The sequence below is a fragment of the Haliea sp. E17 genome (genome assembly GCF_048323675.1).
GTDB lineage: Bacteria > Pseudomonadota > Gammaproteobacteria > Pseudomonadales > Halieaceae > Mangrovimicrobium.
The window spans coordinates 514,016-711,510 of record NZ_JBLWFK010000001.1; the positions used below are offsets into that span (position 1 = coordinate 514,016).

176 protein-coding genes, 4 tRNA genes and 1 pseudogene (1 of these 181 cut by a window edge) are annotated in these 197,495 nt (G+C 62.7%); 93 read left to right on the plus strand and 88 right to left on the minus strand.

Features of this window, described 5'->3' with window-relative positions; translation table 11 throughout:
• From ACNKU3_RS02235 to ACNKU3_RS02250, 4 genes are all read left to right on the plus strand, one after another.
• Window positions 1–484 carry the 3' portion of an alkaline phosphatase D family protein gene (locus tag ACNKU3_RS02235; RefSeq protein WP_418257778.1) on the plus strand. The gene continues 1,223 nt to the left of window position 1, outside the view, so the window shows 484 of its 1,707 coding nt (coding positions 1,224–1,707); its start codon lies off the left edge, out of view; the stop codon is at window positions 482–484.
• Window positions 485–605: 121 nt separating this feature from the next.
• Window positions 606–1,559, plus strand: coding sequence for an alpha/beta hydrolase (locus tag ACNKU3_RS02240; RefSeq protein ID WP_418257779.1), 954 nt, complete (start codon window positions 606–608; stop codon window positions 1,557–1,559).
• Between the two features lie 251 nt (window positions 1,560–1,810).
• On the plus strand, window positions 1,811–2,275 hold the full coding sequence (locus ACNKU3_RS02245; RefSeq protein ID WP_418257956.1) for an FKBP-type peptidyl-prolyl cis-trans isomerase: 465 nt from the start codon (window positions 1,811–1,813) through the stop codon (window positions 2,273–2,275).
• Window positions 2,276–2,379: 104 nt separating this feature from the next.
• Window positions 2,380–2,646, plus strand: coding sequence for a twin-arginine translocation signal domain-containing protein (locus ACNKU3_RS02250; protein WP_418257780.1), 267 nt, complete (start codon window positions 2,380–2,382; stop codon window positions 2,644–2,646).
• 30 nt (window positions 2,647–2,676) lie between these two features.
• Here ACNKU3_RS02250 and ACNKU3_RS02255 read toward each other — a convergent pair whose 3' ends face one another.
• Window positions 2,677–3,939 (minus strand): TIGR03790 family protein, encoded by a 1,263-nt coding sequence (locus tag ACNKU3_RS02255; protein ID WP_418257781.1) that lies wholly within the window; start codon window positions 3,937–3,939, stop codon window positions 2,677–2,679.
• A gap of 69 nt (window positions 3,940–4,008) precedes the next feature.
• On the opposite strand from ACNKU3_RS02255, the gene ACNKU3_RS02260 reads away from it, so the two are divergent.
• The 3 genes from ACNKU3_RS02260 (at window position 4,009) to ACNKU3_RS02270 (ending at window position 10,707) form a co-directional block, all read left to right on the plus strand.
• Entirely contained in the window at window positions 4,009–6,300 is a 2,292-nt protein-coding gene (locus ACNKU3_RS02260) for a fatty acid cis/trans isomerase (protein WP_418257782.1), read from the plus strand.
• Between the two features lie 155 nt (window positions 6,301–6,455).
• A complete protein-coding gene (locus ACNKU3_RS02265) occupies window positions 6,456–8,582 on the plus strand; it encodes a BCCT family transporter (protein WP_418257783.1) in 2,127 nt (708 codons plus the stop codon).
• A gap of 337 nt (window positions 8,583–8,919) precedes the next feature.
• The gene (locus ACNKU3_RS02270; RefSeq protein ID WP_418257784.1) at window positions 8,920–10,707 is read left to right on the plus strand and encodes a S8 family serine peptidase; all 1,788 of its coding nucleotides are present in this window, start codon (window positions 8,920–8,922) and stop codon (window positions 10,705–10,707) included.
• 40 nt (window positions 10,708–10,747) lie between these two features.
• Here the strand turns inward: ACNKU3_RS02270 and ACNKU3_RS02275 are convergent, their stop codons facing one another.
• From ACNKU3_RS02275 to ACNKU3_RS02340, 14 genes are all read right to left on the minus strand, one after another.
• Window positions 10,748–11,458 carry a hypothetical protein gene (locus tag ACNKU3_RS02275; RefSeq protein WP_418257785.1) on the minus strand — a complete coding sequence of 237 codons (711 nt, stop codon included), beginning with the start codon at window positions 11,456–11,458 and terminating at the stop codon, window positions 10,748–10,750.
• The gene (locus ACNKU3_RS02280; protein ID WP_418257786.1) at window positions 11,455–12,237 is read right to left on the minus strand and encodes an FTR1 family protein; all 783 of its coding nucleotides are present in this window, start codon (window positions 12,235–12,237) and stop codon (window positions 11,455–11,457) included. Before ACNKU3_RS02280 ends, ACNKU3_RS02275 begins: the two co-directional genes overlap by 4 nt.
• A gap of 7 nt (window positions 12,238–12,244) precedes the next feature.
• Window positions 12,245–12,568, minus strand: a complete 324-nt coding sequence (locus ACNKU3_RS02285) for a cupredoxin domain-containing protein (RefSeq protein WP_418257787.1) — start codon at window positions 12,566–12,568, stop codon at window positions 12,245–12,247.
• Window positions 12,565–13,872 carry an ATP-binding protein gene (locus ACNKU3_RS02290; protein ID WP_418257788.1) on the minus strand — a complete coding sequence of 436 codons (1,308 nt, stop codon included), beginning with the start codon at window positions 13,870–13,872 and terminating at the stop codon, window positions 12,565–12,567. Before ACNKU3_RS02290 ends, ACNKU3_RS02285 begins: the two co-directional genes overlap by 4 nt.
• Complete coding sequence (locus ACNKU3_RS02295; RefSeq protein ID WP_418257789.1) at window positions 13,869–14,528, minus strand: response regulator; 660 nt, start codon at window positions 14,526–14,528, stop codon at window positions 13,869–13,871. The genes ACNKU3_RS02290 and ACNKU3_RS02295 overlap by 4 nt, the downstream gene beginning before the upstream one ends.
• 12 nt (window positions 14,529–14,540) lie before the next feature.
• The gene (locus ACNKU3_RS02300; protein ID WP_418257790.1) at window positions 14,541–15,338 is read right to left on the minus strand and encodes an SDR family oxidoreductase; all 798 of its coding nucleotides are present in this window, start codon (window positions 15,336–15,338) and stop codon (window positions 14,541–14,543) included.
• Complete coding sequence (locus ACNKU3_RS02305) at window positions 15,325–16,032, minus strand: TenA family transcriptional regulator (protein ID WP_418257791.1); 708 nt, start codon at window positions 16,030–16,032, stop codon at window positions 15,325–15,327. Before ACNKU3_RS02305 ends, ACNKU3_RS02300 begins: the two co-directional genes overlap by 14 nt.
• On the minus strand, window positions 16,029–17,522 hold the full coding sequence (locus tag ACNKU3_RS02310; protein WP_418257792.1) for an AMP-binding protein: 1,494 nt from the start codon (window positions 17,520–17,522) through the stop codon (window positions 16,029–16,031). The genes ACNKU3_RS02305 and ACNKU3_RS02310 overlap by 4 nt, the downstream gene beginning before the upstream one ends.
• Entirely contained in the window at window positions 17,519–18,238 is a 720-nt protein-coding gene (locus ACNKU3_RS02315) for a thermostable hemolysin (protein WP_418257793.1), read from the minus strand. The genes ACNKU3_RS02310 and ACNKU3_RS02315 overlap by 4 nt, the downstream gene beginning before the upstream one ends.
• The gene (locus tag ACNKU3_RS02320) at window positions 18,235–18,906 is read right to left on the minus strand and encodes a tetratricopeptide repeat protein (protein WP_418257794.1); all 672 of its coding nucleotides are present in this window, start codon (window positions 18,904–18,906) and stop codon (window positions 18,235–18,237) included. Before ACNKU3_RS02320 ends, ACNKU3_RS02315 begins: the two co-directional genes overlap by 4 nt.
• 156 nt (window positions 18,907–19,062) lie before the next feature.
• Entirely contained in the window at window positions 19,063–19,410 is a 348-nt protein-coding gene (locus tag ACNKU3_RS02325) for a YkgJ family cysteine cluster protein (RefSeq protein ID WP_418257795.1), read from the minus strand.
• Between the two features lie 267 nt (window positions 19,411–19,677).
• Window positions 19,678–20,148, minus strand: a complete 471-nt coding sequence (locus ACNKU3_RS02330) for a VOC family protein (RefSeq protein WP_418257796.1) — start codon at window positions 20,146–20,148, stop codon at window positions 19,678–19,680.
• 50 nt (window positions 20,149–20,198) lie between these two features.
• A complete protein-coding gene (locus ACNKU3_RS02335; RefSeq protein WP_418257797.1) occupies window positions 20,199–21,059 on the minus strand; it encodes a TIGR03619 family F420-dependent LLM class oxidoreductase in 861 nt (286 codons plus the stop codon).
• Between the two features lie 205 nt (window positions 21,060–21,264).
• Window positions 21,265–21,906 (minus strand): TetR/AcrR family transcriptional regulator, encoded by a 642-nt coding sequence (locus ACNKU3_RS02340; protein ID WP_418257798.1) that lies wholly within the window; start codon window positions 21,904–21,906, stop codon window positions 21,265–21,267.
• Window positions 21,907–22,042: 136 nt separating this feature from the next.
• On the opposite strand from ACNKU3_RS02340, the gene ACNKU3_RS02345 reads away from it, so the two are divergent.
• The 6 genes from ACNKU3_RS02345 (at window position 22,043) to ACNKU3_RS02370 (ending at window position 27,229) form a co-directional block, all read left to right on the plus strand.
• Window positions 22,043–22,801 (plus strand): SDR family NAD(P)-dependent oxidoreductase, encoded by a 759-nt coding sequence (locus ACNKU3_RS02345; protein WP_418257799.1) that lies wholly within the window; start codon window positions 22,043–22,045, stop codon window positions 22,799–22,801.
• 39 nt (window positions 22,802–22,840) lie between these two features.
• Window positions 22,841–23,629 (plus strand): SDR family NAD(P)-dependent oxidoreductase, encoded by a 789-nt coding sequence (locus tag ACNKU3_RS02350; RefSeq protein WP_418257800.1) that lies wholly within the window; start codon window positions 22,841–22,843, stop codon window positions 23,627–23,629.
• A gap of 27 nt (window positions 23,630–23,656) precedes the next feature.
• Entirely contained in the window at window positions 23,657–24,940 is a 1,284-nt protein-coding gene (locus tag ACNKU3_RS02355; RefSeq protein ID WP_418257801.1) for a DUF1214 domain-containing protein, read from the plus strand.
• Window positions 24,941–24,953: 13 nt separating this feature from the next.
• A complete protein-coding gene (locus ACNKU3_RS02360) occupies window positions 24,954–26,129 on the plus strand; it encodes a sulfotransferase family protein (protein ID WP_418257802.1) in 1,176 nt (391 codons plus the stop codon).
• A gap of 64 nt (window positions 26,130–26,193) precedes the next feature.
• Complete coding sequence (locus ACNKU3_RS02365; RefSeq protein ID WP_418257803.1) at window positions 26,194–26,700, plus strand: VOC family protein; 507 nt, start codon at window positions 26,194–26,196, stop codon at window positions 26,698–26,700.
• Between the two features lie 94 nt (window positions 26,701–26,794).
• Window positions 26,795–27,229 (plus strand): limonene-1,2-epoxide hydrolase family protein, encoded by a 435-nt coding sequence (locus ACNKU3_RS02370; protein WP_418257804.1) that lies wholly within the window; start codon window positions 26,795–26,797, stop codon window positions 27,227–27,229.
• 1 nt (window position 27,230) lies between these two features.
• On the opposite strand, the gene ACNKU3_RS02375 is transcribed toward ACNKU3_RS02370, so the two are convergent.
• The 3 genes from ACNKU3_RS02375 to ACNKU3_RS02385 form a co-directional block, all read right to left on the minus strand.
• Entirely contained in the window at window positions 27,231–28,079 is an 849-nt protein-coding gene (locus ACNKU3_RS02375; RefSeq protein WP_418257805.1) for an SDR family NAD(P)-dependent oxidoreductase, read from the minus strand.
• Window positions 28,080–28,140: 61 nt separating this feature from the next.
• Entirely contained in the window at window positions 28,141–28,401 is a 261-nt protein-coding gene (locus ACNKU3_RS02380) for a hypothetical protein (RefSeq protein ID WP_418257806.1), read from the minus strand.
• Window positions 28,402–28,421: 20 nt separating this feature from the next.
• A complete protein-coding gene (locus ACNKU3_RS02385) occupies window positions 28,422–29,480 on the minus strand; it encodes a mechanosensitive ion channel family protein (RefSeq protein WP_418257807.1) in 1,059 nt (352 codons plus the stop codon).
• Window positions 29,481–29,674: 194 nt separating this feature from the next.
• Here ACNKU3_RS02385 and ACNKU3_RS02390 point away from each other — a divergent pair, with 194 nt between their 5' ends.
• Window positions 29,675–30,601, plus strand: a complete 927-nt coding sequence (locus ACNKU3_RS02390; protein WP_418257808.1) for an SDR family NAD(P)-dependent oxidoreductase — start codon at window positions 29,675–29,677, stop codon at window positions 30,599–30,601.
• A gap of 46 nt (window positions 30,602–30,647) precedes the next feature.
• Here the strand turns inward: ACNKU3_RS02390 and ACNKU3_RS02395 are convergent, their stop codons facing one another.
• The 6 genes from ACNKU3_RS02395 to ACNKU3_RS02420 all read right to left on the minus strand — a co-directional run bounded on the left by ACNKU3_RS02395 (window position 30,648) and on the right by ACNKU3_RS02420 (window position 37,431).
• The gene (locus ACNKU3_RS02395; protein WP_418257809.1) at window positions 30,648–31,043 is read right to left on the minus strand and encodes a hypothetical protein; all 396 of its coding nucleotides are present in this window, start codon (window positions 31,041–31,043) and stop codon (window positions 30,648–30,650) included.
• Between the two features lie 77 nt (window positions 31,044–31,120).
• Window positions 31,121–33,256, minus strand: coding sequence for a TIR domain-containing protein (locus ACNKU3_RS02400; protein ID WP_418257810.1), 2,136 nt, complete (start codon window positions 33,254–33,256; stop codon window positions 31,121–31,123).
• 182 nt (window positions 33,257–33,438) lie between these two features.
• Window positions 33,439–34,269, minus strand: a complete 831-nt coding sequence (locus ACNKU3_RS02405; RefSeq protein ID WP_418257811.1) for a mechanosensitive ion channel family protein — start codon at window positions 34,267–34,269, stop codon at window positions 33,439–33,441.
• Window positions 34,270–34,400: 131 nt separating this feature from the next.
• Window positions 34,401–35,498: an ATP-binding cassette domain-containing protein gene (locus ACNKU3_RS02410; RefSeq protein ID WP_418257812.1), complete on the minus strand. Its 1,098-nt coding sequence runs from the start codon at window positions 35,496–35,498 to the stop codon at window positions 34,401–34,403.
• Window positions 35,498–36,655 (minus strand): ABC transporter permease DevC, encoded by a 1,158-nt coding sequence (gene devC, locus ACNKU3_RS02415; protein WP_418257813.1) that lies wholly within the window; start codon window positions 36,653–36,655, stop codon window positions 35,498–35,500. Before devC ends, ACNKU3_RS02410 begins: the two co-directional genes overlap by 1 nt.
• Window positions 36,655–37,431 carry an efflux RND transporter periplasmic adaptor subunit gene (locus ACNKU3_RS02420; RefSeq protein ID WP_418257814.1) on the minus strand — a complete coding sequence of 259 codons (777 nt, stop codon included), beginning with the start codon at window positions 37,429–37,431 and terminating at the stop codon, window positions 36,655–36,657. The genes devC and ACNKU3_RS02420 overlap by 1 nt, the downstream gene beginning before the upstream one ends.
• Before the next feature lie 278 nt (window positions 37,432–37,709).
• Between ACNKU3_RS02420 and ACNKU3_RS02425 the strand changes: the two genes are divergently transcribed.
• Complete coding sequence (locus ACNKU3_RS02425; RefSeq protein ID WP_418257815.1) at window positions 37,710–39,542, plus strand: tetratricopeptide repeat protein; 1,833 nt, start codon at window positions 37,710–37,712, stop codon at window positions 39,540–39,542.
• 20 nt (window positions 39,543–39,562) lie between these two features.
• On the opposite strand, the gene ACNKU3_RS02430 is transcribed toward ACNKU3_RS02425, so the two are convergent.
• Window positions 39,563–40,270, minus strand: coding sequence for a mobilization protein (locus ACNKU3_RS02430; RefSeq protein ID WP_418257816.1), 708 nt, complete (start codon window positions 40,268–40,270; stop codon window positions 39,563–39,565).
• A gap of 192 nt (window positions 40,271–40,462) precedes the next feature.
• Between ACNKU3_RS02430 and ACNKU3_RS02435 the strand changes: the two genes are divergently transcribed.
• The 5 genes from ACNKU3_RS02435 (at window position 40,463) to ACNKU3_RS02455 (ending at window position 45,009) form a co-directional block, all read left to right on the plus strand.
• Window positions 40,463–41,110 carry a TIGR02466 family protein gene (locus ACNKU3_RS02435; RefSeq protein WP_418257817.1) on the plus strand — a complete coding sequence of 216 codons (648 nt, stop codon included), beginning with the start codon at window positions 40,463–40,465 and terminating at the stop codon, window positions 41,108–41,110.
• Window positions 41,107–42,816 carry an ATP-binding cassette domain-containing protein gene (locus tag ACNKU3_RS02440; RefSeq protein WP_418257818.1) on the plus strand — a complete coding sequence of 570 codons (1,710 nt, stop codon included), beginning with the start codon at window positions 41,107–41,109 and terminating at the stop codon, window positions 42,814–42,816. The genes ACNKU3_RS02435 and ACNKU3_RS02440 overlap by 4 nt, the downstream gene beginning before the upstream one ends.
• A 369-nt stretch (window positions 42,817–43,185) precedes the next feature.
• Complete coding sequence (locus ACNKU3_RS02445) at window positions 43,186–43,920, plus strand: hypothetical protein (RefSeq protein WP_418257819.1); 735 nt, start codon at window positions 43,186–43,188, stop codon at window positions 43,918–43,920.
• Window positions 43,921–43,998: 78 nt separating this feature from the next.
• On the plus strand, window positions 43,999–44,679 hold the full coding sequence (locus ACNKU3_RS02450; protein ID WP_418257820.1) for a hypothetical protein: 681 nt from the start codon (window positions 43,999–44,001) through the stop codon (window positions 44,677–44,679).
• Window positions 44,680–44,751: 72 nt separating this feature from the next.
• Window positions 44,752–45,009, plus strand: coding sequence for a TIGR02647 family protein (locus tag ACNKU3_RS02455; protein WP_418257821.1), 258 nt, complete (start codon window positions 44,752–44,754; stop codon window positions 45,007–45,009).
• Window positions 45,010–45,033: 24 nt separating this feature from the next.
• Here ACNKU3_RS02455 and trhA read toward each other — a convergent pair whose 3' ends face one another.
• Entirely contained in the window at window positions 45,034–45,663 is a 630-nt protein-coding gene (gene trhA / locus ACNKU3_RS02460; RefSeq protein WP_418257822.1) for a PAQR family membrane homeostasis protein TrhA, read from the minus strand.
• 184 nt (window positions 45,664–45,847) lie between these two features.
• Between trhA and ACNKU3_RS02465 the strand changes: the two genes are divergently transcribed.
• On the plus strand, window positions 45,848–47,953 hold the full coding sequence (locus ACNKU3_RS02465) for a TonB-dependent receptor (protein ID WP_418257823.1): 2,106 nt from the start codon (window positions 45,848–45,850) through the stop codon (window positions 47,951–47,953).
• Window positions 47,954–47,975: 22 nt separating this feature from the next.
• Entirely contained in the window at window positions 47,976–49,082 is a 1,107-nt protein-coding gene (locus tag ACNKU3_RS02470; protein ID WP_418257824.1) for a PepSY-associated TM helix domain-containing protein, read from the plus strand.
• A gap of 35 nt (window positions 49,083–49,117) precedes the next feature.
• On the opposite strand, the gene ACNKU3_RS02475 is transcribed toward ACNKU3_RS02470, so the two are convergent.
• The 4 genes from ACNKU3_RS02475 to ACNKU3_RS02490 are packed head-to-tail and all read right to left on the minus strand — an operon-like array spanning window position 49,118 to window position 53,535.
• Entirely contained in the window at window positions 49,118–49,831 is a 714-nt protein-coding gene (locus ACNKU3_RS02475; protein WP_418257825.1) for a DUF2894 domain-containing protein, read from the minus strand.
• Window positions 49,824–50,492: an OmpA family protein gene (locus tag ACNKU3_RS02480; protein ID WP_418257826.1), complete on the minus strand. Its 669-nt coding sequence runs from the start codon at window positions 50,490–50,492 to the stop codon at window positions 49,824–49,826. Before ACNKU3_RS02480 ends, ACNKU3_RS02475 begins: the two co-directional genes overlap by 8 nt.
• Complete coding sequence (locus ACNKU3_RS02485; RefSeq protein WP_418257827.1) at window positions 50,492–52,720, minus strand: DUF802 domain-containing protein; 2,229 nt, start codon at window positions 52,718–52,720, stop codon at window positions 50,492–50,494. The genes ACNKU3_RS02480 and ACNKU3_RS02485 overlap by 1 nt, the downstream gene beginning before the upstream one ends.
• The gene (locus tag ACNKU3_RS02490; RefSeq protein WP_418257828.1) at window positions 52,717–53,535 is read right to left on the minus strand and encodes a DUF3348 family protein; all 819 of its coding nucleotides are present in this window, start codon (window positions 53,533–53,535) and stop codon (window positions 52,717–52,719) included. The genes ACNKU3_RS02485 and ACNKU3_RS02490 overlap by 4 nt, the downstream gene beginning before the upstream one ends.
• A gap of 399 nt (window positions 53,536–53,934) precedes the next feature.
• Between ACNKU3_RS02490 and ACNKU3_RS02495 the strand changes: the two genes are divergently transcribed.
• A complete protein-coding gene (locus tag ACNKU3_RS02495) occupies window positions 53,935–54,837 on the plus strand; it encodes a midcut-by-XrtH protein (RefSeq protein WP_418257829.1) in 903 nt (300 codons plus the stop codon).
• A gap of 70 nt (window positions 54,838–54,907) precedes the next feature.
• Here the strand turns inward: ACNKU3_RS02495 and ACNKU3_RS02500 are convergent, their stop codons facing one another.
• Entirely contained in the window at window positions 54,908–55,324 is a 417-nt protein-coding gene (locus ACNKU3_RS02500) for a hypothetical protein (protein ID WP_418257830.1), read from the minus strand.
• Between the two features lie 252 nt (window positions 55,325–55,576).
• Here ACNKU3_RS02500 and ACNKU3_RS02505 point away from each other — a divergent pair, with 252 nt between their 5' ends.
• Both ACNKU3_RS02505 and ACNKU3_RS02510 read left to right on the plus strand, forming a co-directional pair.
• Window positions 55,577–56,113, plus strand: coding sequence for a DUF3833 domain-containing protein (locus tag ACNKU3_RS02505; protein WP_418257831.1), 537 nt, complete (start codon window positions 55,577–55,579; stop codon window positions 56,111–56,113).
• A 150-nt stretch (window positions 56,114–56,263) separates the two neighbouring features.
• Complete coding sequence (locus ACNKU3_RS02510; RefSeq protein ID WP_418257832.1) at window positions 56,264–57,568, plus strand: ammonium transporter; 1,305 nt, start codon at window positions 56,264–56,266, stop codon at window positions 57,566–57,568.
• Window positions 57,569–57,631: 63 nt separating this feature from the next.
• Here the strand turns inward: ACNKU3_RS02510 and ACNKU3_RS02515 are convergent, their stop codons facing one another.
• Window positions 57,632–59,890: an esterase-like activity of phytase family protein gene (locus ACNKU3_RS02515; RefSeq protein ID WP_418257833.1), complete on the minus strand. Its 2,259-nt coding sequence runs from the start codon at window positions 59,888–59,890 to the stop codon at window positions 57,632–57,634.
• A gap of 246 nt (window positions 59,891–60,136) precedes the next feature.
• Window positions 60,137–61,282, minus strand: coding sequence for a trypsin-like serine peptidase (locus tag ACNKU3_RS02520; protein ID WP_418257834.1), 1,146 nt, complete (start codon window positions 61,280–61,282; stop codon window positions 60,137–60,139).
• A gap of 266 nt (window positions 61,283–61,548) precedes the next feature.
• On the opposite strand from ACNKU3_RS02520, the gene ACNKU3_RS02525 reads away from it, so the two are divergent.
• Window positions 61,549–62,265 (plus strand): YebC/PmpR family DNA-binding transcriptional regulator, encoded by a 717-nt coding sequence (locus ACNKU3_RS02525; protein ID WP_418257835.1) that lies wholly within the window; start codon window positions 61,549–61,551, stop codon window positions 62,263–62,265.
• Window positions 62,255–62,656 carry a YchJ family protein gene (locus tag ACNKU3_RS02530; protein ID WP_418257836.1) on the plus strand — a complete coding sequence of 134 codons (402 nt, stop codon included), beginning with the start codon at window positions 62,255–62,257 and terminating at the stop codon, window positions 62,654–62,656. The genes ACNKU3_RS02525 and ACNKU3_RS02530 overlap by 11 nt, the downstream gene beginning before the upstream one ends.
• Window positions 62,657–62,668: 12 nt before the next feature.
• Here the strand turns inward: ACNKU3_RS02530 and ACNKU3_RS02535 are convergent, their stop codons facing one another.
• Complete coding sequence (locus ACNKU3_RS02535; protein ID WP_418257837.1) at window positions 62,669–62,989, minus strand: hypothetical protein; 321 nt, start codon at window positions 62,987–62,989, stop codon at window positions 62,669–62,671.
• 353 nt (window positions 62,990–63,342) lie between these two features.
• Between ACNKU3_RS02535 and ACNKU3_RS02540 the strand changes: the two genes are divergently transcribed.
• On the plus strand, window positions 63,343–64,641 hold the full coding sequence (locus ACNKU3_RS02540; RefSeq protein ID WP_418257838.1) for an esterase/lipase family protein: 1,299 nt from the start codon (window positions 63,343–63,345) through the stop codon (window positions 64,639–64,641).
• A gap of 34 nt (window positions 64,642–64,675) precedes the next feature.
• Here the strand turns inward: ACNKU3_RS02540 and ACNKU3_RS02545 are convergent, their stop codons facing one another.
• From ACNKU3_RS02545 to ACNKU3_RS02560, 4 genes are all read right to left on the minus strand, one after another.
• Window positions 64,676–65,149: a group II truncated hemoglobin gene (locus ACNKU3_RS02545; protein WP_418257839.1), complete on the minus strand. Its 474-nt coding sequence runs from the start codon at window positions 65,147–65,149 to the stop codon at window positions 64,676–64,678.
• A gap of 59 nt (window positions 65,150–65,208) precedes the next feature.
• Window positions 65,209–66,906 (minus strand): AAA family ATPase, encoded by a 1,698-nt coding sequence (locus tag ACNKU3_RS02550; protein ID WP_418257840.1) that lies wholly within the window; start codon window positions 66,904–66,906, stop codon window positions 65,209–65,211.
• A 92-nt stretch (window positions 66,907–66,998) separates the two neighbouring features.
• Window positions 66,999–67,217 carry a Nif11-like leader peptide family natural product precursor gene (locus ACNKU3_RS02555; protein ID WP_418257841.1) on the minus strand — a complete coding sequence of 73 codons (219 nt, stop codon included), beginning with the start codon at window positions 67,215–67,217 and terminating at the stop codon, window positions 66,999–67,001.
• Window positions 67,218–67,470: 253 nt separating this feature from the next.
• Entirely contained in the window at window positions 67,471–67,800 is a 330-nt protein-coding gene (locus tag ACNKU3_RS02560) for a DUF1508 domain-containing protein (protein WP_418257842.1), read from the minus strand.
• Window positions 67,801–68,050: 250 nt separating this feature from the next.
• Here ACNKU3_RS02560 and ACNKU3_RS02565 point away from each other — a divergent pair, with 250 nt between their 5' ends.
• From ACNKU3_RS02565 to ACNKU3_RS02575, 3 genes are all read left to right on the plus strand, one after another.
• Complete coding sequence (locus ACNKU3_RS02565) at window positions 68,051–68,371, plus strand: DUF6156 family protein (protein WP_418257843.1); 321 nt, start codon at window positions 68,051–68,053, stop codon at window positions 68,369–68,371.
• 122 nt (window positions 68,372–68,493) lie between these two features.
• Window positions 68,494–69,126: a hypothetical protein gene (locus ACNKU3_RS02570; RefSeq protein WP_418257844.1), complete on the plus strand. Its 633-nt coding sequence runs from the start codon at window positions 68,494–68,496 to the stop codon at window positions 69,124–69,126.
• A gap of 12 nt (window positions 69,127–69,138) precedes the next feature.
• Window positions 69,139–69,597 (plus strand): hypothetical protein, encoded by a 459-nt coding sequence (locus ACNKU3_RS02575; RefSeq protein WP_418257845.1) that lies wholly within the window; start codon window positions 69,139–69,141, stop codon window positions 69,595–69,597.
• A 1-nt stretch (window position 69,598) separates the two neighbouring features.
• Here ACNKU3_RS02575 and ACNKU3_RS02580 read toward each other — a convergent pair whose 3' ends face one another.
• The 3 genes and pseudogenes from ACNKU3_RS02580 to ACNKU3_RS02590 form a co-directional block, all read right to left on the minus strand.
• Window positions 69,599–69,886 carry a hypothetical protein gene (locus ACNKU3_RS02580; RefSeq protein ID WP_418257846.1) on the minus strand — a complete coding sequence of 96 codons (288 nt, stop codon included), beginning with the start codon at window positions 69,884–69,886 and terminating at the stop codon, window positions 69,599–69,601.
• Between the two features lie 552 nt (window positions 69,887–70,438).
• Window positions 70,439–72,004: a phospholipase D-like domain-containing protein gene (locus tag ACNKU3_RS02585; RefSeq protein ID WP_418257847.1), complete on the minus strand. Its 1,566-nt coding sequence runs from the start codon at window positions 72,002–72,004 to the stop codon at window positions 70,439–70,441.
• Window positions 72,005–72,100: 96 nt separating this feature from the next.
• A pseudogene (locus tag ACNKU3_RS02590) lies at window positions 72,101–72,443 on the minus strand (IS3 family transposase); the annotation flags it as partial.
• 332 nt (window positions 72,444–72,775) lie between these two features.
• Between ACNKU3_RS02590 and ACNKU3_RS02595 the strand changes: the two are divergent.
• The gene (locus ACNKU3_RS02595; protein WP_418257848.1) at window positions 72,776–73,624 is read left to right on the plus strand and encodes a hypothetical protein; all 849 of its coding nucleotides are present in this window, start codon (window positions 72,776–72,778) and stop codon (window positions 73,622–73,624) included.
• Between the two features lie 299 nt (window positions 73,625–73,923).
• On the opposite strand, the gene ACNKU3_RS02600 is transcribed toward ACNKU3_RS02595, so the two are convergent.
• Window positions 73,924–74,000, minus strand: a tRNA-Arg gene (locus ACNKU3_RS02600).
• A gap of 356 nt (window positions 74,001–74,356) precedes the next feature.
• Here ACNKU3_RS02600 and ACNKU3_RS02605 point away from each other — a divergent pair.
• The gene (locus ACNKU3_RS02605; RefSeq protein WP_418257849.1) at window positions 74,357–74,779 is read left to right on the plus strand and encodes an Hsp20/alpha crystallin family protein; all 423 of its coding nucleotides are present in this window, start codon (window positions 74,357–74,359) and stop codon (window positions 74,777–74,779) included.
• A gap of 118 nt (window positions 74,780–74,897) precedes the next feature.
• On the opposite strand, the gene ACNKU3_RS02610 is transcribed toward ACNKU3_RS02605, so the two are convergent.
• From ACNKU3_RS02610 to ACNKU3_RS02625, 4 genes are all read right to left on the minus strand, one after another.
• Window positions 74,898–77,099: a tetratricopeptide repeat protein gene (locus ACNKU3_RS02610; RefSeq protein WP_418257850.1), complete on the minus strand. Its 2,202-nt coding sequence runs from the start codon at window positions 77,097–77,099 to the stop codon at window positions 74,898–74,900.
• The gene (locus tag ACNKU3_RS02615; RefSeq protein WP_418257851.1) at window positions 77,092–79,008 is read right to left on the minus strand and encodes a RyR domain-containing protein; all 1,917 of its coding nucleotides are present in this window, start codon (window positions 79,006–79,008) and stop codon (window positions 77,092–77,094) included. Before ACNKU3_RS02615 ends, ACNKU3_RS02610 begins: the two co-directional genes overlap by 8 nt.
• Window positions 79,009–79,149: 141 nt before the next feature.
• Window positions 79,150–80,862 carry a hypothetical protein gene (locus ACNKU3_RS02620; protein ID WP_418257852.1) on the minus strand — a complete coding sequence of 571 codons (1,713 nt, stop codon included), beginning with the start codon at window positions 80,860–80,862 and terminating at the stop codon, window positions 79,150–79,152.
• A gap of 490 nt (window positions 80,863–81,352) precedes the next feature.
• Window positions 81,353–81,994, minus strand: coding sequence for a TetR/AcrR family transcriptional regulator (locus ACNKU3_RS02625; RefSeq protein WP_418257853.1), 642 nt, complete (start codon window positions 81,992–81,994; stop codon window positions 81,353–81,355).
• Between the two features lie 253 nt (window positions 81,995–82,247).
• Here ACNKU3_RS02625 and ACNKU3_RS02630 point away from each other — a divergent pair, with 253 nt between their 5' ends.
• On the plus strand, window positions 82,248–84,194 hold the full coding sequence (locus tag ACNKU3_RS02630; RefSeq protein ID WP_418257854.1) for a transglycosylase SLT domain-containing protein: 1,947 nt from the start codon (window positions 82,248–82,250) through the stop codon (window positions 84,192–84,194).
• Between the two features lie 82 nt (window positions 84,195–84,276).
• Here ACNKU3_RS02630 and ACNKU3_RS02635 read toward each other — a convergent pair whose 3' ends face one another.
• On the minus strand, window positions 84,277–84,675 hold the full coding sequence (locus ACNKU3_RS02635; RefSeq protein WP_418257855.1) for a hypothetical protein: 399 nt from the start codon (window positions 84,673–84,675) through the stop codon (window positions 84,277–84,279).
• A 312-nt stretch (window positions 84,676–84,987) separates the two neighbouring features.
• Window positions 84,988–85,353, minus strand: a complete 366-nt coding sequence (locus tag ACNKU3_RS02640; protein ID WP_418257856.1) for a translation initiation factor Sui1 — start codon at window positions 85,351–85,353, stop codon at window positions 84,988–84,990.
• A gap of 74 nt (window positions 85,354–85,427) precedes the next feature.
• Here ACNKU3_RS02640 and ACNKU3_RS02645 point away from each other — a divergent pair, with 74 nt between their 5' ends.
• Both ACNKU3_RS02645 and ACNKU3_RS02650 read left to right on the plus strand, forming a co-directional pair.
• Complete coding sequence (locus ACNKU3_RS02645; RefSeq protein ID WP_418257857.1) at window positions 85,428–85,661, plus strand: SlyX family protein; 234 nt, start codon at window positions 85,428–85,430, stop codon at window positions 85,659–85,661.
• Between the two features lie 165 nt (window positions 85,662–85,826).
• Window positions 85,827–87,038, plus strand: a complete 1,212-nt coding sequence (locus ACNKU3_RS02650; RefSeq protein ID WP_418257858.1) for a hypothetical protein — start codon at window positions 85,827–85,829, stop codon at window positions 87,036–87,038.
• A 14-nt stretch (window positions 87,039–87,052) separates the two neighbouring features.
• On the opposite strand, the gene ACNKU3_RS02655 is transcribed toward ACNKU3_RS02650, so the two are convergent.
• Complete coding sequence (locus ACNKU3_RS02655) at window positions 87,053–87,376, minus strand: hypothetical protein (protein ID WP_418257859.1); 324 nt, start codon at window positions 87,374–87,376, stop codon at window positions 87,053–87,055.
• A 217-nt stretch (window positions 87,377–87,593) separates the two neighbouring features.
• Between ACNKU3_RS02655 and ACNKU3_RS02660 the strand changes: the two genes are divergently transcribed.
• Window positions 87,594–88,340 carry a lysophospholipid acyltransferase family protein gene (locus ACNKU3_RS02660; protein ID WP_418257860.1) on the plus strand — a complete coding sequence of 249 codons (747 nt, stop codon included), beginning with the start codon at window positions 87,594–87,596 and terminating at the stop codon, window positions 88,338–88,340.
• 28 nt (window positions 88,341–88,368) lie between these two features.
• On the opposite strand, the gene pap is transcribed toward ACNKU3_RS02660, so the two are convergent.
• A complete protein-coding gene (gene pap, locus ACNKU3_RS02665) occupies window positions 88,369–89,832 on the minus strand; it encodes a polyphosphate:AMP phosphotransferase (RefSeq protein ID WP_418257861.1) in 1,464 nt (487 codons plus the stop codon).
• A 183-nt stretch (window positions 89,833–90,015) separates the two neighbouring features.
• On the opposite strand from pap, the gene ACNKU3_RS02670 reads away from it, so the two are divergent.
• Window positions 90,016–91,776: an autotransporter assembly complex protein TamA gene (locus ACNKU3_RS02670; protein ID WP_418257862.1), complete on the plus strand. Its 1,761-nt coding sequence runs from the start codon at window positions 90,016–90,018 to the stop codon at window positions 91,774–91,776.
• Window positions 91,773–95,474, plus strand: coding sequence for a translocation/assembly module TamB domain-containing protein (locus ACNKU3_RS02675; RefSeq protein WP_418257863.1), 3,702 nt, complete (start codon window positions 91,773–91,775; stop codon window positions 95,472–95,474). The genes ACNKU3_RS02670 and ACNKU3_RS02675 overlap by 4 nt, the downstream gene beginning before the upstream one ends.
• Window positions 95,475–95,535: 61 nt before the next feature.
• On the opposite strand, the gene ACNKU3_RS02680 is transcribed toward ACNKU3_RS02675, so the two are convergent.
• From ACNKU3_RS02680 to ppdK, 3 genes are all read right to left on the minus strand, one after another.
• Entirely contained in the window at window positions 95,536–96,180 is a 645-nt protein-coding gene (locus ACNKU3_RS02680; RefSeq protein ID WP_418257864.1) for an OmpA family protein, read from the minus strand.
• A 93-nt stretch (window positions 96,181–96,273) separates the two neighbouring features.
• Window positions 96,274–97,452, minus strand: coding sequence for a pyridoxal-phosphate-dependent aminotransferase family protein (locus ACNKU3_RS02685; protein ID WP_418257865.1), 1,179 nt, complete (start codon window positions 97,450–97,452; stop codon window positions 96,274–96,276).
• Window positions 97,453–97,591: 139 nt separating this feature from the next.
• Complete coding sequence (gene ppdK / locus ACNKU3_RS02690; protein ID WP_418257866.1) at window positions 97,592–100,198, minus strand: pyruvate, phosphate dikinase; 2,607 nt, start codon at window positions 100,196–100,198, stop codon at window positions 97,592–97,594.
• 187 nt (window positions 100,199–100,385) lie between these two features.
• On the opposite strand from ppdK, the gene ACNKU3_RS02695 reads away from it, so the two are divergent.
• The 6 genes from ACNKU3_RS02695 (at window position 100,386) to ACNKU3_RS02720 (ending at window position 106,789) form a co-directional block, all read left to right on the plus strand.
• A complete protein-coding gene (locus ACNKU3_RS02695; protein ID WP_418257867.1) occupies window positions 100,386–101,078 on the plus strand; it encodes a hypothetical protein in 693 nt (230 codons plus the stop codon).
• The gene (locus ACNKU3_RS02700; protein ID WP_418257868.1) at window positions 101,075–102,142 is read left to right on the plus strand and encodes a hypothetical protein; all 1,068 of its coding nucleotides are present in this window, start codon (window positions 101,075–101,077) and stop codon (window positions 102,140–102,142) included. Before ACNKU3_RS02695 ends, ACNKU3_RS02700 begins: the two co-directional genes overlap by 4 nt.
• 272 nt (window positions 102,143–102,414) lie before the next feature.
• Window positions 102,415–103,188 (plus strand): hypothetical protein, encoded by a 774-nt coding sequence (locus ACNKU3_RS02705; RefSeq protein WP_418257869.1) that lies wholly within the window; start codon window positions 102,415–102,417, stop codon window positions 103,186–103,188.
• Entirely contained in the window at window positions 103,188–105,407 is a 2,220-nt protein-coding gene (gene rlmKL, locus ACNKU3_RS02710; protein ID WP_418257870.1) for a bifunctional 23S rRNA (guanine(2069)-N(7))-methyltransferase RlmK/23S rRNA (guanine(2445)-N(2))-methyltransferase RlmL, read from the plus strand. Before ACNKU3_RS02705 ends, rlmKL begins: the two co-directional genes overlap by 1 nt.
• 399 nt (window positions 105,408–105,806) lie before the next feature.
• On the plus strand, window positions 105,807–106,274 hold the full coding sequence (locus ACNKU3_RS02715; protein ID WP_418257871.1) for a flavodoxin domain-containing protein: 468 nt from the start codon (window positions 105,807–105,809) through the stop codon (window positions 106,272–106,274).
• Between the two features lie 14 nt (window positions 106,275–106,288).
• Window positions 106,289–106,789: a PaaI family thioesterase gene (locus ACNKU3_RS02720; protein ID WP_418257872.1), complete on the plus strand. Its 501-nt coding sequence runs from the start codon at window positions 106,289–106,291 to the stop codon at window positions 106,787–106,789.
• A 165-nt stretch (window positions 106,790–106,954) separates the two neighbouring features.
• On the opposite strand, the gene ACNKU3_RS02725 is transcribed toward ACNKU3_RS02720, so the two are convergent.
• The 3 genes from ACNKU3_RS02725 to ACNKU3_RS02735 form a co-directional block, all read right to left on the minus strand.
• On the minus strand, window positions 106,955–107,785 hold the full coding sequence (locus ACNKU3_RS02725) for a sterol desaturase family protein (protein WP_418257873.1): 831 nt from the start codon (window positions 107,783–107,785) through the stop codon (window positions 106,955–106,957).
• A gap of 2 nt (window positions 107,786–107,787) precedes the next feature.
• Window positions 107,788–108,843, minus strand: coding sequence for a MarR family winged helix-turn-helix transcriptional regulator (locus ACNKU3_RS02730; protein ID WP_418257874.1), 1,056 nt, complete (start codon window positions 108,841–108,843; stop codon window positions 107,788–107,790).
• 116 nt (window positions 108,844–108,959) lie between these two features.
• Window positions 108,960–109,850 carry a LysR family transcriptional regulator gene (locus ACNKU3_RS02735; protein ID WP_418257957.1) on the minus strand — a complete coding sequence of 297 codons (891 nt, stop codon included), beginning with the start codon at window positions 109,848–109,850 and terminating at the stop codon, window positions 108,960–108,962.
• 125 nt (window positions 109,851–109,975) lie between these two features.
• Here ACNKU3_RS02735 and leuC point away from each other — a divergent pair, with 125 nt between their 5' ends.
• The 19 genes from leuC (at window position 109,976) to ACNKU3_RS02830 (ending at window position 131,810) form a co-directional block, all read left to right on the plus strand.
• A complete protein-coding gene (gene leuC, locus ACNKU3_RS02740; protein ID WP_418257875.1) occupies window positions 109,976–111,394 on the plus strand; it encodes a 3-isopropylmalate dehydratase large subunit in 1,419 nt (472 codons plus the stop codon).
• Between the two features lie 9 nt (window positions 111,395–111,403).
• Window positions 111,404–112,051, plus strand: a complete 648-nt coding sequence (leuD, locus tag ACNKU3_RS02745) for a 3-isopropylmalate dehydratase small subunit (RefSeq protein ID WP_418257876.1) — start codon at window positions 111,404–111,406, stop codon at window positions 112,049–112,051.
• 204 nt (window positions 112,052–112,255) lie between these two features.
• On the plus strand, window positions 112,256–113,329 hold the full coding sequence (leuB, locus tag ACNKU3_RS02750; protein WP_418257877.1) for a 3-isopropylmalate dehydrogenase: 1,074 nt from the start codon (window positions 112,256–112,258) through the stop codon (window positions 113,327–113,329).
• Window positions 113,330–113,621: 292 nt separating this feature from the next.
• Window positions 113,622–114,644, plus strand: a complete 1,023-nt coding sequence (locus ACNKU3_RS02755; protein WP_418257878.1) for an aspartate-semialdehyde dehydrogenase — start codon at window positions 113,622–113,624, stop codon at window positions 114,642–114,644.
• A gap of 233 nt (window positions 114,645–114,877) precedes the next feature.
• Window positions 114,878–117,118, plus strand: a complete 2,241-nt coding sequence (locus tag ACNKU3_RS02760) for a FimV family protein (protein WP_418257879.1) — start codon at window positions 114,878–114,880, stop codon at window positions 117,116–117,118.
• Window positions 117,111–117,944 carry a tRNA pseudouridine(38-40) synthase TruA gene (gene truA / locus ACNKU3_RS02765; protein ID WP_418257880.1) on the plus strand — a complete coding sequence of 278 codons (834 nt, stop codon included), beginning with the start codon at window positions 117,111–117,113 and terminating at the stop codon, window positions 117,942–117,944. Before ACNKU3_RS02760 ends, truA begins: the two co-directional genes overlap by 8 nt.
• Before the next feature lie 276 nt (window positions 117,945–118,220).
• Window positions 118,221–118,859 (plus strand): phosphoribosylanthranilate isomerase, encoded by a 639-nt coding sequence (locus ACNKU3_RS02770; protein WP_418257881.1) that lies wholly within the window; start codon window positions 118,221–118,223, stop codon window positions 118,857–118,859.
• 13 nt (window positions 118,860–118,872) lie between these two features.
• Window positions 118,873–120,093 carry a tryptophan synthase subunit beta gene (gene trpB, locus ACNKU3_RS02775; protein ID WP_418257882.1) on the plus strand — a complete coding sequence of 407 codons (1,221 nt, stop codon included), beginning with the start codon at window positions 118,873–118,875 and terminating at the stop codon, window positions 120,091–120,093.
• A 12-nt stretch (window positions 120,094–120,105) separates the two neighbouring features.
• Complete coding sequence (gene trpA / locus ACNKU3_RS02780) at window positions 120,106–120,930, plus strand: tryptophan synthase subunit alpha (protein WP_418257883.1); 825 nt, start codon at window positions 120,106–120,108, stop codon at window positions 120,928–120,930.
• Window positions 120,931–120,979: 49 nt separating this feature from the next.
• Entirely contained in the window at window positions 120,980–121,909 is a 930-nt protein-coding gene (gene accD, locus ACNKU3_RS02785; protein WP_418257884.1) for an acetyl-CoA carboxylase, carboxyltransferase subunit beta, read from the plus strand.
• Window positions 121,902–123,197, plus strand: a complete 1,296-nt coding sequence (locus ACNKU3_RS02790; RefSeq protein ID WP_418257885.1) for a bifunctional folylpolyglutamate synthase/dihydrofolate synthase — start codon at window positions 121,902–121,904, stop codon at window positions 123,195–123,197. Before accD ends, ACNKU3_RS02790 begins: the two co-directional genes overlap by 8 nt.
• Before the next feature lie 4 nt (window positions 123,198–123,201).
• Entirely contained in the window at window positions 123,202–123,852 is a 651-nt protein-coding gene (locus ACNKU3_RS02795) for an SPOR domain-containing protein (protein WP_418257886.1), read from the plus strand.
• A gap of 81 nt (window positions 123,853–123,933) precedes the next feature.
• Window positions 123,934–124,446, plus strand: a complete 513-nt coding sequence (locus ACNKU3_RS02800; protein ID WP_418257887.1) for a CvpA family protein — start codon at window positions 123,934–123,936, stop codon at window positions 124,444–124,446.
• A gap of 19 nt (window positions 124,447–124,465) precedes the next feature.
• On the plus strand, window positions 124,466–125,989 hold the full coding sequence (gene purF / locus ACNKU3_RS02805; protein WP_418257888.1) for an amidophosphoribosyltransferase: 1,524 nt from the start codon (window positions 124,466–124,468) through the stop codon (window positions 125,987–125,989).
• Between the two features lie 6 nt (window positions 125,990–125,995).
• Complete coding sequence (locus tag ACNKU3_RS02810; protein ID WP_418257889.1) at window positions 125,996–127,189, plus strand: O-succinylhomoserine sulfhydrylase; 1,194 nt, start codon at window positions 125,996–125,998, stop codon at window positions 127,187–127,189.
• Window positions 127,190–127,329: 140 nt separating this feature from the next.
• Window positions 127,330–128,259 (plus strand): AAA family ATPase, encoded by a 930-nt coding sequence (locus ACNKU3_RS02815; protein ID WP_418257890.1) that lies wholly within the window; start codon window positions 127,330–127,332, stop codon window positions 128,257–128,259.
• A gap of 20 nt (window positions 128,260–128,279) precedes the next feature.
• Window positions 128,280–129,290, plus strand: coding sequence for a DUF58 domain-containing protein (locus ACNKU3_RS02820; protein ID WP_418257891.1), 1,011 nt, complete (start codon window positions 128,280–128,282; stop codon window positions 129,288–129,290).
• A complete protein-coding gene (locus ACNKU3_RS02825) occupies window positions 129,287–131,263 on the plus strand; it encodes a transglutaminase TgpA family protein (RefSeq protein ID WP_418257892.1) in 1,977 nt (658 codons plus the stop codon). The genes ACNKU3_RS02820 and ACNKU3_RS02825 overlap by 4 nt, the downstream gene beginning before the upstream one ends.
• A 61-nt stretch (window positions 131,264–131,324) precedes the next feature.
• A complete protein-coding gene (locus ACNKU3_RS02830) occupies window positions 131,325–131,810 on the plus strand; it encodes an arsinothricin resistance N-acetyltransferase ArsN1 family B (RefSeq protein ID WP_418257893.1) in 486 nt (161 codons plus the stop codon).
• On the opposite strand, the gene ACNKU3_RS02835 is transcribed toward ACNKU3_RS02830, so the two are convergent.
• The 4 genes from ACNKU3_RS02835 to ACNKU3_RS02850 all read right to left on the minus strand — a co-directional run bounded on the left by ACNKU3_RS02835 (window position 131,807) and on the right by ACNKU3_RS02850 (window position 135,656).
• Window positions 131,807–132,391, minus strand: a complete 585-nt coding sequence (locus ACNKU3_RS02835) for a TetR/AcrR family transcriptional regulator (protein WP_418257894.1) — start codon at window positions 132,389–132,391, stop codon at window positions 131,807–131,809. The genes ACNKU3_RS02830 and ACNKU3_RS02835 overlap by 4 nt on opposite strands.
• 81 nt (window positions 132,392–132,472) lie before the next feature.
• Window positions 132,473–134,839 (minus strand): TonB-dependent receptor, encoded by a 2,367-nt coding sequence (locus ACNKU3_RS02840; protein ID WP_418257895.1) that lies wholly within the window; start codon window positions 134,837–134,839, stop codon window positions 132,473–132,475.
• A 69-nt stretch (window positions 134,840–134,908) separates the two neighbouring features.
• A complete protein-coding gene (locus ACNKU3_RS02845; RefSeq protein ID WP_418257896.1) occupies window positions 134,909–135,433 on the minus strand; it encodes a YybH family protein in 525 nt (174 codons plus the stop codon).
• Complete coding sequence (locus ACNKU3_RS02850) at window positions 135,405–135,656, minus strand: hypothetical protein (RefSeq protein WP_418257897.1); 252 nt, start codon at window positions 135,654–135,656, stop codon at window positions 135,405–135,407. The genes ACNKU3_RS02845 and ACNKU3_RS02850 overlap by 29 nt, the downstream gene beginning before the upstream one ends.
• A 332-nt stretch (window positions 135,657–135,988) precedes the next feature.
• Between ACNKU3_RS02850 and ACNKU3_RS02855 the strand changes: the two genes are divergently transcribed.
• Together ACNKU3_RS02855 and ACNKU3_RS02860 are read left to right on the plus strand one after the other, a co-directional pair.
• On the plus strand, window positions 135,989–137,740 hold the full coding sequence (locus ACNKU3_RS02855) for an N-acyl-D-amino-acid deacylase family protein (protein WP_418257899.1): 1,752 nt from the start codon (window positions 135,989–135,991) through the stop codon (window positions 137,738–137,740).
• 26 nt (window positions 137,741–137,766) lie between these two features.
• Window positions 137,767–139,020, plus strand: coding sequence for a cytochrome P450 (locus tag ACNKU3_RS02860; RefSeq protein WP_418257900.1), 1,254 nt, complete (start codon window positions 137,767–137,769; stop codon window positions 139,018–139,020).
• A 17-nt stretch (window positions 139,021–139,037) separates the two neighbouring features.
• Here ACNKU3_RS02860 and ACNKU3_RS02865 read toward each other — a convergent pair whose 3' ends face one another.
• Window positions 139,038–139,529 carry a hypothetical protein gene (locus ACNKU3_RS02865; protein ID WP_418257901.1) on the minus strand — a complete coding sequence of 164 codons (492 nt, stop codon included), beginning with the start codon at window positions 139,527–139,529 and terminating at the stop codon, window positions 139,038–139,040.
• Between the two features lie 145 nt (window positions 139,530–139,674).
• The gene (gene dacB, locus ACNKU3_RS02870) at window positions 139,675–141,123 is read right to left on the minus strand and encodes a D-alanyl-D-alanine carboxypeptidase/D-alanyl-D-alanine-endopeptidase (RefSeq protein WP_418257902.1); all 1,449 of its coding nucleotides are present in this window, start codon (window positions 141,121–141,123) and stop codon (window positions 139,675–139,677) included.
• A gap of 301 nt (window positions 141,124–141,424) precedes the next feature.
• On the opposite strand from dacB, the gene ACNKU3_RS02875 reads away from it, so the two are divergent.
• The 3 genes from ACNKU3_RS02875 (at window position 141,425) to ACNKU3_RS02885 (ending at window position 144,931) form a co-directional block, all read left to right on the plus strand.
• The gene (locus tag ACNKU3_RS02875) at window positions 141,425–142,243 is read left to right on the plus strand and encodes a hypothetical protein (protein WP_418257903.1); all 819 of its coding nucleotides are present in this window, start codon (window positions 141,425–141,427) and stop codon (window positions 142,241–142,243) included.
• Window positions 142,244–142,359: 116 nt separating this feature from the next.
• Entirely contained in the window at window positions 142,360–143,925 is a 1,566-nt protein-coding gene (locus ACNKU3_RS02880) for an alkaline phosphatase D family protein (protein ID WP_418257904.1), read from the plus strand.
• A gap of 538 nt (window positions 143,926–144,463) precedes the next feature.
• Window positions 144,464–144,931 (plus strand): integrase core domain-containing protein, encoded by a 468-nt coding sequence (locus ACNKU3_RS02885; RefSeq protein WP_418257958.1) that lies wholly within the window; start codon window positions 144,464–144,466, stop codon window positions 144,929–144,931.
• Window positions 144,932–144,986: 55 nt separating this feature from the next.
• Here the strand turns inward: ACNKU3_RS02885 and ACNKU3_RS02890 are convergent.
• A tRNA-Leu gene (locus tag ACNKU3_RS02890) sits at window positions 144,987–145,053 on the minus strand.
• A 141-nt stretch (window positions 145,054–145,194) separates the two neighbouring features.
• Between ACNKU3_RS02890 and ACNKU3_RS02895 the strand changes: the two genes are divergently transcribed.
• The 5 genes from ACNKU3_RS02895 to ACNKU3_RS02915 all read left to right on the plus strand — a co-directional run bounded on the left by ACNKU3_RS02895 (window position 145,195) and on the right by ACNKU3_RS02915 (window position 148,617).
• Window positions 145,195–146,493, plus strand: coding sequence for a tyrosine-type recombinase/integrase (locus tag ACNKU3_RS02895; RefSeq protein WP_418257905.1), 1,299 nt, complete (start codon window positions 145,195–145,197; stop codon window positions 146,491–146,493).
• A complete protein-coding gene (locus ACNKU3_RS02900) occupies window positions 146,490–147,095 on the plus strand; it encodes a hypothetical protein (RefSeq protein ID WP_418257906.1) in 606 nt (201 codons plus the stop codon). Before ACNKU3_RS02895 ends, ACNKU3_RS02900 begins: the two co-directional genes overlap by 4 nt.
• Before the next feature lie 115 nt (window positions 147,096–147,210).
• The gene (locus tag ACNKU3_RS02905; RefSeq protein ID WP_418257907.1) at window positions 147,211–147,447 is read left to right on the plus strand and encodes a DNA-binding protein; all 237 of its coding nucleotides are present in this window, start codon (window positions 147,211–147,213) and stop codon (window positions 147,445–147,447) included.
• 205 nt (window positions 147,448–147,652) lie between these two features.
• Window positions 147,653–147,856, plus strand: a complete 204-nt coding sequence (locus ACNKU3_RS02910; protein WP_418257908.1) for a hypothetical protein — start codon at window positions 147,653–147,655, stop codon at window positions 147,854–147,856.
• A 329-nt stretch (window positions 147,857–148,185) separates the two neighbouring features.
• A complete protein-coding gene (locus ACNKU3_RS02915) occupies window positions 148,186–148,617 on the plus strand; it encodes a hypothetical protein (protein ID WP_418257909.1) in 432 nt (143 codons plus the stop codon).
• Window positions 148,618–148,909: 292 nt separating this feature from the next.
• Here the strand turns inward: ACNKU3_RS02915 and ACNKU3_RS02920 are convergent, their stop codons facing one another.
• Window positions 148,910–149,170, minus strand: coding sequence for an HNH endonuclease (locus ACNKU3_RS02920; protein WP_418257959.1), 261 nt, complete (start codon window positions 149,168–149,170; stop codon window positions 148,910–148,912).
• 391 nt (window positions 149,171–149,561) lie between these two features.
• On the opposite strand from ACNKU3_RS02920, the gene ACNKU3_RS02925 reads away from it, so the two are divergent.
• The 5 genes from ACNKU3_RS02925 to ACNKU3_RS02945 all read left to right on the plus strand — a co-directional run bounded on the left by ACNKU3_RS02925 (window position 149,562) and on the right by ACNKU3_RS02945 (window position 152,481).
• Window positions 149,562–149,867 carry a hypothetical protein gene (locus ACNKU3_RS02925; RefSeq protein ID WP_418257910.1) on the plus strand — a complete coding sequence of 102 codons (306 nt, stop codon included), beginning with the start codon at window positions 149,562–149,564 and terminating at the stop codon, window positions 149,865–149,867.
• Between the two features lie 142 nt (window positions 149,868–150,009).
• Window positions 150,010–150,681, plus strand: a complete 672-nt coding sequence (locus ACNKU3_RS02930; protein ID WP_418257911.1) for an HK97 family phage prohead protease — start codon at window positions 150,010–150,012, stop codon at window positions 150,679–150,681.
• Entirely contained in the window at window positions 150,665–151,711 is a 1,047-nt protein-coding gene (locus ACNKU3_RS02935; protein ID WP_418257912.1) for a phage major capsid protein, read from the plus strand. The genes ACNKU3_RS02930 and ACNKU3_RS02935 overlap by 17 nt, the downstream gene beginning before the upstream one ends.
• The gene (locus ACNKU3_RS02940) at window positions 151,711–151,986 is read left to right on the plus strand and encodes a hypothetical protein (protein ID WP_418257913.1); all 276 of its coding nucleotides are present in this window, start codon (window positions 151,711–151,713) and stop codon (window positions 151,984–151,986) included. The genes ACNKU3_RS02935 and ACNKU3_RS02940 overlap by 1 nt, the downstream gene beginning before the upstream one ends.
• Before the next feature lie 105 nt (window positions 151,987–152,091).
• Window positions 152,092–152,481: a hypothetical protein gene (locus ACNKU3_RS02945; protein WP_418257914.1), complete on the plus strand. Its 390-nt coding sequence runs from the start codon at window positions 152,092–152,094 to the stop codon at window positions 152,479–152,481.
• A 447-nt stretch (window positions 152,482–152,928) separates the two neighbouring features.
• Here the strand turns inward: ACNKU3_RS02945 and ACNKU3_RS02950 are convergent, their stop codons facing one another.
• On the minus strand, window positions 152,929–153,102 hold the full coding sequence (locus ACNKU3_RS02950) for a hypothetical protein (RefSeq protein WP_418257915.1): 174 nt from the start codon (window positions 153,100–153,102) through the stop codon (window positions 152,929–152,931).
• Between the two features lie 119 nt (window positions 153,103–153,221).
• On the opposite strand from ACNKU3_RS02950, the gene ACNKU3_RS02955 reads away from it, so the two are divergent.
• Window positions 153,222–153,545 carry a hypothetical protein gene (locus ACNKU3_RS02955; RefSeq protein WP_418257916.1) on the plus strand — a complete coding sequence of 108 codons (324 nt, stop codon included), beginning with the start codon at window positions 153,222–153,224 and terminating at the stop codon, window positions 153,543–153,545.
• Window positions 153,546–153,975: 430 nt separating this feature from the next.
• On the opposite strand, the gene ACNKU3_RS02960 is transcribed toward ACNKU3_RS02955, so the two are convergent.
• Entirely contained in the window at window positions 153,976–154,896 is a 921-nt protein-coding gene (locus ACNKU3_RS02960; RefSeq protein WP_418257917.1) for a hypothetical protein, read from the minus strand.
• Window positions 154,897–155,198: 302 nt separating this feature from the next.
• On the opposite strand from ACNKU3_RS02960, the gene ACNKU3_RS02965 reads away from it, so the two are divergent.
• Window positions 155,199–155,420, plus strand: a complete 222-nt coding sequence (locus tag ACNKU3_RS02965; protein ID WP_418257918.1) for a hypothetical protein — start codon at window positions 155,199–155,201, stop codon at window positions 155,418–155,420.
• Between the two features lie 110 nt (window positions 155,421–155,530).
• Here the strand turns inward: ACNKU3_RS02965 and ACNKU3_RS02970 are convergent.
• A tRNA-Met gene (locus tag ACNKU3_RS02970) sits at window positions 155,531–155,607 on the minus strand.
• 152 nt (window positions 155,608–155,759) lie between these two features.
• Here ACNKU3_RS02970 and ACNKU3_RS02975 point away from each other — a divergent pair.
• Complete coding sequence (locus tag ACNKU3_RS02975; protein ID WP_418257919.1) at window positions 155,760–156,677, plus strand: transporter; 918 nt, start codon at window positions 155,760–155,762, stop codon at window positions 156,675–156,677.
• Between the two features lie 17 nt (window positions 156,678–156,694).
• Here ACNKU3_RS02975 and ACNKU3_RS02980 read toward each other — a convergent pair whose 3' ends face one another.
• The 7 genes from ACNKU3_RS02980 to ACNKU3_RS03010 form a co-directional block, all read right to left on the minus strand.
• Window positions 156,695–157,093 (minus strand): hypothetical protein, encoded by a 399-nt coding sequence (locus tag ACNKU3_RS02980; RefSeq protein ID WP_418257920.1) that lies wholly within the window; start codon window positions 157,091–157,093, stop codon window positions 156,695–156,697.
• A 21-nt stretch (window positions 157,094–157,114) separates the two neighbouring features.
• Window positions 157,115–158,185, minus strand: coding sequence for a YIP1 family protein (locus tag ACNKU3_RS02985; protein ID WP_418257921.1), 1,071 nt, complete (start codon window positions 158,183–158,185; stop codon window positions 157,115–157,117).
• Window positions 158,186–158,212: 27 nt separating this feature from the next.
• Window positions 158,213–163,588, minus strand: coding sequence for a hypothetical protein (locus ACNKU3_RS02990; RefSeq protein WP_418257922.1), 5,376 nt, complete (start codon window positions 163,586–163,588; stop codon window positions 158,213–158,215).
• Window positions 163,589–163,662: 74 nt separating this feature from the next.
• Window positions 163,663–166,083, minus strand: a complete 2,421-nt coding sequence (locus ACNKU3_RS02995; protein ID WP_418257923.1) for a hypothetical protein — start codon at window positions 166,081–166,083, stop codon at window positions 163,663–163,665.
• Between the two features lie 259 nt (window positions 166,084–166,342).
• Window positions 166,343–167,239, minus strand: coding sequence for a hypothetical protein (locus ACNKU3_RS03000; RefSeq protein WP_418257924.1), 897 nt, complete (start codon window positions 167,237–167,239; stop codon window positions 166,343–166,345).
• Between the two features lie 76 nt (window positions 167,240–167,315).
• Window positions 167,316–168,236 carry a thrombospondin type 3 repeat-containing protein gene (locus tag ACNKU3_RS03005; RefSeq protein WP_418257925.1) on the minus strand — a complete coding sequence of 307 codons (921 nt, stop codon included), beginning with the start codon at window positions 168,234–168,236 and terminating at the stop codon, window positions 167,316–167,318.
• A gap of 2 nt (window positions 168,237–168,238) precedes the next feature.
• On the minus strand, window positions 168,239–170,137 hold the full coding sequence (locus ACNKU3_RS03010) for a hypothetical protein (RefSeq protein ID WP_418257926.1): 1,899 nt from the start codon (window positions 170,135–170,137) through the stop codon (window positions 168,239–168,241).
• A 288-nt stretch (window positions 170,138–170,425) separates the two neighbouring features.
• On the opposite strand from ACNKU3_RS03010, the gene ACNKU3_RS03015 reads away from it, so the two are divergent.
• Window positions 170,426–173,074, plus strand: a complete 2,649-nt coding sequence (locus ACNKU3_RS03015; protein ID WP_418257927.1) for an ATP-binding protein — start codon at window positions 170,426–170,428, stop codon at window positions 173,072–173,074.
• Between the two features lie 61 nt (window positions 173,075–173,135).
• On the opposite strand, the gene ychF is transcribed toward ACNKU3_RS03015, so the two are convergent.
• The 8 genes from ychF to ACNKU3_RS03055 form a co-directional block, all read right to left on the minus strand.
• A complete protein-coding gene (gene ychF, locus ACNKU3_RS03020; protein WP_418257928.1) occupies window positions 173,136–174,230 on the minus strand; it encodes a redox-regulated ATPase YchF in 1,095 nt (364 codons plus the stop codon).
• 28 nt (window positions 174,231–174,258) lie between these two features.
• Complete coding sequence (pth, locus tag ACNKU3_RS03025) at window positions 174,259–174,846, minus strand: aminoacyl-tRNA hydrolase (RefSeq protein WP_418257929.1); 588 nt, start codon at window positions 174,844–174,846, stop codon at window positions 174,259–174,261.
• A gap of 24 nt (window positions 174,847–174,870) precedes the next feature.
• The gene (locus ACNKU3_RS03030; protein ID WP_418257930.1) at window positions 174,871–175,509 is read right to left on the minus strand and encodes a 50S ribosomal protein L25/general stress protein Ctc; all 639 of its coding nucleotides are present in this window, start codon (window positions 175,507–175,509) and stop codon (window positions 174,871–174,873) included.
• Between the two features lie 150 nt (window positions 175,510–175,659).
• Window positions 175,660–176,592 carry a ribose-phosphate pyrophosphokinase gene (locus ACNKU3_RS03035; RefSeq protein WP_418257960.1) on the minus strand — a complete coding sequence of 311 codons (933 nt, stop codon included), beginning with the start codon at window positions 176,590–176,592 and terminating at the stop codon, window positions 175,660–175,662.
• A gap of 102 nt (window positions 176,593–176,694) precedes the next feature.
• A tRNA-Gln gene (locus tag ACNKU3_RS03040) sits at window positions 176,695–176,769 on the minus strand.
• A 1-nt stretch (window position 176,770) separates the two neighbouring features.
• On the minus strand, window positions 176,771–177,610 hold the full coding sequence (gene ispE / locus ACNKU3_RS03045) for a 4-(cytidine 5'-diphospho)-2-C-methyl-D-erythritol kinase (protein WP_418257931.1): 840 nt from the start codon (window positions 177,608–177,610) through the stop codon (window positions 176,771–176,773).
• Window positions 177,607–178,215 carry a lipoprotein insertase outer membrane protein LolB gene (lolB, locus tag ACNKU3_RS03050; protein ID WP_418257932.1) on the minus strand — a complete coding sequence of 203 codons (609 nt, stop codon included), beginning with the start codon at window positions 178,213–178,215 and terminating at the stop codon, window positions 177,607–177,609. Before lolB ends, ispE begins: the two co-directional genes overlap by 4 nt.
• Window positions 178,212–179,972 (minus strand): tetratricopeptide repeat protein, encoded by a 1,761-nt coding sequence (locus tag ACNKU3_RS03055; RefSeq protein ID WP_418257933.1) that lies wholly within the window; start codon window positions 179,970–179,972, stop codon window positions 178,212–178,214. Before ACNKU3_RS03055 ends, lolB begins: the two co-directional genes overlap by 4 nt.
• A gap of 195 nt (window positions 179,973–180,167) precedes the next feature.
• On the opposite strand from ACNKU3_RS03055, the gene hemA reads away from it, so the two are divergent.
• The 4 genes from hemA to ACNKU3_RS03075 are packed head-to-tail and all read left to right on the plus strand — an operon-like array spanning window position 180,168 to window position 184,210.
• Window positions 180,168–181,541, plus strand: coding sequence for a glutamyl-tRNA reductase (gene hemA / locus ACNKU3_RS03060; protein ID WP_418257934.1), 1,374 nt, complete (start codon window positions 180,168–180,170; stop codon window positions 181,539–181,541).
• A complete protein-coding gene (gene prfA, locus ACNKU3_RS03065) occupies window positions 181,538–182,635 on the plus strand; it encodes a peptide chain release factor 1 (RefSeq protein ID WP_418257935.1) in 1,098 nt (365 codons plus the stop codon). The genes hemA and prfA overlap by 4 nt, the downstream gene beginning before the upstream one ends.
• Window positions 182,635–183,465: a peptide chain release factor N(5)-glutamine methyltransferase gene (prmC, locus tag ACNKU3_RS03070; RefSeq protein ID WP_418257936.1), complete on the plus strand. Its 831-nt coding sequence runs from the start codon at window positions 182,635–182,637 to the stop codon at window positions 183,463–183,465. The genes prfA and prmC overlap by 1 nt, the downstream gene beginning before the upstream one ends.
• Window positions 183,455–184,210: a HesA/MoeB/ThiF family protein gene (locus tag ACNKU3_RS03075; RefSeq protein WP_418257937.1), complete on the plus strand. Its 756-nt coding sequence runs from the start codon at window positions 183,455–183,457 to the stop codon at window positions 184,208–184,210. The genes prmC and ACNKU3_RS03075 overlap by 11 nt, the downstream gene beginning before the upstream one ends.
• Here the strand turns inward: ACNKU3_RS03075 and ACNKU3_RS03080 are convergent.
• Complete coding sequence (locus ACNKU3_RS03080) at window positions 184,164–185,579, minus strand: MATE family efflux transporter (protein WP_418257938.1); 1,416 nt, start codon at window positions 185,577–185,579, stop codon at window positions 184,164–184,166. The genes ACNKU3_RS03075 and ACNKU3_RS03080 overlap by 47 nt on opposite strands.
• A gap of 101 nt (window positions 185,580–185,680) precedes the next feature.
• On the opposite strand from ACNKU3_RS03080, the gene ACNKU3_RS03085 reads away from it, so the two are divergent.
• Together ACNKU3_RS03085 and rhlB are read left to right on the plus strand one after the other, a co-directional pair.
• The gene (locus tag ACNKU3_RS03085) at window positions 185,681–186,271 is read left to right on the plus strand and encodes a DoxX family protein (protein WP_418257939.1); all 591 of its coding nucleotides are present in this window, start codon (window positions 185,681–185,683) and stop codon (window positions 186,269–186,271) included.
• Window positions 186,272–186,555: 284 nt separating this feature from the next.
• Window positions 186,556–187,956: an ATP-dependent RNA helicase RhlB gene (gene rhlB, locus ACNKU3_RS03090; protein ID WP_418257940.1), complete on the plus strand. Its 1,401-nt coding sequence runs from the start codon at window positions 186,556–186,558 to the stop codon at window positions 187,954–187,956.
• Here rhlB and cysZ read toward each other — a convergent pair.
• Both cysZ and ACNKU3_RS03100 read right to left on the minus strand, forming a co-directional pair.
• A complete protein-coding gene (gene cysZ / locus ACNKU3_RS03095) occupies window positions 187,942–188,691 on the minus strand; it encodes a sulfate transporter CysZ (protein ID WP_418257941.1) in 750 nt (249 codons plus the stop codon). The two genes, rhlB and cysZ, sit on opposite strands and share 15 nt — an antisense overlap.
• 1 nt (window position 188,692) lies before the next feature.
• The gene (locus ACNKU3_RS03100; protein WP_418257942.1) at window positions 188,693–188,911 is read right to left on the minus strand and encodes a cysteine-rich CWC family protein; all 219 of its coding nucleotides are present in this window, start codon (window positions 188,909–188,911) and stop codon (window positions 188,693–188,695) included.
• Between the two features lie 40 nt (window positions 188,912–188,951).
• Here ACNKU3_RS03100 and smrA point away from each other — a divergent pair, with 40 nt between their 5' ends.
• Window positions 188,952–189,566, plus strand: a complete 615-nt coding sequence (gene smrA / locus ACNKU3_RS03105) for a DNA endonuclease SmrA (protein WP_418257943.1) — start codon at window positions 188,952–188,954, stop codon at window positions 189,564–189,566.
• A gap of 310 nt (window positions 189,567–189,876) precedes the next feature.
• Here smrA and ACNKU3_RS03110 read toward each other — a convergent pair whose 3' ends face one another.
• Both ACNKU3_RS03110 and ACNKU3_RS03115 read right to left on the minus strand, forming a co-directional pair.
• Window positions 189,877–191,352, minus strand: a complete 1,476-nt coding sequence (locus ACNKU3_RS03110; RefSeq protein ID WP_418257944.1) for an acyl-CoA reductase — start codon at window positions 191,350–191,352, stop codon at window positions 189,877–189,879.
• Window positions 191,353–191,371: 19 nt separating this feature from the next.
• Window positions 191,372–192,820, minus strand: a complete 1,449-nt coding sequence (locus tag ACNKU3_RS03115) for a hypothetical protein (protein WP_418257945.1) — start codon at window positions 192,818–192,820, stop codon at window positions 191,372–191,374.
• Between the two features lie 181 nt (window positions 192,821–193,001).
• Here ACNKU3_RS03115 and ACNKU3_RS03120 point away from each other — a divergent pair, with 181 nt between their 5' ends.
• Both ACNKU3_RS03120 and ACNKU3_RS03125 read left to right on the plus strand, forming a co-directional pair.
• On the plus strand, window positions 193,002–193,670 hold the full coding sequence (locus tag ACNKU3_RS03120; protein WP_418257946.1) for a TetR/AcrR family transcriptional regulator: 669 nt from the start codon (window positions 193,002–193,004) through the stop codon (window positions 193,668–193,670).
• 21 nt (window positions 193,671–193,691) lie between these two features.
• Window positions 193,692–194,204: a nuclear transport factor 2 family protein gene (locus ACNKU3_RS03125; protein ID WP_418257947.1), complete on the plus strand. Its 513-nt coding sequence runs from the start codon at window positions 193,692–193,694 to the stop codon at window positions 194,202–194,204.
• Here the strand turns inward: ACNKU3_RS03125 and ACNKU3_RS03130 are convergent.
• The gene (locus ACNKU3_RS03130; protein ID WP_418257948.1) at window positions 194,197–194,676 is read right to left on the minus strand and encodes a hypothetical protein; all 480 of its coding nucleotides are present in this window, start codon (window positions 194,674–194,676) and stop codon (window positions 194,197–194,199) included. The two genes, ACNKU3_RS03125 and ACNKU3_RS03130, sit on opposite strands and share 8 nt — an antisense overlap.
• Before the next feature lie 229 nt (window positions 194,677–194,905).
• Here ACNKU3_RS03130 and ACNKU3_RS03135 point away from each other — a divergent pair, with 229 nt between their 5' ends.
• On the plus strand, window positions 194,906–196,582 hold the full coding sequence (locus tag ACNKU3_RS03135; protein ID WP_418257949.1) for an FAD-dependent oxidoreductase: 1,677 nt from the start codon (window positions 194,906–194,908) through the stop codon (window positions 196,580–196,582).
• The last annotated feature ends 913 nt before the right edge of the window (window positions 196,583–197,495 follow it).

Genomic DNA, 197,495 nt, shown 5'->3' on the forward strand with positions numbered 1-197,495 from the left:
GCCGGAAGAACAGCGCAGCGCGGAACAGCAGGCCCTGCTCGATTCAGCGATTCCCCTGAACCTCGATGCCTGGGACGGCTACGCCTTCGAGCGGGAAGCCCTGTTGCAGCACGCTGCCCAGCTGGCCTCGCGACTGGTGGTGCTGGCGGGCGACACGCACAACGCCTGGGGTTCGCAACTGACTACCGCAGCCGGCGATATCGTCGGGGTAGAGATTGCGGCGCCCAGTGTCACCTCCCCGGGGGCGGAGGCAGCCATTGGCGCAACCAACGCCGCGCTGTTCGGCTCGGTCGTAACGACCCTGGTGGATGACCTTGGGTATGCGAACCTCATCAATCGAGGCTACCTCGAAGTCGGCTTCGCGCCGGAGGCGCTGGAGGCACGCTGGCGCTTCGTCGATACCATAGACAGTGTCGACTACAGCATCGATGCGGCTGCAGAAAAAGTTGTTTCCGTGCAGCGCAGTGATTTAGTGTTGAACTGAAGGCCGGCCCTGCTGCACCCGCCGGGCTGGCCCCGGCGGTGCCGCGTGGCGGCCCATGCCCTGGCGTGGGCGCCGTGGTTCACCCGCGTGCACAGCTATAACAATGACGAGGGAATCCCGCATGACTACCCGCCACCTGGTCGATCCGGAGTTGCTGCCCGGCCTGGAATTGCTGCCGCCCTGCGATATCAATGAAGAGACGCTCCCGATCATGCGCCAGGGCATTGCCGAGATGTACCGGCAACTGCCGGCGGGAGAGACCACGTCCGCCGCCGTCGCGCTCAGGGAGATTTACGCCGATGGGCCGGAGGGGACGCCGGATGTCCGCGTGCTGCTGTTCACTCCCTGCGCTGGTCGCAAAGTACGCCCGCTGTATTTCCACATCCACGGCGGCGGCTTCGTGCTGGGCAGCGCGGACATGTCGGTTGCGCAGTGCACCGCCATCGCCGAGGACCTCGACTGCGTGGTGGCCTCGGTCGATTACCGCCTCGCCCCGGAAACCGTTTTCCCGGGGAATATCGAGGACTGCTACGCCGGCCTGTCCTGGGTTTATCGCCACGCAGGGTCTCTGGGGATTGACCCACAGCGCATTGCCGTCGGCGGTGAAAGTGCCGGCGGCGGCCTGGCGGCCGCCCTGGCCCTGCTGGCTCGCGATCGCGGAGAAATCCCGATTGTGCACCAGCAATTGGTGTACCCGATGCTTGAGGATCGCGAACCCGCCCAGCGCCATCCCTGCACCGGAGAGTTTGGCTGGACCCGCGCCAGTAATGCCTACGGCTGGCGCAGCCTGCTGGGCTGCGAACCCGGCGGAGCCGGGGTGTCTCCCTACGCGGCGGCGGCGCGGGCCGCAAGCCTGCGCGGCCTGCCCTCGACATTTATCGGGGTGGGCTCGCTCGACCTGTTCCTGGAGTCGAACCTCGAGTATGCCCGGCGCCTCTCCCGGGAAGGGGTGCCGGTGGAGCTGCACGTTTACCCCGGCGCCTTCCACGGTTCCGATGTGGTCGCGCAGGCCCGGCTGACGCAGCAGCACCTGCGCGACCAGCGCGCGGCACTGGCGGCGGCATTCGACGCCTGATCCGTTCCTCGCCGGGCAGGTATTGCGTTGACTCGTGTAGTCGGCCTTTTATACTGTCAGCTGCTTGATAGCCCAATTATTTGTGGCCTTCGCCTGCGTTCAGGTCGGCTGATCCTCTGTCTGTCGCCCATGAATACTTGATCTCCCTCAAGCCCGACCACGGAAAAATCCCACCAGGATATTTGCGTGTCCCGACCGCGACTACAATTCGCGGAAAATGTACCCACACAACAGGGAGCATCACTATGAGCTTGCTGATCGGCGACAACGTTGTCGCCTCCATCCATTACACACTGACCAACAACGCAGGCGAAGTCCTCGACAGTTCCGAGGGCGCTGCGCCGCTGAACTACCTGCACGGCGCGGGCAATATCATCCCGGGCCTGGAAAACGCGCTGACCGGCAAAGCGGTGGGTTCCAGCCTGCAGGTCACGATTGCACCGGCGGAAGGCTATGGCGAAGTCATGGAACAGCTGATCGACACAGTGCCGATGGCCGCGTTCCAGGGCGTCGAAAGCGTTGAACCGGGCATGGCATTTGAAGCGCGCCAGGCGGACGGCAGCGCCCGCCGTATCGTGGTCACCCGGGTTGAAGGCGACCAGGTTACCGTAGACGCCAACCACCCGCTCGCCGGCGTGGAGCTGAACTTCGATGTCGAAGTGGTCGCTGTGCGCGCGGCGACTGACGAGGAAATCCAGCACGGGCACGCCCACTAAGCCTGCCCGATAGCGCCGCGGACCGTCGGCCTGCCCGGCGGTCTGGCGGAGTTATTCCCCTGTGCCGGCTATGCGCCGGGAATTTTTCTGCCCAAGGACCTTGTATGCCACTGGAACAATGCCGTGAAACTGTGGAAACACCAGTCGCCTGTTCCGCCAGTGCCGGGGACAGCCGCCCGGGGGCCGCGCTGGGGCGTCGTCGTTTCCTGCAATTGGCCGCTGTGGCCGGGTGTGGCGTGGCCTTGCCTGCCATGGCGCTGCCAGCGGCGGGCGCCTGCGTCGCGCTTGTCCCGGGTGACGAACATGCCTGCTGTTTCCAGGTGAGTCCCAGCGGCTGGTATCGCGTGGCCGCGCAAACCTTGACTGCCTGATCGCCTGCGGTCAGCGTTTGCCGCTACCCTTTAGAGTGCGAGCGGCGTCAGCCGGTAAAAGTCAAAATGAGGTTCGGGCAGTGCTATCACCTGCGGTGAGCCGCTGACCCTCACCACATCGCCAACCGTCCGGTAGGGGCCCTCTGCCTGGTTTGCTCCCTGCAGCCGGTAGTTGCCGCGCAGCAGCTGGGAACTGTGCAGTTCGAGTCCCTTGTCGCCGACCCCGATCCGGTAGCCCTGGAACGGCGCGGCCAGCGGGTCGCCGATAAACACCCCCTGGCCGGGGGAAAGTACACTCTTCCAGTAGGCTTCCAGCAGGGTCCTTCCTCCCAGGTATTGCTCCATCAGGCGCGCCGGGTGGGGAAATTTTGCGGGGAAATTACACGGTTCGACCACCGTGCCATAGCTGCCGGTTGCGCCGGCTTCCAGCCAGTCCATGGCGCTCATCTGGCGCCCGCCGGTGAGTTTGCCGCCGGTGGATGTCAGGTGGTCGGCCACCGCGCCGGGAAGGTAGTCATTGCTGGCGATTCCCGGCACCGTGCGCGCACCGGTGAAATAGAACATGATGTTGCGCTGGTGTTCCACCGTGTCAGTTTTCTCGACGTGGACCTCCAGTTGCCGGCCAAAGCGCTGTGCCGCCTCCCGGTAAAAGGCCTTGCGCACACTGCGCGCCTGGTCGGAGGTTTCCACCAGCCAGGCTGCGGCGGAGGGCTGTGCCTGGCGGTAATACCACCCGCGGGATGCGGCGCCGCGATCGATCAGGGCCCTGGCGTCGGCGAAAGTGGCTGCCGCCAGCATCATGCTGGGCCGTATGCCGAAACCGGCAAGGGGGTCGAGCCGGTTGCTGCGGGCGTAGTTGTTGAGCGCGGTGGGTTGGCAGCCGCTGGCGCAGTATTGCTCGTCATAGCCGACGCTGAAGGCTGAAGTGATAGACATACAGCCCACCTGGTAGGGCTGGGTCCAGGCCAGCGCCAGTCCCCTCACCTTAGCGGAGAGGGCGGCGCGGTAGGCGGCGGTCCCCTGTGCAAACTCTGCGGCGCTGATCCGGGTGGCGGCGGGATTGAAATCCACGTGGAGCAGGTTCGCGGGCGGGATTCCGTGTTTTTCCAGGTAGTACTGCGCAATCCTTTCACTCAGGGGGTCGCGGTCGTTGACCACCACGCCGATCGCGGCCGGTTGCAGCCCCGCGTCGGGTAATGCGACCCGCGGCAGGGCGGCATCTGCCTGGACACGGGGACCAAGGCTGATTGAGAGGATGGCAATCCAGGCCAGCAGGCGATTGCGTTGCTGCATGCAGCGGGACTCGTGTCACAATGCTCGGGGCATTACTATAGAGACATTCCCTTGCCAGCGTCATCCTGTATGCCCATGAAAGACCTGTTGCGTGTTTTCGCCTGCTACCTGTTTGCCTGTACCGCCCTGGCCGCCGACCCGTTGCCGCTGGCGCAGCGCGCCGCAACCCTGCTGGAACAGCGCTGCATGGTCTGTCACGGCTGTTACGACGCCCCCTGCCAGCTCAAGCTGGAGGCGCGCGCCGGACTCGAACGGGGTGCCAGCAAGACCCGGGTCTACGATGCCAGCCGCCTGATCGAGGCGCCGATGAGTCGCCTGTTTATCGACGCACAATCAGTCGAAAAGTGGCGGGAGAAGGGATTTTACCCGGTGCTGGATGAGGACGACCCGGAGCAGGGGCTGGTCTATCGCATGCTGGCCCTGAAGCAGGCCCATCCCCTGCCGGTATCCGGGGCCATGCCCGAGGGCTTTGATTTCTCCCTGGACCGCGAGCAGCAGTGCGCGAAACCGGAAGAGTTCGATGAATTCAGCGAACAGTACCCGCTGTGGGGCATGCCTTTCGGCCTGCCCGGTCTCGGCCCCGAAGAACACGCCGTCCTGACTGACTGGTTGCAGGCGGGCGCGCCTGCCGTAACCGCGCCGCCCCTGAAGGAGGGCGAGCGGGCGGCGTTGCAGGAATGGGAACAGTTTCTCAACGGCGGTGACAACAAGCAGCGCCTGATGGCCCGCTATATCTTCGAGCACCTGTTCCTGGCGGATATCTATTTTGGTGCCGAAGACCATCCGGCCTGGTTCCGCATGGTGCGCTCCACCACGCCGCCCGGTGAGCCGGTAAAGGTGATTGCCAGCCGCCGTCCCTTTGACGATCCGGGCAAAGGGCATTTCTACTATCGCCTGATGCGGCTGGAGAAGCAGCCGCTGCAGAAGAACCATATGCCCTATCGCCTGGACGAGGCGCGTATGGCGCGCTACCGGGAGCTGTTCCTCGCACCCGACTACACGGTCGAATCCCTGCCCGGTTACAGCCTCGATGTGGCTTCCAACCCCTTCCGCAGTTTCGAGGCGATACCCCTGAACTCGCGCTATAACTTCCTGCTCGACGAAGCGCAGTTCACCATCATGAACTTCATCAAGGGACCGGTCTGTCGCGGCAGCGTCGCGCTGAATGTGATCGACGACCGCTTCTGGGTGATGTTCGTCGATCCGGAGCTTATCGACAATGAGCCCGACGCCGCATTTTTATCCCGCGAGGCGGGCAAGATGCGTTTGCCCACGGCGAAAACCGGCACTGCCATTGATATCCTCACCTGGCATCGCTACGCCCGCGACGCGGAAAAATACCGGATAAAACGGGCGAAATACCTGGAGCGCAAGCTGAACTCGGAAAACCGGTCGCTCAAGGCAACGGATATCTGGGACGGCGATGGCCACAACCCCAATGCCGCGCTGACAGTCATGCGCCACTTCGACTCCGCGTCCGTGGTTCAGGGGTTCGTCGGCTCGGTGCCGAAAACCGCCTGGGTTGTCGCGTATCCACTGCTGGAACGCATTCACTACCTGCTGGTGGCGAATTACGACGTCTACGGCTCGGTATCACACCAGCTGGAATCCCGCCTGTACATGGATTTCCTGCGCCTGGAAGGGGAGAGCAACTTCCTCGCCTTCATGCCCAGGGATAAACGCAGCGAAATCTGGCGCTACTGGTATCGCGATGCGCCGGATACGGTGGTTGAGTACTTCAGGGAACTGGAGAAAACGTTTTCTGCCGACAGTGGTTTCTCTTATACCACCGAGACACCCATGGCGGAGTTCCTGCACTTCCAGCAGGAGCGGATTTTCGCTGCGTCTGCACAGCGCTGGGACTACCACGGCAAGGTCTCCACCGAACTGGCGGAAATGCTCGATGCCCTGCAATCACATATCGGCGCGCACAACAGCTTTTTCCCGCAGGCTACCTTCCTCAATGTGATCGGCCCGCAATCGGACCGTGTTTTTACCCTGATCCGGGATTCCGGCTACAGTAACATTGCGCAACTGTTCGAGGAGCATGAACGGCGCCTGCCGGGCGAGGATGTAATGACCGTAGTGGACGGCTTTCTCGGCGCCTATCCCAATTACTTCCTGGTGGTGCACGAGAAGGAGATGCCGGCGTTCGTGCGCAGCGTTGCCGGGCTGAAATCAGCGGCGGACTATGAAACCCTGGTGAAGCGCTGGGGTGTGCAGCGAACCGATCCCTGGTTCTGGTATGTCAGCGACAAATTCCATGCCATGCTCGCGGAGCAGCGCCCGCTGGATGGCGGCCTGCTCGACTACAACCGCTACCGGGTCATGGGAATTCCCGCCGATCGCGCGCCGCAATAGCGGCGCTATTGCAGCGCAATGCGTAAAGCCTCGAATTCTCCGTGATTTACGCCGGTTTTCTGCCGTTCGCGTGAGTTCGCGCCCCATTCGGGTGCATTCGCGGTCGCGGACTGTTAGGCTAGGGGACATTTCTCTGCAACCGCCAGGAAGGAGACATGTCCGAACGCGAAGGCTCCAGCTCTTCCACATCCACGGTACTCATTCCCGTATTCATCCCCGCTGTTGTCGTCATTGTCCTGCTGGTGATCGGGACGATCAGCGACCCCGATCTCGCCGGCAAGCTGTTTTCCCGGACCCTGGCCTATGTCACGCAAACCTTCGGCTGGTTCTACATGCTCTCGGTGGCCTTTTTCCTGGTGTTTATTGTCGGGGTCGCCATGACCCGCTGGGGCAATATCAAACTGGGCCCGGATCATGCTGACCCGCAGTACAGTTTCCCGGCCTGGTTCGCCATGCTGTTTTCCGCGGGCTACGGTATCGCCCTGCTGTTTTTCGGGGTGGCCGAGCCGGTGCTGCATTATTCATCACCACCGATCGGAGCTGCGGAAACCGTCGATGCCGCCAGGCAGGCGATGCAGATCGCATTCTTCCACTGGGGGTTCCATATCTGGGCCATCTACGGGCTGGTCGGCCTGGTGCTGGCCTATTTCGCCTTTCGCCACGGCCTGCCGCTGTCGGTTCGCTCCGCGCTGTATCCCCTGATCGGTGAACGGATCTACGGGCCGATCGGACATGCCGTGGACGTATTTGCCATCCTCGGCACCATGTTCGGTATCGCTACCACGCTCGGGCTTTCCGTCACCCAGATCAATACCGGGCTCAATTACCTTTGGCCGGAGATACCGGTTGCCGATGCCGTGCAGGTCTCCTGTATCGCGATAATCACGGGACTGGCGATTTTCTCGGTGGTAGCCGGTATGGACAGGGGGGTGAAGCGGCTGTCGATCCTGAACATGGTGCTGGCCATTTCCCTGATGCTGTTCGTGTTTGTCGCCGGTCCATCGATTCACATCCTGGAAAGCTTCCTGCAAAACACCGGCGCCTACCTCAATGGCATCATCGCGCGCACCTTCAACCTGCAGGCCTACATTCACAGCGACTGGATCGGCAACTGGACCCTGTTTATTTTCGGCTGGACCATCGCCTGGGCGCCTTTCGTCGGGCTGTTTATCGCCAAGATCAGCCGCGGTCGCACGATTCGCGAATTCGTTATCGGCGTCATGGTGGCGCCCTCGCTGTTCACTTTCATGTGGTTCTCGGTATTCGGTGATACCGCGCTGAGCGAGATCATGGACATGGGTTACACCACGCTGATTAGTGACGTACAGGCCAACCAGGCCATTGCGTTGTTCAAGTTGTACGAGGTGCTGCCGATGACCTCGATTCTCTCTTTCATTACCGTACTGCTGATAATCACGTTTTTCGTGACCTCATCGGATTCCGGATCACTGGTGATCGATTCACTGGCCTCTGGCGGCTCACTGCATACCCCAGTCTGGCAGCGGGTTTTCTGGGCAACCACCGAGGGGGTCGTTGCCGCAACGCTGTTGCTGGCGGGTGGGTTGAGCGCGTTGCAAACGATGACCATCGTCAGCGCGCTGCCTTTCAGCGTTATCATGATTGTCGCAGCCATCGGCATGTGGCGCGCGCTGGTAATCGAGGGCCATCACCAGAGCAGCCTGAAGACGGAGGTGCAGCAGCGCTATTCCGGCACCGGGGGGCACGGCCTGTGGCGCCGCCGGCTGCATTCCCTGGTTTCATTTCCGGACCTGGCCGATGTCCAGACGTTCATGGACACGACGGTGCGCAATGCGATGGCCCAGGTCGAGGGCGAACTGGGCAGGGAGGACTGGGATGCCGAACTGCATATCGACAACGAACACCACCGTATCTACCTCGAGGTGATCAAGGATGCCCGGGTGGATTTCGTCTACGAGGTCCGCCGGGTAGAACATGCACTGCCGGACTTCGCCTACCCGGAGATTCCCCGCAACGACGCGGACCACAAGCACTACTACCGGGCAGAAGTCTTCCTGCGCCGCGGCGGCCAGTCCTACGATGTCTACGGCCTCGACCAGCAGGACATCATCACCGACATCCTCGACCAGTTCGAGAAGCATCTCCACTTCCTGCATGTATCCCCGGCTATCCTGCCCTGGCGGATGGAGGAACACGACGACATGCTGGCTACCCCGCCGGAACCGCCGGAAGAGGCGCCCGGTATCGACGCCGGCAAGCGGGACAGCGCGCGCGAGAAGGCTGAGGGGCGCGCCACCGTATGAGCGGTGCGCGGCTGCTCGCGGCAGCGAAGCAGTTGCCTCGCCGCCATCGATGACAGCGCGCTGCGCTCGCGCCTTCATAATCCCCCGCGGTTTCCGGGCAACCCGCCCCGCCGGCTGCTGTAATCATCTGTAAATGCATTGCTGCCGGCCGGTTTATTAGCCTTCCCAACGTTGAGCAAACGGTCGTCTTGTCATTTAATCAGCAGGTTATAACTGCGCAGCCAGGTCTGACTCCATGAATACAGCGATGCGATTCCTCCGGATTGTGGGTGTTTTTGTCCTGTTGTTCCCGCTTGCGGCCGCGGCCGACGGTGGTGCGAGGACGGTAATAACCCGATTGTCGGATCTGCCGACCCACGTCTACCCGATGCCGGTCAGGCCCAGCGAACTGGTGCTCGACCAGGCGGCGGTCGAAGCGCTGGCCCGGGCCATCGGGGCGGACATCCGCGCTGACCTGGCCGCATACGATATCCAGGACGTTACCGCGGTTCGCCGCATGCATGGCAGCCTGCTGACCATAGCGCTGTTGACCGGCGACATGGCCGAGGCCAGCAAGCAAGTGGCGATAGTGCGCGAGATGCAGGAGAAGGCCTCCGCCCGCCACACCAGCGGGCGCATTCCGGAGGCCTATATCGCGGCGAGTGAGGGCCCGGCGGCAGAATTCGACGCCACCCTGGGTGGACAGCTGGAAGTCGCCCTGGCGTCACTGCCCTGGGACGTGGTGGAGGACAGCCTGCAGGGCACCAAGGGTTACCTGGAGTACGTGTCGGAGGGCATGGTTGTCGGGGACGTGGAAACCTCGCTCGATCCGCCCGCCGCGGAGGGCGGGGAACTGAGCCAGCTGCTGGCGGAAGACCTGCTCGGCGCCGCCTATACCCTCAGCGTAATCCTGCCCAACCGGGACGTCCTGCACCGGGCCTATGCCAGCGTGGTGAACGCGAATAAAGGGTCGCGCAAACCGGATATCTGGGCTGAGCGTGAAGTGGTGCTGGACCCCGCGGACAAACTGGCACCGGTTACCGTGGCGGTCTGGGATTCCGGGGTGGATTTCGCTATTCCGGCGCTGGGCAGGCAGGCCTGGGTAAATACCGGTGAGGTGCCGGGCAACGGGATTGACGATGACGGCGACGGATTTGTCGACGACGTGAACGGCGTGGGCTGGACCCTGCACATGGACTATACCCCGGAGGTGCTCTTCCCGATCACCACCCTGGTCGAGGACCCCGGCCAGTTCCAGCAGTACAGCAAGGGCCTGGGCGATGTGCAGGCCAATATCGACAGCGAGGAGGCCAGCGAGCTCAAGCGCAAGCTGTCCTCCCTGCCGAAGGAAGGCTACCAGCCCTTTATCGAGGGGCTCGGGGCCTATTCCAACTATGCCCACGGCACCCATGTCGCCGGCATCTCGGTGGCGGGGAACCCGGCGGCGCGCCTGATGGCGGCCCGTATCACCTTCGATCACCGGGTGATCGGTGACCGCCCGACCATCGCCATGGCCTACAAGGAGGCGGCCGCGAATGTCAGTACCATCGATTATTTCATCGCCAGGGGGGTGAAAGTGGTCAACATGAGCTGGGGCGGCAACCTGGCCGGGATCGAGGCCGGCCTCGAGCAGACCGGCGCGCCCGGCACGCCGGAGGAGCGCCGGGAACTGGCCCGGAGAATTTACGATATCACCTACCAGGCGCTCGCGGAGGCCATGCGCGACGCGCCGGATATCCTCTTCGTCATCGCCGCGGGCAATTCCGATAACGACGTCAAGTTCGACGAGGTCTATCCGAGTTCCATCGTCCTGCCGAACATCCTGGTGGCCGGCGCGGTGGACCAGGCCGGCGACGAGACTTCCTTCACCAGCTTCGGCAATTCACAGGTCTACGCCAACGGCTTCGAGGTAGAGAGCTACGTGCCGGGCGGAGACCGCCTACCCTTCAGTGGAACCAGCATGGCCGCACCCCAAGTCACCAACCTGGCGGCCAAGCTCTGGGCACTTTATCCGGATTTGACGGTCGCAGATGTAACCCGACTGATTATCGAGGGCGCCGACGAGCGCAGCGAAGGCGAGCGCTCCTACCGCCTGATGAACGCCAGGAAGACGCTGGCACTGGCGGCACAGGAGTACAGCTCCTAGCCCGGGTATTGCACGGGGCGCTGGCAGTCTGGTCGGCGCCTCACAGGAATTCATATTCCAGCAAGGCGCGGATCGTATAGTCGGGATTGTCGTTGTCCAGGCCAAAAATCGCCCCCACTTCCCAGTAGAGCGAGCGCATGGCGCCGAATGACTCCGTCCCGGTCATGACCGGGCCGAGGCCGCTGGTATTTTCGCCCTGGTACCACTCCAGGGCCGGTTCGAAACGCGGCGAGAAGCGATAGCGGCCCTGCATGGACAGGCTGGTCTCGAATTCGTCGCGAATCTCGCCCCCCCACTCGTAGGTCAGGCCGATATTGGCGGTGGCGCTGAAGCGGCCCAGTTCCTTCTCCAGCAGGGCCCGGGTGGAAAACTCGCGGGCGTCCTGCGCATGCTCCTTCTCGAATTCGAACAGCAGGCCGTAGTCGAACAGGTACTCACCCTGCTCGGAGAGTTGCCAGAGCACTTCCGCTTCGTAGGCGTCGATATCAAAATTGCTGTCGGCGCTTTTCTCGCCGACCAGGTAGGCCTCGGCGAAAACCGAATCCGACAGGGCGTGGCCGAGGCTCAACTTGTGCAGCTGCCGGTCCTCCAGTCCGGTGGCCGGTTCCGCACCGGCGTAGGTCATGCGCCATTCCAGTTCCCAGGCGAGTTGCTCCACGTAGGGATGATAGATCCTGTCCACGCTGTTGCCGTCGGCCAGGGCGACGCTGCCCAGTAGCGCGCCAGAAAGTGCCGTGAATCGCCGCTTCACATTTCGCTCCCGGTCCTGCGCAGGGTATCCCCGGCGGTTACCAGCACCAGGGTGAGTGCGCCCAGGTAGAGCAGGAGCTCAATCCCGTTGGGGGTGGCCTCGTAACCGAACACGGCGTACAGGATGACGCCGGGTATCGACTCCTCGCTGACCAGCCGCGAGGAATCCCACAGCGGCGCCAGTGTCGGCAGGTAGTCCACCTGCTCCAGCAGCAGGCTGGCCTGCAGGACCATGCCCGCACTGGTAAGCGCGAGCAGCAGCAGGGCGCTTGCGGCACCGCGCCGGAAGGATTGTGACATGATGAAAGCGTACAACAGGATGCACACGCTGCAGCCGATAATCGCGCCGATGGCGGCGCCGTAAAAAACGGCTGACCGATACTGCGCAATGCCGGCGAAACCGGACACGTAAATCCAGATCTCGGAACCCTCCCTGACCATGGCGGTCGCGACTGCCAGGGTCATCATCGCCGCAGCGGGAGAGAAACCGGTTCGCGTGGCCCGCGGGCGGCCGAAAAAGTAGATGGCGAGGGTAACAAGAACGAATGCGGCAATCTGCAGCGCGGCGTTGATGACTTCCTGGCCGGCGCCGTCGAAACTGTCGGTGATCAGGTCCAGGTTGCCGGCATAGATGACGATACCGCCCAGGGCCAGCGGCAGCGCGCACAGCAGCCATGCCAGGCCCTGCCGCTGGTAGCGACCCAGTGCGATCATCGCACTGATCATTACCGCGGCTTCGAGCACTTCGCGCAGGACGAGAATGACCGCATCGATCAACATGGCGGCGCTACTCGACGATCACTCTGCCCTGGGCAGTCCTGGGGTTGAATTCGCCGAAGAAAGGGTAGACCCCCGGCTCCAGCGGGCCGATGAATATTTTTGCACTGCGCCCTCCGACAATGACTTTCTCGCGGTTGAGTTCATAGCTCTCGAATTCCTCGGGTGTGGCGTCCCTGTTGTAGACGATCAGTTGCACCTTGGTGTGCGCCGGGATGGTGATTTCAGCCGGGTGAAACAGCTTGTCGCGGATTTCCAGTTCGACCACCGGCGCCCCCGCGGCAGCGCTGTCGGCCAGCAGCGCGAGTAGCAGCAGGGCGCGGCCCCGGGTCACTGGCGGTTCTCCGGGGAGAACCGGATAAGCACCCGCAGGCCGCCCAGCGGGCTGTCGTCCAGGCTGATTTTGCCGCCGTGAAGCTGGGCGATGTGGCTGACGATGGTCAGGCCGAGGCCGGAGCCGGTGCTGTTGTCGCTGTCCGTCGAACCGGTGCGATAGAAACGCTGGAATACTATTTCGCGTTCCTCCGGGGGTATGCCGGGACCGGAATCCTCAACAACGAGTTCCGCGGTGTTGGCGCCGGTGGCCGCGACCGATACCTGTATCTCCCCGCCGGGCTGGGTATAGCGATTGGCATTCTGCAGCAGGTTGTTGAGCAGTATTTCCAGCATGCCCGGGTCGCCGGCCAGGCTGGTCGCGCTGCCGTTGAGGGACAGCGCCTGGGATTTGGCCTCGAACGCCGGCCAGTGTTGCGCGGTCACCCGTTGCGCGATGGCGTGGAGGTCCACCCGCTCGAAACTCCCGCGTATCGCCTCCGGATTGGTGCGGTTCAGGTCGAGAATCTGCTCGACCAGCCGGTGCATTCGCTCCACGCCGGCCCTGGCGTGGGCGAGACCGTCGTGTCCAGCGGGTACCTCGGCGGCGAGGTTGTGGAGGTGGACTTTCAATATACTCAGGGGGGTGCGCAGTTCATGGGCGGCGTGCGAGGCGAAGTGCCGCTCCCGCTCCAGCGCTCCGGACAAACGGGAGAGCAGGGAGTTGGTGGAATCGATAAGCGGCGCCAGTTCGCTGGGCGGGTCGCGGAAACTGATGGGTTCGAGATTGTCGCTGCGCCGGTGGTTGATCTGGGTGGTCAGTTCGCGCAGCGGGCGCAGTCCCCAGCCTACCAGTACCCAGATCAGCAGCGCCGATACCGGCAGCCAGATCAGCCAGGGCAGGACGGATTCGAGGACCACCCGTTCAGCGACCTGGTGCCGCAGGTCGGCGCGCTCGGCAACGATGTAGACGGTGTCGCCGTCCGGGCTGCGGGTAAAAGTACGCCAGCGATAACCGCCGGCGTTGGTGAACTGGTAGCCGGGTTCGAAGGCGGCAAGCGGTTCCCCTGGCGCGTCTTCTGAGGACAGGGCCAGCGCTCCGTTGCGCCATACCTGGAAGAGGAAGCCGCGCTCCCCGTGGTGGCGCGGTGTACCCTCGGCGGCAGCGGTGTAATCCAGGATTTCACTGACGTAGGCCAGTTGCTGGTCCAGCATGGTCTCCGCTTCCTTCATGCTGGCCAGGTAACCGTTGAGCGCCGCCAAAAAAGACACCAGCGCGAACGCCGCGACCAGCAGGAGCATCAGGTAGCCGCGCAGGGATTTCATTGGCCGGGTACGGTGTAGCCTATACCACGTACAGTCTTGATGAATCCCTCGGGCATCTTCTTGCGCAGGTGGTGGACATGCACTTCCAGTGCATTGCTGGCGATTTCCTCGCCCCAGCTGTACATGCGGGTCTCGATGGCGTCGCGGGTCAGGACCTTGCCGGCGCTTTCCATCAGCAACTTGAGCAGCATGTATTCGCGGCGCGGCAGGTCGACCGTGTTGCCGCCGACGGCGACGCGGTGCGCCGCGGTGTCGAGTTCCACTGCACCGTTGGTGATGAGGGAGGAGGCGCTGATCGACAGGCGGCGCTCGAAGACCCGCAGGCGGGCCGCGAGCTCTTGCATCTCGAAGGGCTTGGGCAGGTAGTCATCGGCGCCGCCGTCCAGTCCGGTGATCTTGTCCTCGAGGGTATCGCGCGCCGTCAGTACCAGGACCGGGATTCGCCTGCCGCTGCCACGCAGGCGGGCCAGGACTTCCAGGCCGTCCATGTCGGGCAGCCCGAGATCGAGGATGACCACATCCGCCGGCTCGGTTAGCAGGGCGGCCAGTGCGAGCTTGCCGCTGGCCACGTGATTGACGACAAAGCCTTCCAGCGTGAGCGCCTTTCTCAGCCCCAGTGCCAGAGATGCATCATCTTCAACCAGTAGTACCTGCATACGCCGGCTATGTTAGCGATTGGCGCCGGTCGTCGCCAGCGCCTGCTTCCTTACCAGCGGTAATTGTTTTTTCAGCGCGCGATCCACCAGTCCGGGGAATACCCCGTTGATTTTCACGAACAGGCGTTCCGGCCAGCCGAGGAAGCGGCGCTTGCGATTGTGTCGCAGGGCATCCATGACCGCGCTGGCAACATTGGCGGGCTGGTCCATGGCGTTGCCGAGCTGCCGGTTGAGCGCGACCACCTCCGGGGGGTTCATGGCCGTCGCCACCGCCCGCGGCGCGATATACAGGACCCGGATATCCTGGTCGGACAGTTCCCGTTGCAGGGCTTCGGTAAAGCCGCGCAGTCCGAATTTGGAGGCGCAGTAGCCGCTGTAGCCGGGAAAACCGATGCTGCCGTAGCCCGAACCGATATTGACGATGGCGCCGCCGGCTTCGACCAGTCCGGGAAGGAGCGCCCTGATCAAAAGGATGGGGGCGAGCAGGTTGATCCCGACCATGTCCTGTACCTGTTGTTCGCTGAGGTCCGGCAACAGGCCGAAGTAATTGACGCCCGCATTGTTGATGAGAATATCCACGCCCTGCTGCGCGGCGCTCAATACGCTGGCCCGACCGACTCCGGTGGCAACGTCCGCAACGACAGCGCTATGGCCGGAACCCGGCAGCAGTGCGAGGGTCTCTTCCAGCGCCCGGGCGTCGCGCGCGATCAGTACCAGCTTTGCGCCGAAGCCCGCTAGGCGCCGGGCCAGTTCGCGGCCGATACCACCGGTCGCACCGGTGAGGAAGATACGCTTGTCAGCAAAATTCATGGGCTTTCACCTGTAGGGTTGATTCACTGGGCAGTTCCGTGTGCTCCGCGGCAACCGCGCTGAAGACGTCGCTGTACAGCCGGTAGAAGCGGCGTGCGCAGTGCACGATCAGGTCCTGCTCCTGCGGGTTTTCAATGCCGTTCATGAGGTCCTCGAAGAACCTGACATGCTCGGCGTCCAGCGAACCGTGGGAGGTCAGGTAGGTGAAGGCAGTCATGGGCAGGTCCGTGGCAGCTGCAATGCAGCGCGCCGCGCGATCCGCAATGCTGACACTGGTACCCTCGAGCACGTGCACCATGCCAAAAAACCCCAGTGGATTGACCCTGTCGATGATGTAGTAGGCGTAGGCAACCATCTGTTCGGTGGCGGCGTTGGGCAGGCTCGCGCGTGCCTCTTCCGGACTGTAACCACAGTTGGCGATATCCTCGAGTATCCATTCCTCGTGACCGAGTTCCTCCGCAACGTACTCGGCGAGGGCGTTTCTCAGTGCGGATCTCTCCACCGGCAGCCGGGCACCGGCGGCCATCAGCAGTGGCACGGTATGGCGCACGTGGTGATAGGCCTGGCGCAGGAAGGCCACGTAGGCCTCCCGGCCCAGGCGCCCCTCCAGGGCGTGGTTAACCAGTGGATTAGCCAGCAGTGCAGTGCGTTCCCGCTGGGTGTCTGACTGCAAGCGTTGGAAAAATGTACTCATGAAGCCTTGTCCTGCTGTTTGCGGTAAATCCAGTCGATCTCTTGCGCGTAGTGGCGGGCGATGGCGTCCCGGCGGGGGCGGCCGTTGGCAGTGAGCAGGCCATTGCCGATGCTCAGTGGTTCATCGAGGAGATGCCACTGCCTCACCCGGGCGTAATCGGGCAGGCCCGCGTTGACCCTGTCGATAGTGGCATTGATGGCTGCGGTTACATTCAGGCCGCCGGCAGGCCAGAGGAGGGCGCTGCACCAGGGACGCTGGTCGCCGATCAGCACGGCTTGCAGGATACTGCCGCTCGCCAGCAGTTCGGCCTCCACCCACTCGGGGCTGATGTTGCGGCCAAAGCTGCTGATCATGACGTTGCGGCTGCGTCCGGTGATGGTGAGAAATCCCTCTGCGTCGATGCTGCCGAGGTCACCCGTGTCCACTTCGTCGCGGTGCCAGGAACCGGGTTGGTCGAGGTAGCCGAGAAATGCGTTGCCGCTGACCAGCACACGGTTCTCGCGAACGCGCACCCGGACGTGGGGGAGTACCCTGCCGGTGCTGCCCACCCGGTCGGCCCCGGGGACGTTCAGGCTCACTACCGAGGCGCTTTCCGAGAGTCCGTAACCCTCGTAGACCGGGAGGCCCTGGTCGCGGGCGCGCTGGATAACGGCGGGGTCGACGCGGCCGCCTCCAACAGCGACAAAACGGAGGCTGGCGGGCGGATTCCAGCCCGCGGCCGCGGCTGCCTCCAGGCAGAGCAGCAGTTGCGGTGTCAGGATGAGTGTTTGCGGGGATACGCTGTCGATGGCTTCCAGCAGGCGCGCTTCATGCAGTCCGGAACTGCCGCTCATGCCCAGTTCAGCGCGCGTGCGCAGAACCACGCTGCCGTTCGCCAGCAGCGGCATGTACACGCCGCCGAGGTTTTCCAGCAGGGTACTCAGGGGCAGCAGGCACAGGTGTCGCGGCCGGCGGATTTCCACCGTATCCGCCAGTGCGCGGGCGACGGCAAGGCACTGGGTCGTCGACAGGCAGACGCCTTTTGGCGTCCCGGTAGTGCCGGAGGTGAAGGTAATCCTGGCGGTGTCCCGCGGCATGCTCGCCTGGCGTTGACAGGGATAGCGGAAGGCGGCCAGTGAGCCCAGGTCGGCGACGCGTTCCCCCGTCCCGGCGTTGCCCGGTACGCACGGTATCAGTTCCGGCTCGACCAGGAGCAGGTCCACTGCCGCAGCGCGCAGGCTGTGGGCCAATTGACCGGAGCTGAAGAAGGGCGGCAGGGGCACCAGGCGAACGCCGGCAAACTGCGCCGCGAGGTCGGCGATAACCCAGTCGATACTGTTGTCGGCGAGCAGGGCGACCGTGGTGGGAGAGTGCGCCTTGAGCCACCTGCAGGCGCTCTCCAGTCGCTGCAGCAGGGAGGCCGCGTCGAGCTGGCCCTCAGCGGATTCCAGCAGGCTGTCCCCCGGGGCGTCGAGGGCCCTGGATGCCAGGGCGCTGTACAGGATATTCACCGGTCGAATCGGGACAGCTGCACAGCGAGTCGGGCGATCTGTGCTTCCTCTCCCGCCCATAGATCCCGAACCCAGTCTTCTGTCTGCCCGTGATCCAGCGCTTCGGGGATGCTGGCGACCAGGACCTGCGGGTCGCTGTCGTAATAGCTGCCCCAGTCGCTGGCCGCGCTGCCGAGGCGCAGGGGGTCGGCATTGCAGACAGTCCGGGTGGTAAAACCACGGCGCCGGATCGACTGGCGGACCGCCGCGTTGGCTGCAAACACCAGGTAGTCGACGCCGAGACGGTGCAGGGCAGCGGTCACCAGGAGGTAGAGCATCACGGCCACGCGGCCATCGCTCGCGGCGAGATTGCCCATCTCCCACACGGATGAGCGGGAAACCGGGCCGGGGTAGTGTTGCCCGATGACCACTTCTGCCGGCTGCTGCAGGTACTGTTCCACGAACAGGGAAGTACACCGCGCGGCCCGCAGGCCCAGGGCGGCCTTGATGGCGTCCTCCTGTTGCAGCGAGCAGATGATGGGCATGAAGTGCGTGAGCCTGGCGCCGTAACTGGCCTGGAAATTATCGCCGATGAAGCGTTCTGCGCGGGCGCGCCCGGCCGATCCTGCGGTCAGTGCGGCCAGGTGCGGCTGTCGTCGGGCCCGCGGCCTGCGGGTCGCCTGGGTGAAGGGGGGGATATGGTCAACGCATGCAAAACCGCTCTCGGTGAGGCTCATTCACGGTCACCCTTGCCAGCACTGTGTTGGTCGATAAGGGCCAGCCGCTCCCCGATTTCCCGACGTCTCCCCGCGTCGGCGACCTCCCGTCCGGGCCTGTCCGCTGCGCTGGCGGCCAGGTTAAGGTATCGGCGTGCCGCCTCGTAGTCTCTCTGTTGCAGGAGAAAATCGCCCATGAAGAAATTCGCGTCGATATCCTTCGGGTTTCCGGCCAGGCCGGCCTCCAGCTCTGCGCGGGCGCGGTCCTTGTCACCGAAGCCGACAGGCCAGCCGGGCACCTTGTAATACAGGGTGCCGAGACTGGTGTGCGCGGCGGCTGTGAAAGACCCAGGGGCGAGTTGCAGCGCCTGTTCGAGATCGCTGCGCGCGGCCCTGGCGTAGCCCATCGCGGAAAAGGGCCCGGCATGCCCGGCATAGGAGGCGTTGATGATGCCGCACCAGGTGAGGATTTCGCCGTCGTCGCCAGAGGCCGGCAGCACCTCGTCGCACTGCTTCACCAGATCGAGAATCGCCTTGTCCTGTGCCTTGCCCGCCGCGGCAAAATTGGCCTGCTCCCAGCCGGTGCGCAGGGCCCTGGCATCGGGTTGGGGGGCGGCGCCCAGGGCGCCAAAGCTGGCCGTGGCGGCAAGGGCCAGCAGCGCATGGCGGGTATGGAGTCTCAGTTGCATGTTCTCTTCCTGGTATCAAAGCCGGGGAGCGTCAGGAGGAGATGATAGGGGGCGATGCTTAAGAGAACCTTAGGTCGGCCGATGGCAAGCCTGGCAAGCCGGGCGGGGCGCTTCGGTCATTCCGCGCCCGGCCCGGGCCGCTGTGCTGGAACGGTTTCAGGCGATTTCAGTTTCCGGCGAAACCAGCGGGTAGAATTCAACCGGCGCGAGTCCATAGGCTGCGCGCGCCCTGTCGCAATCGGGATTGGGCAGGCCCTGCTCGCCGTTGATCCTGAAATCGTGGCAGGGGGCGGGGCGGTTTTCGTAGATGGTGCAGCGCACCCCGCTGCCGACGTCACCCAGCAGCGCGACGCAGCGCGGCGACCGGTCATTGGTGCCCCGCATACAGGAGCGCGTCGGGGAGACCTGTTCGGTCAGGTTGTCGGGGACTCTGCCGCCGGCGCTTTGTGCCTCTCCCCAGTAAAACGACACACGGAAGAACGCGCAGCATGCCCCGCAGCTCATACACGCAGATTCACTACTCATTTTTTTTGCACACTCGAAAACTGGAATTACAGCGATGTATCCGCGTGCCGCCGAGTAAAGAAGCGCCAGGACAGGCGCGAAAGTGGCCGGGTGGCCGGTTCGTGGAGACGCCCTCTGGTTTCGCTACGGGGCCGGGCCCCGATCCAGAGTGGCGGAAAAATAGCAGCAAACCCGGTTGTCGGCAATAGCCTCGCCGGTCGCCGTTACAGCAGTACCCGGTCCCGCCCTCGGACCGGGAACCCGGGATTATTTACCCCCGGTGAAAGCCCACATTTCGGGCGTGGCCCAGATGTATTCGACGTAGTGGCCGAGGGTCGCGCGGCAGTCCACGTACATGAAATTGAGCCCCTCCGGCATGTGGTGTTCGACGGCAATCGACCAGCCTTCCGCGCGCACCTGGCGGTGTGTCTGTTCCCAGTCGAAGGTGCGCACCGCGATGTGGTGAAAGCGGGGGCTGTCATCGTCCGGCAGGTACTCCGAATAGATATCCACCGTGGCGCCGGGCAGGGGCTGGATGATCTCGAACATGTGCTTGTCGTCGGCCCAGCCCATGGCGGCACGGCAGCGGGAGTGGCGCATGCCCTCCGGCGTCAGCACATCGATTTCGGGGTCGATAAGGAGGAAGTCCTCGATCCCGTAGCGTGTCTTCATCAGTTCGACGGTCCGGTCGAGGTCCCGGGTGACATAGGCGGTCTGGAAACAATCGGTCAAAAGCATGGTGTGTTCCTTTGTGATGTGTGGGCCAGGGTTACCTTCCACTGTGCTGGCTAGAGCCGGCCGATAACCTCATCGGCGAGCCAGCTGATACCGTCGATGGCGGAGCCGGGAAGGCTTTGCAGCGGCACGGTGACGCGGCTGACACCGAGGTCGCGCAAGCGCCGCAGTTCATCCAGGCCGCCGGTGTTGGCCCAGACACTGGTGATTTCCAGTTCGTTGAAATCCCTGCCCACTTCGGCGCAGGCAGCGCGGAGTCGGTCGATATTGGGGGCCAGTTCCGCCGCGCTGTAAATTGCGGGGTACCAGCCCTGGCCGTAGCGGGCCGCGCGCAGGAAGGCCTTGCCGGCATGCCCGCCGATAAACACCGGCAGGTCGGATTTTGCCACCGGGATCGGGAAGCTCCGGAAATTGCGCCAGTCGAGGAACTCGCTCTGGTGGTTCACTTCCTCCCCGGACCAGGCCTTGCGCAGGGCCTGCAGGTAGTCGTCAAACCGCGCCCCGCGTTTCTCGAACGGCGTGCCCATGGCGCGGAATTCCTCGCGCATCCAGCCCAGGCCGAGGCCCAGCATCAGGCGGCCGCCGGAGATGACGTCGAGTGAGGCAGCCTGCTTGGCGAACAGCAGGGGATTGGTCTGCGGCAGGATGTTGATGCCGGTACCCAGTTTCAGGGTGCTGGTTGCCGCGGCGACCGCGCTGAGTGTGACCAGGGGGTCGAAAAAATTCATGTCGCCGCCCAGCGGCATCTCGCCGCTTTGCGAATAGGGATAGTCCGTTTCCAGCCGGGTGGGGATGATGACGTGCTCCGCGGTCCACACGGATTCGCAGCCGGCTGCTTCGGCGTGCCGGGCAATGCCGACGATGTCCTCGATGCCGGCGACATCGATATTGATGGGGATGACACCAATTTTCATGGCTGCGCCCTTTCCTGTTGTTATTGTGAGCTTCGTGAGCTGCTGATCACCCTAAGCTAAATAGCTTAGTGACTTTGCATTCTACTCCCCGTCGACGGCCATGCAATACACGGCGCCGGCTGTTTCTTGGTGGCCGCGGAACGCAGAGTTGACTGCGGCTGAGATTTCCGGGGCCTGCCAGCGGCTGGTGCCCGGGCCCGAATACTTAGGGGCTCCAGGGAGCCTGCATGCCGGCGGTGGCGAAATCCAGGCTGTGCTGCAGGTAGGCCTCCCGCGAGGAAATCAGGTTGCGCGAAAAGCTTCGCGACTGGTCCCAGTCGACAACCGACATCAGGAATAGGGAGAACGCGGTCAGGAAACGCAACTCGACAATTTCCGCCGGGACCGGTTGCAGGCTGTCCTGCAGCATCTCGTAGAGGTTGCGGGTGATCTCCGGTGAATCGGCGATGGTGCGCCAGTAGGAGATGTCGTTGAACACCCGCAATGCCAGCAGGAATGCCGCGTAGGAGCATTCTCCCTCTTTGTTGGTCTCATCGGCAATCGGCCGCAGCAGTACTTCCATGATGGCCCGGGTGTCCTTTTCGAAGCCCTTTTTCAACAACTTGCCGAGGACGTCCCGGCGCCGTTGGTCCACCGAGGATGAGCGGCGCCTGATGGTTTCGCGGATCAGGCCGTCCTTGTTCTTGAAGTAGTAATGCACGGCGGAATTGTTGGCGGAGCCCGCGGCCAGGGAAATCTGGCGCAGGGAGACGCCGTCGCTGCCGTGCCGGCCAATCAGGGTTTCCGTGGCGTCGAGGATGGCATCCTGCAGGTTGCCTGGTGCGGAGGAGGGGGAGTCCCTGTTCAAGTGCCTGTTCCTTGACCGTGCCGGCAATGCCTGTGTGCGCAGGCTGAAGTGCCGGAAAAATTTTGCAAAAAGTGTTTAAGCTGTATCGCTTAAAGTAATATGATGCGCAGATAAAGTCAAAATAATGGTCGCAGCAATGGCAAAACTGGCAGGTAAGGTCGCCCTGGTCACAGGGGCGGGCACGGGCATCGGTCGCGGCATCGCCGAACGCTTTGCCGCGGAGGGCGCACAGGTGGTGATCGCCGCGCGCAGGGAGGGTCCGCTGCAGGAGGTGGCCGCGCTGGCACCGGAAGCGATCAGCTACGTGCAGATGGACCTCACCAGCACCGCCGACCAGGAACGCGCCCTGGACACCGTGGTGGAACGGTACGGTCGCCTCGACGTGCTGGTGAACAACGCCGCCTGCCAGTTGTGGAAACCCTTCGCGGAAACCAGCGACGAGGAAATCGAGGCGATCTATTCCACCAATCTCACCTCCACGGTCAGGCTGATCAAGCGCGCACTGCCGCTGCTGCGGGAAAGTGGCGGCAATATCGTCAATATCTCCTCCACCGCCTCGCGCTACACCACAACACCTTCCGACAATCTCGCCGTTTACGGTGCGTCCAAGGCGGGTCTCAACCAGTTGACCCGGGCGCTGGCGCCGGAATTCGGCCCACTGGGGGTGCGCATCAACGCGGTGGCTCCCGGGGTTACCTTCGGTGAGTATGCGGCGGAGGGGCTGGCCAGTTCACCGGGACACATGCAGGCCCTGATCGACCGCACGCCGATGGCGCGTATCGGTACTCCCGATGACATCGCGCTACTGGTGCTGTTTCTCGCCAGCGAGCAGGCCGGCTGGATTACCGGCCAGGTCATCGATTCCAGCGGTGGCTGGCAGATTGCCGCGGGCTAGAACAATAAACACTGGGCAGTTCACATGCCGGAGTTATCTATGCAGGAAGAAAGACTATTGTCTGTCGTCGTGACGGGTGCCGCGGGCGGCATCGGCAGGGCTGTGTGCGAGCGCCTGGCGCGCAGTGGCTGGCAGGTGCTGGCGGTTGATCGCGACGCCGGGCGCCTCGTGTGGACAGAACAGGTGGCCAACGTCGCGGCGTTCGCCGCGGACATCACCTGCGCGCAAGCCAACCAGGATTTCATCGCCGCCGCGGAAGAGCAGTTTGGCGGCGTGGATGCCGTGGTCCTCAACGCGGCGGTTCCGATGGGCGGCACCCTCGAGCAGATCGCATGGGCCGACTTCGAAAAGGTGATTGCCGTCAACCTGATGGGGACGGCGCTCGGCATCCGCAGTGCCCTGCCTGCCCTGCGCCGCCGCGGCGGTGGCGCCATCCTGGTCACCGCATCCACTCACGGACTGGCCGGAGAGATCGAGAACGCTGCCTACGTGGCCAGCAAGCACGCGGTTGTCGGCCTGGTGAAGAGCGTGGCCCGCGATGTCGGTTGGGAAGGTATCCGCATCAACGCCATCTGCCCGGGGCTGACCCGGCAAACCGGCATGACCAGCTTCCTCGAGGATCCGGCCATCGACCCGGCAATCATGGGCGAACTGGTGAAGGGAATTCCCCTGCAGCGCTGCGCCGAACCGGACGAGATGGCCGCAGTGATGGAATTCCTGGTGTCCCCGGCATCCGCCTACGTCACCGGCATCGCCATGCCCGTGGACGGCGGCGCGATTACCGGCTCCGGCCTGCGCGGGCCGGCCAGCGGACCAGGCAACTACTGACACACAGCTGACACCGGGGAAGTACCCATGACCGACTCCAAAACACCGATGGCCCAGGAGCGCTTTGCCGCCAGGAGCGGCGCCGACAGCGCACCAGCAGATTTTTCCACCGACGCCGGCGCGCTGGCATACGCCAGTGCGCAGCTGGACAAGCTGGTGGACGCCATGCGCTACAAGCTGGAAAAACATATCAGCGGTTGGCCCGGTGATGACCGCGAACTCGATACCCACGAGGCCCTGCGCCACCTGCTGCGCGATATCAGCTTCGGCCACGCGGCCTATATGGAAGCCGACTATGCCAATCCCAACCTCACCAAGATGAGCGGGACCAGCCGGGTGCAGTTCCAGCTGCCGTCCCCGGACTGTGTCTACCACTCCGCGATACTACACGGTGACTACAGTTACCGGATACGCGGCAACCGCGGTTCGGCGACCGTGTTCCAGCTGACGGTCTACCAGGGGCATGCCTGCGACCTGGTCGGCTGGAAAACCCACGCGATGCTCAACAACTTCGATTACCCGGCGCAACTGGCGGCCGATTGCGAGGTAGAGATCGTTCTGTCGCGAACCCGCCCGGCGCAGCTCGGCGATGCGCTCTGGCTGGAACTGCCCGAGGGCCCCTGCGAACTGCACAGCCGCCAGTATTACGGCGACTGGGAGAATGAGAATCCCGCCGACCTGGTACTGACCGTCGATGAGCAGTCCTTTCCGGCGAAGTTGCTGGACCGCGCAAGCGCTGAAACCCGGCTGAATCGCCTGGTCGACCTGCTGCGGGTGCACACGGATTTCTACCGGGCCGGGGTGCAGGCGCACCTCGACGCCGATGCGGAGGAAATCGCCGAACTGGTGATTCCGGGGGCATTCGAAGGCACCAATTATTTTCCGGGGCACTTCCGCTGCGCGGAGGATGAAGCGGTGATCATCGAGTTCGAGGACCCGGGCTCCCTGTACTGGAACACCGCGCTGTTCCAGATGCAGTACGAACCCGGCGACTGGTGGGCGCGTATGTCCTCCCTGAATACGCAGCAGGTGCACACGGACCCCGACGGCAAACTGCGCATCGTCTGCAGCTGGAAGGACCCCGGCGTCGCCAACTGGCTGGATGCCTCCGGGCGGCATCTGCACCTGATCGCTTTTCGATTCTTCCGCGCCGCGCGCACGCCGGCCAGGCCGAAACTCCGGACGGTCCCGCTGGCGAACGTCCACGACTACCTGCCGCCGGGCACCGCGCAGGTCACGGCGCAGGAACGCCAGCGCCTGCTGGAGCGGCGCCTGTTTTCCGTGTACCGCAGGCGCTGCGGCGATTTCTGAGGGGCTGCCGACCATGACTGATATCGACGCACTGAAACACGCGCTCACCCTGGAGCCGCTGCTGGAGACCGCGCTGCGCGAGGCGCCGGCGCGGGAATTCAGCGACCTTTCCTTTATTCCCAACCTGCGCAAGGTGCTGGAAATTCCCGAACGCCTGGACATGTCGGCCCGCGGTTTGATGGGCATGCACGCGAATAACGTGCGTTTCCTGGTCAACCGCCTGCGCTACGAGAACGACCTGCAGCAACACCCGGAAATCCTCGAGGAGGACGTGTCCGACCCGATTGTGGTACTGGGTTTGCCGCGCAGTGGCACGACCAAGTTGCAGCGTTTTCTCTCCGCCGATCCCAACCTGCAGGTGACCCACACCTACCGGATGTTCAACCCGGCCCCGTTTCCCGGGGAAGCGGCCGGAGATCCCACGCCGCGCATCGAGTGGACCAGGCAGATGATGGCCGCGGTCACCAACACTGGCGAAAGCTACCAGATCATGCACGAGTTCAATGCGCTGGAAGCCGATGAATCCAGTTTCGTGCCGCTGGCCAATTTCGATTACGTCATGCAGTACATCACCGCGCCGGACCCGGTATTTCTCGACTGGGTGCGCGGGGTCGACCGGGTATCGCCGCTGACCTGGCTGAAGAAAATGCTGCAGTACCTGCAGTGGCAGGACGGCGGCAAGCGCGGCAGGCCCTGGTTGCTGAAGAACCCGGGGCATACCGGCGAGGTCGCGGAAATGCTCTCAGTGTTCCCCAACGCGACCTTCGTGATTTCCCAGCGCGATCTCGCATCCACCATGGGTTCGAGCATGCGCATGATGGGGGAGATTATGCAGAACTCCTTCGACACCTATGACACGCGGCAGATGGCGGATGAACTGGTCGCCTACTGGGTCTATGAGCTGGAGCGCTACCAGCGTCAGGTGTGCGAGCTGGGCGACCGCCTGCGCCTGGTACGCGCACCCTACAACCGCTGCGTCTCAGATGCGCTGAGTGTGGCCCGCGAAGTCTATGCGCTTCACGACATGCCGCTGTCAGCAGAGGGCGAGGCGGCCATGCGCCAGTGGGACCGGGACAATCCCCGCCATAAACTCGGTTCCTACAGCTACCGGCTGGAAGATTACGGCTGGAGCCGCGACGCAGTGGAAGCGGCCTTCGGCCAGATTGCACAGGAATGGCGCGGCATGTAGTCCGCGCCCGGTTTGACGTCCGGACTTTCTTAAAGTCCTGAATACAGGTAAGAAGGAGAATCCGATGTTGCTGCACGGCCATATGCAAAATGCCTATGTTACCCACGACCTCGACCGCGCGATGGAGATTGTCGGCAACCGGTTCGGCGTGGAACACTTTGATCGCTTCGATCCGGAAATGGTGATCGATACACCGACCGGGTTGCAGCCCCTGGTGACCCGGGTTGCGTCATTCTGGGCCGGCGGGCTCAACGTGGAACTGATCGAACCGGTGAGCGGGTATGTGGACCATTACCTGACGATGCTGCCGGAGGATCGCAGCGACGCGGTGCCGCGCTTCCACCACATCTCGCTGCGGCGGGATGACGAAGCGGTGATGCGTGCGGAGATCGAACAGCTGGGTTTGCCGCTGGCCTTTGAGGGCCCCAGGTCCACGAAGAATCCGCTCCCCAGCCTGGTATTTATCTACCTGGATGGCCGCGCCACGCTCGGACACTATGTCGAGTTTACCTGGAAGAGTCCGGAGGCCTGGCAACTGGTAGGCTGGCCCGAGGGCCGGCCTGTGTGGTGAGACCCTGGCGCAGGCGATACTGCCGACCCGCAGTAACGACAATAATACGAAACATGCGGCAGGCCGACCTGCCCCGGAAAGAGGACCCACACCCATGCCGATGAGCCCCGAAGAAATTGTCCGCGCGTTCTGTGCCAATGTCAGTGACCGGGACACCAGCACCCTCGAGCCGCTGTTGGCGGAGAGCATCGAGTTCATGAATGTCGGGCTGGAAGTCTACCACGGCAAGCAGGCGGTACTGGATCACTTCGCCAGCCCGCAAGGGGTCTGGGCCATGTTCCCGGACACCTGTGATTTCCTCATTCGCAACCTCGGCGTGGCGGAAAACCGGGTCTATACCGAGCGCGTCGACATTGTCGGCGTCAACGGCCACGATGCCCGCCTGCCGCTGCTCGGCATCTTTGAAATCGAGGATGGAAAAATTCGCCACTGGCGCGATTACTCCGACATGGGCATGGTCAGGCGCCTGCTGGCGGGAGAAACCGTCACCGAGGAGGAGGGGCTGCCCTCCTGGACCAACGAGGTCTGATTCAGCGCCCGCCGGGCTGCCAGTTCGCGAGCCCGAATTTCCTCGCCATCACCGCGTCGAACACGCGCAACGGCAGCAGGCGCCGCAGCCACACCAGCGCAATGCTGCCGCGGCCGCCGCGGATGACCGCCGGTGGCCGCTTGCCCAGCAATTGCGTCACCACCGGTGCGACAAAGGCCTCGGTCGGCGTCGCGTTCTGCTGTCCCGCCTGGGAGCGGGCGTGAATGCTCGCCGCGATCGGCTGGTACAGCGAATCCTGTGGCAGGCGGATGCCGGCCTCGGCGTTGTCGCCAAATGAAGAAAGCACGCCACCCGGCTGCAGGGTGATCACCCGGATACCGAGGGGCGCCAGTTCCATGCGCAGTGCGTCGGAGAGCGCGTGCAGGGCCGCCTTGCTCGCGCAGTAGGCGCCGGTAAAGGGTGTGGTGAAAAGCCCCACGATGCTGCCGACATTGACGATCCGGGGACCTGTACCGCCAGCGCGGGCGGCGAGTAACAGGGGCAGGGCGGCGCGGGCCAGTGCGATCGGGGCGATGACATTGGTTTCGAATTGCTGCCGCAGGTCCTCCCTGCCGAGGTCGATAGCGGCACCCACCCGCGACAGGCCAGCGTTGTTGACCAGCATGTCCAGGTGTCCTGCGCACTCGCCGATATACGCCATCGCTGCCGCTACCGAGTCCGCATCGTTCACGTCCAGCGGCAGGGTTTCGATGCCCGCATCCGCCAGCGGCGCCAGGCCGTCCGGCCGTCGTGCCGAGGCGAAGACGCGATGCCCGCGCCGCTGGAATTCCCTCGCCATGGCGGCGCCGATGCCACTGGAGCAGCCGGTTATCAGGATTGTTTTCTGCATATCCCTGCCAACAGGTATTTGGGGCGTTGTCGGTTAACCCCGGTGTCGTAGTGATTCCCGGTCAGCGGGGAATCCATTGACCGTCGCGCATCTGCAGCGCGAGTTTGTCGGCGCAGAGGGTTTGCAGGTCACCGGTCTCGCTGGCCATTCCGGCCAGTCCCGCACCGGCTGCCATGCGGCCTTCCTCACGCATACAGCGCTCCATAAGGCGGGCGTTGTCCTGTGCCTGCTGTTCCGGCGTCTGCATTCTTGCCTGCCAGGCGCCGCTGTAATACCAGTAGCCGGCGGCTACCAGGGCGACGATGATTGCCAGTTTTATCATTATGTTCTCTCCCGGTTCTATCAGGATTCCTGGGTCGTGTTCACGGCACGTATCGGGAAAGGTATCACAATACCCTCCTCGTTGTAGCGCCGGTGGAGAGCCTTGATGAACGCCGACTTGACCCAGAAGCGCTTGTAGTATTCCTGGGCGCGCAGCATGACAGTGAAATTGATACTGGAGCTGTCGAAGGTGTGGTACACCACGAAAGTCTCGTAGTCGTCGACACCCCATTCGTGTTCCCGCAGGACCTGCCGGGCGACTTCCAGGGTGACCCGCTCGACGTGCTCCAGGTCGGAACTGTAGTGGACGCCTACGTCTACCGGTACCGACAACTCCGGGGCGGGGTAGAAGTAGTTGATGATCTTGGATTCGGACAGCACGCTGTTGGGCATGATGATCGTGTTGTTGGGCAGCATGCGAATCCAGGTGGAGCGCCAGCCGATCCTGTCGACGAATCCCTGCTCCCCCGACTCCAGTTCGATAAAGTCACCTACCCGGATCGGCTTGTCGACCACCAGTTGCACGCCGGAAAAGAAGTTTTCCAGGGTCGGTTGCAGGGCGAGGGCGACCGCGAGCGAAGTGATGCCAAGGGAGGCGACGATCGGGGTGATGGAAATGCCCAGGGTGCCAAGTACCATCAAGGCGCCAATACCCAGTACCAGGCCGCGGGCAATCCCCACCAGGATGGTACGGCTGCTGCGCAGGGCGTCCGAGTCGTCCGCATGCATCCGCAGCAGCCCTACGCACAGGCGCTCGATAAATACCAGTACGGCGACAATCAGCAGAATCCTGGCGACCAGTACGGCGTTGCCGTTGAGGCTGCTTTCGCGTACCCCGAAATGGCGCAGGAGAAAATCCAGTGCCCACAGGTTCAGTACCAGGATTGCTATGGTCAGGGGCAGGCTCAGTGCATTCAACAGGAGTGAGTCGTAGCGCCAGGCGGAGCGATCCGCCACCCTGACCAGGCGCACCAGAACGATGCGCTTGCAGACCAGCATGACGCATATTGAGGCAAGTGCTCCGGCTGTCAGGACCAGCCAGGTGGGAAGCAGCAATGTGCCCAGGGATACGTGTGCCATCGGAGCCCCGCGGTTTCACAGTTCGCACCGGATCGATGCAAATATCATTCCGGGTAACACCACGCCAGGCTTTTGCAATGCGCCACGCTTTACCGGTGAATACATCCAGGCCGCCATCGACGGGCATTCGCTTGACAGCTGGCGCCAGGGGTTGCAGCCTGACATTATCGAGGCCTTATGCAGGGTGGCAGGCAATGAATGTAGCTATTCCATGGCTCTGGCAGTACCTGGTACTGGCGTTAATCCTTCTGGTGACCAATATGTTCTCTACCAACAATGCCTACGCCGAAAGCGCCGTCCCGGCCCAGGGCCAGCGTATTGTGCTCATTACCGGCTCCACCGGGGGGTTGGGCCGGGAAACCGCGAAGGCCCTGGCGGGGCAGGGCGACCATGTCATCGTGCACGGACGCAATGTCGCCCGCGGCGAGGAACTGGTGGAAGAGATCCGGGCCCGGGGCAGGGGCAGCGCGCGCTTCTATCCGGCGGACTTCGCCAGTCTCGAAGAGGTCCGTAACTTTGCCAGCGCCATCCTCAGGGACTATGAGCGTCTCGACGTGCTGGTCAATAACGCGGGTATCTTCCTGCCCAACGAAGAGCAGCGGCTGCTGAGCAGGGATGGCTACGAGCTGCATTTCCAGGTGAACTACCTGGCCGGGTACCTGCTCACCAGGCAGTTACTGCCGCTGCTCGAAGCCAGCGCGCCCAGCCGGATCATCAACGTCGCCTCCGGGCAGCGCCCCATCGACTTCGACAACCTGATGCTGGAAACCGGCTATTCGGGGACCCAGGCCTATTTCCAGAGCAAGAATGCCCAGGTCATGATGACGTTTTACCTCGCCGCTGACCTCGCGACCCGCGGTGTTGTCATCAATGCCATGCATCCCTCCGACCTGATGGATACGGACATGGTGATCGAGGCGGGGATGGAGCCGATCTCGTCGGTGGATACCGGCAGGGATGCACTGGTGCGGCTGATTGACGAGGACGTCGGAACCGGCAAGTTCTTCAACGTCTTTGTCGAGGCCGAGGCAAAACCCCAGGCATACGACAGCGCAGCGCGCGCCCGTCTCATCGCGGTGAGTGATGAGTTGCTGGCAGGTGCTTTCGCGAATATTGAATGAAGATGCGGGTGACGCTCATACCTTGAGGGCGGCTCCCGCGAACGCCTCAGGCGTTATTGCGAATCTTGGCAGAGCCCCCTTCCAGGGAGATCCCGCCGGAACCGCTGCTGTAGGTCTTGCCATTCGCCGTGACCGTCACCACGTAGGCGTAGGTGACATCCTCCGTGGTTACCGTGTCTTTCAACGACATTTTGTCGTCTGCTACGTCGACATCGCTCAGGCAACTGCCCGGCGTGGCGGAGCCCTTGTCCGTGGGATTGGTATAGGTGTTCGAATCAATCTCCAGGCTCTGGAAGGTAAAGCTGTCACTCCCCTTGGCCGCTTTCCAGACGACCTTGTGGGTCTTCTTGTTTTTGAGCGTCAGCTCTTCGGGATTCATGCTGACGGGCGGAGTGGCACTGGTATCAAGGGTTACATCGATCGTATGTTTGTCATCGCTCATGGGACGTCCTCGTTGTCGTTGATACGAATGGGAAACCGGGTAAATCCATGCTCCCGGGTTTTCGCAGTATAGCAGCCTCAGTCCGTCTGCAAGGCGGCCGCATCTGCCGCGACACCCAGCGTGTTGGCAAGGTCGACAAAGTCCGGCTGGCGGTAGCCGGTTGCCAGCAGGCGGGCCGCGGCATTGCGCGCCAGCACGCTGCGGCCGAGGCCGGTAAGCGCCTCGATCCGCAGGTGCAGGACCTGGGGGTCGCTTTTGGGGCTGTTGCTATCGATGCGCGCCAGTGCCGACGTAAAGAGGGTTTGGGCGCGGTCAGTGTCGCCTGTGGCATCGAGCAGTCGCGCGAGCGCGATTTCGCCCGCGGCAAGATCGATCCCGGCCTGTACGTTGCTCTGGTCCCGCTGGGCCAGTGCGTGTAGTTCAGTAATCGCGGTGCGGACCGCGGTGATCGCTCCTTCCCCTAGTCCCTGTGCCGCGAGGGTGTCCGCCAGTGCCAGCCGCGCGCCGGCCATTGCGTGGATATTGCCGTAGTCGCTGCTGTCGCTGGCGGCCAGCGTTGCCAGGTCCCGGAGCGCGCCTTCCTGCAAGCTCGCTGCCGCCTGCAGGTCGCCCTGCAGTCGCGCCAGCCGGCCGCGGCGCACCTGCAGGCTGGCGAGCGAACGGCGGCGGCCCACGTGCTCCGGTTCCTGTTCGACCAGTTCACTGTCCAGGTCCAGGGCGTGCTCGTTATAGTCGATAGCGCCGTCGACGTCGCCCATGAACTCCGCCAGTTCCGCCATATGGGCTTCGCTCATGGCGAGATAGCGCTGCCACAGCCGGTGTTGCGGATTCGAGGCGAGGACCTCGCGCTTGAGCGCGAGGTCCTGTCGATAGTGCTCGCGCGCCACCTGCAGGTGGCCGAGTTGCAGTTCCACCTTGCCCAGCGTGTTGAAGGCAAAGCCGAGTTCGATCTTCCACTCGGGGTTGTCCGGATCGAGCGCCAGCACGCGCTGTTGCAGCGACAGCACCGTCTGGTATTCGTTGCGCGCGCCCTTGAGGTCTCCGCGCCGCTCCAGCACCTGGGCGATGTTGTTGTGCGCCCCGGACTGGACATTGAGAACCTGCAGGTTGTCCGGGCTCAGGTCGGCCGCAGAATTCGCCACTGCCAGCGACTGCCGGAAATGTGCCAGCCCCTTTTCCAGGTCTCCCTGTTGCCAGTGGGCAAGGCCGAGCCACAGTTCACTGGATGCCAGCTGTAACAACCAGCGCGGTTCTGCGGGCTCGCGCTGCGACAGGGCACGGGCCTGCTCGACAGACTCGCTGAAGGCGCGTACCGCTTCCTCCAGGTGCGAACGGTCGATGGCTATCTCCCCGATCAACGCCAGGGCCTCGGCGCGCTGTGCCAGCGTGCGGCTGGTGAGGTCCTGCTCGGTCAGCGATTCGAAGTACTGTAGCGCTTCGTCACCGATCGCATCGAAGACATCCAGCCTGCCGACGGCGCGCAGGTTGCGCGTGAGGTCGCCGAGCATGAAACCGATAAGTTCTTCCGCTTTCTCGCGGTTTCTCTCGGCATCCTGCCGCGCCAGCACCGCGTTGACCGCGAGCCAGCCTGTCAGCAGCATACCCAGCAGGAGTCCCGCGCTGATCGCCAGCAGTCGCCGGTAGCGGCGCTTGAGTTCCCGCTGTCGCAGTTCGTCGTAACCGACCTCGAGCAGGCCGGCGATGAGCTTGAGCCTGGCGCTGGACCTGCCGTCGCCGCCCGGTCGCAGGTCGGCCGCAATCGGTTCGATCGAGCGCTCGCCGAGTTCGCCATCCGCTTCGAGGGCGAAGCGCAGGGCAGGGACAAAGCATTCCTCGTCTTCCCGTCCCGCGATCTCGCTGGCGCCCGGTTCGCCCGCAACCAGCAGGCAGAAAATACGCTCTTCGCGGCCCAGTCGCTTGAATTCGAGGACTTCCTGGTTGACCCAGCGCGAGCGTGCGGCATCCGGCGAGCAGATTACGATGAGGGCGTCCGAGTCCGCCAGGGCCTGTTCGACCCGGGCGCCGAGGTCCGCGGCGCTGGCCAGTTCCTCGCGATCCCGGAATATGGGAGTGAGCCGGGCGGGCAGGGCGCGTCCAGAATGCGCCCGCATGCGGCGCGGCAGGCGGAAAGTTTCCAGGCCGCGGTGCAGCCAGTCAGCCCAGCGCCTGTCCCGGTGACTGTAGCTGATGAACGCGTAATACTTTCTGTGCAATGACCAGCCTCGCTGCGGCAGTTGCCCCTCCGGTTACAACCTTTCCACCGTCCGGCGCGCATTGACTGAAACACCGGCTATACGCCGGTCTGGGGGACATGCCATCCAGCCAATCCGGTCAAGGCAAAGTATAGGCCAAAAGGTGGGCGTGTCCCGCGGTGCGGAGCGTGGGAACCAGCAGGTCACTGCACCATGCGCACTTCCCGCTGCGGGAAGGGAATTGAAACGTTCTCCTCCTGCAGGGTCCTGTAGACCACAGCGTTCACCGCGTACTTGTGGCTGAAATAGTTTTTCGCGGGGACCCAGTAGCGCAGGCCGATGATGATCCCGTTCTCGCCAAAGTCCTCGATTCCGATTTTGAGTTTCGGCGTTGCGGCGACGCAATCCATTTCCTGCAGGCGTTGGGTCAGTGTCTCGATGACCATGTCGGTATCGCTGCCGTAGGCGATACCGACAGTGCCCTCCACAATCTTGTTTTCAAAGGAGTTGTACAGCACCTCGCCGATGAGGTGCCGGTTGGGTACGACAATCAATTCGTCGTCCTCGGTGCGCATAAGCGTCATGCCCAGTTTTACTTCCTCGACGACGCCGGAAATACCGGCGACGCTGATCGTGTTGCCGACGACGAAGGGGCGGGTGAGGATGATGATGAATCCGGCGCCGTAGTTGGATACCGGCCCCTGCAGGGCCAGGCCGGCGCCGAGGGTGAGGGCGCCGACAGCGGCGACAAAGGGCGCCACGGAGATGCCGAACTTGCCCAGTGCGATAATGACAAAGCAGGCCAGGATCAGCAGGTAGGTGCAGGAGCCGATAAATTTGGCCAGGGTGACATCGACCTTTTTTCCATCGCAGAAGCGGACGATGAGCTTGCTGAGCCAGCGGGCGAATATCCAGCCCAGGATCAGGATGATGATGGCCCCCAGAACCTGGAAGCTGTAGTTCACCAGAAATTCGGCGACGGTGTTGTAGATCTTTTCTATGGTGTCGACGTTGACGCCCAGTGCTTCTTCCATTGTGACCTCGCGGGGTGCCGGGTTGGTTGCGCCTGCCTATTCGAGCATTTATGCCCGGCGATTTGAAGGTTTTTGCGAAAATGGGGGCATTACCATGGTGTGCTGGTGTTTTGCAGCGCCGCGAAACCGGCTCAGGCGGGGCGGGTAAATTCCTGCAGGCCGAACTCGCGGGCAATGGCTTCAATCTCCCCGATTTCTGCCTCGCTCACCTCGCCATCGGCACTGGCGATCGCGTAGAGGGATTCGACGAACTGGCGACTGTGTTCGGCGTTGAAGGGACTGTCCCCGTGTTGGCCTCCCTGGAGAGGCCGGTGACCCATATAGTTGATCAGGGACAACTCCATCACGAAATCCACCTCCGCGGTGGACAGATTGCCGGCTGCGACAAGGATTTCACGGATTTTTGCCCGCTCCTCCGCGGTGACGACCCTGTCCGCGTAGGCGACCCGCGCCAGGGCCAGCGCCAGCGCCGCGAGGTGGCTGGTGGCGTTCGGGTCGTGCCGTTCGAGCAGGTTGAGCATGCGGCTGGTGTCCTCGGAGACCGCCTCGGTCAGGGTTTTCATGCGGCCGTCTTCGAGGTGGAGAATGCGATCGGCGACATCCAGGATCCGGTTGTCGTGGGTAACCAGGACAACGGCAGTGCCTTCCTCCCGCGCCAGCGACTGGATCAGTTCTACCACGTCGCGCCCGGACTTGCTGTCGAGGGAGGCGGTAGGCTCGTCGGCGAGCACGATCCTGGGCTTGTTGACCAGGGCGCGGGCAATCCCGCCACGTTGCTTCTGGCCGCCGGAGAGGGCGGAGGGCTTCTTGTGACCGTGTTCCGCGAGGCCCACCCGCTCGAGAACCTCATCGATACGGGATTGCGCCAGGCTGCCGCGGCAGCCATCGAGTTGCAGCGACATCTGCACATTCTGGCGGATCGACAGGCATTCGAGCAGGTTGTGCTGCTGGAAAATGTAGCCGATCTGCTTCCTGACCATGATCCTCCTGCGTTCCGCGCTGTTGTTGAGTTCGGTGCCGAGCACCCTGAGGCTGCCCTGCTGGGCCGAGCGCAGGGCGCCGACCAGTGTCAGCAGGGTGGTTTTTCCCGATCCCGACGGGCCGGTGAGGATAACGATCTCGCCCGCTGCAATATCCACCGAGATGTTGTGCAGGATCTGTTTGCGCAGCGCGCCATTGCCGTAGAAATAGGAGACGTCGGCAACCGAGATCAGGGCTTCGGCGGACATCAGAACACCTCCGCCGGATCGACGCTGCGCAACCGGCGCAGGGTGAGCAAGCCGGAGAAAACACACATGCCCAGGGTCAGTGCAAATACGGTCAGCGCGTTATTCAATGACATCTCCAGGGGCAGGTGCGCCGACTCCGCGGTCAGGCGAAAGAGTTCCACGGACAGGACCAGCCCCGGCAGGAAGCCGAGAATCGCCAGCACCAGCGCCTCCTGCAGGACAATAACCTTGAGGTAGCGGTGGGGATAGCCCATGGCCAGCAGCGTGGCATATTCCTGCAGGTGGTCCTGAACATCGGAATAGAGAATCTGGTAGACGATGATCGCGCCGACGAACAGGCCCATCACCACGCCGAAGCCGAACACCACACCGGTGGGTGTCGCCTTGCTCCAGTGGTCGATTTCCAGCTGGGCAAACTCCTTGCGGGTCAGCACCCGGATATCCTTCGGCAATGCATCGAGAATTTCCCGGCGAACTCCCTCTACCGCGGCGCCGGGATCGAGATGGATAAGGCCGAACTCGATGACCGAGGCGCTGCGCTCGGGAAACATGCGCTGGAAGTTCAGGTCCGAGGTAAAAATGCTGCCTTCGATGGCGAAACCACTGCCAATCGCGTGCAGCCCGGCGACCGTGAACTCGCTGTCGTTGACCTGGTTCCTGACTGTCATGCCCTCGTCGATCATCTGCCCGATCGGGCCGAATTCCGGGCGCGCCAGCCGGTCGTAGCTCACCTGGTAGGGCAGCCGCAGGCGCTGGAGAACCGTGGGCGAGAGCAGCTTTTCGAAGCCCCTGTCGTCCGGGTCGAAGCCGAGGACAAAGATACTGCGGCGATTGAGCGGCTCGCTCGGATGGCGCCAGATTGCCTGCCCGAGGTAGATCGGCGATACCGAACTGACGCCCTTTATTCCCTGGGCCTGGTACAGCCGGTTGCGGGGGAAACCCCGGGCCGCGACGATATGCGGCGTCTTGGGACTGAGCATGATCAGGTCGTAGCCGAGGGCCTCGTGATAGCGTACAGCGCTGGCGTAGAGGGCCTCCTTGAGCTCCATCTGCATGAACACCAGGATGACGGCGAAGGCGATTCCCAGGGTGGCGGTGAGCAGGCGGAATTTCCGGTGCCACAGCTGCAGGATGCCGAGCGGAAGCGAGCCGAACATCAGGGGTTGATCTCGACTTCAACCTGCATGTTGGTGAACCGGGCAACCCTGGAACTGTCATCCAGCAGGATCCGGACCTCGACCACCCGCGCATCGGTGCGTGCTATCGGGTCGGTGCCGATCACGTCGGTGCGGCTGACACTGAGTTCGGTATCCTCCACGACGCCAGTCAGGGGTTCGCTGAGCGCGGGCAGGGATATGGTCGCCTTTTGCCCGGGGTGGACATTGGCGATGTCGGTTTCGTACACCTCGGCGATGACGTACATCTGGTCGGTGCGCCCGAGTTCCACCACGCCGTCCGTGCCGATCTGTTCACCCGGGCGCGCATGGATGTCGAGCACCTGGGCGCGAACCGGCGCGCTTATCGTGGTGAGGTCCAGGTAGGCGCGGGCAGCGGCCAGTTCGGCCTGGGATACTTCCAGGTGCATGATCGCATCGTCCAGGTTGACCCGGCTGGTGGCCGAGGTTCTGGACAGGTTTTCCTGGCGCTTGAGTTCGCTTTGCGCATTCTTGACCAGAGCCTCGAGGCGCTTCACTTCCGCCAGCCGGAGCGCGTGGGTGTCGAGCAACGCAATCCGGTCGCCGGCCTCCACCCAGTCGCCCTTTTCGACGTCGAGGGATTGAATAACGCCACTGCCATTGGAGGGGCCGGCGAGGTTGATGATGCCGTCCCTGGGCTCGAGACGGCCCAGGCAGGTTATCGAGCGCGCCTGGGAAAGAACCTGGGACGCACAAAGTAGTAGTGCCAGTCCGGCGAATATATGTCGTGTAAACATCATGCCTCCGTGCACTGCCTCGCCGGACATACGAAGAAAAAAGATTAGGTGATATAAACAAAACCGCAAGTCATGGGGGACGTTGGGCCGGGCGATTTGCCAGATTCGAGCCTGACTGAACATCCCGGCCTGCTTCCACCTTGCCGGAAAGAGTGACAGTAGTAGTTGCCAGGTTCGGGAAAGATCTTGGGCGCGTGTTGAGCGATTCCCGCGGGTACTTTCCTTTGGCCCGGGATTCGGCGACTATCTGTGAAAGGCACTGCGTTGGTGGTGGAATTGTGTCGCTGGTTTCTGAACTCATTCGTCGCAATGTGATTCGTACAGCCGGGTTGTACCTCGCCTGCGCGTGGCTGCTTGTGCAGGTCGCGGAGACCGTTTTCCCACTGTTTGGCTTTGGCGACACACCTGCCCGTATCGTGGTGATTATCCTTGCAATCGGCTTTTTCCCGGCGCTTATCCTGTCCTGGACTTTTGGCCTGACCCCGGAGGGATTGCGCCGGGAAGACGCGATCCCGGAGTCCGCAACACTCGCGCATTACCAGGGAAAGTTTTTCGACCGCCTGATCCTCGTCCTGCTGGTCATTGCCGTGTGTTATTTCGCGCTGGACAAATTCGTATTCACGCCGGCGCTTGAGGCTGCGCAAAGTGAAGAGCATGTCCGGGCAATTGCGACGGCGCGCGACGCCGGTCGCAGCGAGGCCCTGCGCGAGGCTTACGGGGACAAGTCAGTCGTCGTTCTACCTTTTGTCAACCTGAGCAGCGATCCCGCCCAGGAATATTTTTCCGACGGTATCACCGAGGAAGTCCTCAACCTGCTGGCGCAGATCCCGGGCATTCGGGTCATTTCCCGGACAACTGCATTTACCTACAAAAACAGGGAACTGCCGGTGTCCCGGATCGCCGATGAACTGGACGTGACCTATGTGCTCGAGGGCTCCGTTCGCCAGTCGGCGCAGCGGGTGAGGATCACCACCCAGCTGATCGACGCGAGGTCGGACAGTCACCTCTGGTCCAGGACTTACGAGACCGATGCCGTCGATATTTTTTCAATCCAGGATGATATCGCCAGCCAGACGGTCAGGCTGTTGAAGCTGCGCCTGTCGGAGGCAATGCCCCGGGTGTCGGTGACTGACCCGGGCGCCTACGCGCTCGCGCTGCAGGCCCGCCACGTGGGCAGGAGCATCTCCGAGGCAAACCTCGCCCGCTCCAACGCACTGTACCTCGAGACGCTCGCCATTGACCCGGCTTACGCACCCGCCTGGGTGGGACTGGCGGTGAATTACAGCAACCAGGCAACCAACGGATTTGTGCCATTTGCAACGGGCTTTGCCGAGGCAAGGGAAGCGGCGCAGCGCGCACTGGCTGTGGATCCGGCGAGTGCCGGTGCCTATGCCTACCTGGGCTGGGTAGCCATGTGGTTTGATAACGATCTCCCGGCCGCCGCCCATTACTACGAAAGTGCGCTGACACTGGCGCCCACGGATACCGGCGTGGTGGGCAATGCCGCGCTCCTCCTGAAAGGACTGGGGCGCCTCGATGAGGCCCTGCGGCTGGTCGAATACCAGGTGGCCCGCGATCCCCTGGACCCCACAGCGGTCTACAACCTGGGCCTTACCTACCTGTCCGCCGGCCGCTGGGAGGAGGCCATCGTGCAGTTGCAGAAAGTGCTGCAGCTGGCCCCCGACTACCTCGGCGTGCATACCTTTATCGCCACGGCCGAAATGTTGCAGGGGAACACAGAGGCCGCGCTGGCGGCGGCCATGCTGGAGCCGGGGGAAGCCTATCGCCTGCTCGGCCTGGTGATGGTCCAGCACGCGCGTGGGGACGATGCAGCCTCGGCAGCGGCCCGGGCAACGCTTACGGAAAAATACGAACAGCAGTGGGCGTACAACATTGCCTACGCCCTGGCCTACTGTGGTGATAACGACGCCGCCTTCGCCTGGCTCGACAAGGCCGTCGAGTATAACGATCCCGGCCTTGCCGACATTGTCGCTGAGATATTGTTCAGGAACCTTCACCTGGACCCGCGCTGGCAGAAATTCCTCGGCAGTATCGACAAGCAGCCCGCGCAACTGAACGCCATCAAGTTCGAGGTTGAACTGCCCTGGTAGGGGCCGGGGCAGTGCAGGGATCAGGTGTTTGCGTTTTGCGGTAACGACGCAAATACCGCGCCGATTTCCTGGTAGGCCTTCTTGAGCCAGATGCGGGCGCGCTGCCGCTCCATCAGGCTGAGGTGGCCGCCGCTGTCGTCTTTCAGGTTCTGCGCCGCCCAGAAGCTGAAGCTCAGGTTGTCGATCTTGCGCATGGTTTCCGCGTGCAGGCCCGGCAGGCTGGCCTGGGCGGCGGCGCTGCCGCTGTCCCGGACAACATCCTCGACGGCGCTGAAGTTGCCGCCGCAGCCGAAATTCTTGACCAGGATGCAGTTCAGCTGGCCGCTGTACCTGCCCATGAAACGCTGGAACAGGCTCGCTGAGTCCCTGCCGTCGTCCACGACATACCAGTAGTAAAAGCTGGTCCCGGTCTCCCCGCACAGTTCCAGCACGCCGCTTTCCTCGAGCCAGCGTTCCAGGAAGCGCTCGCTCTGGGCGGGCAGGTCGACGACGATCTGCAGGTCATCCTCCAGGGCAGACTCCATGATCTGGTCGGTGCTTTCGAAGGAATCGATCACGATACTGCGGGTGAACTCCGGGTAGAAACGGGTCAGGGTGCTGTGCGACTGGTCGGCGTCCAGCCCGAGGTAGGTCTGGCCGTTGTCGATAAAGTACTGGGATAGCAGGCGCGAGACGACCGACTTGCCGACGCCGCCTTTTTCGCCGCCGATAAAATGAATGCTGCTCACTGGATACTCCGTAGGTCTGGGTGGTTTCCGCAAAGCGGGAAGGCTTGATGATCAGGCACAATTATTACCGTCTGAGTGCCGACTTGCCACAGGTATCTTGCGTCGGGCCGGCCTGGAGTTCCGCACACCGCAGAAGTTTTGTAAACTCGAGGCACTGCTACTATTTGCAAAGCGATTGGCCCCGGGGGAACAGTGTTGGTTGAAAATGATAATTTCAAGAAATCATCCTATTTTCCCACCCTGATATTCCAGTCCGACCTCGCCGACTGCGAGGGCCTGAACGGTGACCTGCTTTCGGCGATTCGGGCCGAAAGGTCGCAGGACGACACGGGGATCACACGTTCCAACGTGAGTGGACTTGGCGGGTGGCACAGCAAGAATTACCTGCACAGGTCCGAGGCGTTTGCTGGCATGGTGGCGCGGGTCAACTCGGTGAGTGCGCGCATTTCACTCGAACTGGGTTATTCCGACAGGCACGAACTGCGCATCGGCACCATGTGGGCTATCGTCAATCCGCCCGGCAGCCTGAATATCGCCCACGTGCATCCCGGATGCCTGTGGAGTGGCGTCTATTATGTGCAGGCGCCGGAAAACTCCGGCAACATCGAGTTTATCGAGCCGCGTACGGTAAACCTGATGAACCAGGCCAGGTTTCTTGCCGATACGAAAAGGCCCAGGGAGTGTTGGACCAAGGTGAACTACATGCCCAGGGCCGGCCGCATGATCATCTTTCCCAGCTGGCTCTATCACAGCGTACGTCTCAACAACAGTGACGCTTCGGGCAGTGACGCGGAGCGCGTCATCATCAGTTTCAACCTTTCCCAGCACAAGAAGAAATGACGCTCCCATCGGCGGCCTGGCGTGAAACCGGGACCGGTGCGGAAGTCCTTGTATACCGGCGTCGCTGGTTACTGATCCTCGGCGTTGCGATGGTCTTTAGTTTCGTCTGCAACCTGCTTCGACTGACGGGGCCGGTTTTTATCCTGTTGATCCACGACAAGGTCTTGCCCTCCGGATCGACCGACGCTCTGCTCAGGCTGTTCCTGCTGGTGGCGTCCTTTTTCCTGCTGATGGGTATTGTCGATTACGCCAGGAGGCGCATCATTGCCCGGTTGGGTGCCCAGTTTCAGGAAGAAGTTGAAACCTACCTGTTCGCGGCGAGTCCATTGCAGAGTTTTTATTCACGGCAGGCACGCAAGCCGGTTGCCGGCCTGAATGACATCGACAATCTTCGCGGATTCCTGCATTCCAGCGCGATGATCACCGTCCTGGACTCCCTCTGGGTGCCGGTGTTCCTGGCAGTCGTTTTCTATTTTCATACCCTGCTCGGCCTGGCGGTGGTCTGCGGTATCCTGGGGCTGCTGGTACTGGCGTGGGTGCGGTCTTGCGCACTGGACCGGGTGAGTGAAAAGTCCGGCGCCGCGCGGACCAATATCAACGACCTGAAAGACTCGATCATGACCTCCGCCAGCGTGATCCGCGCATTGGGTTTCTCGCGGACCTTCAATACCCGCTGGCTTGAATCGAGGCGAGTATCCCGGGACCTGTCAGTTGCCCGCGCTGACTGGAATACCCTGTTTTCAGTTTTTTCCCGCCAGATTCGCTCCCTGATCCAGTACTCCGTTCTGGCGGCGGGCGCGTACCTGGCGCTGCGGGGCGAGCTGTCCCTGGGCGCTACTATCGCGAGTATGTTTCTCGCTGTCCGGGTTCTGGTGCCTGTGGAGAATTGTATCCAGGAGTTCCCCTCGATTCGCCGGGCAATGGTCAGCTGGAAAAATCTCCAGCGGATAATTGGCCGGCAAAATCCGGCGGGGGGCGCCAGCCCCGGGGAAGGCGGTGTGGGGGGGCTGTACCTGTCGGGCGTGGTCGTGAAATCAGGCTCACCCGGTCAACGAGTCCTCAATGCCATTGATCTCGAAGTCGGGCCCGGGTTCGTGGTGGAGATCAATGGACATTCCGGCAGTGGTAAGACTGTGCTGCTGGAAACCATTATGGGCAGGTATGCGCCGGTGTCCGGCACTGTCAGGTACCGGCCCCCTGAAGGCCCAGGGCGTAATCGCGGATATCCGGTGCGGGATATTGGCTACCTGCCCGAAACGGTCGAATTCATCAGCGGCACACTGGAGGAAAATATTGCCGGTTTCGATCCGGACCTGGTCGTGGCGGATGTTGTCGCAGCCGCCAGGCAGGCGGGGATACACGACGCTATTGCGAGCCTGCCGCAGGGTTACCAGACACGCATAGGTCCACGTGCCGAGCCGTTTTCCCGTGGGCAGCGCTACCGCCTGGGGCTGGCCAGGGCGCTCTACCAAAGTCCGCAACTGCTGTTGATCGACGAGCCCGATGCACTAGTTACCAGTGGTGGCGCGGACAGCCTGCTGAACGAAGTTGCGGCTCGCCAGGTGGATAATGGCGGTTCCCTCCTGCTGGCCTCCCGCGTGCCGATAGCGGGTTTTCAGCCGGACAGGCGCTATTTCCTGAAGCGTGGTGTGCTCGCCGAAGATGTCAGTCTGGAAAAGAAACGGGAGCGCGCGATGCATGATTGAGCGGGATAGCCACGCACCCCCTGAAGTGCTGCAGTCACGCCCTGGGCGCGCTACATGGTCCCTGGTGTGGCCAATGGCCCTGGGAATTATCGCGGTAGTTTCGTTTTGCCTGGTCCTGGCCTTTACCGGAATTGGTGCCGATGCAATTGATGCCCTGGTCTCGCGGGCAGGTACAGGACCCGTTCCTGAGTGAGGTGAATTCCGGGTATTCACTTGGCAGAATCCAAGTGGCGATGTTATAAAAACAAGTTGAATAATATTCAGGAAGAATAACGCAGCCCGGACAAGAAAAGTTCCGGTTTTTCATCGCAAGATTTGCTGTAACCACGCCTGTCCCTCTTCAGGTGCGACAACAAAAGGAGACCTAACATGCCCATACCCGATCCCGCCCAGGCCGATCCCGTAGTACCCGAGACGACTTTCGAGGAAGTCACCGGTATCGATGACCCCAGCGAAACCGACGCCTATGACGAGCTCGATGAAGGCGATGAAGGCGATGAAGGTGACGAGGGCAACGAGGGTGATGAAGGCGATGAGCTGAACGAAGGCGACGAGGGCAACGAGGACGACAACGTCGACGAGGGCGACGAGGGCAACGAGCGCGACGAAGGCGACGAGCGCGATGAGGGCGACGAAGACAACGAGGGCGACGAGGGCGACGAAGGCGACGAGGGCGACGAGGGCGACGAAGGGAGCGACGGCAACGAGGGCGACGAGGCCAACGAAGGCAATGAAGATGATGAGGGCGATGAAGCGGATGAGGGAAACGAAGGCAACGAGGGTGACGAGGGCGACGAGGGTGACGAGGCTGACGAAGGCAACGAAGATGACGAGGGGAATGAGGATGACGAGGGCGACGAGGGCGACGAGATAATGCCTGACGATGGCAACGAAGGCGACGAAGGCGACGAAGGCGACGAAGGCGACGAAGGCAACGAAAGCGATGAAGGCGACGAGTTGGACGAAGGCGACGAGGGCGACGAGGGTGACGAGGCTGACGAAGGCAACGAAGATGACGAGGGGAATGAGGATGACGAGGGCGACGAAGGAAACGAAGGTAATGATGACGGTGACGAGGGCGATGAAGGAGATGAGGGCATCTGAGCCCTGTTAAAACCCTGACACCTTTAAATCACTATTGCCGGCATACTGGCAACGCGCCGACGAACAGGAGAAAAAACCATGACAAGCAGGAAGCCACTCATCGCGCATTGCCGCGCCCTGTTCTTGCCACTGGCGCTGGTGCCACTGCATGCCTACGCCGCACCCTTTGATGTTGCCGGACCCTCCGCCAACAATGTCGACGTCCCCGATACCTCGCCGGTGGTGCTCAATTTCGATATCGCCGATACAGGCTATATCACTTCACTTGGCGTACGGGTTTCCCTCGATACAACGGGCGATGGGGGGGCTGGCTACTGGGACAACGTGTTTGTGCAGATCTCCCACGGCGGCGTCGACGTGGTCCTGATGGACCTGCAGGCCGATGGGGTCGGCAATATAGCGACCCTGGCAGCAACGTTCTCTGATGGCGGCGCCGACCTTGCAGCCTCGGCCCTCGTCGACGGCGCCACAGCCGGTACCTTTGCGCCGCAGAATCCGCTTTCTGCCTTCAACGGCATTCCCCTGCAGGGGCAGTGGACGATTACCATCTGGGACGACACGCATCCCAATGACGGAACTGACCTTTCCGCGTTCTCGATCTTTGGCGATGCAGATGCAACGCCTCCGCCTCCCGGTGCCGCCCCTGCCGCGCCGGCGGCAACAGTCGAGCAGGTGCCGGCCCTGCCAGTGTTTGGCCTGGGTGCAATGGCGCTCGGGATACTGGTGCTGGCCAGGCGTTATTTTTCCCGCCGGAAGTAGCGACAGGATAGCTGTAGCGGGTTCATGCACCGGGTAGGTACAATACCGGAATAATAATCATGAGGACCGCTTATGTTATTTGCCCCCGATGCAATCGAAGAACTGAATTTTCTGCTGCAGTTTGACAACAGCAGTATGAGAAATGGCCTCAAGGTGCATTCCACCGCCCGCGAAGAGGTGGTCACTGCCTGTCGCAGCCTGTACGCCAAGGGCCTGGTGTCGCAGCCCGATGGCGGGTACCTGACTGATGAGGGGATCGAAGCCCTGACCCATGCGCAGGTCCTTGCGGGTATGATGCAGGTCCGCCAGCCAGAAAACTCCAGCGCGTAGAATCACCGGCCTGGGTGGCGGGTTCTACCTGACATAACCGCACACCGCGACAAAGTGACAGGCTGAACCCACCAGCACAAAGAAGTGCCAGATGCCGTGGGCGTGATCCAGCCGGCTGGCCTTGTCCAGGATATAGAACACCACCCCGATGGTGTAGGCGAGGCCGCCAGCCGCCAGCCAGTTGAATCCCGTTGCCGGCAGCGCGGCCTTCAGGCTGGTGAAATCCAGGGAACAGGCCCAGCCCATGCCGAGGTAGATCACTACCTGGATGACCTTGACCGCGCGGCCCTTGAAAAACAGCTCCGAGACGATGCCGATGATCGCCAGGGTCCAGACCAGGGCGAGTATCGCGGTGCCGTTGCTCCCGCGCATACTGACCAGCATGAAGGGCGTATAGGTCCCCGCGATCAGCAGGTAGATCGAGACATGGTCGAGAACCTGGAAGATCCGCTTCAGGCGCGGCCCGCGGAAGCTGTGGTAGAGGGTGGACATGGTGTACAGCAGCACCATGGTCAGGCCGAAGGTGGTGTAGCCCACGATAATTGTGGGGTCGTGGCTCTGGATGCCGAGGGCGAGCAGGGCGCCCAGACCGATCAGCGCGCCGACCGCGCCGACCAGGTGGCTGATGCTGTTCAGCCGTTCCCCGTAATACATCGTCTACCCCGATTGCCTTGCGTACCTGATCGTCGATTGTAAGGGCGAGTGGGGCGCGCGAGAACCGGTAATCCATTCGCTGCCTCGCTACTGCCTTGCTCCCGTAAAGTTATTGATAAAGATTATCATTACGTTTAGCATATTGGTCATCCCACATTACCAGTTGTTTCTGCAAGGATCACCAATGCATTGCCAAAAACTCCCGCTCAGCCTGCTGGTGTCCAGCTGCCTGGCGCTGCTGACCGCTTCCGCTACCGCGGGCGAACTGACGGAAGAAGTGATAGTCACTGCCAACCGGGTGGAAACACCCCTCAGCACGGTGCCCAACACGGTCACGGTGATCAACCAGGTGGAACTGCAGCAACAACTGGCCATCCACAATGATATTTCCACGGTGCTGGGTAACCTGGTGCCCAGCTACTCGCCCTCGCGGCAGAAGATGACCAGTGCCGGCGAGACCCTGCGCGGCCGTGAGCCACTGTACCTGATCGATGGTGTCCCCCAGTCGAACCCACTGCGCAATGGCGGCCGCGACGGCCACACCATTGCGCCCTCGATGCTGGAACGCATCGAGGTCCTGCACGGCGCCAACGCCATCCACGGCCTGGGTGCCGCGGGCGGTGTCATCAACCTGATCACCAAACGCCCCACCGAGGAACTGCAGCAGCATGTCCGGGTGGACAGCAGCTTCCAGACCGAGAGCCTGAGCGAGAGCGGGGATTACGGCGTCGCCTACAGCCTGTCCAACAGTTTTGGCGCAGCGGACGTGCTGGCCGGCGTCGATTACCGCAGTACCGGCATGGCCTACGATGCCGACGGCGAACTGATTGGCGTCGACAATACCCAGGGCGACACCATGGACTCCGAGGCCCTCGACCTGTTCCTGAAAACCGGCTACAACTGGGACGACCAGCGCGTGGAACTGATGGCCAACCGCTACGATATCGAGAGCAACCACGAGTGGGGTTCGGTGCCGGGTGACGTGGACGCGGGCATCCCCAGCGGCGCGGTGAAAACCGACCTGCCCGCGGAGGGCGCGCGCAACAAGGTCACCACGCTGAGTCTCGGTTATGAAAACGAGTCGTTCCTCGGGCAGGGCCTGCGCCTGCAGTTTTACCGGCAGGACTTCGAGGCCACCTACGGCGCGCAGATTACCCCCATTGCGACCTTCCAGGACCCGGCCTACGGCGCTAACCTGATTGACCAGTCGCAGAACAACTCGGAAAAACTCGGCATGAAGCTGACCCTGTCGAAGTCACAGGTCGCGGGACTGCCGCTGTCGCTGGTCTATGGCCTCGATGCCCTGCAGGACGAAACCTGGCAGGCGCTGATCCAGACCGGCCGCTCCTGGGTGCCGGAAACCCGCTATGAAAACTACGCGCCGTTTCTCCAGGTGGAGATTTCCGCGATCGAGGACCTGACGGTTACCGCGGGTATCCGCCACGAGAAATCGACTCTCAAGGTGGACGACTTCACCACCCTGTACACCTACGGCAGCCAGTTTGTGCAGGGCGGTGAACCGGACTTCTCCGAGACCCTGTATAACATTGGCGGCACCTACCAGTTCACCGATGCCTGGCGGGTATTCGCCAATTACTCCGAGGCCTATTCCATGCCCGACGTGGGCCGGGTGTTGCGCGGTATCGACGAGCCGGGCCAGAGCGTGGAGACCTTCCTCGACCTCACCCCGATCCTCACCGAGAACAGCGAGTTCGGCATTGAATTCGACAACGGCACCGTCGAGGTCGAAGTCAGCTACTACATTTCGGATTCGGATTACGGTCAGCGCCTGCAGCGCGGCGCCGATGGCATTTATACCGTGCAGCGGGAGAAAACCGAGATCGACGGCCTGGAGGCCAGTGTGCGCTGGGCGGCCACCGATAACGACCTGCTGGGCCTGCGCTACGCCGAGATCGACGGCCGCTACGACTCCGACGACGACGGCAAGGTGGATTCGGACCTCGACGGCACCAACGTCGCGCCCGACCGCCTCAACCTGAGCTGGGACCACAGCTGGAACGATCGGGTGAACTCGCGCCTGCAGCTCAACTACCTGCTCGATCGCTCGGTGAAGGACAGCAGCGGCACCACGGTCAACGAATTCGACGGCTATACCACGGTGGATTTCAGCACCGATGTAAAAGCCTTCGGCGGCGTGCTGAACCTGTCGGTGCAGAACCTGACCAACACCGATTACTACAGTTACTACTCGCAGAGCAGTCCCAACGACCTGCGCTACTTCAAGGGCATCGGGCGCAGCTATTCCCTCGCCTACCAGTACAGCTTCTAGGGGCGGTCGAAAGGCTAGCCCCGTGGGAAAAGCAGCCGCTCGCCCGCTCAGGAAGCGGCCACCCGGGCTCTGGCGCTGGCACCTCTGGGCCGGCCTGGGTGGCCTGCTGGTCCTGCTGGTGGCCGCGGCGAGCGGCACCTTGCTGGTTTACCAGAAGGAACTGGTCGCGCTGGTGGTGACACCGGACGCGCAACTCCCGGCGGGCTATGGGCACGACAGTATCGCCCGCGAACTGGCGCAGATCGCCTCCAGCGGCGAGCCCGGCCAGGCGCTCGCGCTCAAGGCGCCCAGTGCGCTGGAACCGTACTGGACATTGCGCCACCCCGAGGGCCTGGAACTGCTCGCCCTGGGCAGCCTGGAACCCTACCGGGAGCGCCTGTGGTTCCTGCGTGCTGTCGAACTCGTTCGCGAATTGCATGTCGACCTGTTTGCCGCCCGGTGGGGCGAGATGCTGCTATTGGCCGCTGCCGTGCTGGCGCTGTTTCTCTGTGTCAGCGGCCTGCTGCTGTGGTGGCCGGGGCGGCGCAAGTTCAGCTGGCGTTGGGTCCTGCCGCGCCGCGTTCGCCTCTCCCAGCTGTTGCAGTACCACCGCCATGCCGGGGCGCTGGCCAGTCCCTTGCTGGCGCTGGTCTTGCTGACCGGGGCGCTGATGTTGTGGCAGAAACTGGTGCGGCCGATCCTGCCGCCGCCCGCCACGCATACCGAGCAGCAAGCCGCCGGCAGTGGGGCACCGGGTGGCGTGGCGGCCGCCTACCAGCTTGCCCGGTCGCGGATGGCCGATGGCTGGCCCACCTATATCCGCATCGGGACGGAGCAGGGGGAAGCGCAGTTGAAAGTGCGTTTCCGCCTGCCGGGTGAATGGCACCTCAACGGGCGCAGTTCGGTACAGGTCGGTTTGCGCTCGGGCGACATCGTGGTCACCGAGCGCTCTGACCAGGTGGGCGCGGTCCGCAAACTGGTCAACCAGCTGTATCCCCTGCATTCCGGTTTTGGCATGCACACTGTCTATCGCTTGCTTTCCCTGCTGGTGGGCGTGGCGCTGTTCTGGCTCTGCGCAACCGGCGGAATCCACTACCTCAAGCGCCTGCAGCATCGCCGTTCCCGGCAGCGACTGCTGGACGCGGCATAAGCGCGCCAGCTTGCGCACTCATGCCCAGGCCCCGCTCAGCCGGAGCGCCTGTTAGCCAGTTTTTCCAGTTCCATCAGGGTCTCGACATGGTTGATGAAATGGTCGAGGTAGGCGGGCGAAAGGTCCTGCAGGGTGCGGATGGCACGGGTCACCAGGCGGTGGGAATTCAAGGGCCCGGCATCGCTGGGGGTCCGGGTCAGGGCGTTTGCGATGCGCTCGCGGCGGTGGCGTTCCCGGCGGGCGGCCCGGGCGCGCCCGAGGGCCCTGATTTCACGCGGTGCCTGTGCCGTGGGGCTGGTGGTGCTGTGGGTGTCCAGCAGGGCACTTTCCTGGGCCTTTAAGGTTAGCTGGAGAGGGTTGCCTGACCTGGCCGGGCTATCTTCCAGCGGTACCCTGCGCTGGCCCAGTTGCCGCAGCGGGGTAGAAACCGGCGGGCGGCGCAGTCGCCGCAACAGCGCGCGGAAGTCCTGGGCATCGAACAATGCGTGCAGCCCGGTATCGGTGATGGCGTCGAGGGCCTGTCCGGCCTGGTCGCGAGCCGCCTGCAGGCGTTGGCGGTAGTCCGCCAGGGCCTCCGCCAGGCGTTGCAGGCTGCGCTGGCTGCAGTAGCGCTGCTGCTGCAGGCGTTCGGCCTGGCGTTGCAGGAAACAGAATCGCGCCGGGTCGAAGCGGCTGGCGCCGCTTTGCGCCAGTTGGGCGATCTCCGCGACCAGTTCGGCCAGTTGCAACTGCGCCTGCGCTTCAGCCATTGCCAGCCTCTGCGGCGCCTGGTGCATTCTCCGGGACTGAGCCGTCGCGCCGCGGTACCGTGGTCAGCTCCACCCGGCGGTTCTTGGCCCGCTGCTCGTCGCTGTCGTTGGGCGCCACCGGCTGGTGCGGGCCGAAGGCCGCGGCAAACACCTGGTCCGCGGGCATGCCCTGTTCGATCAGGCTGCGGGTTACGGTGAGCGCGCGCTGGGCGGAAAGCCCCCAGTTGTCCTCGTAGCGACGGTTGCCGCGCTGTATCGGCAGGTCGTCGGTGAAGCCGCTGACCATCAGCATCTCGTCGTGCTGCTCGAGATAGACCTCCAGGGGTTTGGCCAGGTCCCGCAGGAGCAGTTCGCCCTCCGGCTCCAGCTGGTCCGAATTGAGCTGGAACAGGACGCTGCCGCTGATCCCGATGCGGCCGTCGCGGAAGGTGATCCGGCCGCTGGCCAGCGGGTCGGCGAGCGCCTGTTCCAGCGCCAGGCGGCGCTGTTCCTCGGCGATCCGTTTTTCCTTTTCCTGCTCCAGCGACAGGTTCAGCTCCAGCTGGATGCCGATCACCCAGACCAGTATGAGCACCAGGATGCCGACCAGGGCGGCCATCAGGTCAGAGAAGACAGCCCAGACCGGGGAGGCCTGGGACTCGTGATCGTGCAGCTCGTCCATCAGCCGGCCCCGGCCTGGGTGCCATCCCGGCCGGGCAGGGCGCCGAGGGCGTTGATCACCTCTGCCTGGGAGGTCATGCTCAGTTCGATGACTTCGCGGGCCTGTTCGACATAGTAGGCCAGTTGCTCGTCGGCCCGGGCGGCGGATTTTTCCAGTGCCGCCTCTACCTGCTGCAGGTTGTCGAGGAGTTTGTCGTTACTCTCGCTGAAGACCTGAACGGCTGCGCCGAAGGCGTCGCTGAGGCTGGCCACCTCGGCGGCACTGCCGCTGAGGTCGCCCGCCATCTCGTTGAGCCGCCCGCCCTGTGCGCTGACCTGCTGGTTGAAGGTTGCACCCACCTGGCTGAGGGTTTCCCCGGTGCGGGTGACCAGTGTCTCGATGGCGTCGCGCTGGGCGGCGGCGGTAGCGCGCTGCTCGCTGAGCAATGCGTCCAGCTCCAGCATGATGCGCTGGCGCTCTTCGAGCAGCTGGTTGTCCCGCTGGCTGTTGCGGGCCATTTCTTCGTTCAGTCGACTGATGACCTCGGCGGCGGCTTTCGGGGTTTCCGAGGCGGTTTCGATCAGCCGGGTCATGGGCGCCTCCAGTGCGCTGCCGAGTCGGCCGAGGTGCTCCGCGACAGTGCCCTCGAGCCCGGCCAGTCGATCGCTGGCGGCGGCGCCGCGTTCGGCTTCGGCGTCGCGCAGGGCGCTGAGTTCGCCGCGCAGGGCGGCCAGCAGTTCGCCCAGCCCCTGGCGCTGGCTATCCAGCAGGGCGGCCGCGCCGGTCTCGAACTGCAGGCTGTGTTCGGCGATGGCCGAGCGCAACAGTTGCGCCAGTTCACCGCTGGCGGCGTGTTGCTGCCGGCCCTGGTCCAGCCACTGGCTGGCGGCCTGTTCGACGGCCGCGCTGTAGTGGGCGGTCGCCGCTTCTAGCTGGTGGCGTTGTTGTTCGGCCTGCTGTTGCTGTAGCGCGTTCGCCTGCTGCAGGGCTGCCTGGCTGGCGTCCTGCTGGCTGGCCAGCTGTTCCATCCAGTGCTGCAGGCTGTCCTCGCTGGATTGGCGGAACTGCTCACTGACGGCCTGCAGTTGCCGGGAACTGTCCTCTGCCAGGGCTTGCTGGGCGTCGCGCAGGCTGCTGACAAGCTGCTCGCCATCGGCCCGGAAACTCGCCTGGTGCTCGCGGAGCGAGGTGCTGAAGTCCTCCACCAGCCGGGCGCTGGTCTGCTGGTGGGTATCGAGGCCACTGCGCCAGTGGTCGGCGGCGGACTCGGTGGTCTCGCGGAACTGACGGGTCAATTGGCCCAGCTGCTGCTCACTCAGGTCGACCAGGCGCTGGTGAGTGCCCTCGACCTGCTGGCTGAGGCTGGCGATGGATTGCGCCATCAGGGGCTGGATGTTCTCCACCGCCAGGCGGCTGCTGGCGGCCAGGGTGCTGTCGAGGGACTGGGCCACGGATTGCGCCAGTTGTTGATACTGGTCCTGCACGCTGGCGTGAAAACTGCGCTGGTTGTCGGTCAGGGTGTCGCGCAGTTCGCTGCCCAGCTGCTCCATGCGCCCGGTGAGGCCCTGCAGGGCCTCGACCAGTGCCGGGAACGCCGCGGTTTGCTGGTGCAGCGCTGCGTAGGCGGCGGCGCGCTGGTGATCCATCGAGAACGGATGCAGGGCGCTGTCACAGAGGTTGTCGAGCCGGCGCGATACCAGCAGGCGATCGCGGCGGCAGAGGGTTGCGGACAGGCCGAGCATCGCCGACGCGGCGACCCCGGCGATGGAGGTGCCGAAGGCGAGGCTGAGGCCGGCAATCGGCGCCGAAAGCGCGCTGCGAATGGCGGCCAGTTCACTGCTGCCATTCAGGGCCGTGGCGGCGCCCTGCAGGGTCACGATCATGCCGACGAAGGTGCCCAGCAGGCCCAGCATGACCAGCAGGCCGGTCAGGTAGGGGGTGAGGACCGGGCCGGGCAGTGGCGCCGGGTGGCCGTCGATGCGGCGCTGGACACTGTGGCGCAGCGAAACGGGCAGGGCCTGCAGCCAGTCGCCCAGTGCGTCGCGGCTGTCGGGCGGGGTGTCCAGCTCAGCCTCCAGCCGGGCAGTGTTGCGGCGAAACGCCAGCAGTTCCAAAAGGCCCAGGCTGTAACCGGCGGCGATCACCAGGGTGACGGCCAGGGCTATCGGGTTGTCGAGAAAACGGGTGGCAATCCACACGATGGCGAGGGCGCCCGCGGCAAAGGGGACGGCAAACAGGAAGCGTTTCATGGGGTGCTGCGTACTCCGTGGTTCTCTTGCGCGGCAGGCGCGCGGTCGGCGCCACCACTGTTATCTGCGGCGGTACTGCCTGCGAGCTGCTCCCGGGCCGCCTCCAGCAGGCCCAGCACCGGTTCCTGGCGGGCCTCCAGCTCGGCCAGCAGGAGCATTTTCAGTTCCGCGCGAAACTGCTGTAGCCAGCTGTGAGGCTCCAGCCAGGCGGCGGGAGGTTGCTCCGGGTCGCGCTGCTGCCACAGTGTGCGGTAGCGGGTCTCCAGAATCCCGGGTAGCGCGGCAAAGCCCTGGCGTACATAGCTCGCGAGGCCGCTTTCGAACACGGCATCCAGTTCGGCCAGGTGAGCCAGCCGGGCATTCTGTGCAGCCAGTTGCCGCCGGCAGCGCAGGCGCAGGTTGGCGACCCCGGCAATCATTTGCCGCTGGTGTGCCTGGTAAAAGTTGCTGTAAGTGCTGAACGGCGGGCGCTTGCCGGGAGCGGCCCCGGCACCGGGCGCGGGCAGCGCGATGACCGAGGGCGCCGTTTCACCCCTGAAGCTGCGCGCCAGCTGCTCCAGCAGCGCACGTCGGGAATCCAGCAGGTCCTCCTGCAGTTCCTGCAGCAGGTTTTCCGCCGGGCTGAACGGGCCCGCTGGCTTATGCCGGGTGGCGCCGTCCAGGGCGATGGCGTCGGACAGGTCGAACAGGCGGCCCAGGCGCTCGGCGAAGTCGCCGTGCCGGGCGCCTGCCAGCCGCTTGTCCAGCTCGCCCAACAGCTGCGCGAGGCGGCTGCCGGCGGGGCCGGATGGGGACGGCGTGTGGGTCCTGGGCATGGGCATATCCGTTGGTGGTGCCGTGGGCCCTGAGGCAGACCCCGGCAAACCGGCCATTCTAATCGGGAAAGGGGCCGGATGATAATGGGTCTTGCGGCGCTCGGGTAGTAGCGGGGTTCCCGCAGCGCCTGCAGAACGGGTGACAGACCAGGGCAGGGCAGGGTAGTGGACTGTGTACAGGAGACATTGCGCAAGGGGGGCCAGGAGCGGCTTCCCGACAGGGCAGGGACGGCTATCCCGGTTCGGGGGTGTTGCTGCAGGTTCTGAAAAAATTCATAAATTTCATTGAGTTATGTGTTTGCGTGGCGGGCTGGCGGCTACTATCCTTTGACGCGAAGTTGTGTTCTACTTCAAGCAATATAAATTTTTATTTTCTGTCAGGGGAAGGGGAATCGGGGGATGAGACGTAGTTTTATACTGGTCGTATTATGTGCGCTCGCCGGCACTGTGCTGGCGCAATCCACCGGCACATTGACCTACGGGCCGGCCGTGGCCGCCGCGCCGGTTCCGGGAGCCCCCGCGGCGACCGCGGTACCGATCCCCCTGTTGCTTCTGCTGCCCCTCGGGATAGCCCTGGCCTGGCTGGGTTTCCGGGCGCTGCGCAAGCACTCCGCTCGCCTGCTGGGGGCCGTGCTGATTCTCTCCGGGCTCGGCATGGGTATCGCCGGCAGCCTGCAGATTCCGGGCGCCATCGCGCTTGCAGTGGACATGATCGAACTGAATGACCCGAATGGCGGCACAGTCGATATACCCCAGGGCAATGCCGTCTACACCAATACCTCCACCGTATCGCTGAAAATTGGCTCAGTGGTGGCGCCCCCCACCTGTGCCACGGCTTCCCCGACGGACGAGTGTGTCCCGGGCCTGGTGCTCGCCGACACCGAAAGTTGCTCCACGGTATACAGTTGTGGGCCGGTCTGCGGCAACGCGCTGGTGGAAACCGGCGAGGCCTGTGACGACGGCAACCTCAACAACAACGACGCCTGCCTCAACAGCTGCCAGGCCGCGGCCTGTGGTGATGGCATCGTCTGGGCCGCGGTCGAGCAGTGCGATGACGGGAATCTCCAGGATGGCGACGGTTGCGCCAATGACTGCACCATCGAGCCCGCGCCGGTCTGTGGCAACGGCATCGAGGAAGTGGGCGAGTGCGGCACCTTTGGAACCTGCCAGGCGGATTGCAGCAGCTGTACACCGAGTTGCAACGGCCTGTCCTGCGGTGATGACGGTTGCGGCGGCAGCTGTGGCACCTGTGGTGGGGGGACGGAGTGTTCAGGTGGTCTGTGCCTGGCCCCGCCTCCGTAACGTAGCACCGCCATGCGTGCGGGCGACAAGCTGAATCTGCCTGTCGCCCCTCGCGGGGGCGGGCCGCCCCCTAGTCCCGGTACCAGCCCGAAATACTGCGCATGCCGGCTTCGCCAGTACCCGTCTGGCAGCTGATTTTCCCGGAGACCAGGATCTGCTCCCCGTCGCGCCCAACCACCAGCTCGCCAGTGCCCGGCGAACCGTGGCCCCGGTCGCAGCGGGTACCGGAATCGAGGTAGTAGACCTGGGCGCCGTAAACTTGCAGGTCTGCATCGCCGACCAGCGAAAAGTTCACGATGGCATTGGCGCCCATCAGGTTGCTTTTGCGGATATTGCCCATGTTCAGCGGCATGACATTCCTGCCTGACAGCAGCGGCAGTCCCTCGACCTCGATCTGCCAGGTGGGCGGGCCCTCGGCGCCGACGCTGCCTGTTGCGAGAATGCCTCCGAGGAGTGCCAGGTAGGTGATTGATTTCGGTAAAGCCATTGCTAGCATTGCCCCTTCAGGATATCGTCTTTTGCGGTCTCGCCATTGCCGAGACCATCGAGTAACACGCCCACGTTCTCGCCGGACAACGCTGGGTCCGCGCAACCCCCATCGGTCTGTTCAAACTAGACGCCCCGCCCGGGTAGTACAAGTCGCAGGACCCGGGACCTGGTCCCGCGCAGCGCCCCGGTTGATCTGAACCGGGCTTCCCGGCGTACCAAGGTTCTATCCCCGCTGCCGGTGTTTCCTGCCATGCGTTACTTCACGGTTGTTTTCCTCCTGCTCCTGCCGATACTTGCGGCGTGCTCCTCCGTGGAAGTGGAGGATTACGCCAGTAACCAGCCGCTAATGGATCCGCGGACGTTCTTCTCCGGGCCACTGGTCGCACACGGCGTGATCAAGGACCGCAGTGGCAAGGTGTTTCGCCGCTTCACCGCTGACATCCTGGGCCATTGGCAGGGCGAGACGGGGACCCTGGAAGAGGATTTTCGCTTTGCTGACGGGGAAACCGAGCGCCGGGTGTGGACACTGCGCAAACACGCCGACGGCCACTATACGGCCACCGCCGGGGATGTGATCGGGGAGGGCCGTGCCAGTGTGGCGGGCAACGCCATGTTCCTCGACTACGTGCTCCGCGTACCCTGGCGGGATGGCTCGATAGACCTCCACGTGGATGACCGGATGTACCTGGTGAACGAAGACGTGCTCATCAACGAGTCGGTCATGAGCAAGTTCGGTTTCCGGGTCGGGTCGATCCTGCTGACGATAGTCCGGGTTGGGAACAGCTGAGCTGTTTCCGGCTCCGGGCGCCTGACTGCCTTACGCTCGCGACCAGTTTGTGGCAGGATTGCCTCCGCGCGTCGGAAACTTCCCGCGGCGACAGAACAGGGTGACGGCAAGCCGTGGCCCACAATAATAATTTGAAATGTAAAGAAGACTATGAAACCCATCGCATGGCTGGCCCTGCCGGCGTTAACCCTGCTGGCGTCTTCGGGCGCCAGCGCCAGTGAACTCAATGCGGCTGATACCGCCTGGATGCTCACGGCGACCGCTCTCGTACTGTTCATGACCATCCCCGGCCTGTCGCTGTTCTATGCCGGCCTGGTGCGGGTCAAGAACGTACTCTCGGTCCTGATGCAATGTTTTGCGCTGACCTGCCTGATGTCCCTGCTCTGGTTTGCTGTCGGTTACACCATCGCCTTTGGTTCCGACGGGGTGGAGCAGGGCGCCCTGCTGGGCGATTTCGGCAACCTGTTCCTGGCCGGGATCACCATGGACAGCCTCAACGGGGGCATCCCGGCGACGCTATTCGCCATCTTCCAGATGACCTTCGCCATTATCACGCCGGCCCTGATTGTCGGCGGCTTTGCCGAGCGCATGCGCTTCTCCGCGATGCTGCTGTTTTCCGCGATCTGGATGCTCCTCGTGTACGCGCCGGTCTGCCACTGGGTCTGGGGCGGCGGCTGGCTGGGTGACATGGGCCTGCAGGACTTCGCCGGCGGTACCGTGGTGCACGTGACCGCAGCGGTAGCGGCGCTGGTGGCCGCGCTGGTGATGGGCCCGCGGCGCGGTTTCGGCACCGTGGCCATGCCGCCGCACAACCTCACCCTCACGGTCGCGGGTGCGGGCATGCTCTGGGTGGGCTGGTTCGGCTTCAATGCCGGCTCCGCGGTGGCCGCCGACAACAGCGCGGCGATGGCCATGCTGGTGACACACCTGTCCGCCGCCTCCGGTTCCCTGGCCTGGATGGCGATGGAATGGATTCGCCACGGCAAGCCCTCCGTGCTCGGTATCGTTACCGGCATGGTGGCGGGCCTGGGCACGATCACCCCTGCCTCTGGTTCGGTCGGCCCCGCCGCCGCGGTAGTGATCGGGTTGTCAGCCGGTGTCATCTGCTACCTGGCGACCAACTGGATCAAGCTGAAACTGAAAATCGACGACAGCCTCGACGTGTTCCCGGTGCACGGGGTGGGCGGTATCCTGGGTACCCTGCTGGCGGGGGTTTTCTGTTCCACCCAACTGGGCATCTTCAGCGGCAACGGCTTTTCCGCGGGCATCGACAGCATCGGCGGGCAACTGGCGGTACAGGCCACCGGCGTGGCGTCGACCTTTATCTACACCGCGGTGGTGAGCTACATCATCCTGAAGTTTGTCGACGTGGTGGTGGGCCTGCGGGTAGACGCTGACCAGGAAACCCAGGGCCTCGACCTGGTGCTGCACGACGAACGCGGTTACGACCTCTGATCGGGATTTTGGGTATCGTGCCCCTCTGCTGAGGGGCACGATAGTCAGGCAGTTGCTTCCGGCTTACTCGCCCAGCGCCTGTTCCCAGTTGCCCAGGTCCAGGAACAGGGTTTCACCGGTGGCGTCGTCGACGCCGTCGTTGTCGGTGGAGATGAAGAACCGGCCGTCGCTGGTGACCGCCATGCCTTCGAGTTTCTCCGCAGTCCAGATGCTGGCCGCTTCGAGGTCGGGAAGCACATCGCGCAGCAGGGTTTTCCCGATGGTGGCCGGTAAGGGCGCGCCATCTACGTAGGGCGCGAAGGGCGCCGTTGCCAGGTCGATGCCGTAGATGGCTTTCAGTTCGGCATTGGGAGGGGTACTGCTGCCCCAGCCCTTGTCCCGCTCGACCACCGCGAAGCTGCCGTCGGGCAGCAGGGTCAGCTCGGAAAGGCCGATCCAGCCGCCGTTGCCCTCGGCTTCCAGCGGGTAGTGGACGAAGGTCCATTCACCGGTAGCGACCTCGTAGCGGCCGATCTTGGTGTTCACCGTGTCGGTATCACCCTCGTCCGGCCAGGCGCGCTGGATGGCGATATAGATCACTTCGGCACCCGCTGCGCCGGTTACCGCTATACCCTCGATGCCGTTGCTGCGGCGCTCATCCTCCAGGAGAGCTGGCAGCGGAATTTCCTGCTGGACCACACCGTCGGTGCCCACCTTCAGGACCATGTTGGGGCGGCTTCCGGCATTGCCTTCACTGCCCAGCCAGAATGCGCCGTCGGGGCCCTGGGCGATACCTTCGAGGTCGAGGCTGACGGAAGCATCAGTGACCTGCAGGCGGTCGACAATCTTCGCCGGCTTGCCGCTGACGTCGATGGTGTAGATGAAACCTTCCGCCAGGAATGAGTCGCTGACCGCGTAAACCGTGTCGGGGTCTGACGAGTCGCCGACCATACCGGACAGCGCCACCCAGGGAATCGGCGCGTCGCCGACGGTGACGGACTCGATCATCGGGTAGGCCGGTTCACCGGAACCGGCGCGGAACAGGTTGATCATGGTGGGGATGCCCGCGTCGGCCACGTCAGTTTCCGTGGAGGCCAGGAACAGCTTTTTCGGGCCGATGGCTTTCAGGCCTTCCGGCCCGATGCCTGTGGGCAGGATCTGCAGGGGTTCCGGGTAGCCGCTGCTGACGTCGTAGACCCCGACGGCATTGCAGCGCTCGGAACCGACGAACAGCAGGCTGCGGCTGCCGAACTTGCCGGACTCGATACCTTCCGGCTCACAGCCCTTGTTCTCCGAGCGGCCTTCGTTGTAGTGGCCGGCGGAGGCCAGCCAGTGCTCGAAGGATTCGCCCGATTCGAACTGGACCTCACCGTTCTGGTGGAACAGGGTGAAGCTGCGGCTGCCGCCCTCCATCTCGTTTTCGTCTTCGTAATCGCCCTCGTTGGCGGTGGCGAAGACATCGTTGCTGATCCAGGTCACGGAGTCGGGTTCGCGACGTTTTACCAGGGTGCTGTCGAAATTGATCAGGTCTTCTTCTGCGGAATCGACATTATTGATGGTGGTCGAGCCGGCGCTGAAGTGGCTGATGGTCTGGCCGGACACCATGTCGATCACCGCCAGGTAATTGTTTTCCTGGAAGGTGACAACGGCCTCGTTCTGCTTGTTGATGTCGACGAATTCCGGCTCCAGGTCATCGCCGTTGGGGGCGCTGGCCGCGACCGGCGACAGGTCCGCTTCGCGGATTTTCCATTTGCCCGGGTTGCCCTGCATATCGACGATCAGCAGGGTGCCGGTCGGAAGTTGGGGAAGAAGACCGTCGTTGAGGTCTTCGTCGCGCTCGTTTTCCAGGACGATTGCCGCGCGCAGGCCGTTGGGGGCCAGGGCCAGCGAGTCGGGCTGGCCGCCCAGTTCATACTCGGCGACGATCTTGCGGCTGAAGCGGTTGACCACCACCAGCTTGCCGCTCGGCGCGACGTAGCTGGGAGAGGTATTGACGCCGACCAGCGCGTACTTGCCCGCGACAATCACGCTGGTCGGTTCACCGCCAACGGCGACCACGCCATCGGCTTTCGGCTGGGCCGGGTTGGAAATATCGACAAAGCCGATTTCCTCGTTGGGGGAATCGGTATACACCAGCTGCTTGCCATCGGCGGATGCGTCGGTGATTTCGGCAACGCCGGAACCGTTGCCGGCCATCACATCCAGTGTGCTGAGTTTTTTGAATACGGCTGCGCCGAGCCCGCCCGGGGCTGCCTGTGCACCGAGGCTGAGTACAGCCGCGGAGACCGCGGTGGCCAGGGACAGGGTTTTCAGGGAAAACAGCTTCGAATTTGACAGTTTCATTGTTCCTCCAGAGGGGGAGTGCTTCATGGGTTTGTGTGGCCGAAAGCCATTTTTGTTGTGCGCAAATGCCCTAACACGCTAGGGAGGAGGTGTGACGATTTTGTGAAGGCAGTGTGAATATATTTGCCGGAGGGGGGTGGCGCCGGGTTTATGGATAGCTGGATCGGCCAGCGTGCTGTGCCCCTGCGCAAACAAAAACACCCGCCGGAGCGGGTGTTTGTGGCAAGTGCTTGAGTGGGTTATGGGCTATTTACTGTACAGGCAGTCGACAATGCCTGTCGTGTTGCCCACCGGTGCCTTTTTGGCGGTTTCAAACAGGCATTGCGCGTCGTTGTTATCCAGTCGCGGCCCGCCCATGTATTTTTTGCCGTAGGCGGGACCGTAACTATTGACCGATATCACCGGGCCTGTGCCGAGATCGACAGCCTGCGACTGGCTCCAGGGCCCGCCCGAGGCGCCGCCGGACATGCCGCAATTGGGCAATAGCAGTCCGTCGTAACTGCTGCCGGTGACCGGTTCCCCGCAGTACATGAAGTTGGGGTCGTCACTGTAGGAATAGCCCAGGGCGCGGGTGTAGGTGTTCAGGGTCGCGCCGGCGAAGGAGACCTCCATCGGGGTGATGATTTTATCCATCGCGACGTCGCGACCGTCGTTGGAAAAGTACAGGGGATCTGTATTGGTCCCCATGGCGTAGAAGCCGTAATCCCAAGGAATGTTTGCCGGGAATACCGCAGCATCCCAGTCCTTGCTGACCACGCCGAAATCCGCCACCCAGCAGCCTTCGGGGTCGTTGGCGCAGTTGAAATCCGTCCCGGCGCCGCTGGTGCCGGCCTGGTTCGGGATGAAGATGGCGGACCTGGCGAAGGCTTTGGCGACGTCGTCGTAAACGCAGTGGGCAGCGGTGAGGATAATACTGCGGTCGCTGCTGGTTTCGCCATCGTTGACCAGGGTGCCGGAGCAGACGTAGTAGTCTGTGCCCATGACGAACAGGATGCGCCCCGCGGCGGTCTGCACCGTGCCGCCATTGGTCCACTGGGCGTTGACGACATTGTCAAAACCGGAGCCGCCGCTGCCGCCACCGGGTTTGCCACCGCCCTTGCCGCCACCACCGCCCCCTCCCCCGCCTTTGGCCAGGGGTTCCGGCAGGGCGGGTTTGGAGTGGCCGTAGGGGGTCAGTTTGCCGCCCTTGCCGCGCAGGTAGGCCAGGCCGCGCCCGTCCAGGACCAGGTCCCGTGGCTGGGCGGCGGCGATGCGGCTTGCGGTCCAGAAGGCTTTCACGGCTGCCACTTCCCTGGCGCGATCAGCAGCTTGTGGCGCCTGGGCAAATGCGCTGACCGGTAGGGTAACGGCAATGACGCCGGCGATGAGGGTTCTCAGGTAGGGGGTGCTCATATGTTTGTCTCCGTCCCGGTTATTATTCTCCATGGATTGCGTACAGGTAGACGCAAGTCCGCCGAAGGGTGCTTCCTGCACTGGCCGGCTACTGTCTTTATTAGCAGATATCCAATATCGCGACAAGCCGGCGAATAATTGCCCGCCGGCGGCGGGAGCCCGTCCCGCTATTCGCCAGGTTGGCGGTGGCGGCTCGCCACCTGCAATTCCGGTCTGGCGAAGCGTCGATTTTCGGGTAAAATCCGCCCTTTTGCGGACCACGAATCATGGGTAGAGCATACCAGAACCGAAAAGACTCCATGGCCAAGACCTCGGACCAGAAGGCCCGGGTCTACAGCAAACATGCGCGCGTCATCTATGTGACGGCAAAGCAGGGCGGCCTCGATCCCGCGGGCAACCTCGCATTGCGCAGCGTCATCGATCGGGCCAAGAAGGACCAGGTGCCCGCGCACGTCATCGAAAAAGCCATCGACAAGGCCAAGGGCGGCGCCGGTGAGGACTTCGCGGTGGCGCGCTACGAGGGCTTCGGCCCCGGCGGCTGCATGGTTATCGTCGACTGCCTGACCGACAACCCGAACCGCACCATTGGCGATGTGCGCCAGTGCTTCACCAAGACCAAGTGCAAACTCGGTACCCCCGGAAGCGTCAGCCACTCGTTTGACCACTGCGCCATCTTCGTCTTCGCCGGCGACGACGAAGAGGCGGTACTCGAAGCGCTGATGCTGGCGGATGTGGAAGTGGAAGACATCGAGTCCGGCGCTGGCAACATCACGGTATTCACCCCACCCACCGAATTTGCCAAGGCGCGCAGCGCACTCAACGAGGCCTTCGGGGATATCGATTTCGAGATCGAGGAAATCCAGTTCGTACCCAAAGAGACTGCCCCGATTTCCGGCGACGACGAGGCCATGTTCGAGAAGTTCCTGGATATGCTCAACGATGTCGAGGATGTCCAGAAGGTGTACCACAACGTTGACGCCTGAGCAGCGCCAGGACGATGCGTCCTGCCCCTGCGGCAGTGGACAGGACTTTGCGGACTGTTGTGGCCCGCGGCTTGCGGGCGATGCACCGGCAGTGACCGCCGAGCAACTGATGCGCTCGCGCTATACCGCCTTCGCCCGCGGCGAGGCCGATTACCTGCTAGCTACCTGGCACCCTGAAACGCGGCCATCGCGCGTCCGGCTGGACCCGGCGCAGCGCTGGATAGGCCTGCGAATCCTGCACACCGATGCCGGTGGAGAGAACGACGAGTCAGGCACCGTGGAGTTTGTCGCCCGGTTCAAGACAGGCGGTAGCGGCTACCGCCTGCAGGAACTGAGCCGCTTCGAGAAAATCGACGGTCGCTGGTACTACCGGGATGGAGATCACCGCTAGAGGACCGTGGGCTCAGGGCCGCCGCACTGCCTCGTACTCGACGCCGGGAATCTGGAAACTCCTGCCCTCTGCGGGTTCGTTGGGCTCCGCGGGGGGTACCTCCTGAAGGATAAACTGCCCCGCTGAACATTTTTTCGTTGCGCTAAGGCAGAGTTTCGCGCAGCTGTTGAATTGCCTTGCCGATGGGTCCCGGGGGCAGCCGGTCTCGCAGCTGCTCCCCGCCTCCTGGCAGCAGGAACCCAGTCGCTCCTTGCTGCAGACCCAGATGTCCTCGTTTTTGTCGTTGCTGCTCCAGCGGCAAAAATCCTCCACGCACTGGTTGAATTCTTCCACGGAGTGCTCCGGCAATGCGCCGCGGAGCTGACTAGCAGCGAGGCTTAAAAATACAGCCAACAGGACAGGAAGGCCTTTGCGTTTTTGCATCGATTACACTCCCGGCAATTGAAACGACCAGTATAGGTGATCTGGCCGATTCCGCTTGTATTGGGCGAGTTGCTCCACAACATACACCTCGCCCATCCCGAAGTGGCACTGGTAATGTGCCAGGCGTCCCCCGCATTTACCCCGCCCGTATCAGTTGGCAAGTGACTGATTGGCATTTCCTCGTATTTCTCCGGCTCAGAAACCACACGTGCAACATTTCTGGTCTATAAAACAATAACTGGAAATGCAGCAAGGAGGCTCCAATGATAAATCCAGTGATCGTCCTGCCGGGTATTACCGGCAGCACCCTTATGGACAGCTACCCCCTCGATCCCGAACTTCTCTGGAACGGCAGTAGCAAAAAGAACTTCGACCGGATCAGCCTGCACCCGGACAATCTCCTCTACGAAGCGCGCGAACCCGCCCGTGTGACCAGTACACGGGTCGTGGGGCTGATATATGACGAACTGGTCGCCGCGTTGCGACATGAATTGACGCTCAAGCCGGATAAACCCACCCCGGTATACCAGTTTCCCTATGACTGGCGGCAGCCGCTTGCACACTGCGTGCAATTGCTCGATGCGTTTGTCGAGGAGGTAATAGAGCGGACAAAACTGCTGCGTCACTATGATCGCGACGGCTATGCAGATGACCCCAAGGTCAACCTCGTGGGCCACTCCATGGGCGGTCTCATCATGGCCGGCTATATTGCGCATTGCATAGATGCGGGTAAACCCGCCCGGGTCGGCAAGGTCGCCACGCTGGGGACTCCCTTTCTCGGCTCCCACGAAGCCGTCGTCAAGGTGACGCGGGGTGGTGACAACCTCAACGGGGAGACCTCTCCCATCCGCGAGCGTGAATCGGCTCGGGTGACCCCGAGTATTTATCACCTGGTCCCGTCCTATAAAGGCGCGGCTGCGGCTTCCGGAAGCAATGTGGACCTCTTCGATTCCAGCAACTGGCAAAGGTCCGTGGTGCAGAGTATCAGCGAATACATACGGATGTACGGACAGGGAAAATCCTCTGAACGCAAGGAGAACGCCGAAGCGCTATTTGAGCAGTTTCTGCGTGGTGCCGGGAGTTTTCTCAAACGCCAGAAAACCCTCGACCTGTCCGGGGCCGGTCTTTCCCAGAAGGACTGGCTGTGTATCGTGGGCATCGACGCGAAGACGCGCATTCGAACCGAGGTCGAATTCCTGTCTGGCGACCGGATTCATTTTGACCTCAATGATGATCGCGACGTCATAAACCTGTATGACAAAGAGGGGGCTTCGGTTGCGCAAAGGGTGCTTACCGGTGACAGCACGGTGCCGTATCTCGGCGCGAAACCACCGTTCCTGGACGCCAGGCACCTGGTTTGTGTTTCACGAGCGGATTTTGGTGCGCTTGAAATCGTGGACCGGGGCCTGAGCCTGGCCACCGGCCTGCACGCGAGCCTGCCACTCATGAACAATGCCCAGCGCCTGGTCGCCTGTCACTTGCTTGGCAAGAAGCGCAAGGACTTCGTTGGTCGCCCCGGACCCGACGTCAAAGCCGAGGAGTGGGACCCGCCGTGGAATTAGCGGCGTAGCCCCGGTCGGTCGATGCCCCGGCTGCTCAGGGATCAGTCGAACCTGGCTGCGACTGGTGGAATTCGCACATCAGGCGGATGCTCTCGGCAGGAATGGCGAGTTTCTGCAGCAGGTAGTCGCGGAAGGGCGCGGGGTAGTCGAGCTCCAGCAGGCTTTGTGCCATACAGTGAAGCCAGGCGTCCCTGCTGCTTTGATCTACCGGCAGGTGTGCATGTGCCTTCGGGATACTGATCGAACCGTAGTGCCGGGCATACAGCTTGGGGCCGCCCATCCAGCCGGAGAGAAAAAATACCAGCTTCTGGCGCGACTCGGTCAAATCCTCCGGGTGCATGGCGCGCAGGGCAGCGGCCTCGGGCAACCTCTCCATGTTGTCATAGAAACGATTGACCAGCCGGGTAATGCCGTCCAGGCCGCCGGCCGCCTGGTAGGTGGCATCGCCGGTCCCGTAGGCAGGTGCTTCCCCAGTGGAAGAGGCGTTGCTGGAAGGGTACTCGGTCAAAGTTGTTGTCCACCTTGGCAGGATTTTGTCGAAACTTCCGGTTGATTGTAATTCACAATTCAGGACTGGATGCGCAAGCCGCGAAATATACTGCAGCGTTCAAACACCTCCAGCGTGGGCGCCACTGACTTGTGGTGGCAGTACTTGGCAACCAGTTTGGTGAGCCCCTTGATATCCCTGCCACTGGCCTCCGGGAAAAGATCCGCCAGGGTGTCGAGCAGGACAGCGGCAATATCCAGGCCGAACTGTTCTGTCATGACAGCCCATATTCTGCGGCGATCCTCCCGATCCGGGACTGCATACCTGATCACTGCGATGCAGCGCGATACAATCGCTTCGTCGATATCATCGGTGCGATTGGTGGTCAGGAACAGCAGGCCGTTGAAATACTCCAGTACGCGCAGGAACACGCCGACGACCGCGTTGGCAGCCAGGTTGTCATCGCGGCGCTTGATATAGACATCCGCCTCGTCGATCAACATGACCGCCCCCCACCGCTGTGCCCGTGTCAGCGTGTCCTTGAGCGCTTTTTCCATCTCGGCGACATTCAGACCCAGTTGTCCCGAATGGACGCGGTACAGGGGACGCTGGATGATTTCCGCATAGACCTCTGCGGTCAGGGTTTTGCCCACACCGGCGGGGCCGCAGCACAACACCGTGGTGCCGCCGGACTTGCCTTCGACGATGTCATCCATCAGGACATCCATCTCCGCTGTCAGGATGTCGATCAGGTCGGTCTGCTCGGGCGGCAATATCAACTTTTGCTTGAGTTCGGGCTGGTACTCATAGGGCTCGATATCATCGACATGCACCCACAGGTGGTGATGTAGCTCCAGGTGAAACATCAGCATATAGCCGTGTACCGGCAGGCGCGTGAAGAGGGTGTCGGGGATGCCGTCAACCAGCGCCTCCGCTGCCTTTTCGACCTGCTCGTCATAATTGACACTGCGGCCGGCCTTGCGCAGGTACTTGCTGAGGATATTGCCGGTGGCGTCGAGCGTCAGCGCACGATCACCGATAATGTCCTCGTCGTTGACCAGCCGCGCGGGACTGCCGCTGGACGACAGCACCACGCGACTTTTCCGCGACCAGTCGGTATTGCGGTGGGAGGCGGTGGGGTCCTCGGCGAAAATGCCTGTGCCCCGCCCGGAAAACTGGCGGCCATAGTCCGCGCGCCACTGGTAATAGCGCTGCACCGAGCGCTCGTAGGCGTCCATGAGTTCCGCGGTTTCCCGGAAGAAGCCGCGATCGGCGAAAATCTGGGCGATGGTCTTGCCGGCGATGTCCCGTTCGCGAATGGTTATTGTCTGGTTGACGATCCTGGCCATGGCATTGGCCTGCAGTTCCATGAGAATACGCCCGGTCTCCTCTTCGCCGGCCGGGGAGTAGTCGATGCGCGAGACCAGGAAGGCGATCGGCTTGCCGGTGACATTGGCCTGGAACAGCCAGCCACAGATTGCGTCCCGCAACAGATACTCGGTGATCCCCGTTACCAGGTATTCCAGTTCGCCTTCCTGCCAGACCCTGAGTTCTTCGTCGAGTGCGCGTTTCAGCGTGGATATCTGTGCCGCGCGGCCCTGCATCCTGGCGCCCGCCTGCTGGTAGAGGTCACTGAGAAAGCCGAGTTGGGAAATGGACAGTTGATGGCTGTGAATCTCTGCCCGATTACCGAATTTCAGTTGATCGGTATACGGCGATAAATCCGGATAGCGCTCCGCCATCGCTTCGACAAACTGCTTTTCGACCAGTAATTTCATGGCGTACGGCCGCTCCCGTATTGAGTGAAATGCCGGTTTTGCCTGTACTCAACGGCAGCGCTTGACACTGCCGGTGAGTACAGGCTGGTATGTCATACGCGCAACAGCGCTTTTACCAGGCGTTCAGACAACTGGTCTTCCGTGAACTGGGGTTCGTTGGGTGGATAGAGGCTATCCTCTTCCAATTTGAAGCCATGCTCTTCGGCCAGTGAGAACATTTCTTTCAGTTTCTGGCAGGATTTCAACTGTTCGCCCAGTGCCGCGTCGGACTTCGCCTTGGCGGCAAACGCTGAGATTTGCTCAATCGACATTTTCGTCTCTCTCGTGATTTGGAATGTTATTACCCGGAAATCGCTATTCCGGGTGCCCAATGTCGCAATAGCAATTCACGGGCCAGCCGTGGTTTTCACTCTTTCTTAAAAAAATCCCTAATAATCAATAAGCTGAAGATTCCCTCGGGGTGAGCGCACAGTCGGTCGTGTCTTGAATGTGACAAAGGCGACATCCTGACGACTACCGCGTGCCTGTCTGCGGGCTTTCCCCTATCCAGTCAGTCCTCCGGGTTCAGGTAAAGCTGAGCTCCGCCAGACAGGCATTTTCCCGGACATTATGCAGGGCGTTGTCGAACAGCATCTCGGTGTCAAACAGTATGCTTTTGGCCACGACCTGCCCGTCACTATCCTTGATCATGAAAAAAAATTCCCCGCCGGGTGTTTTACCCTTTGCGATCTGCTGGCTCATCAGGGAGCCGACACGAACTTCCTGGATGGCCTTCTCCAACAGGGATTTATTTTCAAATTCCGGGCTGACCAGGACACTTTCGCCCTGGCCATTGAGGTAGTTGAATTGGTAAAAGCCGTCATCGGCGGTTGTGATGCGAAACGTAGCTGCCATGTTCTTTCTCCTCCGAGTGAAAACGCAGATGAAAGCCGCGAAAGCCGCAGCCGGCTCTCAGACCGTAACAGGTCCTCTGCAAACAACGCGCCACGGATTTTTCCTTTAAAAGCGCAAAATTTCTGGATTTATGGCGAAAATTTGTCGGGAATCCAACATTTTCCTGTCAGCTTTGAATCCCGCAGCAAACGCTGTGATTGGCATTTTTGTCGTGATAAAACAGGCGACACCGAAACAGGAGGCAGGCACATTGAACGACAACACAGCATACGATCAGTATTTCCTGAGTTACAGCGGAGCCCGGTTGCCCCTCAATCTGGTCAGCCAGATTGCCCCCGAGGAGGTCAAGAATCGCAATACATATTTCGGCGCAATGCTCGATGAACAAGGCCGTATCTGCTTGATTCATAAGCGAGTCTATGGCGAGATCGAGTTGTCCCACGAGTATCGGTTCGACGCCAACGGCGTGCTCGAATCCGCGGATATCCGCAACGTTGATGACGAGCGACTGGTCATCATTTTTGACAGTGACGGCAATATCCTCGATCAGCGGGAGATTCCTGGCGACTAGCTCTGGGCCTTCCCGCCGTAATGCTCCACCAGCTATCTGAAGCTTGCACGAATATTGCAAAGCCCTGAACTGGAGATGTCAGGCACTTCGTTCTGAAGTCGCCGCCAGTAAGGGGTATGTCCATGGGAGACGAATTCAAACTGCTGAAAGCCCTGGCCACCATCAGCGCTACCAGCTCGGAGTTGGCGGCTGTTAATCAACTGATTACTGCCGAGATAGGCAGCGCGGATTTTCTCGAAGAGTACGATAGCCTGCTGTTCGATATCCTCAATACCTACCGGGGCCTGGAAAGCATTTTGAGGCCCATGGTGAGTGTTTCTTCACCGGAGAAGTTCAGGCAGGATTTCAGCTCCCGCTTCGAGTGGTATGCAAACCACTACCAGGCGGCGCTCAGCGAGGCGAGAATCAATGCTGAACTGACCTTCGAGAAATACCTTCAGTTCCGCAAGCGCCGGGAAGTGGCAACCGGTTTCCCCCTCCTCAAACATGCCTTTTCCCGGCTACACGACTTTGTCGACAAATGGATCGACAACGATATATGGCTCGCGATGACCATCGACACTCTGTTGAAAACCCTGTTCCGCATGCTCGGCGAGCTAAACACGATCCAGTCCAGGGACCCCGAAGATGCGTTCGCGCTCTACACATCGTATATGGCAGGCGTGTTGTCCTACCTGGACCTGATTCACCAGAACCTTGGCCAGATCGAGGCTACCCGACTGCCTGTCAAGCAAACCCTCTCAATGACCTGTTAAAGGAGATATTCCATGTTTGAGCACAAACTCCTGAATGGAGAAACCTGTCGCATGCTGGACATGCCCGGCGCTATCGTGAAAGCGGAAGTGCTTGAAATACGCGAACCGAAAAACAACAACGCACTCGACAAGGTCTGCCGCTACCAGTACGGCGTCGTCGATGAGGTACTGGTTGAGCGCTACCTGCCTTCCGAATCCACTGGCGATTGCTGGAGTCACGATAGTGTCGCCGCGCCGTGGTGGAACGTGGTTGGTCATCCCCCCCATGGCGGTATCGTCGCCGATTACAACAAATACCTTGGCGGGGCCTATCTGCGTACCCTCGATCCAGCCAACAACGTTGTCGCATATGCCGAGGCCGGGGAACCGGTAATCTTCGATGGCAGTAATTACAGCGTCACCCGCCAGAGTGATAGCGCCGAACTCAGTAGCAGGCGGATGTTGGAACTGCGCAGGCATTACTACGCCTGACCTACTGCGAGTGTTGCGCGACTGCTGCCAGCCCCGCGTAACGAGCCATGGAATGGCCCCGCAGTGACGGGTGTCCGGTATCGATCCTGAGCGTGGTGGTGTTGTCGGGGGTCCTCAGGTATTGCCGCGCAGGCAGCCGGTCCCCCGCACTTTCCAGGGTCAGCTCTATAATCGTCGGGGGATAATCGCTGTCGGGTACCGGATCGGTCCCGGCGATGGCGAACAGTGCGGTCGTCAGCAGCGCCAGCAGTACCAGGGGTCGGCGCCGCCAGGAATCAGCATTTTCCATTATGCCCCGGTGGGGATGACGTGATGGTCTGGGTGGACATAAAGATGACGGGTCGTAAATCCGGAAGGACCCTGGAGACACAGCTTATCGAAGTGTTTAAGTTTGCGGATGACAAGCTGATCGAGATTCGCCCCTTCTATTTCGACACAGACGCGATTAAAAGCATCTTGTAGGTGCCAATCAACATGTGAGCTTATCCGTTGGTGCTGCTGGATTTGTTGTCCATGTTTAACATGGCGCATCGTAATCAATTGACGGCTTCCATCCGGATAGTGTGGTCGACCTCCCGTAAGAGCTTGCCTGCTTCGTTCACATCGATAAAGGTAGCCTGGCGCAATACCGGGTCGGTGAGATAGCAGGTTCGTGTTGAATTGCATCCGCGTGTTTTATGTAGCGACGCAATAGCATGCGAATACCCGCCAGTAGTACCTGTGGCCGCTTTTTTTGAATAGTGTGTACCGCATATCGGAAGCGTTGTGCAAGCCATATGGTTTAGTGAATCCCGGGCGCCAGGCAGGAAGACAAATTCACTAGCGGGAAGGTTCCTGTTTTTCACAGTTCCTCTTTAAGCATATTGCCGAGTGTTTGCTGGAATTGCTCGATCACCGAATCAGGAACCTCGAAAGCGACAGCGTCCTGGGCCGTCACTTCGCGGCTGTAGTTGAGGTCGTTTTCATAGAACAGTCGACGAAGTTGTCCTGAAAGGATTTCGTCGCGAAATACGATGGCGTTTTCACTGTTGAGCCTTTCGCTGCGCGGGTCCAGGTTGTAGGACCCCACCAGACTGATGGCGCCGTCGAATATTGCGAACTTGGAGTGCATGGTGCCCTGGCTGGGGCTCTGCTCATCCACTGCCTGCCCTGTCCATTCCCAGATACGTACGCCGGCGTCTGCGTTCGGACAGGCCGTGACCTCGGGAGCGTCATTGATAGACAAGATGTCCTTGTAGTATCCACGGCCAACCAGGCTGATCTGTGGATGGTTATTGGCTTCCGGACTGTTGGTGATCAGCCTGACAGACACGCAGCGCTGCGCCGCGGCTTTAATTGCAGTCGACAGTGCCGGGGTTGGTACGAAATAGGCATTGGCGATAAGGATTTCACGCTCTGCTTGGTGGAACAGTTTCTGGTAGCTTTGCAGTAGATAGGTTTCCTCAAGGCGCGGTCTGTTTTGCAGGAAGCGGCAGGTTGCAGGGCGGAATTCCATTGCGGGCTGGCGTCCTTCGAGTTGTGCGACATAGCCGGCAATGGCGGGATCGGTGGTGTAGTTGATGGGCAGTTTGCCGGTGGTATCCATCACGTTTCGTGTCGCGTCCCAGTACAGATTGGTATTGAATATGCCCCGGCTTTCCTTGATCGCGATAAAGAAATCAAAATTCCGGTCGAAAGCCGCGACCAGGTCGTTCACAACCTTACCACGCACCACGACGTCCTGGTCGCGCCAGTTCATGGCTGGATTGTTCGGGTCTGCCCGAAAATATTCATTGCCAATATTCAATCCACCAGTGACCGCCACACCGTGTTCCGTCTCTCCGTCGATGATCCACATCTTCTCGTGGTAGCGCTTGTCAGGATTTGTGAGATCATTGTGCGGCGTAAGCAAGGGCACAGGGACCTCGTTCAACCACTGCAGGGCCATCGCCTCGTAGCCCTCCACCTCGATGCCGTTCTGTTTGAGGTCGAAGAACATCCACTGGGTCTGTAGCCAGGGATTGGAGAACGCATCGACAATCACCCGTACATCCAGACCCTCGGCGCGTTTTTGTTTGAGCACTTCGGCAATGCGTACCCCCGACTCATCGCCCCTGAAGATCAGCGTCTGGATTCGGATCGACTTTTTCGCATTCTTGAGAACCGCCATGCGTGCGGCGAATGAATCACCACCGTTGCTGATAACCGCGACTTCGCACTCCCGGGGATTGCGAACCGGGAACAAGCCGCTGAGCCCGACATCGGCGAAGGGGCTTCCGGCATAGGTGCTTTCAGGGTCTAGTACTGGTGACGCTACGTCAGTGTGTTCTGCCGCGGTCTCTGCGACGTCCGGCGCCTGCGACACGGCGGCGCAACCAGTTAATAGAGTCACAGCAAATAGGAGCAGTAGGGCGCTACGAGGTTTCATTTCCGTTCTCGCCTGGGATTGCCTGTGTCTGATGGCTGCCAGCATAACCCATTGGTGGATTCCGTAAAATCCGGGGATTGAATCGCCACCGCTTATCTAGACACCAGTCAGCCGTTGTTGGTGACACCGCTCATGCTCCACCGGCGATAGCTGCTCGTTACAACTGTGGCGCCGTCTTTCGTTGATGAACCACTCGGTGTATTCAAATCTATTCGCGCTGGCGTCGCCCGGGTGTTGTAGGTTTTTTTATCCTCTGGCGCTTGAGTAACTGTGGGAATCTCCCGGCCACGGCATTGTCATGGCAGTTGCCACAGCGACTGGTGCTTCCTTCAAGGCCATGCGCTTTCAGGAATGACGTCCAGCCCTGGCTGGTGTATTGGCTGCACCGATTCGAGAGCACCACCACCTCCCCCGTCGGCTCTCGGTGCCAGACCGCAATGCTATTCGAGCTACTCGACACCTGGTTCCCAGCCAGCGCCTCGGGTATACAGGAAGGTCCCATAAAGTCTGCCGGTATAGTCTTTATAAGCGTCTGAAATATATGGGGAATGGTCCGCCTGGCAGGAGTCGGACCTGCGACCTGCCGCTTGGGAGTACCTCTGAGAGGGGCTGTTTCGGTGCAAATTAACACTACTTTGTTTAAGTGATAAACCTTGCACCACTAAGAACAATTAACCATATAAATTGCGGGATGTTTTGATCTCAATCAATCCACGCCCTGGTCGTTCGTTGCTATTCTGGAAACAGGACATCGATGCAGGAGTCTATTCAATGACTCGCGCAACCATAAGACTCCTATTCATTATCTCAAGCCTGGTGTTATCAGGCTGCAAACTGGCCCTAATTGTTGTCGAAGGCGGAGAGGTGAGGTCGGCTCGCTCTGGCACTTGCGTTGCTGGGCTCGTTTGTATGGTTGATGTAACTGATACAGGATTTTCCGACGAATTCAGAGCGGTACCTGATGAGGGGTGGTATTTCCACAAATGGAATTCAGGCGAGAGATTCTTTTGCGGAAACTCTGCCGATCCGGAGTGCATTCTACACTTTTCTGATTTTCCTGATATTGAGAATAACGTTTATATAAAAAAGTTGGTCAGCTCTTCGGAAGTCTTCTATCTCATGCCTGTATTCAAGCAGACACCACCCGAGATATCAGTACCCGACAATCGGCCTGTCAGGGTCAATGGACAAGAATGGTTACAACCGCAGAATTTTGTTAACTATTCTTACAATACGATAAGCACAGTCTGTCCCGACAAATTGTGCTCCGGTACTTTGCCAGGCAGCACTATTGATCTGTCCGGATATACCTGGGCCTCCAGTGATGATGTTCAGTCACTCTTCGACTTCTATGAATCTGCAGGTCGATATATCCTCGGGGACTTTGTTTATACCAAGGCAGAAACCGATTCAGAGCTTGGTCAAGTTGTAAACCTCAACTTAATTGCGCTGTTGAGTGACGGTCCGTCCGATGTATATGGGGTATACATTGCCATGGCGTATGACGGTCAACCCTTTGCGGCAAGCAATGAGGAGTTGAGTATAGGGGCCAATCCTTTCATTAGGGAATCGGACCATGATGACGATTATGGAGCATGGTTTTTCCGAGCTGTAGAATAGGAAATGCTTCAGCTTGATGGCGGAGGCGGTCTTTCGATAGAGCCTTGAGAAAGGGCCCCGGTATAGACGAAGAGGGCAGCGGTCATCGCCTGTATGCAGGGACGAAGATCGGCGTTCATTCATCTGTTTTTGAGGTGATCAGTTCAATGGAGAATGCAGATGTGCCACGCAGGAACCATTCAGGCATGCCCAGGCTGGAGATGATACGGGTAATGCACCGCGCTGGCAGGGCCAAAGCTTTCCGGCCATCGTGAAATTGCGCCAACGCAGCCTGCGAGACAGGTAAACCCTGCTGAAAATGGCACCCCGGAGACGATTCGAACGTCCGACCTAGCCCTTAGGAGGGGCTTGCTCTATCCAGCTGAGCTACCGGGGCGGAGTAAGGGGGGGAGTATAGCAACAGCGACAACCTTCCCCAAAATGTACATCGCATGAAATTCACCCGCCACTTTTCATACTGAATAGAGGCGGCGGGTAGCCCTTCTTCAATTCCATGGTACTCATGGAGTGTTCTATAGCATCCCCTATTATTCACTGCTCTCAATCCTGCAGAGCTACAGGCGGCGGGAATGCTGAAGAGGCGTGCATTATTCCGATTCAACCCCCGGATGGCAAGTTGCCTCTGCCACGCCAGGTTAAAAAATGTTCAGCTGGTCCCTTGAAATTACCTCGCTTGAACCTATCTATAGAGCCAACACAGTAACAACCCCGTGAAGGGAAGGGAGGTGTCAAATGGCTCTGGTTCCACGCAGTAATTTGTTTGATCTCGACCGTTTCTTCGGCGACCAGTGGCCGCGGTGGACGGATAACGAAATGGGCGATTTTTTCGCTCCGCGGGTGGATGTCCGCGACGCGGAGGATCACTTTGAAATCACCGCTGAATTGCCCGGTGTGAAGCGGGAGAATATCCAGGTTCACGTGACCGACGGCATTCTTACCCTGGAAGCGGAAAGCTCCCAGGAAGACAAGGAAGAGCGCGAGGGCCGGGTCATCCGCCAGGAGCGGCGCTACGGCAAGTTTCGCCGCAGCTTCAACCTGGGTGGGGATGTCCACGAGGAAGATATCAAGGCTTCCTTCGTCGACGGTGTCCTCAAGCTGGAGGCGCCCAAGGTGAAGGAAAAGCCGCCGGCCCGGCGTCGCATCGAGGTCAGCTAGGCGGAAATACAGGCCAGTGGCCGGGGCATCCCAGGTTGTGCAGGTTTGTGCAGCCCGGGTTTCCCGGTCCACACTCTTTCAACCGTTCGTTGAGAACTCTCCGGAAGGATTTGCCGGGTTACAAGGCGCTCATCTTCTCCGGCTTTCCCCAGGCCAGGTAAAGCTGGTTCAGGCGCTTCCGGGCCTCTTCCAGCAGGTCCGGGTCTGCTGTCGCTCCCTCTTCCATGTACTGGTAGCTTTCCAGTAATAATGGCTCCGCAGCGGCGTAGTTGCCCGTGTCTACCAGGGCCATGCCGTGGACCCCAATGGCTTTAATCGTCATTTCGTGGCCCTCTGACAGCGAAGCCCGCAGGTCCGTTTCCGCTTGTGCCGCCAGCGGCAGCGCTTCAACAGCCCGGTGCAGGTCCAGCAGAGCCTCCGCCAACGCCATCCGGGTTACCGCGGTGCTGGGGTGTGTCGTCCCCAGTTGTTGTTCCTGCAGCGTCAGTGCCCTGCGCAGCAGGGGCTCAGCCTGGTCCGCATAACCTGCCTCGATTTGCCACTGGCCCAGCATTCTCAGGGTAAAGGCGACGTCCGGATGCTCCTTGCCCAGTGTTGTGTACTGCATATCCAGCGCTTCGTTGGCGATGACAAAGGCCTGTTCGGTGTCGCCGCTGTCGTGCAGGGTGCGGGCGAGATTGGTCATCAGTTGTGCGATCGCCGGATGTGAGTCCCCAAGCAATTCCGTCTGCATGGTTATAGCATCTACGTAGAGTCGCCGAGCATCATCGTATTTGCCTTCAAGACGATAGGTTTGCGCCAGGTTGCCCATGGTGATCGCTATCACCGGATGGGCGCCGGGATACAATTCCCGGTTCATATCCAGCGCCTGGGCATAGAGGATTTCCGCTTCCTGGATGCTGCCTTCGGTTTCCAGAATCAACGCAAGGTTGTTGATGTTTTCAGCGAGGTCGGGGTGCGGGTCGTTGCCGAAAATTTCCCGGCGCAGCCGCAGCGCTTCGCGCAACTGCTTCTCGGCTTCATCCATGTTGCCCTGGTCGAACTGGTTGAGCCCGACTTCCTCGATGGCGTCGGCAACAGATGGGTCATTCTTGCCATACAGCCGAAGTCGTTCCTCCAGGACTTCCCGCAACAGTGGTTCCGCTCGGGCGTATTCGCCCTCGCGGTAGTAGAGTTCGGCCATCGCCGCGGTAATGTCGAGGTGCAGCACGCTGTTTCCCTGGCCTGCGGCTTCCAGTTCCTGCAGGGCCTGCCGGTACAGCGCGTCCGCGTCTTCATAGCTGGCCTGCTCGGTGGTGACGTTGGCCAGGTTGAACAGGGTGTTGGCGCTTTCCTGCGGTGTCGGCCCGGAGAGCCTGTCGCGCAGCGCTACCGCGTCGCGCAGCATGCCGCTGGCGTCATCGTAGAGGCCGAGGTTGGTGTACACCTTGCCGATGGTATCCATCAGGCTGGCCTGGATGGTGGGCTGGTCACTCAGCTCATTGCGGATACGGTCCGCGCCGCGGGTCAGGATTTCCCGCGCGGTAATATTGCGTCCGCGAGCCTCGCCGGGGTCGGAAACGGCAAACAGGTCGATCATGAAGCTGGCGGTCTGCTTGGCGGTTTCCGCCTCCTGTTCCGCCCGCACCCGTTGTCGCTCGGCTTCGATACGCGCGATCACTGCGGTGGCCGCGAGCCCGGTGGCGAACAACATGCCGGCCACGGCTGACACGGAGATCCACGCCAGGCGCCGATTGCGGCGTTGCAGTTCCCGCTGCCGCAGGTCGTCAAAGCCGAGGCCGAGCATGCCGGCGATAAGCTTGATGCGGGCGTTGGCTTTGCCGTCCTTGCCCGGGCGCACGTCCGCCGCAATGGGTTCGGCCGGTACGTCACTGAGCTCGCCATCGGCACCGAGCTGGAAGCGCAGCGCTGCGGGGAAGCATTCCTGGTCATCCTCGCCGGGAATACCGCTGGAGTAGGGCTCGCCGTCGACAATCAGGGAAAAAATGCGCTCCGACCGTCCCATGCGCTTGTAGGCGAGAATTTCCTCATTTACCCAATGGGAGCGCGCCGAGGCGCGCGAGCAGATCACGATCAGGGTCGCCGAGTCTTCCAGTGCGCTGGTCAGTTTCTCGCCGAGGTCTGTCGCGCTGGCCAGCTCCTCGCGGTCGCGAAACACCGGTGCGAGTTTCGCCGGCACCGTGCCGAGAGCGGTTTTTTGTCCCACCAGGCGGCGGGGAATCCGGTAGGTCTCGAGCGACTTGTGCAGCCAGCGGGCCCAGTCCTCGTTGGCGTGCGCGTAGCTGATGAAAGCGCGGTACCGGTAGCGGGATTCAGTCATCGTTGCGGCTGCCCAGGCGGCAGACTTTCAGCTGCTGCAGGTGCAGCAGCGCGGGAATCCTGCGGATATTGTCGCGGTCCTTTTCCTTGTCGGCCTCGGTCAGGGCTTCCCAGGGCACCAGGTCCGGGTGCAGCATCTGGTCCTCGTCGCGCTGCTCGCCGTAGCTGTAACCGGCCAGGTACTTGTCTGCCATCCAGCGGTGGTGTTCCAGCCGCGCCAGTTGTTCAAGGGTACTGGCGTCGGGCGGAAAGGCGATTTCCGCTGCCGAGGCCAACTCGCTGTAGGCAGTGCAGCCACACAGGCGCAGCTTGATGTCGATGTGCGCCGCAGCGCGCTGGTTGGCGCGCTTCTTGTGCGCGGGCAGCTCGGACCAGGGGATGAGAGAGGCGTTGTTGCCGGCATTTTCCCCCCGCGCGATCTGGGTCCGGGCGTAATCGTTGTGCAGTGTCCGCGCCATCAGGTCGAGGGCCTCGTTGACCACAACGTCAATTGTCAGGGTTTCGTCGAGAATCTCGAAGTATTCGATCGGTTCGTGGACGGGAAGTCGCGCCTTGTTTTCCCGGATCGGTTCGAAATCGTCGTCGATGATCTCGGCGAGGAAGTTCTGCTGGTTCAGGCAGACCACAAAGTTGAGCGGCGGCAGCTTCGCCAGGCGCCGCAGGCGGTTCAACCGCCGCGCGCAGAGAATGCCCTCGACATCCTGTCGCATCGCCACATAGCAGACCTTGAAAGTGGACTGCGCCTGGATTTGCCGCCAGTAGTCCTCGTCGATGGTCAGCGGGTCGGCGTAGATGAATTCGATCTCGAGGGTTTTCGCCAGGTGTGGGTAGCGGTAAAGGAAGCGCCCGACTTCCTCCTCGCGCTCGGGCGAGCACAGCACCGTGGCCCGCGGCAGGCGGAAGTCGGTGTAGTGGGCGGTGAGGGCGGTCTGGATAATCAGTTCCCGCACCAGCGCAGTGAACCCGATAAACAGCACATGCATGGGCTCGCAGCTCGCATCGACGGGCCGGTGGTAGAGGTCCGGAGCGCAGAGCTGGAAGATATTGCGGGCGAAGGTTTCGCGACGATTGAACAGGCGGATGGCGAAGCGCGGGCTGTTGGTCTCGAAAAAACTGTGGGCGCTGAACACCTCGTAGATGTCCGGGGTATCCACGCACATGAAACAACGCAGGCCGAGGTGTGCCGATTCCGTACCGACGGGTTGCTCATGGCGTTCGGCGATCTGGTCCAGCTTTTTTACCTCCCGGTCCTTGAGGCGCCGCGTCAGCCGCTCGGCAGCCTTGGCAATCGCGATGTTCGCCTTGTCGTCACTGGTGCACAGGAACAGCTCCTTGGCGTACACCACGCGCGTATCGTGCAGCACGAGGGGGTCCATGGCGTTGCCGTGCACGGTAATCGCCCCCATGTGCTTGAGTTCCGCCACCATCGGGTTCAGCGGGTCGTTGTCGATGACGACGACCCCCTTGTCACTGTTGAGCAGGTAGTCGCGGGCGATGCGGAAGCCGGTTTCACCGATACCGCAGATCACCACGAAGCGCCGCTTCCGGGACAGCAGCCAGTACAGCGACACCTGGTGATCGACCTGGCTCCACACGGCCTTGGCCGCGGTGTAGAGCAGTATCATCGGCGCCAGCGCGCGAGCTACCTGCAAATGCAGGGGCCAACCCGTGGTGGCGTCCGGCCCTTCGAAGACGAACAGTTGCAGGCTGGCATAGACCACGTCCCACCAGGTGTGGCTGCCGTCCGGGTTGGAGAGCAGCATGACCTGGGTATAGCCGAGGCAGGCTAACAGGAAGGCTCCCACCGCGAGCATACCCACCAGTGTCCACTCGTGGCGGGAGAAAAAACTCGCCGGTTTCTTGCCGAGGTTGTGTTCGGCGCGGTGAGATGGGTTGGTAACGCCGGGCATCAGCAATTCCCTGCTGTATGGTTTATTTCACTTTAGACTAGACGCATTGACCGACGACGCAAAGTCATGGGCCGCGCGGGAATGCGGCCCGGGCATCGCAACTGGTGCGATGCCCGGGCCGGGTGTGGTGCCTGCCAGGTATCAAGGGGTCGATGGGCAACCGAAATAGGGCAGGCAGGTATCAGAGGCAGGTACTTCGTCGTACAGCAGGCCGGTCCCTGTATAAGTCAGCCACAGCAGGTGTTTGAGTTCCGCCTTCAGGTGACCGATGGTATTGGCGGGCACCGACTCATCGCCGAGGTCGTCCTCGGTAAAGGGCGTATTGGCCTCGCTAATCGGGTAGGCGGTAAAGGCCAGGTCGAAGTAGCAGCCGCGCAGGTCTTCGTAGAGGTGTGATCCGGGGTCATCCAGGCGTTCCAGGAAACCCAGTATGTAGCCTGCCACATCGTCGAATTTGTCGCGCTCATAGTTGTCGCGTATGTGGTTCAGGTAATACTGCAGCGTGGATTGCGCGGTGCCGTTGCGGTTGATGCAGGGGAATACCGTTTGCACGTACTCCTCGATATGGGTGAGGCCCTGGTTAAACAGTTTGTGGTAGAAATCGGACAGTTCCGCGTCGGTGTCATCTCCCACTGTATAGGTTGCCTCTGGAAGTGCGTGGCGCAGTTGGTAGGCAAATATGGATACGCCGCCGCGTGAGGGACGAGTGCTGCCACAGGGGCCGACTGTCGCTTCCCGCGGCGCCGGGACGCCATTTGGATCAAGGTCGATCATCCCGTCGCTATTGAGGTAGGGAATCTCGTCGTAGGGGGGAGTGGTAGGGGTGCCGTCACTGTAGATGTTGTTCGGTACCTGCAAAACCTGCGGGCGTCGGGCGGGATCTGGTGACCTGCAGGCATAGTCGGGATCATCTCCATCCTCAATGATCATCTCGATCACATCCGCATCGATTTCCAGGTCGCTCTTCAGCACCAGGAACTGGATTTTCGGGTCGTCAGAGGGGTAGCCGCAGTAGTCTTCGGGTACGACGAAGTCGGGTTTGCCATTTCCTGTCAGGTCGACATACAGCGGGACCGGGGCGGGTTTGACATCGCCATCACCGCAATAGCCGCGGGTGTCGTCGGCAATAAACACGCCCTGCTTGTAGATCGTCCCGACGAAGTTTTCCCGGGCGTGAACGTCGAGCTTGACGCCCTTGGCGAGTTCCGCCGAGCAGGCGTCAGCGGTCGAGCCCTGTTGGCAATCACCGGCCTGGAATACCACCGGGTTGTTGGTAAATCCGATGACGCCGCAGTCACCGCTGGTGGCGGTGACGGTGGCGCCGGTGATGCGCAGGGGGGGATCGTCCGGGCCCACAAAGGGCACCAGGAATTCATTGTTGGGGTTGGTGTCGCTGGGATCGGGATTGGGGTAATTGGCCGGGTTTTTCCGGCTGAAGGTAAAGGTGGATTGCCCGCCACCGTATTCATCCAGGGTAACTTCACAGGTCTCCCCGTTACCGGATACGACAAAGTCGCTGACCCACATGCCGGTAACATCAAACGCCGCGGCGACGACGTTCGGGTCGTTGGCTGCGTTGGCGATGTTGACCAGCAGGGTCTCGCCCTTTTCCACCCCGGCCAGATAGGGCCGACCGCTGTCGATGCCCACGCCATCCGCATCGATGTCATAGCCGGGGGGGGCGGGGTAGGGTGGTTGGTCGCAGGTGTCTGCTGTAAGGTCGCCGCCCAGTGCGGAGAGGTGCACGATACCCCACTCAAAGTCCTTAAAGGCGGAAGTCCGGAAGTCGATATCGATGGTCGGGTTGTCGGGGTCGCAGGGCGGCGCTGACATCGGCGTGCCTTTGGTGAGCAAGGTGCTCCTTGGTGCAGCTTCGATGGGTGCGGTGAGGCAGGCAAAAACAACAAGACCAATCATCCGCAAAGCGAATGACGCCCCGTGGGAGTGCGTAAGCATGGGTTTCGCTCCTTCGGGGTTCGCCAGAAGAACGCCCGAAAAAATATTGGCCAGGAAAGTCCCTCTCCAGTCCACCTGCATGGTAATCCCGGCCGAAAATCACCACGCTTGCGCGACACGCGTTCAGGGTATAGACAGGAAACAACTGCCCTGACGGTATCGGGATTTGCTGCGTGAGTTGCCCTGATGCTGCTCTGCGGGAACAGTGTCAGAGAGCGAGTTTTTGTTTTCGCAGCTTCGGGGGTCCAGCACGCCTTGGTTCAGACTAGTTTATGTTGGTTCTTTTGCCTAGTGGATTCTGGCTATTTTTTAGTCAGCCTGGCCCGGAGACGCGATGTTGGGTCTGGTGTGGGGCAGTAGGGAAGCACTGGCCAGTCTTGCCTGGCAGCTAACTGATCAGCATGGCCCGGATAATCCTGCGCAGCAGCAGCTTGTGCCGCGCGACGTTTTCCGGGTCGTCGATTTCCCCGCAGCCGAGTAGGCGGAACTGCCCGGCGGACTGGACGTAGCCGGTGACCAGGCTGAGGATCGCCAGCAGGTTCAGGACCAGGGTATGGCGGTCGATCTCCCGGCCCAGCCCGAGCTCGTTGATACCCTCCACCCCGCGCTGGAACACGCTTTCCAGCCAGCCCTGGTAGTGAGTGGCCAGCCCGGGATGGCCGCCAGCCAGGGCCTGCTGCAGCAGCGCCGCGCGCTGGGGGCGCTCTATCAGCAGGTCGCTGACCAGGGAGGGCAGGTCGGTATAGTCGGGCAGGCCGCTGGCGCCGTCCAGGCGCAGGTTGATCGCAGTGGTAATTGGAGACAGCGCTCGCCGGAGCACAGCGTCGTAGAGCTCCTGCTTACCGGCGAAATGGTTGTACAGGCCGGGTTCGCGGATGCCTGCGCCGTCGGCAATCTGGCGCAGGCTGGTACCGGCGAAACCCTGGTGCGCGAACATCTCCTCAGCCACATCGAGAATACGCGCAGCCGTGCGCTGGCCCTTGGTGCGGGGTGGTTGCGGGGTGCTGAATGAAGATAAGTTATCGACCATTCGCTAAAATCTAGCCCATTTTGTGAGTCCAGTCACATAAACCAGGGAGTTTTGGTAGCAAAATCCGCCAAAAAATGAGCAATTGATAATAAATCCGGGGAATGGTCGGGGCGGCTGTTACCGCCGGCAGCGCTTCCCGGTTGCGGGCAGGAGCGAGCGAGAAATTGCCGGGAGCCCTTGCATTCACGCGTGACGAGTATCACGCTACGGCCCATCGGGGCTGCGTGCCCGACATACCATTGGACTGCTGAAGGTGTTAAAGAAACTACTGTCCCACGCCCGTTTGATCGCCCCTGTCGTCGCGTTGTTTGTCGCCTGTCCCGTGCTGGGCCAGGCGCTGGAGGGCGCCCGGCTGAGCCAGGCTCGCGAAGACTACAGCGCGGCACGCAAGGCGCTTGTTGGCAGCAACCCGGGTGACTACCAGGCGCTGCGCTCGCGGCTGGACAACTACCCCCTCGCGGTATACCTCGATTACGAACAGCTCAGCAGGCGCCCGGGCGAGGTCTCGCCGGAGGAGGCCGCGCGATTTATCGGGGACAGTGCCGATACCCCCCTGTCACTGCGTTTCCTGGGCAACTGGCTGCGCCAGGCCGGCCGGGAGCGCCGTTGGCAGGATTTTCTCGCCGTCAACGCCGGCGAACCCAACAGTCTCGACCTGAAGTGTTATTACTTTCGCGCCCGCCTGGCCACCGGCGACCCGCAGGCCGCCTGGGACGGCGCGGCGGGCCTCTGGGTCCATGGCAAGTCGCGGCCCGAGGAATGCGACCCGCTGTTCGACGCCTGGATGAAAGCCGGGCAGCTCAACGACGAGCTGGTGTGGCAGCGCCTGCTGGCCACCTTCGACGCGCGGGAAGGTTCCCTGATGCGCTACGTGGCGGGCCGGGGCAGTGCGTCCTTGCAACCCTGGTCCGAGCGGCTGCTGTCGGTCTACGCCAAACCCTCGCGCATGCGCAGTGTGCAGTTGCCGCCGGATGAACCCCGCTCGGCGGACATCGTCGTCCACGGACTGGCCTACCTCGCCCGCTATAACCCGGCGCAGGCACTGGATTACTGGCTGCGCTACCAGGAGGAAATGGAGTTCAGCGGGGACCAGCGCCACTACGCCGAGCACGCCATTGCCCTGCGCAGCATGTTCGCTGAAACGGCGGCCAACACGGACTGGCTGCAGGGTGCCCTGGCGCGCCTCAAAGACGACGAGCTGGTCGAAATCCGCCTGCGCTGGGCAATCGGCGAACAGGACTGGGCGGTGATCCGCGATACCCTGCCCCTGCTGTCCGAGGCAGGGCAGGGCAGCGCAACCTGGGGTTACTGGCGCGCGCGTACCCTGTCCCAGGCAGGGGACGACAAGACCGCTACCGAGCTGCTGCGCACGTTGTCCGGCCAGCGGGAATTTCACGGCTTCCTCGCCGCGGACCGCATCGGCGCCGACTACAGCTACAATGACCAGCCGCTCGCTGTTGCGCCCGGCACCCTCGACCAGCTGCGCCAGCTGCCGGCGGTGCAGCGCATCGAGGAGCTCTACTACCACCAGCGCGAACGCGATGCCCACGCCGAATGGTACATGCTGCTGCAGGAAACCGCGGACACCGCGCAGTTACAGGCGCTCACCCAGTTGGCCTTCGAGGAGGGCTGGTACCGGATGGCCATCGACGGGGCATCCCGCGCCAGTGCCTGGGATGCCCTGGCGGTGCGGTTTCCCACCCCCTATTGGGACATATTCCGCAAGAACGCGGCGGCCCAGGGGCTCCAGGGCACCGAGCTGATGTCCATCGCCCGGCGGGAGAGCGCGTTTTTCCCGGAGGCCAATTCGCCCGCCGGCGCCATGGGCCTGATGCAGATCATGCCGGCCACCGGGCGGCATGTGGCGAAGCAGCTCAAGCTGCCCTTCCAGCCCGCCGACCTGTACCGGGTGGAATACAACGTGGAACTGGGCAGCGCCTATTACCGCGAGTTGCTGGACCGCTTTGGCGGCAACCGGATATTCGCCCTGGCGGCCTACAATGCGGGCCCCCACCGGGTGGATCGCTGGCGCAATGGCCGGGGAGAGCAGGTGCCTGTGGATATCTGGGTGGAAACGATTCCCTACCGGGAGACGCGGAATTATGTGCAGGCCGTGCTGGCCTATAACGTGCTGTTCCAGCACCGCCTGGGCGAGCGCCCGAGCCTGCTGACGGAGACCGAGCGTTCCGCGTTCTACTGACGCGGACGCGCAGGGGCGCAGGATTCCCTCCCGGGCATCTGGCGATTGCCCGGTGCTGCTGCTTGCCCGGCGGCCTGTTGGCCTAGGCGGATTCCCGCGCGCGTTGCACCGGTGCCATGCCGGCCTCCTTGGCCAGTCCTGCCCGCTGGTACAGCAGCCAGGCGATGGCGGTGCAGTAGCTCAGGTTGGTCTGCAATTCACCGTCCGGGTCGCTGAGGAACGCGCGCTGGCTGGCCAGTCCGCGGACACGGCTGGCCATGTCCGGGTTGAACGCCAGGAAGCGGTCCCACAGGTCCCGATGTTGTGCGGCGGTGATATTGAAGAGCCCGAGTCCATCGTTGCGCGCCGAGAACAAGCCCAGTTCCGGTGCGTTGACCGCGGCTTCGAGCAGGAAGGCCTCGCAAGCCGGTGTCCATTTCCCCAGGTATTTGAGGGTCGGCCGAATGACCTGGTCCCTCAGGTGCTCTGCAGTAACATACATAACCTACTTCCTCGCAGGGATGTCACATCCGTCAGAAACTGCCGTTTTACTTCGGTTATGTGGCCAGGTTTGTTGTAGGCGAGGAAACATGCCCCTGTTTTCCCCGCAGTTCCGGGCTCACAGGGTAATTTTTAGCACAGAAAAAAATAAAATCCAATAAAAATAGAAAGTTGCAGGTTTTTATTAATCCTAAATAACGGGATACGCTCCTAACTGGGGGTGGGGCGGTGTTGGTTGGTGAGAGTAACTCCCAGAAAAATTCAATAAAAAATAGTTAAAATCGCCTAAAATACGAAAAAATTCAAAAATAGCCTAGCCGCCGGCGATTTTCACCGTGTAGCCACTTTTTTCCAGTTCACTTTTGATGACCTCGCGCTGGTCGCCCTGGATTTCGATCGCGCCGTCCTTGATTGCGCCGCCGACACCGCATTTCTGCTTCAGGGTTTTGGCCATGGCCTTGAGTTCCTCGCCGGCCAGGGGCAGGCCGCGGACAATGGTGACCACCTTGCCGCCACGGCCCTTGCTCTCCCGGTGCAGGCGTACGATGCCGTCGCCGGCCGCTGCGGCCGCCTGGTTACGGCACTGGCACTGCGCCACCGGGGCGTGGCAGCCGGGGCAGAGGCGCCCCTGGTCCGTGGAGTACACCAGTCCGCCGCGGGGTTTGTTCTGTCTGGCCATCGGTTCACCCTGTGCATATCGTTCGCGCGGCAGTATAGTAGCGCGCGAACGGGTGGGGAACAGTCGGAGCGGGCATGGCGGAATCACGGGACACAGGTGCGCTGGAGCACATCGAGGCGCTGCAGACCCAGCTGGCGTTCCTGGAAGACACCGTGGCCCGCCTCAACGATGCCCTCGCCAGCCAGCAGCGGGAAATCCTTACCCTGCGCGACCAGCTCACCCTGCTCAAGCATCGTCAGGACGAGCTCCAGCACCGGCAGGAAGATGGTCCGGGTTCGGTGCTCGACGAGCGGCCGCCCCACTATTGAGTGGGATTTTCCGGCCTCATGTAGCGAATTCAGGCTACTTCCTGCCGCGCCCGGGCCGCAATCATTGCTACCGACCGGCCATTCCGATATAACTACACAAACGGCCTGAGTACCCAGAAGACTTTCGCCGTTGGCGTTCGGCCAGAGGGATACAAGCAGCACGTCATGTACCGCTATTGCGTAGATAATGCCGTAACCTACAGTCCAGAAGATATTGTCCTGTTCCGCGAGTCGCCCTTCGCCAGCTGGATGGAGCGGCTGACCCTCGAAAATCCTGATCACGGCATTGCACCGGATGCCGACAGCCCGGCCCCCGCAAAACCCCTGGACTGCCAGGAAGAGCTGGCGCAATTGCTGCTCTCCGAGCACAAGCACGTTGAACTCATCAACCCGCAGGACGGGGAGCCGCAGCGGCGCACCGCCACCCTCGGGGCGATGCGCAGTGGCGTGGATTTCATCGTCAACGGGCAGCTCGCCGTCGGGCCGCTGTCCGGTTCCGCCAACCTGCTGATGCGTACCAGCGGCTATTCCGAGATGGGCAACTACCTGTATATCCCCTGTGACACCCAGGCCAAGACCACCCTGTCCTCCGCGTTCCGCCTGTGTTTCCTGGCCGACCTGCTGCACAGCCTGCAGGGCCAGCTGCCGCCGCAGATGCTGGTGATTCGCAGCGGCTCGGATCTCGTGCCCCTGCGCACCGAGGATCACATCTACCACTACCGGGCCGTGAAACAGCGTTTCATGCGCGAGATGGCCGGGTTCCGCAAACACCGCATGCCCGATCCCTCGGAATCGGTGCACTTTGGCCGCTGGTCGCAATGCGCCAACGACGTGATGCGCAAGCGGGTCCTGCGCGAAGCGGAAGAGGAGCAGGTCGCGGAGGAAATTCTTGCGGCCGGGGAGGAGACCGCAGAGCAGGACCTGGCCTCCCTGGTGATGCCGATGCCCGGCCCCCGCCTGTGGCCAACCGGCGCGCCGCCAGCGACCCTCAAGGCGCCCCCGCCGGTGGAAAATCCGGTGCCGGAGGCATTTGCCAGGGCGCCGCTGGCCAGCCCGGTTTCGGCCGTGCCGCGCAGTCCCACAGTCGTGGATCGCGGCGAGCGCGGCGTCGCGCCGCAAAGCGTGGGGCGAGCAGTCCCGCCGCCGGTCCTGCAGACTTCCCCCGAAGTAGCGCCGGGCGACATGGTCCCCGGGGATAGGCCGGTCACCCGCGAAGCCCCGTCCGCGAGTCTCGGCACCGCTGCCCCCAGTGAACGGGCGCCGAACGACGGGGAGGAGAGCTGGGATACGATCAGGATCACCCGCCCGTTCAGCAGCAGCCTGATTACCAGCCCCCCGCTTCCCGGTGGCGAGCAGGACGACGACCCGGCCGGGTAAATGCGCGGTTCGCGCTAGTCTTCAACCCACACCTTGCGCAGCGGCTCCCCGAAATCGTCGTAGATGACTTTACGGCGCGGCCGTGGCAGGCGTGAGCGTTTGGGTTCCGGCGAGCGTTTGAAGCGCTCGCGGCGCCGCGCTTCGATGGCGGCTATGACTTCGGGGACCGGAGTGCGTTCGCTTTTCGGTTCGGTAAACAGGCGCTGGTTGAGGAATAGCAGGGGGTCGTCAGGGCCCTTGCCGCTGGTGCCATTGGGAATTTGCTGCACCTGGCCGCCTTTTTGCAGGAAATGCTCCGTGGCGCTTTCCAGTTCGGCGCGCAGTTCGGCTTTTGACACAGGTTTCTTCACGGATCCCGATTTCCCTGTAATCACCGCCCGGGGGCAAAACGTTTAGTATACCCCTGCGCCGGGGGAAAGACAGGGCGTAAGGCCGGAAAAGCGCCGACTCGCGGATCCCTTGCTCTGGCAAGGTAATTGGGCGGCCCCCAGTTTTCGGTTTTCTCCACGCGCCCGCTCTGGTTTAATGCTCAGCTTTAATTGTTTGGGACCCTCAATGCGTACAATCCGCTCAGCGCTGGTATTCCTGTGGATTGTTGTTTCTGTCATTCCCATGGGGCTGGGCCTGCTGGTCTGCTCGCTGTTCCTCGACGACGAAAAGCTCTGGTGGTGGTTCGGTATTCCCTGGGTGCGCGGCGTGGTCGGCGCCGCGCGGATCGTGGGCGGGGTGCAGTACCGTGTGCAGGGCGCGGAGCACCTGCCCGCAAAGGATGACATGCGCCGCATCGTCCTGTGCGCCAAACACCAGTCCACCTGGGAAACCTTTTTCCTGCCCGGCATGATGCCGCACCCCTGTTCCTACGTGTTCAAGCAGGAGCTGCTGCGTATCCCGGTGTTCGGCTGGGCGCTGGGCCGCCTCAACATGGTCCATATCGACCGCAGCCAGCGCAAGAAGGCCTGGGCCAAGGTCGCCGAGCAGGGCCAGGTGCTGATGGATCGCGGTCGCTGGATAATCATTTTCCCCGAAGGTACGCGCACCGAGCGCGGTGAGCCGGGTGAATACAAGACCGGCGGTTCGCGGCTCGCCATTACCACCGGTGCCGATATCATCCCGATTGCGGTGACCTCGGCACGCTGCTGGCCGCGGCGCTCGTTTTCCTTTATACCCGGTGTGATCGACGTGTCCATCGGTGCGCCCATTCCCTCGGCCGGTCGCGAGCAGGGTGAACTGATGGCGCAGGTCGGCGGGTGGATCGAAGCGGAAATGCGGCGACTCGATCCGCAGGCCTACAGCGCCGCCTGAGGCGCTGGACTGCCGTTACTGTCCCGGCTCATTCGAGCGCTTTCTCCAGCGTTTCGCACAGCGTTTCCAGTATCCGCACCCGGGCATGGCGTTTGCAGTTGCCCGCAATCAGGTGCCAGCGCGCGTGTTTGCTGTCCGTCATGCTGACCATCTGGTTTACCGCCGCGGCATAGGCGGGCCACTTTTCCCGGTTGCGCCAGTCCTCATCGGTAATCTTGTAGCGCTTGCGGGCCTCCTTTTCGCGCGCCTGGAAGCGCTCGAGTTGTTCCTCGGCACTGATGTGTAGCCAGAATTTGGCGACGATATTGCCGTGCTCGACCAGGTCGCGTTCGAAGTCGTTGATCTCGTCGTAGGCGCGCTGCCACTCGGCGTCACTGGCGAAACCCTCCACCCGCTCAACCAGTACCCGTCCGTACCAGGAGCGGTCGAACAGGGTGGCGCGCCCGTCCCGTTGCAGCCGGCGCCAGAAGCGCCAGAGGTAGTGGTAATCGATCTCCTCGTCACTGGGGGCCGCGATCTGTACCAGGGTATACAGGCGCGGGTCGATGGCCGCGGTCACCCGACGGATGGCGGAACCCTTGCCGGCGGCGTCCCAGCCCTCGAAGGCGACGACCAGGGAGCGCTTGTCCCGGTAGGCCCGCCAGACGAGGTCCTGCAGGCGCTCCTGGTTGTCGGCAAGGCGGGTTTTGTAGTCACTGGCGGACAGGGATTTCTGCAGGGGAACGGCGGCGAGATAATCCACCGGGGCGGCCAGGGTCGCGAGGCTGGCGCTGGCAGATTTGCTGTCCAGTCGCGCGCGCAGGGCGCCGAGAATGATTTCCCCTGCGGTCAGTTCCCGGGAATTGCGATCCTCGGCGTCGATCACGTGCCAGGGGCATTCCACGCTCTGGGTCTGTTGGATCAGGCGGGCGGCGGCTTCCAGGGTGGGCTGGTAGAGGCCGCGCAATTCGTAGGGATTGTCAGTAACACGGGGGTTCTGCTGGGTTTTGGGCGCCTTTTCCTCGAGTTGCCGGCGCTGGGTCGACTCGGAAATGTGCAGCCAGAGCTTGATGAGGATCGCGCCATCGGCGGTGAGTTGATGCTCGAAACTGCGAATGCGCCGCGCCGCATGGTGCAATCCGTCGTCGTCGATGGTGCCGTCCACCCGGTGTTGCAGCGGTTGCCGGTACCAGGATCCGAGGAAAATGCCGGTGTGGCCGCGCGCTGGCAGCCTGCGCCAGTAGCGCCAGAAATAGGGGCGCTCCTCCTCCTCGTCGGAGGGGTCCCAGAAGGTATTGGTTTCAATCCGCCTGGGGTCCATCCACTCGTTGAGCCGGTGCACCAGCACCCCTTTGCCGGCGCCGTCGACCCCGGCGATCACCAGGATGACAGGGCGCCCGGAGTCCGCCAGGCGAAATTGCTGTTCCAGCAGGTCCTCACGCAATTGCTCGATGCGCGACTTGTAGTGGTCCGGGTCGATGTCGTAACGGACCGCCCATTGGTCAAACTTCATGCCTTCCATGTGAGCTGCTCTGTATACTCGCTGCAGTGGGTGGCCGGATTGCCGGCCCGCTGCAGAAAGAGTAGCCCACGGCGGCGCAGGAGTATGCCCCCGGCGTATTTTTGCCACCCACCTGTGGCTATAATCGTAAGCCCGTACCAATCGGGAAGTCCGCGGTGAGAGGAACACACAGGTTTGAACGGCAGCAATCGCACATTCCAGGGCCTGCTCCTTGCGTTCCTGCTCAGTTCGCTGCCGCTTTCCGGATATGCCCAGACCCTCAAGCTGGAACTCACCGGTCTCGACGGTGACCTGAAATCGAATGCCCTGGCCTGGCTCGGCCAGCTGCCCGAAACCGCCCAGGCGCGCTCCAACTACCTGCACAGCGCCGAGGAAAAGGTCGGTAACAGCCTGCGGGCACTGGGTTACTACCGGCCGCAAATCGACCTGCACCTCGAACGCCTGCAGGAGCCCTGGACCCTGCGTATCGACGTGGTCCCCGGTGAGCCGGTACACCTGCGCGAGGTGGACATCGAGGTCACCGGCGCCGCCAGCGAGGACCCGGCATTCCGCAAATACCTGGAAAACACCGGCCTCAAAACCGGCGACGTCCTCAACCATGAGAAATATGAACAGGTCCGGCGCAAACTCAATGCACTCGGTCTGCAGCACGGCTATTTCGACGGCGAGTTCACCCGCAGCCGGGTCGCCGTGGAAGCGGTGGGCGGTACCGCGGATGTGGAGCTCCACTATGCGAGCGGCCAGCGCTATCGCTTCGGGGCGCTGGACTACGATCGCCAGGAGTTCGTGGAGGAACTGGTCGAGCCGCTGGTCACGGCGCGCGAGGGTGAACCCTACGACCAGGCGCGGCTGCGGGAAAGCCAGATCCAGTTGCAGCGCACCGGGTATTTTTCCACGGTGCTCCTGCAACCCCGCCTGGATGCCGCCAGCCAGGGTGAAGTGCCGTTGAAATTGCAGCTCTTTCCGGCCAAGCGCCACAGCTTCGATGTGGGCATCGGCTACAGCACCGATACCGAGGAGCGGGTAACCCTGGCCTGGCGCACCCCGCGGATCAATCGCTGGGGGCACAGCCAGGAAACCCGGCTGCAGTACTCGCCGATCAATCCCAGCGGCCGCGTCACCTACAGCATCCCGATGAGCCACCCGCTCAACGATACCCTGCAGTTTTCCGTGCGCGTCGAGGACAACGAATTCGGCGACCTCGAGAGTCGCCAGCACGAACTGGGCGGGCGCCGGGAGTTCAAGAGCGGCAACTGGATTTACAGCTACTCCCTGCGCGCCCTGCGCGAAAGCTGGAACGCCGCAGGTGAGAGCCGCGAAGGCGATTACGTGCTGCCGGGCTTTTCCATTTCCCAGCGCCTGCGCAAGGGCAGCCTGGTCAATCCTTCCGCCGGTTTCAGCCAGTGGTACCGGCTGGAGGGCGGCAGTGACCAGTTCGGTTCCGACGTCGACCTGGTCCGGGTGCTGGCCAACTACGGTTACATTCACAGCTTTGGCGAACGCCACCGGGTGGTGCTGCGCTCCGACCTCGGCGCGGTGGTGATGCAGGACAGCAAGCGCCACGATCTCGCACCGTCGCTGGCGTTCTTTGCTGGCGGCAGCCAGAGCCTGCGCGGCTACGGTTACCAGTCGATCGGTTCGGAGGTGGTGACCACCAACGACAAGGGCGAGGAAGTCAGGATCGTGGTCGGGGGCGAGCGGCTCGCCACGGCCAGCATCGAGTACCAGTACACGTTTACCGACAGCTGGCGCGGGTCGCTGTTCCTCGATGGCGGCGATGCCTTCGATGCGCAGGATTTCGAGTTTCACGGTGGCGCGGGTGTCGGCATCCACTACCTGACGCCGGTGGGCGCGGTGCGCTTCGAAATTGCCAACCCCTATACCGACGACAACCCGAACTGGCGGGTGAACCTGGCCATTGGAGCAGAATTTTGAGGGCGCTGGGCTATGCCGTGCTGGTCCTGGCGCTGCTCCTGGCGCTGCTCGTGGCATTGCCATTTACCGCCACGGGCACCCGCTGGCTGGTTCAGCGGCTGGATGCGCTGGAAGTTATCGACGCGGGCTACCGGGAGGGCAGCCTGCTGGGCGAACTGCGGCTGTCCCACCTGCGGATCGCGGTTGCCGATGTCACGGTCGCGCTCGACGATATCGCCCTGCAACTGGAGCCCGGCTGCCTGTTGCGCAGTGAGTTCTGCTTTCGCGAACTGCGGGTCCAGTCGCTGGCGGTGGCGGTGGCGGAAACCGCGGCAGCCGACGCCCCGGAGGCAGCTGCACCAGCGGATGACAGCCTGGTCGAGATGCCCTATCCCCTGAAGAGCGACGCACTCGAGGTGGTGCACGCGCGGGTGAGCTGGCCCGGCGGGCACTGGGAGCAGCGCGGCCTCAGGGCGGCGGCGAGCTTTGTCGGTCCGCTGCTGCGGGTTTCCCGGGCGGAACTGGACACGGCACAACTGGTCGTTGAGCCGGGCGAGGACGAGGGGCCCTATACCGGCTTCGAGCCGATCCGTATTTTCCTGCCGCTGCAGATCGAATTGGACTCCCTGCACTTGCGGGAGGGGCAGCTGGACCTCGCCGGCTGGACGCCCGAGCTGCAGGGGCTGGAACTGGCCGGGGAGTGGCGGGGTACCCGCCTGGCCCTGGGCAGCCTCGCGCTGCAGCGTTTCAGCAGCGACGGGCTCGCCCTGCAAACAACGGCCGGCAGTGGCTTGCTGGATTTTTCCGCCCGCTGGCCGATGCGGTGGGCGCTGCACGCGACGCTCGCGGGGGACGCGCTGCCCGCGGCCCTGCGCGAGCGCGCCATGTCGGTGGATGTGGACGGGGATTTTGCGTCCCTGCAGGTGGCGTTAGGCGGCAGCGGCGATCCCGACCTGTCGCTGGCGGGCACCCTGGATATCCTCGCCGCGGGGCTGCCTTTCTCCTTCCTCGGCAGTGCCGGCTGGCCGGCGGGCAGCACCCTGGGCAGTGTGGCGGGTGTCGCGGAGCCATTCGCTGCCCTGCAACTGGAAACGCCTGTTCGCTTCGAGGCGAGCGGCAACCTGGAGGCACAGGTCCTGCAGTTGTCGGCTGCTGCCAGCGGGCTGGGCTACAGCGCGCTGGACCTGCAGGCCATGGCCACACTCGAAGCGGGTGAACTGAAGATTCAGTCACTCAGCCTGGGCGATAGCGGCAGCGGGTCCGATGTGCAATTCACCGGCAGCCTGGCGCTGGCGACACCCTGGCAGCTGCGGGGCAAGTTGGTCAGCAGCGGATTGCAGTTGCCCGAAGGGTTGCTCCCGGGGGCGGGTCGCCTGCAGGGCGAGGCGGAAGTGGAGGCCGGCGGCGAGGCGGAGTCCTGGCAGCTGCGCTTCCCCGCCATCGACATCGAGGGCAGCGTCAAGGGCATGCCCGCAAGGGTGAGCGGCTTCGCGGGGCTGGCGGCGGGGCTGCAACTGCTTCCGGCGGACCTCGATGCCCGGCTCAACGGGGCGCAACTCAAGCTGCAGCTGGACGGCCACGGCGGGGCTCCCGACCGCCTGCAGGTCAGCGTGGACGATCTCGGCCGCTGGGTCGAGGGCGCGCGCGGCAGCTTCGAGTTGCAGGCCCGGGGCGCACTGCTGCAGGGCGATGTGGCCCTGGAGGGCAGCGCCAGCGGCGTACTCATGGACAAGTTACGGATGCCCGGGGCAACGCTTTCCGGCCACTGGCGGCGCAGCAGCGGGCAGCTCGACGCACAGCTCGCCGTGCCGGAACTCGAATACACCGGCCAGCGCCTGCAGCAGCTGGTACTAGGATTGCGCGGTTCGGAGTCCGCACACCAGTTGACGCTGCAGGTGGCGGGCGACCTGGCCACGGCTGTGACGGTAGACGGGGGATTGGGTGCCGGGGGGTGGCGGGGGGTGTTGTCGCCGCTGGAACTGGCCACACGCTCCGGTCCGTGGCGGCTGGCGGAGCCGGTGGCACTGGCCTGGGAATCGCGTACCTCGTCGGTTTCGCTGGCGGCGCACTGCTGGCAGCATCCGGAATTCGAACTCTGCGCCAGGCGGGCCCAGTTTGGCATGGTCGGCGATGTCGACGTGCACCTGACTGGCGATGTCGAGGCCTTCAATGGCCTCCTGCCGCCGGACCTGCGCGTGAAGGGGGCGCTGGACAGCGCGCTGGCGGCGAGCTGGGGGCCGGATCGCAGCGTGCAAGTGACGGCCAGCGGGCAGGCTTCCGATGTCACCATCACCCGCCTGTTCGGCCTCGGGGAGAGCGTCACCCTGGCCTGGGACCTTGCCGAGCTGCATGTCCAGCGTGGGGAGGACAAGGCGCTGGCAGTCGACGGCAGCATCACCCGCAACGGGCGCCGGGTGGCGTCCATCAGGGCCACGCTGCCGGCCGAGGCCAGTGGTGAACTCGACGGCGATCTGCAACTGGATGCCCTGCATCTCTCGGCCTTCGCGCCCTGGGCAACCTTGTTTTCCGATCTCGATGGGGAAGTGTCCGGCAGTGTGCAGCTGGGGGGACAGGTGACATCACCGAGCCTGACCGGCGCCCTGGAACTGGCCCGGGGCCATGCGCTGGTGGAGGGCAATCCCACCGCCCTGACCGACCTGGCGCTGACGGTAAACCTGGCGGGACACGCAGGCAGGCTCAGCGGTTCCGGACTGTTGGGCGACGGCCCGGTGCAGTTGCAGGGAAGTTTTGCCTGGGAGCCCGCCTTGAGTTTCGACCTGGCCATCGACGGCGAGAACCAGCGAATTTTGCTGCCGCCCTCGTCGGAGGCGCTGGTCTCGGAAAAGCTGCAGCTCGCCTTTGCCGGCAACATCCTCGACCTGGACGGAACCATCCAGGTCCACGAAGGGCTGCTGCGTCACGAGGAACTCCCGGAGGGCGGCGTCGCCCTGTCCCCGGATGTGGTGGAGGTGGATACCGCGGGCAATGTCGTGGCGGAAAGCCAGCCCTTCCAGTTGCGCACCGACCTGTCGATCAGCATTGCGGAAAAGTTTGCCGTGCGCGGCAAGAATATCCAGGCGGTACTCGGCGGTACCCTGCAACTGGAGCAGCAGCCGTCCACGCCAACCCAGCTGTTCGGTTCACTGAATATCGCCGGGGGTGAACTGAACGCCTACCGGCAGCGGCTGGAAATCCGCCGCGGCACGGTGGATTTTTCCGGGCCGGCGCAGAACCCAACCCTCGACGTCTCCGCGGAGCGGCGCATCCGGGCGGACAATGTCACAGTGGGGGCGCACGTCTACGGGCCGCTGGAATCGCCGCAGCTGGATATTTACTCGGACCCGCCGATGTCCCAGAGCGAGGCCATGTCCTACCTGATTCGCGGGCGCGGCCTGGATGCGGGCGCCGGGGCCGACGGCGCGGCGCTGGCCCTGTCGGTGGGGGCGGACGTGGTCAACCAGAGCGGTATCGTCGAGGGCCTGAACCGCTTGCCGCTGATCAACAACGTGGCCTTCGGCTCCAGTGGTGAGGAGGATGAGACCGCGGCGACAGTCGGCGGCTACCTGGGGGACAGGATCTACCTCTCCTACGGGGTCGGCCTCTACGAGCCGATCAACGAGTTCACCGCCAGGTTGTATTTACAGAGCCGCCTGTGGCTGGAGGTGGTGAGCCGGCTGGAGAACTCCGTGGACCTCTACTACTCCTTCGATATCAACTGACCGCGCGGCGGGGAAGCGACGAAACGGTTGTCCCGCAGCAACCCCGGCCCGCGCATCAGCCTCAGGTTTTCGGCAGGATGTAGAGTTCCACCCGGCGGTTGGTCGCGCGGCCCGCCTGGGTGCTGTTGTCGGCGATCGGCTGGTCGAAGCCCATACCCTGCACCAGCATGCGGTTGCGGTCTACGCCGCGGGTGGCGAGGTAGTCGGCGACACTGCCGGCGCGGCGCTCGGAGAGGTTCTGGTTGTGCTGGCGGCTGCCGGTGTTGTCGGTATGGCCGGTCACGCGAATGGTGGTATCTGCGTATTTCCGCAGCACTTCGCCGACGGAATTCAGCACCGGGTAGAAGCCGGAGCGCAGGTTGTAGGAATCCGTGTCGAAAGTGATATTGCCGGGCATGATCAGGCGCAGGTTGTCGCCTTCACGGGAGACCTGAACACCGGTGCCCTGTAATTGTTCGCGCAGCTTCGCTTCCTGTACGTCCATGTAGGCGCCGACGCCCGCACCGACAACGCCGCAGCCGAGCGCGGCGTTGCGCGCGTGTTTGCCGGACTCGATGGCACCCACCAGACCGCAAACCACGGCGGCCCCGGCGCCGTAGGTGGCCGCCTTGCTCGCCTGCTGTTCGCCGGTGTAGGGGTTGGTGGTACAGGCCGCCAGTCCCAGGGCGAGGAAGGCAGTCGATAGTCCGGTAACCAGGGTGCGCATAGAGTGTTCTCCGCAGGTAAAAAAAGGGGCTAACACAGTGGCACTGGCGCCACTGTGGGTAAAGTTAAAAAGTGTAAAAGCGCGAGTCTGTGGTCAGCCGGCCAGCGCGGCACGGGCGGCGGCCAGGGCCCTGCCGCTGGCGATGTCCGCGCCCTGCTGGCCGAGCACCGATTCCAGCGCGGTCAAACAGGTGATGACATTGCGCTCGCTGCTGGCGTGGCCCATCAGGCCGATGCGCCAGGTCTTGCCGGCGAGCGCGCCGAGGCCGGCGCCGATCTCCAGGCTGAAGTCGTTGAGCAGGGCCGCGCGCACCGCGGCGTCGTCCACGCCCGCGGGAATGTTGACCGCGTTGAGTTGCGGCAGACGGTACTTCGGCGCCACCGCCATGGTCAGGCCCATGGCCTCGAGGCCGGCGACCAGCCCCAGGTGGTTGCGCAGGTGGCGCTGCCAGGCGTTTTCCAGCCCTTCCTCTTCCAGCATGATCAGCGACTCGTGCAGCGCGTACAGGGCGTTGACCGGTGCCGTGTGGTGGTAGGCGCGCTTGCTGCTGCCGCCCCAGTAACCCATCACCAGTTGCATGTCGAGGAACCAGCTCTGCACCCTGTGCTCGCGGGACTGGATACGTTCGACCGCGCGCGGGCTGAAGGTAACCGGGGAAATGCCGGGTACGCAGGACAGGCATTTCTGGGTGCCGGAATACACCGCATCGGCGCCCCAGGCGTCTACCGAGACCTCGATGCCACCGAGTGAGGTGACGGCATCGACAATCGACAGCGCCCCGTATTGCTGCGCCAGCGCGCACAGGGCGGCGGCGTCGGAGCGGGCGCCAGTGGAGGTTTCCGCGTGCACGAATGCCAGCACCGAGGCTTCCGGGTGGGCCTGCAGCGCGGCTTCCACCTTGTCGAGGCTGACCGGTTGGCCCCAGTCGTCCTCGACCATCACCGCGGTGGCGCCGCAGCGCTCGACGTTCTCTTTCATCCGGCCGCCGAACACGCCGTTCTGGCAGACGATCACCGTGTCGCCCGGGGAGACCAGGTTGACGAAGCAGGCTTCCATACCGGCGGAACCCGGCGCCGACACCGGCAGGGTCAGCTCGTTAGTGGTCTGGAAGGCGTACTGCAGCAGCCCCTTGACCTCGTCCATCAGGTGAATGAACTGCGGGTCGAGGTGGCCGATGGTCGGCCGGGCGAGGGCGCCCAGCACCCGGGGTGAAATATCGGAGGGGCCCGGGCCCATCAGGATACGCTGGGGCGGGTGGAAGCTGCTGGTCATGGCATGCGGTCCTCGAATCCGTGTTTCTTTATTGGCTGTTCATCGGTGTCTGTCGCAGGCAGCGGGAGACTCATCCGGGAGGGATTGGGCGACCGCAGGTACAGCGGACGCCCCTCCGATACCTGTCGTACGGCGAAAATCAGTCGTCACCGACTTCCTCGACGCGGGCCTGGGCTGCGGCAATCCTCGCGATGGGCACGCGGAAGGGGCTGCAGGACACGTAGTCGAGGCCGAGGCGGTGGCAGAAGCGAATGGAGCGGGGGTCGCCACCGTGCTCGCCGCAGATGCCGTACTTGATGTTTTTCTTCACCCTGCGGCTGTCTTCCACCGCCATTTCCATCAGCCGGCCCACCGCGCGCTGGTCCAGCGAGACAAAGGGGTCGGAGTCGATCAGCTTCTTGTCGAGGTAGTCCGGAATAAACTTGCCGGCGTCGTCGCGGGAGAAACCGTAGGTCATCTGGGTGAGGTCGTTGGTGCCGAAACTCATGAACTCCACCGCCGGCGCCAGGCGGTCCGCGCCGAGGGTCGCGCGGGGGGTTTCCATCATGGTGCCGACCTTGTAGGGCACGGAGATGCCGGTGCCGCGCAGCACTTCCTGGGCGCCGCGGTCGATGATCTCGGTGATCATGCGAATCTCGCGGACGTTCACCACCAGGGGGATCATGATCTCCGGCCGCGCCTTGTAGCCCTGGCGGGTGGCCTCGACGGCGGCGCCCATGATGGCCTTGACCTGCATCTCGGTGATTTCCGGGTAGACGATCGACAGGCGGCAGCCGCGGAAGCCGAGCATCGGGTTGACCTCCGACAGGCTCTCGGTGATTTCGCGCACGGTTTCCAGGGGTTTGCCCACCGCCTCGGCCAGCTCGCGCATGTCTTCCTCGGTGTGGGGCAGGAACTCGTGCAGCGGCGGGTCGAGCAGGCGGATGGTGACCGGCAGTCCATCCATCACCTTGAACAGTTCGAGCATGTCCTCGCGCTGGAAAACCAGCAGTTCTTCGAGGTATTTCTGCCGCTCCGCGCTGGTCTCGCTGAGGATCATCGCGCGCATTTTCTCGATGCGTTCGGCCTCGAAGAACATGTGCTCGGTGCGGCACAGGCCGATGCCCTCGGCGCCGAGTTCCCGCGCGCGGGCCGCATCTTCGGGGGTTTCCGCGTTGGCGCGCACCTTGAGCTTGCGGTGCTTGTCGGCCCAGGACAGCAGGGTCTGGAAATCGTCAGAGGAACTGGCGGCGATCTTCGGAATGTCGCCGAGCATCACTTCGCCGGTGCTGCCGTCGAGGGTGATGACGTCGCCGCGTTTCAGGGTGATACCGTCGTGGCTGTGGGCAATGCCCTCGGCGACATTGATATGCAGGCTGCCACAACCGGTGATGGCGCAAACCCCCATGCCGCGGGCGACCACCGCCGCGTGGGAGGTCATGCCGCCCAGTTCGGTGAGGATGCCGGCGGCCACCTTCATCCCGTGGATGTCCTCGGGGGTGGTCTCGCGGCGCACCAGGATCACGCTGCGACCCTTGGCCGCGACTTCCTCCGCCTCGTCCGCGGAGAACACCACCTCGCCGGTGGCGCCGCCGGGGCTGGCGGGCAGGCCGGTGGCGATGATGTCGGTCTTGGCCTCGGGATCGACGGTGGGGTGGAGGAAGGCCTCCACGTGTTCCGGGGACACCCGCAGCAGGGCCTCGCGCTCGCTGATCAGGCCTTCGCCGACCATGTCGACGGCGATCTTCACCGCCGCGCGGCCGGTACGCTTGCCGCTGCGGGTCTGCAGCATGTAGAAGCGGCCTTCCTGTACCGTGAACTCCAGGTCCTGCATGTCGCGGTAGTGTTTTTCCAGCATCGCCTGGGTCTTGAACAGTTCGTCGTAGACCTCGGGCTGCCTCTCCTGCAGCGCGGCAACCGGCAGCGGTGTGCGGATACCGGCGACCACGTCCTCGCCGGCGGCGTTGAACAGGAACTCGCCGAAAAAGCTGTGCTCGCCGGTGGAGGGGTTGCGGGTGAAGGCCACGCCAGAGCCGGAGTCGTCGCCGAAATTACCGAAGACCATGGCCTGTACGCAGACCGCGGTACCCATGGTGTCGGGGATATTGTTCATTTCGCGGTAGATATTGGCCCGCGGGGTATGCCAGGACTTGAATACTGCCTCCACCGCCAGCTTGAGCTGCACGAAGGGGTCCTCCGGGAATTGCACCAGGGTCTTGTAGGTGGCAATGATGGCCTGCCAGTCCTCGGCGGACATTTCCACGTCCAGGGTCTTGCCGTGGGCGGCCTTGTACTTCTCGATCTCGTGCTCGAATTTCTCGCCGGGCACACCCATCACCACGTCGGCGAACATGCCGATGAAGCGCCGGTAGGAGTCGTAGGCGAAGCGCGGGTTGCCGGTCTTGGCGGCGAGGCCGGCTGCGATTTCGTCGTTGAGGCCGAGGTTGAGGATGGTGTCCATCATCCCCGGCATGGAGACCGGCGCACCGGAGCGCACCGAGAACAGCAGCGGGTTTTCCGGGTCGCCAAAGCGTGCGCCCATCTTCTTTTCCACCAGGTCCAGGGCCACCCGGTATTCCTGTTCCAGCAGTCCGGGCAGTTTGTTACCGGAGTGGAAATACTCGCGGCAGGTATCCGTGGTGATAACGAAGCCGAAGGGTACCGGCAGGCCCAGGGTGGTCATCTCGCAGAGATTGGCGCCCTTGCCGCCGAGGAGTTCGCGATCATCCTTGTTGCCCTCGCTGAAGAGGTAAACCCGCTTTGCCATGATTGAGTCCCGCCGTGAAAGTTACCGAACTGGAGAGGGGCAGAGTATACGCGAACATCCGTGCTGGTCGAACGCGCAAATTCCCCCCGGGGAGGATACGCGTTCGCCGGCGTGACTCAAATTCGTTAATAAAATACTGAAAATTCAGCTTCGCGGGACTTGCGGCCACGCTACACTAGGCGCCCATATGCGTCTGTTCTATTCCATGGCTGTCCTGGCGTGCCTGCTGGTTGCGGGCTGCGCTGGCGCGCCCTCGGAACAGCCCCGGCCCGCGGCGCCGGCAGAGCGCGTCGATTTCAGCGGCGCCTGGGAAGTGGATTACAGCCAGAGCGACTCGGTCAACGATGCCTACGAGCAGTTGATGACCGAACTGCGCCGGCAGGCCCAGCGCCAGTCCCAGGGTATGGGGCAGGGGCCGGGTACGTTGTCCGCCGGCGGCGCCGTCTACGGCAGCAGTGCAGGTATCTATGCGCTGGCGCGCATGGCGGAAGTCATCACCGAACCCCAGTTGCTGGAGATCGACCAGGGCGACAGCGACATCAGTGTGAAACGCGAGGGCAGCTTTGCCCTCGAATGCGACTTCAGCGCCGCCGATGCGGTGCGCGACTCCGCCTTCGGCCGCGAGCTGTGCGGCTGGCGCGACCACCAGCTGCTGTTCCAGGTGGAGCTGCCCGACGGCCTGCACATCCGCCACCGCTTTACCCTGGCGCCCGACGGGCAGCGGCTGCAGGTGGTAACCCAGCTGTTTTCCCGGCAAGTGTCGCAGCCCTTCTCGGTCGCGCGGGTCTACAACCGCTACGACCCCAACCGTTCGGGCATCCACTGCCGCCAGACCCTGAGCCGCGGCCGGGTATGCACCACCGAGCAGGCCCCGCAATGAAGCTGGCAAGAGTGCTGCTGGTTCTCGCCGCCTGGCTGGCAGCCACCGCGGCCAGCGCCCAGGCCCCCGGTTACCTCGATGTGGGAGTGGTGGTGTTCGACCCGGGCCTGGCCGAGGCCGTCGCGCCAGTACCGCAACAGGAGTTTCCCCAGATCCGCAAGGCTGAAGCGATCTACCAGGCAGTGCAGCTGCGCCGCGTGCTGGAGTCCGACGGACTCTGGGGCGCAGTGCGGGTCATGCCGCAGGCCAGTGAACTGGTGGAACTGACCATCAGCGCCCGGATTCTCACCTCGAGCGGTGAACAGTTGTCCCTTGCGGTTACTGCGACCGACGCCAGCGGGCGGCAGTGGCTGCAGGGCACCTACGAGGCCAGCGCCAGCGACAGCGCGTACCCCGTGGCGCCGGGAACCGATCCCTTCGACAGCCTCTACCGGCGCATCGCCAGTGAACTGGCCGGGCAGTTGGCGGCATTGCCGGCGCAATCCCGTGAGCAACTGCAGACCATCGCGCGCCTGCGCTACGCCAACAGCCTGGCTCCCGAGGCCTTTGCCGGTTACCTCTCCGGTGGCGGAGAGGTTCCCTACACCCTGCAACGCCTGCCGGCGGAAGACGACCCGATGCTGCAGCGGGTAGAGCGTATACGGCAGCAGGAGTACCTGTTCATCGACAACGTCGACGAGCAGTACGCCCGCCTGCACGACGAGTTGCAGCCCACCTACGACCTGTGGCGGCAGAACTGGCGGGAGCAGGCGGTCTACGAGCGCGAGTACGCCGCGCGCGCCAGCGAGCGCGAGAGCAGCGACCGCCGCGGCAGCTATGCCGCCATGCTCTCCGACTACAGCACCTACCGGGCCTTCCGCATCCGCCAGCAGGACCTCGACGAACTGGCCAAGGGTTTCAACAATGAAGTCGGCCCGACGGTGGTGGAATCCCGCGGCCAGGTGTTCCGCCTGAGCGGCAGCCTCGAATCCCGCTACCAGGACTGGCGGCGCATCCTGCGCGAGATCTTCGCGCTGGAGATGGGCGAACTGCCCGGGCAACCGGTGCAGCCGACCCAGCCATAGAGGGTGCGACGCATCGCCTCGGAGGTTGTGCGCCGAGCGTGATCCAGAACATTCCCACTGGAACACGTCAAAAAGCGCACATCCATGTGCAGACTCGGGTGGCGACATCCCTGTCGCCACACGGTTCCAGTGGGAATGTTCTGGCTCACACTCTACCTTGGGCACATGCTGCAGGCGCGGTCATTCCCAGCTCAGTCCCCCCATTCCTTAATTCCCACCGAGTACGCTATGCTATTTGCCGTGTCCCCGGACCGGATAGCGGCTGCCATCCCATGGAAAACGACGACCACAGCAGTGATTCCCTGCTCGAGTCCCTGCGCCGGCTGACCGGCCAGGTGGCGGGCAGTACCTTCGAACTGGCGCGTACCACGGCCACCATGACCGCCATGTTCGGCGAAACCTGGCTGCGCGCCACAGTGCTCAACCACTTCGAGCCGGAACGCATGGAGGCGATGCGCGAGGCGGGGAACGTGTTGCGCGACGCGCGGGAAACCGCCGGGCTGTCGATCCGCGAACTGGCGGAGAGCCTCGGGCTGAAGGACAAGCAGGTGCTGGAGGATGTGGAGCACGGCAAGATCATCATGCCGCTGGAGCTGATGTTGCGCAGCGCCTCGCTGTTGGCCCGGCACGACCCGATTCCATTTCTCATCAAGTTCATGCGCACCTATAATCCCGCGCTGGAAAAAACCCTGGAGCAACTCGGTGTGATGGCACTGCCGCGCCAGTACGAGCGGGAGCGCCGGTTCGTCAACCTGTACCGGCAGCACGATGTGCTGCGCGGCCTGTCCGACGCCGAGTTCGAGCGATTTATAGACTACATGACGCATTCCGGGGAATTGGTGGTGGAGATGATGCAGCGGGAAAAAGCCGCGCGCACGGTCGCCCCGGAGCCAAAAGCCGAAGCGGCGAGTAAACCCGCGGCTTCCCGCGCCCGGGCAAAGACCTCCGCCGCCAGTAAAAACAGGTCTGGCGCAGCCAGCAAGCCGGCGAAACCCCGTGCGGCCAGACCCAGGAAAACCTCCTCGTCGAGTACCAAGAAGGCCTGATGACAATACCTGAACCGGCGGCAATCCAGTGGTTTGCCGCCTGCCCCCGCGGTTTGGAAAGCCTGCTGCAGGAAGAACTCACCGGACTCGGCGCCAGCGACGTGCGCGAAACCATCGCCGGGGTCCATTTCAGCGGTCCGCGGGCGCTGGGCTATCGCGCCTGCCTGTGGTCGCGCCTGGCCAACCGCATCCTGCTGCCCCTGGCTACCGTCGAGGCCGGCGATGCCGATGCCCTGTACACGGGCCTGAGCGAGGTCGACTGGTCCGCGGTGATGCGGGCACAGCAGAGTTTCGCGGTGGATTTTTCCGGGCAGAACCGCAGTATCCGCAACACCCAGTTCGGCGCCCAGCGCAGCAAGGACGCGATCGTCGACTGGTTTGTGCGCCACGGTGGCGTGCGCCCCTCGGTGGACCGGCAGCGTCCGGACGTGCGCATCAATGTGCACCTGAGCAAGGGGCGTGCGGCGGTGGCCGTGGATTTTTCCGGTGGCTCCCTGCACCGGCGCGGGTACCGCGTCTCGGCGGGCGCCGCGCCGCTGAAGGAAAACCTCGCGGCGGCGATCCTGCTGCGCGCCGGATGGCCGGCAATGGCGGCGGAGGACGGCGCACTGATCGACCCGATGTGCGGTTCCGGCACCCTGTTGATCGAGGGCGCGCTGATGGCGGCGGATATCGCCCCCGGCCTCGGCCGCCGGCGTTTCGGTTTCGAGGGGCTGCGCGACCATAACGACGCCCAGTGGCGGGCGATTATCGCCGATGCCAAGGGCCGCAGGGAGCGTGGTCTCGCCGCTGCGATGCCGGAAATTCGCGGCTATGACGCCGATCCGAAGGTGGTGCGCCGGGCCCAGGAAAACATTGCCGAAGCGGGCCTGGAAAAGTGGGTGCGGGTCAGTTGCAAGGCCCTCGCCACGGTGAAGAAACCGACCCACCGCCCGCTGGAAAAGGGTCTGCTGCTGTGCAATCCGCCCTACGGTGAGCGCCTCGGTGAGAAACAGAGCCTGCGTTACCTCTACGCGGAACTCGGTGAATTGATGGCGCGGGAGTTCAGCGGCTGGGACGCCGCCGTGTTCACCTCCGACCTGCAACTGGGGCGCGCTATCGGCCTGCGCAGCCACAAGCAGTACACGCTGTACAACGGCGCAATCGAGACTCACCTGCTGCTCTTCGCACTGCGTGACAACGAGTTGCGCCAGCCCGGCAGGGGGACCGTCGAAGGTGCCCCGTCTTCCGGGGATGCCCCGCGGGCGAAGGCGCCTGCGGAGGCGCTCAGCGAGGGCGCGCAGATGTTCGCCAACCGGATTCGCAAGAACCGCAAGCGCCTGCGGCCCTGGCTGCAACGGGAGGGTATCGAGTGCTACCGCCTCTACGATGCCGACATGCCCGAGTATGCGGTAGCGGTCGACATCTACGGCGACCGGGTGCACGTGGCGGAATACCAGGCGCCCAAGGGGGTGGAGCCCGAAGCCGCGGCACGGCGTATGGAGGAGGTGGCCGCGGCACTGCCTGACGCGCTGGATGTCGCGCCATCCCGCATCGTCTACAAGCAGCGCAGTCGGCAGCGCGGCAGTGCCCAGTACGAAAAGCATGACAATCGCGGCGAATTCATGAGCGTGCGTGAAGGCGAGGCCAAGCTGCTGGTGAACCTCACCGATTACCTGGATACGGGCCTGTTCCTCGACCACCGTCCCGTGCGCCTGCGGCTGGCCCGCGAGGCCAAAGGCAAGGACTTTCTCAACCTGTTCTGCTATACCGGCAGTGCCACGGTCCACGCCGCACTGGGCGGAGCACACCGCACCACCAGTGTCGATCTGTCCAATACCTACCTCGACTGGCTGCGCAAGAACCTGGCCCACAACGGCCTTGATGAATCGCGCAACCGGCTGGTGCGGGCCAATTGCCTGGAGTGGTTGCGCGAGGAGAAGAGGGACTACGACCTGATCCTGCTCGACCCGCCCTCGTTTTCGAACTCCAAGGCAATGGAGGGCAGTTTCGACGTACAGCGGGATCACCTCGAGATGGTGCGCACTGCGATGGGGCGGTTGCGGCCGGACGGCTTACTGTATTTTTCCAATAACCGGCGCGGTTTTCGCCTCGCTCCCGAACTGGCTGCGGAATTTCTTTGTGAGGACATCACGGAATCCACCCTGGATCCCGATTTCCAGCGCAACCGGCGAATCCATTGCTGCTTCCGGATCCGCCATCGGAAACCGGGCGAATGAAGTCAGTAAAATTAGGAAACATGCGAAGTGGCTTGGCTTTGAACGTTAGGGGTCACTAATTTGCTGCCCCGGGTTTTCTATCCACATTGACAAAAACACTGACGTGCCTGTATGTGGACATTTGATGACAAAATCGTGACATCAAGAATTTCCGATAAGTCGTTGATTTGTTGGTAATAAACAGTTATTGGCAGGCTCTGACCCGAATTGGTGCAGCCCTGCCTCCAAATAACACCAGGGTAGGCCGGAGTCTTTTTCCCCACACTTATCCACAGGCTGGTCTGTGGATAAGTTCTGGAAATCCTCGAATCCAGGCTGGTGAATTCGTGTTCCTGCATCCAGAGGGCGATTACTCCTGCAGTACACACACTGTGCCTGGACGGCGTGAGGGAGCCTGATATGAGTGATTCGCGGCAAGTCCTGCTGATTGTCTATCACAGCCAGAGCGGCACCTGTGCGCGGATGGCCCGCGCCGCTGCGGAGGCGGCCGGGGAGGGTGGCGAGGTGGAGGTCCGGGTGCGCCGGGCCTGCGATGCCGCGGTCACCGACCTGGCCGCGGCCGGGGGCCTGCTGCTGGTGGCGGCGGAGAATGCCGGTTACCTGGCGGGCGGCATGAAGGAGTTTATCGATCGTGTATTCTACCCGGCCATCGACCGCGAGCTGCTGCTGCCCTACGCCCTGCTGGTCAGCGCCGGCAATGACGGCCGCAACGCGGTAGCCCAGGCGCAGCGCCTGCTGCGCGGGATTCCGCTGACCCAGGCGACCGAACCGGTCATCTGCCGCGGCGAGTGGTGTGAGGCGCATGCGCAGCGGGCAGGCGAGTTGGGCGAGGCCTTCGCCACCGGTCTGTCGATGGGCGTGTTTTGACAGGAACTGGCACTATGACTGATCACCCGCGGGAGCCCGTTCCCGATGATTTCGAACCGATGCCCGAGGGACTCGGTTTTATCGACAGCTTCAAGCCCCTGTACCGGCGCTATCGCAACGGTACCGTGGATTTTGGCCTGCAGGTGGGGCCGCAGCACTGCAATTCCCTCGGGATCTGCCACGGCGGGGTCATCATGACGCTGGCCGACATCGCCGCCGCCAGTGGCGCGACTCTGGCCTCGGAGCGCCGCGCCGCGGCGCCCACGGTGAATATAAGCCTCGACTTCATCGCCGCCGGCAAGCTCGGCCAATGGCTGCAGAGCGAACTGGAAGGCGTCTCGGTGCGCAAGAACTTCGGCTTTGCCCACGGCCTGATTCGCAACGGCGAACGGGTTATCGCCCGCTACAACGGCACGTTCTATTTCGCCCGGCACAGCGGGGTGGGGGAGCGCGGCGATTTCCTGCCGGGGATGTGGCGGGGTCTCGACCTCGATTCCCCGGAAGGCTCCGGCTAGTTTACGAGCCTGCCTCGGGGAATCGCAGGGCGCTGGTTCTCGCGCCACGCGGTCACTGCTGGTGGCTCGTTGGCTGGTATTCCGGGCTGCACACTGGAGCCAGGCAAAAAAAAGCCCGGGCGATAATCCCCGGGCTTTCCAGTTCAGTATGGACCCTGCGTGGCGTCAGGCAGCCTGCTGCTGCGGTGCCGGTGCCGGCTTCTGCTGCGGCTTGCTCTGCTGCGGTTCGCGCTTGTTCTTGCCCCAGCCATCGCCGACGTCGTAGGTGCCGAACAGCCAGTCGTAGAACAGCGAGATGGTCGCGAAGTTCCCGGAAGTGAAGCGTGAGTGGTGCACGTGGTGCATGAACGACATGTAGTTCAGGTACTTGAAGGGGAAGCGGTCCACCTCCATGCGGTCGTGGTTGTGCTGGTTGATTTCCGAGAACGCTACCCAGGTAATGATCACGGTGGCGATATGGAAGGGACCCATCAGCGCGCCCAGTACCGCGATGCTCACCCCGAACAGGCCGATGCCGATGCTGGTTTCCAGCGGGTGCAGGTAGTTGGAGTCCTTGCGGCAGGGGTTCTTCTGCTGGTGGTGTACCGCGTGTACCCACATCAGCGGTCCCGGGCCGAAGCCGCCGTCGTGGAAGACGAAGCGGTGGGTCAGGTAGTAGAAGAAGTCGTAGAACATCAGGATCACGAAGATATCCAGCGGGATGTGCCACCAGGGCTGCGCTTCGCTGGTGACGACGAAGGGAATGATGGCGACGAATACCGCGGTCTGGATGATCAGGCCCCACTTCATGCTGCGGCGCTGGATTGGCATGTAGAAGCTTTTCTGGACCTGTTTGTCCGCGACCTCCTTGTTCAGTGCGGCGGTCTGGCGGAAGGCCGGTACCAGGCGCACCATCACGCGCCCGGCGCCCATGACGGCCAGTACACCGATGAAAGCGTAGAGAGAGAGCAGCCACTCGCCTCCTGCGAGAAATTCCGTGATGAAGGTTGCGTCCATCGCTAGTTACCTCTGGTTATGTTGAGAAGGTGTTGAGCCAGGGTGCGGGTACCCGCAACGCCCAGTTCGTTGATGAGAAAATCGGAAAGTTGCTGGATCCGGGCAGGGAGTACGCCGGCGTTGTCGTATTTCTCCGCCATTTTCAGGTACAGCGCCTCGAGGGTGTTCTCCAGGACCTGGAAGTCACGCTCACCCAGGTGGTCGCGCAGTTCGGTTTCCAGTTCCCGGGCGCAGTCGATCGAGCTGCGGATCAATTCCTCGCCCCGCGGCGAGAGCCGCACGATCACCTGGCGACGATCCGCAGGGTCGGTTTCGCGTACGACGTAACCGAGCGTGTCGAGTTCGGCGACCGTTGCCGCCACCGACTGCTTGCTCACGCCGAGGATCGAAGCCATGTACTGGATGTGCCGGCCCTCGCGGGCGGCGAGGCCGAGCACCTGGCCGAAGCTGGATTTCAGGCCGGCGAAGCCACGCCCCGCCAGGGCAGTGGCGAGGCGCAGGCGCAGCGCGTCGTTCAGCAGCGGCAACAGGGCATTGAGTCGTGGCGCACGGCGTATGGCGGCGTTGGCGAAGGTGTAGTCCGGTTGCGGAATCCCCAGTTCAATACGCAGCCCGTCGATCACCCGGTCGAGGTCGCGCAGGGCTTCCTCGCCCACGGCGTCGGCCAGTTCCGCCTGGATCCGGTTGGCGACCTGCATCCCGTCCTGCAGCAGTTGCTGGCCCTGGCCGGTGAGCGTAATCAGGCTGGAACGGCTGTCCTCGGGGTTGGCCGAGCGGCTGGTCAGCCCGAGGCTTTCCAGTTCACGAATGATCTTGCTGCAGGCCTGTTTGCTGGTATCGAGCTTTGCGGCCAGTGCGCCGGGGGTGCAGGGACCCTCGGCGAGGGCGCCCATATAACTGGCGTAGGCGAGGCTGAGCTTCTGGTATTTGCCGCTTTCCAGCAGGCTGTCCAGCGTGGATTTCTGCACAAAGTGCGCGATCACCATCAGGTGGCCCACGAGGCCCCGGCCGACGGTATCGCGGAAATTGCGAATACTCTTGTGCGTATCATCCTTCATGGGGCATATAGTAAACACTAATTGTCTATATGGTCAACTAGCATTTACTAAATGTGCGCTGGGTCACATTTGCCGGCTCCGGCATCGCGCAATGGGGGGTGGGCTGGGGGAGCGGCTCAGGGGTTGGCGACGTTGTCCCCGTGCTCCCTGAGAGTGGCGATAAAGGCCTGGGCGGCCCGGGACAGGCTGCGGCCGCGGTGGTAGATCAGGCCCAGCACGCGTTCCATGACCACGTCCGGGAGGTCGATCAGGGTGAGCGAATCGTCGCCCATGCTGCGCGGCAGGATGGTCCAGCCAAGCCCCACCGAAGCCATCATGCGGATGGTTTCGAGGTAGTTGGTGGCCAGTGTGACCTTGAGTTCGAGTCCGCGTTTATCGAACAGTTGCTTGATGATCTGCCCGGTATAGGTATTGAGGCCGGGGAGGATGGCGGGCAGGTGGCTGAGGGCATCCAGGTCGGGCCTCGGGTTGCTCGCGAACAGTTCGTGGTCGCGGGCGATCATCACCTCCAACGGGTCGTGCCAGATCGGGTCGTCGATGACGCTGGGTTCCTCCTCGGGGGACAGGGTCACCACCGCCAGTTCCACCTTGCCCTGCAGCACCAGTTCGTAGGCCTGTTCCGAATCCATGAAATCGATGTCCAGGTGCACCGCCGGGTAGTCGCGGCTGAAACTGCTCAGCACCGGCGGCAGGCGGTGCAGGCCGATATGGTGGCTGGTGGCGATCCGCAGGTCACCGCCGACGCCGCCGGCGAGGTCGCTCACCGAGCGCGCCGCCGCCTGCAGTTCCTGCTCGATGGACTTGGCGTGGGGCAGCAGGGCCAGGCCGGCCTCGGTCAGGCTGGTGGAGCGCCCGATGCGGTCGAACAGCTTGTTGCCGAGAGCATCTTCCAGCAGGGCAACCCGCTTGCTCACCGCCGGCTGGGTGAGGTGCAGTTGTTCCGCCGCCAGGGAGAAGGAGCCGGTTTCAGCTACCAGCAAAAAGGCCTGCAGGTTCTGCAGATCCAGCATAAGGCCGCCTATTAATATTCCTAAAATTCATCTATTGGATAAAAATAATAAATTTGAGTAATTGCATTGGCAAGCACATAATTCACAGCCTCAAAACCTATCCAGCACTACCGAGGTGTCCCATGGCAGGACAGACCCTGTACGACAAATTGTGGCAGAGCCACCTGGTCGAGGCGCGCGACGACGGCAGCGCCCTCATCTATATCGACCGCCAGCTGATCCACGAAGTGACCTCGCCGCAGGCCTTCGAGGGCCTGCGCCTGGCCGGGCGCCAGCCCTGGCGCCGCGACGCCAACCTCGCGGTGCCCGACCACAACGTGCCCACCGACCGCGCCGAGCGCGCCGGTGGCGTCGCGGCCATCGCCGACCCGGTGTCCCGCCTGCAGGTGCAGACCCTCGACGAGAACTGCGAGGACTTCGATATCGTCAAGTTCGACATCAACGACGTGCGCCAGGGCATCGTCCACGTGGTCGGGCCGGAGCAGGGCGCGACCCTGCCGGGCATGACCATCGTCTGCGGTGACTCCCACACCTCCACCCACGGCGCCCTGGGTGCCCTGGCCCACGGTATCGGCACCTCCGAGGTGGAGCACGTGCTCGCCACCCAGTGCCTGATCCAGAAAAAGATGAAGAACATGCTGGTCCGCGTCGACGGCAGTCTGCAGACCGGCGTCACTGCCAAGGATGTCGCGCTCGCCATCATCGGCAAGATCGGCACCGCCGGCGGCACCGGCTACGCCATCGAGTTCGGCGGTGAGGCGATCCGCGCGCTGAGCATGGAAGGGCGCATGACCCTGTGCAACATGTCCATCGAGGCCGGCGCCCGCATGGGCATGGTAGCGGTGGACGACACCACCATCGAATATGTCAAAGGCCGTCCCTATGCGCCGAAAGGCGAGCAGTGGGAACTGGCCGTCACCGCCTGGCGCGAGCTGCACTCCGACGACGACGCCGTCTTCGACGCGGTGGTGGAGCTGCGGGGCGAGGAGATCAAGCCGCAGGTCACCTGGGGCACCTCCCCGGAGATGGTGCTGCCGGTGGATGGCAACGTGCCCGACCCGGCCCGTATAGAAGATGCGACCAAGCGAGCAGCTGTCGAACGCGCGCTGGAGTACATGGGCCTCACCGCCGGCATGAAGATCGGCGATATCAAGCCCGACCGCGTGTTTATCGGTTCCTGTACCAACTCGCGCATCGAGGACCTGCGCGAAGCCGCGGCGGTGGTCAAGGGCCGCAAGGTCGCCGACTCGGTCAAGCAGGCGATGGTCGTTCCCGGCTCCGGCGAAGTGAAAAAGCAGGCCGAGGCAGAGGGCCTGGACCGCGTCTTCATCGAGGCCGGCCTCGAGTGGCGCGAACCCGGCTGTTCCATGTGCCTGGCCATGAACGCCGACAAACTGGGTGCGGGCGAACACTGCGCCTCCACCTCGAACCGTAATTTCGAAGGCCGCCAGGGCTTCGGCGGGCGCACCCACCTGGTCAGCCCGGCCATGGCAGCCGCAGCGGCGATCGCCGGTCATTTCGTCGACGTGCGCGACTGGTAGGAGAGAACGATGAAAGCATTTACCGTGGTAACCGGACTGGTCGCGCCGATGGACCGCGCCAACGTGGACACCGACCTGATCATCCCCAAGCAGTTCCTGAAATCGATCAAGCGCAGCGGCTTCGGCCCCAACCTGTTCGACGAACTGCGCTACCTCGACGAAGGCCAGCCCGGCCAGGACTGCAGTAACCGGCCGCTGAACACCGAGTTTCCGCTGAACTTCCCCCGCTACCAGGGCGCCTCCGTGCTGCTGGCGCGGGAGAACTTCGGCTGCGGTTCCAGCCGCGAACACGCCCCCTGGGCGCTGGAAGATTACGGCTTCCGCAGCATCATTGCGCCGAGCTTCGCCGACATCTTCTACAACAACTGCTTCAAGAACGGCGTGCTGCCGATCGCACTGGACACCGCGATCGTAGCCCGCCTGTTCGACGAGATGTACGCCAACGAAGGCTACCAGCTGACCATCGACCTCGAACGCAAAGTGGTTGTGACCCCCAGTGGCGAGGAGCTGCCCTTCGAGGTGGACGACTTCCGCCGCCACTGCCTGCTGGAAGGCCTGGACGACATCGGCCTGACCCTGCAGCGCGAGCCGGCCATTCGCGCCTACGAGGCGCAGTGGAAGGAAAAGTCGCCGTGGTTGTTCGGGGCGATTCAGTAAACCCGGTTTTCAAAGACCGAATAGAATGCGGTAGCCGCAGTGTGGCACCGCGAGTGTGGCGGGAATCCGGTTGCCGGAACCGTTCGGCGACAGGACGTCGCCGACCGAGCCTGCACATGGACGTGCGCTGTTTGGCGTGTTCCGGCAACCGGATTCCCGTCGCGCTCGCCACCAGAACAATGCTGTAAGCAAGGTAGAGATTAAATGAGCAAACAAATCCTGATCCTCCCGGGCGACGGTATCGGCCCGGAAATCGTCACCCAGGCCGTTGCGGTCCTGGAAGCCGTTGACAAGCAATGCGGTCTCGGCCTGCAACTGGACTACGGCCTGCTCGGCGGCGCCGCCATCGACGAACACGGCGAACCCTGCCCGCAGGTCACCCTGGACAAGGCCCGCGCCGCCGAAGCCATCCTGCTCGGCGCCGTCGGCGGCCCCAAGTGGGACACTATCGAGCGCAGCATCCGCCCCGAACGCGGCCTGCTGAAAATCCGCTCCGAGCTGCAGCTGTTCGGCAACCTGCGCCCGGCCATCCTGTATCCCCAGCTGGCGGCGGCGTCGAGCCTGAAGCCCGAGATCGTCGCCGGCCTCGACATCCTCATCGTGCGCGAGCTGACCGGCGGTATCTACTTCGGCGAGCCGCGCGGCATCCGCACCCTGGAAAACGGCGAGCGCGAGGGCTACAACACCTACAAATACAGCGAGTCGGAAATCCGCCGCATCGGCCACCTCGCCTTCGACGCCGCGCGCAAGCGCAACGGCCGGGTGTGCAGCGTGGACAAGGCCAACGTGCTGGAAGCCACCATGCTCTGGCGCGAAGTGATGGAAGAGCTGTCGAAGGACTACCCGGACGTCGAACTGTCCCACATGTACGTGGACAACGCCGCCATGCAGCTGGTGTTGCGGCCCAAGCAATTCGACGTGATCGTCACCGGCAACATGTTTGGCGACATCCTCTCCGACGCCGCCGCCATGCTCACCGGCTCCATCGGCATGCTGCCCTCGGCCTCCCTCGACAAGGACGGCCGCGGCATGTACGAACCCTGCCATGGCAGCGCGCCGGACATCGCCGGCCAGGACAAGGCCAACCCGCTGGCGACCATCCTGTCTGTCGCCATGATGCTGCGCTACACCCTGGCGGCGCCGGAAGCGGCGGACCTGGTCGAAGCCGCGGTGAGCAAGGTACTCGACGCGGGCCTGCGCACCGGTGACATCCACAGCGAAGGCATGCAACTGGTCGGCACGCGTGAAATGGGCGAAGCGGTAGTCGCCGCGCTCTGAACCTGGCAGAGCGAGCATCTGGCGCCGGAAACGGTAACGACGGAGCGTGGAAGCCGAGCCTGCACATGGATGTGCGCTTTTTGGCGTACCCGCAGAGGGCTAAACCTCCCTCGCCGGGCCGTGAAGGCACTGCCAAAACGCTGACCAAGGTAATAACCAGGTAGCGAACCATGTCGGCCTGGCGCGTTAACGCGAAAGGAATGGTTGTAAAGGAAAGAGTCCCGGGCACCGGATATGCCACCGAGCAACCGGAGCCAAACTGAAGAATTGATAAAGCAGGAGGAATGAAGCAATGAGCAAGCAATATGATGTAGCAGTCGTCGGCGCCACCGGTGCGGTAGGCGAAGTGATGATGGAAATCCTCGAGCAGCGGGATTTCCCCGTGCGCAACCTGTACCCGCTGGCCTCCAGCCGCTCCGCCGGCAAGACCGTGAAATTCAAGGGCAAATCGATCACCATCGGCGACCTCGCCGAGTTCGATTTCAGCCAGGTGCAGATCGGCCTGTTTTCCGCCGGCGGCAGCATCTCCGAAGAGTTTGCGCCCAAGGCCGCCGCAGCCGGCTGCGTGGTCATCGACAACACCTCGCATTTTCGCCGCGACGAAGACATCCCCCTGATCGTGCCGGAAGTGAACCTGCACGCGCTGGAGGGCTACAAGACCCGCAACATCATCGCCAACCCCAACTGCTCCACCATCCAGATGCTGGTGGCGCTGAAGCCGATCTACGACGCCGTCGGCATCGAACGGATCAACGTCTGTACCTACCAGGCCGTGTCCGGTACCGGCAAGGAAGCCATCGAGGAACTGGCCGGCCAGACCGCGCGACTGCTCAATGGCCAGTCCATCGAGTGCGAGGTCTACCCGAAACAGATCGCCTTCAACGCGCTGCCGCACATCGACACCTTCCAGGACAACGGCTATACCCGGGAAGAAATGAAGATGGTCTGGGAAACCCAGAAAATTTTTGGCGATGACAGCATCCAGGTCAACCCGACCTGCGTGCGCATCCCGGTATTTTTCGGCCACTCCGAGGCGGTGCACATCGAGACCCGCGAAAAGATCACCCTGGAGAAAGCCTACGAACTGCTGGCCAATGCGCCGGGCGTGACACTGCTGGACGAGCGGGCGGCCGGCGGTTACCCGACGGCGGTCACCGAAGCGGCCGGCCAGGACCCGGTATTCGTCGGCCGGGTTCGCGAGGACATTTCCCATCCGCGCGGCCTCGACCTCTGGGTGGTTTCCGATAACGTGCGCAAAGGCGCGGCCCTGAACAGCGTCCAGATCGCCGAAGCGCTGATTGAAAACTATCTGTAATTAAGTGCAGATAACGCCAGATGCTGCCTTGATTAACGCATCTGGTTCACTGATACTTGAGCCGTATATGGGGTCGCCCGCGGCGCGCCAGGCGGGTTTTTGAAACCTTCCGGGCGCGCCCTGATCACGCTCATCGGGGCAAGAAAATGAGCCTGGCAGCAGGGCGATTCCGACAGGAGCCGGGCCATCAGGGGGGTCGGTAGGGGAAATGCAGGACATAATAAGGCTTGGGTATGGCTCGTAAACTTACCGCCGTCGCTTTCTCACTGGGCTGTCTGCACGCCAGTTCGAGCTTCGCGCTCGGACTCGGCGACATCAAGCTCGATTCGTTTCTCAATGAGCCGCTGGAAGCCAGCGTGGACCTGCTCAATACCGCCGGTCTGCACGAGGACGAGATCCACATCCGGCTGGCCTCCCGGGACGATTTCGATCGCCTGGGTGTAGAGCGCGCCTATTTCCTCACCAGCATCCAGTTCGACGTCAATATCGACGCCAGCGGTCGCGGCACCATCACCATCAAATCCGAAGAGCCGGTCCTGGAACCCTATCTCGATTTCATCGTCGAGGCGCGCTGGCCATCCGGCCGCCTGCTGCGCGAATACACGGTGCTGCTCGATCCGCCGCTGTTCGAGACCGGCACCCGGGTCGTGTCAGCCAGCGAACGCGTCGAGGAAGTCGAAGGCATTCCCGCGCCGGAATCCGAAGCAAAAAAGCCCCAGGGGGCAGCGGCGACTAGCGGTACCCGGGTCGACGTACGGGAGTCGGATCTCGGCCCCGGGGAGATGCCCCAGCGCGATTTCAACGCCGAGACCTCCGGCACGCCGATGCCCGGCAGCCGTTACATGATTTCCCGCGACGACACGCTGTGGGAAATCGCATCCCGGGGCAAACCCGCTGGCGCCTCGGTACACCAGACCATGCTGGACATCCAGCGCCTGAATCCCGACGCCTTCATCAACGGCAACATCAACCAGATCAAGGCAGGTTATATCATCTACCTGCCGAAGGACGGAGACATCAGTTCCCAGGACCTGCAAACGGCCCTGGCGGAAGTGAAACAACAAAACGAAGACTGGCGCGCGGGCCGGCCCAGCGCACCGAGCAGCGGTCCGTCACTGCGTATTTCCGCTGAACCCACCGAAACGTCAGCAGCAGTTGCGGGCGAGTCGCCCTCCGCGATGAACGCCGGGGCCGCAGGCGCGAGCAACGATGGTGGGTCCGGTGCCGCCGCGGAAATTGCGGAATTGCAGGACCTGGTCAAGCTCAAGGACCAGCAGATTGCTGACCTGCAGGAAGCCCTCGCCGAGGCGCGCAGTGGCGCTGGCAGCGCAGGGGACAGCTACAGCGACGAAACCGCGCTGGATAGTGAAGACGCAATGGCGGGCGAAATCGTCGAAGGCGAAATGCTCGATGCGGCCGAACAGGGCGCTGAGTATGCCGACGAGGCAGCCCTCGACCAATCTTCGACCGGCGAAAGCGCTATGGAACCGGAGCCCGAGCCGGAAGCGGCTGAAGTGGCTCCCGCGCCCCAGCCCAAACCCCAGCCGCGTCCGGCGCCCCCGCCCGAGGATTCCGGCTGGCTGAGCTACCTGCTCTACGGCCTGGGTGCCATCGTCCTGGCGATTCTCGTATTCCTGTTCCTGCGCCGTCGCGGCGCGGATGACGAGGAAGAGACCGAACTGCCTACCAGTGCTTCGGCCAGGGATGCGTTCGCGGATGTCAAACTGAAATCCACGCCGGCCGGGTCCGCCGCGGTGACCGAAGATATCGAGGATGAACTGGACCTCGAGTCGGATATCGTTCTTGACGCCGAACCGGTAGTGCCGAATCGCGGCTATGGCGAGCGCAAGCACGACGAGTACGCCGCGGACGTCGATTCCAACGATGCCCTGGCGGAGGCCGATATCTACATCGCCTACGGGCGCTATCCCCAGGCGCGCGAACTGCTGCGCAATGCGCTGGATAACGAGCCGGACAACAGTGCCTATCGCCTGAAGCTGGTCGAGGCCGAGATCAACATGGGCAATCGGCCCGCGGCCCGTGAACAGATGTATGAACTCGAGGCGCGCGGTGACAGTGCGGCCGCAGCCCGGGCCCGCGAACTGCTGGGTGAGAGCGAGTCCCAGTCCATGCCGCCTGCCGGTCTTGCCGAGGAAGTCGGCGGCAGCCTGGAAGCGGATTTCGCCGGTCTCGAGATCGAGGATGGCATCGTTGACGTCGTTGACGACCTCGACGACGACCTCGACCTGTCCGCCGACTTCGCTGACAGCCCCCTGGGTGATGACGACGATGACGATGAAGACCTGGTCATCGCCGCGGACGCCAACGGCATGTCCACCAAGCTGGACCTCGCCCGCGCCTACCTGGATATGGGCGACGAAGACGGTGCGCGGCAGATTCTCGAGGAAGTCATCGCCGAGGGCTCCGATGAGTACCGCTCCGAGGCAGAGGCCCTGCTGGAGCGCATTGACTGATTCATTCCCGCGGCTCTCTCCGGAGCCGCTTCCCGCTGGAAGCCGCATAGCCTGTCGAGTCGAGTACAACGGCTCCCGCTTCAACGGCTGGCAAATTCAACCCGATCCGGATGTCCCCACAGTGCAGGCTGCGCTGGAAGCCGCGCTGTTCGCCGTCGCTGCGGCGCCGGTGCGGGTACACTGTGCCGGCCGCACCGATACCGGAGTCCACGGCCACGCCCAGGTCATCCATTTCGACGCGCCGGCAAGCCGCTCGCCCAAGGCCTGGGTCATGGGCGGCAACGGCAACCTGCCGCTGGACGTGCGCCTGCACTGGGCGCAGGCGGTGCCCGAAGAGTTCCACGCCCGTTTTTCCGCCCTGTCGCGCCGCTACCGCTACGTCATCGTCAACACACCAATCAGGCCGGCCCTGCTGCCCGGCCTGGTAACCTGGCAGCGCTTCCCGCTGGATGCCGCCGTCATGCACAGGGAAGCCCAGTGCATGCTGGGCGAGCGTGATTTCTCGGCCTTCCGCGCCGCCTCCTGCCAATCCACCACACCGATGCGCAACGTGCAGGAAGTGGCTGTCGAGCGCCGCGGGGATTTTGTCGTCATCGAGATTCGCGCCAACGCCTTCCTGCACCACATGGTGCGCAATATCGCCGGCTCGCTGATGGCGGTGGGCAGCGGGCGCCAGCAAGCGGGCTGGATTGCCGAATTGCTGGAAGGGCGCGATCGCACCAAGGCTGCGGATACCGCGCCGCCGGATGGTCTCTACCTGGCGGAAATCGAGTATCCCGATCACTACCAGTTGCCGCCCACACCCTACGGCCCCGCGTTGCTCTGAAAAGCTGGGCTGGATTGCTCGTGCAGAGCGGAGGTCAACTTGCCGAGCGCGAGGCGGAACCTGCCTGCCGGGACACGCCAAAAAGCGCACATCCATGTGCAGGCTCGGGAGGCGACATCCATGTCGCCACACGGTCCCGGCAGGCAGGTTCCGCCTCACACTCTACCGGTGGTGCGAGATTCAGGTTCGTAGCGTCCAGTTTGCGGGATTACAGACAGCCCGCGGCGCTTCTGCTATCATGCGCCGCCTGAATTTTCGCTGATTGCAGGGCCGTTCGTGCCGCGTACGCGTATAAAAATTTGCGGGATTACCCGGCCGGAGGATGCGCGTGCGGTAGTGGAGCAGGGCGCCGACGCGCTGGGGCTGGTGTTTTATCCGCCGAGCCCGCGGGCGGTGAGCCTTGAGCAGGCGCGCGAGATCGTTGCGGAAGTGCCGCCGTTCGTGACACTGGTGGCGCTGTTTGTCGACGCGCAGCCGGAAGAGGTCCGCCAGGTGGCTGCCGAATTGCCCATCGGGCTGCTGCAGTTTCACGGCGACGAAGCGCCCGCGTACTGCGCCAGTTTCGAGCGTCCCTGGATCAAGGCGATTCGCTGCCGGCCCGATATGGATCTTGCCGCGGAGGCCCGCCGCTACACCGCCGCGCGCGGTGTCCTGCTGGATGCCTGGCAGGAGGGGGTTCCCGGCGGTACCGGCAAGAGCTTCGACTGGCGGCTGGTGCCGGAGAACCTCGGTGCACCGCTGGTACTGGCGGGTGGCCTGAAGCCGGAAAATATTGGCACTGCGGTGGCCTCGCTGCGACCCTTCGCAGTGGATGTCAGCGGCGGTGTCGAGAGCGCGCCGGGTATAAAGGATGCGCGTAAGGTAAAAGAATTCATCGCGGCGGTGCGAGCCGCCGATGCACAGCAAGTGGACTGAGAGTAACCTTGTAATGAGTACTGATGTGAAACCGGCCGATTACGCCGCCGTTCCCGACGACCAGGGACGGTTTGGCATCTACGGTGGCCGCTTCGTGGCGGAAACCCTGATGTCCGCCCTGGACGACCTGGAAAAGCTGTACCTGAAACTGCGCAACGATCCCGAGTTCCAGCGCGAACTGGACGCGGACCTGGCCCATTACGTCGGCCGGCCCTCGCCGCTGTACGAGGCGACCCGCTGGTCGCAGAAGGTGGGTGGCGCGCGCATTTTCCTCAAGCGCGAGGACCTCAACCACACCGGTGCCCACAAGGTGAACAACACCGTGGGCCAGGCCCTGCTGGCCAAGCACATGGGCAAGAAGCGGGTGATCGCGGAAACCGGGGCAGGCCAGCACGGGGTGGCGACGGCTACCGTGGCGGCGCGTCTCGGGCTGGAGTGCCAGGTATTCATGGGCGAGGAAGATGTTCGCCGCCAGGCGCTCAACGTCTACCGCATGAAACTGCTGGGTGCCGAAGTGATTCCGGTCACTTCCGGCTCGCGCACCCTGAAGGACGCCATGAACGAGGCGATGCGCGACTGGGTGACCAACGTCGACGACACCTTTTACATCATTGGCACCGTTGCCGGCCCCCATCCCTACCCGATGCTGGTGCGCGACTTCCAGTGCGTGATCGGCCGCGAGGCCCGCGCCCAGTGCCTGGAGCAGGCCGGCGCGCTGCCCGATGCGCTGGTGGCCTGTGTCGGCGGCGGCTCCAATGCCATCGGCCTGTTCCACCCCTTCCTCGAGGATGAAGGGGTGGCCATGTACGGTGTCGAGGCCGGCGGCCACGGTATCGAGAGCGGCCAGCACGCGGCGCCCCTGTCGGCGGGTACCCCGGGTGTACTGCACGGCAACCGCACCTACCTGATGCAGGATGCCGACGGCCAGATCATGCACACCCACTCGGTTTCCGCCGGCCTGGACTACCCGGGCGTGGGTCCCGAGCACAGCTGGCTGAAGGACATCGGCCGGGTCAACTACGTGTCGATCAACGACGACGAGGCCCTGCGCGCCTTCCATTCCCTCACCCGGATCGAGGGCATCATGCCGGCGCTGGAGAGCAGCCACGCCCTGGCCTACGGCGAGAAACTGGCGGCGCAGATGCGCCCCGACCAATGCATCGTGGTCAACCTGTCAGGCCGCGGTGACAAGGACATCCACACGGTCGCCCAGATCGACGGCATCGAGTTTTAGGAGAGCAACGCAGTGAGCCGAATTGCCGGACGTTTTGAGCAACTTGCCCGTGAAGGCCGCAAAGCCGTCATTCCCTATGTCGTGGCGGGCGACCCCGTCCTCGAGGCCACCGTGCCGCTGATGCATGCACTGGTGGCGCAGGGCGCCGACATCATCGAGCTGGGCGTGCCGTTCTCCGACCCCATGTCCGAGGGGCCGGTGATCCAGCAGGCCCACGAGCGGGCGCTGGCCAATGGTACCAGCCTGCGCGATGCGCTGGCCTGTGTGCGGCAGTTCCGCGAGCGCGACAACGACACGCCGGTACTGCTGATGGGCTACGCCAACCCGGTAGAGCACATGGGCTATGCCCGTTTTGCCGATGCCGCCGCCGAGGCGGGTCTGGACGCTCTGCTCACCGTGGATATTCCGCCGGAAGAGGTGGAGCAGGTGAACCGCGAACTGCACCGGGTGGGACTGGACAACATTTTCCTGGTTGCGCCGACCACGCCGGACGCGCGTATCGGGCGTATCGCCGACCAGGCCAGTGGCTTTATCTACTACGTGTCCCTGAAAGGCGTCACCGGCGCGGGACACCTGGATACCGCCGATGTGGCGCACCATGTCGCGCGGATTCGCGAGCGCAGCAGTCTGCCGGTTGCAGTGGGCTTCGGCATCCGCGATGCGCGGTCGGCGGCACAGGTCGCCGGAATCGCCGATGGCGTGGTGGTGGGCAGCGCCCTGATTCGCGCCATGGCGGACAAACTGGCCGCCGGCGCTGACCGTGAAAGCGCTACCGCGGCGGCCTGTGAATTGTTGGCACAGATTCGCGGCGGCGTGGACAGCGTCTGCGCTTCCTAGTCCGCCTTGCACAATCTATACTGAACCCTGCAATGGTGTGGGGGAAACCATGAGTTGGATTGACAAGATCCTGCCTTCCGGAGTGAGTAAATCCGAGGGCCAAAAGCGCTCCAGTGTACCCGAGGGCTTGTGGAAGAAGTGCCTCAAGTGCGACGCGGTGCTCTACCGGCCGGACCTGGAGCGCAACAACGAAGTCTGCCCCAAGTGCGACCACCACATGCGCATTGGCGCCCGGCGGCGGCTCGACATCTTCCTGGATGCCGAGGGACGGGAGGAGATTCTCAGCGAAATCCAGCCCGTCGACCGGCTCAAGTTCAAGGACAAGCGCCGCTACCGCGACCGCCTGCTCGCCGCGCAGAAATCCACCGGCGAGAAAGACGCGCTGGTGGCCATGCAGGGGCGCCTGCTCGGCATGCCGCTGATCGCCGTGGCTTTTGAATTCGATTTCCACGGCGGTTCCATGGGCAACGCGGTGGGTGAGAAATTCACCCGCGCCGCGCAGATGGCGATGGACCGCGGCGTCCCGCTGGTCTGCTTCTCCGCTTCCGGTGGTGCGCGCATGCAGGAGGCCCTGATCTCCCTCATGCAGATGGCCAAGACCAGCGCGGTGCTGGAGCGCATGAAGATGAACGGTAATCCCTTTATCTCCGTAATGACCGACCCGGTATACGGTGGCGTCTCGGCTTCTCTGGCCATGCTCGGCGATATCAACGTTGCCGAGCCCGAGGCCCGAGCGGGTTTTGCCGGCCCCAACATCATCGAACAGACCATCCGCCAGAAACTGCCCAAGGGTTTCCAGCGCAGTGAGTTCCTGCTGGAACACGGTGCCATCGACATGATCGTGCACCGCCTGGAAATGCGCGAGACTGTCGCCCGGATCCTGGCAAAACTGGGCGGACTGGAGTCGCCCGGGTCCGACGAACTCGCCCCCGGTATCGAACCGATCGTCGAAGAGGCGGATACGGAAGGGGATGACTGACACTCCACTCGAGCAGTGGTTGTGCTATCTCGAAACGCTGCACCCCAATCCCATGGACCTGGGCCTGGCCCGGGTTGGCCAGGTGGCCCGTGCGCTCGGCCTGCTCCCGGCGCAGGCGCCGGTGGTTACCATCGCCGGCACCAACGGCAAGGGCAGTACCGTGGCGGTGCTGGAAGCCCTGCTCTGCGCCGCTGGCAAGCGCCCGGGAGCCTTTACTTCCCCCCACCTGGTCCGCTTTAACGAGCGTATCCGCGTTGGCGGGAAGGAGGTCGATGACGCCGTTATCATCGCGGCTTTCGAGGCGATCGAGGCGGTCCGCGGCACTACCACGCTGACCTATTTCGAGTTCGGCCTGCTGGCGGCCCTGTGGGTGTTTCGCCAGCAGGCTGTGGACTGCATCCTTCTCGAAGTCGGGTTGGGCGGTCGTCTCGACGCCGCCAATATCGTCGACGCCGATGTCGCGGTGATTACCAGTATCGATCTCGACCACCAGCAGTGGCTGGGCGAGACCCGCGACGTGATCGCCCGGGAAAAGGCCGGCATCCTGCGCGCAGGTCGTCCGGCGGTCCTCGCCGACCCCGCACCGCCACTGGCCCTGCTGGCGGCGGTGACCGAATACGATGCCCGTCCGGTGCTGCAGATCGGCCGCGACTTCCTCCTGCCGGAGGAGGCGCAGCGCGGCGATGTCACCCTTACTGCGGCCAGCGGGCAGCGGCGTACGCTGCACGGCGTGCGGCACGCCGAGTTGCTGCCGGCGAATATCGCCGCGGCCCTGCAGGCTGCGGAGTTGCTGGGCCTGGAATTCGATGAATCCCGGGTCCACACTGCGCTGGCGGGCCTGCAACTGCGCGGGCGCCGGCAACTGCGCTCGATGGGCGGGCGGCAATACCTGTTCGACGTGGCGCACAATCCCGCGGCTATCCTGAAGCTGCTGGAAAAACTCGACGCCAGTGATTGTAGCGGGCGGCGTATTGCATTATTTTCCGCGATGAAAGACAAGGCGGTCGTCGAGATGCTGGCGCCCTGCCGCGCCTATATGGATTACTGGCTGCTGCCGGAGCAGCCGGACAATCCCCGCGCCATGCCCGCGCCGGAAGTGGCGTCGTTACTACATGAGCTGGGCGAGTCCCGTATCGAGTTGTGCGAGGATATACCGGCGGCGGCACGTCGCTGTCGCGAACTGCTGGAGCCGGGTGATCTCGCGGTGGTGTTCGGTTCATTCTTTACCGTCGGCGGCGTGCTGGCATCACTGGAGGAAGGGCCGGAAGCGGCTGTCAGCAATGAATAACGTGATGAAACAACGTCTCGTCGGCGCGCTGATCCTGGTCGCGCTCGGCGTGGTGTTCTGGCCGATTATCTTTGTCGAACCCAACGCCCCCGTTGCGACCGATGGCCGCACCGTTCCGCCGCGGCCGCAGCTGGATACCAGTCCGCTGCCCGCGCCAGACGATAGCGCACTGCGCGAGTTGCCGGCGCCGCAGGCGGAAGCCCCGGTTCCCGAGGATGAACTGGTTGACCTGCAGCCGGAGTCGGGGGCGGGGGCGGGAAGCGAACCTTCCGCCGGGCAGGGCGACGACAGCGCAGGCGGGGCAGCGGATGTCACAGCGCCGGAACCGGCCCCAACGGTGGCAGCGGCGCCCCCGGAGGCAGGGGAGACCCGCGGCAGTGCGCCGGTCAAGCCGGAACTGGATGCGGAGGGCATTCCCATCGCCTGGGTATTGCAGGTGGCCAGCGTCAGCGAGGCGGAGCGCGCCGATGCCCTGCGCAGCGAGTTGCTCGCCATGGGCCACAAGGCCTACATCAAGAAAATCCGCAGTGGCGGTAAAACCTGGTACCGGGTCAGTGTCGGCCCGAAGGTCGAGAAAGCGCGGCTCGAGGCCGCTCGCAGCGAGATTGACGCGAAATTCGGCGTCACCTCTCTCGTGGTCCGGTACTACCCCTGATGACCGGTTCACAAACCGGTACAAATGCATTTTCGTCCCGGCCCCCGGCTTTGCTAGAATGCGCCCCCATGACCGGTGAGCATGATTGACCTGACCCTGTTGACTGCCCTGGATTGGGCAATCGTCGTCGTGCTCGGCATTTCCACGCTGCTCAGCCTGTGGCGCGGGTTTGTCCGCGAGGCCCTGTCCCTGTTGGGCTGGGTCGCCGCCTTTATTGTCGCCAACCTGTTCGTCGAGCGGTTGGCGCTGGAACTGGCGGCGGTGATCGCCAATAGTACCGGCCGTTATATCGCCGCTTATGCGATACTGTTCGTCGCCACGCTGGTGCTGTTCACCGTGCTGGTGAAAGTGGCCACCAGCCTGGTACGGGCAGCCGGACTGAGCGTGCTGGACCGTGTACTGGGCACCGTATTCGGCTTTGCCCGCGGCGCGATCATTATCCTCGTGCTGGCATGGGTGCTGCAGAAACTGGCGCCCGCGCAGTACGGGCAACTGGTGCACCAGTCGCAGTTAATGCCGCAGATCGCCATGCTGGCGGACTGGGTCGAGGCAGTCTTCTCACAACCCGGGCCTGGCGGCCAGACAGTTAGTTGAAAACAGAGGTGAACCCCGCATGTGTGGCCTGGTTGGAATTGTAGCCCAGCACGACGTCGCTCCCGATATTTACGACGCGCTCACAGTACTGCAGCACCGCGGCCAGGACGCGGCGGGCATCATGACCTGCGAAGGCGGCCGTTTCAGCCTGCGCAAGAGCGAGGGCCTGGTGCGCGACGTGTTCCGCCAGCAGCATATGCAGCGCCTGCAGGGCTCCATTGGTATCGGCCACGTGCGCTACCCGACCGCCGGCAGTTCCGGCCCGGCGCTGGCCCAGCCCTTTTACGTGAACTCGCCCTACGGTATCGCGCTGGCGCACAACGGCAACCTCACCAACGCCGACCAGCTGACCCGCGAACTGTTCCAGGACGACCTGCGCCATCTCAACACCGATTCCGATTCCGAGGTGTTGCTGAATATCTTCGCCCACGAGCTGCAGACCCTGGGCAAGCTGTCTCCCGGCGCCGACGATATTTTCAGCGCTGTGCAAGCGGTGCACGAGCGCTGCCGGGGTGGCTACGCGGCGGTCAGCCTGATCGTCAACTACGGCATTGTCGGTTTCCGCGATCCGCTGGGTATCCGCCCACTGGTAGTCGGTGAGCGGGACAACGCCGGTGGCGGCAAGGATTACATGATCGCCTCCGAGAGTGTCGCGCTGGACGTGCTGGGCTTCCGCCTGCTCGGCGATGTCGCCCCCGGCGAGGCGGTATTCATCGACATGCAGGGGCGCCTGCACCGCCGCCAGTGTGCCAGTAACCCGAAACTGCAGCCCTGTATTTTCGAGCACGTGTACTTCGCCCGGCCGGATTCCCTGATGGACGAGATATCGGTCTACAAGACGCGCATGCGCCAGGGTGCGACGCTGGCCGCGAAGATACGCCGCGAGCGCCCCGACCTGCAGATCGACGTGGTGATCCCGATTCCCGACACCAGCCGCATCGCGGCCCAGTCGATGGCCCACGAGCTCGGCGTGAAGTTCCGCGAAGGCTTCATGAAGAACCGCTATATCGGCCGCACCTTCATCATGCCCGGGCAGAGCCAGCGCAAGAAGTCCGTGCGCCAGAAGCTCAACCCGGTACCGCTGGAATTCAGCGGCAAGCACGTGATGCTGGTGGACGACTCCATCGTGCGCGGCACCACCTGCCGGCAGATCATCCAGATGGCGCGCGACGCCGGCGCGGAGAGAGTGTACTTCGCCTCCGCCGCGCCGCCGGTGCGCTACCCGAATGTCTACGGCATCGATATGCCCTCCGCTTCGGAGCTGATCGCCCACGACCGCACCGAGCAGGAAGTCTGCGAGCTGATCGGCGCCGACTGGCTGGTCTACCAGGACCTCGAGGACCTGATCGAATGCTCCCGGGAAGGCAATCCCAAGGCAGAGGCCTTCGAGTGCTCGGTGTTCTCCGGCGAGTATCCCACGGGTGACGTCGACCAGGCCTACCTCGACAATCTCGAAGCCCAGCGCAACGATGCCGCCCAGTCGGCCAACCGGGCCGCGCAGCAGGAAGAGGGCTCGGTGGTGGGCATCCACAACAATGCGTGAGTTCCAATGACCGACCACGACGATCCACTTTTCGGCGCAGCCCTCGACACGCTGGCCATCCGCGGCGGCATCCACCGCACCGCGGAGGGCGAGCACTCCGAGCCGATTTTCGCGACTTCCAGCTACGTGTTCGACAGCGCGGCGGATGCGGCTGCGCGCTTTTCCGGTGAACAGCCGGGCAATGTCTATTCCCGCTATACCAACCCCACCGTGCGCAGCTTCGAGGAGCGTATCGCCGCGCTGGAAGGCGGCGAGGCAGCGGTGGGCACAGCTTCGGGGATGTCGGCGATTCTCTCCACCGCGCTGGCGCTGCTGAAAGCCGGGGACCACATCATCTGCTCCCGCGACGTGTTCGGCACCACCACCAACCTGTTCGGCAAGTACCTCGCCAAGTTTGGTGTCGAGGTCAGCACGGTGCCGTTGCTGGACATCGCCGGCTGGAAGGCGGCGATCCGCCCCGAGACCGCGATGCTGTTTCTGGAGACCCCCAGCAATCCCCTGTGCGAGGTCGCGGACATCGCCGCGATGGCCGAACTGGCTCACGCCAACGGCGCGCTGCTGGTGGTGGACAACTGCTTCTGTACCCCGGCCCTGCAAACCCCGCTGGCGCTGGGCGCTGATATCGTGGTGCACTCGGCGACCAAGTTCCTCGACGGCCAGGGCCGCTGTGTCGGCGGCGCGGTGGTCGGCAGGCAGGAGCACATGACGGAAGTCGTGACCTTCCTGCGCACCTGCGGCCCCACCATGAGCCCCTTCAACGCCTGGGTGTTCCTCAAGGGCCTGGAAACCCTGCGCCTGCGGATGGACGCGCACAGCGCCGCGGCACTGGAAATCGCCCGCTGGCTGGATGCGCACGAGTCGATCGGGCGGGTCTATTACGCCGGCCTCGAAAGCCATCCCGGTCACGCGCTGGCGGCGCGCCAGCAGCGCGCCTTCGGCGGGGTGCTGTCCTTCGAGGTGCAGGGCGGCCAGGAGGAAGCCTGGCGCTTTATCGATGCGACGCGAATTTTCTCCCTTACCGCGAATCTCGGCGACACCAAGTCGACCATCGTGCACCCGGCGACCACCACCCACGGCCGGCTCAGCGACGAGCAGCGCGAGGCGGCGGGCATCCGGCGCAGCCTGGTGCGCCTGTCAGTGGGTCTGGAAGATGTCGCCGATCTCAAGGCCGACCTGCAGCGCGGCTGCGACGCGCTCTAGTCAATCGGGCAAAAACTGCGAAAAAAACGGGATTAAACTGCGCTAAACGCGTATTTTGGGAAGCACTCGAATCTGCCCGGCGGGTACTTCGGACAGCCATGTCCTGAGCCCGCCGGAATCATTACCGGGACGCTATACCCATGCAGTTACAGGAACGCATCGACGCCGCGGTCGACGAGATCGGCAAGGTTTTACTGGGCAAGGAACCGCAGGTGCGCCTGGCGCTGTGCTGCCTGTTCGCCCGCGGCCACCTGCTGATCGAAGACCTGCCCGGCATGGGCAAGACCACCCTGTCACACGCACTGGCGGATGTGCTCGGACTGTCCTGGAAGCGGGTGCAGTTCACCAGTGACCTGCTGCCGGCGGACATTCTCGGGGTGCAGGTCTACGATACCCGTGACGCCAGTTTCGCCTTCCGCCCCGGCCCCATCTTTACCCAGCTGCTGCTGGCCGACGAAATCAACCGCACCACCCCGCGCACCCAGAGCGCCCTGCTCGAGGCCATGGCCGAAGGCCAGGTGACCGTGGATGGGGAAACCCGCCCGCTGCCGGAACCGTTCTTTGTGATCGCCACGCAGAACCCGGTACACCAGTCCGGCACCTACCCCCTGCCGGAATCCCAGCTGGATCGCTTCCTGATGCGCCTGCACCTGGGCTACCCGGACCCGCGGGCGGAGCGCGAGATGTACCTGCGCCCGGATGCGGTGGACAGTTCCCGCACGCAATTGCGGCAGGTGATCAGCGAGTCCCAGCTGGCGGAAATTCGCGACGCGGTGAACGCGGTGCAGGCCTCGGACAACCTGCTCGACTACCTGCAGCGGCTGGTGGCCTACACCCGGGAGAGTCCCGAGTTCGAAGTCGGCCTGTCGCCGCGCGGTGCCCTGGCGCTGCTCGGCTGTGCCCGCACCTGGGCCGTGATGCACAACCGCAGCCACCTGGTCCCCGAAGACCTGCAAGCCGTGCTGCCCTCGGTGGCGGGGCACCGCCTGGTGCCCAGTGGCGATTACGCTGGTGACGGCGCCGCCCTGGTGGCATTGCTGCAGCGCAATGTCGACGTGATCCGATCCTGAGAGCCGCGGTGGATGGCAGCGTGAAAAACCCCGGATTGACGGGCCGCCTGTTCGGCGGGCTGTTGCCAAAAACCCGGTTGCGGTTCCAGGCCCGCTTCGCCCGGTGGCTCGAGCAGCGCCTGCCGCCGTCACGCAGTGTGACCCTGAACCAGCGCCGGGTGTTTATCCTGCCGACTGCCACCGGGGTATTTTTCGGCGCCTGCCTGCTGGTGATGCTGCTGGCGGCGATCAATTTCCAGAGCAACCTGAGCTATGGACTGACCTTCCTGCTCGCTACCGTCTTCATTGTCGCCACGGTGCACACCTGTTCCAACCTTACCGGGCTGACCCTGCAGGGTGTGCATGCCCGCCCGGCCTTCCCCGGCCAGCAGACCGAATTCGAGATCCTGGCGGAGTCGGCGTCGGGGCGGGAGCACGTCGGCCTGGCGTTCCACTGGCCGGGCAGTTCGGAGGTACAGGCCAGCCTGGTGGGTCAGCAGCGCCAGCGCCTCCACCTGCACCTGCCGGTGGGGCAGCGTCGCGGCTGGTATCGCCCGGGGCGGCTGGTGGTCGAATCCCGCTACCCGCTGGGGCTGCTGCGCTGCTGGAGCCAGCTCGATCTCGATCTCGCCGCGCTGGTCTATCCGCGGCCCCTGCCGTCGCCGCCGCCGGAGGGCGTCAGCACCGCCGACCCGGAGGGCAGTTCGCTGCCGCAGCCGGGCAATGACGACTTCTACGGCTTCCGCAATTACCAGCAGGGCGATCCCCTGCGGCGGGTGTACTGGAAGGGCCTTGCCCGCGGCCGCACCCTGCAGGTCACCCAGTACGTGACCCACACCGATCGCAGCGCCTGGCTCGACTGGGACATGTTCCCCGGCGCCGGTATCGAACAGCGCCTGTCCCACCTGTGCTACTGGGTACTGGAACTGGAGCGCAGCGGGGAGGAATACGGACTGCGCATTCCCGGCATCAGCATTGCCCCGGGCCACGGCGATGCCCACCGCGACCGGGTGCTGCGCGCGCTGGCCCTGTACGGCGAGGAGCAGGTGTGAAACAGGCCGAACAGATTCCCCGCAACGCGCTGGTCTGGATTATCGCCAGCCTGTTCACGCTGGTGGCTCCGCATATCGGGCGTTTGCCCTTGTGGGTGCTGGCGACCTATGTGGTCGCCGCGCTGTGGCGCCTGCAGGTCTACCGGGGGCACTGGTCGTTTCCGCGCTGGCCGGTAAAGCTGGGGCTGGTGCTCGCCGCGCTCGGTGGCATTGGCTTCTCTTTCCGTAGCATGATCGGCCTGGAGCCGATGGTGGCGCTGTTGCTGACCGCCTTTGCCCTGAAACTGCTGGAAGTCGCCACGCGCAAGGATGCCTATGTGCTGTTGTTTCTCGGCTATTTTGTCGTGCTCACCGAGTTCCTGTTTAGCCAGGACCTGCTGATCGTCCTGCTCTGCCTGGGCAATGTGATCCTGGTGACCTCCGCGCTGGTGGCACTGCACCGCCCGGGGGACGAACGCTTCAGCGCCAAACCCCTGCGCAAGGCCGGGGGACTGGTCCTGCAGGCCATGCCGCTGATGATCGTGCTGTTTTTCGTGTTCCCGCGCATCGGGCCACTGTGGACCGTGCCGATGAAGAGTCCGTCCGGCGTCACCGGCATGAGCGACACCCTGCGGCCGGGGGATGTGTCGCGCCTCAGTCGTTCCGGCGATGTCGCCTTCCGCGTCGCCTTCGAGGGTGAGATCCCGCCGCGCTCCCTGCTCTACTGGCGCGGGCTGGTCATGAACCGGCTGGAGCAGGGGACCTGGCGTGCCCTGAGCTACTACGAGATACCCGCGGACCAGCGGCGTGAACAGAAACCGGAGCTCAGCGGCCCGTCGCTGCGCTATTCGGTGATCATGGAGCCGACGCAGCAGAACTGGCTCTACGGACTGCGCTACGCGAACTCGCCGGACGGCGGCATCGTGAATACCACCGACTACCGCCTGTTCCGCTTCATGCCGATCGAGGACGATTTCTACTACCGGGCCGAGTCCTGGCCGCAGGCGCTGCTGGAACCGGAGCTCAGCGACTGGCGCCGCCGTACCGAGCTGCAATTGCCGCGGGATAATCCGCGCACCGTGGAACTGGGCCAGCGCTTTGCCCGGGAGGCGGCGTCGCCGCAGGAGATTGTGGATGCCGCGCTGGCGCTGTTCTCGCAGCAGGATTTTTTCTACACCCTGCAACCGCCGCTCCTGCCCGGACAGGATGCCATGGACAGCTTTCTGTTTGACACTCGTCGCGGCTTCTGTGAGCACTACGCCTCGGCTTTCGTCATTCTCATGCGCGCGGCCGGCGTTCCGGCGCGGATTGTCGCCGGTTACCAGGGCGGGGAGATCAACCCGGTCAATCGCACAGTCGTGGTGCGCCAGTTCGACGCCCACGCCTGGGCCGAGGTCTGGCTGGAGGGGCAGGGCTGGGTGCGGGTCGATCCAACCTCGGTGGTATCGCCGCTGCGCGTGGAACTCGGGCTCGAGCAAGCCGTGGCGGAAGAGGGGACTTTCCTCGCCGACCAGCCGCTTTCCCTACTGCGTTTTCGCGGCGTGCCGCTGGTCGATTACGTGCGCCTGCGCTACGACGCGCTGACCTACCAGTGGCAGAGCTGGGTCGCCAGCTTCAATGCCGAGCGGCAGATGGACCTGCTGACCCGCCTGCTGGGCGATGTCAGTCCGCTGCGTATCGGTTCGCTGCTTATCGGCGGCATGCTCCTCGCGCTGTTGCCCGCCGCGCTGCTGATGCTGCAGCGCCAGCGCGGCAACCAACTGCGTCGCCACGATAAACTCTACCTGGAGTTCTGTAGCCGGATGGCGCGCATGGGTGTGGTCCGCGCGCCGGGGGAGACGCCGCGGGACTTTGCCGAACGCGCCAGGAAAGCGGTGCCGCGACTGGCACCGGCCATTGAAGCGGTAACCCGCTACTATGAGCAGATTGCCTATGCGGGAGCTTCCGCCGAGGAGGTGGCCAGCCTGGCGCTTGCGGTGCGCGGCGTTCGCTGACTCATAACTCAACTGTACTGCCGACAGGCAGGCATCACATCGCATGACTGGGAGCGTGGGTATGATCAGGGCTGTTGCGGATACGGATGCCAGCGCCATCGCCGATATCTACAACCATTACATTCGCACATCCGTCGCCACCTTCGAGGAAGCGGAGATTGCGGCCGAGGAAATGTCGGCACGCATCCGCAAGGTCGTGGATGCGGGATACCCCTGGCTGGTAGCCGAGGAGGACGGCGCACTGCTGGGCTATGCCTACGCCAGTCGCTGGCGCGAGCGCGCCGCCTACCGGTTTTCGGTGGAAAGCTCGATTTATCTCGCGCCGAAGGCCCAGGGCAGGGGCTGGGGCATTCGGCTGTATTCGTCACTCTTCGAACAGCTCAGGGCCCTGGGCGTGCACGCGGTCATCGGCGGCATTACCCTGCCCAATCCCGCCAGCATCGCCCTGCACGAGAAAATGGGCATGCGCAAGGTCGCGGAGTTTCCCGAGGTCGGTTACAAGCAGGGGCGCTGGCTGGACGTGGGGTACTGGCAGGTCAACCTCTAGACCAGCGGCGCCTCGTCCACGCCGGTGATCAGGCGCTCGACAAGGCCCAGCGCCTCCTCGTGGGCGGCGGTAATATCAAATTGTGTTTCCGTGGCCAGGCTGCGCGACAGGGCGTTGAGCGTCAGTGACAGCATGGCTGGCGACAGGGTAAAGCCCGACATATCCCGGGTACTGTAGAGCTCCTCGATAATCCTGACCTGCTCCTCGCGGAAATGGCGGCTGAAGCTGGCGATTTCCTGGCGAATGCCCTGCTTGTGGTTGGCCAGCGCCTGGAACTCCGTCAGCAGTACCCCGCGCGAATCGCGCATCATCTCCCAAAGTGCCCGCAGTGGGGTGGAGGATTGCAAAACCGCTTCCTGGCGTTCGACCAGGCCTTCCACAAAGCGGTGATACAGGGCCAGGTAGAGGTCATCCATGCTGCGAAAATAGTAGTGGACGAGCTGGGGTTTCAGGCCCGCCTGCGCCGCTACCCGGCGGGAGGTGACGGCGGCGTAGCCGCATTCCAGCATCAACTGCCCCGCCGCGTCGATCAGCTTGTCGCGCGCCGAGATTTTTTGTGGGCTTACCGCTTTGGAGGACATCTTCGCTTTCGGTTTACATTATCCGGGTGGGAGTCGACCGCTCCCGGTCGTGCCGGGAGCGGTGGTTCAGGGGCTATTTTCCTACAGGCGCAGGGAGAAGCGTACCCACAATTCCCGACCGCGCTCGGCGACACAGCCCAGTTCGTCGGAACCGGCGGGGCCCTGCGCGGCGCCACCGGAAATCTGGCCACCGAAAATGGTACCGTTCTGGGTGTTGGAGTTGGAGCAGACGCCGGCGGTGATTTCATCCTCCAGGTTGTTGCCGATCAGGGCGACTTCCCACTTGTCATCCACACCGCGCAACACGACGTTGGCGCTGGTCTTGGTGTAACTGTCCTGGGTGTAATCGGACAGTTCCACCAGGTTGGTGAAGTAGTCGTCGCTGTAACGGGTGTTGGCGCCGAAACCGATGGTCATGCCGTTGTCCAGGGGTATTTCATAGTCGAAGCCGATGTTGCCGGTCCACTCCGGCGCCCTGACCAGCGGTTCCCCGCCGAGGTCCTGGGCGGTGTAGAGGCCGGTTGCCGCGTTGAATATCTGGTCGCAGCCCTGGGCGATGGTCTGGCCGTTACCGCACTGCGCATTGGGGAAATCGTCGAACTCGGAGACGTTGTAGTTCACCGCCGCGACCAGGGTCAGGTTGGGCAGCGCGGCGGGCGACCAGGTCAGGTCCATGTCCACGCCTTCCACCGTGGCTGAGGCCGCGTTGATGGTGCGCAGCAGGATGGCGCCGCTGTCGGAAAGCTCGTTGGCGCCGACCTGCAGGTCGGTGTACTCGTAGTAGTAGGCGGCGACGTTGAATGCCAGGCTGTTGTTCAACGCGAGCGCTTTCAAGCCGATCTCACCGCCCTTGGCTTCTTCGTCCTCAAAGGAGGACAGGGTGGCGGAGGTCGGTGAAATCACCGTATTGAAGGAACCCGACTTGAAGCCCTGGCGGTAGGCCGCGAAGAGAGTCAGGGTATCGCTCGCCGTCCAGGTCAGCGTGACCTCCGGCGAGACGTCGTCGGCGTCGAGATCCGGGTCGGCCAGGGGGATTTCGATGCCGCCCTGCAGGTTGTCCCAGAAGCGGTGTTCCCGCTGTTCATCCGTCCAGCGCGCACCGGCGGCCAGTTCCAGGTCGTCGGTCATTTGCCAGAGCAACTGGCCGAAGGCTGAAATCGTCTCGATATCGATGGTGTGCAGGCCGGACTGCAGCAGCGGCGGCAGGCCGTAGAAAGTATTGGCGCGCAGGCGGTTGCGGACCTTCTGTTCAGCGTCCTGGTAGAACGCGCCGACCATGAAGTTGAGCGCGCTGTCGCTGTAATTCGAGGTCAGGCGAATTTCCTGGGTGAACTGGGTGGTGTCGAAGGTGAAGTCCGCGGCGATGGTCGGGTTACTGCTGCCGCTGCCGCGAATCAGGTTGTCCTGGTGGAGATCGTAATACCCGGTCACCGAAGTCAGCGTCAGTTCAGGGCTGAAACCGAAGTTCTGCTCCCAGGTGCCGAAGGACTGGTTGGAATCCATGAACGGTACGCCGTTGTTGCGCACGCCGGGCCAGTAGGCCGGGTCAAAATCGCCCAGCTGGGTCTTGTCGTCGAGCTTGCAGTCGGCGTCGCCGATAAAGGGGATGCCGATGCCTTCCACCGGACCGGTGCCATCCGGGCACAGCACCAGCTGGCCATCGCCGCCGCTGCCGTCCATCCGGTCGTTGGAGAGGTTGTACTTCAGGCGGGTGTCGTACCAGTCGACGGGGTTGGCGACCAGGGTGCCGCGGAACATGAAGGTTTCCCGCGGGGCAAAATCACGGTATTTCGGCGCGACGTTGCCGAGCCCCGGAATCGGTTCACCGGTGTTCTTGAAATAGCCGTCCATGTCGGAATAGCTCAGGCCCATGCGCACGCCGGACCAGTCGTTGATCGGGCCGGAAAAAATCAGCTCGCCCGTGTACTGCTCGGCCTCGGTTTCGTAGCCGGCGCGGGCGATGAGTTCCGGCTCGTCGCCGGGATCGTTGGAGCGCAGGGAAATAACCCCGGCGGTACTGTTTTTGCCGAAGAACAGGGCCTGGGGCCCCTTCAGTACCTCCACCTGTGCGACGTCGAACATGCCGATGGCGTAGGCATAGCCCTGGGTGAGCGACATGCCGTCGATGTTCAGGGATACGGACTGGTCCACGGTGGCGGTCTGGGAGGTGGGGCCCACGCCGCGCAGGGAGGTCTGGATGCCGACGGTGCCGACGGATTCACCCATCACGAATCCCGGGACCCGCTCGGCGACGCCGTACATGTCCTGGATCTGGTAGCGCTCCATGGCGTTACCGGTAAGTACCGAGGCCACGACCGGCACCGTGAGCAGGGATTCCTCCCGTTTCCGGGCGGTGACGACGACCTCTTCCAGCACCTGGGCCATGCCAATGGCCGGTTCCAGGGCGAGTGCGGCGCCGATGGCGGTTACCAGTATTTTCTTATTCATTTTGGCTTCCCTTATGCGTGTTGTAGTGTGAGTGCCGATGGTTATTGCTGTTATTCCCGAGACGTTTTGTCAGTTGTCTTTTTGCCAGGCGCGTTTGCTCAGGCCGGTGTGGTCGATGGTTGGCGCGTCCAGCGGCGGCATCTGCGGCGGCGGTCCGAAATCCGGGTTCTGGTACAGCGGGCCGGTAATATCCGCAGGACCCAGGTAGTGGGTCTGGAACAGCCGCCACTTGAAACGCAACTGGTAGTCTTCCTCGACGAAACGTTCGTAGTAGATGCCGATGGAACTGCCCGGTTTGCCATTGGCGAAAATGTTGTTTTCCGTGACGTAGGTGCGGGAACTGAGGTCGCCGTCCTCATCCATATCGACCAGGGGCGTGCGAAAGGTCATCAGTACCCGCTCGAAATTCGGCAGCAGGCGGGCGAGGTTTTCGACAATCGCGCTGCGCCCGCGCAGTATCTTCCCGCCTATGCGCCATTCGGCATCGCCGGTAAAGCAATTGCCGAAGGCTTCCAGGTCCTTGCGCCAGACCGCGTCGGCGTAGCGGGCGTGCAACTGGCGGATTTCAAATTCTGCGACATACAGGGGTTTCAACGGGATGGCTCCTCCGGTCCGGGTGCATGGACATGGACAACATGATCAGGCCGCAGCCGCCATCCTTCATGCGCGCTGCGTTGTAGTGGATGTAATCGTCCGAGGGTTTGCTGCCCACGGTCATCGGGACCGCGTGGGGCGGCGAATAGAAACGGTTGCGTAGTTCAACCGGGCCCAGCCGGGTGGGGCTGAAGACCCTGGGGTACTTCGGGTGCGCTGTCATTCTTGTTATGTCCTGACGTCGGCGCGCGCGGCGCGATGTCTGAGCGATTGCTCAGGAAATTACGCGGGGACGCGAGGCTTGTCAAGCCGCTACCGATCCGTGTTGCAACCCGCTATTGGTCCCGCCCTGGATGTGCTGCGGCCGCGCGCTATGCACCACTAAGGCTGTTGTGCGCCGTCAGGCTGACTTGACAGTGGCGGGGGCTGCGCGTAAATTCCTGAGCGATCGCTCAGGAATTGCCGGAAAGGGCACGCCCCGGGAGATTGCCCGAACAACAATAAAAACTGCCAGGTGCGGGGCCGAAAACAGTCTCATCCCGCGCGGAGGTCGCCATGACAGCATTTGACACCCTGATTCGAGGCGGGCGCGTTATCGACGGTACCGGCTGCCCCGCCTACTACGCCGACATCGGCATTCGCGATGGCCGCATCGCCGCGATCGGCGATCTCACCGCCTGTACGGCGGATACCGACATCGACGCCCACGGGAAGACCGTCGCTCCCGGCCACGTGGCGCAGCACGCCCATTACGACGTCGCTTTGTTCTGGGATCCCTACCTGTCCAACTCCGGGGAGAACGGCGTCACCACGGTGGTCAACGCCAACTGCGGATTCGGCGTGGCCCCGGCGAAACCCGAAGACCGCGAGCGCACCATGCAGATGCTGGAGACCACCGAGCAGATTCCGGTGGCCCACCAGCGCAGCGCGCTGCCCTGGGACTGGGAGAGTTTTCCCGACTACCTCACCCGTATCCGCACCCTCGACAAGGGGGTCAATATCCTCAGCTACCTGCCGCTGAACCCGCTGCTGGTCTACGTGATGGGCGTGGAGGCAGCGAAGACGCGCAGGCCCGACGCGCGCGAAATGCAGGAAATCCACCGGCTGATCAACGAGGCGATGGATGCCGGCGCCATCGGCATTTCCATGTCCTCCATGGGCGCCGAGGGTAATACCCACCTCGACAACGACGGCACGCCCATGCCCACGGACACCCTGGATCACGATGCCATCCTGGAAATTTGCGAAGCCCTGGTGGCGCGGGGGGAAGGGGTCATCCAGTTGCTCTCACACCTGGTGATCTACGGCGACCGGGGGCTGACCGAGCGGGTCCTGGCGCGCTGCAAGGGCACCGGGGTGACGGTGATCCACAACGCCTTCATCACCTCCGACCTGATGCCCGACATGCTCGATCGCGACCTCGGCTGGCTGGATGCGATGCGCGCCTGTGGCTATGACCTCACCGCCAACTGTTTCCTGCACCGGGGCTGGATCGAAGCGGGCATGAGCCAGCTGGACGTGGCCTGCGGCATGCTCAACGCGGTGCGCAAAATCGTCGCCTGCAAAAGCGACGAGGCGCTCCTTTCCCTGTTGGACGATTCACATTTCGTCGAGGAATTCGCGGCGGAATATGCGGCGAAGGGCTCCACCAATGGCGCCAACGGGCTGGAGGGGCAGATTGTTATTGCCGTGGGTGATGCGCCGGAACTGCAGAAGTACCTCGATCGCACGATTGCGGAGATCGCCGCGGAACTCGGCAAGGGCGCAGTGGCCACCATGCTGGAACTTGCCACCCGCTCCAGCCTCGCGCTGCAGTTGCGCTCCCCCGAGGTGGCCTCGAAGGACCCGCGCAAGGCCGCGCGGATGCTGTCGCACACCGCGACGGTGGTCGGCGGCTCCGACGGCGGCGCCCACACCAAGTCCTTCGGCATGGGCCACGTGCCGACCGACCTGCTGATCTGGCTGGGACGCGAGGAGCAACTGCTCTCCCAGGAGGAACTGCATTTCCACCTGGCCCTGAAACCCGCGCGCAGCGTGCAGATCCGCGACCGCGGCGCGCTGCTCCCGGGCTATTGGGCGGATATCCTGGTCTACGACCTCGAGGCGCTGTACTTCGATACCCGCCGCTACGAGATCGTCCACGACATGCCCGGTGGCGACTGGCGGCGCAAGGGCCGCGCCGGGGGCTACGAGTACATCCTGGTCAACGGTCAGGTCACTCACCGGATGGACGTGCCGACCGGCAAGACACCGGGCCAGCTGGCCTGTGCCGGTAGCCGCCGCCAGAGCCGTCTGGCCGCGGTCTAGATACACTGCTACAGGGAGCCTGAGGCATGAGTCTCGCAAGCCAGGATGATTTTTACTTCGACCCGTTTTCCGCGGAGGTCATCGCCAACCCGGACAGCTGGTACCGGGAGCTGCGCGACCACCACCCGGTGTATTACAACCCGGACTACGACACGTTTTTCTTCTCCCGCTTCGAGGATGTCTGGAACGTGTTGCGGATCGGCAAGAATGTCCTGCTCGCCACCGAGACCAACCTCCCCACCTCCGATTACCTGCGCAACAGGCACAACAGCGAAGCGCCGCCGCTGGCCTCCACCAATCCCATGGCGCCGGGTCCGCAGCTGCATTCGCCCTACTACGAGGCGATGCACCAGTTGCACATCGGCCCGCTGCGGCCGCGGGCGGTGGCACAGTTGCAGCAGTTCGTCCGCCAACTGGCGCGCGAACAGCTGGATAAAATGCTGCCCCGGGGCCAGTTCGACCTGACCTCCGAGTACACCGCCATCGTGCCCGCGCGGGTGATCTGCCATCTTTTCGGCCTGCCGCTCAGCGTCGCCGACGAGGTCATCGCCAGCGTCAACAGCATCGGCCGCTTCAAGTCAGGCAGGAACGGCGTCGACCTCACCAGCTTTTTCACCGAGCTGCAGAAATACATTGTGCCGGCGATACAGGCACGCCGGGAGGCGGGCGCGGATGGCAGCAATGCCCTGGTCGACGGCCTGGTCAACTACCGCCAGGCGCCGGATAACCGCCCCATGAGCGACGCGGAAATCGCCGACCAGTTGGTCTGTGCGATGGTCGGCGGCATGGAGTCGGTGCCCAAGGTCTCCGGCGGCGGCATTCTCGAACTCTGGCGGCACCCGGAACAACTGGCGGCGGTGCGGGCGGACCTCGACAAAAACCTCCCGATTGCAGCCGGGGAGATGATCCGCTACTGCGCCCCGGCCCAGTACACGTTTCGCACGGCACACCGGGATGTAGTGGTGGCGGGGCAGAAAATCCGCGCCGGCCAGCGGGTCGCCAGCATGCTGTACTCGGCGGCGCGGGACGAGCGCGAATTTGACAACCCCGACGACTTCGTCTGGAACCGCGAGATCCCGCGGGTGATCTCCTTCGGCGCCGGGCAGCACCACTGCATCGGCAAGTACCTGGCGATCATGGAGGTACAGACCCTGGTCCACGAGTTCCTCTCCCGCGTGGCGGACTTCGACATCGATCTTTCCGGGGCTGGGGGCAACGTCGGTTACTTCCAGCGCGGCTGGATCAGCCTGCCGGTACGTATAACGAGCCTGCGCGACTAGGCGGAACCCGCTTCAGTTCAGTTCCAGATGGAGTTCAGCAGGGCGACGAACACGAGCGCGCCGAATACCAGCAGGGAGAGGAAGCCCAGCAGGAAAATCGTCGGTGAGTAGGGGAGGACCACGCCCAGCCCGCTCAGCAGAGAGAGCACCTGGAGCCCGCCCGCGAGAACCAGCACGGGTATGGAAATCCAGGGAAAGTGCAGCTTGAATCGGCCACTGCGCGCGACCAGTGCCCAGTGCACGAGCAGGCCGAGGCACAGGGTGCTGAATAGCACCATGGGCAGGCCCCAGACCAGCCCCGCTGCGTCGCTGATCCCGGCCAGTGCGTAGGGCAGCAGGGCGCATACGATCATGCCGAAGGACATCACGATCAGCAACACGATGCGCGCCTTCTGGTCCTCCCGCCAGGGATCGCCAGCGTGCTGCACAAATGCGGCCACCAGGCCGGAAAAGCCGGCCAGCCCGATACCAATTTCCGCGAAGGCGGCGAGCGCGTCCTCCGGCACCATCTGCAGGCTCCTGCAAGGCGAATACAGCATGCAGTATAAAAGAGATTCGGCGGGTCAGCCGCCCGCCGGGAGCGGGCTCCTTCCCGATGCAGCCAGGCAGCGGTGCCAAGGCAGGCCCTGGCGCAGGACCCGGGCTTTGCGGGAACTACCGGGAGGGTATTTCACCAGCGGCGTTGTCGACCTGGGACACCGCTGTCGCGGCGGGCGGGTGGTAGTAGAGCGAGTACAGCACGCGATCCAGCACCGCCTGGCCGTTCCAGGCCGGGTCGTTGTTGACGATCGCCACCACCGCCCAGGTGGTGTTGTTGTTGTCGCGGGTAAAGCCGGCGATGGAGCGCACGTGGTCCAGGGAACCGGTCTTGATCCTGCCGCGGCCCTCCAGCTCGGTATTTTTCAGGCGTTTCCGCATGGTGCCGTCGATCGCGATGATCGGCATCGAGGACATCAGGTCCGGGGCGTAGGGGCTGTCCCAGGCGTGCTGCAGCAGGGCCACGCCCTGTTGCGCGCTCATGCGTCCCTCCCGGGACAGGCCGGAGCCGTTTTCCAGTACCAGGCCCGCGGTATCGATGCCCTTGCCCTGCATCCAGTCGAGGATCTCGCGGACGCCGGTACGGCGGTCGTCCTGCTCGTCGTCCGCGCGTTTTGCGGCGCCGATGGAGAGCAGCAATTGCCGGGCCATCACGTTGCTGCTCCACTTGTTGATATCCCGCACCATGGTGACGAGGTCCGGTGACGTGGTGCGCAATAATTCCTCGGCGTTTTCCGGGGTTGTGGCGAAGCGGTCAGCACCCGCGACAGCAATCCCGAGTTCCGCCAGTAGCGTGCGCAGCAGTGCGGCTGAAAACTGCTCCGGCGGCAGCAGGGAGAGATAGGTGCTCACCCGGCAGTCGCGGGGCATCTGGCCGCTGACCGTCAGGGTGACCGCGCCGTCGCCGGCGAAGGCCGGTTTCCAGACCAGATCGTCCGCCCGGGGGCAGGGGGCGCTTGCTGCAGTTTTGACCTGGTTGTCGAGGCTGACCTGTGGCAGGTCGGGGAAAGCCCATGCCCGGATACCGCGCTGGTCTGCCTGCAGGTGGATCTGCTGCAGGTTGAAATTACTCAGGTAGGCAGAGGGCTCGACGAGGAAGGGAGCCCAGGGGTTGTCGCCGTTGTCGTCGAAGCGGGGCTGTCCCGCCGGCAGGCGGAAGTAGCTCCCGTCCAGTACCAGGTCCCCCGCCACTTTGCTGATGCCCATGCCGCGCAGTTCGCTGAGCAGGGCCCAGAGCCTCTCGATAGAGAGCTTCGGGTCGCCGCCGAAGCGGACGTAGAGGTTGCCCTTGAGGGTCTCGCCCTCGAGTTTGCCGTCGGTGAGGATGTCGGTATCCCAGGTATAGCCGGGGCCGAGTAATTCGAGGGCCGCGTAGGTCGTCACCAGTTTCATGATGGAACCGGGTTTCATCGGGAAATCCGCGTTGACGTACTGCGCCGTACCGGGGCCGTCGAGGGGGACCGCCGCGAGGCTCAGTGCCTGGGGGTTCTCCAGGGATTTGGTCGCATAGTCGATGATGTCGTCGGACCAGTTGCCGGCGTAAAGGGCGGGCGCCCCCGATAGCAACAGAATAAATCCTGCAGCGCGGACTAACCCGCTCAGGCGACAATGGCGGCGGATAGCGTACATACTCGCGACGCTCTGTGGTGAAAGACTTTAGCCTACGATAGCAGGACACGGGCTCCGGCGCACCGGGTGTTTTTCACCCGGGCGCGGGCACCGGAATCGTCCGCACCGGCTACTTTTTCACCCCGTGATCCACCTGCGACGGCGGAGAGAGTGGCGCGAAGGGCGGTGAGAAAACAGTCGATTGCGGCTGACGGTGACGGCACAATAGGCACACAAATCATGGGGGCGGACGCGGTCGATGTATCAAATCCATTATCTCGATTCACTGGCATTGCCCATCGTCCTGGTTCTGACCATTGCGTTTATCGCGCTGTCTGCGGAAATTGGCTTTCGCGTCGGCAGGAAGCGACTGGAGCGGCTCCCGGAGGGGGAAACTTCGCACATGGGCGCCGCGGTGGCATCCACCCTCGGCCTGTTGGCCTTCATGCTGGCCTTCACGTTCGGGTCGGGAACCACGCGGTTGGATGAGCGTCGCGCGTTGGTGCTCGAATCATCCAACGCGGTCAATACGGCCTACCTGCGCACGGCCCTGCTCAGCGAACCCTACCGGGGGGAGTCCAGGGTGCTGCTCGCGGACTACGTCGGGTTGCTGGTGGAAGGGGCTACCGTGGATCGCAACGCGGGTGACGCCCAGGCATACGCGACACTGCTGAGCAAGCGAGAGGCGCTGACCCAACTGCAGCAGCAGCTGTGGTCGGTGGCGGTGACTGCGGCCCGCGAAGACCCGCGGCCCACCAACAGCCTGTACCTCGCCGCGTTGAATACGATTTTCGACCTGCTGCAAAAGCGCTTTACCGTTTCCGTGCAACAGCGTATGCCCGGTGTATTCTGGCTGATGCTGTTTTGCCTGGCGGGACTGGCAATCGGCCTGGCCGGCTATGACTCCGGGGTGAGTCGCTCCCAGCGCAACAGCTCCATCTGGGCAATGACACTGGCGTTTGCCTTCGTTATCGTACTGGTTGTGGCGATAGACCGGCCGCGGGCGTTTCCGGTATCGCAGATGCCCTTGCAGGAGTTGCAGGCCAGGATCGGGTCTGCAGTGAATGCCGGGGACTAGACCGCAGGGACCGCTACCGAACTCGAGGTCACCCGCAGGGCCGGGCGTCGGGGCGTAGCGCGCCCATCGCTTGCACTGCCGCTACTGACGTGAACCCACCAATTTTCGGGAACCGCATGTACAGAATGATTCCTGGCATCAGGGCGCTGACACTGATCACCGCCATTGCCGTCACGGGGAATACAGCAGCCGCTCCGCGCATTGAGCAGGGCATCCAGTTTGGCGATGTCAGCGACGGCCGTGCCATCGTCTGGAGCCGTTCCAGCGAGGCCTCGCGCATGTGGGTCGAATACGCCTATAGCAGCGATTTTTCCGCTGCGCGTAAAGTACGCGGCCCTTACGCCACCCCGGAAACGGACTACACGGCAAAACTCGACCTGACCGGCTTGGCGCCCGGGCGCGAGGTATTCGTAAAGGTCTGGTTCGAGGGCCTGGATCACCGGCGTGAACGCAGCGAGCCGGTGAGCGGCAGCTTTCACACCATCGGTGAACAGGAAGATATCCGCTTTGTCTGGGGTGGCGATATCGCCGGCCAGGGGTGGGGGATCAACGAGGCCTTCGGTGGCATGAAAATATTTGCAACCATGCGCGAGGCGAGCCCGCAGTTCTTTATTCTCAGCGGCGACAATATCTACGCTGACGTGCCGATCCCGGTATCCGCACCGGCCGAGGATGGCGCCACCTGGACCAATATCGTGACACCCGAGGTGAGCAAGGCCGCCGAAACCCTCGACGAATTTCGCGGCCGTTACAAGTACAACCTGATGGATGACAACGTCCGCCGCTTCTACGCGCAGGTGCCGGTGATTTCCCAGTGGGACGACCACGAGGTGGTCAACAACTGGTCCGACGCCAAGAGCCTCGCCGCGGACCCGCGCTATACCGAGAAAAATGTCCCCCTGCTGATCGCCCGCGCCTCCCAGGCCTTCTTCGAGTACTCGCCGCTGCGCCGGCACGACGAGGAGGAAGCGGAGCGCATCTACCGCAAACTCTCCTATGGCAGCCTGCTGGACGTGTTCGTGCTGGACATGCGCAGCTACCGCGGCCCCAACACCGGTAACCGGCAGACGCAGGAGGGGCCGGAGACGGCGTTCCTGGGCGACCCGCAGATCGACTGGCTGCTGGATGCGCTGAGCAGTTCCGACGCCGTGTGGAAAGTCATCGCCGCCGACATGCCCATCGGGCTCAACATCGACGACGACTTCGGCCACAACCCGCCGCGGCGCTGGGAAGGCATTGCCAATGGCGACGACGGCCCGGCGGCCGGACGCGAACTCGAGATCGCCCGCCTGTTGCGCGGCATCAAGCAACGGCAGGTGCACAACCTCGTATGGCTGACGGCGGACGTGCACTACGCCGCCGCGCACTTCTACAACCCGGCGCGGGCTGCGACCGCGGACTTCCTGCCTTTCTGGGAGTTCGTTGCGGGCCCCCTCAACGCGGGTTCCTTTGGCCCGAAAACCAAGGACGGGACATTCGGTGTCGAGGCGGATTTTGAAATGGCACCGGGTACCGAGGGCTTGGCCCAGGGGCGTTCACCCATCGCCGGCCTGCAGTTCTTCGGCGAGGTGAATATCGACCATGAGAGCGGCCAGCTGAATGTCGCACTCAGGGATATCGATGGCGCGGTGGTCTACAGGCGGTCACTCGTCCCGGTCACCGCGAACCCCGGCGGTGGCTGAGCGACAAGTTGCGGCCCTGCTCGCGCCGGGACGCGCCGCGCAATCAGTGCAAAAGCGATCTTAACAGGGTGATTTACCGGTCTTTCGCCGGGCGGTACAGACTCGCGCGCACTGCCGTTGCACTGCCGATCAACCTGCCCGACCGGCAATGCTACTCTCAAGCGCACCCTGCCTGCCGATGTGCCCGGGCTACCTGACCGATATCGTGACCGAATCGATCGTGCCGGTAAATCTGAAGGGCGGCTCATAGTCGTGGTGTTGAATTGCACCGAATATTGATCCACTTCTAATAGATTTTTGCATTTGCCGTTGTCCCACCTGTGTCCAGGAAATGAGCTCCATAACAATCAGTTGGATGCTTTGGCCTGGGTGATTATTCAGTACAAATGGCGGGTCAAATTTCAGTCCAAATCAACACTTCCAGGATTACGGGCTTCCCGATGCCATACGCACTGACAATGGCATTCCCTTCGCGTCACCCAACGCGTTCTTCGGCCTCAGTCGGCTCTCGATCTGGTGGCTCAAACTCGGCATCAACATCGAACGCATCCAGCCGGGCCACCCGGAACAGAACGGGCGCCATGAGCGCATGCATCTGACCCTGAAGAAGGAAGCGACCAAGCCGGCGTCCTTCAACTTCCTGCAGCAGCAGGGGCGCTTCGATGCCTTCCAGCAGGTTTACAACCAGGAGCGTCCGCACCAGGCATTGGGCGGGCAGTATCCCGCGGAAGTGTTTACACCTTCCGCTCGTCAATACCGGCCGGCTGAAGAGCCTGAGTATCCGTTCCACGACAAGGCAGTGAAGGTCACCAAGTGCGGCAGGATCTGTATGGGACGACGCAAGATCAACCTCAGCACCGTGTTTGGGGGTCAGGTGGTAGGCATACGGGAAGTCGCTGACAAGATCTGGCTGGTCAGCTTCATGGACTATGATCTAGGCTTCTTTGATGAGGAGTGCGGACGGGTCGAGCCCGCCCTCAATCCCTGGCTACCGGAGAAACTGTAAACCATGTCTCCGGTATGATCTGTAAAGGATGTCTCCAGTACGGACCGGAGGGAGGTGGTAGCTACGGATGGACTTGAACCATCGACCCCAGCATTATGAATGCCAATCGGTACCCCATACCCTTGTTTACTCGGCGTTACTATTCCAAATTAATCTAATAAAATACAGTTACTTACCCATATTCTGAGTGCTAAGCTCAAACTCTGAGTTGTGTTGACTTGTTGACTATGTGTTGACTCGTTGACCCTAGCACTGGAGGGCGGATGGCTAAGCACGAGGGGAAAATTACGAAGCGGGTAGCTGAGGCCTGGGCTTACAAACCGGGTGACGCGATCCTCTGGGATGGCAAGCTAACCGGGTTCGGGGTGAAGGCCAACAAGGGCGGCTCAAAGTCCTACATCATCACCTACCGGAACCGCTACAACACACTGCGCCAGTACACCATCGGCAAGCATGGCGGGAAACTGACCACCGAGGAATGCCGAAAGAAGGCTGAAGACCTGCTAGCGGATATCCGGCTGAATGGTGCCGACCCGCTTGAGGATCGTAAGGAGCGCCGTAAAGCCGCTACAGTGGACGAACTGCTAGACGTATACCTTGAGTCGTCCAAGTTCGCTGAGAAGGCTGAGAGCACCCGCTACGTGGACAAGGGGCGCATAGAACGCCACCTGAGGCCCACGCTAGGACAAATCCGGCTGGAGAAACTCACTCCCGATGATGTGCGCCGAGCCTATGCGGATATACGGGACGGTAAAACCAGTGTGGTGAAGAAATCCGGCAACGCGCGGGGTAGGGTGAATGTGCGCGGGGGCGATGGTGCTGCGCGTATGGCAATCCGGGTATTCCGGGCGATCCTGAATTGGGCCATTGCAGAGGGGAGGGCGACAGACAACCCGGCAACACACTTAGACCTTGCAGGCGATGGCAAGCGGGATTTGATATTGGAAACGCCGGAGCAGTACGCAGCACTATTTGACGCACTGGACAAGCTGGAGACTCTACGGAAGATTCCCGACTCTGCCGCCGATGCTATCCGGGTACTGGCGTTTACTGGAGCAAGGCGCAACGAAGTGGCTGGGCTGCGCTGGGAATGGGTAGACCTTGAAGCCGGGATATTCACCTTGCCGCCCAAGTCGCACAAGACAGGCCACAAATCAGGGCAGGGCAAAACCATTGCCTTGAATTCGACAGCCCTCGCAATCGTGAAGGCCCGCCAGGGCAACAAAAGCGAGCATGTCTTTCCATCGTCGCGGGGTGATACGCATGTATCGCTTACCTCGAAACTCTGGAAGGAAATACGGAAAGAGTCGGGACTTCCTGAGGGACTGTCTAATCACTCTCTCCGGCACTCCCTGGGGACGATGATGGCCATGCAGGGGGCGCAGGCTGCGGAGATTATGGCGACCCTGGGGCATAGCCAGCTATCCACCGCACAGCGATACATTCACGCCAGCCGGGACGCGAAGGCCGCACTTGCCGAGAAGTACACCGGGACTATTTCAGGCGCGATGAAGAAGGGCAAGGCAAAAGTTGTGAAAATTAAACGGAAGGCAAGCAAGTGAACGAATTTGAGAGAGCCATTCGCGATCAATTGAATGGCAGCCGTGACTATGGTGAGTCTAATCCGGCTTACACAGGTTTTGTCAAAGACCTGTCAAGCACCTTAGCTCAACTCAATTCAACACTTGGGAGTTTGCAGGGGCTTTGGCCTGAAGGTGCCAAACAAAGATATGAAATGGCCGCTAGGTCAATCAAAGACCTACACAGAAGTCTGTCACGTATGGGGGATAGTGAGCACCTCAATCTCATTCCGCCGAGCGAGGAAACGATGCAGGCACTTGGGCTGGATGACGACTGCACCATGTTGGATTGCCGCCAAGCGATTGGCAGTTGGGTAAAGATTACCATTGCAATTGGTCAGGCGCTTGAACAAAAAAGTACCGTACAAAAGCGAGAATCAAAAACCGATAGGGCTGAGGGGGCTGTGCTTGTCATTGCGCAGGCGTGGCACAAAGCATTTGGAAAATGGCCTGCCGATAAGTCCACTGTGTTTGAGGGGCTGGTTAACAAACTTCTCGAGCTATGCCCCTGCGAGGAAGATAGTTTATCCCCTAACTCTATAAGCGGAATTTTAAAGGCTAATGTGTCAAAAAGACGCGATTGATAGTTTCTGTTTTTGACTGTTAGCCATTCACTCGCACTCTTAGTATCACCACCTGAAGCATGACGTTACTTAAGAATTCTCTTGTAACGAAATTTCAGTTACTACAGGTGATGCTATGGAAACCTACAGCAAAGAGAAGCCCCGGCTGACTCGCAAAGAGGCGGCAGAATTTCTTAACGAAAACGGATTCCCTGGGACCGCAAAGACACTGCAAAAGCTTGCCAGTGTTGGTGGCGGTCCTGAATACCAAATCTTTGGCAATAAAGCGCTCTACCAGCCGCAGAGTCTTCTGGAGTGGGCACAGTCTCGTTTGTCTGCGCCGCGCCGCCATGCAGGGGAGGCCAGCGCATGAGTCTCCGCAAAGCAATCAACGACAAGTGCAAAGAATGCATTTTCGACCCTGGTGCAGAGGGGAACTGGCGACAACAGGTTAGCGCCTGTACCAGCCCTAATTGCCCGCTGTTCCCTGTCCGACCCCAGAGTACAGCCCCAATATCTAATCGCACTGATACACCACAAAAAACGGGCAATTTGGCCCCGGAATTGGAGGGCGCAGCATGAGCACCACCGCCTGCACTATTCCGTCTGTCCGACCTGGGACTAAAACCACCGCCGTTATTGAGCGCACAACCTGGACGCTGACTGTTGTTATCGACGGACAGCCGATTGTGAGCAAGTTCAAGGGGCGCGGCTTCACTTGCCTGGTGGAAAACCCGGCAATGCTGGCTGATGCCTTTCGCGCTCTGGTGGAAGTGGATTGATTAGATTGCCCCGCCGCGATTCTTGACGGGAGCGCGAACGGGGCATGACTGAGGAAGTCGAGAATGAGTTTACCACAAGATATTTCCGAACTCGCGTATGAAGCATTACGTGAGACGAAATCAAAGCAGGCTCACAGGCTGGTTGAATATCTACTGGTGAACCCCTGCGCTTTTACCCATGAAATCGCTAGAGATTGCGCCATCGGCAATCTAAGCAGCGCCGCCTCTTATGTGCGCCCTGCGCTCCAAAAGCGCGGCCTGAGCATTGTTGCGAGTCTACCTAAGCACAGGGTACGGAATCGCTTTGGCGAGCCCTCACAAGTGCATGAATGGCGACTGGTGAGGCTTCGGTAATGGCGAGGGCCAATTCCAAAAGAATGCTTCCCAATGGTCGAGCGAAGGGCTCAGAGGGCTTTTTTAAAGCCCTTCACGCGATTTTCGACCACCCCGAGTACATAGCCCTGTCCAAGCAAACGAGAGCATTTATCTGGGATTTGGCGCGGCAATACAACCTGAGAAACAACGGTGATTTGTCTGCGGCACTTGGAGCAATGGAGCAATGGGGCTGGACTCAATCTGAATTGAAGCGGGCCAGGAAAGAAGCCCTAGAAGCCGGATGGATTGAGGTTACACGGTATCCACGTTTTCCACGCGATCCAACGTTGTACCGACTGGCATGGTTGCCAACCAGTCCCGAATTGAAGGACCGCGAGAAATTGGAACCCGCAGCATTCCGGCAACAAGTAAAGAGGCTCAAATGATTAACAGAATTGAGGGGTCGCACAGAACCAATAAAACCCGGTTATTGGTTTTCCGTGACCAACAAACAGGTGAAACAGGGTCGAATTTGCCCCCTTGTTGGTTTCACACAACCAATAAACGCCACTTTTTGCCCAATTTATTGGTCGCTGAGCACCCACCTCTTAAGAGTCTTACCAGGGGGTTCTCTGAAAAGTGGCTATCTAAGGTGGTTAAACACAATTTGGGTCGGAAACTGGCATGAAACATTACGCAGTCATCAACCGCAACCTCAGGTATCAAAAACGTCGAGTTCTACTCCAACTGGATACCGTGCCACTTACCTTGCCTAACTCGTTTTGTCACGAGCGCTTTGAAATCCTGCCAGCTAATTTCCCCAGGACGCCTGTGCCGGTGCCGGTTACAGAATTCACACGCGGCAACAATGTTCGTGCCTGTGCATGGCCCACCTTGAGAAAACGGAACGAGATGTTCTCCGGTGCATTTGAGAGCCAGGCACTTCTTTTGACTGATTCGATATTTGCTTGTCAGTTCTTCTGGGGATTCCCGCCACATTGGCGCACCACAGTAAAAACATCGGCCTTTCTGTTTGAAAAAGGCTCTCTTGCGTGGGGATTTAAGGTTCTTTGTGCGTTTCACAGCGTTCTCCAAGTAATAGAAGACAGACCACACGAGTGCGGTTGTTCAGTTACCAGTCGAATGCTATGCGCGACATGGAAGGGTTGTTACTGGGCAAGTGTCGTCGCTAGTCGTAACAGTGTCAAGGCTAAGGCTTCAAGTGCCTTGCGAGAAAGAAATCAGAAAGCAACTACAGAGGACAGCCGATGAACAGATTTCCTAGAAAGTGGGCAAGGCGAATGCGCAGGCGGTTGATGGAATGCGACATTCGACACGGCAAAAAACAGCGAAAGCAGGCAGCACGCAATCAACTCAAAGGAGAATCACCATGAAACGCAAACCACAACCCGAAACGACCAGGGCCGATGGCGGAAACTACGAACTTGCTGTGATGCAAGCCGCTGTAAATTCAGTAGTGACGTTATTTAACACCCTGACTCAATTCCAGTGGAGCCAGGGACACAAGCGGGAGATAGAGGCGCTAGTCACACGAATACAAACCAGGCAGCACGACATTCGCGCAGTATTGGATTTTGATACTGACGGGGCGCTGACATTCAAATTCTATGAATTGCGCAATGGAAAAACCGGGCGCGAAATCATGGATGCCACGCCTACCCGGAAGGTAAATTAATGCTGTATATACATACAGCTTGTGTTAAACTGGCCTTGTGCTTGGGTGTTCGCCGGACATCTTGCACGATACCCCCCGAGATACGAGCGCAGTTCGGATTCTCCAGGGAGAGGCTTTATGCCCCTGACTTGGAGAATTTCAAATGACTGCACGGCTCACGCCCCTAATCCACGAAATCAAGCGCGGCTCCCTCACCGAGGAAGGCGTATTTTCCGGCTACGCCTCTACCTGGGGCGGGCCACCTGATGCCCACGGTGACATTATCGAGCGCGGCGCATTCCTGAACGCCATATCTAAACACATAGACGCGGGCACCATGCCTGCAATGCTCTGGAGTCACGACCTTAAAGAGCCTGTTGGCACATGGTTAAGCATTCGGGAGGATGACAAGGGCTTACTGGTAGAGGGCAAGCTATCCCTGGGGACCACACGAGGGGCGGAAGCGTACAGCCTGATGAAAGATGGTGCTCTGTCTATGTCGATTGGCTTTGTCGTCGCCCCAGACGGTACGGAAAAGCGCGGCTCTACCCGGTATATCACCGATATTTTTCGACTGGCAGAGGTTTCCCTTGTGGCGATCCCTGCCAACCACTACGCACAGATAACGGAAGTCAAAAACCGTCCGGTTACTGTTCAAGAATTCAAAGATGCCCTGCGCAGCATGGGCTTCTCTAACAGCGAAAGTAAGTTTGTCACCACAAACGGCTTTCGTGAATTTCTCGCTCCGCGGGAGCGTTCCCCCATCGACCTGCTAACGCAGAAGGTTGATGCAGTGTTACGCATCCTGGAGAACGGAAATGAACACCGAAACTAAACTTATCGCCGCCCTGAGCGGTATTGTCGATATTCAGAAATGTATTCTGTATGGCGTTAAACCCACCATGCAGACCAAAGCCGAAAGGCTATTGGAAACTGCCACCCTGTCGGAAGTGGTAGGCGGGAACAGTTGCTTTAATCTGGAGTTGGGCCGCAGGGAGGTTAAGTCTGCCATCCTGTCCACAGGGGCCATTAACGACCCGCTGGTGCCTTCTGGTACGCCTACGCTGGACTATGGGGCGCGTAGATCGCTGTTCCTGCAAGACCTGTTGCCGACCTTCCCGACTAACAACGGGGCAATCGAGATCCCGGTACTGTCGAGCAAGACGAACAACGCAGGCCCGCAGGTAGGGAATTCACCTGAACAACGGGAGAACGTCGAGGTTGGGGAATCCGCCTATGCCTTCACTAACAGCTTTGTTCCGGTTGAGACCATAGGCCACACCCTCCCTGTATCCAAACAGATATTTGAGGATTCCGGTCAACTGGACGGTTTTATCAGCACTGAAATGCTGTACGGGCTGGCAGAGGCCATAGAGGATCAGTTACTCAATGGAGCCGGGACGACTGGCACCTTGGACGGACTGCTGAACAACGCAACCGCCTGGGCTAATGAGTCACCGAATATTACCAATGAGGTTGATGTTATCCGCTCTGCGATCAAGCAGGTACGGCTGGCTAACTTCGCGCCCAATGGTGTCATTCTCAATGAGTCCGACTGGTACGACATTGAGACCCGCAAGCAGGAAAGCGCCTCAGACGCCTATGTAGCGGGCGCACCGCGCTTAGGTGGTGAACCCCGCATCTGGGGCATCCCTGTCTACGTTAGCAACGTGATGGCCTCTGGCAGCTTCCTAGTGGCTGACTTCAACCGCTGCGGGATTGTGTTTGAGAATCAGGCCGCATTGCTTGAGGTCTCAGCGAATCACGGGACCAACTTCACCCGAGGCATGTTGCAGTTTATGGCCTCCTCCCGGCTGGCACTGGTGAATACCAACCCGCTGGCTATGGTCACAGGGAGCCTGTAATGCAATACATGCTCTATGCCAGGGATGGCTCTATCAAACACCACACGGAAGCCGGTAGTGATGCAGAAGCCTATGAGCGACTTGCCAGAAGCCTGAACTATGAATCCTTTCAGGCAATGGCCGACGATCTGGGGTACAGCTTCAACGACTTCATGTTGACCCGCCTTGAGAACGAAACCAGAGACCACGGCGAGCAGGATATGTCGGGGCTATGGGATAGCCAGAAGCGATCAATGCAAGGCGCGTTCAAGTTGCTGCGCAGGGGTGGTGGGTGATGGACCCGGTACGGGGGGGATATTTAGTGCTCGACCTTCGCCAACGATACCGCAGGGGGACAGTCACGCACACGTCCACAATTCAATTTAATTTGGAGGCTCGATATGCCACGACCCAAAAAGCCCAAACATTTAGCCCTGCTTGACGGTTCTGCAAGGAAAAATCCCCAACGATACCGGAATGAGGACAGGTTTCACTCTGATGGGCTGGGAGAGCCGCCAGAACACCTCACAGAGGCGCAGGAAGCGACATGGCGGGAGATCGAGGCAAAGGCTTTGCCGGGGCTTCTGATGGCTTCTGACAGGTTTATGGTAGAGATTGCGGCTTGCCTGCTGGCTGAATATCGGAGCGCGCCTGGGGACTTCCGGAGTGGCAAGCTGACGACTCTGAACAGCCTGCTCTACAAGTTGGGGCTTACCCCTGGCTCTGCTCAGAGGTTCGGGATTGAGACTGCTAAAAAGGACTTGGCAGACAACCCGTTCGCTCAGTTTTAGGACTGAACTTCCCTCAGGTCTACGCCTGACTTGCCCGCCACGGCGGGCTTTTTTTGGTTATTCCCAGCGATACAACTAAACTTGATTCTCTACTTGTAACCGGATGGTTTACAACATCTCACGAGGAGACCGATCATGGACGAATGCTTAACCATAACAGGAACTATACTCACCACGTTAGGCTCAATGCTTGTAGCTTACAGGGCGTTCAAATTGACCGGAGCAATCGAGAAGGTTCTAAAGCTTCACGAAGGCTGGCTTATTAGCGTCAGCGAATTTGTGACCTCCTCTCAGGAGAATCAGGCACTAGTTACTATCAGGCCAGGGAAAGACTCGTTAGAGTTCGAATTCAAGGCATGGCTGTTTTTGTTGGGGTTTACGCTGATTGGATTAGGGCTGCTTTGTCACGCCGCGAGATATGTCTTTTAGCCGAAAGCGCCCAATTGCCTAGACCTTTGTCCCCGAGCATTCAGGATAGATGATCTTCACTCGCTCAATGCTCATATCAGCCACGACAAGTCCCGCACCGAACCCAATCAACAGACCGAGAACGACACTGTAGAACACCAGGCGCTTGGCGGATTGGCGGGCTTCTCTTTTGATTGTTTCGTGCTTGTCCATGCAGAGAGCATAAACCATTGCTTTTAAAAAACGTCCCCTTTTGGGGACTCCTGAGCTATATTTGCCTTTATGAAATTAAATTTCGGAATGTTACTTTAAATGAATCAAGGAATTGACCGATGGCCCTAATTAACTGCCCAGAGTGCAACAAGGAAGTTTCCGACAAAGCCCCTGCGTGTCCAGGCTGCGGAGCGCCGATTGTTGCTGCAAAGGAATCATCCGGGAGCGGCGTTGCTGAACTGACCACGGTTCAGGAGACTAGCAAGAAGTTCAAACTGCAAAGCCTGATATCTGTCTCCCTGTTCCTCCTAGGGGTGTTCATCCTCATGCTGAACGCTGGCCCGCAAGACCCTAAGATGGCCGCAGCCGGATCGTGGTCCCTGCTGATCGGCGTTATCTGGTATTGCGTCAACCGCTTCCGTATCTGGTGGCACCACAAATAGGCGAATGCGCTATTCAATACCTCGAGGGCTTCGACTTGATTGTGGGATTGAATGCCTTTTCGACAATTGGCCGTAGAGCCTGATCTACCGTTTCTCTAAAAGCCAAAACCAGTCTTCCCGCCTCACAGCAGGGTCTAGTTTCTCAAGCATGTCTAAGGCTTTGTAGATTGCGCTGATCAGATTGTCGGTATCGTTATCCATTGGACAAGAATAGCTCCATTCGTAGACCGGCGAAGCCTGGTGGTTGGATATGACGGAACGTCACCTTTTGAGCGGATACATTGGCTGTCTTTGGGATAGTGGATAAGTTGGGTAATTTGCACTTAGAAAAGATCTCAATCAATTGCGATACGGCGCTAGTCACTCGTCGGGCCACCTATTTGCATAAGTTAGAAATTGCCATGCTCATTAAAATAGTATCGCATTGACTTTAAAGACAATTGTTATACATTTCTCTGAAATTCGGATACTTTTGATCTGCCAATTTAGTGCAATTGTCCAAAATGTTCGAATTGTTAGTTTCAGTCAATTGTTGGACCATGCATGAAATGTGAAAGTCATCCCATCTTTTTTTAAGTTCGTAATATTCATTTCCACATTTCTGTATTGTTTTTGCCTTGTTGTATTCTGCGTAAGCCACGTTTTCAAAATCTAGGCCGTATAATTCTAGCTCCTCTGCGGACAATATTTTGATATTGTCGGAGGTAACTACGTTCATAACGTCAACAATAGTGGGGGAAACTCCAAATTTTCCGTAATATTTTTTTAACACTGGGGTCAAATTTTCATACTGCTCTAGATACTGGGAAAAGCTCAGAGATTCGGTAGATATTTCGGTAGAAAATGGACGGTGAATCCCTATTTTTCCACCAGGAATTCGTTGCCAACCTGCAGCATAAATTAATACGCAAGCGCTAAAACATCTCTCGGCATGATGAACTGAAGTTGGCATTTTTCGCTGAGCAACAAATTCGCCGATTTTCATTGCCTCTGAGATCAACCCACCGGGACTATCGAGCTCCAAGTAAGGCGTCTCCCAAGGCTCCAGTGTATTGTCTGTCACAGCCACGATAAACTTTAGTTGGGGCAGTGTCCTTTGCGTAATCTCACCGCGAAGATAGATACCTGTAATTTTACAATTACTGCCATATTTTTCTGGTATATCCAACCGAATACTTTCAGGTGAAACGCCACTGTCGAATTGCGGCAATCCAGTAATAATTGAAGTAGAACAGCCAAGCTGAGATAGAGAAATATCTATAGACGAATTGTCAGACACGGCAGAAGCTGTCTCACTTCTGTTTAGAAAAAATGTGGCAATCAGTAGAAGTAGTACCCGTGTGAAAATCATTTCAGAACTCTCCCGCGTACGACAATCTTCCCAGAGTCTTTACATTTTAAACAATGATTCTATATGCAAATAAAAGGCACATTGGACTGCACTACACAAACAGGTGTCAACATGGGTGTCGGTCAAAACCTGACATTCTCGTTAGGCCAAGGAAGCCCTCTGGCTATTTTTGATGTTTACTAGTGCTTGCTTGTACTAGAGGTAAGTATGTGTAGTGTTGATGGAATTAGAGTTCAAAGGTTGCAAACGCGTTCACCGCTGGCAGTCTAATTCCTGTACCTCCTGAATTGAGGAAATCAAAGATGATCTACAGGATTACACCCAAGGGTAAGAGCGCCAACCCACGAGGAGAGCACAATGTGAGGTCCTGGGGCAAAATCAAGGCGTTTATTGAGATGGGAGGGGGAGAGGAGATCACTGAAAATCAATTTCTTTTTGTGGCCGCCGAACACGACCACCCTGATGGTCCAGAAGGCTACCTCTACCACGTCGTGAATCGAAACCAGTGGCTGGAACCAATTTAGTGATAAAGGAAAGCACACGAAGCCACAACCCCTGTTAGTTGGGGCTGTTGACTCGGTGCTGACTCGGAATGTCTGACTTAGCGTCGCAATGTCGTAAGTCATTGATTTAGTGGTAGCTACGGATGGACTTGAACCATCGACCCCAGCATTATGAATGCTGTGCTCTAACCAGCTGAGCTACGTAGCCACAATCAAGTGTTCGGGAAACGGGTCTTCCCGAGAGGCGCGAATTTTCCAGAAATACCGCAGGCAAGTCAAGTCTCTCAGGTGGATCTGTTGCTGTGACTTTTCCCCAGTCGGGCTATGGCGTGAAGCCGGCGGCTGGGCTATTTTTGCCCAATGCTCCCGCGCCTGAAACTTCGTCTCCTCCTGGTCCTGCTGATTCCGCTGGTACCGGGGCGCTACTGCGTCGCCCAGGAATTGACCCCGCGTGCATACTGGCCGGCCCCCCAGGGCACCGAGGTCCTGACACTCGGGCTGTCCTACACAGATGGCGACACGGTGCCCGATCCCTCACTCCCGGTATCCGGCATCGACTCGCAGATAACCACCGCCTTTGCCTCCTACCTGCGCACCTTCAGCCTCTGGGGGCGCACCGCCTCGGTCGTGCTGCAGCAACCCTATTCCACGGGCACGACCACGGCCAACCACGAGGTGTTGGGCAAACTGGAGCGCGATTACCAGGGGGTAGGGGACTTCTCCGCCACCCTGGGCGTAAACCTGCTCGGTGCACCGGCCATGTCGCGGGAGGAATTCGCCGAGCTGCGGCGCAATCCCCATCCGATTCTCGGCGCCAGTGTGCGCGTGCTCGCGCCCACCGGCCGCTACCAGGAGGATCGCCTGATCAATGTCGGGGCCAACCGCTGGGCGGTCAAGGCGGAGCTGGGCTATATGACCGCGCTGCGGCCCCAGTGGCTGCTGGAATTTGAACTCGGTGCCTGGATATTCGGTGACAACGACGACTTTGTGGGCATGAAGCGTGAACAGGACCCGATCTACGCACTGCAGACCCACCTCATCCGCCGCTTTTCCGCCGGTTTCTGGGTATCCCTGGACGCGAATATCTACCGTGGAGGCCGTGGCAAACTGGATGGCCGCAAGCTGGACGACCTGCAGCGCGATTCCCGTTTCGGTATCAACCTCGCCGTGCCCTTCGCCGGCAGGAACGTGGTCAAGCTCAGCTATGCCATGGGCTCGGTAAACGATTCAGACGAGAACTTTGATATCTACCAGCTGACCTACCAGCGCCTGTTGTAGCCAGCGGCGGGACTCAGTCAGCAGTCGCTGTCAGCGTTTCCACCTTTTGCAACGCGCTTCGATGGCAGTTCCTCCGCCAGTAACAGCCCGACGTTTTGCCCCGCTTCGGCGCGCTCGATTATTTTGCGGTAGCGTTCAATGGCGGCAACCGTGAAGGGCTGGGGTGCGCTGTCCACCAGTGGCACACACACGGTTTCCCCTGCGCTGATCGCGCCGCTCTCGACGATACCCACCATGATGGTGCCGCGTCCGGTGATAGCGAAGGCGTCCTGCACCTTCATCGAGAAGCCGCTGTCGTCCTCCGCTGCGGCGAACTGGCAGGGCAGGGCTGCCAGGAGCAGTGTGAAAACGGCCGCTGCGCCGCCGTTCAGGCGCCAGGGATGGCGCTGATTGCAGACCTGGATTTTATCGATCATTGGTTTTCTCCTCGGTCAGTGTCAGATAGCGTCGGCGAGTACTGCTTCATTCGCCTTGTAGAGCGCGTAATTGTGCTCGATGGCGTCGGATCCGGTGCCCTGCTGCAGGCGTGCGGTCCGCAGTTGCCCCTTGACCCAGGTGTGTTCCGCCCAGTTGCCGCCGCCGGACTTGAGCACCTCCATCTCGATGTTGTTCATACTGACCACCTTGCCCATGGTCCGGTACATCGCGATGAGGTCGGCGGTGGATTTGGTTTCCTTGCCCTGTAATTCCGCCTCTGCTTTCTTCACCTGGGCCGCCTGTTCCGCCATCGCCGCGCGGCTTTTCTCGATCACCGACACCAGCTCGCGCACCTGCTGTTTGCTGACCTTGCCGTTGGCGGGCGGCTCGAATTCGTCTTCGCCGGCCGCCTGCATCAGCGCTGCCTGGCGCTGGGCCTCGGCGAGCATGCCGCCACCGGAGGAAATTTCCACGGGTTTACCGCTGCGGCTACCGTAGCCCGAGTCCACGTCGGGACGCAGGCCGATGACCGTCAGTATGCCGGCGACGATCATGTTGGCTACCAGCGTGACCACCAGCGTGGCGACAAAGTGCAGTGTGCGCTTTTCGCCGGGGACACCCAGCGCCAGCGGCACGATCCGGTACAGCAGCACCAGCGACCAGATGCCGCCGGCCAGCGACACCAGGAAGCCGAGCCAGGGAATCAGGGCGCCGGCGATGCCGCCCAGGCAGGCGGGTATGGCGCTCAGAGAGACCGCGGCGAAGGCGCGGTCAAAGTTCGGCTGGCCGCCAAAGGTACCGGCCAGGAAATTGATGATAAACACCAGCAGGGTGAAGCCGGCCGCCGCTGCAACCAGGCTGTAGACCCAGGCCATCAGCAGGCTGCCCCCCAGCAGGTAGGCGGAGAAGCCGCCCATCATCCAGGTGAAGAGCACGCTGAGGATGATGTTGGCCAGCAGCAGCGGGCCGGTCAGCAAGGCCAGCGTCTTCTGCCAGGCGGGCGTTGCGGCCAGGTAGGTATTCCAGGTGGGCTCCGGCGCCAGCAGGCCGCCCTTGACCAGTTCCACAGTTTTGCGGACGTCGAACTCCATTACAGCACTCCTTTGATCCCCGAGGGTTTAATCCAGTTTCAGTTCTACTGCGCTCTCGCCGGGAATTTCGACCTGGTCGAAGGTCCGCGGCGGCTCTGTCGCCACTACCACATCGTAATAGCCCGCCTCGAGCTCTACCGGCGGGCCGCCCACCTGTCCCGAGGCGACCTCATTGCCGTTGCCGTCGAGCACCCTGTAGGGCACCCGCAGGGCCTGCTCCAGCGCGTCCTGCAGTCCCTCGCGGTTGTCAGCCGCGTAGTAGCGTCCATTGCCCAGCGCGGCCCATGACTCGAACTGTGAGGCCAGTTCCGGGTCGCCGATGGCGAAACCGACGATGTTCAGGTTGACGTCGAAGCCCTTGTCGCGCAGTGCTTCGATGACCGCGGCGGGATCGCCTTCACAGGTTTCCTCGCCATCGGTGACCAGGATGACGACGCTGGACTTGCGTCCCTGCAGGTCCGTCTCCACGGCCGCCAGGGAATCGGCGATTGGCGTACGCGCCAGGTTCATGGCCTGGATGCCGCCGATGGTGTTGGCGGCGGCCGCCGGGTCGAGCGGGGCGAGGGGAATCTCCAGGTCGGTGCGGCAGGAATCGATCTCGCGGTGGCCGAAGACCCGCAGGGCCAGCGGCGTGCCCGCCGGGATTTGTTTGCGCACCGCGTCGGTGAGCACCTCCCGGGCGATGGCGATGCGCCGTTTGCCGTCCACCCGTTGCAGCATCGAGCCGGAGGCATCGAGGATCAGTTCGATGGCGGTGCCACCACTCGCCGTGTTGCCCGCGTCACCCGGCAGCACGAGTAGCTGCCCGGGCCCGGGAGCTTCGCGGAATTCACTGGAAGGCTGCAGGGTATACCCGGCGGGGCGGCGCATCAGTGTCGCGGCGCGGTCGAAGGCAATTTCCATTTCCCCCTCGTAGCGCAACTGGTTGAAATGACCCGCATCGATGCTCGCCCAGTCGCGCATCACGTCGAGGTGCCAGCGTTTGTTGCCCGCTACCTGCACCGCGAAGACGCGCGGCCGGGCCTTGCGCAGTTCCGTCCAGGCCTTGCCGTCGGCGGTGGTTTCGCCGTCGGTGATCACCATGATCGCCTTGGTGCCGGGGCGCGGGGCGAGTTCCGCGGAGGCCTTTTTCAGGGTGGTCATGGCGGCGCTCGAACCCAGGCCGCGGTCGAACTCGTTGAGCACCGTCTGCAGCATGTAGGGCTCACCCAGCCAGTCCCGCAGCAGCGGTCCGTGGGGGAAGGGCATCAGGTTCACCGCCTCGCGGCCGGGCACCACCTGGCTGCTGAAGGCGACCAGGGCATTGCGGATACGCGGAATCATGCTGGCCACACTGGGGCTGGTGTCCCAGGAAAACACCACGTTGCGCGGCGGCTCGGAGACCCGCAGCCAGGCTTCGCTGCCGGGGGCCAGCGCGGCCTCGTAGCGGTGCTGGTCCAGGGTCTTGCCGTCGTCGACACGCCGCAGGGGGACCTGGAGTCCCTCGGCGTCCTCCATTGCCAGCACGGTGCGCACGGTCGGGCTCCCGCCCAGTGCGAGGGTCAGGGTATTGTGCCCTGCGGGTAACTGCAGCCGGTACCAGTGTTCGAGCTTCCTGTTCAGTGACACCTCGCCGCCCACGCTGTCGCCGGGCGCCAGTGCCGCTGCCCGCGCCCGCGAGTCATTGCCCGAGACCGGTTCGGCGGGGGCTTCGGGCAGACCGGCCTGCCACTCGTAGAAGGCGCGGTAATTGGTGTCGCCCCATTCCGTCAGTACCGAGCGATAGTCGGCGGCGGTGGGGCGCTCGTGGATGCGGATGACATCCGGCTGGAAGCCGCCCCGGGCCCCCTCGACGAAGCGGGCCGACAGGCGGACGAAACGCGCCCAGGCCGGCTGTGCGAGGTCGATCACGGCGCCCTCGCGCCCCGGGGCCAGTGCGGATTCTCCCAGTACTACCCAGGGACCTGCCGGCGATTCCAGGCTGGCCGATACGGTGAGGTGGTCGAAGTGGTGGTCGCTTGCCGGCTGCCCCTCGCGATTCAGCCATTCGATCCGGCTCACCTGGGCTGCGCGATTGCGGTTGAAGCCAATCACGAAATCCTTGACGCCACCGGCATCGGCCTTGATGTTGCGAGCCTTGCCGTCGTCCAGCAGGATGTCCTCCGGCCCCGAGCTCTCCGGGTTTTCCCAGACCACATGTCCGCCCAGTTCCGGGCGGGCGATATCAAAACCCGCGCCGGCGGAAAGGTCGAAGCCGGGTTCGAGGATGACTTTCCATTCGGAGAGTTCGATGGCCTCGCAGCGGCTGGCTTCCTCCCAGTTGGCGTCGATGCGCAGGCGGGCGAAGCGCGCGTTTACCGTGCGGCCTATAGCGAAGGACTGCTCGGTCAGGACCGGTTGCGCCGCAAAGCTCATCACTTCCTCGTAGTTCTCGCCGTCCATGGACAGCAGCAGGGTGGCGCGACGAATGAACAGGAAAGGCCGGTGCCCGCCGAAGAAGTTGAGGCCCACCCCGGCCACCGGCAGCGGGTCCGTGCCCGGCAGTTCGAGGGTCAGGAGCGGCGAATCGTCGCCGCCGTCACAGCGGCCTTTGCTGCGCAGTGCCGCGCTGGTGCCGTCGAACACCAGGTCGTCGCGCAGGAATTCGGGCCGGACCAGGTGGGCGATATCCCCGGACCAGTCGCCGCCGAAGGGCGTCCAGGCCGCATTGAAACCACCGCGCAGGGAATCCGCAATCGGCCAGCTGTATTCCGGGGCGAGGGGCGGCGCAGCGCGCTGCGGTTCGATCTCCTGCCAGGTTTCCACCTGGCGCCCGGACGCGTCGCGGACCGCGGCGCTGATGCGCACCGGTCGCCCGGCCCAGGCATCGGCGGGGACGCGCACCGTCACCGGAATGGCACGCGTCTCGCCCGGCTGCAGGGTCACTGCCTGCTCCTGCGGATTCACCTGCCAGCGGTGATCGCTGGTGGCTACCTCGAGCACGCTGTCGATGGCTTCGCTGCCGGTATTGCTGATGGTCAGCTCGGCCGCAAGGCGCTGCCCCGTCCACTGGTAGGCGGAGACGGGCTCGGCGGGCAGTGACAGTGCGATGTCGAGCGTCGGCTCGCCGCCGGTCGGTACCAGTTCACCGCCGGGAAAGACCAGTTGCAGCCGGTAGTCCTTGTTGCGCGAGTCCAGCATCAGGCGGTTGGCTTCGCCCGCCGGCAGCGTGGCGCGATAACCCGGCAGTTCGCGGTCGAAGCGCAACGGTTTGCGCTGTGCGTAATAGGGGCCCAGTGCCACACCGCCCAATTCTTCAGCGGTCTGCATCTGCAGTTCCACGTCCGTATCGAATACCGGCAACTGGTAGTAGTCCCAGTCCCGCCAGTCGCCGCTGCGTCCCTGCAGCAGCAAATCCGCCGGTAGCGGGGCGGCCATGTGCACCTTGCCGATGCCGTTCGGTTCGCAGTCCGTCGGACAGGAAAAGCGCGGTTGGCGCTGCAGGGAAAGCGAGTACTCGGCGTCGCTGGGTTGCACTGCGGTGATCTTGAGCTGGTAGTCTCCCGGCGGGAACAGCCCGTCGATGACCAGGGGCTCGCCCGCTGCGAGGGGCCGGCCGTTGCCTACGGTTTCACCGTACCAGTAGAGGTCCATCCACAGGTGGCCGTCGGCGGGCGGTTGCAGCTCCAGTTTGATGTGGTCGTCGTTGGCGAGGAAAAAGCGGTAGTTGTCGCTGTCCGACTTGTTGGTCACCAGGCCCTTGCGGGTCTGGTCGAAGGCCAGGCGCTGCCGGTTGTTGTTGTCGTTTTCCTCCAGTTCCCCATCCGGGTCGGGTGGCCCGAGGGGGCGCGCCAGCACGGTGTACTCGCCGCCCTCGTCACCGCGCCTGGCGCTGACCTGCAGGTGGTGGGTGCCGGGCAGCAGGAAAAGGTCGTCCAGGCGCACGCGCCGCTGGCCGGCCTCGGTGCGCACCCCGCCGCGCTTTTCGCCGGCGCCGTTGTAATAGTTCACCTCGTGGATATTGTCGCCGATGACCTGGAAGCGCCACATCTGCGCCTTGTCGGGAATCTGGAAGCGGTAGTAATCGCGGTCCTGCCCGGTAAAGCGGCCCTTGATGCGCTGTCCCTCCGGTACCGCGGCGGCGTTATCGATATTGTCGTTGGGCTCGGCTTCGCGGCCCGGGGTGATCGGCCCCTGGCCGTGCAGGCTCAACGTCCAGTTGGTTTCGTCGGCGCGCTGCAGGCCGACGCCCCAGTCCCCCGGCGGCAATACCAGGTCGGGCAATTCCAGCGGCGTCGTCCCGTCCCGGCACTGCAGCGTGGTCCACTGGTCATCGTAGATGCAGATCTGCATGCGCGCGGCGGGCGTTCCGTCCACGCGCAGGGCGAGCACCTGGTCGGCGCTGGCTTCGTCGAGGGTAAAGCGGAAGATGTCCGCGGAATCGCTGCGGTCGATACGGCCGGTCACCGGCTGTGCGACCAGGTCGACGCGGTTGGCCAGCGCGCCCTGGTTGTTGGGTTCGGCTTCCTCGCCCTCGATGCGCTGCCCCGCTGCGCGGCTGCTGACGGCGTGGATGAAGCCGGGTTCCGCGGCTACCAGTTCCAGGTACCAGGTGCCCGGCGGCGGGGCCAGGTCGGAAAACAGCACGCGGCCGTGGCTGTCGGCGCTGTCCTGCAGCAATTCCTTGCCCTCGCTGTCCACCAGGCGCACGCGGAGCTTGCGCCCCAGCGGCGCGCGGACCTCGATGTCCCAGCGCTGGGTCGCTTTCTGTTCGTCGAAGGTGAAGGCGTACCAGGTGCGCTCCAGCGATTCAAAGGTGGAAAACCTGCGCCCGGGAATGATCGACTGGGCGCTTTCCTGGGTTTCCCGCGGGCCGGGATTGCGGCTGACGGGAAAGGAATCGCCCTCGCTGATCAGGAACTGCCAGGCGCCGTTTTCCTCTGCAGCTGCTTCCCCGTCCCCCGCAGCCGCCTCCAGCGCCTCTCCCTCTGGGGAGCCCTCGCTGCCGAAGGACAGGCCGATGGCCGGTGGACGGTAAGCACCGCCACCCTTGGCGGGGCCGCCCGCATGGGCGAGACCGATCAGGTATTCGCCGGGTTCGAACAGCTGGTTGCGGTGGATGGACGGGGTGACGCCGTCGCGGGTGCCCATTTTCATGATCCGCTCGACGCTGGCGACGCCAGTGCCATCCTCGGTATTTTCTACCCGCACCACCTCGACGATGGTCAACGCGCCGGGAATACCGTGCAGTTCAAAGTCCCAGTGTTTGCGGGCGTCGTTGTCGGAGACCGTCCACAGGAAACCGTCCTGGTCCTTGCCGACCATGCTGCCATAGAGTTTCACCGCGCCGCTGATCGGCTGGGCCTCGGCGGGGGTGTTGTTGGGCTCGGTTTCGACGACGGTGGGCTGGGCGAGCGTGGTGGAGCCCAGTGATAGCGCTACCATCGAACCAAGGAGAGTGCCCAAACCCCGGGAAAAAGCCTGATACCTCCGGGCATGCGCCAGATCAAAAATCATGGTTATCTTGCCCAGGACGGTTCACATAACAACGTCGGGTCAAACAGGAAAGTTCCCGCTGTATCCCAGCCCGCCCCAGTGCTCACGCCTGCCCTTGCAGCGATGCTGGCATAGTTGCTATTAACGCCGAGTTGACCCAGCAGCTTGAGCCCGGCCAAGCCCTCAGCGACTGCGCTCAGGGCCATTCCAAATGCAAACATTGCTCCTGACATCAGACTGCAACAGCTCAGGGAAACCAGTTCCCGCACGTCCTCGGCCGAGCTTTTCGGGTTGTAACGGGAAACACAATTCCCGAGTGAAATGGTGAGCGAAAGCATCGATATTCCGAGGCCCATGACTTTCAGGTATTCGACGGATTCACTGCCTCGGCCGTCGGCAATCTGTCCCACGGTATCCCCGGTCAACGGATCAACCCGCCACCAGCCGGCCGGTCCTTCCTGGGCATAGTCGGCAACGACGAGCACCGCCCCGCGTTCGAGGTCGCTTTGCATGCTCGCGCGAGTATTGTCGTCAACCCGGAGGGCCCTGAGATCGCTTTCATCTCGCACCACCCGTTTTTTGGCCCCTGCAGCAACCGCGTCGGCCATAGCTTGCATGGTGTTGAATCGGGAGGTCGCCGGGGGTAACTGGTCGCCCTCGACGAAGGTATCCCAGACACCGGCCTTCATGACATCAGCAGGATCGAGCGCAGCTTTGCCGTTTTCTATTGCGGCTATTGAGCGGCGGGGGTTCTGCACGATGTCGACGGCGCTGATCATTCCCCCGCCGGATGTAAGGCCCTCGCGTTGCACGACCAGGGTAGGGGCGGGGCGGTAGAGCAAATGCTTCCTGTTGAGTGTTTCCGCCTGGTCCAGGTGCAGGAACATGGACAGGTGTCCGGCCCAGGCACTGGGAACTTCACTCAGCAGCTTTTCGAATTGCTCTGGCTTTAGCGGATTATTTTCTGATTGGCGGATTAGCGCGTCGACCACGGGACGCGAATCCAGTAGCTGCTGCAATGCATAGTCCAGAACCAGTTCATTGGGTATGGAGCCGTTTGCCAGCATGAACGAATGTCGCTGGACCAGGGGGGCGAGTTCGTCAGGAGACAGCGAAACATCTTTATCGCCAACCTTTCCTGAACGGCGGGCCGCGGGGCCGATACGGTCGATGGTGGTACGGCGATAGATTTTTTCGCTGCCGTCGGGGGCGATCAGGGTAAATTCCAGCCATTGGCCGGTCAGTACCGGCAGGGCTTTCTGGTCGAACTGGCCGAGTGCATCACCAAACAGGTCGCCCACCGTTGCGAATATCCCGGCAGACGCCGAACTGGCCGCCATTGGATCAATCAGCGTGCCACGGGTGTCAAAAAAACTGGCCTGCTCGGGCAGGGCATTGTTGAACAAGGGTACGAACCAACGTGCATTTTCCAGGAATGAGGTTGACTGAAATGTAGCCGTCGGGTTTGCCAGCATATTATCGGGCGCGTTGGCAAACTCAATGGGAACGGCGTTGAGATTGGCGGTGGGTCTTTCCCAGGGCGCCATCACCGGCATACTGGTAAGCACGCCGTTTTGCAGTTTCTCGATGAATACCTGGAAGCGAAATCGATGCAGTAGTTCCTCGGGGACTTGCTCTGCGAAATAGGCGTTGGCTGTAACCTCGATAGTGTTGCCTTCCTGCAGGACTGGATGAATATCCCGCCAGTCCTCGCTGCTGAGTTCGCGGGCCTGTACCCAGAAGTAATCGCGGGCTTCTTCCACGACGGTTTCGGTCAGCGCGGAACTCGACTTGCCGGTTGAGATCTCCAGCATTTCTCCGAGTTCTGCCGATACAGCGAGTAACTCGCTGTAGTTGGCGTACTCCGCCGGATCGAAGTTGTCTGTGTGACTGGTGCTCAGGGCTTCCTTAGCGGCAGGGTCGAGGCGATCATAGTTGCCGGTATTCTTCAGCAGGCTGACAATCACGCTGGCGACATTTGCAGTGTCTGCAGCGGGACGGGGAGTGATATTTTCATCCAGCAAGGTCTGTGCTTGCTGGGTAGTCAGGGTGGTACGCGCGATCCGCGCATCAAAACCCGCATCGCGCAGCAGTTTCGCCAGCAGTACGGCCTGGTCCGCGGCATTGCCGGCGCGGCTCATCAGGGTACCTTGCGGGCCGCGCAGTACACCCAGGTAGGGTTCAAAGATCACTTCGTTGCGCACGAACTCGACCAGGTTCTCCGCGTCGTAATCCGCAGCGTCCAATACGGCATCGAGGTCGAAGGCCGTACGGTCGATCTCGCTCCTGGCCACTTCGGCAGCGTTGAACAGGCGATCCATTTCCGTGTGAACATCATTACCGCCAGGGCTCTGGCCGCCTGGAAGTGAAGCCCTCAAGGGGGCTGCGGGAAGCCAGACCAATAGCGCCGACAGACCAATCGACACAACTTTGCGAAAACTCATTTTGCCCCAACCCCCTGTTGAGAAGCGCAGATGCGCTTTTGCCGGCTAACGTTTGATGCACCGGACCGGTCCCCACTTGCCGGCTAACCTTAACCCTGGTGCTATGTTGTTATTTCGCTGCAGCATGTCCAGCGTACAGACAATGTAGTCCAAATTCGCGGTCCCATTGGGTTTTGTCCCCGCTACGGAGCGGTTTCCGCCTGTAAGTGCCAGGCTCGCCGTAGTGCTTGACTGCCGGGACCGTGGAGCTGGAAACCTGTCAGTCAAAAATACTGAAGACCTTGTCCAGCGCCTTATCGACGGCCTTGTCGGTTGCGCTGTCTATCGCGTTGTCGGCGCGGTTTTCCTGCCGGTCCTGTTGGCGCTCGGCTTTGTCGCCGAAGATCTTGCCCAGGAACCCGGATTTTTCCTCGCCTTCCGCGCCGCTATCTGCCGGGGCCTGGCTGCCGGAGGAGCCGGAGCTGGCAACATTACCGCCGCCGAAGTTGATGCCGAAATCGGGCAGCTCGGTCGGCTTGGCCGGCAGTTCAAAGCGCGCGGCGGATGGTGTGCCGTCGCCGAAGGAAACAACCTGGAAGGAGTCGCCGTAACGCAGCATGCCCTGGTCATCCATGACCGACTCGAATTTCTCGCGTCCCTCGGGTTGCGGAGTCTGCATGGCCTCCATCATGGTGGTGCTCATCTGCATGAAGGCGCGGGTCATTTCACGGGCGCGTTTGTCCCTGCTCAGGACCAGGGTCTCGGTACGTTGTTTGCCCCCGTTGTCGATATAGGTCAGCCGGTAGACCTTGCCGCTAATGCCGGCTACCTGTTCCGAGCTGCCGGTGGGTGCAAGGCTGACGAATTTGTGCAGGTCATCGTCACCCAGCATGTTCTGCTGCCCGGCCATCCCGCCGATCTTGCGCATCATGCTGTTCATGGCGATTACCATCGGCTTGCCGTCCTGGCTAATGACACTGTACATCTGCCCATCGCGCAGGATCATGTAGTTGTCAGCCTGCCCCGGCATGCCCATGCGCACGAGGGATTCGTCATACTCCAGCCGCATCTGCTCCGTTCCCCCTCTCCCGGAGTCGATGATTGCGCTGCCGCCTGCGTTGGCCGCGAATGGCACCAGCACTGCCAGTAAAAAGGTGAAAAAGGCCCGTATTTTCATTGTTTTCCTCCACTGGCAGACTATTCAGACTTGCCTGTTACCCATTATTTGAAACGCCGTAATGCTGTGAGCCAGTTCAATTCACAGTGTCTATCCAGGTACTGAGTACACCGGGCGAACAGCCGTACTTCGAGTGCCCCTGGCCAAGAGAGAGCGCGTCGATAATCTGTTCGCAGGAACAACCGGCGGTATCGGCAGTCGAGATCGGCGTTTGGTTACTGCTTTCAAATACCAGCGGATCAGCCACGTTGACGGTCGTCAGGGCGTAGTGATTGGGGCGAAGGACTTCTGTTGGCACGGATTCGGGTATACGCGTCCCGGGGCATGCGTCCAGTGCATCGCTGACGCCGTCGTTGTCTGCATCCTGCTGCCGGGCGCTACAGCCCTCGCTGTCGACCGGTTCTCCCGCCGGGGTATCCGGGCAGCGGTCAGCAGCGTCTGGTACGTTGTCGCCGTCCGTATCGGCGGGCTCGAAGCCTGCGCAGTTGGTATCTTCAGGCTCATCGACACAGAAGCGCTCGATCACCGGCTGTGTATCGAACACCGCGAGTTCCCGCGGCGGGTCCGTTTGCTGGTCCAGCAGTACGACGTGGTTGATGCGATGATCAAAGGGCACCTGGAAAAAGCCGACGGCCTCTGGCAGGCGAATAACAGTCTCGCCCACCTCGGTCTGCTGGTACTCGTACAACGGGTCCCAGATATTCTGTTCGCCAAGGGTCTGGCCTTCCCGGTCGACCAGCCTGAACATCAGCATGGGCGGGTCGTCGTCAGTGGCGGGAGGTGGCACGTCGGTAACTCCGACATCCAGCAGGGTGGCGGTGCCGTCTGCCAGCAGGGAGAACTCCAGGTACAGGGCGCGCCGGGTATCCGCGAGTAACGCATCGAGGTCCGGTATCGGCGCGGTGGCGGGGTCGTTGTCCTGGGCGTGCGCCCGGGGTAATGCAATGCATGCCAGCAGCGCGACGAGAAATGCGGTCATGGAGAGGGTCCGGCTCATGTTTAGCACCTCCCCGCGCGGCATTTGCCGACTTTCCAGTTCATCCGGGTTATCTCTGAATCGCCCACGTGGTAACGGGCCTCACACACAGTCAGACCTCCCGTTGTCGAGGGACATTCCCCCTCGCCACCGGTCTGTTGCATCAGGTCGCGCACCGCGGTCCAGGGGGCCTCGTCATTCCTGTAGTTGGGCTCGAAGATCCAGAGTCCGCCGAGGAAGAAGCCGGAGGCTCCATCGGAAATCAGGGAGCGGCACTGGTCCGGATCGAATCCACGCTCGGTTGCAGCGCTGCGGCACTTGCTGTGCGTGGGCAAAAGGTTCGGCACGTCCGGGACGGTGAAGTACAGGCTGGCGGCGCCAGTGTATTCATCCGACAGGGTGAACGCGGCATGGCCAATCTCGTGGGCCACGACCTGTAACCTGGAGGGATCGAAGCGGGTTGTGAACAGGCTCAGCGCGGCGTTGTCGCGGCAGTCCTGGTCGTGTATCAGGCCCGCAGCGTCGGCAAAGCCATAGCCTTTCCTGTAGCCGTCGGGTTTTTCCTTCTTGCACTTGCTGGAGGAGTCATCCGGGTCACCGGGGGTGACCTTGCCCATGTCGCGGCCCAGCCAGAAGTTGATCTCGCGCTGGTTGGCGACGAACCACGGAATACTGTAGATGCCCTCGTGGATGACCCGGTAGATATCCTCCTGGAACCTGTCCCACGCGCCGGCGCCGAGGCCGTGGCGGTTGACCTCCGGGATGAACACGATATCGATTTTTTCATCCATGGGGCCGTTGTAGATAACCGGTACCGCGCGGATATCGGTGAATTCGGGGGTGCCGATATCCACTTCGCGCCAGCCGCTGAACGCCACTTCGCTGCCGAATTCGGCGCGGCAACCGTAGCGCATCCGGCCGCCGTCGGGGTAGACGGTCAGCTGCATCGAGGAATTGACCTTGGCATCGCCGACGGGGTTTTCCGGATCTGTCCGGTAGATCTCGATGGTGTCGGCGATCAGTTCGTTGCCCTCGGCGTCGATGGTCTCCGCGCGAATGGAGACTGGCTCGCCCTCTGCGGGCCACAGGGGGCGGTGGATACAGCGCACCAGCAGGCCGGCCTCGGGCGTGACCACCGCGCATTCGGGGTCGGCGTCATCGAGCAGACCGTCGCTGTCATCGTCGATGCCGTTACCGCAGACCTCGGCAATGGTATCGCTGATGTCGCCCGACATAACCGGCAGCGTGAAATGCGGGTAGTGCTTGGAGCGGTAGCTCTGCTCGAGCGTGCCGACGTGCATTTCGTAGGCGAAGACGTAGGGGTTGAACCATGCCTCCTCGCGGTACCAGTAGCTCGACGGGGCGAAATTGGTGAAAGGTTCAGAGGCATACCATTTCAAGCCGTATACATTGAACAGGTAGCCCATTTCGCTGCCAGTGCAGCCTTCGCCGATGCTGACCACGCCCCAGATGAGGTCGAGTCCGCGGACTTCGTGTTGCACCGAGCAGCTCGCATCCGGCTGCATGACTTTGGGCAGGCGCCAGGAGGATGAACCGAGATAATTCGCCGCGTTCATCGCGTCGATCCAGTGCAGGGCCGCCGTCCAGGCCATCGCCCCCGACGCACTGTCTATCTGGCCATCGCTGTACTGGGGGCCATTCTCGAGGGCGCTGTCCAGCGGGTGCGGTCCCAGCCAGGTGTCGGTGGGCAAGCCGAAGGTGTTGGTATGTGCCAGCTTTCCGTCCGCGACCCAGGTGATGTCCTGTTCATCGTCATAGTAGGCCTGGTAATCAGTGCCGCCCGGCGTCATCGGGGCCCGTCCGTGCAGGTCGGCAAATGCGCTTGAACTACCCCACAGCAAGCCCGGTAACACCAGGCTGTAGAGACTGAATGTGTGCAGTACGGTTTTCCTGGTCATCACGCTGCGAAGCCTGTGAGCAGCACTGCGATGCATATCCGGATATTCATATTCTTGTTCCTCTGCCGATGGCACAGCCAGATTTGCCGGGATTACCTGACTGTAGCCCAGGACCGGGAGATACAGACATGCGTGCATATACCTATTTTTAAACCCACTACCTATTTTTTGCCGATTTCGCGGAGTTCCGGCCTCCCGGGTTGAGAGCGAAAAGGAATGCCCCTTAGAATGAAACGACGCAACTTTCCGCGACAGTCCGCGGTGTGGCGATAAAAAACGGGAACGCTATTCATGCTGATCGAGCGGGACGAACCACTGCAGCGCCTGTTGGCGCTGACCGAATCTGCCAGCCGTGGGCGGGGCGCAATTGCCCTGCTCTACGGTGAGGCCGGTATCGGCAAGACCTCGCTGCTGGAGGCATTCCGGGAGCAGCTGAACCTGCAGGTAAAAGTCGTCTGGGGGGGCTGTGACGACCTGTATACCCCGCGCCTGTTCGGGCCCCTGCACGATATGGCCAGGGACCTCGGCGGCGAACTCGAATCGATGCTGGAGAATAAAACGGCGCCGGCTGAAGTCCTCAACGCGGTGCTACAGCGTTTCGGCAACGGCCACGGCCCGATCGTGTTTGTGTTCGAGGACGTTCACTGGGCCGACCACGCCACGCTCGATTTTCTCAAGGCTTTTGGCCGGCGTATCTCCCTGTTGAACGCGCTGCTGGTGATGAGCTTCCGCGACGATGAGGTCGATCACGGCCACCCGCTCAGCCGGGTGCTCGGCGATCTGCCACAGGCAAATATCCACAGAATCCCGCTGGCCTCGCTTTCTTCCGGGGCGGTGGCGCGACTGGACGTGGACGGCCGCTTTGAAGCCGCCGAGCTGCACGCCATCACCAACGGCAATCCGTTTTTTGTTACCGAATTGCTGGCGGCGCAGCAGGCCGCCAACGGCCCGGTGCCCGCTTCCGTGCAGGATACGGTCAACGCGCGCCTGAACCGCCTGAGCCAGGCCGAGAGCCAGTTCCTGGAGGCGGTCAGCGTGACCCCGGCGGCGATCGATCGCAACCTGGTCAAGGCCCTGTTCGGCGGCGAAGGTGAAGTGCTGGCAATGGCCTGTGTCGGGCGCAAGCTGCTGGTGGAGGACAACCGCGGCATGCTCAGGTTCCGGCACGAGCTGGCGCGCCTGGCGACGCTGTCGCGCCTCACCGCACTGGAGGAGCAGGCCTGCCACGGGCGCATGTTCGATGTGCTTTCGGCGCAGGATCGCAGTTACCCCGTCGACCTGCTGGTGCACCACGCGGCGGGCGCCCTGAAGTCGGGCAAGGTGCTGGAACTCGCGCCGATTGCCGCGCGCAATGCGGCCGCAGCCGGAGCCCACCGGGAGGCGACCGACCACTTTGCGACTGCCCTGAGGTTTGCGGAGGAGGCCGAACCGCAGCTCGCGGCGCAGCTCTACGAGGAGTGGGCCTACGAGGCCGGCCTGGCGCTGCAGATCGACGATGAGGTGCTGGACGCGCGCCGCCACGCCATCACCCTGTGGCGGGCGCTGAACCGGCCGGACAAGGTCGGTGAAAACCTGCGCTGGATCTCCCGCCTGCACTGGTACCGCGGCGAGGCGGCGAAGGCCAATCACTTCGCCAACGAGGCGGTGCGGGTGCTGGAGACCACCGAGCCCTCGGCCGAGCGCGCCATGGCCTACAGTTTCCGCTCGCAGCTGCACATGCTGCACGACCGTATGGACGAGGCCATCGAGTGGGGCGAGAAGGCGCTGGCGCTGGCGGAGGAGGTCGACTGTGTCGAGGTGAAAGTCCACGCGCTGAACAACATCGGCACCGCCAAGGCCTACCGGGCCGACGCCGAGGGCGTGGCCATGCTGAAGGACAGCCTCGCCCTGGCGCTGCAGCACGGTTTTCATGAACACGCCGCCCGGGTGTACACCAACCTGTCCTGCTACGCCGTGGATTTTCGTGAGTTCGAGTTGGCCGACAGGACGCTCAGCGATGGCGTCGCCTTCGATACCCGGCACGATCTCGATGCCTGGACCCATTACCTGGTGGGCGTGCACGCCCAGTTGCGGCTGGAACAGGGCAGGTTCAGTGACGCGGAAACCATCGCCCGGGGGGTGCTCAAACTGGAACACCTGACCCTGCTGATGCGCCTGCCGGCGGCGTTGGTACTGGCCCGTGTCCTGCTGCGTTCCGGCGCAGCGGAGGCCGGCGAGCACCTGAAACTGGCGCTGGCGGACGCCGTCGCGACGGACGAAGCACAGTACATCATACCGGCGCGCCTGGCGCTGATTGAAAAGGCCTGGCTGGAGGGGGCGACCTGGGAGGCCCATGCCCAGATCGCCGCGCTCGAGGAACTGGCAACGGATGTCTTTCACCCCTGGAGCGCCGGTGAATTGCAGGTCTGGGCCCATCGCACCGGCTATTCCCTGGCCAGGCCCGCCGCAGATTCCATTCCCCGGCCCTTCGCCCTGGAACTCGCCGGTCGCGGCGGGGAGGCCGCGGCGCTCTGGGAGGCGCTCGATTCACCCTATGCGGCGGCGCTGGCCTACATTGCCTGCGCGGCGGAGAATCCTGCCGACTACCTGAAGGCGGCGCTCAGGACCCTGAATTCACTGGGTGCTCTGGCAGCGATGGGCAGGGCCCGCGACCTGGCGGTGGAATACCGGGTCAGCAGGATGATGCCGCGGCCCCGGCGCGGTCCCTACCGCGCGGCGCGCGCCCATCCCCTGGGATTGACGAAGCGCGAGCAGGATATTCTCGAGTTACTGCTCAGTGGCGCGAGCAACCGTGAAATGTCGGAGAAACTGAAGCGCTCGCAGCGCACGGTGGAACACCACGTGTCCTCGGTGCTGTCCAAGCTGAACGTTGCAAACCGGATGGAAGCGCTTCTGCGGGTGCAGGGCGAGCCGTGGATCGGCAAGCAGGAGGAGAACTGAGCCGGCAGTAGGGTTGCCGGCTCGGGAGCGACACGCAGGAAGGGCTGGTTTCCTGCCGGGCTCAGACGTTAAAGCGGAAGTGAATCACATCGCCATCCTGCACGATGTAATCCTTGCCTTCCAGGCGCCAGCGGCCGGCGTCCTTCGCGCCCTGTTCGCCGTTGAACTGGACAAAATCCTCGTAGGAGATCACCTCGGCGCGGATAAAGCCTTTCTGGAAGTCGGTGTGGATCACGCCCGCGGCTTCCGGCGCGGTGGCGCCGACTTTCACGGTCCAGGCGCGGACTTCCTTCACCCCGGCGGTGAAGTAGGTCTGCAGGTTGAGTAGCTGGTAACCGGCGCGGATCACCCGGTTGAGGCCAGGTTCTTCCATGCCGAGGTCGGCGAGGAATTCGTCGCGCTCGTCGTCATCCAGCTCGATGATCTCCGATTCCAGCTTGTTGCAGATCGGTACCACCACGGCGTTCTCGGCGGCGGCGATCTCGCGCACCTTGTCCAGGTGGGGATTGTTCTCGAAACCGTCCTCGCTGACATTGGCGATGTACATGGTGGGTTTGACGGTCAGCAGGAACAGCTGTTTCACCAGTGCCTTTTCATTGGCGTCCAGTTCCAGCGCACGCACCGGCTGCGCCTCGTTCAGCTGCGGCAGCAGTTTGTTTTCCAGCAGGGCCTTCATGGCCACCGCTTCCTTGTCGCCGCCCTTGGCGGTGCGGGTCACTTTCTGCAGCTGTTTCTCACAGCTTTCAAGATCCGCCAGTGCCAGTTCCGTGTTGATGACCTCGATGTCCGACTGTGGGTTCACGGTGTTCGCGACGTGAATGACATTGTCATCCTCGAAGCAGCGCACTACGTGGGCGATAGCGTCGGTCTCGCGGATGTTGGCCAGGAACTGGTTGCCGAGGCCCTCGCCCTTGGAGGCGCCGGCGACCAGGCCGGCGATGTCGACGAACTCCATGGTGGTGGCAATTTCCCGCTGCGGTTTGACGATCTCGGCGATCTTCGCCTGGCGCGGGTCGGGCACCGGCACGATGCCGGCGTTGGGCTCGATGGTGCAGAAGGGAAAGTTCTCGGCATCGATGCCGGCCTTGGTCAGGGCGTTGAACAGGGTCGATTTACCGACATTCGGCAGGCCGACGATTCCGCATTTGATTCCCATAGCTGTTTCCTGGTCTGTCTGTGCGCGGTCAGGCCGCGCTGAAACTGTGTAAACGGTTCATCGCCCGGGTGAGGTCGCCATCCAGCAGCAGGGGCAGGGCGGCGATGGCCTCGTCGATGCTGGCGTCGATACGCTCCCGGTCCTGCGTGGAGGGTCGGCCGAGCACATGCCCGGTGACCTTCGAGGCGTGGCCGGGGTGATCGATGCCGATGCGCAGGCGATAGAAGTCCTTGTTGTTGCCCAACGCCGGTATGATATCGCGCAGGCCATTGTGGCCGCCGTGGCCACCGCCCTGCTTGAAGCGCGCGGTGCCGGCGGGAATATCCAGTTCATCGTGGGCGATGAGAATTTCTTCGGGCGCCACCTTGAAGAACGCGGCCATGGCGGCAACAGCCCTGCCGGAGCGGTTCATGAAGGTGGTGGGGATCAGCAGCCGCAGGTCGTGTCCCGCGAGTCGAATCCGGCCGGTGTAGCCGAAGAATTTTGCTTCTTCCTGCAGGGTGCAGGCGTTGTCGCGGGCCAGGGCCTCGACAAAGTCGGCCCCCGCGTTGTGGCGGGTACCCCGGTAGTCGCTACCGGGGTTACCCAATCCTGCTATCAGCTTGATGGCTGGCAACGCGGGTGCCTCGTAGGGGAGGGATTATTCCTCGCTGTCGCCTTCGCCAGCTTCTTCAGCGGCGTCGGCAGCTGCACCGCCTTTCGGCGCGATGACGGAGGAGATCGCCAGGTCGTGGTCCTCACCCAGGGCCAGGGCCACGGAGGTGACGCCAGCGGGCAGGGCGATGTCGGACAGGTGGATGATCTGGCCGGTTTCCACGTTCAGCATATCCACTTCGATGTACTCGGGGATATCGCCCGGCAGGCAGGAAACTTCGATATCGGTTTCCAGGTGCTGGATGATGCCGCCCTGCATTTTCACGCCGTGGCAGGCTTCTTCATTGGTGAAGTGGATCGGCACGTGTACCTTGATCGCCACCTTGTCGGATACGCGCAGGAAGTCCGCGTGCATGACCAGGTCCTTGGCGGGGTGGCGCTGCAGGTCCTTGAGGATCGCTTTCTGCACGTCACCGCCAACATTGACGCTGAGGACGTGGCTGAAGAAGGCCTCGTTTTCGAGGGACTTTTCCAGGTCCTTGCGCACCAGGGTCAGGGACTGGGGCTCTTTGTCGCCACCGTAGATGATGGCGGGGATTTTGTCGGCGTGACGACGCAGGCGGCGGCTCGCACCTTTCCCCAGGTCCTCACGCAGTTCTGCTTGTACTTCAAATTGGTCTGACATGGTCAAACTCCTTTGATATTCACTACAACGCTTGCGACCGGCGCGGCAGTGGTTTTTTTAAAACTGATCCTTCCGGACCAGCACCATTTTGCCCGGCCTCGCTATTCCGGAGGGAACAGAAAGCCCGGGGTTCTGACAGGCGTTGCCCTATTACTGGAACAGCGCGCTGATCGATTCCTCGTTGGCGACCCGGCGCATGGACTCGGCCAGCAGGTCCGCCGTAGTGAGCTGGCGGATCTTGTCGAGTTGCTTCGCGTCCTCGCGCAGAGGAATCGTATCGGTAACCACCAGCTCGTCTAGGTTGGAGTTACGCAGATTTTCCAGGGCCTTGCCCGACAGTACCGCGTGGGTACAGTAGGCGACGACCCGGGTGGCGCCGCGGTCTTTCAGCGCATTGGCCGCCTGGCACAGGGTGCCGGCGGTATCGACCAGGTCGTCCACCAGCAGGCAGGTGCGGCCTTCGACGTCGCCGATCAGGTTCATCACCTGGGCTTCGTTGGCGCGCGGGCGGCGCTTGTCGATGATCGCCAGCTCGGCCTCGTTGAGCTGCTTGGCGATGGCGCGTGCCCTTACCACGCCGCCGATGTCCGGCGACACGACAATCAAATTTTCATAATTCTGGGCGACGATATCGTCGTTCAGGATCGGTGACCCGTACACGTTGTCCACGGGGCAGGAAAAGAAGCCCTGAATCTGTTCCGCGTGCAGGTCCATGGTCAGCAGGCGATCGACGCCCACCGCTGCCAGCATATCGGCGACCACGCGGGCGGTGATCGGTACCCGTGCGGAACGCACCCGGCGGTCCTGCCTGGCGTAGCCGAAGTAGGGGACAACCGCGGTGATGCGATCCGCCGACGCGCGGCGCAGCGCGTCGATCATCACCAGCAACTCCATCAGGTTGTCGTTGGTGGGCGCGCATGTGGACTGCAGCACGAAGACGTCCTTGCCGCGGACGTTTTCATTCAGTTCGACGCAGATCTCGCCGTCGCTGAATTTGCCGACATCGGCATTGCCGAGCGAGAGGTACAGTCTGCTGGCGACTTTCTGCGCCAGTTCCGGATTGGCATTACCCGTGAAAACCATCATTTTCGATGACACGCTGCGCTACCCCTGTCTGAAGTTCGACAATTCCGCCCGCCGATAAAAATAATGCCATACACCATAGGATGCATGGCATCGCGGATATGGCTGGGGTGGTAGGATTCGAACCTACGAATGCCGGGATCAAAACCCGGTGCCTTGCCGCTTGGCGACACCCCAATCAATCTTTGCGTGAGGACAGTTGCTGCAGCGCTGGTGACCGGTTCAGGCCCCGGGCGACAAAGCCGCTGAGGTCTGCCGGTGCACGCTGCAGGACGGACCGTGCTGATTGCTCATCCGGGAAGCTGCAGAATACGCAGGCGCCCGTGCCGGTCAGTCGTGCATCCCCGAAATTTCCAAGCCAATTCAGTGCTTTATCTACCTCGGGGTAGAGTTTTCGCACCAGGTTCTGGCAGTCGTTCCGGGAGTGCCCCTCGAAAAAGGTCGCCATTTTGATGGCCCTTGAGTCGCGTGTCAATTGCCGATGGGAAAAAATTTCTGCGGTCGCTACATGGCACTGTGGCACCAGCACCAGATACCAGGCTTCGGGCAGCTCCACGGCGCTGAGTTTCTCGCCGATTCCCTCCGCCCAGGCCGTGTGCCCGGCCACGAAAACCGGGACGTCGGCGCCCAGCTGGCGGCCCAGCGCCTGCAGCTCGGTGTTGGGAAGGCCCAGCTGCCACAGCTGGTTGAGGGCCAGCAGGGTAGTGGCGGCATCGGAACTGCCGCCGCCGAGCCCGCCGCCGGCGGGTATGCGTTTTTCCAGCGCGATATCCACGCCCAGCTGGTCCCGCTGCAGGAGCCGGGCGGCGCGCACCACCAGGTTGTCCGCGTACGGAATATCCGCCGGCGCGCCGGCCAGGCGTATGGCACCGCTGTGATTGGCGCTGAAGGTGAGGGTGTCACCCCAGTCCAGCAGCCGGAACAGGGTCTGCAATTCGTGGTAGCCGTCTTCCCGCCGCCCGGTAATGTGCAGGAACAGGTTCAGTTTGGCCGGTGCGCTGAGGGTCAGTGAGCTCATGGCGTTGCCGGGAATGCCCATTGCCGCAGGATAATCCGCGCCCGGGTATCAGCGCGCTGGAGCTGCAGGCGGGTGGGCAGCCACAGTCCGCCAAACTGCCCGTAGTCCTGGTAGTCGACGGTCCAGCCCTGCTGTTGCAGCTGCGCCGGCAGGCGGGTCAGCGGGTCCGATTGCAGTGCGTCCACCGGCGCGTCCGGGGCGGGTATCCCCTTGAGCCAGTAGTGCAGCGAGGCCAGCGGCAATTGCCAGGGGTTGTGTGCATCGAGCGCGGAATCCTCCAGCGACCAGCGCTGGACCTCGTCGCCCTGGCGAACACTGAGGTAGCGGCCGTCGCTGTCGACGGTAGTTGCGCTCAGGCCCATCGGTCCGCTCAGTTGCAGGTGGGTGTGAGCGCCGTCCTGGCGCCAGTCGAGGTTGCCGGATTCCGAATGTTCCGCACTGCGCAGGGCGATCTTGCCCTGGGCCTGCCACTGCGCCAGGGCGAGCAGGTGGGCCTGCCGCTGCACGTCCATGGCGGCGGATACTTCGGGGCCGCGCGTCATGCTGCAGGCACTCAGCAGGACCAGGCCGGCCAATAGCGGCCACTGCAACAGGGGGCGAATCATTGGGCGGCGGAGGAGCTCGGTGGCAGCGGCGGCGGCAGGTCGAGTTCGACGCCCAGGCGCTGCAAGGTGGCGCGCAGCACCTGGTGCTGCGGGTCGGCGAGCAGGCCGCCCTGCCAGACCTGTCTGGCCTTGTCCTGTTCGCCGCTGGCCCACAGCACTTCGCCGAGGTGCGCGGCGACCTCCGGGTCGGGGAAGCTGGCGTAGGCGCGGGTCAGGTAGCGCAGGGCCCCGGGCAGGTCGCCCTTGCGGTAGAGCAGCCAGCCCATGCTGTCGAGAATGGCCGGTTCGCCCGGCTGCAGCTCCAGGGCGCGCGAGATCAGCGCCTCCGCCTCGTCGAGCCGGTCGGTCTGGTCGGCGAGGGTGTAGCCCAGCGCGTTGAGGGCGGTGGCGTTGTCCGGGTTTTGCGCGATGATGTCGCGCAGGTCGGCCTCCATGCTGGCGAGGTCGGCCTGCTGCTGGTTGAGCATGGAACGCGCGTAGCGCAGGGACTCGGAATCCGGGTAGGTGGCGAGACCCTCGTTGAGGATTTGCATTGCGGCGGTAGTGGCGCCCTTGCCGCGCAGGACTTCGGCCTCGATGCCGTACAGTTGCTCGGCCCATTGCGGCTGTGCCGCGCGCTGCTGCGCGAACCATTCGCGCAGTCCCTGCACATCGCCCTGTTCCAGCAGCAACTCCCCGATGCGCTGGTTGGCGGGCAGGTACTGGCGACTGTCATCGATACTGCGGTAATGCTCCAGGGCTGCCTGTTCGTCGCCGGCCTTTTCCGCAATCAGGCCGAGGTAGAAATGGGCTTCGTTGGTGCGGTCCCCGGTGTCCAGCACCTGCATCAGGTAGGCGCGGGCGACCAGGTCGTCACCGGTTTCCCGGTTGAGCAGCGCCAGCGACAGCAGCAGGTCGGCGTCATCCGGGGATTGCGCCGAGAGAATTTCAAACTGCCTGCGGGCCGCCGCGGTATCGGTGGCGGTAAGCAGGCGCGCGTATTCCAGCCGCAGCCGGCTGTTGCCCGGGTCTTTTTCCAGTACCTGCTCGATGCGGGCAAAGGGATGCTCGGCACCCTGCTGCAGTTGCATGCGCGCTTCCAGTTGCAGGGCCTGTGGCTGCGCCGGTTCGATGGCGAACAGGGCGTCGAGTTTGGCCTGGGCGACGGCGTACTCGTGGTTTTCCGCGTGTACCAGCGCCTGGGTCAGCAGCAGGGCAGGGTCGTCCGGGAATTCGCCGGAGAGTGCGTCCAGCGCGGTGACCAGTTGTTGCTGGTCCTCGGGGGAGAGGCTGGCATAGCTCTGCAGCAGCATCGGGAAGTTGGCCTGGTGCGCGGAGCGCGCTACCACCGACAGGTGGGGAATCGCCTCCAGCGGCCGACCCTGGCGGGAGAGCAGGGTGGCGGCGGTATTGTTGGCCTCCAGCTCCTCCGGCTGTTTGCGCAGCCACAACTGGACCGCCTCCAGGGTCAGCTCGTCGTTGTCGAGGAACTGGGCGAGGTGGGTGGTGTGGCGCGCGACACCGGCGTCGTCGAGGACCCGGGCCTGTTCGATGTAGTTGTTCATCGCGGTGTCGTAATCGCCGCGGCGCAGGGCGAATTCGGCCACCAGCAGCGGATAGACGCTGGCTTCCGGGAAGGGGCGCTCCAGCGGCTCCGGTTCAGGCGCGGGCGGCGCGGCCTCAACCTGTGCCGGGGATTCGGCAGCGGGCTGCTCCGGGGTGGCCGCGCAGGCGGCGAGCAGGGCGAGAGCCGGCAGTAGGACGATCAGGCGGAACATAGACCAGGGGCGAGGTGCCAATGCAACTGTGAGTGCCAATCATGACACAAGGGGCGGCCTAAACCCAATTGCCAGCCGGGTCTTATCAGGCAAGATATTTGCCCGCCAACTTGTTAAAATTTCAGATGATTTTCACCCAATATGATAATGTGCGCCGGTTTTGACAGCCGCCGGACCGAGGAGGCCCGCTTTTCCATGAACCTGATCGCCCTGGGCATCAACCACAATTCCGCCGCCGTCGAGGTGCGCGAGAAAGTGGCGTTCGCCCCGGAACAGGTCAGCGAGGCCATGGCGGACTGTTGCGGCAGCGCCGGCGTCGATGAAGTGGTGATCCTCTCCACCTGCAACCGCACGGAGATCTATGCCCTGGCGCCGGCCGGCGCGGTGCTCGCGGAGAAGGCAGTACAGCTGATCGAGTGGATGTCCGGCTACCATCACCTGCCCAGCGAGGACATGCGCCGCTGTGCCTACCACTACGAGGGCGAGCAGGCGCTGCGGCACATCGTGCAGGTCGCCAGCGGCCTGGATTCCATGGTGCTGGGCGAGCCGCAGATTTTCGGCCAGCTGAAGTCGGCCTTTGCCGTGGCCGCGGAATCGGGCGCCGCGGGCGCGGAGCTCGGCAGGCTGTTCCAGCGGGTGTTCGCAATCGCCAAGCGGGTGCGCACCGATACCGCGATCGGCGAGAACCCGGTGTCCGTGGCCTACGCAGCGGTGGACCTCGCCGGACACATTTTCTCCAACCTGAATGAGTGCCGCGCCCTGCTGGTAGGCGCCGGCGAGACCATCGAACTGGTCGCCCGCCACCTGGTGGACGCCGGGGTGGCGAGCATCGTTATCGCCAACCGCACCCTCGGCCGGGCGCGGGAACTGGCGGATCAGTTCGGCGCCGAGGCGGTGCTGCTGGCGGAGATTCCCGAACAGCTGCCGAAGGCGGACATCGTAATCACCTCCACCGCCAGCCAGCTGCCGATTCTCGGCAAGGGCGCGGTGGAACAGGCGATCAAGGCGCGCAAGCACCGCCCGATGCTGATGGTCGATATCGCCGTGCCCCGGGATATCGAGCCGCAGGTGAACGAACTGCGCGACGTCTATCTATACAGCGTCGACGACCTCCGCGAGATCGTCGACGAAAACATGCGCAGCCGCCGCAACGAGGCGCGCAAGGCTGACCAGATCATTGCCCTGGGCATCGCGGAGTACCGCGAGGACCTGCGCCGTCTCGGCGCCGTCGACCTGGTCAAGGAGTTCCGCGGTATGGCGGATCGCACCCGCGAGGAGGAGCTGGAAAAGGCCCTGCGCAACCTCGCCCGCGGCCAGGACCCGGAACGGGTCGTCTCCCAGCTGGCCCGCGCCCTGACCAACAAGCTGATCCACGCACCCACCACCGGGCTGAAGGACATCTGCGCCGGCGGCCAGCGCGAACACCTGGTCCAGGCCCGGCGCCTGCTGGGTATGGCCGAGGACGGCGACAGCGCTGCCCGGGACGCCCGTGGCGCCTGTGAGGGCGACGCCGATCCACTGGACATTTCCACCGACGATACCGATCACTCGAGACACACACTGCAATGAAAGCTTCTCTCCTGTCCAAGCTGGAAACGTTGACTGACCGGCACGAGGAGGTATCGGCCCTGCTCGGCGACAGCGAAACCATCGCCAACCAGGAGAAGTTCCGCGATCTGTCCCGGGAGTACTCTGAACTGGAGGACGTGGTGAAGTGCTACGCGGACTACCGCCGCGTGCAGCAGGACCTGGAGGCCGCCCGGCAGATGCTGGAAGAGTCGGACCCGGAGCTGCGGGAAATGGCCCAGGAGGAACTCGATAGCGGGGGCGAGCGCCTGGCGGAACTGGAGACCGAGCTGCAAACCCTGTTGCTGCCCCGCGATCCCAACGACTCCCACAACGTGTTTCTCGAAATCCGCGCCGGCACCGGCGGCGACGAGGCGGCGATTTTCTCCGGCGACCTGTTCCGCATGTATTCCCGCTACGCCGAACAGATGGGCTGGAAAGTGGAAGTGCTGTCAGAGCGTCCCGGTGAACACGGCGGCTACAAGGAAATCATCACCCGGATGGAAGGCCGCGATGTCTACGCCCACCTGAAATTCGAATCCGGCGCGCACCGGGTGCAGCGGGTGCCGGAAACCGAATCCCAGGGCCGCATCCACACTTCCGCCTGTACCGTGGCGGTCATGCCCGAGGCCGAAGAAGTCGACGCGGTGGAGATCAACAAGGCTGACCTGCGCATCGATACCTACCGTTCCTCGGGCGCCGGCGGCCAGCACGTCAACAAGACCGACTCCGCTGTGCGCATCACCCACATTCCCAGCGGTATTGTGGTGGAGTGCCAGGACGAGCGCTCGCAGCACAAGAACCGCGCCCGGGCGATGTCGCTGCTGCAGTCCAAGTTGCTGTCCAGCGCCCAGGACAAGCAGGCCGCGGAGCAGGCTTCCCTGCGCCGCGACCTGGTCGGTACCGGTGATCGCTCCGACCGTATCCGCACCTACAATTTTCCCCAGGGACGCCTCACCGACCACCGCATCAACCTCACCCTGTACAAGTTGCTCGAAGTGATGGAAGGTGACCTCGGCGCCGTGGTCGGCCCCCTGCGGCAGGAATACCAGGCCGACCAGCTGGCGGCGCTGGCGGAAGGCTCGGGCGGGCACTGATGAGCACGGTGCAGGAGCTGCTGCGCAGCGCCAGCGACCTGCCCGGCGACAGCCCGCGGCGGGACGTGGAAATCCTGCTCTGCCACTGCCTCGGCAAGAGCCGCGCCTGGTTGTACGCCTGGCCCGAGGCCCGGCTCGATGCAGATGCGCTGGCGCAATTCCGGGAACTGTTCAGGCGCCGCCGCGCCGGCGAGCCGGTGGCCTACCTCACCGGCCAGCGCGAGTTCTGGTCGCTGCCCCTGGCGGTCGCGCCGACTACCCTCATTCCGCGTCCCGATACCGAGACCCTGGTGGAGTGGGCGCTGGAGCTGCCGCTTCCGGGCGCTGCGGCGGTGCTGGACCTCGGCACCGGCACCGGCGCGATCGCCCTGGCCCTGGCCAGCGAGCGCCCGCACTGGCAGGTGCAGGGCGTGGATGTCAGCCCGGAGGCGGTGGCGCTGGCCCGTCACAACGCGCAGCGCTGCGATCTTCCCCAGGTACAGTTTTCCTGTTCCGACTGGTTTGCCGCCGTGCGGGGCAGCTTCGACCTGATAGTTGCCAACCCGCCCTACATTGCCGGTGACGACCCCCACCTCGCCGAGGGTGATGTGCGATTTGAACCGCGCTCCGCCCTGGTGGCCGACGACTCCGGGCTCGCCGACCTGCATGCGATCGTGCGGGCAGCGCCGGATTTCCTGAACGGCGCCGGCTGGCTGTTGCTGGAGCATGGCTTCGAGCAGGCGGACGCCGTGCGCGAAGCGCTGGTCGCCGCGGGTTTCGAGCGCATTGCGACCCGCGTGGACCTCGCGGGGAACCCGCGCATCAGCGGGGGATGCCGGCGTGCTCAGTGACGAGGAACTGCTGCGCTACAACCGGCAGTTGCTGCTGCCGGAGTTCGACATCGCCGGGCAGGAAGCGCTGCAGCGCAGCCGGGTGCTGATTGTCGGCATGGGTGGCCTCGGTTGTCCCGCGGCACTCTACCTCGCCGCGGCGGGGGTGGGTGAACTGCACCTTGCCGACGGCGACAGCGTCGAACTGTCCAACCTGCAGCGGCAGATCGCCCACGGCGACGCCGACATCGGGCGCAACAAGGCGCTCTCGGTCGCCGGGAGTATCGGGGCAATCAACCCCGCCGTGACCACCCGCGTGATTCCGCAGCATCTCGACGCGGCGGCGATGGCGGCGGCGGTCGCATCTGTCGACCTGGTGCTCGATGCCACCGATAACTACCCGGCGCGCTTCGACCTCAACCGCGCCTGTATTGCCGCCGGGGTGCCCCTGGTTTCGGCGGCGGCGGTGCGCGCGGAGGGGCAGCTCGCTTTATTTGACCCCCACCGGGGCGGCCCCTGCTACCGCTGTGTCTATCCCGTGGAAGGGGATGAGACCGCCCTGAGTTGTAGCGAAAGCGGGGTGCTGGCGCCGGTGGTCGGGGTGCTCGGGACCCTGCAGGCCATGGAAGCCCTGAAAGTCCTCAGCGGTTACGGCCGCACCCTGCGCGGCCACCTTTTGCTGGTGGACCTGCGCGACATGCAGTTCCAGCGCCTCGCTATCACGCCGCGTCCCGGGTGTCCGGACTGCGCTCATCTTCTTCACTGACGGCGTCAGCGGCGGGCAGCGGGCGGCGCAGGGTCGCCCGCAGGCGCCACATCACCAGCATCATGGCGACACAGATTCCGGCGATCAGCGCACCCCAGATCGCCGCGGTGCCCTCCGCGGGAGGCAGTTGCGCCTTGATCCCCAGCCACCAGGCCAGCGGCAGGGACAGGCACCAGTAGGACAGGCAGGTCACCACGAAGGGGAAGCGCGTGTCGCGGAAGGCGCGCAGGCAGAAGGAGCCGCCGATCTGCAGCGAATCGATGATGATGAACAGGGCGGCGAGCCGGATCAGTTTTTCCGCGATCGCGTGGATGCCCGCATCGGCGGTGTAGAGGCTGACCAGCGGCCCCGGCAGTGACAGCAACAGCAGGGTAGCGCTGAGCGCGACCAGGACGACCAGGGACATCCCCGTGCGCACCGCCACCTGGACAGCGGCCCCGCTGCCGCTGCCAATGGCATGGCCGACCCGCGTCGCCATGGCGGAACCCACCGCGGCCATGGGCATGTACATGGTGTCCCAGAGGTTGATGGCTACCTGGTGCGCTGCCATCGCGTTATTGCCCAGGGTGGCGATCATCAGGCCCATGGTGGAAAACACCCCGATTTCGAGGAAAAAGGACAGGCCGATGGGCAGTCCCAGCCGGGCGATGCCCCCGAGCAGGGGCCAGTTCGGTGCAACCGGGCGCAGCGGCGGCAGGTATTTACGGATCGCCGGCACGGTTGCACTGTATGCCCCCAGCAGCACGAGGCCGAGCCACATGCACACCGCGGTGGCGACGCCACAGCCCGCGGCGCCGAGCTCCGGCGCCCCCCAGCGACCGAACATGAAGGCGTAGTTGAGGGGGATGTTGGCGATGAAGCCGATGATACTGGCCACCATGTAAGGCTTCATCAGCCCGAGGCCCTGGTTGTGGCAGCGCAGGGCCTGGAAAATCGCGGTGGCCGGAAGTCCCCAGGCGACCGCCTGCAGGTAGTCCAGGCTCTTGTCGCGGGTGCTGCCCTCGAGGCTCAGGGCGTCGAGCAGGGGGCCGGCCAGGTAACAGGCCGGGCCGATGACCGCGCCCAGCAGCAACGCCAGCCACACTGCCTGTGGCAGGCTGTCGCGAATTTCCTGCACCCGCCTGGCGCCGAAAGCCTGGGCCACGGTCACCGAGGTCGCCATCATCAGGCCGAGCCCGAACAGGAACAGCGGCAGCCAGATGTTGTAGCCGATGGCGACTGCGGCGAGCTCCTCGGCGCCATAGCGGCCGGCCATGATGGTGTCCACCACGCCGGTGCCGACCTGCGCCAGCTGGGCGATGGCCGTCGGCCAGGCGATGGCGAACAGGGCCCGCGCCTCGCCGCGGTAAGCCTGCCAGGACGTCAGCACGGGGATTTTTTCCGCACCGGAGCGGTACAAACCTTGCTCCGCGGAAACCTTTTAAGCGAATCTAGTGTCACAGGAAAAACTTGCCTTCAGGAAAGCGAAAGATGGAGACGATCGCCCGCTGCTATTACACCATACAAAATGCGCTGTTTTCGCGCTTGCGTCACGTGGATGGCCTGCCGGCGCTGGCGATGCGATTGTACCTCGTCCCGGTGTTCTGGATGGCGGGTACCCGGAAAATTGCCGGAATGGAGAACACCATCGAATGGTTCGGTAACAGCGAGTGGGGGCTGGGCCTGCCCGCGCCCTCGCTGTTGGCCCACCTCGCCGCCTATTCCGAGGCCATCGGTGCCCTGCTGTTGCTGGTGGGCTTCGCCACCCGCTGGGTCTGCCTCCCGCTCATGGTGACCATGCTGGTGGCGGTCTTCGCGGTCCACTGGGGCAACGGCTGGGCGGCAATCGCCGATTCCAGTGCCCAGGAAGTGGCGGTGCGCCTGGGTGCCGCCAAAGACATTCTCAGGGAGAACGGCAACTACAGCTGGCTGACCGAGAAGGGCAACTTCGTCATCCTCAACAACGGCATCGAGTTCGCCGTGACCTACCTGATCATGCTGTTCGCCTTGTTTTTCACCGGCGGTGGCCGCTATGTCAGCCTCGACTATTACCTGTCGCGCTTGTTCCCCAGCGGCCGCTGAGGCCGACGCCGAACGTAATCACTGAGCCTGAATCCCGCTTCACAGGTAGAGTGTGAAGCGGGGCCTGCCTGCTGGAACCGTGTGGCGACAGGACGTCGCCACCCGAGCCTGCACAGGGATGTGCGCTCTTTGGCGTGTTCCAGCAGGCAGGCCCCGTTTCACGCTCGGAAAAGTGACCACGGGATGAATCCCGGTGGACTCACAACCACCGTTCTATACAGGGCGACAATCGGCCACTTTACGGCTACACTAGCGCGTTTTTCGAGCAGTCACAGGATTCCATTTTGATCAAGAGCCTCGTCGGGCGCCTGACTGGCAAATCCAGTCCGGCCCCCGAGACCGCGCCGACCCCGGCACCCCGCAAGGAAAAGAGCGCGCCCCAGCTACAGCGCGCCGAAGCCGCACCGGCAACCAAATCCCAGAACGCTGGCAGTGGCGGCAAGCGCCGTACCCGCAAGCGGAAATCTCCCGTGGAGAGCACGCCCTGGAGCATCGAGCAGTTCGCGGTCGAGCCGGAGGAGGGCAAGACCCGGTTTCACGATCTTGGCCTGCGCGACGAGTTGATGCGCGGTATCGCCGATATCGGCTTCAAGTACTGCTCGCCGATCCAGGGCGCAGTACTGCCCCACACCCTGCAGGGCAACGACGCCATCGGCAAGGCGCAGACCGGTACCGGCAAGACGGCGGCTTTCCTGATTACCATTTTCAATGACCTGCTCTGCCACCCGGTGGAGGGCGAGCGCTTTGTCGGCGAGCCGCGGGCACTGGTGATCGCACCGACCCGGGAACTGGTGATGCAGATCGCCGCCGACGCCAAGGATCTCGGCAAGTACACGGGGCTCAAGGTCGCCACACTGATCGGCGGCATGGATTACCAGAAGCAGCTCAACCGCCTGCAGAACGACATCGTCGACCTGGTGGTGGCTACCCCGGGCCGGCTGCTCGACTTCATGGGGCGCCGCGACCTGTTCCTCGACCACGTGGAAGTGCTGGTGCTGGACGAGGCCGACCGCATGCTGGACATGGGCTTTATCCCCCAGGTGAAGCGTATCGTGCGCGCGGTGCCGCGCAAGGAAGACCGCCAGACCCTGCTGTTCTCGGCGACCTTTACCCAGGACATCATCAACCTCTCGGCCCAGTGGACCTACGAACCGGTCACCGTGGAAATCGAACCGGAACACGTGGCCACGGATACCGTCGACCAGAAGGTCTACATGGTCAGCTCGCAGGATCGCTTCAAGGTGCTTACCAACCTCCTGCGCCAGGAGGAAGTCAGCAGTGTGATCGTGTTCGCCAACCGCCGCGACCAGGTGCGGCGCCTGCACGAGCGGCTGCGCAAGGCGGGTATTACCTGCGGCATTCTCTCCGGGGAAATACCCCAGGCCAAGCGCACGCGCACGCTGGAGCAGTTCAAGAGCGGGGAGATCCGGGTGCTGGTGGCCACCGATGTGGCGGGCCGCGGTATTCACGTCGACGGCGTCAGCCACGTGGTGAACTACAACCTCCCGGAAGACCCGGAAGACTACGTACACCGCATCGGGCGCACCGGCCGTGCCGGCGCCAGCGGCACCTCGATCAGCTTTGCCAGCGAGGACGACGCCTTCCTGCTGCCGGACCTGGAGGCCCTGCTGGGCGCGCCACTGACCTGCACCCACCCGCCGGCAGCGCTGTTATCTGACGGCTGAGCGCACCGGGGCCAGTTCCCGGCTCCAGAGTAACGTGGCGCCGACCACCGCGGCCGGCACCACGAAGAAGTTCACCACCGGGATGCCGGTGCACAGCGCCACCGCGCCGCCGAAGCCGAGGCTCGACAGGCGCCGGCTGCGCACCGCCTCCTTCACCTCGCCGAAACCCAACTGGTGGTTGTCCATCGGGTAGTCGACAAACTGGATCGACATCATCCACGCCCCGAGCAGGAACCAGAGCAGGGGCGCCACCGCGTTGAGCACCGGGATAAAGCTCACCAGCAATACGAAGATCGCCATCGGCAGGTAGTAGAGCAGTTTCAGCAGTTCCCGCACGATACCCCGCGGCACCATCAGCAGCGCGGCGCCGAGGCCCTCCAGGGCCGGCACTTCGCGCCCGGTCTCCAGTTCCTCGGCTTTCTCTGCCAGCAGGCCGTTGAAAGGCGAGGCGATCACCAGCGCCACCGCAGTGAAAAGGTAGCCCGTGGCGAGGCTCAGGGTGACGCTGATCAGGGGCCACAAAATCCACCGGATAAAATTCAGCCAGTCGGGTATTGCCGCCAGCCAGCGGTCCAGCAGTTCGGTCACATAGCCCACGGTGAAGTAGATCAGGGTGGCGAAAATAACGATGTTGACCGCCAGGGGAACCAGGACAAACAGGCGCAGCGAGGGGTGGTTGAGCAGTTTGGCGCCCTCGATGAGGTAGCCCACACCGCCGATGACATTACCTTTCAAATCACAGGCCCTCGGTAACCCCGGCGCAGTCCGGGCAGATACAGCGTGCCATGCGCTCCTCGCCGGGCAGCCGGCCGAGGGCTTCGCGGCTCACCGGGCTGGAAAAACACCAGCAGGATTCCGCCGGCTCACCCGCCGCGATCGCGCAGCGGTTTGCCGCCGCGCACAGCGGGCAGCGTTCTGCGGAGGGGCGGGAACTGTTTTTCTGCAAGTCACTCATAGCAATGCGTATAATAGCGCAGGTTGGAGGATGTGCACCCGTGAACGACGAGGAAGAAAAGCTGTTTCTGGACGCGATGTCCGATGTCGCGCCGCTGAAACGCGAGGCCCGGGTGCGGCGATCAAACCACCAGCGGGACCGCGACGGCTCCCTGGACGAGCGCCGCGAGGCCGCCCAGCGCGAGCAGGGCAGGGACGGCAATCCGCTGAGTGACGAGGTCCGGGAGATCGAACCCCTCGACCCCTGGTACGTCCTCGACTACAAGCGCCCCGGCGTGCAGAACGGCGTCTACCGCAAGCTGCGCCAGGGCCGCTACCCCGCCGAGGCCCGCCTCGACCTGCACCGCATGACCGTCGCGGTGGCCCGCAAGGAACTTTACGACTTCATCGCCGAATGCTTCCGCTTCGGCCTGCGCAGCGTGATGATCATTCACGGCAAGGGCGAGAGCCGGGCCGACCGCGAGCGCAGCTCCATCCTGAAAGCCTGCGTCAACCAGTGGCTGCCCGAACTCGACCCCGTGCAGGCCTTCCACAGCGCACAGCCCCAGCACGGCGGCACCGGGGCCGTTTACATTCTGCTGCGCAAGAGTGAGGAGAAAAAGCAATTGACGCGGGAGAAGTTCGCCAAGGGACGGATTCCCTACGATGGTAAATGAAAGGAAAAAAATGGGGAAAAGGGGTCAGAGTCATGACTCTGACCCCTTTTCCCCATTTTTTTCCTTTTTCCTTCTGCCTCCTGTCACCAGGAAAAGTTGATCCCCGATCCCCGATCCCTGTGCCACGGCCAGAGCGTGAAACGGCACCTGCCTGCTGGAACCGTGTGGCGACAGGGACGTCGCCACCCGAGTCTGCACATGGATGTGCGCTTTTTGACGTGTTCCAGCAGGCAGGTGCCGTTTCACGCTCGGTGGGCGGAGCTAACAGCCCTGGGATCGGAAAACCTGAATCAGGTATACGGTTCTGCCCTCAGGCCACCAGCGAAGTCTCCCCCGCCTTGCGCTCCCACACCGGCTTCAGGCTCGGCAGCGGCTGCTCGGTGACAATCCACTTGCACATGCGCCGCAGCGGCTCGATGCCGTCCTGCGGACCCACCAGTCCCGGCCCGTTGAAGGCGTAACCCAGCGAGACAAAGCGTTGCCCGCCATAGAGCGCCGCCTTGTGGCGCACCTGTTCCATCAGCGAGTCCGGGAAGACGCCCACCGTCTGGGTGTAGGCATCGACCGCGCCGAGCACCTCGTCGAGAGTGTCGACCGGCACCAGGTTCACCGTGCGGTCCGCGAGGTAGTCGCGAAAATCCACCGCCTCCGGCATGTGCGAGACAATCACCGCGCCTTCACCGCGCTCCCCGCCGATGATGTCGTACCAGTCGTCCATCAGGCGCAGGCCGTCCACGTGGGACTTCAGCTCGGGGTCGTAGGCCTTGGGCGTGGTGCTGAAATCCTCGGGCAGTTCCAGCAGTGCTGCGTAGACGTCCTCGCCGAGCTGCTTCAGCGCAGCGATGCCGGCGTCGTCGGTGCCGCACATCACGTAGACCACCCGGCAGCTGGAGCAGGCGGTCTGGTTGACCGCGCCGACATCCGCGGCGATACGGCTGGCGGTTTCGCTGCGCAGGGCGGGGGAGGAGAGCGCGTCCGCGCCGACGATGCTGGCACTGTTTTTCGGGTCCAGGGAAATCAGCTCCAGTCCCGGCTGGATGTATTTCGTCACGTGTTTTACCGAGGCGAAACCGCCCCAGGCGACGATCTTCTCGATATTGTGGGGCTGGTAGAGTTTCTTCTCCAGGGCCTCGTCGCCGCCGCGCCAGTAGGCCACCGCCAGGTGCTTCGTGATCGGGTGGTCCGGCGCGAAGTCGCACATGGTGCGGGCGATGGCCGCGGTGGTGAAAGGGTCGTTGGAGGGCACCTTGATGATGGTGTCGCTGCGCGTTATAGCGCCGCGGATCAGGGTCAGGGCGCCCAGCACCGGGCCGTTGCCGGCGATGATGTGCAGCGCGCGCGAGCCGTAGGCGCGAATTGCCACCTGGGTCTGTTCCACCTGTTTTTCCACCCAGCCCTCGAGATACTCGATGGGGATGCTCATGTTGCACCAGCGGCGGATGCGCTCCTTGTCGAACATCGCCGGCATGTGCGTGTAGAAGCCGCGCATGATCGGCTCGGTGGTCGGCGCGGTCTGCAGGCTCTGCTCGAAAGCCTGCTGGATCCAGGGATTTTTGTCGAAGGCCAGCTGGCCGCCGAGTTCCTGCAGGAAGTCGAGGATGTCCTCGAAGCTCAGTTCGTAGAGGTCCTGCATCTGCCCGGGACTGGCCAGCGGCAGGCGGTCGATCAACTGCGCCGGGTCCGGCGCGAGGAAACTGATGTCGCCGCCGCGCCCGCCGAATTCCAGCAGGTTGCTTTCGATGACTTCGCCGCGAATGATCGCGGGGGAAATGAATGTGTTGCCCATGCCGTGTGTCTCCGCGTGCTCAGATATCGAGTGAAACCAGGAAATCCAGTGCTTCCGCCTGGGCGTCCGGGGTCGAGGCACAGGTGATCTTGTCGTCGCCGCCCTCGTCGGAGAAACGCGACACCGCGCCTTCGATATAGTGGCTGCTGCGGCCGCAGGGGCAGGGCGTATCGAAGTTCACGGTGAACTTGTCGCCGGTGACGATGCCGCCCCATGTGCCGTCGTGGGTCATGTCGAAGAAGGCGGCGCGTCCGGTCTGTACACCGCTGCGCGGCAGCGGCTTGCCGCTGTCGCGGTCGAGGACAAAGGGAACTACCCAGGGGGTGAAGTGGTAGCGGTTGTGCTCGCAGGAGACGAAGAAGGTGTTCAGCTCGGTCATGCCGTAGCTTGCGCACATCTTGCTGGCGCCGAAGAACTCGAGGATCACCTCGTTGACGTTATCCGGGAGTACCATGCCCTTGGCGCCACCGCCGCCCATCACCATGGAATCCGGGGAGAACACGTGGCTGACGCCGGACTCCAGGCCCGCCCTGGCGATCTGGTAGAACATCGGGGTGGTACCCATGGCGAAGACCTTCTGGCCCTTTAGCTGTTCCACCATTTCCTGGATGAACGCGGCCTGGCGGGCCGGCGCATCGCGCTGCATGGCTTCCAGCTCGGCGCGCCGGGCGAGCAGGTTCTCGGGCACGTCGAGCCGCGACATGTCGCCGCGGGCCTGGGCCTGGCGCAGGCGGCCTGCGAGCCACATGAGGTCGCTGCTGATCTTGTGGGAAAAGGCGGTGTGCAGGTAACTTTCATCGCCCTGGCAGAACTCCACGCCGAGGTACTTGGCGAAGCCGCCGGCGGAACTGTGCCCGTCGCGGTACATCGGCGTCATGACGTGCAGTTTCTCCTGCAGGTTGTCCGCGCCGGGCTCGGAGCCGAAATCCTGCACTAGTTGTACCCGCAATGCGCGCGCGGACAGCCCGTAGTCGCGCTTGGTCTTGGGGAAGACCGACAGGGTGCCGCTGGTGCCGGAAGAAGTGGCCGCATCCAGTGGCGTCGAGTCGCGCAGGCGGGTGAGCCAGCCGTCGATAGACGTACAGTCGCTGACATCCACTGTGCTCAGGTCGTAGGGCGTCAGTTTGTCCAGCCACTTCGTCAACTGGTCGAAACGCTGTTTCGCCAGCAGGGTAACCGGGTAGGACTTGTAGACGTTGTGCTCGAAAAGCAGGGCGGCGGCGTCGTTGAGGTTTTCCACCCGGTCGATACCCTGGGCGTCGGCGAGCTTCGCCAGCACCGGGATCTGCTCCCGCCGCTGCGCCAGCCGCTGGTTGATCGCGGCCAGTTGCACGGCCTCGAATTCCTCCCGCGGGGTGGAGTGAATGAGGGTGGTGGAGTTGCGGAAATATCCGTAGGGGTCGTTCATCCACTGGTCGGCCTGGCGTTCGATATCCGCACCGGTGGCGAGGGAATTGCTTGCAGTCATGCGATGACTCCTCCTGAAGGCGTGCGGGGCGATTATTGTGATGGTCTGGCCCCGGGGAATTGAGCTTAGACAACTCTCATGATAGATTCAACCAAGTGGTTAGTTTTATTTGGATGGTGTGCGAGAGCGGGCACTAGCCTTTGCTCATATGGAGTGGTAAATCAGGGAAAGAGGAGAAAACATGGATATAAAAACCGACAAGAAAGCGCCTAAACCCGCTGACACCAGCGCCGAACCGCGCCCGCGCAGGGCCTATCTGCCCGCGGAGGAGCGGCGCCGGCAAATTCTCGACGCCGCGCGGGAAGTGTTCAGCCAGACCTCGCTGCAGGGCGCGCGCACCCGCGACCTGGCCCGGGCAGCCGGGGTCAACCAGGCAACGATCTACGGGCACTTCGAATCCAAGGAGGCGCTGTTCGCCGAAGCGGTGATCGAGCCACTGCTGGAAGTCATGCGCGGCATGCACGAGCGCGCCGGCAGTTACCGCGAGGCGACGACGCCCGAGGAACTGCTGTCGCTTACCGAGGCGTCCTGCCGCCGGCACCTGGAGAACATGGAGGCGATCTACCCGCTGCTGGCCTCGGCCCTGTTCGCCGACCCGAAGCAGGGCCGCGAACTGTACCGCGAGCATCTCGCGCCCCTGTTCCAGCAGCGCGGTGAAGCGATGAGCAGCGTTGTCCGCGAGGACATCCCGCCGGATTTCTTCTCGTTGGCGGCCTTCGGCATGTTTTTCGCGGTTGCCATGCACCGCACATTCTCCGACGATGTTACGCCGCTGGAGGAGCAGGCCGAGCAACTGGCTAAACTCGCGGCCTTCGGTTTCGCCAGTTTCCCGGAAAAAAACCAACAATAACGATCAACAGGAGTTTCGAGAATGCACAATAACGATCGCATGGGCGTGGTGCACACCACCAATCTCTACGCCACCGCGGTGGATACCCTGCAGTGGGCACTATTCGACCAGGTGTTCACCCCGGACATCAGTATCGATTTCGGCGGTGGCGCCGTGTGGAGCGGCCTGGAGCCGCTGCGCGAGGCCTTCGCGGCGATTCACGCGCCGTTTACCGCGACCCAGCACATCACCACCAACCATACCGTAACCATCGAGGGCGACCGCGCGCACTGCTTCAGTTACGTACTCGGCCGCTTTATCCGCGATGTCGGCGAGGGCGGCAACATGTTCGAGTCCGGCGGCTGGTATGACGATACCCTGGTCCGGGACGGCCAAAACTGGCTGATCGCCCGGCGTATCTGCCGCTCCATCTGGGTCAATGGTAATCCCCAGGTGCTGGCAACCGGGCCGGAGACCGGTATCCCCGAGTTGTTTTCCCCCGCCGCCGAGGCCGCGGCGGGCCGGGTGGAAACCGTGCGCGCGCTGCTCAGCTGATTTCGAGGCCGGCGGGCCAGCGCAATCCCGCCCAGCCCTCGGGGCTGGCGCAGATGTATTCCAGGTAGTGGCCGAGGTCGGCCCGCGCATCGAGGTAGAGAAAGTCGATGCCGGGCACGCTGCCTTCGAGGGCGACAGGCCAGTGTTTTTCCGCGGCAGCCAGCCGCACCGGCGCGAGGTCGGCACAGCGCATGCCGAAGTGATGAAAGCGCAGGGTCGCCCCGCTCGGGAGGTAATCCCGGTACAGGTCCACCAGCCCGTCCCCCGGCTGGATCAGTTCGAGGTGGTGGTGGCCGGTCCAGGCGAGGGCGACGCGAAATTCCGCCACGCCCGCGCCGCTGGGCGTGCGCACCGGAATCGCGACGTCGTCGAAGTCAAAGTGCTCGATGGCGCAGCGTGCGCCCATGATCTCCACAGCCCGTTCGAGGTTGCCGGTGACGTAACCGTTCTGGAATTGCCCGTTGAAAAACATGCTTGATTACCACTCCGTAATTATGGGTTTCGTGGTGCGGCGTCTATTCTGGTTGCCATCATACACCAGGCAGGCCCGGCCGGAGCGCGCTCGCATGCAATCGCCCCGTACAGCGGGGGAACGCCGATGGGCGCGTTTTTTTCAGCGTTTTTTCCAAGCTGTGGCGCGTGCGAGGTCTGGTGTACCATGGCTCGCTCAGGTGGGCGCGATCAAACAATAAGGAGAGCCGGTGACAGCATTCGATGAAACCTTCGATTTTGTGGTGGTGGGCAGCGGCGGCGGGTCCATGTCCGCGGCGCTGTACCTGCGCTCCCTCGGCAAGCGAGTCCTGATTCTCGAAAAACTGCCTATCGTCGGCGGTACCACCGGGCGTTCCGGCGGTGTCATGTGGATTCCCAACAACCGTTTCATGGCCCGCGACGGCGTGCCCGACAGCCCCGGGCAGGCCCTGGCCTATCTCGAGGCGACCACCGCCGACCAGCCGGATTCCCCGGCAGCCACGCCGGAGCGGCGGCAGATGTACGTCGCCGAGGCGCCGCGCATGCTGGAGTTCCTGATCAGCCAGGGTATCAGGCTCGATCGGGCGAAGTACTGGCCCGACTATTACGATGAAGCGCCCGGCGGTTCAGAGCAGGGCCGTACCGTGCGGGCGGAAGTATTCGATCTTCGCGAACTGGGCGAATGGGCCGACAAACTGTTTCCCGGTTTCACCGAACTTCCAGCCTACATGGACGAGATGATGCTGCTGGGCTATTACCGCACGTCCTGGCAGGCGCGCAAAATCATGTTGCGCGTCGCCTTGCGCACGATACTCGCCAGGCTTACCGGCAAACGCCTGGTCACCGCGGGCGCCGCGCTGCAGGGGCGCATGCTGCAGGCATCACTGCGCGCCGGGGTCGAAATCCGCACCGAGACACCTGTCAGCGAGCTGGTATTCGAAGACGGCGCCGTCAAGGGCGTGATCGTCAACCGCGAGGGCCAGCCCTGGCGTATCGGCGCCACCCTCGGCGTTCTCATGAACGCCGGCGGTTTCTCCCACAATGCGACCATGCGCGAGCACTACATTCCCAATACCGAAGTCGCCTGGAGCAATGCCTCCGTCGGCAACACCGGGGAGATGATCGAGACCATGGCGCGCCACGGCGCGGCCACCGCCAACATGGGCGAGATGGTCGGCTTCCAGAGCACTTTCCAGCCCGGCTGGGAAAACGACGAGGTGAAAAGCCCCGCCCAGCGCCTCACCGCCGCGCCCCACGCCATCCTCGTCGACCAGGGCGGCCAGCGCTACATGAACGAGGGCGGCTCCTATATGGCCTATTGCAAGGGCATGTTGGAGCGCCACAAGGACGTGCCTGCGGTCCCCAGCTGGGCCGTCTTTGACAGCAGGGTCCTGCAGAACTACATGATCGCCGGCACCATGCCCGGCAGCAAAAAGCCGCAGAGCTGGTACGACGAGGACTTCCTCAAGCAGGCGGACAGCATCGAGGCGCTGGCAGAGAGACTCGGCATTGCGCCCGAGGCCCTGGCCGCGACAGTGCAGCGCTTTAACGGGTTCGTCGACGCCGGCCGCGACGAGGATTTCGGCCGCGGCGCCCGCGCCTACGACCGCTGGCTCGGCGATCCCGCCCACCAACCCAACGGCACCCTCGGCCGCATCGAGGAAGGCCCGTTCTACGCTGTACCGGTGAATCCCGGTGACGTCGGCACCTATGGCGGCGTCGTGACCGACGAGTACGCCCGTGTGCTGAAGGAGGACGGCAGCGTGATTCCCGGACTCTACGCGGTGGGCATCTGTGCGGCCTCGATGAACGGCGGTGTGTACCCCGGTGCCGGTTGCAGTATCGGACCGGCGTTTACCTTTGGCTACGTAGCGGCGAGGCACGCGACGGGGGAGTTTGGCGCCTGATTCGGCTTTGTCCCTGAATGGGGATGCCGGCGGGTTCTGGATGTCATTTGCTCCTTCGGGGGGCGGCGTGGTTGCCTTGCGGCCTTGCGGCCTTGCGGCCGCGGCATTGGCGCCGGGCGGTGCATGTCTTTTGCTCCATTGCGGGCGCTTGCGGCGCGTTGGCCTGTGGGTGCCCGGAATTGCTGCGTGGCTGCCGGGTTTTGAATGAGGTTTGAGATTACATGCTACCTGGCTGCACGGTAGCCGGTGTGGTGGGTTGGCGCATCGCGTTGCGGTGGCGGTTCCGCTTGGGGATCGAGTTCGCACCGACGCCCTCCAAGTCCGCAAAAGACATGCACCACCCGACGCCAATGCGGGTGCCAAACGACGACAGGCGAACTTCGCCCTGCGCTGAACACCGGGTCTGGTATGGCGTGGAGTCAGGAGTCAGGAGTCAGGAGTCAGGAGTCAGGAGTCAGGAGTCAGGAGTCAGGAGTCAGGAGTCAGCGGGCAGACGCAAGACGTCAAAGACAGGTGATCGGCAGTGCGCGAAAGCTTGAATTCACTCCCGCGTTGCCAGTGGGTGGGAAGGCACTTTTACGGACTTGGAGGGCGTCGGTGCGAGCTCGATCCCCAAGCGGAACCACCTCACCATCGCGATGCGCCAGCCCACGACACCGGCTTCCGTGGACTTCAGTAGCATGTAATCTCCAAGCTCATTCAAAACCCGGCAGCCACGCGGCAATTCCGGGCTCCAACAGGCCAACGCGCCGCAAGCGCCCGCAATGGAGTAAAAGAGCCTTCCCGCCCGCAGGCCACGCAGCGGCCGCCAGGCCGCCCTACGCCAGGCCGCCCCACGCCAGGCCGCCCCACGCCAGGCCGCCCCACGCCAGGCCGCCCCACGCCAGGCCGCCCCACGCCAGGCCGCCCCACG

What these genes read in the sequence shown, in the direction of transcription:
- ACNKU3_RS02410 (WP_418257812.1), bottom strand. Translation starts at nt 35,498, where the DNA reads ATGTCCGCCGAAGCCCTGATCTCGGTTGCCGACGTCTCCTATTTCTAC.
- ACNKU3_RS02575 (WP_418257845.1), top strand. Translation starts at nt 69,139, where the DNA reads ATGTTTGAGCACAAACTCCTGAATGGAGAAACCTGTCGCATGCTGGAC.
- ACNKU3_RS02475 (WP_418257825.1), bottom strand. Translation starts at nt 49,831, where the DNA reads ATGGCTGAAGCGCAGGCGCAGTTGCAACTGGCCGAACTGGTCGCGGAG.
- ACNKU3_RS02730 (WP_418257874.1), bottom strand. Translation starts at nt 108,843, where the DNA reads ATGAAGGATGATACGCACAAGAGTATTCGCAATTTCCGCGATACCGTC.
- ACNKU3_RS02915 (WP_418257909.1), top strand. Translation starts at nt 148,186, where the DNA reads ATGGCGACTGGTGAGGCTTCGGTAATGGCGAGGGCCAATTCCAAAAGA.
- ACNKU3_RS02790 (WP_418257885.1), top strand. Translation starts at nt 121,902, where the DNA reads ATGACTGACACTCCACTCGAGCAGTGGTTGTGCTATCTCGAAACGCTG.
- ACNKU3_RS02815 (WP_418257890.1), top strand. Translation starts at nt 127,330, where the DNA reads ATGCAGTTACAGGAACGCATCGACGCCGCGGTCGACGAGATCGGCAAG.
- ACNKU3_RS03035 (WP_418257960.1), bottom strand. Translation starts at nt 176,592, where the DNA reads ATGGTTTTCACGGGTAATGCCAATCCGGAACTGGCGCAGAAAGTCGCC.
- ACNKU3_RS02835 (WP_418257894.1), bottom strand. Translation starts at nt 132,391, where the DNA reads ATGTCCTCCAAAGCGGTAAGCCCACAAAAAATCTCGGCGCGCGACAAG.
- trpB (WP_418257882.1), top strand. Translation starts at nt 118,873, where the DNA reads ATGAGTACTGATGTGAAACCGGCCGATTACGCCGCCGTTCCCGACGAC.
- ACNKU3_RS02490 (WP_418257828.1), bottom strand. Translation starts at nt 53,535, where the DNA reads ATGCCCAGGACCCACACGCCGTCCCCATCCGGCCCCGCCGGCAGCCGC.
- ACNKU3_RS03100 (WP_418257942.1), bottom strand. Translation starts at nt 188,911, where the DNA reads ATGAGTGACTTGCAGAAAAACAGTTCCCGCCCCTCCGCAGAACGCTGC.
- ACNKU3_RS03110 (WP_418257944.1), bottom strand. Translation starts at nt 191,352, where the DNA reads ATGGGCAACACATTCATTTCCCCCGCGATCATTCGCGGCGAAGTCATC.
- leuC (WP_418257875.1), top strand. Translation starts at nt 109,976, where the DNA reads ATGGCAGGACAGACCCTGTACGACAAATTGTGGCAGAGCCACCTGGTC.
- prmC (WP_418257936.1), top strand. Translation starts at nt 182,635, where the DNA reads ATGAGCACGGTGCAGGAGCTGCTGCGCAGCGCCAGCGACCTGCCCGGC.
- ACNKU3_RS02755 (WP_418257878.1), top strand. Translation starts at nt 113,622, where the DNA reads ATGAGCAAGCAATATGATGTAGCAGTCGTCGGCGCCACCGGTGCGGTA.
- ACNKU3_RS02485 (WP_418257827.1), bottom strand. Translation starts at nt 52,720, where the DNA reads ATGAAACGCTTCCTGTTTGCCGTCCCCTTTGCCGCGGGCGCCCTCGCC.
- ACNKU3_RS02330 (WP_418257796.1), bottom strand. Translation starts at nt 20,148, where the DNA reads ATGCTTTTGACCGATTGTTTCCAGACCGCCTATGTCACCCGGGACCTC.
- ACNKU3_RS02955 (WP_418257916.1), top strand. Translation starts at nt 153,222, where the DNA reads ATGGCCCTAATTAACTGCCCAGAGTGCAACAAGGAAGTTTCCGACAAA.
- prfA (WP_418257935.1), top strand. Translation starts at nt 181,538, where the DNA reads ATGAAAGCTTCTCTCCTGTCCAAGCTGGAAACGTTGACTGACCGGCAC.
- ACNKU3_RS02290 (WP_418257788.1), bottom strand. Translation starts at nt 13,872, where the DNA reads ATGAAATCCCTGCGCGGCTACCTGATGCTCCTGCTGGTCGCGGCGTTC.
- ACNKU3_RS02725 (WP_418257873.1), bottom strand. Translation starts at nt 107,785, where the DNA reads ATGGACGCAACCTTCATCACGGAATTTCTCGCAGGAGGCGAGTGGCTG.
- ACNKU3_RS02810 (WP_418257889.1), top strand. Translation starts at nt 125,996, where the DNA reads ATGACCGACCACGACGATCCACTTTTCGGCGCAGCCCTCGACACGCTG.
- ACNKU3_RS02760 (WP_418257879.1), top strand. Translation starts at nt 114,878, where the DNA reads ATGGCTCGTAAACTTACCGCCGTCGCTTTCTCACTGGGCTGTCTGCAC.
- ACNKU3_RS02860 (WP_418257900.1), top strand. Translation starts at nt 137,767, where the DNA reads ATGAGTCTCGCAAGCCAGGATGATTTTTACTTCGACCCGTTTTCCGCG.
- ACNKU3_RS03120 (WP_418257946.1), top strand. Translation starts at nt 193,002, where the DNA reads ATGGATATAAAAACCGACAAGAAAGCGCCTAAACCCGCTGACACCAGC.
- ACNKU3_RS02585 (WP_418257847.1), bottom strand. Translation starts at nt 72,004, where the DNA reads ATGAAACCTCGTAGCGCCCTACTGCTCCTATTTGCTGTGACTCTATTA.
- ACNKU3_RS02260 (WP_418257782.1), top strand. Translation starts at nt 4,009, where the DNA reads ATGCCCATGAAAGACCTGTTGCGTGTTTTCGCCTGCTACCTGTTTGCC.
- ACNKU3_RS02305 (WP_418257791.1), bottom strand. Translation starts at nt 16,032, where the DNA reads ATGAGTACATTTTTCCAACGCTTGCAGTCAGACACCCAGCGGGAACGC.
- ACNKU3_RS02580 (WP_418257846.1), bottom strand. Translation starts at nt 69,886, where the DNA reads ATGGAAAATGCTGATTCCTGGCGGCGCCGACCCCTGGTACTGCTGGCG.
- ACNKU3_RS02280 (WP_418257786.1), bottom strand. Translation starts at nt 12,237, where the DNA reads ATGTTGATCGATGCGGTCATTCTCGTCCTGCGCGAAGTGCTCGAAGCC.
- ACNKU3_RS02705 (WP_418257869.1), top strand. Translation starts at nt 102,415, where the DNA reads ATGGAAAACGACGACCACAGCAGTGATTCCCTGCTCGAGTCCCTGCGC.
- ACNKU3_RS03000 (WP_418257924.1), bottom strand. Translation starts at nt 167,239, where the DNA reads ATGAAAATACGGGCCTTTTTCACCTTTTTACTGGCAGTGCTGGTGCCA.
- ACNKU3_RS02985 (WP_418257921.1), bottom strand. Translation starts at nt 158,185, where the DNA reads ATGGAGTTCGACGTCCGCAAAACTGTGGAACTGGTCAAGGGCGGCCTG.
- ACNKU3_RS02315 (WP_418257793.1), bottom strand. Translation starts at nt 18,238, where the DNA reads ATGAGCCTCACCGAGAGCGGTTTTGCATGCGTTGACCATATCCCCCCC.
- ACNKU3_RS02610 (WP_418257850.1), bottom strand. Translation starts at nt 77,099, where the DNA reads ATGACTGAATCCCGCTACCGGTACCGCGCTTTCATCAGCTACGCGCAC.
- devC (WP_418257813.1), bottom strand. Translation starts at nt 36,655, where the DNA reads ATGTTCGGCTCGCTTCCGCTCGGCATCCTGCAGCTGTGGCACCGGAAA.
- lolB (WP_418257932.1), bottom strand. Translation starts at nt 178,215, where the DNA reads ATGATTCGCCCCCTGTTGCAGTGGCCGCTATTGGCCGGCCTGGTCCTG.
- ACNKU3_RS02850 (WP_418257897.1), bottom strand. Translation starts at nt 135,656, where the DNA reads ATGACAGCGCACCCGAAGTACCCCAGGGTCTTCAGCCCCACCCGGCTG.
- ACNKU3_RS02355 (WP_418257801.1), top strand. Translation starts at nt 23,657, where the DNA reads ATGACCGACTCCAAAACACCGATGGCCCAGGAGCGCTTTGCCGCCAGG.
- ACNKU3_RS02390 (WP_418257808.1), top strand. Translation starts at nt 29,675, where the DNA reads ATGAATGTAGCTATTCCATGGCTCTGGCAGTACCTGGTACTGGCGTTA.
- ACNKU3_RS02950 (WP_418257915.1), bottom strand. Translation starts at nt 153,102, where the DNA reads ATGGACAAGCACGAAACAATCAAAAGAGAAGCCCGCCAATCCGCCAAG.
- ACNKU3_RS02265 (WP_418257783.1), top strand. Translation starts at nt 6,456, where the DNA reads ATGTCCGAACGCGAAGGCTCCAGCTCTTCCACATCCACGGTACTCATT.
- ACNKU3_RS02440 (WP_418257818.1), top strand. Translation starts at nt 41,107, where the DNA reads ATGACGCTCCCATCGGCGGCCTGGCGTGAAACCGGGACCGGTGCGGAA.
- ACNKU3_RS02680 (WP_418257864.1), bottom strand. Translation starts at nt 96,180, where the DNA reads ATGCGCACCCTGGTTACCGGACTATCGACTGCCTTCCTCGCCCTGGGA.
- ACNKU3_RS02595 (WP_418257848.1), top strand. Translation starts at nt 72,776, where the DNA reads ATGACTCGCGCAACCATAAGACTCCTATTCATTATCTCAAGCCTGGTG.
- ACNKU3_RS02505 (WP_418257831.1), top strand. Translation starts at nt 55,577, where the DNA reads ATGCGTTACTTCACGGTTGTTTTCCTCCTGCTCCTGCCGATACTTGCG.
- ACNKU3_RS02795 (WP_418257886.1), top strand. Translation starts at nt 123,202, where the DNA reads ATGAAACAACGTCTCGTCGGCGCGCTGATCCTGGTCGCGCTCGGCGTG.
- ACNKU3_RS02875 (WP_418257903.1), top strand. Translation starts at nt 141,425, where the DNA reads ATGTATCAAATCCATTATCTCGATTCACTGGCATTGCCCATCGTCCTG.
- ACNKU3_RS02855 (WP_418257899.1), top strand. Translation starts at nt 135,989, where the DNA reads ATGACAGCATTTGACACCCTGATTCGAGGCGGGCGCGTTATCGACGGT.
- ACNKU3_RS02555 (WP_418257841.1), bottom strand. Translation starts at nt 67,217, where the DNA reads ATGTCGATTGAGCAAATCTCAGCGTTTGCCGCCAAGGCGAAGTCCGAC.
- ACNKU3_RS02405 (WP_418257811.1), bottom strand. Translation starts at nt 34,269, where the DNA reads ATGGAAGAAGCACTGGGCGTCAACGTCGACACCATAGAAAAGATCTAC.
- ispE (WP_418257931.1), bottom strand. Translation starts at nt 177,610, where the DNA reads ATGAGCTCACTGACCCTCAGCGCACCGGCCAAACTGAACCTGTTCCTG.
- ppdK (WP_418257866.1), bottom strand. Translation starts at nt 100,198, where the DNA reads ATGGCAAAGCGGGTTTACCTCTTCAGCGAGGGCAACAAGGATGATCGC.
- ACNKU3_RS02520 (WP_418257834.1), bottom strand. Translation starts at nt 61,282, where the DNA reads ATGAGCACCCCCTACCTGAGAACCCTCATCGCCGGCGTCATTGCCGTT.
- ACNKU3_RS02500 (WP_418257830.1), bottom strand. Translation starts at nt 55,324, where the DNA reads ATGGCTTTACCGAAATCAATCACCTACCTGGCACTCCTCGGAGGCATT.
- ACNKU3_RS02975 (WP_418257919.1), top strand. Translation starts at nt 155,760, where the DNA reads ATGCTCCCGCGCCTGAAACTTCGTCTCCTCCTGGTCCTGCTGATTCCG.
- trhA (WP_418257822.1), bottom strand. Translation starts at nt 45,663, where the DNA reads ATGTATTACGGGGAACGGCTGAACAGCATCAGCCACCTGGTCGGCGCG.
- ACNKU3_RS02935 (WP_418257912.1), top strand. Translation starts at nt 150,665, where the DNA reads ATGAACACCGAAACTAAACTTATCGCCGCCCTGAGCGGTATTGTCGAT.
- ACNKU3_RS02570 (WP_418257844.1), top strand. Translation starts at nt 68,494, where the DNA reads ATGGGAGACGAATTCAAACTGCTGAAAGCCCTGGCCACCATCAGCGCT.
- ACNKU3_RS03085 (WP_418257939.1), top strand. Translation starts at nt 185,681, where the DNA reads ATGGAGACGATCGCCCGCTGCTATTACACCATACAAAATGCGCTGTTT.
- ACNKU3_RS03055 (WP_418257933.1), bottom strand. Translation starts at nt 179,972, where the DNA reads ATGTTCCGCCTGATCGTCCTACTGCCGGCTCTCGCCCTGCTCGCCGCC.
- ACNKU3_RS02625 (WP_418257853.1), bottom strand. Translation starts at nt 81,994, where the DNA reads ATGGTCGATAACTTATCTTCATTCAGCACCCCGCAACCACCCCGCACC.
- ychF (WP_418257928.1), bottom strand. Translation starts at nt 174,230, where the DNA reads ATGGGAATCAAATGCGGAATCGTCGGCCTGCCGAATGTCGGTAAATCG.
- ACNKU3_RS02880 (WP_418257904.1), top strand. Translation starts at nt 142,360, where the DNA reads ATGTACAGAATGATTCCTGGCATCAGGGCGCTGACACTGATCACCGCC.
- ACNKU3_RS02450 (WP_418257820.1), top strand. Translation starts at nt 43,999, where the DNA reads ATGACAAGCAGGAAGCCACTCATCGCGCATTGCCGCGCCCTGTTCTTG.
- ACNKU3_RS02980 (WP_418257920.1), bottom strand. Translation starts at nt 157,093, where the DNA reads ATGATCGATAAAATCCAGGTCTGCAATCAGCGCCATCCCTGGCGCCTG.
- hemA (WP_418257934.1), top strand. Translation starts at nt 180,168, where the DNA reads ATGAACCTGATCGCCCTGGGCATCAACCACAATTCCGCCGCCGTCGAG.
- ACNKU3_RS02920 (WP_418257959.1), bottom strand. Translation starts at nt 149,170, where the DNA reads ATGTGGCGGGAATCCCCAGAAGAACTGACAAGCAAATATCGAATCAGT.
- accD (WP_418257884.1), top strand. Translation starts at nt 120,980, where the DNA reads ATGAGTTGGATTGACAAGATCCTGCCTTCCGGAGTGAGTAAATCCGAG.
- ACNKU3_RS02295 (WP_418257789.1), bottom strand. Translation starts at nt 14,528, where the DNA reads ATGCAGGTACTACTGGTTGAAGATGATGCATCTCTGGCACTGGGGCTG.
- ACNKU3_RS02480 (WP_418257826.1), bottom strand. Translation starts at nt 50,492, where the DNA reads ATGGACGAGCTGCACGATCACGAGTCCCAGGCCTCCCCGGTCTGGGCT.
- ACNKU3_RS02695 (WP_418257867.1), top strand. Translation starts at nt 100,386, where the DNA reads ATGCGTCTGTTCTATTCCATGGCTGTCCTGGCGTGCCTGCTGGTTGCG.
- ACNKU3_RS02635 (WP_418257855.1), bottom strand. Translation starts at nt 84,675, where the DNA reads ATGTATGTTACTGCAGAGCACCTGAGGGACCAGGTCATTCGGCCGACC.
- ACNKU3_RS02395 (WP_418257809.1), bottom strand. Translation starts at nt 31,043, where the DNA reads ATGAGCGATGACAAACATACGATCGATGTAACCCTTGATACCAGTGCC.
- ACNKU3_RS02345 (WP_418257799.1), top strand. Translation starts at nt 22,043, where the DNA reads ATGGCAAAACTGGCAGGTAAGGTCGCCCTGGTCACAGGGGCGGGCACG.
- ACNKU3_RS02495 (WP_418257829.1), top strand. Translation starts at nt 53,935, where the DNA reads ATGAGACGTAGTTTTATACTGGTCGTATTATGTGCGCTCGCCGGCACT.
- ACNKU3_RS02720 (WP_418257872.1), top strand. Translation starts at nt 106,289, where the DNA reads ATGACTGATCACCCGCGGGAGCCCGTTCCCGATGATTTCGAACCGATG.
- ACNKU3_RS02840 (WP_418257895.1), bottom strand. Translation starts at nt 134,839, where the DNA reads ATGAATAAGAAAATACTGGTAACCGCCATCGGCGCCGCACTCGCCCTG.
- ACNKU3_RS02510 (WP_418257832.1), top strand. Translation starts at nt 56,264, where the DNA reads ATGAAACCCATCGCATGGCTGGCCCTGCCGGCGTTAACCCTGCTGGCG.
- ACNKU3_RS02250 (WP_418257780.1), top strand. Translation starts at nt 2,380, where the DNA reads ATGCCACTGGAACAATGCCGTGAAACTGTGGAAACACCAGTCGCCTGT.
- ACNKU3_RS02350 (WP_418257800.1), top strand. Translation starts at nt 22,841, where the DNA reads ATGCAGGAAGAAAGACTATTGTCTGTCGTCGTGACGGGTGCCGCGGGC.
- ACNKU3_RS02300 (WP_418257790.1), bottom strand. Translation starts at nt 15,338, where the DNA reads ATGAATTTTGCTGACAAGCGTATCTTCCTCACCGGTGCGACCGGTGGT.
- ACNKU3_RS02830 (WP_418257893.1), top strand. Translation starts at nt 131,325, where the DNA reads ATGATCAGGGCTGTTGCGGATACGGATGCCAGCGCCATCGCCGATATC.
- ACNKU3_RS03130 (WP_418257948.1), bottom strand. Translation starts at nt 194,676, where the DNA reads ATGTTTTTCAACGGGCAATTCCAGAACGGTTACGTCACCGGCAACCTC.
- ACNKU3_RS02320 (WP_418257794.1), bottom strand. Translation starts at nt 18,906, where the DNA reads ATGCAACTGAGACTCCATACCCGCCATGCGCTGCTGGCCCTTGCCGCC.
- ACNKU3_RS02715 (WP_418257871.1), top strand. Translation starts at nt 105,807, where the DNA reads ATGAGTGATTCGCGGCAAGTCCTGCTGATTGTCTATCACAGCCAGAGC.
- ACNKU3_RS03030 (WP_418257930.1), bottom strand. Translation starts at nt 175,509, where the DNA reads ATGTCAGACCAATTTGAAGTACAAGCAGAACTGCGTGAGGACCTGGGG.
- ACNKU3_RS02640 (WP_418257856.1), bottom strand. Translation starts at nt 85,353, where the DNA reads ATGGCCAGACAGAACAAACCCCGCGGCGGACTGGTGTACTCCACGGAC.
- ACNKU3_RS03115 (WP_418257945.1), bottom strand. Translation starts at nt 192,820, where the DNA reads ATGACTGCAAGCAATTCCCTCGCCACCGGTGCGGATATCGAACGCCAG.
- ACNKU3_RS02380 (WP_418257806.1), bottom strand. Translation starts at nt 28,401, where the DNA reads ATGATAAAACTGGCAATCATCGTCGCCCTGGTAGCCGCCGGCTACTGG.
- ACNKU3_RS02960 (WP_418257917.1), bottom strand. Translation starts at nt 154,896, where the DNA reads ATGATTTTCACACGGGTACTACTTCTACTGATTGCCACATTTTTTCTA.
- ACNKU3_RS02455 (WP_418257821.1), top strand. Translation starts at nt 44,752, where the DNA reads ATGTTATTTGCCCCCGATGCAATCGAAGAACTGAATTTTCTGCTGCAG.
- ACNKU3_RS02540 (WP_418257838.1), top strand. Translation starts at nt 63,343, where the DNA reads ATGATAAATCCAGTGATCGTCCTGCCGGGTATTACCGGCAGCACCCTT.
- ACNKU3_RS02865 (WP_418257901.1), bottom strand. Translation starts at nt 139,529, where the DNA reads ATGGTGCCGGAGGACGCGCTCGCCGCCTTCGCGGAAATTGGTATCGGG.
- ACNKU3_RS02445 (WP_418257819.1), top strand. Translation starts at nt 43,186, where the DNA reads ATGCCCATACCCGATCCCGCCCAGGCCGATCCCGTAGTACCCGAGACG.
- ACNKU3_RS03125 (WP_418257947.1), top strand. Translation starts at nt 193,692, where the DNA reads ATGCACAATAACGATCGCATGGGCGTGGTGCACACCACCAATCTCTAC.
- ACNKU3_RS02930 (WP_418257911.1), top strand. Translation starts at nt 150,010, where the DNA reads ATGACTGCACGGCTCACGCCCCTAATCCACGAAATCAAGCGCGGCTCC.
- ACNKU3_RS02515 (WP_418257833.1), bottom strand. Translation starts at nt 59,890, where the DNA reads ATGAAACTGTCAAATTCGAAGCTGTTTTCCCTGAAAACCCTGTCCCTG.
- ACNKU3_RS02465 (WP_418257823.1), top strand. Translation starts at nt 45,848, where the DNA reads ATGCATTGCCAAAAACTCCCGCTCAGCCTGCTGGTGTCCAGCTGCCTG.
- rlmKL (WP_418257870.1), top strand. Translation starts at nt 103,188, where the DNA reads ATGACAATACCTGAACCGGCGGCAATCCAGTGGTTTGCCGCCTGCCCC.
- ACNKU3_RS02255 (WP_418257781.1), bottom strand. Translation starts at nt 3,939, where the DNA reads ATGCAGCAACGCAATCGCCTGCTGGCCTGGATTGCCATCCTCTCAATC.
- ACNKU3_RS02420 (WP_418257814.1), bottom strand. Translation starts at nt 37,431, where the DNA reads ATGTTTACACGACATATATTCGCCGGACTGGCACTACTACTTTGTGCG.
- pap (WP_418257861.1), bottom strand. Translation starts at nt 89,832, where the DNA reads ATGAAGTTTGACCAATGGGCGGTCCGTTACGACATCGACCCGGACCAC.
- ACNKU3_RS03005 (WP_418257925.1), bottom strand. Translation starts at nt 168,236, where the DNA reads ATGAGCCGGACCCTCTCCATGACCGCATTTCTCGTCGCGCTGCTGGCA.
- ACNKU3_RS02325 (WP_418257795.1), bottom strand. Translation starts at nt 19,410, where the DNA reads ATGAGCTGCGGGGCATGCTGCGCGTTCTTCCGTGTGTCGTTTTACTGG.
- ACNKU3_RS02700 (WP_418257868.1), top strand. Translation starts at nt 101,075, where the DNA reads ATGAAGCTGGCAAGAGTGCTGCTGGTTCTCGCCGCCTGGCTGGCAGCC.
- ACNKU3_RS02375 (WP_418257805.1), bottom strand. Translation starts at nt 28,079, where the DNA reads ATGCAGAAAACAATCCTGATAACCGGCTGCTCCAGTGGCATCGGCGCC.
- leuD (WP_418257876.1), top strand. Translation starts at nt 111,404, where the DNA reads ATGAAAGCATTTACCGTGGTAACCGGACTGGTCGCGCCGATGGACCGC.
- ACNKU3_RS02645 (WP_418257857.1), top strand. Translation starts at nt 85,428, where the DNA reads ATGGCGGAATCACGGGACACAGGTGCGCTGGAGCACATCGAGGCGCTG.
- ACNKU3_RS02660 (WP_418257860.1), top strand. Translation starts at nt 87,594, where the DNA reads ATGCGTACAATCCGCTCAGCGCTGGTATTCCTGTGGATTGTTGTTTCT.
- ACNKU3_RS02525 (WP_418257835.1), top strand. Translation starts at nt 61,549, where the DNA reads ATGGGTAGAGCATACCAGAACCGAAAAGACTCCATGGCCAAGACCTCG.
- ACNKU3_RS02990 (WP_418257922.1), bottom strand. Translation starts at nt 163,588, where the DNA reads ATGGTAGCGCTATCACTGGGCTCCACCACGCTCGCCCAGCCCACCGTC.
- purF (WP_418257888.1), top strand. Translation starts at nt 124,466, where the DNA reads ATGTGTGGCCTGGTTGGAATTGTAGCCCAGCACGACGTCGCTCCCGAT.
- ACNKU3_RS02905 (WP_418257907.1), top strand. Translation starts at nt 147,211, where the DNA reads ATGGAAACCTACAGCAAAGAGAAGCCCCGGCTGACTCGCAAAGAGGCG.
- ACNKU3_RS02910 (WP_418257908.1), top strand. Translation starts at nt 147,653, where the DNA reads ATGAGCACCACCGCCTGCACTATTCCGTCTGTCCGACCTGGGACTAAA.
- ACNKU3_RS02895 (WP_418257905.1), top strand. Translation starts at nt 145,195, where the DNA reads ATGGCTAAGCACGAGGGGAAAATTACGAAGCGGGTAGCTGAGGCCTGG.
- ACNKU3_RS02685 (WP_418257865.1), bottom strand. Translation starts at nt 97,452, where the DNA reads ATGACCAGCAGCTTCCACCCGCCCCAGCGTATCCTGATGGGCCCGGGC.
- ACNKU3_RS02605 (WP_418257849.1), top strand. Translation starts at nt 74,357, where the DNA reads ATGGCTCTGGTTCCACGCAGTAATTTGTTTGATCTCGACCGTTTCTTC.
- ACNKU3_RS02335 (WP_418257797.1), bottom strand. Translation starts at nt 21,059, where the DNA reads ATGAAAATTGGTGTCATCCCCATCAATATCGATGTCGCCGGCATCGAG.
- ACNKU3_RS03015 (WP_418257927.1), top strand. Translation starts at nt 170,426, where the DNA reads ATGCTGATCGAGCGGGACGAACCACTGCAGCGCCTGTTGGCGCTGACC.
- ACNKU3_RS02650 (WP_418257858.1), top strand. Translation starts at nt 85,827, where the DNA reads ATGTACCGCTATTGCGTAGATAATGCCGTAACCTACAGTCCAGAAGAT.
- ACNKU3_RS02360 (WP_418257802.1), top strand. Translation starts at nt 24,954, where the DNA reads ATGACTGATATCGACGCACTGAAACACGCGCTCACCCTGGAGCCGCTG.
- leuB (WP_418257877.1), top strand. Translation starts at nt 112,256, where the DNA reads ATGAGCAAACAAATCCTGATCCTCCCGGGCGACGGTATCGGCCCGGAA.
- ACNKU3_RS02615 (WP_418257851.1), bottom strand. Translation starts at nt 79,008, where the DNA reads ATGCCCGGCGTTACCAACCCATCTCACCGCGCCGAACACAACCTCGGC.
- ACNKU3_RS02965 (WP_418257918.1), top strand. Translation starts at nt 155,199, where the DNA reads ATGATCTACAGGATTACACCCAAGGGTAAGAGCGCCAACCCACGAGGA.
- ACNKU3_RS02995 (WP_418257923.1), bottom strand. Translation starts at nt 166,083, where the DNA reads ATGAGTTTTCGCAAAGTTGTGTCGATTGGTCTGTCGGCGCTATTGGTC.
- ACNKU3_RS02925 (WP_418257910.1), top strand. Translation starts at nt 149,562, where the DNA reads ATGAAACGCAAACCACAACCCGAAACGACCAGGGCCGATGGCGGAAAC.
- ACNKU3_RS02800 (WP_418257887.1), top strand. Translation starts at nt 123,934, where the DNA reads ATGATTGACCTGACCCTGTTGACTGCCCTGGATTGGGCAATCGTCGTC.
- ACNKU3_RS02940 (WP_418257913.1), top strand. Translation starts at nt 151,711, where the DNA reads ATGCAATACATGCTCTATGCCAGGGATGGCTCTATCAAACACCACACG.
- ACNKU3_RS02550 (WP_418257840.1), bottom strand. Translation starts at nt 66,906, where the DNA reads ATGAAATTACTGGTCGAAAAGCAGTTTGTCGAAGCGATGGCGGAGCGC.
- ACNKU3_RS02945 (WP_418257914.1), top strand. Translation starts at nt 152,092, where the DNA reads ATGCCACGACCCAAAAAGCCCAAACATTTAGCCCTGCTTGACGGTTCT.
- ACNKU3_RS02370 (WP_418257804.1), top strand. Translation starts at nt 26,795, where the DNA reads ATGCCGATGAGCCCCGAAGAAATTGTCCGCGCGTTCTGTGCCAATGTC.
- ACNKU3_RS02385 (WP_418257807.1), bottom strand. Translation starts at nt 29,480, where the DNA reads ATGGCACACGTATCCCTGGGCACATTGCTGCTTCCCACCTGGCTGGTC.
- ACNKU3_RS02240 (WP_418257779.1), top strand. Translation starts at nt 606, where the DNA reads ATGACTACCCGCCACCTGGTCGATCCGGAGTTGCTGCCCGGCCTGGAA.
- ACNKU3_RS02560 (WP_418257842.1), bottom strand. Translation starts at nt 67,800, where the DNA reads ATGGCAGCTACGTTTCGCATCACAACCGCCGATGACGGCTTTTACCAA.
- ACNKU3_RS02365 (WP_418257803.1), top strand. Translation starts at nt 26,194, where the DNA reads ATGTTGCTGCACGGCCATATGCAAAATGCCTATGTTACCCACGACCTC.